Origin of the sequence: Schaalia vaccimaxillae DSM 15804, assembly GCF_000420425.1 — a bacterium.
Lineage (GTDB): Bacteria > Actinomycetota > Actinomycetes > Actinomycetales > Actinomycetaceae > Pauljensenia > Pauljensenia vaccimaxillae.
Window position 1 is genome coordinate 230,686 of the sequence record NZ_ATUX01000005.1, and the last position, 228,892, is coordinate 459,577.

General features: G+C 59.0%; 227 protein-coding genes, 6 tRNA genes, 1 pseudogene and 1 riboswitch (1 of these 235 cut by a window edge). Of the genes and pseudogenes, 159 read left to right on the top strand and 75 right to left on the bottom strand.

Translation table 11 applies throughout. The features are described from left to right. Nucleotides 1-50: 50 nt before the first annotated feature. Nucleotides 51-122, bottom strand: a tRNA-Lys gene (locus G439_RS0101100). 56 nt (nt 123-178) lie between these two features. On the opposite strand from G439_RS0101100, the gene G439_RS0101105 reads away from it, so the two are divergent. Continuing rightward, the gene (locus G439_RS0101105) at nt 179-811 is read left to right on the top strand and encodes a hypothetical protein (RefSeq protein ID WP_022867346.1); all 633 of its coding nucleotides are present in this window, start codon (nt 179-181) and stop codon (nt 809-811) included. Between the two features lie 184 nt (nt 812-995). Then, the gene (locus G439_RS0101110; protein ID WP_022867347.1) at nt 996-3,386 is read left to right on the top strand and encodes an RNA degradosome polyphosphate kinase; all 2,391 of its coding nucleotides are present in this window, start codon (nt 996-998) and stop codon (nt 3,384-3,386) included. Between the two features lie 10 nt (nt 3,387-3,396). Here G439_RS0101110 and G439_RS10685 read toward each other — a convergent pair whose 3' ends face one another. Next, nucleotides 3,397-3,693, bottom strand: a complete 297-nt coding sequence (locus G439_RS10685; RefSeq protein ID WP_022867348.1) for a DUF4342 domain-containing protein — start codon at nt 3,691-3,693, stop codon at nt 3,397-3,399. Nucleotides 3,694-3,915: 222 nt separating this feature from the next. On the opposite strand from G439_RS10685, the gene purF reads away from it, so the two are divergent. The 6 genes from purF to pstB all read left to right on the top strand — a co-directional run bounded on the left by purF (nt 3,916) and on the right by pstB (nt 10,551). Beyond that, nucleotides 3,916-5,436: an amidophosphoribosyltransferase gene (gene purF / locus G439_RS0101120; protein WP_243442529.1), complete on the top strand. Its 1,521-nt coding sequence runs from the start codon at nt 3,916-3,918 to the stop codon at nt 5,434-5,436. Nucleotides 5,437-5,476: 40 nt separating this feature from the next. Further along, nucleotides 5,477-6,523, top strand: coding sequence for an NUDIX hydrolase (locus G439_RS0101125; protein WP_022867350.1), 1,047 nt, complete (start codon nt 5,477-5,479; stop codon nt 6,521-6,523). Nucleotides 6,524-6,674: 151 nt separating this feature from the next. Next, nucleotides 6,675-7,745, top strand: coding sequence for an extracellular solute-binding protein (locus G439_RS0101130; protein WP_022867351.1), 1,071 nt, complete (start codon nt 6,675-6,677; stop codon nt 7,743-7,745). An 84-nt stretch (nt 7,746-7,829) separates the two neighbouring features. Continuing rightward, nucleotides 7,830-8,765, top strand: a complete 936-nt coding sequence (pstC, locus tag G439_RS0101135) for a phosphate ABC transporter permease subunit PstC (RefSeq protein WP_022867352.1) — start codon at nt 7,830-7,832, stop codon at nt 8,763-8,765. After that, nucleotides 8,765-9,739, top strand: coding sequence for a phosphate ABC transporter permease PstA (gene pstA, locus G439_RS0101140; RefSeq protein WP_022867353.1), 975 nt, complete (start codon nt 8,765-8,767; stop codon nt 9,737-9,739). The genes pstC and pstA overlap by 1 nt, the downstream gene beginning before the upstream one ends. A 32-nt stretch (nt 9,740-9,771) precedes the next feature. Beyond that, nucleotides 9,772-10,551 (top strand): phosphate ABC transporter ATP-binding protein PstB, encoded by a 780-nt coding sequence (gene pstB / locus G439_RS0101145; protein ID WP_022867354.1) that lies wholly within the window; start codon nt 9,772-9,774, stop codon nt 10,549-10,551. Between the two features lie 128 nt (nt 10,552-10,679). Here the strand turns inward: pstB and G439_RS0101150 are convergent, their stop codons facing one another. Genes G439_RS0101150 through G439_RS0101160 form a run of 3 tightly spaced genes read right to left on the bottom strand, consistent with a single transcriptional unit; the run spans nt 10,680 to nt 12,819 of the window. Then, nucleotides 10,680-11,123 (bottom strand): septum formation family protein, encoded by a 444-nt coding sequence (locus tag G439_RS0101150; protein WP_083940719.1) that lies wholly within the window; start codon nt 11,121-11,123, stop codon nt 10,680-10,682. Then, nucleotides 11,124-12,185, bottom strand: coding sequence for an inorganic phosphate transporter (locus G439_RS0101155; protein WP_022867356.1), 1,062 nt, complete (start codon nt 12,183-12,185; stop codon nt 11,124-11,126). 4 nt (nt 12,186-12,189) lie between these two features. Further along, nucleotides 12,190-12,819, bottom strand: a complete 630-nt coding sequence (locus tag G439_RS0101160; RefSeq protein ID WP_022867357.1) for a DUF47 domain-containing protein — start codon at nt 12,817-12,819, stop codon at nt 12,190-12,192. 264 nt (nt 12,820-13,083) lie between these two features. On the opposite strand from G439_RS0101160, the gene G439_RS0101165 reads away from it, so the two are divergent. The 14 genes from G439_RS0101165 to G439_RS10690 all read left to right on the top strand — a co-directional run bounded on the left by G439_RS0101165 (nt 13,084) and on the right by G439_RS10690 (nt 28,801). Continuing rightward, nucleotides 13,084-14,919, top strand: coding sequence for a phosphoenolpyruvate carboxykinase (GTP) (locus tag G439_RS0101165; protein ID WP_022867358.1), 1,836 nt, complete (start codon nt 13,084-13,086; stop codon nt 14,917-14,919). A 129-nt stretch (nt 14,920-15,048) separates the two neighbouring features. Next, nucleotides 15,049-16,323 (top strand): hypothetical protein, encoded by a 1,275-nt coding sequence (locus tag G439_RS0101170; RefSeq protein WP_022867359.1) that lies wholly within the window; start codon nt 15,049-15,051, stop codon nt 16,321-16,323. A gap of 35 nt (nt 16,324-16,358) precedes the next feature. Continuing rightward, nucleotides 16,359-17,348: an AAA family ATPase gene (locus tag G439_RS0101175; RefSeq protein WP_022867360.1), complete on the top strand. Its 990-nt coding sequence runs from the start codon at nt 16,359-16,361 to the stop codon at nt 17,346-17,348. Between the two features lie 21 nt (nt 17,349-17,369). Continuing rightward, on the top strand, nt 17,370-18,263 hold the full coding sequence (locus tag G439_RS0101180) for a DUF58 domain-containing protein (RefSeq protein ID WP_022867361.1): 894 nt from the start codon (nt 17,370-17,372) through the stop codon (nt 18,261-18,263). Continuing rightward, entirely contained in the window at nt 18,253-18,729 is a 477-nt protein-coding gene (locus G439_RS0101185) for a hypothetical protein (protein WP_022867362.1), read from the top strand. Before G439_RS0101180 ends, G439_RS0101185 begins: the two co-directional genes overlap by 11 nt. Beyond that, complete coding sequence (locus tag G439_RS0101190) at nt 18,726-19,751, top strand: vWA domain-containing protein (RefSeq protein ID WP_022867363.1); 1,026 nt, start codon at nt 18,726-18,728, stop codon at nt 19,749-19,751. Before G439_RS0101185 ends, G439_RS0101190 begins: the two co-directional genes overlap by 4 nt. Then, a complete protein-coding gene (locus G439_RS0101195) occupies nt 19,694-20,809 on the top strand; it encodes a vWA domain-containing protein (RefSeq protein WP_341532741.1) in 1,116 nt (371 codons plus the stop codon). Before G439_RS0101190 ends, G439_RS0101195 begins: the two co-directional genes overlap by 58 nt. Further along, nucleotides 20,799-21,887, top strand: coding sequence for a hypothetical protein (locus tag G439_RS0101200; RefSeq protein WP_022867365.1), 1,089 nt, complete (start codon nt 20,799-20,801; stop codon nt 21,885-21,887). Before G439_RS0101195 ends, G439_RS0101200 begins: the two co-directional genes overlap by 11 nt. Before the next feature lie 201 nt (nt 21,888-22,088). Beyond that, nucleotides 22,089-23,423 (top strand): phosphoribosylamine--glycine ligase, encoded by a 1,335-nt coding sequence (gene purD / locus G439_RS0101205; protein ID WP_022867366.1) that lies wholly within the window; start codon nt 22,089-22,091, stop codon nt 23,421-23,423. Between the two features lie 41 nt (nt 23,424-23,464). Further along, nucleotides 23,465-24,397, top strand: coding sequence for a phosphoribosylaminoimidazolesuccinocarboxamide synthase (locus G439_RS0101210; RefSeq protein WP_022867367.1), 933 nt, complete (start codon nt 23,465-23,467; stop codon nt 24,395-24,397). A gap of 74 nt (nt 24,398-24,471) precedes the next feature. Continuing rightward, nucleotides 24,472-24,753: a phosphoribosylformylglycinamidine synthase subunit PurS gene (purS, locus tag G439_RS0101215; protein ID WP_022867368.1), complete on the top strand. Its 282-nt coding sequence runs from the start codon at nt 24,472-24,474 to the stop codon at nt 24,751-24,753. Next, on the top strand, nt 24,750-25,460 hold the full coding sequence (purQ, locus tag G439_RS0101220) for a phosphoribosylformylglycinamidine synthase subunit PurQ (RefSeq protein WP_022867369.1): 711 nt from the start codon (nt 24,750-24,752) through the stop codon (nt 25,458-25,460). Before purS ends, purQ begins: the two co-directional genes overlap by 4 nt. Before the next feature lie 37 nt (nt 25,461-25,497). Beyond that, nucleotides 25,498-27,867 (top strand): phosphoribosylformylglycinamidine synthase subunit PurL, encoded by a 2,370-nt coding sequence (purL, locus tag G439_RS0101225; RefSeq protein ID WP_022867370.1) that lies wholly within the window; start codon nt 25,498-25,500, stop codon nt 27,865-27,867. 166 nt (nt 27,868-28,033) lie between these two features. Next, on the top strand, nt 28,034-28,801 hold the full coding sequence (locus G439_RS10690; protein WP_022867371.1) for a CDP-alcohol phosphatidyltransferase family protein: 768 nt from the start codon (nt 28,034-28,036) through the stop codon (nt 28,799-28,801). Here G439_RS10690 and G439_RS0101235 read toward each other — a convergent pair. Next, the gene (locus G439_RS0101235; RefSeq protein ID WP_022867372.1) at nt 28,760-29,689 is read right to left on the bottom strand and encodes a hypothetical protein; all 930 of its coding nucleotides are present in this window, start codon (nt 29,687-29,689) and stop codon (nt 28,760-28,762) included. The genes G439_RS10690 and G439_RS0101235 overlap by 42 nt on opposite strands. Nucleotides 29,690-29,779: 90 nt before the next feature. Between G439_RS0101235 and G439_RS0101240 the strand changes: the two genes are divergently transcribed. Further along, nucleotides 29,780-30,139 (top strand): sterol carrier family protein, encoded by a 360-nt coding sequence (locus tag G439_RS0101240; RefSeq protein WP_026459263.1) that lies wholly within the window; start codon nt 29,780-29,782, stop codon nt 30,137-30,139. Nucleotides 30,140-30,146: 7 nt separating this feature from the next. On the opposite strand, the gene G439_RS0101245 is transcribed toward G439_RS0101240, so the two are convergent. Continuing rightward, entirely contained in the window at nt 30,147-30,407 is a 261-nt protein-coding gene (locus tag G439_RS0101245; protein ID WP_022867374.1) for a DUF4235 domain-containing protein, read from the bottom strand. A gap of 130 nt (nt 30,408-30,537) precedes the next feature. On the opposite strand from G439_RS0101245, the gene G439_RS10695 reads away from it, so the two are divergent. Further along, entirely contained in the window at nt 30,538-31,677 is a 1,140-nt protein-coding gene (locus G439_RS10695; RefSeq protein WP_022867375.1) for a type 2 periplasmic-binding domain-containing protein, read from the top strand. Here the strand turns inward: G439_RS10695 and G439_RS0101255 are convergent. After that, a complete protein-coding gene (locus tag G439_RS0101255) occupies nt 31,667-32,986 on the bottom strand; it encodes a DUF4921 family protein (protein ID WP_022867376.1) in 1,320 nt (439 codons plus the stop codon). The genes G439_RS10695 and G439_RS0101255 overlap by 11 nt on opposite strands. A 123-nt stretch (nt 32,987-33,109) precedes the next feature. Between G439_RS0101255 and G439_RS0101260 the strand changes: the two genes are divergently transcribed. Continuing rightward, the gene (locus G439_RS0101260) at nt 33,110-34,216 is read left to right on the top strand and encodes an oxidoreductase (RefSeq protein WP_022867377.1); all 1,107 of its coding nucleotides are present in this window, start codon (nt 33,110-33,112) and stop codon (nt 34,214-34,216) included. Here the strand turns inward: G439_RS0101260 and G439_RS0101265 are convergent. The 4 genes from G439_RS0101265 to G439_RS0101280 all read right to left on the bottom strand — a co-directional run bounded on the left by G439_RS0101265 (nt 34,213) and on the right by G439_RS0101280 (nt 39,331). Beyond that, a complete protein-coding gene (locus tag G439_RS0101265; protein ID WP_022867378.1) occupies nt 34,213-34,623 on the bottom strand; it encodes an ACT domain-containing protein in 411 nt (136 codons plus the stop codon). The genes G439_RS0101260 and G439_RS0101265 overlap by 4 nt on opposite strands. Before the next feature lie 87 nt (nt 34,624-34,710). Then, on the bottom strand, nt 34,711-35,556 hold the full coding sequence (locus G439_RS0101270; protein ID WP_022867379.1) for an aldo/keto reductase: 846 nt from the start codon (nt 35,554-35,556) through the stop codon (nt 34,711-34,713). Between the two features lie 59 nt (nt 35,557-35,615). Beyond that, nucleotides 35,616-37,589, bottom strand: coding sequence for an ABC transporter ATP-binding protein (locus G439_RS0101275; protein WP_022867380.1), 1,974 nt, complete (start codon nt 37,587-37,589; stop codon nt 35,616-35,618). Next, complete coding sequence (locus G439_RS0101280; protein WP_022867381.1) at nt 37,586-39,331, bottom strand: ABC transporter ATP-binding protein; 1,746 nt, start codon at nt 39,329-39,331, stop codon at nt 37,586-37,588. The genes G439_RS0101275 and G439_RS0101280 overlap by 4 nt, the downstream gene beginning before the upstream one ends. A 118-nt stretch (nt 39,332-39,449) precedes the next feature. On the opposite strand from G439_RS0101280, the gene G439_RS0101285 reads away from it, so the two are divergent. The 4 genes from G439_RS0101285 to G439_RS0101300 all read left to right on the top strand — a co-directional run bounded on the left by G439_RS0101285 (nt 39,450) and on the right by G439_RS0101300 (nt 44,290). After that, nucleotides 39,450-40,121, top strand: coding sequence for a hypothetical protein (locus tag G439_RS0101285; RefSeq protein WP_022867382.1), 672 nt, complete (start codon nt 39,450-39,452; stop codon nt 40,119-40,121). Between the two features lie 109 nt (nt 40,122-40,230). After that, complete coding sequence (locus G439_RS0101290) at nt 40,231-40,836, top strand: PadR family transcriptional regulator (protein ID WP_022867383.1); 606 nt, start codon at nt 40,231-40,233, stop codon at nt 40,834-40,836. Further along, entirely contained in the window at nt 40,836-41,564 is a 729-nt protein-coding gene (locus tag G439_RS0101295) for an ABC transporter ATP-binding protein (protein ID WP_022867384.1), read from the top strand. The genes G439_RS0101290 and G439_RS0101295 overlap by 1 nt, the downstream gene beginning before the upstream one ends. After that, nucleotides 41,561-44,290: an ABC transporter permease family protein gene (locus tag G439_RS0101300; protein ID WP_022867385.1), complete on the top strand. Its 2,730-nt coding sequence runs from the start codon at nt 41,561-41,563 to the stop codon at nt 44,288-44,290. Before G439_RS0101295 ends, G439_RS0101300 begins: the two co-directional genes overlap by 4 nt. A gap of 27 nt (nt 44,291-44,317) precedes the next feature. Here G439_RS0101300 and G439_RS0101305 read toward each other — a convergent pair whose 3' ends face one another. From G439_RS0101305 to G439_RS0101325, 5 genes are all read right to left on the bottom strand, one after another. Then, nucleotides 44,318-44,719 carry an RNA-binding S4 domain-containing protein gene (locus G439_RS0101305; protein WP_026459266.1) on the bottom strand — a complete coding sequence of 134 codons (402 nt, stop codon included), beginning with the start codon at nt 44,717-44,719 and terminating at the stop codon, nt 44,318-44,320. A gap of 115 nt (nt 44,720-44,834) precedes the next feature. Further along, nucleotides 44,835-45,629 (bottom strand): MerR family transcriptional regulator, encoded by a 795-nt coding sequence (locus G439_RS0101310; protein WP_022867387.1) that lies wholly within the window; start codon nt 45,627-45,629, stop codon nt 44,835-44,837. A 62-nt stretch (nt 45,630-45,691) separates the two neighbouring features. Next, nucleotides 45,692-46,024, bottom strand: a complete 333-nt coding sequence (locus G439_RS10700) for a sulfite exporter TauE/SafE family protein (protein WP_279379486.1) — start codon at nt 46,022-46,024, stop codon at nt 45,692-45,694. 31 nt (nt 46,025-46,055) lie between these two features. After that, nucleotides 46,056-46,775 carry a hypothetical protein gene (locus G439_RS0101320; RefSeq protein WP_022867389.1) on the bottom strand — a complete coding sequence of 240 codons (720 nt, stop codon included), beginning with the start codon at nt 46,773-46,775 and terminating at the stop codon, nt 46,056-46,058. Next, nucleotides 46,772-47,131 carry a DUF2510 domain-containing protein gene (locus G439_RS0101325; protein WP_022867390.1) on the bottom strand — a complete coding sequence of 120 codons (360 nt, stop codon included), beginning with the start codon at nt 47,129-47,131 and terminating at the stop codon, nt 46,772-46,774. Before G439_RS0101325 ends, G439_RS0101320 begins: the two co-directional genes overlap by 4 nt. Nucleotides 47,132-47,272: 141 nt before the next feature. Here G439_RS0101325 and G439_RS0101330 point away from each other — a divergent pair, with 141 nt between their 5' ends. From G439_RS0101330 to G439_RS0101340, 3 genes are all read left to right on the top strand, one after another. Next, nucleotides 47,273-48,841, top strand: coding sequence for an aspartate:alanine exchanger family transporter (locus G439_RS0101330; RefSeq protein WP_022867391.1), 1,569 nt, complete (start codon nt 47,273-47,275; stop codon nt 48,839-48,841). An 18-nt stretch (nt 48,842-48,859) separates the two neighbouring features. Next, on the top strand, nt 48,860-49,402 hold the full coding sequence (locus tag G439_RS0101335; protein WP_022867392.1) for an NUDIX hydrolase: 543 nt from the start codon (nt 48,860-48,862) through the stop codon (nt 49,400-49,402). Between the two features lie 115 nt (nt 49,403-49,517). Next, complete coding sequence (locus G439_RS0101340) at nt 49,518-49,949, top strand: organic hydroperoxide resistance protein (RefSeq protein WP_022867393.1); 432 nt, start codon at nt 49,518-49,520, stop codon at nt 49,947-49,949. On the opposite strand, the gene G439_RS0101345 is transcribed toward G439_RS0101340, so the two are convergent. Beyond that, on the bottom strand, nt 49,950-51,251 hold the full coding sequence (locus tag G439_RS0101345) for a M18 family aminopeptidase (RefSeq protein WP_022867394.1): 1,302 nt from the start codon (nt 51,249-51,251) through the stop codon (nt 49,950-49,952). It lies immediately after the preceding gene. Between the two features lie 42 nt (nt 51,252-51,293). On the opposite strand from G439_RS0101345, the gene G439_RS0101350 reads away from it, so the two are divergent. Further along, nucleotides 51,294-52,133 (top strand): aldo/keto reductase, encoded by an 840-nt coding sequence (locus G439_RS0101350; protein WP_026459267.1) that lies wholly within the window; start codon nt 51,294-51,296, stop codon nt 52,131-52,133. A 10-nt stretch (nt 52,134-52,143) separates the two neighbouring features. On the opposite strand, the gene G439_RS0101355 is transcribed toward G439_RS0101350, so the two are convergent. The 6 genes from G439_RS0101355 to aroE form a co-directional block, all read right to left on the bottom strand. After that, nucleotides 52,144-52,596, bottom strand: a complete 453-nt coding sequence (locus tag G439_RS0101355; RefSeq protein WP_022867396.1) for a GNAT family N-acetyltransferase — start codon at nt 52,594-52,596, stop codon at nt 52,144-52,146. A 93-nt stretch (nt 52,597-52,689) separates the two neighbouring features. Beyond that, complete coding sequence (locus tag G439_RS10705) at nt 52,690-53,790, bottom strand: bifunctional glycosyltransferase family 2/GtrA family protein (protein ID WP_022867397.1); 1,101 nt, start codon at nt 53,788-53,790, stop codon at nt 52,690-52,692. Next, nucleotides 53,787-54,788: a phosphodiester glycosidase family protein gene (locus tag G439_RS10710; RefSeq protein WP_022867398.1), complete on the bottom strand. Its 1,002-nt coding sequence runs from the start codon at nt 54,786-54,788 to the stop codon at nt 53,787-53,789. The genes G439_RS10705 and G439_RS10710 overlap by 4 nt, the downstream gene beginning before the upstream one ends. Nucleotides 54,789-54,856: 68 nt before the next feature. After that, nucleotides 54,857-55,456: an HD domain-containing protein gene (locus G439_RS0101370; protein WP_022867399.1), complete on the bottom strand. Its 600-nt coding sequence runs from the start codon at nt 55,454-55,456 to the stop codon at nt 54,857-54,859. After that, nucleotides 55,446-55,943: a heme-binding protein gene (locus G439_RS0101375; RefSeq protein ID WP_022867400.1), complete on the bottom strand. Its 498-nt coding sequence runs from the start codon at nt 55,941-55,943 to the stop codon at nt 55,446-55,448. Before G439_RS0101375 ends, G439_RS0101370 begins: the two co-directional genes overlap by 11 nt. A gap of 1 nt (nt 55,944) precedes the next feature. Continuing rightward, nucleotides 55,945-56,805, bottom strand: coding sequence for a shikimate dehydrogenase (aroE, locus tag G439_RS0101380; protein WP_022867401.1), 861 nt, complete (start codon nt 56,803-56,805; stop codon nt 55,945-55,947). Nucleotides 56,806-56,825: 20 nt separating this feature from the next. On the opposite strand from aroE, the gene G439_RS12580 reads away from it, so the two are divergent. Next, a complete protein-coding gene (locus G439_RS12580) occupies nt 56,826-57,206 on the top strand; it encodes a hypothetical protein (protein ID WP_165544510.1) in 381 nt (126 codons plus the stop codon). Here G439_RS12580 and G439_RS0101390 read toward each other — a convergent pair. Further along, nucleotides 57,168-59,000 carry an HNH endonuclease signature motif containing protein gene (locus G439_RS0101390; RefSeq protein WP_022867403.1) on the bottom strand — a complete coding sequence of 611 codons (1,833 nt, stop codon included), beginning with the start codon at nt 58,998-59,000 and terminating at the stop codon, nt 57,168-57,170. The genes G439_RS12580 and G439_RS0101390 overlap by 39 nt on opposite strands. A gap of 117 nt (nt 59,001-59,117) precedes the next feature. After that, a complete protein-coding gene (locus G439_RS0101395) occupies nt 59,118-60,266 on the bottom strand; it encodes a methyltransferase domain-containing protein (protein WP_026459268.1) in 1,149 nt (382 codons plus the stop codon). Nucleotides 60,267-60,439: 173 nt separating this feature from the next. On the opposite strand from G439_RS0101395, the gene G439_RS12095 reads away from it, so the two are divergent. Beyond that, the gene (locus G439_RS12095) at nt 60,440-60,895 is read left to right on the top strand and encodes a helix-turn-helix transcriptional regulator (RefSeq protein ID WP_131333464.1); all 456 of its coding nucleotides are present in this window, start codon (nt 60,440-60,442) and stop codon (nt 60,893-60,895) included. A gap of 32 nt (nt 60,896-60,927) precedes the next feature. Here the strand turns inward: G439_RS12095 and G439_RS0101405 are convergent, their stop codons facing one another. After that, nucleotides 60,928-61,695, bottom strand: a complete 768-nt coding sequence (locus tag G439_RS0101405) for an alpha/beta fold hydrolase (RefSeq protein ID WP_022867406.1) — start codon at nt 61,693-61,695, stop codon at nt 60,928-60,930. A 77-nt stretch (nt 61,696-61,772) separates the two neighbouring features. Between G439_RS0101405 and dnaK the strand changes: the two genes are divergently transcribed. The 7 genes from dnaK to G439_RS0101440 all read left to right on the top strand — a co-directional run bounded on the left by dnaK (nt 61,773) and on the right by G439_RS0101440 (nt 68,979). Beyond that, nucleotides 61,773-63,632, top strand: a complete 1,860-nt coding sequence (gene dnaK / locus G439_RS0101410; protein WP_022867407.1) for a molecular chaperone DnaK — start codon at nt 61,773-61,775, stop codon at nt 63,630-63,632. Further along, on the top strand, nt 63,629-64,255 hold the full coding sequence (locus G439_RS10720) for a nucleotide exchange factor GrpE (RefSeq protein ID WP_022867408.1): 627 nt from the start codon (nt 63,629-63,631) through the stop codon (nt 64,253-64,255). The genes dnaK and G439_RS10720 overlap by 4 nt, the downstream gene beginning before the upstream one ends. Nucleotides 64,256-64,358: 103 nt before the next feature. Continuing rightward, a complete protein-coding gene (locus G439_RS0101420; RefSeq protein WP_022867409.1) occupies nt 64,359-65,360 on the top strand; it encodes a DnaJ C-terminal domain-containing protein in 1,002 nt (333 codons plus the stop codon). 6 nt (nt 65,361-65,366) lie between these two features. Further along, complete coding sequence (locus tag G439_RS0101425; RefSeq protein ID WP_022867410.1) at nt 65,367-65,903, top strand: heat shock protein transcriptional repressor HspR; 537 nt, start codon at nt 65,367-65,369, stop codon at nt 65,901-65,903. Nucleotides 65,904-66,042: 139 nt separating this feature from the next. Next, nucleotides 66,043-67,377: a Mur ligase family protein gene (locus tag G439_RS0101430; RefSeq protein WP_026459270.1), complete on the top strand. Its 1,335-nt coding sequence runs from the start codon at nt 66,043-66,045 to the stop codon at nt 67,375-67,377. Beyond that, nucleotides 67,374-68,111 carry a type 1 glutamine amidotransferase gene (locus G439_RS0101435; RefSeq protein ID WP_022867412.1) on the top strand — a complete coding sequence of 246 codons (738 nt, stop codon included), beginning with the start codon at nt 67,374-67,376 and terminating at the stop codon, nt 68,109-68,111. The genes G439_RS0101430 and G439_RS0101435 overlap by 4 nt, the downstream gene beginning before the upstream one ends. A 103-nt stretch (nt 68,112-68,214) precedes the next feature. Next, entirely contained in the window at nt 68,215-68,979 is a 765-nt protein-coding gene (locus G439_RS0101440; RefSeq protein WP_022867413.1) for a hypothetical protein, read from the top strand. Between the two features lie 51 nt (nt 68,980-69,030). On the opposite strand, the gene G439_RS0101445 is transcribed toward G439_RS0101440, so the two are convergent. Continuing rightward, the gene (locus G439_RS0101445; protein ID WP_022867414.1) at nt 69,031-71,190 is read right to left on the bottom strand and encodes a prolyl oligopeptidase family serine peptidase; all 2,160 of its coding nucleotides are present in this window, start codon (nt 71,188-71,190) and stop codon (nt 69,031-69,033) included. Nucleotides 71,191-71,270: 80 nt separating this feature from the next. On the opposite strand from G439_RS0101445, the gene G439_RS0101450 reads away from it, so the two are divergent. The 5 genes from G439_RS0101450 (at nt 71,271) to G439_RS0101470 (ending at nt 76,820) form a co-directional block, all read left to right on the top strand. Beyond that, nucleotides 71,271-71,858, top strand: coding sequence for a type III secretion system chaperone family protein (locus tag G439_RS0101450; protein WP_022867415.1), 588 nt, complete (start codon nt 71,271-71,273; stop codon nt 71,856-71,858). 13 nt (nt 71,859-71,871) lie between these two features. Then, nucleotides 71,872-72,351: a type III secretion system chaperone family protein gene (locus tag G439_RS0101455; RefSeq protein WP_022867416.1), complete on the top strand. Its 480-nt coding sequence runs from the start codon at nt 71,872-71,874 to the stop codon at nt 72,349-72,351. A 191-nt stretch (nt 72,352-72,542) separates the two neighbouring features. After that, entirely contained in the window at nt 72,543-75,170 is a 2,628-nt protein-coding gene (locus G439_RS0101460; protein ID WP_022867417.1) for an ATP-dependent Clp protease ATP-binding subunit, read from the top strand. An 88-nt stretch (nt 75,171-75,258) separates the two neighbouring features. Continuing rightward, the gene (locus tag G439_RS0101465; protein WP_022867418.1) at nt 75,259-76,023 is read left to right on the top strand and encodes a TetR/AcrR family transcriptional regulator; all 765 of its coding nucleotides are present in this window, start codon (nt 75,259-75,261) and stop codon (nt 76,021-76,023) included. Continuing rightward, entirely contained in the window at nt 76,020-76,820 is an 801-nt protein-coding gene (locus G439_RS0101470; RefSeq protein WP_022867419.1) for a serine hydrolase domain-containing protein, read from the top strand. The genes G439_RS0101465 and G439_RS0101470 overlap by 4 nt, the downstream gene beginning before the upstream one ends. 58 nt (nt 76,821-76,878) lie before the next feature. On the opposite strand, the gene G439_RS0101475 is transcribed toward G439_RS0101470, so the two are convergent. Continuing rightward, nucleotides 76,879-77,700: an exodeoxyribonuclease III gene (locus tag G439_RS0101475; RefSeq protein WP_022867420.1), complete on the bottom strand. Its 822-nt coding sequence runs from the start codon at nt 77,698-77,700 to the stop codon at nt 76,879-76,881. 9 nt (nt 77,701-77,709) lie between these two features. Continuing rightward, entirely contained in the window at nt 77,710-80,307 is a 2,598-nt protein-coding gene (locus G439_RS0101480) for a DUF2339 domain-containing protein (protein ID WP_022867421.1), read from the bottom strand. Nucleotides 80,308-80,425: 118 nt separating this feature from the next. Between G439_RS0101480 and G439_RS0101485 the strand changes: the two genes are divergently transcribed. After that, a complete protein-coding gene (locus tag G439_RS0101485; protein ID WP_022867422.1) occupies nt 80,426-81,202 on the top strand; it encodes an SDR family NAD(P)-dependent oxidoreductase in 777 nt (258 codons plus the stop codon). A gap of 26 nt (nt 81,203-81,228) precedes the next feature. On the opposite strand, the gene pyrE is transcribed toward G439_RS0101485, so the two are convergent. Next, nucleotides 81,229-81,798 carry an orotate phosphoribosyltransferase gene (pyrE, locus tag G439_RS0101490; RefSeq protein ID WP_022867423.1) on the bottom strand — a complete coding sequence of 190 codons (570 nt, stop codon included), beginning with the start codon at nt 81,796-81,798 and terminating at the stop codon, nt 81,229-81,231. Between the two features lie 125 nt (nt 81,799-81,923). Here pyrE and G439_RS0101495 point away from each other — a divergent pair, with 125 nt between their 5' ends. Then, nucleotides 81,924-83,000 carry a glycoside hydrolase family protein gene (locus tag G439_RS0101495; RefSeq protein WP_131333466.1) on the top strand — a complete coding sequence of 359 codons (1,077 nt, stop codon included), beginning with the start codon at nt 81,924-81,926 and terminating at the stop codon, nt 82,998-83,000. Nucleotides 83,001-83,053: 53 nt separating this feature from the next. Here the strand turns inward: G439_RS0101495 and G439_RS0101500 are convergent, their stop codons facing one another. After that, nucleotides 83,054-84,055, bottom strand: a complete 1,002-nt coding sequence (locus G439_RS0101500) for a LacI family DNA-binding transcriptional regulator (protein WP_022867425.1) — start codon at nt 84,053-84,055, stop codon at nt 83,054-83,056. Between the two features lie 158 nt (nt 84,056-84,213). Here G439_RS0101500 and G439_RS0101505 point away from each other — a divergent pair, with 158 nt between their 5' ends. From G439_RS0101505 to G439_RS10730, 4 genes are all read left to right on the top strand, one after another. Beyond that, on the top strand, nt 84,214-85,533 hold the full coding sequence (locus G439_RS0101505; protein ID WP_022867426.1) for an ABC transporter substrate-binding protein: 1,320 nt from the start codon (nt 84,214-84,216) through the stop codon (nt 85,531-85,533). 101 nt (nt 85,534-85,634) lie between these two features. Continuing rightward, complete coding sequence (locus tag G439_RS0101510) at nt 85,635-86,414, top strand: carbohydrate ABC transporter permease (RefSeq protein WP_243442536.1); 780 nt, start codon at nt 85,635-85,637, stop codon at nt 86,412-86,414. A gap of 5 nt (nt 86,415-86,419) precedes the next feature. Next, on the top strand, nt 86,420-87,274 hold the full coding sequence (locus G439_RS10725; RefSeq protein WP_083940729.1) for a carbohydrate ABC transporter permease: 855 nt from the start codon (nt 86,420-86,422) through the stop codon (nt 87,272-87,274). 10 nt (nt 87,275-87,284) lie between these two features. After that, on the top strand, nt 87,285-88,184 hold the full coding sequence (locus tag G439_RS10730) for a nucleoside hydrolase (protein ID WP_022867429.1): 900 nt from the start codon (nt 87,285-87,287) through the stop codon (nt 88,182-88,184). A gap of 54 nt (nt 88,185-88,238) precedes the next feature. Here the strand turns inward: G439_RS10730 and G439_RS0101525 are convergent, their stop codons facing one another. Further along, nucleotides 88,239-89,060, bottom strand: coding sequence for an HAD-IIA family hydrolase (locus tag G439_RS0101525; protein WP_022867430.1), 822 nt, complete (start codon nt 89,058-89,060; stop codon nt 88,239-88,241). A gap of 224 nt (nt 89,061-89,284) precedes the next feature. Here G439_RS0101525 and G439_RS0101530 point away from each other — a divergent pair, with 224 nt between their 5' ends. The 4 genes from G439_RS0101530 to G439_RS0101545 all read left to right on the top strand — a co-directional run bounded on the left by G439_RS0101530 (nt 89,285) and on the right by G439_RS0101545 (nt 91,434). Further along, nucleotides 89,285-89,584 carry a hypothetical protein gene (locus G439_RS0101530; protein ID WP_131333468.1) on the top strand — a complete coding sequence of 100 codons (300 nt, stop codon included), beginning with the start codon at nt 89,285-89,287 and terminating at the stop codon, nt 89,582-89,584. 123 nt (nt 89,585-89,707) lie between these two features. Then, nucleotides 89,708-90,277, top strand: a complete 570-nt coding sequence (locus tag G439_RS0101535; RefSeq protein ID WP_131333470.1) for a hypothetical protein — start codon at nt 89,708-89,710, stop codon at nt 90,275-90,277. A 48-nt stretch (nt 90,278-90,325) separates the two neighbouring features. After that, a complete protein-coding gene (locus tag G439_RS0101540; RefSeq protein ID WP_026459275.1) occupies nt 90,326-90,949 on the top strand; it encodes a hypothetical protein in 624 nt (207 codons plus the stop codon). 131 nt (nt 90,950-91,080) lie between these two features. Beyond that, on the top strand, nt 91,081-91,434 hold the full coding sequence (locus G439_RS0101545; protein WP_131333472.1) for a hypothetical protein: 354 nt from the start codon (nt 91,081-91,083) through the stop codon (nt 91,432-91,434). 159 nt (nt 91,435-91,593) lie between these two features. On the opposite strand, the gene G439_RS0101550 is transcribed toward G439_RS0101545, so the two are convergent. Continuing rightward, nucleotides 91,594-92,106 (bottom strand): PH domain-containing protein, encoded by a 513-nt coding sequence (locus G439_RS0101550; protein WP_022867433.1) that lies wholly within the window; start codon nt 92,104-92,106, stop codon nt 91,594-91,596. 47 nt (nt 92,107-92,153) lie between these two features. Between G439_RS0101550 and G439_RS10735 the strand changes: the two genes are divergently transcribed. Next, on the top strand, nt 92,154-92,801 hold the full coding sequence (locus tag G439_RS10735; protein ID WP_022867434.1) for a TrmH family RNA methyltransferase: 648 nt from the start codon (nt 92,154-92,156) through the stop codon (nt 92,799-92,801). 91 nt (nt 92,802-92,892) lie between these two features. After that, complete coding sequence (gene fbaA, locus G439_RS0101560) at nt 92,893-93,921, top strand: class II fructose-bisphosphate aldolase (RefSeq protein ID WP_022867435.1); 1,029 nt, start codon at nt 92,893-92,895, stop codon at nt 93,919-93,921. A 139-nt stretch (nt 93,922-94,060) separates the two neighbouring features. On the opposite strand, the gene G439_RS0101565 is transcribed toward fbaA, so the two are convergent. The 6 genes from G439_RS0101565 to G439_RS0101585 form a co-directional block, all read right to left on the bottom strand. Beyond that, nucleotides 94,061-95,209 carry a hypothetical protein gene (locus tag G439_RS0101565; protein WP_022867436.1) on the bottom strand — a complete coding sequence of 383 codons (1,149 nt, stop codon included), beginning with the start codon at nt 95,207-95,209 and terminating at the stop codon, nt 94,061-94,063. Between the two features lie 49 nt (nt 95,210-95,258). After that, nucleotides 95,259-95,429: a hypothetical protein gene (locus G439_RS12585; RefSeq protein WP_165544512.1), complete on the bottom strand. Its 171-nt coding sequence runs from the start codon at nt 95,427-95,429 to the stop codon at nt 95,259-95,261. 43 nt (nt 95,430-95,472) lie between these two features. Further along, nucleotides 95,473-95,898: a hypothetical protein gene (locus tag G439_RS12480; RefSeq protein WP_131333474.1), complete on the bottom strand. Its 426-nt coding sequence runs from the start codon at nt 95,896-95,898 to the stop codon at nt 95,473-95,475. A gap of 293 nt (nt 95,899-96,191) precedes the next feature. Continuing rightward, the gene (locus G439_RS0101575; protein ID WP_022867438.1) at nt 96,192-97,385 is read right to left on the bottom strand and encodes a hypothetical protein; all 1,194 of its coding nucleotides are present in this window, start codon (nt 97,383-97,385) and stop codon (nt 96,192-96,194) included. Beyond that, nucleotides 97,382-97,666: a hypothetical protein gene (locus tag G439_RS0101580; RefSeq protein WP_022867439.1), complete on the bottom strand. Its 285-nt coding sequence runs from the start codon at nt 97,664-97,666 to the stop codon at nt 97,382-97,384. The genes G439_RS0101575 and G439_RS0101580 overlap by 4 nt, the downstream gene beginning before the upstream one ends. Then, complete coding sequence (locus G439_RS0101585; RefSeq protein ID WP_022867440.1) at nt 97,663-97,926, bottom strand: SAV_915 family protein; 264 nt, start codon at nt 97,924-97,926, stop codon at nt 97,663-97,665. Before G439_RS0101585 ends, G439_RS0101580 begins: the two co-directional genes overlap by 4 nt. Before the next feature lie 240 nt (nt 97,927-98,166). Here G439_RS0101585 and G439_RS0101590 point away from each other — a divergent pair, with 240 nt between their 5' ends. Then, nucleotides 98,167-99,378, top strand: coding sequence for a hypothetical protein (locus G439_RS0101590; RefSeq protein WP_022867441.1), 1,212 nt, complete (start codon nt 98,167-98,169; stop codon nt 99,376-99,378). 35 nt (nt 99,379-99,413) lie between these two features. On the opposite strand, the gene G439_RS0101595 is transcribed toward G439_RS0101590, so the two are convergent. The 3 genes from G439_RS0101595 to G439_RS0101605 form a co-directional block, all read right to left on the bottom strand. Further along, nucleotides 99,414-100,166, bottom strand: a complete 753-nt coding sequence (locus G439_RS0101595) for a glycerophosphoryl diester phosphodiesterase (RefSeq protein WP_022867442.1) — start codon at nt 100,164-100,166, stop codon at nt 99,414-99,416. Between the two features lie 119 nt (nt 100,167-100,285). Then, nucleotides 100,286-101,551, bottom strand: a complete 1,266-nt coding sequence (locus tag G439_RS0101600) for a DUF4032 domain-containing protein (RefSeq protein WP_022867443.1) — start codon at nt 101,549-101,551, stop codon at nt 100,286-100,288. Nucleotides 101,552-101,707: 156 nt separating this feature from the next. After that, complete coding sequence (locus tag G439_RS0101605; RefSeq protein WP_022867444.1) at nt 101,708-102,838, bottom strand: ABC transporter ATP-binding protein; 1,131 nt, start codon at nt 102,836-102,838, stop codon at nt 101,708-101,710. Between the two features lie 270 nt (nt 102,839-103,108). Here G439_RS0101605 and G439_RS10740 point away from each other — a divergent pair, with 270 nt between their 5' ends. The 3 genes from G439_RS10740 to G439_RS0101620 all read left to right on the top strand — a co-directional run bounded on the left by G439_RS10740 (nt 103,109) and on the right by G439_RS0101620 (nt 106,130). Continuing rightward, a complete protein-coding gene (locus G439_RS10740; protein WP_022867445.1) occupies nt 103,109-104,980 on the top strand; it encodes a serine/threonine-protein kinase in 1,872 nt (623 codons plus the stop codon). A gap of 126 nt (nt 104,981-105,106) precedes the next feature. Next, complete coding sequence (locus G439_RS0101615; RefSeq protein ID WP_022867446.1) at nt 105,107-105,970, top strand: DsbA family protein; 864 nt, start codon at nt 105,107-105,109, stop codon at nt 105,968-105,970. A gap of 84 nt (nt 105,971-106,054) precedes the next feature. Beyond that, nucleotides 106,055-106,130, top strand: a tRNA-Thr gene (locus tag G439_RS0101620). Nucleotides 106,131-106,308: 178 nt separating this feature from the next. Here G439_RS0101620 and G439_RS0101625 read toward each other — a convergent pair. Next, complete coding sequence (locus tag G439_RS0101625) at nt 106,309-107,007, bottom strand: uracil-DNA glycosylase (RefSeq protein WP_022867447.1); 699 nt, start codon at nt 107,005-107,007, stop codon at nt 106,309-106,311. Nucleotides 107,008-107,090: 83 nt separating this feature from the next. Between G439_RS0101625 and G439_RS0101630 the strand changes: the two genes are divergently transcribed. Together G439_RS0101630 and groL are read left to right on the top strand one after the other, a co-directional pair. Then, nucleotides 107,091-107,708, top strand: a complete 618-nt coding sequence (locus tag G439_RS0101630) for a LytR C-terminal domain-containing protein (protein ID WP_026459276.1) — start codon at nt 107,091-107,093, stop codon at nt 107,706-107,708. 276 nt (nt 107,709-107,984) lie between these two features. Next, a complete protein-coding gene (gene groL / locus G439_RS0101635) occupies nt 107,985-109,610 on the top strand; it encodes a chaperonin GroEL (protein WP_022867449.1) in 1,626 nt (541 codons plus the stop codon). 87 nt (nt 109,611-109,697) lie between these two features. Here the strand turns inward: groL and G439_RS0101640 are convergent, their stop codons facing one another. The 4 genes from G439_RS0101640 to G439_RS0101655 form a co-directional block, all read right to left on the bottom strand. Continuing rightward, a complete protein-coding gene (locus tag G439_RS0101640) occupies nt 109,698-110,009 on the bottom strand; it encodes a WXG100 family type VII secretion target (RefSeq protein WP_341532742.1) in 312 nt (103 codons plus the stop codon). A gap of 138 nt (nt 110,010-110,147) precedes the next feature. Beyond that, nucleotides 110,148-111,122 carry an HD domain-containing protein gene (locus tag G439_RS0101645; RefSeq protein ID WP_022867451.1) on the bottom strand — a complete coding sequence of 325 codons (975 nt, stop codon included), beginning with the start codon at nt 111,120-111,122 and terminating at the stop codon, nt 110,148-110,150. Between the two features lie 76 nt (nt 111,123-111,198). Then, on the bottom strand, nt 111,199-112,665 hold the full coding sequence (locus G439_RS0101650; RefSeq protein WP_022867452.1) for a sensor histidine kinase: 1,467 nt from the start codon (nt 112,663-112,665) through the stop codon (nt 111,199-111,201). Between the two features lie 15 nt (nt 112,666-112,680). Further along, a complete protein-coding gene (locus tag G439_RS0101655; RefSeq protein WP_022867453.1) occupies nt 112,681-113,391 on the bottom strand; it encodes a response regulator transcription factor in 711 nt (236 codons plus the stop codon). 134 nt (nt 113,392-113,525) lie between these two features. Here G439_RS0101655 and G439_RS0101660 point away from each other — a divergent pair, with 134 nt between their 5' ends. The 7 genes from G439_RS0101660 (at nt 113,526) to G439_RS10750 (ending at nt 120,617) form a co-directional block, all read left to right on the top strand. Next, nucleotides 113,526-114,008, top strand: a complete 483-nt coding sequence (locus G439_RS0101660) for a PH domain-containing protein (protein ID WP_022867454.1) — start codon at nt 113,526-113,528, stop codon at nt 114,006-114,008. Then, entirely contained in the window at nt 114,005-115,663 is a 1,659-nt protein-coding gene (locus G439_RS10745; RefSeq protein ID WP_022867455.1) for a PH domain-containing protein, read from the top strand. The genes G439_RS0101660 and G439_RS10745 overlap by 4 nt, the downstream gene beginning before the upstream one ends. After that, nucleotides 115,656-116,546 carry a Rossmann-like and DUF2520 domain-containing protein gene (locus G439_RS0101670; RefSeq protein WP_022867456.1) on the top strand — a complete coding sequence of 297 codons (891 nt, stop codon included), beginning with the start codon at nt 115,656-115,658 and terminating at the stop codon, nt 116,544-116,546. The genes G439_RS10745 and G439_RS0101670 overlap by 8 nt, the downstream gene beginning before the upstream one ends. A gap of 252 nt (nt 116,547-116,798) precedes the next feature. Beyond that, entirely contained in the window at nt 116,799-117,740 is a 942-nt protein-coding gene (gene panC / locus G439_RS0101675) for a pantoate--beta-alanine ligase (RefSeq protein ID WP_022867457.1), read from the top strand. Next, on the top strand, nt 117,737-118,171 hold the full coding sequence (panD, locus tag G439_RS0101680; protein ID WP_022867458.1) for an aspartate 1-decarboxylase: 435 nt from the start codon (nt 117,737-117,739) through the stop codon (nt 118,169-118,171). The genes panC and panD overlap by 4 nt, the downstream gene beginning before the upstream one ends. 115 nt (nt 118,172-118,286) lie before the next feature. Beyond that, complete coding sequence (locus G439_RS0101685) at nt 118,287-119,879, top strand: lysine--tRNA ligase (RefSeq protein ID WP_051125678.1); 1,593 nt, start codon at nt 118,287-118,289, stop codon at nt 119,877-119,879. A gap of 12 nt (nt 119,880-119,891) precedes the next feature. Then, nucleotides 119,892-120,617, top strand: a complete 726-nt coding sequence (locus G439_RS10750; RefSeq protein WP_022867460.1) for a TetR/AcrR family transcriptional regulator C-terminal domain-containing protein — start codon at nt 119,892-119,894, stop codon at nt 120,615-120,617. Nucleotides 120,618-120,629: 12 nt separating this feature from the next. Here the strand turns inward: G439_RS10750 and G439_RS10755 are convergent, their stop codons facing one another. Both G439_RS10755 and G439_RS0101700 read right to left on the bottom strand, forming a co-directional pair. Then, nucleotides 120,630-121,169 carry an amino-acid N-acetyltransferase gene (locus G439_RS10755; RefSeq protein ID WP_022867461.1) on the bottom strand — a complete coding sequence of 180 codons (540 nt, stop codon included), beginning with the start codon at nt 121,167-121,169 and terminating at the stop codon, nt 120,630-120,632. Then, on the bottom strand, nt 121,166-122,107 hold the full coding sequence (locus G439_RS0101700; protein ID WP_026459277.1) for a sugar-binding transcriptional regulator: 942 nt from the start codon (nt 122,105-122,107) through the stop codon (nt 121,166-121,168). The genes G439_RS10755 and G439_RS0101700 overlap by 4 nt, the downstream gene beginning before the upstream one ends. 416 nt (nt 122,108-122,523) lie before the next feature. Between G439_RS0101700 and G439_RS0101705 the strand changes: the two genes are divergently transcribed. The 3 genes from G439_RS0101705 to G439_RS0101715 all read left to right on the top strand — a co-directional run bounded on the left by G439_RS0101705 (nt 122,524) and on the right by G439_RS0101715 (nt 125,612). Further along, nucleotides 122,524-123,270: an MIP/aquaporin family protein gene (locus G439_RS0101705; RefSeq protein ID WP_022867463.1), complete on the top strand. Its 747-nt coding sequence runs from the start codon at nt 122,524-122,526 to the stop codon at nt 123,268-123,270. A gap of 113 nt (nt 123,271-123,383) precedes the next feature. Then, the gene (gene glpK / locus G439_RS0101710) at nt 123,384-124,910 is read left to right on the top strand and encodes a glycerol kinase GlpK (RefSeq protein ID WP_022867464.1); all 1,527 of its coding nucleotides are present in this window, start codon (nt 123,384-123,386) and stop codon (nt 124,908-124,910) included. Between the two features lie 114 nt (nt 124,911-125,024). Then, nucleotides 125,025-125,612 carry an NYN domain-containing protein gene (locus tag G439_RS0101715; RefSeq protein WP_022867465.1) on the top strand — a complete coding sequence of 196 codons (588 nt, stop codon included), beginning with the start codon at nt 125,025-125,027 and terminating at the stop codon, nt 125,610-125,612. Nucleotides 125,613-125,914: 302 nt separating this feature from the next. On the opposite strand, the gene G439_RS0101720 is transcribed toward G439_RS0101715, so the two are convergent. After that, entirely contained in the window at nt 125,915-126,631 is a 717-nt protein-coding gene (locus G439_RS0101720) for a PspA/IM30 family protein (protein WP_022867466.1), read from the bottom strand. A gap of 122 nt (nt 126,632-126,753) precedes the next feature. After that, nucleotides 126,754-128,751, bottom strand: a complete 1,998-nt coding sequence (locus G439_RS12590; RefSeq protein ID WP_022867467.1) for a TPM domain-containing protein — start codon at nt 128,749-128,751, stop codon at nt 126,754-126,756. Nucleotides 128,752-128,964: 213 nt separating this feature from the next. Here G439_RS12590 and G439_RS0101735 point away from each other — a divergent pair, with 213 nt between their 5' ends. From G439_RS0101735 to G439_RS0101750, 4 genes are all read left to right on the top strand, one after another. Further along, nucleotides 128,965-129,342 carry a cold-shock protein gene (locus tag G439_RS0101735; RefSeq protein ID WP_022867469.1) on the top strand — a complete coding sequence of 126 codons (378 nt, stop codon included), beginning with the start codon at nt 128,965-128,967 and terminating at the stop codon, nt 129,340-129,342. Continuing rightward, complete coding sequence (locus tag G439_RS0101740) at nt 129,335-130,126, top strand: DUF3027 domain-containing protein (protein ID WP_026459280.1); 792 nt, start codon at nt 129,335-129,337, stop codon at nt 130,124-130,126. Before G439_RS0101735 ends, G439_RS0101740 begins: the two co-directional genes overlap by 8 nt. Before the next feature lie 137 nt (nt 130,127-130,263). Further along, on the top strand, nt 130,264-131,709 hold the full coding sequence (locus G439_RS0101745) for an NCS2 family permease (RefSeq protein WP_022867471.1): 1,446 nt from the start codon (nt 130,264-130,266) through the stop codon (nt 131,707-131,709). 96 nt (nt 131,710-131,805) lie between these two features. After that, on the top strand, nt 131,806-133,116 hold the full coding sequence (locus G439_RS0101750; protein ID WP_022867472.1) for an MFS transporter: 1,311 nt from the start codon (nt 131,806-131,808) through the stop codon (nt 133,114-133,116). 8 nt (nt 133,117-133,124) lie between these two features. Here the strand turns inward: G439_RS0101750 and serC are convergent, their stop codons facing one another. After that, a complete protein-coding gene (gene serC, locus G439_RS0101755) occupies nt 133,125-134,255 on the bottom strand; it encodes a phosphoserine transaminase (protein ID WP_026459281.1) in 1,131 nt (376 codons plus the stop codon). Between the two features lie 189 nt (nt 134,256-134,444). On the opposite strand from serC, the gene G439_RS0101760 reads away from it, so the two are divergent. The 6 genes from G439_RS0101760 (at nt 134,445) to G439_RS0101785 (ending at nt 141,922) form a co-directional block, all read left to right on the top strand. Next, the gene (locus G439_RS0101760) at nt 134,445-135,122 is read left to right on the top strand and encodes a metal-dependent transcriptional regulator (RefSeq protein WP_022867474.1); all 678 of its coding nucleotides are present in this window, start codon (nt 134,445-134,447) and stop codon (nt 135,120-135,122) included. 136 nt (nt 135,123-135,258) lie between these two features. Continuing rightward, nucleotides 135,259-135,412, top strand: a riboswitch (cyclic di-AMP (ydaO/yuaA leader). Nucleotides 135,413-135,417: 5 nt separating this feature from the next. Continuing rightward, nucleotides 135,418-136,155 (top strand): NlpC/P60 family protein, encoded by a 738-nt coding sequence (locus G439_RS0101765; RefSeq protein ID WP_022867475.1) that lies wholly within the window; start codon nt 135,418-135,420, stop codon nt 136,153-136,155. Nucleotides 136,156-136,290: 135 nt separating this feature from the next. Continuing rightward, complete coding sequence (locus G439_RS0101770) at nt 136,291-137,226, top strand: universal stress protein (protein ID WP_022867476.1); 936 nt, start codon at nt 136,291-136,293, stop codon at nt 137,224-137,226. Between the two features lie 123 nt (nt 137,227-137,349). Then, a tRNA-Arg gene (locus G439_RS0101775) sits at nt 137,350-137,422 on the top strand. A 126-nt stretch (nt 137,423-137,548) separates the two neighbouring features. Continuing rightward, nucleotides 137,549-141,694, top strand: coding sequence for a hypothetical protein (locus G439_RS10760; protein ID WP_022867477.1), 4,146 nt, complete (start codon nt 137,549-137,551; stop codon nt 141,692-141,694). 3 nt (nt 141,695-141,697) lie between these two features. Next, complete coding sequence (locus tag G439_RS0101785) at nt 141,698-141,922, top strand: hypothetical protein (RefSeq protein ID WP_022867478.1); 225 nt, start codon at nt 141,698-141,700, stop codon at nt 141,920-141,922. Nucleotides 141,923-142,002: 80 nt separating this feature from the next. Here G439_RS0101785 and mscL read toward each other — a convergent pair whose 3' ends face one another. From mscL to G439_RS10765, 3 genes are all read right to left on the bottom strand, one after another. Further along, a complete protein-coding gene (gene mscL / locus G439_RS0101790; protein WP_022867479.1) occupies nt 142,003-142,401 on the bottom strand; it encodes a large conductance mechanosensitive channel protein MscL in 399 nt (132 codons plus the stop codon). 9 nt (nt 142,402-142,410) lie between these two features. Then, entirely contained in the window at nt 142,411-143,049 is a 639-nt protein-coding gene (locus G439_RS0101795; RefSeq protein ID WP_022867480.1) for an SAF domain-containing protein, read from the bottom strand. 95 nt (nt 143,050-143,144) lie between these two features. Beyond that, entirely contained in the window at nt 143,145-143,723 is a 579-nt protein-coding gene (locus G439_RS10765; protein WP_022867481.1) for a 5-formyltetrahydrofolate cyclo-ligase, read from the bottom strand. Nucleotides 143,724-143,762: 39 nt separating this feature from the next. Here G439_RS10765 and G439_RS0101805 point away from each other — a divergent pair, with 39 nt between their 5' ends. From G439_RS0101805 to G439_RS12670, 6 genes are all read left to right on the top strand, one after another. After that, entirely contained in the window at nt 143,763-144,686 is a 924-nt protein-coding gene (locus G439_RS0101805; protein ID WP_026459283.1) for a UTP--glucose-1-phosphate uridylyltransferase, read from the top strand. Nucleotides 144,687-144,689: 3 nt separating this feature from the next. After that, nucleotides 144,690-145,919 carry a molybdopterin molybdotransferase MoeA gene (locus tag G439_RS0101810; RefSeq protein WP_022867483.1) on the top strand — a complete coding sequence of 410 codons (1,230 nt, stop codon included), beginning with the start codon at nt 144,690-144,692 and terminating at the stop codon, nt 145,917-145,919. Further along, nucleotides 145,919-146,653, top strand: coding sequence for a GNAT family N-acetyltransferase (locus tag G439_RS10770; protein WP_022867484.1), 735 nt, complete (start codon nt 145,919-145,921; stop codon nt 146,651-146,653). Before G439_RS0101810 ends, G439_RS10770 begins: the two co-directional genes overlap by 1 nt. 352 nt (nt 146,654-147,005) lie before the next feature. After that, entirely contained in the window at nt 147,006-147,857 is an 852-nt protein-coding gene (locus tag G439_RS0101820; protein WP_243442530.1) for a hypothetical protein, read from the top strand. Between the two features lie 150 nt (nt 147,858-148,007). Next, nucleotides 148,008-148,083: transfer RNA gene (locus G439_RS0101825), tRNA-Ala, on the top strand. Between the two features lie 220 nt (nt 148,084-148,303). Beyond that, entirely contained in the window at nt 148,304-148,444 is a 141-nt protein-coding gene (locus G439_RS12670; protein WP_207382248.1) for a hypothetical protein, read from the top strand. 189 nt (nt 148,445-148,633) lie between these two features. On the opposite strand, the pseudogene G439_RS12895 reads toward G439_RS12670, so the two are convergent. The 7 genes and pseudogenes from G439_RS12895 to G439_RS0101855 all read right to left on the bottom strand — a co-directional run. Beyond that, nucleotides 148,634-149,665: pseudogene (locus tag G439_RS12895) on the bottom strand (recombinase family protein); the annotation flags it as partial. Beyond that, a complete protein-coding gene (locus G439_RS12595) occupies nt 149,622-149,759 on the bottom strand; it encodes a hypothetical protein (protein ID WP_165544513.1) in 138 nt (45 codons plus the stop codon). The gene G439_RS12595 and the pseudogene G439_RS12895, both read right to left, overlap by 44 nt. 386 nt (nt 149,760-150,145) lie before the next feature. After that, nucleotides 150,146-150,553, bottom strand: a complete 408-nt coding sequence (locus G439_RS12100) for a helix-turn-helix domain-containing protein (protein ID WP_165544514.1) — start codon at nt 150,551-150,553, stop codon at nt 150,146-150,148. Nucleotides 150,554-150,615: 62 nt separating this feature from the next. Then, nucleotides 150,616-151,053, bottom strand: coding sequence for a helix-turn-helix transcriptional regulator (locus tag G439_RS12330; protein WP_161664802.1), 438 nt, complete (start codon nt 151,051-151,053; stop codon nt 150,616-150,618). Further along, on the bottom strand, nt 151,050-151,868 hold the full coding sequence (erm, locus tag G439_RS0101845; protein ID WP_022867487.1) for a 23S ribosomal RNA methyltransferase Erm: 819 nt from the start codon (nt 151,866-151,868) through the stop codon (nt 151,050-151,052). The genes G439_RS12330 and erm overlap by 4 nt, the downstream gene beginning before the upstream one ends. Before the next feature lie 375 nt (nt 151,869-152,243). Then, complete coding sequence (locus G439_RS0101850; RefSeq protein WP_207382249.1) at nt 152,244-153,428, bottom strand: restriction endonuclease; 1,185 nt, start codon at nt 153,426-153,428, stop codon at nt 152,244-152,246. 146 nt (nt 153,429-153,574) lie between these two features. Next, entirely contained in the window at nt 153,575-154,813 is a 1,239-nt protein-coding gene (locus tag G439_RS0101855; RefSeq protein WP_131333476.1) for a hypothetical protein, read from the bottom strand. A gap of 823 nt (nt 154,814-155,636) precedes the next feature. Between G439_RS0101855 and G439_RS0101865 the strand changes: the two genes are divergently transcribed. The 4 genes from G439_RS0101865 (at nt 155,637) to G439_RS0101880 (ending at nt 158,432) form a co-directional block, all read left to right on the top strand. Beyond that, nucleotides 155,637-156,170: a DUF4256 domain-containing protein gene (locus tag G439_RS0101865; RefSeq protein WP_022867490.1), complete on the top strand. Its 534-nt coding sequence runs from the start codon at nt 155,637-155,639 to the stop codon at nt 156,168-156,170. 55 nt (nt 156,171-156,225) lie between these two features. Beyond that, nucleotides 156,226-156,302 (top strand) — tRNA-Ile (locus G439_RS0101870). A 135-nt stretch (nt 156,303-156,437) separates the two neighbouring features. Then, nucleotides 156,438-157,709 carry an LCP family protein gene (locus G439_RS10785; RefSeq protein ID WP_022867491.1) on the top strand — a complete coding sequence of 424 codons (1,272 nt, stop codon included), beginning with the start codon at nt 156,438-156,440 and terminating at the stop codon, nt 157,707-157,709. Nucleotides 157,710-157,880: 171 nt separating this feature from the next. Beyond that, entirely contained in the window at nt 157,881-158,432 is a 552-nt protein-coding gene (locus tag G439_RS0101880) for a peptidoglycan-binding domain-containing protein (protein ID WP_243442531.1), read from the top strand. Between the two features lie 1,188 nt (nt 158,433-159,620). Here G439_RS0101880 and G439_RS0101895 read toward each other — a convergent pair. Then, a tRNA-Lys gene (locus G439_RS0101895) sits at nt 159,621-159,694 on the bottom strand. Nucleotides 159,695-160,205: 511 nt separating this feature from the next. On the opposite strand from G439_RS0101895, the gene rpoB reads away from it, so the two are divergent. From rpoB to glmM, 41 genes are all read left to right on the top strand, one after another. Next, nucleotides 160,206-163,682, top strand: a complete 3,477-nt coding sequence (rpoB, locus tag G439_RS0101900) for a DNA-directed RNA polymerase subunit beta (protein ID WP_022867495.1) — start codon at nt 160,206-160,208, stop codon at nt 163,680-163,682. A 15-nt stretch (nt 163,683-163,697) separates the two neighbouring features. Next, nucleotides 163,698-167,597, top strand: a complete 3,900-nt coding sequence (locus tag G439_RS0101905) for a DNA-directed RNA polymerase subunit beta' (RefSeq protein ID WP_026459287.1) — start codon at nt 163,698-163,700, stop codon at nt 167,595-167,597. A 381-nt stretch (nt 167,598-167,978) separates the two neighbouring features. Further along, entirely contained in the window at nt 167,979-168,353 is a 375-nt protein-coding gene (rpsL, locus tag G439_RS0101910; protein ID WP_022867497.1) for a 30S ribosomal protein S12, read from the top strand. Then, nucleotides 168,353-168,823 carry a 30S ribosomal protein S7 gene (gene rpsG / locus G439_RS0101915; protein WP_022867498.1) on the top strand — a complete coding sequence of 157 codons (471 nt, stop codon included), beginning with the start codon at nt 168,353-168,355 and terminating at the stop codon, nt 168,821-168,823. The genes rpsL and rpsG overlap by 1 nt, the downstream gene beginning before the upstream one ends. Nucleotides 168,824-168,918: 95 nt before the next feature. After that, on the top strand, nt 168,919-171,042 hold the full coding sequence (gene fusA / locus G439_RS0101920) for an elongation factor G (protein WP_022867499.1): 2,124 nt from the start codon (nt 168,919-168,921) through the stop codon (nt 171,040-171,042). Nucleotides 171,043-171,200: 158 nt separating this feature from the next. Continuing rightward, the gene (gene tuf, locus G439_RS0101925; protein WP_022867500.1) at nt 171,201-172,388 is read left to right on the top strand and encodes an elongation factor Tu; all 1,188 of its coding nucleotides are present in this window, start codon (nt 171,201-171,203) and stop codon (nt 172,386-172,388) included. A gap of 471 nt (nt 172,389-172,859) precedes the next feature. Then, complete coding sequence (rpsJ, locus tag G439_RS0101930) at nt 172,860-173,168, top strand: 30S ribosomal protein S10 (protein WP_022867501.1); 309 nt, start codon at nt 172,860-172,862, stop codon at nt 173,166-173,168. Nucleotides 173,169-173,179: 11 nt separating this feature from the next. Further along, on the top strand, nt 173,180-173,845 hold the full coding sequence (gene rplC, locus G439_RS0101935; protein WP_022867502.1) for a 50S ribosomal protein L3: 666 nt from the start codon (nt 173,180-173,182) through the stop codon (nt 173,843-173,845). Between the two features lie 2 nt (nt 173,846-173,847). Beyond that, nucleotides 173,848-174,492: a 50S ribosomal protein L4 gene (gene rplD, locus G439_RS0101940; RefSeq protein WP_026459288.1), complete on the top strand. Its 645-nt coding sequence runs from the start codon at nt 173,848-173,850 to the stop codon at nt 174,490-174,492. Beyond that, nucleotides 174,489-174,794 (top strand): 50S ribosomal protein L23, encoded by a 306-nt coding sequence (gene rplW, locus G439_RS0101945; protein ID WP_022867504.1) that lies wholly within the window; start codon nt 174,489-174,491, stop codon nt 174,792-174,794. Before rplD ends, rplW begins: the two co-directional genes overlap by 4 nt. Nucleotides 174,795-174,817: 23 nt before the next feature. Beyond that, nucleotides 174,818-175,654: a 50S ribosomal protein L2 gene (rplB, locus tag G439_RS0101950; RefSeq protein ID WP_022867505.1), complete on the top strand. Its 837-nt coding sequence runs from the start codon at nt 174,818-174,820 to the stop codon at nt 175,652-175,654. Between the two features lie 16 nt (nt 175,655-175,670). Beyond that, on the top strand, nt 175,671-175,952 hold the full coding sequence (gene rpsS, locus G439_RS0101955) for a 30S ribosomal protein S19 (RefSeq protein WP_003790621.1): 282 nt from the start codon (nt 175,671-175,673) through the stop codon (nt 175,950-175,952). A gap of 30 nt (nt 175,953-175,982) precedes the next feature. Continuing rightward, nucleotides 175,983-176,354 (top strand): 50S ribosomal protein L22, encoded by a 372-nt coding sequence (gene rplV / locus G439_RS0101960; RefSeq protein ID WP_022867506.1) that lies wholly within the window; start codon nt 175,983-175,985, stop codon nt 176,352-176,354. Nucleotide 176,355: 1 nt separating this feature from the next. Continuing rightward, nucleotides 176,356-177,162, top strand: coding sequence for a 30S ribosomal protein S3 (rpsC, locus tag G439_RS0101965; RefSeq protein ID WP_022867507.1), 807 nt, complete (start codon nt 176,356-176,358; stop codon nt 177,160-177,162). Between the two features lie 5 nt (nt 177,163-177,167). Next, on the top strand, nt 177,168-177,587 hold the full coding sequence (gene rplP, locus G439_RS0101970; protein ID WP_022867508.1) for a 50S ribosomal protein L16: 420 nt from the start codon (nt 177,168-177,170) through the stop codon (nt 177,585-177,587). Further along, the gene (gene rpmC / locus G439_RS0101975) at nt 177,587-177,820 is read left to right on the top strand and encodes a 50S ribosomal protein L29 (RefSeq protein WP_022867509.1); all 234 of its coding nucleotides are present in this window, start codon (nt 177,587-177,589) and stop codon (nt 177,818-177,820) included. The genes rplP and rpmC overlap by 1 nt, the downstream gene beginning before the upstream one ends. Nucleotides 177,821-177,825: 5 nt before the next feature. Continuing rightward, the gene (rpsQ, locus tag G439_RS0101980) at nt 177,826-178,092 is read left to right on the top strand and encodes a 30S ribosomal protein S17 (protein WP_022867510.1); all 267 of its coding nucleotides are present in this window, start codon (nt 177,826-177,828) and stop codon (nt 178,090-178,092) included. A 309-nt stretch (nt 178,093-178,401) separates the two neighbouring features. Then, nucleotides 178,402-178,770, top strand: coding sequence for a 50S ribosomal protein L14 (gene rplN, locus G439_RS0101985; protein WP_022867511.1), 369 nt, complete (start codon nt 178,402-178,404; stop codon nt 178,768-178,770). Nucleotides 178,771-178,772: 2 nt separating this feature from the next. Next, nucleotides 178,773-179,207: a 50S ribosomal protein L24 gene (rplX, locus tag G439_RS0101990; RefSeq protein ID WP_022867512.1), complete on the top strand. Its 435-nt coding sequence runs from the start codon at nt 178,773-178,775 to the stop codon at nt 179,205-179,207. 2 nt (nt 179,208-179,209) lie between these two features. Next, nucleotides 179,210-179,755: a 50S ribosomal protein L5 gene (gene rplE / locus G439_RS0101995; protein WP_022867513.1), complete on the top strand. Its 546-nt coding sequence runs from the start codon at nt 179,210-179,212 to the stop codon at nt 179,753-179,755. A 3-nt stretch (nt 179,756-179,758) separates the two neighbouring features. Further along, the gene (locus tag G439_RS0102000; RefSeq protein ID WP_022867514.1) at nt 179,759-179,944 is read left to right on the top strand and encodes a type Z 30S ribosomal protein S14; all 186 of its coding nucleotides are present in this window, start codon (nt 179,759-179,761) and stop codon (nt 179,942-179,944) included. Between the two features lie 61 nt (nt 179,945-180,005). Next, on the top strand, nt 180,006-180,404 hold the full coding sequence (rpsH, locus tag G439_RS0102005; RefSeq protein WP_022867515.1) for a 30S ribosomal protein S8: 399 nt from the start codon (nt 180,006-180,008) through the stop codon (nt 180,402-180,404). A gap of 15 nt (nt 180,405-180,419) precedes the next feature. Next, nucleotides 180,420-180,962, top strand: a complete 543-nt coding sequence (gene rplF, locus G439_RS0102010) for a 50S ribosomal protein L6 (protein ID WP_022867516.1) — start codon at nt 180,420-180,422, stop codon at nt 180,960-180,962. Further along, entirely contained in the window at nt 180,962-181,333 is a 372-nt protein-coding gene (gene rplR / locus G439_RS0102015) for a 50S ribosomal protein L18 (protein ID WP_026459289.1), read from the top strand. The genes rplF and rplR overlap by 1 nt, the downstream gene beginning before the upstream one ends. 29 nt (nt 181,334-181,362) lie before the next feature. Beyond that, complete coding sequence (gene rpsE, locus G439_RS0102020; protein WP_022867518.1) at nt 181,363-182,055, top strand: 30S ribosomal protein S5; 693 nt, start codon at nt 181,363-181,365, stop codon at nt 182,053-182,055. Beyond that, nucleotides 182,055-182,237, top strand: a complete 183-nt coding sequence (gene rpmD, locus G439_RS0102025) for a 50S ribosomal protein L30 (RefSeq protein ID WP_022867519.1) — start codon at nt 182,055-182,057, stop codon at nt 182,235-182,237. Before rpsE ends, rpmD begins: the two co-directional genes overlap by 1 nt. Before the next feature lie 2 nt (nt 182,238-182,239). Beyond that, a complete protein-coding gene (gene rplO / locus G439_RS0102030; protein WP_022867520.1) occupies nt 182,240-182,704 on the top strand; it encodes a 50S ribosomal protein L15 in 465 nt (154 codons plus the stop codon). Nucleotides 182,705-182,878: 174 nt separating this feature from the next. Continuing rightward, nucleotides 182,879-184,171 carry a preprotein translocase subunit SecY gene (secY, locus tag G439_RS0102035; protein WP_022867521.1) on the top strand — a complete coding sequence of 431 codons (1,293 nt, stop codon included), beginning with the start codon at nt 182,879-182,881 and terminating at the stop codon, nt 184,169-184,171. Next, the gene (locus G439_RS0102040; protein WP_022867522.1) at nt 184,168-184,740 is read left to right on the top strand and encodes an adenylate kinase; all 573 of its coding nucleotides are present in this window, start codon (nt 184,168-184,170) and stop codon (nt 184,738-184,740) included. Before secY ends, G439_RS0102040 begins: the two co-directional genes overlap by 4 nt. Before the next feature lie 11 nt (nt 184,741-184,751). Then, complete coding sequence (locus G439_RS0102045; RefSeq protein ID WP_022867523.1) at nt 184,752-185,663, top strand: type I methionyl aminopeptidase; 912 nt, start codon at nt 184,752-184,754, stop codon at nt 185,661-185,663. A gap of 194 nt (nt 185,664-185,857) precedes the next feature. Next, nucleotides 185,858-186,079 (top strand): translation initiation factor IF-1, encoded by a 222-nt coding sequence (gene infA / locus G439_RS0102050; RefSeq protein ID WP_003790580.1) that lies wholly within the window; start codon nt 185,858-185,860, stop codon nt 186,077-186,079. A 42-nt stretch (nt 186,080-186,121) separates the two neighbouring features. Next, nucleotides 186,122-186,235: a 50S ribosomal protein L36 gene (gene rpmJ, locus G439_RS12335; protein ID WP_003790577.1), complete on the top strand. Its 114-nt coding sequence runs from the start codon at nt 186,122-186,124 to the stop codon at nt 186,233-186,235. A 146-nt stretch (nt 186,236-186,381) separates the two neighbouring features. After that, entirely contained in the window at nt 186,382-186,756 is a 375-nt protein-coding gene (gene rpsM / locus G439_RS0102060) for a 30S ribosomal protein S13 (protein ID WP_022867525.1), read from the top strand. A gap of 64 nt (nt 186,757-186,820) precedes the next feature. Next, nucleotides 186,821-187,216 carry a 30S ribosomal protein S11 gene (gene rpsK, locus G439_RS0102065; RefSeq protein WP_022867526.1) on the top strand — a complete coding sequence of 132 codons (396 nt, stop codon included), beginning with the start codon at nt 186,821-186,823 and terminating at the stop codon, nt 187,214-187,216. A 141-nt stretch (nt 187,217-187,357) separates the two neighbouring features. Further along, nucleotides 187,358-188,353: a DNA-directed RNA polymerase subunit alpha gene (locus G439_RS0102070; protein ID WP_022867527.1), complete on the top strand. Its 996-nt coding sequence runs from the start codon at nt 187,358-187,360 to the stop codon at nt 188,351-188,353. 42 nt (nt 188,354-188,395) lie between these two features. After that, nucleotides 188,396-188,962 carry a 50S ribosomal protein L17 gene (gene rplQ, locus G439_RS0102075; protein WP_022867528.1) on the top strand — a complete coding sequence of 189 codons (567 nt, stop codon included), beginning with the start codon at nt 188,396-188,398 and terminating at the stop codon, nt 188,960-188,962. Between the two features lie 213 nt (nt 188,963-189,175). Further along, on the top strand, nt 189,176-189,925 hold the full coding sequence (locus G439_RS0102080) for an ROK family protein (protein ID WP_022867529.1): 750 nt from the start codon (nt 189,176-189,178) through the stop codon (nt 189,923-189,925). Then, nucleotides 189,922-190,842, top strand: a complete 921-nt coding sequence (truA, locus tag G439_RS0102085; protein WP_026459290.1) for a tRNA pseudouridine(38-40) synthase TruA — start codon at nt 189,922-189,924, stop codon at nt 190,840-190,842. The genes G439_RS0102080 and truA overlap by 4 nt, the downstream gene beginning before the upstream one ends. Nucleotides 190,843-191,050: 208 nt before the next feature. Further along, nucleotides 191,051-191,494 carry a 50S ribosomal protein L13 gene (rplM, locus tag G439_RS0102090; protein WP_022867531.1) on the top strand — a complete coding sequence of 148 codons (444 nt, stop codon included), beginning with the start codon at nt 191,051-191,053 and terminating at the stop codon, nt 191,492-191,494. A 41-nt stretch (nt 191,495-191,535) separates the two neighbouring features. Next, complete coding sequence (gene rpsI, locus G439_RS0102095) at nt 191,536-192,027, top strand: 30S ribosomal protein S9 (protein WP_022867532.1); 492 nt, start codon at nt 191,536-191,538, stop codon at nt 192,025-192,027. A 143-nt stretch (nt 192,028-192,170) separates the two neighbouring features. Beyond that, nucleotides 192,171-193,532, top strand: a complete 1,362-nt coding sequence (glmM, locus tag G439_RS0102100; protein WP_022867533.1) for a phosphoglucosamine mutase — start codon at nt 192,171-192,173, stop codon at nt 193,530-193,532. An 89-nt stretch (nt 193,533-193,621) separates the two neighbouring features. On the opposite strand, the gene coaA is transcribed toward glmM, so the two are convergent. Continuing rightward, entirely contained in the window at nt 193,622-194,599 is a 978-nt protein-coding gene (coaA, locus tag G439_RS0102105; RefSeq protein WP_022867534.1) for a type I pantothenate kinase, read from the bottom strand. A 158-nt stretch (nt 194,600-194,757) separates the two neighbouring features. Between coaA and glmS the strand changes: the two genes are divergently transcribed. From glmS to tsaD, 12 genes are all read left to right on the top strand, one after another. Beyond that, nucleotides 194,758-196,671: a glutamine--fructose-6-phosphate transaminase (isomerizing) gene (glmS, locus tag G439_RS0102110; protein WP_022867535.1), complete on the top strand. Its 1,914-nt coding sequence runs from the start codon at nt 194,758-194,760 to the stop codon at nt 196,669-196,671. 4 nt (nt 196,672-196,675) lie between these two features. Next, a complete protein-coding gene (locus G439_RS0102115; RefSeq protein ID WP_022867536.1) occupies nt 196,676-197,566 on the top strand; it encodes a GRP family sugar transporter in 891 nt (296 codons plus the stop codon). A 39-nt stretch (nt 197,567-197,605) separates the two neighbouring features. Further along, nucleotides 197,606-199,189 (top strand): bifunctional ADP-dependent NAD(P)H-hydrate dehydratase/NAD(P)H-hydrate epimerase, encoded by a 1,584-nt coding sequence (locus tag G439_RS10790; protein WP_022867537.1) that lies wholly within the window; start codon nt 197,606-197,608, stop codon nt 199,187-199,189. A 5-nt stretch (nt 199,190-199,194) separates the two neighbouring features. Beyond that, nucleotides 199,195-200,448, top strand: coding sequence for an alanine racemase (gene alr / locus G439_RS0102125; protein WP_040434527.1), 1,254 nt, complete (start codon nt 199,195-199,197; stop codon nt 200,446-200,448). Continuing rightward, nucleotides 200,445-201,020, top strand: a complete 576-nt coding sequence (gene tsaE / locus G439_RS10795) for a tRNA (adenosine(37)-N6)-threonylcarbamoyltransferase complex ATPase subunit type 1 TsaE (RefSeq protein WP_022867539.1) — start codon at nt 200,445-200,447, stop codon at nt 201,018-201,020. Before alr ends, tsaE begins: the two co-directional genes overlap by 4 nt. Nucleotides 201,021-201,030: 10 nt before the next feature. Then, entirely contained in the window at nt 201,031-201,726 is a 696-nt protein-coding gene (tsaB, locus tag G439_RS0102135) for a tRNA (adenosine(37)-N6)-threonylcarbamoyltransferase complex dimerization subunit type 1 TsaB (protein ID WP_022867540.1), read from the top strand. 2 nt (nt 201,727-201,728) lie between these two features. Further along, entirely contained in the window at nt 201,729-202,244 is a 516-nt protein-coding gene (gene rimI / locus G439_RS0102140) for a ribosomal protein S18-alanine N-acetyltransferase (protein WP_051125662.1), read from the top strand. A gap of 211 nt (nt 202,245-202,455) precedes the next feature. Continuing rightward, nucleotides 202,456-203,160 (top strand): succinate dehydrogenase cytochrome b subunit, encoded by a 705-nt coding sequence (locus tag G439_RS0102145; RefSeq protein ID WP_026459292.1) that lies wholly within the window; start codon nt 202,456-202,458, stop codon nt 203,158-203,160. A gap of 15 nt (nt 203,161-203,175) precedes the next feature. After that, a complete protein-coding gene (locus tag G439_RS0102150; RefSeq protein WP_022867543.1) occupies nt 203,176-205,155 on the top strand; it encodes a fumarate reductase/succinate dehydrogenase flavoprotein subunit in 1,980 nt (659 codons plus the stop codon). Then, on the top strand, nt 205,152-205,895 hold the full coding sequence (locus G439_RS0102155) for a succinate dehydrogenase/fumarate reductase iron-sulfur subunit (RefSeq protein WP_022867544.1): 744 nt from the start codon (nt 205,152-205,154) through the stop codon (nt 205,893-205,895). Before G439_RS0102150 ends, G439_RS0102155 begins: the two co-directional genes overlap by 4 nt. Nucleotides 205,896-206,061: 166 nt before the next feature. Then, nucleotides 206,062-206,316, top strand: coding sequence for a hypothetical protein (locus G439_RS0102160; protein ID WP_022867545.1), 255 nt, complete (start codon nt 206,062-206,064; stop codon nt 206,314-206,316). Nucleotides 206,317-206,355: 39 nt separating this feature from the next. Next, a complete protein-coding gene (gene tsaD, locus G439_RS0102165) occupies nt 206,356-207,426 on the top strand; it encodes a tRNA (adenosine(37)-N6)-threonylcarbamoyltransferase complex transferase subunit TsaD (RefSeq protein WP_022867546.1) in 1,071 nt (356 codons plus the stop codon). Here tsaD and G439_RS10800 read toward each other — a convergent pair. Both G439_RS10800 and G439_RS0102175 read right to left on the bottom strand, forming a co-directional pair. Next, complete coding sequence (locus tag G439_RS10800) at nt 207,380-208,579, bottom strand: glutamate--cysteine ligase (RefSeq protein WP_022867547.1); 1,200 nt, start codon at nt 208,577-208,579, stop codon at nt 207,380-207,382. The two genes, tsaD and G439_RS10800, sit on opposite strands and share 47 nt — an antisense overlap. 55 nt (nt 208,580-208,634) lie before the next feature. Beyond that, entirely contained in the window at nt 208,635-209,858 is a 1,224-nt protein-coding gene (locus tag G439_RS0102175) for a THUMP-like domain-containing protein (protein ID WP_026459294.1), read from the bottom strand. A gap of 202 nt (nt 209,859-210,060) precedes the next feature. Here G439_RS0102175 and groES point away from each other — a divergent pair, with 202 nt between their 5' ends. Then, nucleotides 210,061-210,357: a co-chaperone GroES gene (gene groES, locus G439_RS0102180; protein ID WP_022867549.1), complete on the top strand. Its 297-nt coding sequence runs from the start codon at nt 210,061-210,063 to the stop codon at nt 210,355-210,357. Nucleotides 210,358-210,443: 86 nt separating this feature from the next. On the opposite strand, the gene G439_RS0102185 is transcribed toward groES, so the two are convergent. The 3 genes from G439_RS0102185 to G439_RS0102195 form a co-directional block, all read right to left on the bottom strand. After that, a complete protein-coding gene (locus G439_RS0102185) occupies nt 210,444-211,271 on the bottom strand; it encodes a cytochrome c biogenesis CcdA family protein (RefSeq protein ID WP_022867550.1) in 828 nt (275 codons plus the stop codon). Beyond that, on the bottom strand, nt 211,268-212,023 hold the full coding sequence (locus tag G439_RS10805; protein WP_243442532.1) for a DsbA family protein: 756 nt from the start codon (nt 212,021-212,023) through the stop codon (nt 211,268-211,270). The genes G439_RS0102185 and G439_RS10805 overlap by 4 nt, the downstream gene beginning before the upstream one ends. Before the next feature lie 224 nt (nt 212,024-212,247). After that, nucleotides 212,248-212,547, bottom strand: coding sequence for a WhiB family transcriptional regulator (locus G439_RS0102195; RefSeq protein ID WP_022867552.1), 300 nt, complete (start codon nt 212,545-212,547; stop codon nt 212,248-212,250). Nucleotides 212,548-212,866: 319 nt separating this feature from the next. Here G439_RS0102195 and G439_RS0102200 point away from each other — a divergent pair, with 319 nt between their 5' ends. The 4 genes from G439_RS0102200 (at nt 212,867) to G439_RS0102215 (ending at nt 217,524) form a co-directional block, all read left to right on the top strand. Beyond that, the gene (locus tag G439_RS0102200; protein ID WP_022867553.1) at nt 212,867-213,799 is read left to right on the top strand and encodes a MerR family transcriptional regulator; all 933 of its coding nucleotides are present in this window, start codon (nt 212,867-212,869) and stop codon (nt 213,797-213,799) included. A gap of 68 nt (nt 213,800-213,867) precedes the next feature. After that, nucleotides 213,868-215,127 carry an AGE family epimerase/isomerase gene (locus G439_RS0102205; RefSeq protein ID WP_022867554.1) on the top strand — a complete coding sequence of 420 codons (1,260 nt, stop codon included), beginning with the start codon at nt 213,868-213,870 and terminating at the stop codon, nt 215,125-215,127. Between the two features lie 62 nt (nt 215,128-215,189). Next, nucleotides 215,190-216,710, top strand: coding sequence for an IMP dehydrogenase (gene guaB, locus G439_RS0102210; RefSeq protein WP_022867555.1), 1,521 nt, complete (start codon nt 215,190-215,192; stop codon nt 216,708-216,710). Nucleotides 216,711-216,834: 124 nt separating this feature from the next. Beyond that, nucleotides 216,835-217,524 carry a transaldolase family protein gene (locus G439_RS0102215; protein ID WP_022867556.1) on the top strand — a complete coding sequence of 230 codons (690 nt, stop codon included), beginning with the start codon at nt 216,835-216,837 and terminating at the stop codon, nt 217,522-217,524. Nucleotides 217,525-217,526: 2 nt separating this feature from the next. Here the strand turns inward: G439_RS0102215 and G439_RS0102220 are convergent, their stop codons facing one another. Then, a complete protein-coding gene (locus G439_RS0102220) occupies nt 217,527-218,243 on the bottom strand; it encodes an exonuclease domain-containing protein (RefSeq protein ID WP_022867557.1) in 717 nt (238 codons plus the stop codon). Between the two features lie 102 nt (nt 218,244-218,345). On the opposite strand from G439_RS0102220, the gene G439_RS0102225 reads away from it, so the two are divergent. The 6 genes from G439_RS0102225 to G439_RS0102250 all read left to right on the top strand — a co-directional run bounded on the left by G439_RS0102225 (nt 218,346) and on the right by G439_RS0102250 (nt 223,624). Then, nucleotides 218,346-219,476 carry a GuaB3 family IMP dehydrogenase-related protein gene (locus tag G439_RS0102225; RefSeq protein ID WP_022867558.1) on the top strand — a complete coding sequence of 377 codons (1,131 nt, stop codon included), beginning with the start codon at nt 218,346-218,348 and terminating at the stop codon, nt 219,474-219,476. A gap of 77 nt (nt 219,477-219,553) precedes the next feature. Beyond that, complete coding sequence (gene deoD, locus G439_RS0102230) at nt 219,554-220,261, top strand: purine-nucleoside phosphorylase (RefSeq protein ID WP_022867559.1); 708 nt, start codon at nt 219,554-219,556, stop codon at nt 220,259-220,261. Nucleotides 220,262-220,271: 10 nt separating this feature from the next. Beyond that, nucleotides 220,272-220,925, top strand: a complete 654-nt coding sequence (gene deoC, locus G439_RS0102235; RefSeq protein WP_022867560.1) for a deoxyribose-phosphate aldolase — start codon at nt 220,272-220,274, stop codon at nt 220,923-220,925. Between the two features lies 1 nt (nt 220,926). Beyond that, entirely contained in the window at nt 220,927-222,606 is a 1,680-nt protein-coding gene (locus tag G439_RS0102240; protein WP_022867561.1) for a phospho-sugar mutase, read from the top strand. 160 nt (nt 222,607-222,766) lie between these two features. Then, nucleotides 222,767-223,138, top strand: coding sequence for a cupin domain-containing protein (locus tag G439_RS0102245; protein WP_022867562.1), 372 nt, complete (start codon nt 222,767-222,769; stop codon nt 223,136-223,138). A 3-nt stretch (nt 223,139-223,141) separates the two neighbouring features. Continuing rightward, the gene (locus tag G439_RS0102250; RefSeq protein ID WP_022867563.1) at nt 223,142-223,624 is read left to right on the top strand and encodes a DUF456 domain-containing protein; all 483 of its coding nucleotides are present in this window, start codon (nt 223,142-223,144) and stop codon (nt 223,622-223,624) included. A gap of 39 nt (nt 223,625-223,663) precedes the next feature. On the opposite strand, the gene G439_RS10810 is transcribed toward G439_RS0102250, so the two are convergent. From G439_RS10810 to pta, 4 genes are all read right to left on the bottom strand, one after another. After that, on the bottom strand, nt 223,664-224,050 hold the full coding sequence (locus G439_RS10810) for a hypothetical protein (RefSeq protein WP_022867564.1): 387 nt from the start codon (nt 224,048-224,050) through the stop codon (nt 223,664-223,666). 6 nt (nt 224,051-224,056) lie between these two features. Then, nucleotides 224,057-226,162, bottom strand: coding sequence for an NAD(+) synthase (locus G439_RS0102260; RefSeq protein ID WP_022867565.1), 2,106 nt, complete (start codon nt 226,160-226,162; stop codon nt 224,057-224,059). A 269-nt stretch (nt 226,163-226,431) separates the two neighbouring features. Then, the gene (locus tag G439_RS0102265; RefSeq protein ID WP_022867566.1) at nt 226,432-227,628 is read right to left on the bottom strand and encodes an acetate/propionate family kinase; all 1,197 of its coding nucleotides are present in this window, start codon (nt 227,626-227,628) and stop codon (nt 226,432-226,434) included. A gap of 94 nt (nt 227,629-227,722) precedes the next feature. After that, nucleotides 227,723-228,892 carry the 3' portion of a phosphate acetyltransferase gene (pta, locus tag G439_RS0102270; RefSeq protein WP_022867567.1) on the bottom strand. The gene runs 324 nt beyond the window's last position, so only the last 1,170 of its 1,494 coding nucleotides appear in the window; the start codon falls outside the window, past its right edge; it ends in the stop codon at nt 227,723-227,725.

The following is a 228,892-nucleotide window of genomic DNA, read 5'->3' on the forward strand; positions in this document are numbered from 1 at the left end:
CGATCCAAACGTCAAACAGCCCCCGTCGAGGGCTTCGACGAGGGCGACGGTAGGCCCAGGGGGACTCGAACCCCCAACCCACGGATTAAAAGTCCGCTGCTCTACCATTGAGCTATAGGCCCAGAACTGCACCGCTCGGCGGGCAAGTCCTCGATCATTGTAGAAGAAAGAAGCCCAAATGGACGAACCGCGCATCCCTCGGCGCCCCGCCATGCTTGATCCTGCGCGGGCTGAGGCGATTGTTGGTGACGAAGATCCCGCTGCGGGATCCGCTGTTGCCCACACTGCGGCGTGGGCGCTGCTGGGTGTCGGCGACGAAGAACTCGGAACTGATGCCGTTGAGAGGCTTCGCCGTGTTGTACGATCTGAGGGCGTTGATGTCATTGCGCACGTGTGGTCGCGTAGCCCTGAGTTCACCCTCCCGGGAGCCTTGTGGCGTCTCTACCTGCTTGAAGAGTGGTATCAGCGTGATCGTCTCGCTGTTGAAACCCGCTATGAGGAGGGCTTAGGTGCCCAGATTGTCCCCGGTTTGGAACAACCTGTGCGGGCTCGAAACCTTGAATCTGTGATGGATGAGGTCTCATCCATGTTGCGCGGAGACCTCACAGACGACGACCTCGACTGGGTACTCGCAGCCGCCGCGAAGGTACTGCGCATTGTCGCGGCGGGGGAGACTCACGGGGCTTCGTGGATTGTTGATCCCAGTGACCCGTTGGCGTATCCGGTGACAACCAGGGCCAAAGCGTTGTTGCGTACCGCCGAGGAGTTGGACGCGGCCTCGCGCGAAGCCCAGGTCGGCGCCCTCGAATAACCCCCATTCTTCGCCGAGAGCAGACCTTATGGTCATTTTTGCCCGAAAAATGGGCCAAAAATGCGCATAACCTTTGCTCTCGGCGGAAAAGATGGGAACATAGGCCAGGATGTGGCCCTCGCCTCGTCCTCGTAAGTCCTCGCCCCCGCCCCCGGGACCCTGATAACCCAAGAAAGGGACCCCAATGTCCGACGAGCAGACTTTCTCCGCCCCCGATGAAAACTGGCCTGGACCCGACGCCGAAATCCCCGAAGATTCCTATGCCCCCAACGTAGATCCCGCTGCGGCCACCGTCCAGAGTGCCCGCGCCGACGAAATGTTCCTGCGCGCCGACGAGCAGGAGCGCCTAGCCGGGGTTGAACATGAGGATTCCGAATACGACGATGACGCTGACCCGCGCACTCCTTTTATCCCAGCGCTGTCTACCGCCATCGACATGACCCAACCTATGAGCGAGGACGACCCCCTGCCCAAGGGACGCTTTGCGGACAGGGAAATCTCGTGGATGGCCTTCAACCAGAGGGTCCTCGAACAATCCGAAGACCCCAACCTTGCCCTGCTGGAGCGAGTCTGGTTCTCAGCAATCTACTCATCCAACCTCGACGAATTCTTCATGGTGCGAGTTGCTGGACTCAAGCGCCGAATCGCCGCCGGGATCGCGAAAAAGTCCGCGTCCGGCCTTGAACCGCGCCAAGTCCTTGAAGGCATCCAGGCGCGCAACCGCGAATTGTCGACCCGCCAGGCTCAAGACTTCCAACGCGACCTCATGCCCGCCTTGGAAGAAGCCGGAATCCACCTGCGCCGCTGGGAAGACCTCGCCGCAGACCAACAGTTGGAACTGACCCGATACTTCCGCCGCCAAATCTTCCCGGTTCTCACGCCGCTGGCCGTAGACCCGTCCCACCCCTTCCCCTATATTTCGGGCCTCTCCCTCAACTTGGCCGTCGTGGTGCGAAACCCGATCACCGCCAAGCTGCACTTTGCGCGCGTCAAGGTCCCGCCCTCACTGCCGCGCCTCATTAACGTCGACTCGGCGGTTCATGGCGGACGCGCCGAGGACTACGTCCAGACCGAGGACGGCGCCACCTTCGTCACCCTTGAAGATGTCGTGCGCGCGCACCTAGACCACCTCTTCCCCGGTGTTGAGATTGTTGAAGCCCACGGATTCCGTGTTACTCGCAACGAGGACGTGGAAGTGGAAGAAGACGACGCCGAAAACCTGCTGACCGCCATGGAGGAAGAACTACTGCGCCGCAAGTTCGGCCCCGTGGTTCGGCTCGAAGTTGAGGACTCGATCTCTGACTTCGTTTTGGACTTCCTGGTTGACAAGCTCGAAATTACCGAGGCCGACGTCATCCGCCTGCCCACACCCCTGGATCTCACGCTGTGCAATGAGCTGCATGACCTGGAGATTAGTGCCCTCAAGTACCCGCCCTACGTTCCTGTGACGGCGGCGGGCCTTGCTGAGTTTGAATCGTCAAGGTCGGGCGATATCTTCGCCCAAATCCGAGCCCACGACGTGCTACTGCATCACCCCTACGATTCTTTCGCGACCTCTGTGCAGTCCTTCATTAGCCAAGCGGCGCGCGATCCTCACGTTCTAGCAATGAAGCAGACGCTGTACCGGACCTCCGGTGATTCGCCGATCGTGTCGGCCCTTATTGAGGCTGCCCAGTCGGGCAAACAGGTTGTGGCGATTGTCGAAATCAAGGCGCGTTTCGACGAGGAAGCCAATATCGGGTGGGCCCGTAAGTTGGAGCGCGCCGGTGTCCACGTTGTTTACGGCATGGTGGGGTTGAAAACTCACTGCAAGCTGTCCCTGGTGGTGCGCCAAGAATCTGACGGTCTGCGCCGCTACTGCCATGTCGGCACCGGCAACTATCACCCCAAGACGGCCCGCGGCTACGAGGACCTGGGCTTGCTGACATGCGACCGAGACGTGGCCCAGGACCTGACGCGCCTGTTCAACCAGTTGTCCGGCTATGCGCCGCGTTCCACCTTCCACCGCCTGCTGGTGGCGCCCCTGTCGATCCGCGATGGATTGATTGAGCGTATTAATGGCCAGGTTGCTCGTAAGAAGGCTGGCCAGGATGCGTGGATTGGTATCAAAGTGAACTCGGCCGTGGATGAACGAGTGATCGACGCTCTTTATCGTGCATCCCAGGCTGGTGTGCAAGTCGATGTGCAGGTGCGTGGCATCTGTGCGATCCGCGCCGGCGTGCCCGGCCTGTCAGAAAACATCCGGGTCCGGTCCATCCTTGGGCGATTCTTGGAGCACTCGCGGATCTACGCGTTTGGGCATGCAGGTGAAGAGGAAGTGTGGATCGGTTCTGCCGACCTCATGCACCGCAACTTGGATCGTCGCGTCGAGGCGTTGGTGCGCATCGTGGACCCCGACCAGATTCACTATCTGGCAAACCTGGTGCGCCGCGGAGTTTCACCAGACACGGCCTCGTGGGCGTTGCGTAAGTCCGGCAAGTGGAAGCGCAACCAATTCGACAAGGACGGCCAACCCCTGGCTGACATCCAAAGCGAACTGATGGCGGGGGCCTCCGCCAGGGTGGTGGGCCGTTAGTGGAATGGCGTTACTGACCGGCTTCGGGGTCAGACGGCTGCGGGGTGTCGGTGCGAATGATTTCGATGGTCATGTTTGTGGCCACGGCAGCCACGGCTCCGACAGCGACGATGACGGGCGCGGCCGCCAGGGCGATGCCCCCGACGACGACTCCGGCATCCATGGGAATGGAGAAGAGCTCGCGGCCGTCTTCGTTGCGCAAAATAACGCGTCGTACCGTCGTGTCCTTGTAGAGCTTTTTAATGGTGTCGACGACTTCGGAGCCCGACAGGGTAATACGTTCATTGTCTGAGTTGTGATCCGTCATGGTTTGGTCCTTATCTGAAAGGGGATTGTGTCTTTAAGTTTGGCAGGGGATTGTCCGGCTGTATATCGGTGGAGACACTGATTTGGCCCCGAGATCAACGGGGGTGATCGCCCTGAGGCGGTGGCAAGCGTCTACAAAGTCACATGCCAGTAAGCGAAACAAAATGTGGATCGCCGCCAAGACAGCAGACATCGACCAGTAGCATGACGGGAGGACGGCGTCGTGCGGACTCGTCGCACGGCTGAGCTTTCCTCAACCTCTCTCGAAGGGAACAGGCCTGTGTGCGGCATTGTCGGTCACGTTTCGAATTCGCTGGTCAACCAACAAATCTACGATTCGCTGCTGCTGCTTCAGCATCGCGGTCAAGACTCCACCGGTATCGCCACCATCGAGGGCAACACCGTCCACCGCGTGAAAGCCAAAGGCCTGGTGCGCGAGGCCTACCGGACCCGCGACATGAGAACCCTGCTGGGCAACGTCGGCCTGGGGCATGTACGTAACGCGAATACGCCGGGCGCCTCCCAAGAAGATGAGGTCCAGCCCTACTACGTCAACGCCCCCTACGGGATTGTCCTGGTCAACAACGGCAACATCACGAACTCGCGAGAACTCACCGACGAGCTCTACCGCATTGACCGCAGGCACCTGAACTCCGACTCGGATGCGGAACTGCTGCTCAACGTCCTGGCCAACGAACTCCAACACCACATCCCAGATGACGGGTCGGACCTCACCCCCGAAGGCATCTTCAGTGCCGTGGATGGCGTCCACCAGCGCGTCGAAGGCTCCTACGCCACAATCGCTCTGATCGCCAGCCGCGGCCTTCTTGCTTTTAGGGATCCTTTCGGCATCCGTCCCCTGGTTCTGGGCCACCGCCTTGACGAGGACGGAGCCGACGAATGGGTGGTCTGCTCCGAATCCCTGGTCCTGACCGCCGGCGGCTATGAGCTGGTGCGCGATATTGCTCCTGGCGAGGCCGTATGGATCTCCACCGAGGGCGAGATGAGTTCTCACACCTGGGATGGTCCCACCCGCCTGGTCCCGTGCGCCTTCGAGTACGTGTACCTGGCTCGCCCCGACTCGGTGATGAATGGGGTGTCCGTCTACGGTTCACGCCTGCGCATGGGGGAAAAGTTGGCAGCCACCGTGGCCGAACAGATTCCTGTTGACGAAATCGACGTCATTATGCCGATTCCGGATTCGTCACGTCCCTCCGCTATGGAGCTCGCCCGAGTCCTGGGCATTGAATACCGCGAAGGCTTCCTCAAGAACCGCTACGTGGGCCGCACCTTCATCATGCCCGGGCAGAAGGTCCGCAAGAAGACCGTGCGCCAAAAGCTCAACCCCATGCCCGTTGAGTTTGCTGGCAAGCGCGTCCTGCTGGTCGACGACTCGGTGGTACGTGGCACGACCTCGAAAGAGATCATTGAAATGGCCCGTAATGCAGGAGCGGCCAAGGTCTACCTGGCCTCAGCAGCACCCGAAGTTCGCTACCCGCACGTCTACGGCATCAACATCCCCACGCTGGATGAATTGGTAGCCACGAATCGCACTGTGGACGAAATATGCGAGGTGATTGGCGCCGACAAGCTGATTTATCAGAAGGTTGACGACCTCTATGACGCCATCGTCGAAGGTTCGGATCTGACCGAATTGGACATGTCTTGGTGCGATGGAAAATACGTCACCGGCACCATCACCGACGAGTACCTGCACTGGGTGGAAGATAACCGAGTGTCCTGACACGACAGCGGACCCAGCTCAAGCCCGGTAACCTTGTGGAGTGTCCACAAAGAATCGCCCATCACCGATCCCTTCGCGCCTTGTGCGTTCGGCAGGATCTTTAGTTTGGCGATTCACGGATCCTGAACGGTGCGCAGAACCCGGCGACAAGATCGACCCGCGTGACATTGAAGTCCTCATTGTCCACCGGCCTCGGTATAAGGATTGGTCGTGGCCTAAAGGTAAAACGGAAGCTCACGAGCCGATCATTAGCGCCGCCGTACGCGAAGTCGAAGAAGAAACCGGACTGCCCGTCGTCCTTGGTGCGCCACTGACCACCCAGCGTTACCGCTTGGGTTCTGGACAGATCAAGGAAGTGCGTTACTGGGTGGGTACCCTCATGCCCACAGACCCCTCCGAAGCTGGGGCGGCAGCCGAGCGTACCCGCGTGCCGGTACACCTGGCTCCGGCCTCGGAAATTGACGAATCTCGTTGGGTGAGCCCCGACAAGGCTGAGGACATGCTCACGAGGCGCGGTGACCGCCGCCTTCTTGGAGAGCTCACCTCACGGGCCAGCCAGGGCCGCCTCGTCACATCGACCCTCATCATTGCTCGACACGCAAAAGCCACGTCGCGTTCGTCCTGGCCGCTAGATGAGCAGTCCCGACCACTGACCCGTACCGGTGTTCGACAGGCCCTCGCCCTCGTCGAATCGTTGAGCGCATACGGCGTCCAGAACGCCTATGCATCACCGTGGGCGCGCTGCCGTCAAACCGTCGCACCGTGGGCGGGCGTTGGGGGAGTGCCCGTGTGGTCGGTGCCCGAAATTACCGAGGACGCTGTGGAACTCAACCCGCAGGAGGCCACAGATTTCCTCACCGATATGGTGCACGCCCCTCACGCGCCCTCGATCATCGTTGGCCACCGGCCGACTTTACCGACGCTTTTTGCACCCATCCTGGCCGTAACCCCAGCAAACTTACATTCGGCTTTCCCAAGTGCCAGTCCGTGGCTAAGCACCGCCGAAATGCTCGTCGTCCACATCTCTCACGAGGACGAGGATGCGCAGGTGATAGGTGTCGAGCGTCACCTTACGCGGCTCAGATAGCCTGATTTTCTTCAACGTACCTTCAATGTTCACCTTTCGTTCACTCGAGTTCGGTGCCGTGGACATTTCCGGCTCCTAGTTTGTCGATTGATCGGTTAATCCGACTCGCGACAATGAGCCGCCTGGAGATGGCGGCAGAACGGAAGATCTAATGTCCATCAACTCCCGCTCCCCCTTCATCCGCTTCGGTGCTTTGGTAGGCGCAGGCGCCCTCATGCTCGGCCTGGCTGCCTGCGGCGGCTCCGACACCTCCGAATCCACTGCCGCCTCCGGCTCCACCACCACTGAGTCTGACACCACCGCCGAGGCTCTGACCGGCTCACTGGCAGGCGCAGGAGCCTCCTCCCAGGAAGCCGCCATGGAAGCCTGGAAGGCCGGCTACGCGGCCCTCCAGCCCGACGTCGCCGTCTCCTACGACGGCGTTGGTTCCGGTGCTGGCATCACCCAGTTCAATGACGGCCAGGTTTCCTGGGCTGGATCCGATGCTCCCCTCGAAGATGAAGAAATGACAGCAGCCGAAGCTCGCTGTGGCGGCCCCGCCTGGGACCTGCCCGTCTACATCTCGCCGGTGGCCGTGATCTTCAACCTCGAAGGCATCGACAGCCTCAACCTTGATGCCGCCACCAACGAGGGCGTGGAACTGCCGGACCTGGCAATCACCCCCGTGCACCGCTCCGACGAGTCGGGTACCACCGAAAACTTCACTGACTACCTGACAGCAGCTGCTCCCGAGGTGTGGACCAATGAGCCGGCCAAGGCATGGCCCATCGAAGGCGGCGAGTCTGCTGCTAAGACCTCCGGCGTTGTTCAGGCCGTGACCGCAGGCAACGGCACCATCGGTTACGCAGACGCATCCCAGGCAGGCGAGCTTGGTACCGCAGCCCTGGCTGCCGCCGATGGCACCTTCGTCTCCTTCTCAAACGAGACCGCTGCTGCCGCAGCCGACACCGCCACCGCTGTTGAAGGCCGGGAAGCCAACGACATTGCTCTGGCTGTCAACCGAGTTCCCGAGACGAACGATTCCTACCCGCTGATCCTCATCTCCTACTCGATCGTCTGCTCGACTTACGAGGATGCCAACGAGGCTGCCCTGGTTAAGTCTTTCGTCGGCTACCAGATCTCCGAAGAGGGCCAGCAGATGGCCTCCGACAATGCTGGAGCTGCCCCGCTGTCCGCTGACATGCGTTCCAAGATCCAGGCCGCTCTCGACGCCATCAAGTGACCTATCAGGGCGCGCGGCTGGTCGTAGAACCGGCCGTGCCGCCCAGGTCAATCCCCTCAACCCTGCGCCCCCAAGGGAAAACACATGAACAGCTCCGGCACTGGCAAGACGGGCAATATCGTCTTTAAGACCGTGTCCACTGCGGCTGCGACCCTCATTCTCGCAACTCTCGCCGCAGTCGCAGCCTTCCTCATTATCGAAGCGTGGCCTGCGATCTCAGATCCGTCCGTGCAATTTAAGGTTCAAGGATCATCCACCCCCGTGTCGATCTGGGCTTTCACCCTGCCCCAGATTTTTGGCACCGTGCTCGCAGCCATCATCGCCATGGTGATTGCGGTCCCCGTTTCTGTTGGAATCGCGCTGTTCATCAGCCACTATGCGCCGCGTAAACTCGCCCAACTGCTCGGCTATATGGTTGATCTTCTCGCTGCGATCCCCTCAGTCGTCTACGGCCTGTGGGGAGCAATCTGGTTGATCCCCTTGCTGAAACCCGTGTGGACGTGGCTGGGAGAACATATGGGATGGTTCCCCCTCTTCGCTGGAGAAGCCTCACCCACCGGCCGCGTCATCGCCTCGGTATCCCTGATCCTGGCGGTCATGGTTCTGCCGATCATCACCTCCGTCACCCGCGAAGTTTTCCTCCAAACCCCGGGCCTACACGAGGAAGCCGCCCTCGCACTTGGCGCAACCCGCTGGGAAATGGTCCGCATGGCAGTACTTCCTTTCGGACGTTCAGGAATCGTGTCGGCCTCCATGCTGGGGCTAGGGCGCGCACTGGGCGAAACAATGGCCGTGGTTATGGTCCTCTCAGTCGGATCGTCCTTCTCCTTCCACATTCTCGAAGCTGGCAAACACTCCACTATCGCAGCCAATATCGCCCTGCAATTCCCCGAAGCCACAGGAATCAACCGTTCTGCACTGATCGCCACCGGCCTCGCCCTCTTCGCCATCACCCTGGTGGTCAATTCCATTGCCCGATGGATCGTGTCCCGACGCGCCGAATTCTCTGGAGCTAACTGATGTCCGCGATCACCACAGCCACTGACAGCGCGCCAACCAAGCATGATCCGAAGAAACTATTTGTCTCGGAGGATCCAGGTTGGGATCGGCTACGCGCCATTAAAGACAAGATCGCATGGGTTGCCGTTTCCGTAGCCTTCCTCTTCGCAATGATCCCGCTGGTCTCACTCATCTGGACTGTGCTGTCTCGGGGCATCCTGCGGCTCAACGCCCAGTTCCTCACCACAGACATGGTCGGGGTCTTTGGAGGCATGACCAAGGGTGGCATTCTGCACGCTATCGTTGGCACCCTTCTCATTACTCTGATGGCTACGCTCATTTCCGCGCCGATTGGCATGTTCACCGCCATCTACCTGGTCGAATATGGCAATGGCGGCAAGCTTGCTAAAGCCACAACCTTCTTCGTCGACGTTATGACGGGTATCCCGTCGATTGTGGCGGGCCTCTTCGCTGCCGCACTGTTCACTTTGACGGTTGGAACCGGCTATCGAGCCGGCATTATGGGTGCGGTCGCTCTGTCAGTTTTGATGATCCCAACAGTGGTGCGCTCCAGCGAGGAAATGCTGCGCCTGGTACCGAACGAATTACGCGAGGCCGCCTACGCGTTGGGTGTGCCCAAGTGGAAAGTCATCGTCAAAGTTGTTCTACGTACCTCAGCGGCCGGCCTAACCACCTCGGTCATGCTGGCTATCGCCCGCGTCATTGGAGAAACCGCGCCCCTGCTTATCACCGTTGGTTTCATCGAAAGGATGAACGCCGACGTCTTCAATGGACGCATGACCACCCTGCCCATCTTCGTGTACCAGCAATACTCGCAGGGCGCGGCAACCTGCCGTTCAGGCGTGGCGGACTGCATGACCACGATTAACGAGGAACGCGCATGGGCAGCCGCCCTCGTCCTCATCCTCCTGGTGATGATCCTCAACATTATTGCCCGCATTATTGCCAAAATCTTTTCCCCTAAGGGCCGCTGACCCTTCCCGCCCTCATCCATCAAGGACATAAAATGACCACCCTGCTCGATATTCGCCACGAGAAGATCTACTACGGCGACTTCCTGGCCGTTGACGACGTGTGCGTTGAAATTCCCGCCAATTCCATCACCGCCCTCATTGGGCCGTCTGGCTGCGGCAAATCCACTTTCTTACGCACCCTCAACCGCATGCACGAAGCCATCCCGGGGGCTCGCGTTGAAGGCGAAGTTCTCTTGGAAGGCCAGGACATTTACGCCAAAGACGTTGACCCCGTCCAGGTGCGCCGCCGCGTCGGCATGGTGTTCCAGCGTCCCAACCCCTTCCCAACAATGTCGATCCGCGAAAATGTTCTCGCTGGCGTCAAGCTCAACTCTCGGAAAATGTCCAAGGCAGAGTCTGAAGAACTCGTCGAAGAATCGCTGCGAGGATCCAACCTGTGGAATGAGGTCAAGGACCGCCTCGACAAACCAGGCTCGTCACTGTCCGGTGGCCAGCAACAACGCCTGTGCATTGCCCGCGCTATTGCGGTGCGTCCTGAGGTGCTCCTCATGGACGAACCCTGCTCGGCTCTGGACCCTATCTCGACCTTGGCCATCGAAGACCTGATGAACGAACTCAAGGACGAATACACCATCGTCATCGTCACCCACAATATGCAGCAGGCCGCTCGCGTCTCCCAACAGACCGGCTTCTTCAACCTTGAGGCCACCGGCAAGCCCGGCAAGCTCGTCGAGTTCGACAACACGGAGAAGATCTTTACAACTCCTTCGGTTAAAGCAACCGAAGACTACATTTCCGGTCGCTTCGGCTGACCGGACCGAAGGGAGAGATCTCTTTCCATAGTCGTCCCGGGGGCGGGACGAGTTGGGCCGGAACACCGCTACAGACAGCGGGTTCCGGCCCAACACTATTAAGACGCTTCAACGGGGATGACCAAAATTCACTGCTGTGAATTCTTCGCGCTACGGTCCAAGTCGCCCCCATTCATCACGTGGACCAAACAGGCGATAGTTCGATCCCCCTGCTCCCAGGATTCCACGGTTGGCCGAGTCCATGTGACCTCTAGCGCCGAGGAAATATAGGGCGAGCCAACATAGTCCTCGAAACTATCAATGCAGACGGTTTCTGCTTGCCTATCCAGGGTTCCCTCTCCGGGGAAAGTATCACCCTCGACCTCGTGTACGAGGCTGACTTCGGCCTGGTGAAGCTCCGAACAGGAGCGTTTTTCAACCGTGACGGAGTTGGCGGTCGGCATCTGGAGGCAGTCGCCGACTTTGAGGCTACGTGCCGACGAATCCGAACAGGCTGCGGCCCCCAGCACCACCGTGACCAACAGGGCGATACATGCGCCGCGCACGAGGGCGTGTGGACTACGTCTCAACACTTAGATTCCCAACGCCAAGCTGATGATCCAGTACATGACGGCAGCCACGAAAGCGGCGGCAGGAAGGGTGAGGAACCAACCGCCCACGATATTGCCGGCCACACCCCAACGCACCGCCGACAAGCGCTTGGTAGCGCCCACACCCAGGATCGCCGAGGTAATCGTGTGAGTGGTTGAGATCGGAGCGTGCAGGACAAAAGCCGACAGGTAGAGCACCGATGCTGCGACAGTTTCGGCGACGAAGCCGCGGGCCGGATCCAGGTCGATCATCTTGCGGCCCAGGGTGCGCATAATGCGCCAACCTCCGGCGTAGGTGCCCAGCGAGATTGCTCCGGCTGCCGCGAGCTTGACCCACAGGGGGATTGTCATATCGCCGGTGACAGGGTCGAGGATGTTGTGGTGTTCTCCGTAGCCGCCAGCCAGCAGTGCCATGACAATGACGCCCATGGTCTTTTGCGCGTCCTGCAAGCCGTGACCCAGCGCCATAGCCGCAGCCGAAATGGTCTGCAGAACACGGAAACGGCGCATTGTGCGGTGGTAGGGCAGGTTCTGCATAGCTGCCAGCACCAGCTTCATTAGGACGTAACCCAGGAAGAAGCCGACCAGAGGAGAGGCAAACATCGGGATGACGACGTGCTGGAGGATGCCACCCCACATGACCGTAGTAGCCGAAGCAAGTCCGGCGCCCACAAGCCCACCGATCAAGGCGTGGGACGAGGACGAAGGTAGGCCAAACCACCAAGTGATGAGGTTCCATACGACCGCACCGACCAGGGCTGCTAACACAATGATGAGCCCCTGGGTCTGCAAGATCGGGTCCGGTGAAAGCGAATAGTGGGTGATGTCGATGATGCCTTCGCCGATGGTTTTGGCGACCTCGGTTCCCAAAAGGGCGCCGATGACATTCATAATCGCGGCCATGAGGAGGGCCACCCTGGGGGTGAGCGCACGTGTGGACACCGATGTGGCGATCGCGTTGGCTGCGTCGTGGAAGCCGTTGGTGTAGTCGAAGCCCAGGGCGATCGCAATGACCAGGACGACGAGGATCAGATTGAGATCCACGGTGTCAGGACTCCTTCACCGCGATCGTCTCAATGCCATTGGCAAGGTCTTCGAAGGCATCGGACGCCTCTTCGAGAACCTCGATGACATCCTTGAGCTTGATGATCGTCACCGGGTCAACACCGGAGTCGAAAAGGGTGGTGAGCGTCCGACGGTAAGTCAGATCGCCCTCGTTTTCGAGGCGATTGATTTCAACCCAGTAGTCACGCATGTCCAGCGGCGACTTCAGGGAAGGCATTTGCTTGGCCGTCTGGTCTGCGCAGCGAGCAATAATGTCGATCTGCTCAGCCAACAGGGACCGAACAGCCTCGGGGATTTCGTCAATGCCGTACATGACGATCATGTCGCCGGCCTCGTCAATGTAATCCATGCAGTCGTCGAGGTTGGATGCCAGGCGTCCGAGGTCTTCGCGGTCGAAGGGGGTGACGAAGGTCTGGTTGATGCGTTGGACTATCAGGTGATTGAGGTCATCGCCGCTGTGTTCAACTTCGTGCAGTTGGTCGCGCAGGGCGACACGCTCGGTGGGGCTGGCGCCCAAAATTGAGGCGAGCAGGGTCGTACCTTGAACGAGATAGTTGGCCTGCTGAGTAAACAGGTCGAAGAACGAGGGGCCGTTGGACTTGCGAAGGGCCACTGGGATTCCTCCCTTAGATTTGATTGGGGCAACCGGTTCTGGTCACCAGACGCAGGGTCAGCCTAAAGCACCGATGGGGGTAAATGGCCACCTGCTTGATACTGATTGTTCACCATTTCGTCCCCTTTCATGGCCGTTGTGCGATGTTGCACACATGATCACGGGACTAACCGCCCGCGCGGATCGCAGCGGAATCAGTCATGATTGACCTTGTACATCGAGGTCAACCAAGTCCTCGAATACCCGAGTGCCTCAGGAGGCAATATGTCCGTGACAGAACAGGATGTGCGCGCAGCAGCGCCCGCCAACGCTCCCGAAGACGTCCTCAAGTGGGTCGCCGAAATCGCCGCGCTGACGACGCCTGACGCCATCGAGTTCTCCGACGGTTCGCAGGAAGAGTGGGACCGTCTGACCTCTCTCATGGTTGAGAACGGTATGTTCACCAAGCTCAACGACGAGAAGCGCCCCAATAGCTTCCTCGCCCGTTCGAAGCCGTCCGACGTTGCCCGCGTCGAGTCCCGTACCTACATCTGCTCCGAAAAGGAAGAGGATGCAGGCCCCACCAACAACTGGGCCGATCCGGCTGAGATGAAGGAGACCCTGAACAAGGTCTTCACCGGCTCCATGGCCGGACGCACCATGTACGTCATCCCCTTCTCGATGGGTCCCCTGGGTGGCCCGATCTCCCAGCTGGGCATCGAGATCTCCGACTCACCTTACGTTGTGTGCAACATGCGCATCATGACCCGCATGGGCAAGGACGCCATGGACCTTATTGCCGAAGGCAAGCCGTGGGTTCCCGCCGTTCACACCGTGGGTGTGCCGCTGGTTGATGGCGCTGTTGACGACAACTGGCCCTGCAACGACGAGAAGTACATCACCCACTTCCCCGAGACCAACGAAATCTGGTCCTTCGGTTCGGGCTACGGCGGCAACGCCCTGCTCGGCAAGAAGTGCTACGCCCTGCGTATCGCCTCGACCATGGCCCGCCGCGACGGCTGGATGGCCGAGCACATGCTCATCCTGCGTCTGACCCGCACCGAGACCGGCGAGAACTTCCACGTCACCGCCGCCTTCCCCTCGGCCTGTGGCAAGACCAACCTCGCAATGCTCCAGCCCACCATCCCCGGCTACAAGGTCGAGACCATTGGTGACGACATCGCCTGGATGCGCCCCGGCCCCGACGGCCGTCTCTACGCCATCAACCCCGAAGCCGGCTTCTTCGGCGTGGCCCCCGGCACCTCCTACGACACCAACCCGATGGCGATGGAGACTATGAAGGCCAACTCCATCTTCACCAACGTCGCCCTGACCGACGATGGCGATGTCTGGTGGGAAGGCATCGACGGCGAGACCCCCGATCACCTGATCGACTGGCACGGCAACGACTGGACTCCCGAGTCCGGCGAGAAGGCTGCTCACCCGAACAGCCGCTTCACCGTCCCGGCCTCGCAGTGCCCGATCATCTGCGCAGACTGGGAAGCCCCCGAGGGTGTCGCGGTTGACGCGATCCTCTTCGGCGGGCGCCGCGCCACCAACGTGCCGCTGGTTGCCGAGCAGTACGAGAACGCCCACGGCGTCTTCATCGGCGCTTCGGTTGCCTCCGAGGTCACCGCTGCAGCCACCGACGTCAAGGCCGGTTCGCTGCGCCACGACCCCTTCGCCATGCTGCCCTTCTGTGGCTACAACATGGCCGACTACTGGGGCCACTGGATCGAGATGCAGAACAAGCTCGGCGACAAGTTCCCGAAGGTCTACCAGGTCAACTGGTTCCGCAAGGACGATGAGGGCAACTGGCTGTGGCCGGGCTTCGGCGACAACTCGCGTGTCCTGGACTGGATCGTTCGCCGCGCCGCTGGTGAGGTCGAGGCCATCGACGGCGTGACCGGTCGCTACCCCAAGTTCGAGGACTTCAACCTGGACGGTCTCGACATCGACGAGTCCGTGTGGGCCAAGCTCTTCGCGATCGATCCCGACGCCTGGGCCGCCGAAATGGACGAGAACGAGCAGTACTTCGCTCAGTTCGGTGACAAGGTCCCCGCTGAGATCCATGAGCAGCTCGCCAAGTTCCGCGAGCGCATCGCCGCCGCCAAGGCCTGATTCTGATCAGAATCCCTTGTTGGCAGCGGTAGCTGCTTAACACGATGCCCCCGACCGCTTCGGCGATCGGGGGCATCGTGTGCTGGCTGTACGATCAATCCTTGGCAAGAATTAGAGGGAGAGTTACAGATGGAGTCACGGCGCCGAGCTACACGCCTCTTTTTGTCTTCTCAACGCTATGCGCCTGATGGTTCAGAGCGTCGAGTTGGAAACCTGATTGTTTCTAGTCTGATCATTCCCATCCTTTTGGCCTGTTACGCGGCAGTGGGCATTACCCTGTCCGACGGTTGGCCCAGACTCTTCAAAACCTTTGGTTCTACCAGCCAGGATGTTCCGGGAGTCTTGGCAACCCTCGCTCTCGGTTTGGCGAGCTTGGCGGTGGCGCTGGTGGTCATCCAACCCAAGGAATGGAAGGACCTACGCCAAGAAGGAGCATCCATCTTCGCCATCGAGATGGAAGAAAAACGCGCAGATTACATTTCGGGTGCACTGACTTTGCTGTCGCAGATGGCGGCCGGAATCGCTGCGGTTTCTGTTGTCTACGCGGCAGAGTCTCGTCAAGCCATTGATGTGGTGGTAGTGCCAGTGATGATTGGCATGTGGGTGATCATCGCCCTGATGCCAACTTTTGTGCGTCGCTCCGGAGCCGGATCTCTTGTCGCATACACGGGCTACATTCGCGACCTAGCCACTTTCCTGCGTGGCATCGGGACAGACAGCGATATTGATGACGGTTTTTTAGCTACCGCCAGGCCGCGACGTCCTCGCTGGTGGCGTGGCACGGCCACAGGTTGGGCGATCATGGTGATTTCGCTTGGCTGCGTAGCAATGGGAGCCATGGCTCACGACGCTCATCCCGTACGGGCCGCCCTATACACCGTGGCGCTCATCTGGATCATCACCGCACTGGCTTTCTACTCCACGATTCAGTTGCGTTTAGGCGACAAAATTATGTCATGCTTCTCGCTCATTGTTGTCGTATGCATTGACATCTTCATTTTCGTCGAAGCAGCGGTTGCAACTTTAAACATGCATGGACCTGCCAAATGGGGGCGCATCGGCTTTTATGCCCTGTGTTGTTTCAGCGCGCTACTCCTACACTTGCTTATCCGCAGGTGGTGGATGATGCGTCGAGAAGAATTTACCGGCCTAAGCTCTTTCTTACTGGAAACACTTTGTGCCAGAGCTCAGGGAGCAACCCAGTCGATTCTTGACGCTGCACTTGTCGTTGATGGCTCTCAGGATGATGCCGTTCGAGAAGCCACGATCCTCTTGGATCGAATCGACGAGGAACTCATCCGTTCCGCGCCGGAACGTTACGTCGACGCCACTCGAACAGCCATAGGTTTGGCGCGCAGACCACAAACCCAAACTGCCGGTAACGGCCAGCCACCGCTAGACTGACCGAGGCGAACCCGCGACCCGCTAAGGAGATACCCGTGGCCGAATACCTCAATGACGGCGAATTGGCGCGCGCCAAAGACCTGCTCCAAAGGATGCAGTCAATTTTCGCGTCAAAAGTCGTTGGCCAAGAAGAACTCCAACGTGCCCTGACCGCCGGCCTGCTCGCCAAAGGTCACGTCCTCATCGAATCGGTGCCCGGACTTGCCAAGACCACTGCCGCACAAACCCTGGCCGCGTCCGTATCGGGTAGCTTCCGGCGCATCCAGTGCACACCGGACCTCATGCCCAACGACATCGTGGGCTCCCAGATCTGGAACCAAGCCACCGGAGGCATGGAAACTCAGCTCGGTCCCGTCCACGCCAACCTCGTGCTCCTGGACGAAATCAATCGTTCTTCGGCTAAAACCCAGTCGGCCATGCTTGAAGCTATGCAGGAAGCACAGACGACAATCGGCGGCGTGAACCACCCACTTCCTCAACCCTTCATGGTGATGGCCACCCAAAACCCCATCGAAGAAGAAGGCACCTATGTTCTGCCAGAAGCTCAGATGGACCGATTCCTTATCAAACAGGTCATCACCTACCCCAAGCCTTCCGAAGAACTTGAAGTCCTCGAACGGATCGACGCGGGCACAATGACCGCGCCCATTGACGTCGAACCGATCTCCATCGACGACCTCATCGAATTACAAAAACTGACAAAGCGGATCTTCGTCCACTCAACGCTCAAGGCCTACATCGTCGACATCATCAACACCACCCGTGGAGCTGGTCCCAATCCTCTTCCCGACTGGTCCAAGCACGTGCGAGTGGGAGCATCCCCGCGCGGAGGCATCGCACTCATGCAGGTCGCACAAGCCCTCGCCCTGATGAACGGACGCAACTACATCGTCCCCGATGACATTAAGACCATGCGTCACTCAATCCTGCGCCACCGCATCATTCGCACCTTTGACGCCCTCGCCGACAATGTCTCAATCGAAGGCCTCATCGACGCTGTCTTTAACGCCGTTCCCGTCCCCTGATCGACTGAGACCAGCACAGCCATGCCAGTCAGATCGCGTGAAATCCATGCGCTAGCGAGCCGCATCCAATTGCCCGTAATGCGCAAATTGCTGTCCCTCATGGAAGGACAGCACGGGTCGGCGCGCGCCGGAAAAGGCTGGGAGTTCATGGACTTGGCGCAATACCAGCCAGGTGACGACGTCAAAGAAATTGACTGGGCAGCAACCGCACGCAGCGGCTCACCAATCATCAAACGCTTTGAAGCCAGCGCCAACCTCCAAGTCATCCTCGTCGTCGATACCGGCCGAGCTATGGGAGCCCTGGCCCCCTCAGGCGAAACGAAAGAAGAGATCGCCCTCGTCGCATGCGAAGCCATCGCCTGGCTATCCGTCGCCCGCGGTGACCAGATCGGTCTTGTTGCAGGAGATTCCACACGCACCCGGCACATGCCTGCCCGCTCAGGAAACGCGCACGCTGAAACCATCATGCGCAGAATCGAAGAGGACATCACCCTCGAATCCCCCGCATCTGACGTCCTCGCCCTCCTTGACCGCGCCGACAGAACAACCAGACGACGCTCCCTCATCGTCTTAGTCACCGACGAAACGCAACCAACCCCAAGCTCAGAAGCCGACGAAGTTATCAAACGACTCCTGGTGCGTCACCAACTCATTTGCATCTCGATCGCCGATATCAACCCCACAACCCTGGACAAAGACACCCACGTGATCGACGTCGACGAAGGCCCACTGCCTGACTTTCTACTGCGCGACCAACAACTCGCAGCCCAAGCCAGCGCCATCGCCAACCAACGCAAAAACGCCGTATCCGCGCTCCTTGACTCTCGCGGCGTTATCCAAGTGTTGGTAGGTTCCTCCCAAGACGTCCCCCGCGCCCTCATGCGCGCACTCGAAAGGGGGAGCCGTGTCAGGTGACATCGCAGACCAACTGCGCGACCCAGTCATCTACCCGCATTGGATGTGGGTGGCTGGCCTCATCCTCATCCTCGCAGTGATCATCTGGGTCACCGCCATGATCCGCAGATGGTGGAGATCAGACGAAACACGCATCGAAGAACTCCAAACGATTAGCCAAGTACGCCGAGATAGCTACCACTGCTATGTCAACGACATTGAGGCCCGACACCGTTCAGGAGAACTCGACTCGCGTGATGCTCACCTTGCGGTAGCTGGCCTCATGCGAGCGCTTGGAACCGAAAGAACAGGTCGCGACCTCGAAGTTGCCACCGTCGCCGAAGTTCGTCAACTCCTGCCCATGTGGCCAGCCCTGGCTGACCTGCTCCAGGCCTGCGAAAGCCCCTCCTTCGACGGCAATGCTGACGATTCGCAGGAGGTCGTGACCCGCATCCTGCACCTCGCTCATCAGGCGGTGGACGCATGAAATACGGATGGCTCATTCCTCTGGTCATTATCGTCATCGTGGCCGCGTTGGTTGCAGGCTGGTTCCTCTCGCGTGAGGCTGCGCGCCGCTCAGGTAAAAAAGGATGGGTAGCCAATACCGGATACGTCCGTGAGCTACCCAAGTACCAGGCGTTGGTGCGGCGCTCGCGGCTTATGCTGGCCGGGGCAAGCTTAAGCTTCGCTCTGTTGGTGGGGGCCGTGTCCATTAGCGCAGGATCTCCCGTGGACCGCAGGATCGAGGACGAGCGCCTGGCATCGCGCGACATCGTTTTGTGCCTGGATGCATCCGGCTCAATGATGCCCTATGACGGCCAGATCGGTTCCTCATTTAGGCAGATCATCGAACATTTCTCCGGTGAACGCATCTCTTTGCACCTGTGGAGCGCGCGAACAATCATTAAGTTCCCGCTGACCGACGACTATGTGATGGCCGACGAAATCCTTGAGGAAATGAGCACCATCATCTCCGAGGGATATATGGGAGAAGCCCCCGATGGCTCAAGCGTCTACGTGACCACTGAACTGCTCGACTACCTTGAAGGAGTCGACGACCCTGATCGTCAAGCCTCCTCCCTGGCAGGAGACGGCCTCGCCTCGTGCATCCTGAGCTTCGACCACACCGACCAAGAACGCTCACGAACGGTACTGCTTGCCACGGACAACGAAATCATGGGGTCGCAGATCTACACACTCACCCAAGCAACCGACCTGGCAAAAGACCAAAATGTTACCGTCACCGCCCTCTACCCAGGGGAAGGCGACTACCTCACTGCCGACGGGGAAGAACTGCGCGACCTCGTCGAATCCACAGGCGGAACCTTCTACGACGCTTCTGACCCGGGCTCCGTCGCCGGAATTATTCAAGATATCGAAGCTCAGCAGCAGGTCGAACTCGAAGGTCAGTCCCACGTCATCGAAACCGATAAGCCTGAAACGCCGCTTGCATGGATCGTCGTTGGGCTACTCGCATTACTGACGGTGCTGGCGGGGGCGAGGCTGTAATGGTGCTTCGTCCTGTATTCGAGCCCGCCATCATCGTCCTCATCATGATCCTCGGGTTAGGCATGGTCGGTTGGGGGTGGCTGCGCGCCACCCGGCGCCGCCCCCTTGACGTTGTTCGGCGCGGGCTCATGGTCGTCCTCGTCGCCATCATGGCTACGGGCCCCTCCATCCCAGGCGAGGCGCGCGAAATCGTATCCGCCACCGAAGTGTGGCTGGTCGTGGATCGAACCGGATCAATGGCAGCCGAAGACTGGGATGGCAAGAGCCCCCGCATCGACGGTGTGCGCAAAGACGTGAAAACCATCGTCGAAGCTATGGCCGGCTCGAAGTTCACGATCATGACCTGGGACTCCGATGTGCGCACAGTCTTGCCGCTAACCACCGACCTCATGGCAGTGGACTCGTACATGAAGACCTTCAGTCAGGAACTGTCGGAAAACTCCCAAGGATCCTCGCCCGACCGGCCAGCACTCGGATTGGCGCAAGCCCTTGAACGCTCTGAGCGCAACCATCCGGAAAATATACGCGCGGTATTCATCTTTACCGACGGGGAGACCTCAAATTCCGACCACTGGACTGCAACGACGGACGCGCAGGAAAGCGACTGGAACGCCGTTGCGCCTTACGTCGACGGCGGCCTCGTCATTGGATACGGCACCGAGCAGGGCGGCCCCATGAAGGTCAAACGTCTAGGGCCCGCAGACGCCTCGGATTCAAGCCAGTCGGCAGGCGGCGCGGCAGACGAGGACGAGTACATCCGCGATGAGTCCTTGCCCGGATCGCCTATCGCAATCTCCAAGATTGACGCAGAAAAGCTCCAGGCCATTGCCGGACGCCTGGCAGTGAGCTACGTGCACTCCCCCGATACCTCGGCCATTGATGGGTACGGACGCGACCTCATGAGCAGAGCAGACGTGATTTCCAAGGCTCGAGACGCCTTGGCAACCTACCGCGTCATCATGTGGCCCTTCGCCCTCGCTCTTGGAGCATTGCTTGCGTGGGAAGGCGGAGTTTTGGCCGCGCGCGCCCGAGTCCTGAGGAGAGCCCATGCGATCTAAGATGCGAAGAAGCGCAGACGAACTCCTGCCCTTTGGGGCGCCGGCCGCTGGATCCGGTGCTGCCCAGATGGGAGGGGCCTCGGCCTCGTATGAGCACAAGCAAGTGCGCTCCAAGAAAGCGCTGCGGCCTTTGCTGTGGTCGCTGCCGGTGCTCGTTTTGATTCTGGGCGTGGCCGCATACCTCATAGCGCTGCCGCTGTGGTCGAAGAGTTCCCTTGGGCATTGGGATGATGGCGACGTCGCTTCGGCCCAATCCGACTACGTTGGGCAAGCACAGGCAACGAGCATCGGCATTGAAAAATGGGTGGCCGAGTACAACCTCGGAACGACCAAGCTGTACGAGCACAAGGTCGATGAGGGCGTCCAGCTTTTGCGCGGAGCCTGGGATCTGGTCCCCAAGGCCATGGAGCTTTATGACGGGCGGATCGAAACCTACTCCTACGAATGTCAGGTTCGGATCAACCTGGCGCTAGGAATCGAAGCGCAGGGCGACCAGCTTATGGCTGATGAGGAATGGGCACAGGCGCAGGCTTCCTACGACGAGGCCATGGGAATCGTGTCCCCATGCCAAACCGCCGGGCAGGCCGATCAGCAAGATCAAGATGAATCGGGGGCCGATCAGAACCAGTCAGGTGGTTCGTCGGAGTCCGACTCGGAATCGTCAGACGGAGAATCTTCTGATTCTGATTCTGGACAGCAGAATTCTTCGGATCAAGATTCTGGAGAACAAGCCGATGAGTCGACCAACCGTCTAGGAAATAAGTCGCGCGAGGCTGGCAATAAAGCCGAGGGCAATGGTTCGGGCGGCTCTGGGCAACAGGGCAGCAAAGAGGATCAGAATGAAAGCTCGTCAGGTGAAGAACAAGCTGACGAGTCCCAGGCAGGCAGGCAAGGTTCACAGGGCGATTCTGGCGGGACAGCAGGCTCACAGCCCCCGGGTGAAAACGGCTTCGAGGGTGAGACTCCGTCGCAAAAGCGTCGCCGTGAAGAACTTCAGAAGAAACTCCAGCAGGGCGCTGATGACCAGAATCGTTCATACGACGAGTCGCGCACAGGCAACCCCAACGGGGCTTGGTAATTTTCTCTTCCCCTCCGCCGAGAGCAGACTTTATGGTTAAAAATCGCCTGTTTTCAGGCTGAAAACGACCATAAGGTCTGCTCTCGGCGGGGAGGGAGCAGGGGAGGGCTGGGCAAGGGCGGGTGAGAAAAAGTGTGAGGTCTGTCCGAGGTTGGTGAACATGCTCCCTTTGAGCGCGCCCGCCCCGATAAGGTGGAGCCTGTGAAGGTCCTCTTGGTGGGCAACGGTGGGCGTGAACACGCCCTGGCCCGAGCACTCGTCCGCACGTCCAACGCCGATCACCCGGTTGAACTCGTCGTTCAAGCCGGGAATCCTGGATTGGAACCCCTGGGCCGTTCCCTGGTGTTCAACCCCCTAGACCCCGCCGACGTGGTGCGTCGCGCCGTCGCCGAAAAAGTCGATCTGGTGGTTGTCGGCCCCGAAGCCCCCCTAGTTGCGGGAGTAGCCGACGCCGTCATCGAAGTCGGAATCCCCTGTTTTGGTCCCACCCAGGCCGCAGCCGAACTCGAAGCCTCCAAGTCTTTCGCTAAGCAGATCATGAACGAGGCCGGCGTCAAGACCGCTCGTTCCTTCACCTGCCGCACCATGGACGAGGTCGACGCCGCCCTCGACGACCTGGGTGCCCCTCACGTCGTTAAGGACGACGCTCTGGCTGCAGGCAAGGGCGTCATTGTCACCGAGGATCGTCAGGCCGCGCGGGAACACGCCGAAGGTTGCCTGTCGCGCCCCGATGGCGCCGTTGTTATCGAGGACTACCTCGAAGGTCCCGAAGTGTCCCTCTTCTGCCTGGCCGACGGTACCACTGCCATCCCGCTGGTACCCGCCCAGGACTTTAAGCGCGTCGGCGACGGCAACGAAGGCCCCAACACGGGCGGTATGGGCGCCTACACTCCTCTGCCGTGGCTGCGCGAGGACGCGGTTGATGAGATCGTCGAGACCGTTGCCAAGCCAACAATCACCGCGATGAAGGCGCGCGGCACTGAGTTCCGCGGCCTGCTTTACTGCGGCCTGGCAATGACATCAAAGGGCATTCGCGTTGTCGAGTTCAATGTGCGTTTTGGTGATCCAGAAACCCAGGTCGTCCTCGAACGGCTAGATTCTCCGCTGAGCGAGCTGCTCTACGCCGCTGCCACAGGTAACCTCGCGGATGCGCCCGCGCCCGTGTGGTCCACGGACGCGGCCGTCACAGTCGTCTTGGCTTCGGGCGGATACCCCGGTCCCACCGACACCGGCCACATCATCGCTGGCATTGAAGACGCTGAAGCCCTTGAAGGCGTCCACGTCATCCACGCGGGCACCAGTGAAGAAATCACTTCTGACCCGGCCGACGTTGCCGCAGGATGCTGCGGTTTTGAACCAGACTCGGCCATCGTCAACACCGGTGGCAGGGTGCTGGACGTGACTGCCCGCGCCGCCACAGTTGAAGAAGCTCGCGTACTGGCCTATGAGGGAGTCGCCAAGATTCACTTTGAGGGCGAACACCACCGAAGCGATATTGCGACCTGGCCGGCCGACCTCAATACCGCCGGGGCCTGAGAGCCAAGCTCGGGAAACGCAGAAGGATCAGGGAGGACACCATGACTGACCGCTACGAATTGCCCGGATGGGTCCATGTGTCCTCGGGCAAGGTGCGTGACATTTACGCTCCTGCTGATCTTGCGACAGGTCACCAGGTCGACAACCCTGATCGCCTGCTTCTGGTGACCTCCGACCGTATCAGCGCCTACGACTACATTCTGTCCACGCTGATCCCCGGCAAAGGCAAGGTTCTCAACCAGCTGGCCATCTGGTGGATGGGCCAGATGGGTGACATCATCAGCGACCACCTGCTGTCCACCCGTCACGATCCGACAGACCCACAGTCGGTGCCCGCAGCCGTTGACGGACGAGCCGTGGTTTGCAAGGCCTTGAACATGGTGCCCATTGAATGCGTTGTCCGCGGCTACTTGACGGGTTCGGGCCTGGTCGAATACAACGAGGGCGGGGCCGTGTGCGGTATCGCTCTTCCGGGCGGCCTCGTTGAGGCATCCCGTTTGGATACCCCGATTTTCACCCCCGCTGCCAAGGCGGAAATGGGTGACCATGACGAAAATATTTCTTTCGAACGGACCGTTGCGATGGTCGGTGAGGACCTGGCCGCACAACTGCGTGACACCTCGATCGCACTGTACGAGCGGGCCCGAAGGATTGCCGGCGAACGCGGCGTCATTATTGCTGACACAAAATTTGAGTTCGGCATCGAACCGACTACGGGCAGCCTCGTTCTCGGTGACGAAATCTTGACGCCCGACTCGTCGCGTTTCTGGCCTGCTGACCAGTGGCAGCCCGGACGCGTCACCCCCAGCTTCGACAAACAGTACGTCCGCGACTGGCTGGCTTCCCCCGAATCCGGGTGGGATAAGTCCACTGGCGATCAACCTCCAGCTCTGCCTGACGAGGTCGTGGCCGCCACGACGGACCGCTACGTCGAAGCCTTCCGCCGGATCACCGGCGAAGACCCCCAGCTCTGATCCGCGCGGTGGATCGGGACAACCAGCAGTCGGGGCCGCGCAGGGCGGACCCCGCACAAACAAGGAGGAACGCCGTGGGGCGAATCATCGTGGAAGTGATGCCGAAGCCGGAGATCCTGGATCCCCAGGGCAAGGCGGTCGGCTCGGCTCTTCCCCGGCTCGGCATTTCCAGCTTCACTTCGGTGCGCCAGGGCAAGTGCTTCCACCTGACGGTGGACGGCCCGGTCACCGACGAACTGCTTGAGGAAGCCCGCCGCGGCGCCGAAGAGGTTCTGTCCAACCCGATCATCGAAGACGTGGTCCGCGTGGAGGCCATCAACGAAGATGACGAGCGTTACGCCGGAGGCACCAAGTGACACGCGTTGGTGTTGTAACCTTCCCGGGCACTTTGGATGACCAGGACGCTGCCCGCGCGGTGCGCCTCGCGGGCGCCGAAGCAGTTTCCCTGTGGCACAAGGACGCTGATCTGCGCGGTGTCGACGCCGTGGTTTTGCCCGGTGGATTCTCTTATGGCGACTACCTGCGTTGCGGAGCTATTGCTGCTACGGCCCCCGTGATGAGCGAGGTTGTGCGCGCAGCCGAAGCTGGTATGCCGGTGCTGGGCATCTGCAACGGCTTCCAGGTTTTGTGCGAAGCCCACCTTCTGCCCGGTGCTTTGATCCGCAACGATCATCAGAAGTTCTTCTGCCATGACCAGGTGCTGCGCGTTGAAAATGCGAACACCGCATGGACTCGTTCCTTCGTCGAGGGCGAGACCATCACCATTCCTCTCAAGAACGGTGAAGGTAACTTCCAGGCTGCTCCCGCTGAACTTGAACGCCTTGAAGGCGAAGGGCGCGTCGTGTTCCGCTACGTTGACCTTAACCCGAATGGCTCGGCTTCCGACATCGCGGGTGTGACCAACGATGCTGGGAACGTCGTGGGTCTGATGCCTCACCCCGAGCATGCGGTCGAGCGCGGCTTTGGTCCTCTGGGTGTTGACGAGGACGGCGCTGCCGCCGGCCACGGCGGCACCGATGGCCTTAAGATCTTCACCTCCGTCCTGACGGCCCTGGTCGGCTGACGCGGCCCGCCCTCGTAGAAACGATCGGAAAAGACGAATGACTGACAACACTGTCACGAATCCCCGCGAGCTGCCCGACACCGTCGAGGATGCGGCCGCAACCCCCACCAAAGACATGCCGTGGAAAGAGTTGGGACTCAAAGAAGACGAGTATCAGCGCATCTGCGATATTCTGGGCCGACGCCCCACCAACGCCGAACTCGCCATGTATTCGGTGATGTGGTCTGAGCACTGCTCCTACAAGTCCTCTAAGAAGCACCTGGCCGAACAATTCGGCGCCCGCACCACCGACGAAATGCGCCGCAACCTCCTGGTCGGTATGGGCCAGAACGCTGGCGTCGTTGACATTGGCGGCGGTTGGGCCGTGACCTTCAAGGTTGAGTCTCACAATCACCCGTCCTTCGTTGAGCCCTACCAGGGTGCGGCCACGGGTGTGGGAGGCATTGTCCGCGACATTATTTCCATGGGTGCCCGCCCGGTTGCCGTCATGGATCAGCTGCGCTTTGGCGCTGTGGACCACCCGGACACTGCCCGCGTTGTGCACGGCGTGGTGTCGGGTGTGGGCGGCTACGGCAACTGCCTGGGTCTGCCCAATATCGGTGGTGAAACCGAGTTTGATCCGTCATACCAGGGCAATCCGCTGGTCAATGCCCTGTGTATCGGCACCCTGCGTCACGAGGATATTCACCTGGCCAACGCCACTGGCGAAGGCAATTTGGTGGTGCTTTTCGGTGCGCGCACCGGCGGCGATGGCATCGGTGGCGCCTCCATTTTGGCCTCGGAAACCTTCGAGGACGGTATGCCCGCTAAGCGTCCCTCCGTGCAGGTGGGCGACCCCTTCATGGAGAAGGTCCTTATCGAGTGCTGCCTCGACCTGTTCAGGGCTGGCGTCGTCCAAGGCATCCAGGACCTCGGTGCGGCGGGTATCTCCTGTGCGACCTCGGAATTGGCGTCCAACGGCGACTCCGGTATGCACGTTGACCTGGAGAATGTGCTGCTGCGTGACCCTACGCTGACCGCCGGCGAGATCCTGATGTCGGAGTCGCAAGAACGCATGATGGCGATTGTCACCCCCGAGGATCGCGATAAGTTCTTCGAGATCATCGACAAGTGGGACGTCGAGGCTGCCGTCATCGGCACTCTCACGGGTAACGGGCGCCTGACTATTGACCACCATGGGCATCGCATTGTCGATGTTGATCCCAAGACCGTGGCTCACGATGGTCCCGTCTACGACCGCCCCTATGCTCGCCCCGCATGGCAGGACGCCCTGCAGGCGGATACCTCCGATTCGCTGGCACGCCCGGCCTCGGGCGCTGAGCTGGTGGCCGACCTGACGAAGGTTCTCGGTGACGTCAACCAGGCATCCAAGGCGTGGGTGACCGACCAGTATGACCGCTACGTGCAGGGCAATACCGCTTTGGCCCAACCCGACGATGCGGGTGTGATCCGCGTTGACGAAGACACCAACCTGGGTGTGGCGCTGTCTACGGACGCTAACGGCTGGTACACGAAGCTCGATCCGGCGACCGGGGCTAAGCAGGCCCTGGCTGAGTCCTACCGCAACGTGGCCGTTGTGGGCGCAGAGCCGGTGGCGATCACCGACTGCCTGAACTTTGGTAACCCCGAAGACACAGACGCTATGTGGCAGCTGGTGACCGCTATGACTGCTTTGGCTGATGGCTGCATTGAGTTGGGTGTTCCCGTGACCGGCGGCAATGTGTCGCTTTACAACTCCTCGGGTACGGAAAAGAACCTGCCGACTTCGTCCATTAATCCGACGCCCGTCATCGGCATGCTCGGCATTATGAAGGACGTGACTCGAGCGAATCCTTCAGGCTTCACTGAGGACGGTCTGGCAGTTGTGCTGCTGGGCGAAACCCGCGCCGAACTGGATGGATCCGCGTGGGCGCGTATTGTCCACGATCACCTAGGAGGTCTGCCCCCCAAGGTTGACTTGGACGCCGAGGTCGCCCTCGGTAACGTCATCCGCGCACTGTCCGAGGCCGATGGGCCTGACGGCCGCCCGCTGATCCGCGCCGCGCATGACCTGTCTAACGGTGGCCTGGCTCAGGCCCTCGTCGATTCGTCGCTGCGTTTCGGTATTGGGGGTTCCTTCGATATCACCGAGGTCGCGGCCCGCGATGGGCTCAGCGACTTGGAGATGCTGTTGTCGGAGTCCCAGGCGCGCGCCATCATTGCTGTTCCCGAGTACGCGTTGGAGGCCGTGCATGCGGCAGCCGAGGCCGAGGGTGTCGCAGATGTTCGTTTGGGAACCACAGGTGGAGACATGTTGGTGGTTCAGGGTTCGGAGCTTTTGGCTGACGCTAATAACGGCGCGGGTTGGGCAGTGGATCTTGATGATCTGCGCTCCCTGTCTGAGTCGGCACTGCGCGACCGCTTCTGAGAAGTTTCGACGTGGGTAGCTGATCAGGGTTCTCCCTGATTGCGCCCCGAAACGCGTCGAAGAATTTCCTTCAACCCCGGTATCCGGTACACACTGGGTGCCGGGGTTGCCGCGTACATGACTCGTGGACGCGTTGCCACGATCTGATTAACTGTGAAGGAGCCTCATGGAGACACCGATGTGCCGCCTTATTGCCGCGTGGGCGGTTCATGCCCTGACACTGTCTGGAGTGGTATGGGCGCTCATGGCTGCCATTAGTTTGGCTCAAGGCGACATTGGGTGGATGTGGGTGTGGCTTGGAGTCGCCCTCGTCGTTGACGGAGTGGACGGCACCTTGGCCCGCAAGGTCGGAGTGCGTGAAGCGATCCCGTGGTTTTCTGGCTCCACTGTTGATATCGCAGTGGACTATATGACTTGGTCGTTCCTGCCCGCCCTCTTCATGTACTGGTATCTGCCCTTTGGCTCTGACAAGGTCGCATTAGCAATGGCCATCATTGCTGCAGTGTCATCCTTGTTCTGCTACGCCAGTGAATACGAGAAGTCTGCGGACAACTACTTTGTTGGTTTCCCGGCTGCGTGGAATGTCGTGGCCGTCATTATGTACGTTCTGGATACGCCCGCTTGGATCAATATCGGTGCGACCGTCATCTTGGCGATCCTCACCCTGGTTCCCCTTCACTACACCCACCCCTTTAGGTGTGTGCGCTTCCGCAAGATCAACCTGGCATCGGTTGCCGGCTGGATCGGAGCGACAGCAGCCATGGTTGCCTTCTATCCGAATAAGCCCTGGTGGCTATTGGCGATCTTCTGGGTATGCGGTGGCTGGTTCATCCTGTCGGGCATTATCCGCACCGTGGTCGGTCCGGATCGTCCAACCAAACGACCGCGCCAATCAGCCGCAGGCGAGGCCTCTGCGAACCACGACGTCGCGTAGCCACCGAAGCACTTCGAGCAGGATAGCCCCCAAGAACATCGCGGCTACGAAAGCCAGGACTGCCGGGGGCGCGTGGCGACCGTGCATCCAAAAGTAGATGTAGGGGGCAATAAAGGTCACGACCGTGACGAAGAAAGCTAGAACGCGTTCCCAGGTGCGGCGTCCGGCCACCATCGTGATGATGCCCCAGGTGTAGGGGATTGCAGTGACCACATCAATGAGCCACAGTATCCACACTTTGCCCGTGAAACCGGGAATTGCAACAACGGGCAGGGCGCGCAGCAGCGAATAGACGAACACAACGACGTATGCGATGAACTTTGGGTTGCGAGCCAAGCGCAGAGCCCAGGGTCTTTCAATAATGCGCACGCCGCAGGTTCGAGCTGCCCGGATCGAGGTCGAAGAGGCCGTCAGTGCGTCAAGATCGGTGAGGGCTCGTGCCAGGAGGGGGCGGCGAATCGGGTCGTTGGACCACTGGGAGATGAGCTGAGGCAGGCTGATCGCCACGGGTGTGATGCCATCGCGTTCGGGGCCGGCTCGTTGAACCAGATCTGGGCCGAAAATCTTGTCGATGGAAGCTAGGCGCGTGGTTTCGATTGCTGCAATCCACAACAGGTGGCGGTGCTGCGCACCCTCGCGAATGTGATCGACGAGGAGGTGCACGGCGGCTGGCGCGAGGGCTTCGATGCCCGCACACTCGCAGGGTACGAGGTCGGAGATGAAGGAGACGTCGTGGGTGTTGCGGGGGTTGAGGTCTCCGGCTCGGTCAACTCCTGCGCAGTTAACGAGGACGGTCGCGTCCCATTGCAATGTTCGGGCGATGCGCGTATCGAGGATGGAGCGTAAAGCTACGGCTTGCTCCCATAGGCGCATGTGATGGTGTTCCACTGATCCTCCTGGATTCAATTTTGGCTGATCAGAGGGCTGTCTGTCTGTGGGGGTTCGCCCTGATTTCGTTTTGAACACTAGGCTGGGGTGGTGGCGAAGCGACGCATTGACTCAGCAGACGGTATGGCAGCACTCGCGCAGTGGCGTAGCGACAAGCAGGCGACGCCTCGGCGTGTGGTGGCGACTGCCGTCCGATTCACTTTGGAAGAGTTCGCAGCAGCTCACCCAGGCCGTTCTGTCGAGGTACGTGTGCCTCCGGCGGGCGCGGTTCAGGTGATTGCTGGTTCGACGCATCGGCGGGGAACACCGCCTGCCGTCGTTGAAACCGACCCCCACACGTGGCTGAGTCTGGCTACCGGTGAGATTACCTGGGAGTCAGCTTGCGCAGCAGGAGATGTTCAAGCCTCGGGTGAGCGTACGGACCTGGCAGGGTTCTTGCCGCTGTTATGAGGTGGGCTCAGGCTTCGATCTGGCCGACCGATTTGCCGCCGTACCACTTCTTAGCGCCGCGTAGGGCGTAACGCTGAGTCACAGCGACAATGGCCGCGGAGGCTGCGGCAAAGAGAATAACGGAGACCAGCGCGGCCTCGTCGTCGTCCTCTTTGGGAATGTCATGTCCGGTGACAAGTTTCCATCCGATTTCGGTGACCTTGTTGGCTGCTAGAGCTGACAGACCCAGGGCGCCGGCGCTGGCAATCTTCCAACCGAGATCTTCCATGATCATTCCTTCCGCGCGATTGTGTTACCTCCATCATGCCTTACGAGGCGCGCCCGGCGCATCCGGGGAAGTGTCAGGGGGCCGAGGCCGCCTAGACTTGGAGCAGTTCGTTCCATATTGAAGGACCGTCATGACTGTTCATCGTTGCCGCACTCTCGGCGCACTTATCTCGGCTGGAGCTGTGCTCGCCCTCGTTGTATCCGGCTGCACTCCCTCGGTGTCAACGACGGCGCCCACCGATCCCTTCGCCCAACCGATCGTGCCGCGGGCAGCTACGAATCCAGTAGTGCACGATGAGGCGCAGTCGGGAACCTTGGGCGCTGGAGAGCCTCGCACCGGCCGCGGGGTTGTGCGCACCGCCGTCATTGAGGGAGCCCAATTACCTGAGGCTGTCAGTGAAGCGTTCCGGGCAGACACAGGTTTTGAACTGCAAGTGACGCAGGGCGTGCGCGTGAGCGAGCTGACCGCGCAGTCCTTTGACGTCGTTGTTGGATTGGATCCTACCGATGCCCAACTTATGGCCGCGGCAGGAACTATCGGTACTCAGGCCCCCGAAGATGCTGTAGCGATCGAGGACAAGGGCGTGGATGGGGTTCCGGCTGCCATCGCATACGGGCGCGACGACGTGTGTGTGGTGGCCGATGCGGTGTGGATATCGGCTAATCGCGTGGCTGTCCCTGCTGGTCTTGACGACCTCATTAAGACGAGCTACGCGTCGCAGTTGGTGATTCCTGACCCTTCGACGTCGTCGATCGGTCGAGCTTTCATTCAGGGTGTCGCTCAGGCAAAGGGAGGCGATGCTTCGGCGTGGGAGGGCTCTGTTAAGAAGGAAGGCGTCCAAGTTGTCGCATCGGCGGACGAGGCCATTGCTGGCTGGAGTGCACGCGCCTCGGCAGGTGCGGGGATGCCTTTCGTGGTTGCTCCGCGTTCGACCTTGTCGCTGGTGTTAGCCAATACGGGCGTTGAATCCGCGGGGGTTGCGGCTGAAACGACATGCGTTCAGAGGTACCTATATGCGGCGGGGGTCGCCGGTGAGGGCGAAGAGTATTCAGATGGTGCGGAGTCTTTGATGGCCTGGCTGCAGGGGTGGCAGGCTCAGCGTCAGTTGGCGCAGCTAGGAGCAGTTGATCCACTGGATCTTGGTGCGAGCCAAGACTCTGCGGCCCAGTGGTTCCTCACTCCAGGGGAAGGCGCGATTGTGCTGGGCGATTGGTCACCGGAGGTGTCGAGGGCGGCTGTGAAAACCTGGGTGGAGGCGGTCAGTCAGTGAGCATCGCAGTGTCGACGCGGCACTCCTGACCGATCTTCATCGGCGCAATCTCGCCGCGTTCGCGCATCTGCTCAAGACGTGGAACAACCTTCTCCTTGACCTGCCACGGATCAATCGTGTTCAAGTAGATGCGCGTACCGCCTTCAAAACCGGCAACCGTTGAAATCCTCCACTTAAGCAGGATCCTCCAGCGCATCGGCGTTGATACCGAGGGCGGACGGTGATACCACTCCTCATTGCAAGGAACATCGGTACCCGTAGCAGCATGAGCAGCGTGCAAAATATCGGAAACGCCGCGCATCTGTTCGTCGCTGACCTCCCACGGGTTGCGAGGAGTATGCAAAGGCCATACTGCAATGCCGGGGAAACGATGCCCGAAGCTAGCCAAAGCTACCGCGTGGTCGTTCTGGGCGATCAACAGTTTACGAGTCGCTCCCACCGTCCAGATCGTCTCGTAAATATCGGGCTGAGAGCGCACACGGTCAAGCTCTGCCTCATTCTGAACGGATAGCTCATCGATGGCCACCAACTGCTTGTGCAAGTGATCGAAGGACGCTCCCGCAGGTTTGAGCCAGTTCTGGAAAGCTGCAACATATCGGACATATGGGTTTAACTCGTACAAATCCTGCATGGAGCGAGCCGTGTAGGCCGTGTACTGGTAGTGCTCTTCGGGAGTCAACGTGCCCGAGCCGGCGAGCTGGGTATTATTCGTCGCCCCATCAATGTAGTGGCGCCGCCCGACGATCAGATCATGCCCGCCGGAGAAAAACCCGTTCGCCTCCTGCAGCTTGGCTGAGTCCGACATTGCTGCGAATTCGCCCTCGGAAACACCAGAAGCCAGTAATCGCGCCTTGACTACTTGCATGATGTGCTCATACCCGGCGCTCGACGCCAGATATTCGGCCATGCGGCGGTGCGCATCCTCGGAAGGGACATGACCGTGGTTGAGGTTCCAATACTTGTAAGAGACGATCTCAAATAGGTTGGGAATACGGCGAAATTGCGCGGTTGTGTCTGCCAACTGGTCTGCGGGCAGCCCGGTTAATTCTTGCCACGAGCCGTCGTCGGTGCGAACGAGGCGCGACTTCTCCGGCGGAGTCTCCAAATAGCGCCCCGAGCAGAAAGCACAGTGATGGCCCGCGAAATCATGGTCAATAGGGGATGGATCGGGGTGAGGAATACCAATTGGCCGGTGGCCTCTACCGGGTACAGTCCACACCTCCGTCCCCGTCAGGAGGTTCTGCTGCTTGACCGTCCCATCTGCGAGTCGCACAATGGCGCGGTCGGATCGGGAGAGCTCCTTTGCCATGGCTTAACGATACCTGGCATTAACGGCGACCGAGATTTAAGACAATGGGTGGCGGGGAGATCTGATTAATGGCTGGTTGTTGTCCATGAGCGTAATCTGAAGCAATGCCAGAGTCTCATCTTTTTGCCCCCCGTCTCTGTTGGACCTGTCGATGTGTCGAATCGACTCTGGATGCCACCCATGTGCCAGTACTCAGCGGCTGAAAAGGGCGCCGAACTCGGGCGTCCCACGGATTGGCATTACATCCACTACGGTGCCCGCGCTCTTGGGGCAGTGGGGGCGATCATTGTTGAAGCCACCGCAGTGACCGTTGAGGGAAGAATCTCCATTGGATGCCTGAGCCTGCATGATGACGATCAGATTCCGTCATTCGCTCAGCTCGCCGACCTCATCCATGCAGGCGGTGCAAAAGCCTTTATCCAACTCAACCACGCAGGTCGCAAAGCATCTTCTCCGCGAGGCTGGGAACATCACCTGGGCCAACTCAGCGAAGAAAACGGCGGTTGGCAAACGGTTGCGCCCTCGTCGATTCCATTTGCCGAGGGCGAACGCGAGCCATTCGCCCTGGATGGCCAGCAGATTGAACAGACTATTGCGGCATTTGAAGCGGCTGCTGTGCGCGCAATCGAAGCTGGTTTTGATGGAGTCCAGATCCATGGTGCTCACGGATACTTGATCCACCAATTCCTCTCACCGGCGTCGAATACGCGTACCGACCAATGGGGAGGCAGCTTCGAGAATAGGACCCGTTTTCTTCGGACTATTGTGCGCCGTCTCCGTGACATCATTGGAAATAACGCGCTCCTAGTGCGGTTGTCGGCAACCGACTGGGTTGAGGATGATGCTAGGCCAGGCGCGAGGTCGTGGACAGTTGCGGATTCCCAGATCCTGGCCGTCGATTTGGCGCGCGACGGCATCGACATGGTCAACATCTCCACGGGTGGAAACCAAAACGTAGCGATCTCATTAGGTCCCGGCTACCAGGTTGAAGCCGCCGCAGCCGTACGCGACGCACTGCGAGAATCCGGTGCCGACATACCAGTGTCTGTTGCGGGGATCATCACCCAGGCTCAACAGGCTGCAAGCATCGTAGAGTCACAGCTGGCTGACGTGGTTGAGGTGGGGCGCCCTCTACTATCAGATCCTATGCTCGCCAGAGCCTGGGCTAGTGCCCTTGACGCCGAGGCAGCCCCGATGCCGGTGCAGTATCTGCGAGCGTTCAAACGCTAGGGCTTAGGCAACCAACCCTTGGCATTCTTTGAAAGTTCAGTGAGTAAGTCCGCCGCTTCCTGCGCCCGATCTGCCTGTACAAAGAGGTGGTAGTGGCGGGCACAGGCGATCGCATTGGCAACAATGGAGCGCGCCGACAGAATCTGAGAAATCGTGGCGGTAATGCCCACCGAATCCAGGTCAGCCTGCAGGCCTAGCGAAATCAGCGTATAGGTTTTTTCTGTTGGCAGTCCTGCGGCAAGGGCTTGGTCCTTATCGACGACGACGGTGTAAGCATCAATGTCACGAATGATCGCGAAAGCATCGATCCCTGTAGGGATCTGGTCAACGAGCGCGAACACGTACTCGCCTTCGGGGGTAGCCGATAAAGAGGCGAGAGCTTGATCAAGATTGGGCATTCCGGACATGCATACAGAGTAGCCAGAGCATGGCGACACCGTGGACACCTGTCCACGGATGGAACACGCTTGGGTGGGGCCGATAATAATGTGAGATCAAAGGCGGTCAAGAGTGTCGGGATGCGAACCCGTACGACCAGCTTCTCCTTCGTCCAAAGCATCGATTCGGGCAATCTCCTGGTCGCTGAGTTCGAATCCAAAGACGTCGAGATTTTCTGCCTGGCGTGAGGGTGTCACCGACTTAGGAAACACAACGTCACCGCGCTGTAACGCCCAACGCAGTGCCACCTGCGCGCCCGAAACCCCGTGTGCTTGGCCGATTTCAACCAGAGTGGGATCCAATGCGGCTCGTCCTCGTGCCAAAGGAGACCATGCCTGGAAGACCATGCCGTTGGCCTTTGTGAAGTCGCGGACCTGGCGATTCTGGAAGAAGGGATGCGCTTCTACTTGGACAACATGAGGCGCAACCGTTGCTCGCGACATGACCGTTTCAATATGTTCAACCTGGTAGTTGGACAAACCGATAGCGAGCGCCCGCCCTTGCCCATGGAATTCTTCGAGGACGGGCCACGGCAGGGCCACGTCTCCTCCGTAGTGCATAGGCAAAGGCCAGTGGATTAAGAAAAGATCAACGTAATCGATGCGTAGGTCGCGCAGGGTTTGCTCGAAAGACTCGCGGGCAACTTGCGGTTCGTGGTTACCGTTATTGAGCTTGGACGTGATGAAGAGTTCCTCGCGCGCAATTCCAGAGTCGGCAATTGCGCGACCGACCTCGTCCTCGTTGCCGTACATCTGAGCGGTGTCGATGTGGCGGTATCCCAGTTCGAGGGCGCTCGAAACGGCCTCGTACACGCCCTCGGTCACCTTGTAGGTTCCGAAGCCAAACTGGGGCATAAGCCGGCCGGTGGGCAAGGAAACCTGCGGAATACTGGGTGCGGGCATGACGGTCACCTGACTAGTCGACGGGGAATGAATACGCGAGGGCGCTAACCCTTCGCACTTCAGTCTGCCACGGAACCTGGTGCTTGCGCAGGGCCTGCGAACTGGGCGTTGTAGAGGCGCGCGTATGCGCCGTCAGCAGCCAAGAGTTCGTCGTGGGTGCCGGTTTCAACAACGTCACCGTCTTCCATGACCATGATGACGTCCGCGTCGCGAATGGTGGAAAGGCGGTGAGCAATGACGAACGCTGTGCGGCCTTGGCGCAAACGCTCCATAGCGCGTTGGATGAGTACCTCTGTTCTGGTATCGACCGAGGACGTGGCTTCGTCCAAGATCAAGATGTCGGGACGGGAAACGAAAGCTCGCGCTATCGTCAGAAGCTGGCGTTCTCCCTGGGACACCGTGTCCCCGTCGTCGCTTACGCGTGTCGCATATCCATTGGGGAGCTGGCGGATGAGTCGGTCGGCTGCGGTCTGTCGGGCGGCTTCGACAACCTCGTCGTGAGTGGCTTCGGCAGCGCCGAAAGCAATATTTTCTTCGATGGTGCCGTCGAAGAGCCACGTATCCTGCAACACCATCCCGATTCTGGCGCGCAGAGAATCCTTGTCGAGGGAACGAATATCGACTCCGTCGAGCAGAATCCGTCCCGAGTCCAATTCGTAGAAGCGCATTAGCAGGTTCACCAATGTGGTTTTGCCTGCCCCAGTTGGCCCGATAATCGCCACCATTTGGCCCGGCTCAACACTCAGCGACAGATCTTTGATGATGGGCTTTCCCGCAACGTAGGAAAAATTCACATGGTCAAAGACCACCGAGCCTCGGGTGTGGCCCTCGACCGGATTGGCTGCATCCTCTTCCATTTCTTTCGCGTCGAGGAACTCGAAGACCCGCTCAGCTGACGCCACGCCCGACTGCAAAGAGTTTGCCATTGAAGCCAACTGGCCGATGGGCTGAGTGAATTGACGCGAATACTGAATGAAAGCCTGAACCTGACCAAGGGACATCGATCCCGAAGCGACCATGAGGCCACCGCCCACAGCGACGATCACATAGGACAGGTTCGAGATCAGATTCATGAAGGGCATCACCAGATTCGAAATGAATTGGGCTGCAAAACTCGAACGATACAAACGAGAATTTGCCTGAGTGAAGGAATCGGTGAACTCATCTGCTAACCCGTATAAGGCAAGGACCTCGTGGCCGGTAATAGATTCCTCAACCAGGTCAGACACGTCACCCGTCGACTTCCATTGTTGGCGGAATTGGGGCTGGGCGCGCGACATGAGGACGCCAGACAAGACCACGCCCAAGGGGATGACGATCAATGCCAGGATGGTGAGCTTGCCTGACAGGGTGAGCATCATGGCGAAGATGCCGATGACAGTCAGGATTGCTTGGAAGAACTGCGAAAGAGTCTGGTTGAGGGTCTGCGTAACGTTATCAACGTCGTTGGAAACCCTTGACATGAGGTCGCCGCGTGACTGTGAATCCAGGTAAGACAATGGGAGGCGTTCAATCTTGGATTGAATCTGGTCGCGCATCCGCCAACCCATGTTCTGAATGATGATGCGAATAATCCAACCGCCCAAGAAAGAAATGAGTGCGGAAGCTGCATAGATGGCACAGCACGCCAGCAAGATGTGGCCGAGTTCATCGAAGTCGATGCCGACTCCTGGCATGACATCCATGGCGGAGAGCATGTCGGCCAGTCGGTCGTTCCCCTGGTCGCGCAAGGCAGCGACGGCCGCGTCTTTCGAGGGGGCGTCGGCGATCATTCGTCCAACGACACCGTTAAAGACGGTATCGGTTGCCTGGCCGAGAATTCGTGGAGCAATGACCGACAGGGCAACAGAAATTGTGGAAGCAATGATGGTGAGTAATACGAGCCAACGGTCGGGCGTTAGACGGCCTAAGAGTCGGATGAAGGAGCCCTTGAAGTCTTGAGACTTTTCAGTTGCGCCCATTGCGCCGTGTGGGCCACGCATGCCGGGGCCACGCCCGGCAGGTCTGCGCTGTGCATGCCGGTTGGTACTCATGCTGCCTCCTCTTCGCTCATCTGGGAGTCAACGATTTCTTTGTATGTGGCGCATGAAGTCAGGAGCTCTTGGTGCTTGCCGCGACCGACGATGTGCCCGTCCTCGAGGACGAGTATTTGGTCGGCGTTCCGAATCGTTGCCACCCTTTGACCCACGATGAGGACGGCGGCCCCATCCGTGTAGCGCGGAAGACTCAAACGCAGACGGGCATCGGTGGCGTAGTCCAGAGCCGAGAAGGAATCATCGAAGATGTAAAGGTCAGCTTGGCGGTAAAGGGCTCGGGCAATGGCTAGGCGTTGGCGCTGCCCACCTGAGAAGTTTGAACCACCGGCCTCGACCTCGTGGTCGATTCCGTCGGCGAAAGAGGAAACAAATTCGCTGGCTTGCGCGCCCTCGAGTGCCCACTGGACGCGTTCACGCTGGGCAGCATCTGGATTCTTCGTTCCCGAGACCGTGGTCGCGATGGACCCCGAGAACAGGTAGGTGTGCTGGGGGACAACGGCGATGCGCGAACGGACGTCGGCAAGGGAGAGTGCGGTCAGCGGGATTCCCGAGGCCGTGACAGCCCCCTGCGACGGGTCCATCATCCGAGGTAGGAGATTAACCAGAGTGGTCTTGCCCGACGCAGTAGCCCCAATGATCGCGGTGGTTGTTCCGGGTGCGAGGCTCACGCTGATGTTTTCTAAGACGGCTTCTTCAGCTCCCGGATACCGCAGAGTGACATTTTCCAGTGCGAAAGCCCAGGTTTTCGAAGGCGACTGGGCCCGCTCGCGCGGCGCAGGATCACAAATTGTTGGAGCGTGTTTGACAACGGCTTGGATCCTCTTGGCGGAGACGTTAGCTCGCGGAACCATAATGAAGATCATCGCCGCCATCATCACGGCCTGGGAGATCATGGCAACGTAGGTGATGAAAGCGGTTAATTCCCCTACCTGCATCTGCCCGGAATCAATGAGATCAGCACCGAACCATTGGACAGCAACGGTTGACAGTGAAATCACAATGGTGACGGCGGGGAACATGATGGCAAAGCAGGTTCCGATTTTCAGGGCTACCGAGCGCAGCCGGTCATTGGCGCCGCTGTAGCGCTGGCGGATAAAGGTTTGGCGTACGAATGCCCGGATTACTCGAATGCCAGCGAGTTCTTCTCGTAGCACCGTGTTCATGTCGTCGATGCGTTCTTGTTGAAGTTGGAAGAGGGGAGCCAGACGCCTCATGATGAGTGCGATGATCAATGCGAGTACTGGCACGAGGACGGCCAGAAGCCACGAGAGTCGAAGATTTTGATTGAGTGCTTGAATGACACCGCCGACGCCCATAATGGGTGCGCCGATCATGACTGAGAAGGTCAGCAGAGTGGTCATCTGGACCTGTTGAACATCGTTGGTGGAACGGGTGATCAGCGACGCTCCGCCGAAGGCGTGGAAGTCTTGGCTGGAAAAAGTGTGGATGTGGGTAAATAGGCGGTGGCGCAGTGTGGCTCCTAGCGACATGGCTAGACGTGCGCCGAGGTAAATAGCGATAGCAGTGCAGATCATTTGGCCAGCTGCGATAACTAACATTTGCAGGCCGAGTTGCCAGATGAGGTCGGTGTCTCCGGTGGCCACTCCCTCGTCGATAATGCGTGCATTGAGGTTGGGCAGTTCGAGGGCGGCAATGGTTGCTGCGATCTGCAAGACAATGATTGCCAGAACTTCCCAGATTCGTTTTTTAAGGTGCTGCCATGCCAGTGTCAGGAGCATGTTCCTTGCTTTCGTAAAAACTTGATTTTCAGGTTACTGAAAATTGTAGATCTGGCCGACAACGATCAGCTTGTGAAGCTGTGTTTTGGGTGGCGACTCACACGGATATGATCGACCTATGGCTTGTTCTCCTCGTCCTCGTACCGCTGCCTTCACAAGCGAACAGATCGAACTCGGCCTCTTCCTCCTCATCGCTCATGCATACTCGGCGCGTATCGAGGTCGGTTCCCCTCAGGTTGATCCCGTGATCCAAGGAGTGCTGGGGAAAGTTCTCGGAAAGAACGGACTTGGTGATGCGCAAGTTGCGCAGGCGTGTGCCGCGATCCAGGCGGCCCGCAAGGCCGTAGAAGGGGGGTGGTGTCCAAGCGTGTCGGCAGGGCGAATTGATGAAGCTCGCAAGGAACTTCTAGCCCAGTGGGGAGTGGAATCAAGTAAGGGGGCGCTGATCTGGCCGCCCGCCTCGCGAACGATCGCTGTGCGGCTGGGGCAAGGGAGCTGGGCCGATGCTCTGGCTGCATTTTCAATCCCTGTTTCCAATCTGGGGCGTCAGCGCGGCTCGGGGCGTTTTGGCCCCGAGGAGATTCGACGGGCAATTCGTCACTACTTAGACAGTTTGGATGAGGGTAAAGGGGTGGCAAGTTTTGCGGGATACAGCCAGTGGGCTGAGGAGGCGCGAGCTCGTGGAGATGTTCAAATCCCTTCTCCTGCAACGGTTCGTCAACGATATGGCACCTGGGCAAAAGCGTTGGGTGACGTTGAGGTTGAATGTGTGGTAAAAAATGGGGTGTAGGCCACTAAAATATTGTCGGGCTAACGTTTTGTCAACATCACGGGTTACGATGGCTCAATCTGAATGAAGCCCTGTGGTCGTTTCGCAGCGACCTTGAAAGTGAGATCTGATGTCTGTTCGCAACGCTCTACTGGCACTCGTAGCCCAGCAGCCCGCTGGCGTCTATCGCCTCAAGCAGATGTTTGAAGAACAGACTTGCGGAGCTTGGCCTCTGAACATCGGACAGGTCTACCAAACGATGCAGCGCCTCGAGCGCGACGGACATGTCATGTCCCACGCAGAAACAAATGCGGGACGCGACTCTGAGGTCTTTGAACTCACCGACACAGGCCGTGACGTTCTGGCTGAATGGTGGTCCACGCCTGTCGCCCGCGAACACCCCGAACGCGATGAACTTGTCATGAAACTTGCTGTGGCTGCCGCAGACCCAACGGTTGATGTCGCCTCCCTAATCCAGACCCAACGTCGCGCGACGCTGACCGCTCTGCGTGACATCACACGGCTCAAGTCCAGTGCAGACGACTCCGAGTTGGCTTGGAAACTGATCCTTGAACGTCATGTCTTCGACCTCGAAGCAGAACTGAATTGGCTTGACCACATCGAGTCGGGTGCAGTGTCCGAGGCCGCCCGCCGCGCCGCCTTCGCTGCAGCCAAGGGCCGCTCCGCAACGTGGGCAGGCGTGGAATCTATGATTGCTGAGCACACGATCGTCTAATGAGTCTTGCACCGGTCCCCTTACAGATGGCCGGCGTCGGACATGAGTACGGCACCGGCCGCGCAACCCTCAGAGCGCTCGACGGAATTGACCTCGAAGTCAAGCCCGGCGAGCTTCTCGCTGTCATGGGGCCCAGCGGGTCGGGCAAAAGCACGCTACTGAGTATCGCTGGCGGACTCGAAAGTCCCATGGAAGGCACAGTGATCGTTAACGGAGTCAATCTCTCCTCACTCGACTCCGTCGAGCGTGCACGCATCCGCAGACAGTCCATCGGATACGTCTTCCAAAACTACAACCTCATCCCTTCCCTGTCGGCTGTAGAAAACGTTGAAATGCCTCTGCAGCTCGACGGCATCAGCACAAGAAAGGCTCGTCACGCGGCCCTCGTTGCCCTCGGAGAAGTTGGCGTCGCTGACTTGGCCGATCGCTTCCCTGAAACTTTGTCTGGTGGACAACAGCAACGCATTGCGATTGCTCGTGCCCTCGTCGGACGCCGGTCAATTATCCTTGCCGATGAACCTACCGGAGCCCTCGACTCCAATACTGGCGAACAAGTGATGATGACGCTGCGCGACCACATTGACGCCGGAGCAGCGGGCATCCTCGTCACCCACGAAGCACGTTTTGCGGCCTGGGCAGACCGCACCGTCTTTCTGCGCGACGGACGCATCGTTGACCGTTCCCGCACAGACACCATGGCGGAGCTCTTCAAGCCGGCGCGATCATGACCGCCATGTTTTCGCGGCTGAGAATCCTGGGGCGTCGTTGGGGTGTTGCTTTACGCGTCACCCGCAGAGGAATCCTGCATGACAAAGGCAGATCCCTATCAGCCGTGGTGGTTATCGCTCTGCCTATTGTCTTAGCCATCTCCTCCATTAATCTGTGGGGTGCTCTGGGGTCGCCCAGATACGCTGCATCCCAGCGGCTGGGGGACAACTCGTCGGTACAAGCAGTCGTGTCACGTTTATCGTTGGGGCCAATCCAGCAAGATGCCACCGCTGAATCTGTGATCAGCGTCGACACGGCTCCGGTTGTTGACGTCAGCCTGGAAGACTTTACCCACCTCATTCCCGTAGGTAATACGACTGTCGCCGTCGACTTCCTCTACCAGGTGACCACCCAGGTTCGAGGGCGCAATGTGCAGGTCGTCATTCCTTCAGCGGAGCAGACTGCATCACTGGATGCTCCCGGAATTGATATCGACGCATCAGGGCGGCTGGAAGCAGGGCAAGCTGTTCTGAGCCGAGACGTCGCCGAACAGATTAGTGCTGCGCCAGGAGACATCATTGACCTCTCCGTTGAGGTAGAAGTTGGTCGATTCTCCGAACGTATTACAGGCAACGCTGAGGTTGCTCAGATCATCGAAGGTGAAACTCGGCGTCTCATTGTCGGCGACTCAACGTTGGATGTTGATCGGCTGAACATTGCGGGGAAGACCTATACGTCGTGGTACGTCGTGGGTGTGACACCGGTGAACTGGCAGGACATTGAGGACTTGAACAAACTTGGTTTTGTTGCAATCTCCAGGTCTGTGCTCGCCGACCCGCCGACTTTAGACGAGTTGCCTTCCGCGGTCGCCACGCATCGGTCTGCGGCTCCCATTTTTAACCCGTGGCAGTTTTTGCTTATTGTTGCTGGGGTTTTGCTGATCCTCGTCGAAATGGTGCTGCTGGTTTCCCCAATCTTTACAGTGACGCAAAGATCAACGATGCGCACGGTTGCGATGATTGCTGCCAACGGTGGTGACCGGCAAGATCAGCGGCGTTTGATGATTGCCCACGGTGTGCTTATTGGCAATGCTGCGGCTGTCGTCTCAACCGCTCTGTCGATAGCAGTGGCCTTTGGTATTGGTGCCTACCTCGGACTTGGAATCACGATCATTCCGCTGTGGACGCTGTTCCTGGCGTTCGCGCTTCCGGTGGCTTTGTCAGTGGTTGCGTCTTTGACGCCAGCGAAGTCCTCTGCGCAGATGGATGCCTCTGCGGTAATCTTGGGGCGAACCTGGATGCCTTCTCGTCTGGTTAGACGTCAGATCGCCTATCCGATCATGCTGCTTGCAGCTTTGCCCATTCTGATCGCTAGTGCCTGGAGTGGCCACGTGATCCTCTTGATTCTGGGCGTCACTTTACTTGAAGCCGGTTTAATCGGTTCCTTACCGTACATCATTAAACAATGGTCAAGTCCGCTGCCGACCGCTTCCATGAGTTCAAGACTTGCTTTGCGTGACGCGGTGCGTAATGGACACCGCACATTCCCAGCGATGGGGTCCATTCTCACGACAGTTTTTGTGGCCAGCGCTCTGCTGATTACCCTCTCCTCAACTAATGCCGCTGCGTGGAAAGTCCACGCCCATGTGGGTCAGCACGGGCAGGTGTTTGTGACCGGTATTGATCCGGCTGATTCCATCCAACACGCACGTCAGATCCAAGACCGAGCTACACAAGCGCTTCAGCGTGAACGCTCAGTTTCTGATTCGGTTGTCATGCAGGGGCTGACGTGGAAGTCAGGGGTAAACGGTCCCGAGGTCATTGTTGAGGCTGTATCTGGTCTGGACGGCTCCACTGTATCGCTGTCGGATGAGGCTCCTGCCATGGCGGAGTTGGACTTGGCCTACATCGTGGACGATGGTTCTTATCTTCAAGCGTCGGGACTGCTTGGGGATGATGAGTTGGTTGACGTGGTGACCACCCTTGAAAGAGGCGGGGTACTGGTGCCGGAGGAACATCTGGTATCCGGAAGAGGAACCGCAACGATTCGTAGCGTTGAAATTGAAGATACGTTGATTGCATCCGTGGTACAAGGTGGTCAAGTATCTGATCCCCAGGTGCTGGTGTCTCAAGATTTTGAGGCGGCCGTCTTTGATAGTGTCAATGTGATCGTCCTGTCTCCCCAGGCAGCTTCGGAACTCAAAGTGCCGGTTCGTCCTCTCGGTGCTCTGGTGACTTTGGGAAAACCTGTGAATACCTTTGAAGCCGCGGGTATGGAGTCTCGGATTTCTCAGCAGGTTGTTGGTGCTTCGATTAACGTAATAGCGCCGTCACCTACCGCGGTGTTGCTACCGTATTTGGCTGCGTTGGTGGCACTGGTTGCGGCAGCTGGAACTGTGGCGATGGTGATTGTCTTGTCGTCCTCGGACATGCGCCCAGATCTGGATATTTTGGATGTGCTGGGTGCCCAGCCGCAGATGCGACGCAAGGTTACGACCTACCAGGGATTGCACTTGGCATTGACGTGTATTCCGGTGGCTGTGCTTTCGGGTCTGATCGCCGGAGTCCTTGCGGTTGTGTCTTTGGACCGTTCTGGCATCTTCACTTCTCAGGTGGGATCGATGGTCCCGGTGATCCCGTGGGTTGCATTGGTGGGAATGCTCATTGGGATGCCTCTTGTGGCGGCGGTTGTCGCATTTGTTTTGACTCCACGCCGCCAAGAGAGACTGCGCAGGATCAACTCCTAAGTGTTGAGGCTTCCGGCAGTGTTGGCGTCAGTAGTGCAGGTGGGAGTCTCGGCCTCTGAGTTGGTCAAGTTCGCGGCGTTCTTTCTTTGAGGGACGACCGGTTCCTCGATCTCTGATTCCGACGGCAGCTACAGACAGACGAGGCCGGGGCGGGGTGAGATCCTCGTAGCAGGTACACGCCTGGGGTGCTCCGACACGTTTGACGAGTAGCCCAGTGACTCGCAAAATTCGGTCAAAGCCTTCAATACGTAGACGCACTTCATCACCGACGCGCAGTTTTTGAGCGGCCTTAACTGAATCACCATTGACCTTGACGTGTCCTGCTCGGGCTGCTGATGTTGCTTGCGAGCGCGACTTAACCTGCCGGGTCGCCCACAGCCACGTATCGACACGCACCGTGTCTGCGGTGGCTAGGGCCCCGGCAGGAATGGGTTTGAGGGCTTCAAGCGCGTCAAGCTTCTCAGCGTTGTTCTGGTCGTCGCTCACCATCCGATCCTACCCGCGAGGGACGCCCAAAACTTCGCCGAGGGACGCCCAAGTTGGGTCACTGCCACTGAGCTCTTTCTGGGTCAACGCCGTGAGCACGAGCATTCGCATCAATCACATCTTTCAACCATGCTGCAAGTCCCGGTCTGAGATCTTCGTAGTGCGCAGTGAAACGAGGATCTGCCACGTACATCCGCCCCAAGAGAACATGCTTAGCTGGAGTGACTTCAAACCAGTTCATGCTGCGCCGGTGCTTCTCAGCTAGCTCATTGGCACGAGCGCTCCCTGCTTCCTCACCCTCAGCCATTGCTGCTGCTAACTGCAACTCAACCTCGCGGATTCGCTCAAGGTCTTCCTGCTTCTCTTGAAAGCTCTGCTGGGATAGATGACTCTGAGCTTTGCTCCAGTCGTCGGTATGTCCCCACTTCTCTTCAGCTTCCGCTTCGTAGGCCATCCACTGCGACCCATAAATTTCGGCTTGTTCTTCCATACTGATCGAACGTCCCTCCTGATGCTCGGTGAGCATCCTGTCGACTGCCCGGACCATCCGGTGCAGGTGAGAGATGCGTTGAGTGAGCAGGTTGCGTTGAGACAAAAGATGATCGATTGAATCAACGTCAGGGTCGTCAAGCACCGTCCGAATCTGAGACAGAGTCATGCCGGTTTCTCTATAGACCAGCACCTGGTGAACTCTGCCAACATCCTCAGACGTATAAAGGCGATATCCAGACCAAGTACGTCCGGAGGCATGCACGAGGCCGATGGCATCCCAATGGTGCAGAGTGCGAATACTGACTCCTACAAGGTTAGCAACGGCTCCTACCGTCAGCCCTTCATCGGTGCTTGAAACCATGCCTGCTCCTTTTCACTACATCTGTCACTTGGCTCAGCATGGTCCTTGACGTTGCGTCAGAGTCAAGCAAACATTTGAAAGCTGAGCCTGCCAATCAGCGCAATCACCACCGCAATGAGCACGGCTCGCACAAAGCGCGGCCCTAAGTGGGTAGCCGTCCGAGTTCCCAACCAGCCACCGAGCATATTTGCCACTGCCCTCATGGCACCGAGTTTCCACTGGATTGCTTCCTGGGAGGCGAAGAAAATCAAAGCTCCAAGATTTGTCCCAGCGTTGACCACCTTCGTCATCGAGGTTGCTTTCAGGGTTGGCATATGAGCAACCATCGTGAATGCCAAGACCAGAAAAGATCCTGTTCCCGGCCCCAGCATCCCGTCGTAAAAGCCCACGAGCAGCCCAAAGGGAAGGTCACATTGTTAGGTTACTTCAGCCCGCGAGCCACCAAGAATCTGTCATCGTTGCGCAGTATTCGTCTGCGCCGTCGAGGGTGACACTCCACCTTGCGGCAGTCCCGTCAGTGGGTACATTCTCAACCTTGACGGTTTGAGAATACGTGAAATCCCCAGACAAGAGCTTTTGAGGCGTAACCCCAGCTGTAACCCAAATATCGAGGGCACCAAATTCAGCCATGGAAGTCTCTGGCGAGACTTGAATGGTTCCTCCGATGGTTGACGAGAATGCAGTTCCTTCGCACACGTCAATAGTCGTTTTAATTGCGGACCGCGGCATGAAGATCGAAGCGGCGTCGGCAAACTCAGCCATTTGTGAACACTCTTCACGAACCTGCTGAAGGCCGGCAGATGGGAGAGTTTTGAACTGGCTTACAAGTTCAACGAGGTTGGCCCGATTTTCCACGGTCATTTGTGCACACCAGTCGCGGCCAGCTTTGGCGCCAGATAGCGCGTCGTATTCGGTTTGAGCGTCGAAAATTTGGTCTCTGATCTCTTCAGTTTGTTCAGCCAAGGATGCCTTCTCTTCTTTGAGGACGGAAAGTTCACGATTTGCTCTGGCTATTTGGGAAGTGAAAATCACCGTGAGGACAATGAAGACGACCGCTAATACAACACCGGCGAGGGCGAAGATTGAGACTGGGTGGAATCTGCGGGGCTTGGTCGTTGTGGGTGCTTGAGGATTTGGCGTTGTCATCGCAGCTCCTCCAATTGCTCGCGGATGATTTCCAGATCGGTTTGAGCGTTCTTCAGGTTTGTTTTCTCCTGATCCACGAGGCTGCGTTCATCCTCGACGGCTTGAGGCAGCGCAACCGACCCAACAAAGGTTGCCAGTGCGGTGCACGCGAAGATGAAAGCGCCCACCCAAATGATCACAGTCGATACGATCATCGACGTCCGAGCTTTCGGTCGAGCAGAGGCGGGGGACGAAGGCGATCCCGCAGCCTGGGAAGGCAGATCACGCAAGTGGTCAGTCCAAGTTGTCCCGTCCCACCAACGCAGCCTCCCCGATCCAGCGGGATCGGGATACCAACCTTGAATCGGAGTGCTCATCAGTGCTCTTCCTGTTCGCCAATGAATCGCCGTGTCGATTCTTTGGAAATGATCTTTTCACGAATTCGTTCAGTCGGTGTCGTGGCACGTTCCACGTTGTCGAGGGTAGGGCACAGGGTGTGCTCTGGTTAGTCTGGGAACATGGCATCCCTGCTTACAGTCAACCCGCTTCTGACTCTTTTCTTCGTAGTCGGCTTGGGAGCCGTCCTCGGCGCAATCAAATTTGGTCCCCTGCGTTTTGGGGCTGCAGGCGCCCTTTTTGTCGGCTTGGCCGTGTCGGCGTGGAGCCCAGCTTCGGGTGAAGGTATGGGCATCGTGCAGCAGATCGGTTTGGCCTTTTTCGTGTACACGGTTGGTATTTCGGCTGGAGCAACTTTCTTTGCGGATCTGCGCAAACAGGCGGGCTTATTGCTCAGTTGCGCCGCGGTATGCGTGGCGGGAGCGACGATTGCCATTGTTGGCGGGAATCTTTTGGGTCTAAGCAAGCCTTTGACTATGGGGCTTTTTACCGGTTCGTTGACGGCGGCCCCTGCGTTGGATGCTGCTACCCGTGTGACTGGGGACCCCGATGCTGCGGTGGGGTATGCCTTTGGTTATCCCATTGGTGTGGTCGTTGGGATCATTGTTGTGACGATGACGGTGACCCGGCAGTGGCGTGGAGATAAGGACACGCCCTCGCTGGCTGGGGCCGGTTTGGACACAGTGACTGTGCGCGTGCGTGAAGCAGTGTCAACCCGGGCGATTGCTCCGTGGCGTGAGCAGCGAATCCGGATGTCGTATTTGCGTCGCAATGACCGTACCCGCGTGGTCATTCCCGGCGAGACATTGGAAGCCGGTGACCTGGTGTTACTGGTGGGCGATCGGCGCAATCTTGACGAGGCCACGCCTTTAATTGGTGAAGCTGTCGAGCATCATCTTGAAGATGACCGCACGGATGTGGCTTTCGAACGCATTGTCGTATCGAACCCGGACGTGGCGGGCCGCTCGGTAGCTGAACTCAATTGTGCTTCCCGTTTTGGAGCTGTCATTACCCGAGTGCGCCGCGGCGACCTTGATCTTTTGGCACGCGACGACCTCGATTTGCAGCTTGGAGACCATGTTGCGGTGGTTGTCCCCACCAAGGAGCTGGACGCTGTTCAAAGATGGTTGGGTGATTCTGAGAAACGCGTGGCCGAGGTCGATGCCATGGCTTTTGGTATTGGCATGGTGTTGGGCCTTTTGCTGGGAGCCGTGCCATTCCCAATGCCAGGTGGCGCGACCTTCGAATTGGGCTCCGCAGCTGGTCCTCTGATTGTCGGAATGCTGTTGGGAGCTTTGCGTCGTACGGGTCCTCTGGTGTGGACGTTGCCGTCGGCTGCGAATCTGACGATCCGCCAGATCGGACTCATGCTCTTCCTAGCAGCTCTGGGGTTGAATGCTGGCCCTGCGTTGGCATCACTTCTAGCGTCCGACCTGGGGTGGAAAGCCGGGTTGCTGGCGGTAGTGATCGTTGCAGTGTGCTGCGTCTTGCAGTCTCTAGCGGGTCGTTTCCTGGGGCTGTCGGCGGCAAGGGCGGCCGGGGGAGTGGCCGGTTTCCTGGGTCAGCCCGCCGTCTTGCAAGCAGCGGATGCTCGGGTGGCAGATGAACGTATCGAGGCTGCTTATGCGACGCTTTTCGCGTTCTCTATCGTCGTGAAGATCCTCCTCGTCCCTTTGATCTGGTCGCTTTGAGAGTTTTAGGCTGGGTTCGTGGCTACTCCTGATTTCGTCCTCGAATTACGCAAACATGTGGGTCATGCGCCGCTGTGGATGCCAGGGTGCACTGCCGTCGTCATGCGCCCAGTGGGTATTGGCGAGGTCGAGGCTTTGCCTGATGGGCTCCGAGGCTGGTCGAAGGGGGAATTGACGCCCCATGAGGTGGAAATACTGTGTGTTCGCCGTAGCGACAATGGCCAGTGGACTCCGGTGACGGGCATTGTTGATCCGGGTGAAGATCCTGCTGTGGCAGCTCGGCGTGAAACCTTGGAAGAGGCAGCCGTGTCAGCTGAAGCCACGCGTCTGCTCGGTGTGGAAGTGGTTGGCCCGGTGACTTATGACAATGGGGATGTGACCACGTATTTGGACGTGGCTTTCGCGTGCGAGTGGCTTTCTGGGGATCCGCTGCCTGCTGATGGTGAGAACACTGAAGCGCGTTTCTTTCGCGCAGATTCCTTACCGCAAATGAATGACCGTTTCCGCCGAACGGTGTCCAGGGCGCTTTCGGGAGATCAGGAAGCGTCCTTTATTCGGTGACCTGTACACCGTACTGTGGCGCACATCTTCCCGTTTGAGAGGGGTTAATCGCGCCATGAGCGGCCATTTGTGCATTCCAGTTGTGGGACCAGAGTCCTAATGGTGTGATGGAGTCATGAACACACCAAATGAAATCGCATACTCAGTCACTGCTCAGACCACCGGCGGCCGGGGCGGCCGCGCAACCACCACCGATCCGAACCTCACCCTCGACATGCGAGCACCGCAGGAACTCGGAGGCCCCGGCGGCGGCGCCAACCCCGAACAGCTTTTCGCCATGGGCTATGGAGCCTGCTTCCAGGGCGCCATGGGATTGGCCTCCAAGGAACTCGACATCCCCACCACCGATTCGGTTGTTCGCACCAGCGTCGGCATTGGCCCGGAGGGTGATTCCTTCGCCCTCGCAGTCAAGATTGAGGTGTACGTGCCCGGCGTCGACCTAGCTGACGTCCAGCGCCTCGCCGACCGCACCCACGAGCTGTGCCCCTACTCCAAGGCCACTCGCGGCAACGTGCCCGTCGAGGTCGTCGCAGTCGACTCCCTCTGATCAGGCAGCACGCCAATAAGCACCCACCGCCCGTGAGAGGGCCACGAGATCATCCACGTGGCTCATCTCGCGGGCAGAGTGCATTGACAGCAATCCCACTCCCACATCAACCGTGGTGATCCCCAAACGAGTTGCCGTAATTGGACCAATCGTGGAACCACACGGCATGGAATTATTTGAGACGAACTCCTGGCACGGCACCTCCGCAGCTGCGCACGCCTTCTTCCACAGAGCAATTCCTTCGCCATCAGTTGCATAACGCTGATTCGCGTTGATTTTGAGGATCGGGCCGCGGCCCATGACAGGTCGATTGTCCGGATCGTGACGGTCCGCGTAGTTCGGATGAACCGAGTGCGCAGCGTCGGCGCTGACACAGCTCGAAGCCGCGTACATGCGGGCAAGCCCGTCCTCGTCCTTGCCCATCGCAAACGCAGTACGCCGAAGGATGGTTTCGAGGACCGGACCAGCTGCGCCCTCGCGAGTCTGCGAACCGATCTCCTCATGGTTGAAACACATGAACACCAGGACGTCCCCGGAAGAAGGCAGTCCCTCCTGAGCGATCTTTTCCAATGCCACCAGGCCCGCGTGGGTCGAAGACAGGTTGTCTTGGCGTGATGCCGCAAAGAAGCGTCCATTCTCGCCGAAAGTGCCCGGCCCCTGCTGTGGGGTGAGGATCAGGTCATGGGCGGCCACCTCATCACGGCCAGTTAGGCCTGCCATTCGCGCAATGTAGTCAAGCAAGTCAGAATCAGAATCCACAGTCCACACGGGGTGCATGTGGCGTTGGGCGTCCAGTTTGAGTCCTTCTGAATTGACACCACGGTCCAGGTGGATCGCCAGCTGAGGGATACGGGCGAGAGCGCCCGTGCGCACCAAAACTTCGCGGCCATCTAAGGTGATGAGTCGGCCGGCTACACACAATTCACGGTCCAGCCACGAGTTCCACAGCATCCCGCCGTAGACCTCCACATCAATCTGCCCCCAACCATCACCAGTCGTTGACTGGGACGAGGGCTTGACCTGCAGAGCCGGTGAATCCGTGTGCGCTCCCACGATGCGAAAACCCACATCCTCACTGACTTCTTCGGGAACCACCCACGCGGCAACCGCGCCGCCGCGCACCATCACATGACCGCCAGGCGAAGCATCCCACGCATCCGTTTCTTTCTGGCGCGCGAACCCCAAGTCGACCAGGCGCTGAGCCACCAGGTCGGCTGCGTGATACGGCGAGGGCGAGTCCAAAATGAAATGCTGATAGTCGATCGTGTGTGCCTGCGTGTCAGAAAGCTCGAAGATAGCCATACATCCCATGGTAGAGGGCCGTATCCTCAAGGTATGACGACACTGCACAAAATCCCCACCTACCGCCTCAATGACGGCATGGAAATTCCCGCGATCGCATTGGGAACATACAGCCTCAATGGAAGCGCGGGAGTCGACGCGATCGTCAGCGCGATCAGAGCCGGATACCGCCTGTTGGACTCAGCTTTCAACTACGAAAACGAAGGGGCATTAGGTGAATCGGTGCGCCGCTGCGGTATCAGCCGCGACGAATTAGTCCTCACGTCCAAGCTGCCCGGGCGCCACCACCGCTACGAGCAGGCTGTGCGCACCGTCGAAGAATCTCTCTACCGCGCACACTTGGACTACTGGGATCTCTATTTGATCCACTGGCCTAACCCTGCTCAAGGGCTTTATGTTGAAGCCTTCCAAGCTCTCGTAGATTTGCAAAAGAAAGGTGCGATCCGATCGGTCGGCGTATCAAACTTCCTGCCTGAGCACCTCGAAACGGTGGCCGCACAGACGGGAGTCATGCCCGTCGTCAACCAGGTAGAACTGCACCCATACTTCCCGCAGACCGAGCTGCGCCAAGCCCACGAACGCCTCGGCGTGCGCACCGAATCGTGGAGCCCGCTAGCTCGCAAAGTCCGGGGCGTGGACGACCCGGTTATCATTGAGCTTGCGCAGGAACTCGGACGTAGCCCCGCCCAGGTGGTTCTGCGCTGGCACATCCAACTAGGAACGATTCCCCTGCCCAAGTCGGCAACGCCGCAGCGTCAAATCTCCAATCTCGACATCTTTGACTTTGAACTCAACGACGATCAGATGGCTCGTATCGCCACCCTTGCCCGGCCAGACGGACGCATGGCCGGGCAAGATCCCGCAGTCTACGAAGAGTTCTAAACGATCCCGTTCAGTCGGCTAGCGGGACGCGGTAGACGTTGGTTTCACGCAACTCGAACCCGATGCGCTGATATAGGCGGTTGGCGGCCTCGCGGGTGGGGCGGCTCGTCAAATCTACGGTTCGTGAACCAACGGCTTTGGCGCGCTCCATAGCCGCATGCACGAGGTCGGCTCCCGCACCCTGCCCACGTGCCGCCTCGTCCACGACGACGTCTTCGATCCATGCACGCACACCCGTCGGAATCTCGAAGGTCGCCAAAGACAGCATCCCCAGAATCGGCTGCTCGCCCGACTCATCGGCCTCGTCTGGACGGAACACGAAGAAGTCCACTCCCGGCTGGCTGATGAAACGCTCGCAGCCGGCAGCGTCCAGGGGTTTTGCTGAACGGGAAAGCTGGGGGAGCAGGCGCGCCATAGCGTCAACGACCTCAGGGGTGGATTCGGTGATGAGTTCAACAGCCATGTTTATTCCTCGCGGAGTATGGATTGGGTTTCGGGAACGAGTGTAGGCCGGTGTATCAGTGTTCCAGTGTCACGGTCATGCGTGGCCATAACCTCAGCCTAACAAGTGCTGTAAACGTGGGACCGTCGGCAGATAGGCTGGCTGCACTGAACGCGTCGTCGAGGACGAGTTGTTCCCGCCATCAAGCTTCTTGGCGAAAACAAAGCGTTTCTGAACAACATAGGAGACAACAAACAGCGCCGAATCAACGATTGGCTTAGCTAACCACAGGACAACACCAGCTGCTGTCGCCACCTTGATGAGCCCATAAGACGCAGCCAGTATGGCAACAGCTAGTACGCCGTAAGCCACAGCACTTCGCCCCACCCGAGCCTTGTTGGAACTCAAGACCCTGCGATTCACGAGGTAATTGACCGTGCAGGAAATCACCCTGGCGATCACCACGGGAGCCAAAAGCGAACCCATGAGCGCATTGAGTAAAAGAACCAGGATGTAGTCGACGATTGAGCTGGTCAGGGACGACGTCACGAAACCCAAGAGCGGCGCATAAATACGAGCCGAGTCTTGAAGGGGGCGAAAATGCGAGGTTGGATTACAGGCCTCGTAAATCGTCTCAATCGGCAACTCGATGACATCGAGGCGGCGTTGGCGCATTTCGATCAGCACCGACAGCTCGTACTCGTAGCGGTCGCCCTTAACTGAACACATCCATTCAAGCTGCTCGGCGGGCAAGCCCCGCAAGCCGGTCTGGGTGTCGCTGAGCTTCCAACCCGTCGACAGCCGGAAGAACATGGCGGTCGCCCGATTGCCAATGCGGCTACGCAACGGAACATCTCCAACGAATTCGCGCACACCCAAGACAACCTGCCCGGTGGATTCAACCCGCTGGCCCACGCGCACAATGTCAGCAACCGTGTGTTGGCCGTCCGCATCCGCGGTGACAACGGCCTGCCTAGGGTATGTTTCGCGGATATGCGACAGGCCCGTGCGCAGGGCGAACCCCTTACCGCGGTTGGCCTCATAGGACACAACGTCGGCTCCAGCGGCGCTCGTGGCATCGAAGAACAGGGAGTAGTCGGGGCCTGAACCGTCGTCAACGACAACCGTGCGCATCTGGGGGTCTACGCGGTGGAGTTCGAGGACGAGTTGAGATAAGCGAATATCAGGCTGATAAGCGGGGATGAGGACGATCATGAGGCGCTCCCGATGTAGAGAATGTCGGAGGTGGCGCGTTCGCCGCCGTTGGACGGGTTATTGATGACTTGGCCGTTGAACCACATTTCGGACGAGCCTCCGCCGTCGAGGTTGTAGGCAGTGGTGGCGCCCAGATCAACCAGAACTTGGGCTAGTTCCGTCATGGAGGCTCCGGCTGAGGTGTCGGAGCGTCCATCGACCACGACAAAGACAAAATGGTTTTCGTCGATGATTCCGATGGCGGTTCTAGGCTGATCTCCTTGGATTGAGTGGTTACCGAAGTTGGTGTCGATCTCGACCTCGTCGATTCCTTCGATGACGCTGCCGCCCTCGACGAGGGCTGGGCCGAAGGAGAGGGTCTGCCACACTCCTTCGTCCACGAGGGTTTGAGCATCAGTGGCGGTTTCGTCGTAGATTTTCATTGAGCCGTCGGAGTAGATGGCGAGTCCTTGGCGCACTCCCTCGTCCCTGTAGACGACACCGTTTCTAATGATGATTCCGGTGTCTCGGAAACCGTAGTAGTCGCCGTTGATAGCAAAGACTGCGTTGTTTTCTTCGGCGATGGAGGACACGAGGCTGGTGATGTTTTCGCCGTAGGTGTCTTTAGCGAAGGCTGAACGCAGAGCTGAAGTGTCAGATAGTTGGACGTCTGCAACGTAGTAGGTGAAGGCTTGGCTTCCAGTGCCGGACGTGTTCGTCGAAATGGTGACGGTGGTGCCGTCGGACGAGGTGTAGGAGTTGTTGGTGATCGTTTCGGTGACAGCGGCGGTGGAATCCGTGCTGTTCGTTGTTGAGGAGGTTTGTTCGGCCTCGTAAGACGAGGCGTTGGTAACTGTTGCGTGTTCGATGACGAAGCGGTCGAGGGCCCAGGCGGCGGTTCCTCCCAGGACGAGGGCGAGGCTGGCGCTGCCCACGATCAGCGTGTTGCGTAGCTTGTGCGACTTTTTTGCGTGCCGCGCAGGTGCGGCTGAGTATTCAGGAGCCGTGTATTCGTTCATGGCAGTAAGACTGCCGACGCTGCTTCGGTGCAGCGTATGGACTACCTGTGGGGCGGCTGTGGGGTTTTCTAGGCGGGCAGATTGCCTTTAGCCGTGTTGTCTTCGATGATGCGTTCGCTCAGTTCCCACAGTGTCTGTGAGCCGGGTTTTGTTCGACTTTGGCGAGCACGCACCTGGCTGGCTTTGACCGAGTGAATCTTCCAGTCCTGCCCGTCATTTGAGTTGTTGAGAAGCAGAGGCTGGAGGTTATCCATTGCTCGGGCGAATCGAGCCTCTGGGGTTTCTTGGGCTTCAAACTCGTCGAAGAGTGCGCTCAATTCGTCGCGTTGATCGGGCGGCAGGAGGGAGAAGAGCTTGTCTTTGGCCACTTGTTCACGCTGCGCTTGATCGGCTTTTCCAGCCTCGTCATAGGCGTAGGTATCACCCGCTTCGATCTCCACGATGTCGTGGATGAGGCACATGATGAGGGTTTTTCCAATGTCGATGGGCTCGTTGGAGTATTCGCGCAGCAGATACGCCATGACTGCCATGTGCCATGCGTGCTCAGCATCATTTTCGAGGCGGCCACCATCTGTGAGGTGATTGCGACGCAGGATGTTCTTTTCCTGGTCGATCTTCAATATGAAGTCGAGTTGGCGTTTGAGGCGGTCGTCGGTGTCATTCTTCATGGAACTGCGGGGCGGTGATGTGCAGGTATTCGCGCAGGCTGGATGTGAGGAACTCGTGGTCTTCAATGTGGGGAAGATTGGATGCGAGGAGCACACCAACCAGGGCTGAAGATCCCACAGTTCGAATAGGGAATCCGCCGCCGCACAGTGCGTAGTCTTCGTCTTTCAATCCGTGTTGGGCAAGACCTTCGTCTTTGAGGCGGCATTCGTAGGTGGCGCGTAGTGAGCTGGATTCGAAGGTGGTGACGGTATTGAACTTACGTCGCATCCACAGTTCGTTGAGGTGATTGGTGCCATCGGGCAGGTGTTGGAAAAGGATGGACCCGTTGGGAGTGCGGATGGACACAGCGATTGTGGTGTTGAGTTCGCGGGCGCGTTCAACCATGAAGATGCCGAAGTCCCAGGCGCTGCGATGTGTGAAATAGGGGAATCGCAGCAGGTCCTCTTGTTGAGCGAGGATGTCGATTTGTGCCTGTAAGTCGCTCATGTCACGCCTCATTGAATTCGGCGCGAAGGGTGCCTTCGAGGACGTCGATGGGGGCTTCATGGCCGGTCCACAGGGTGAAGTTGCGTGCTCCTTGGCGGGCGAGCATTCCCAGTCCGTTGACGGTCTTGGCGCCCTGGGCTTCGGCTTCTTTGAGGAAAAGCGTGTCTGCGGGGTCGAAGACGACGTCGCAGACGGTCATCGCGGGTGTGACTGTGGTGTAGTCGATGTCGGGGCGTTGGTCGGATGCTGGGGCTAAGCCGATGGAGGTGGCGTTAATGAGGATGTCCGTGCCGGCGGGGGTGGCGTACGTGCCTGACCATTCGGCTGCTGTGCTTTCCGCTTGGGTTTCCTGACTGACGAGGTCGGCGAGTTCCTCAGCGCGGTCAAGGGTACGGTTGACGATGGTGATGGAGGCGGCGCCTGCCAGTGCGCATTCGACTGCGATTGCGCGCGCAGCTCCACCGGCGCCTAGTACCGTGATGTTCTTGCCGCTCAGGTCTTCTCCGGTGGCTTGGAGGGCTTCGACGAAGCCTTTGCCGTCGGTGTTTTCTCCGAAAAGGGTGCCGTCTTCACGTACGACCACGGTGTTGACTGCGCCAATGATGCGTGCTGCCTCGGAGAGCTCGTCGAGGTAGTTGAGCACGGTGATCTTGTGCGGCATTGTCAGGTTGACGCCGCGGAAGTGCATTGCGCGCAGGCCTTTCATGGCGTCAGGGAAGTCGTCAGGTGTTACTCGCGCGGTGATGTAACGGTAGTTGAGGCCCAGGGCTTGGTATCCGGCTTCTTCCATCACTCCGGTCGGGTTGCCGTCGACGGGGTCGCCGAAGACGCCAGTGAGTTCTGCGCGGTAGTTTTTGCCCATGGTGAATTCCACTCCTTTGTGTGACTACCACCAGTTTAAGCGGTAGCGCGGAAGCGACGCGCCGCAGTTCTTTGCGGTTATTCACGTTTCGGTTGGAAATCGGGACTGTTTTCACCGATTTTTGGCCCGCGGCAGTGATATTGCAACAGGTACCACTGCCGGAACAACGAACCTTGGGAAGCCTGGCTTTTGGGGCCGCATTTATCGCGTTTATTTCGTGGGAGCTTGGTTTTCTCAATGAATATTTGTCTGAGGTGGCGCGCCCCTTGCCAATCGAGGTCGAGTTTCTCGAGGCCATTGAACTCGACTCCCATAGATCCTGTCAGAAGATTGTCGGGTCGATCTGCCACAACACTGGCCGGCTACGTCGGGATCGTAAGAGATCTCTTTCGCTTGTCTGAAAGTTTCGGCTCCCGGGGTTCTTCATGCTCGAATCCGCTATGTGACCTATTGGTGTGTCTTCCCGCTACCCCTACATGCGGAATGCCGTGGTGCATGGTGATGGTCCAGCCGTTGGATTCAAGGTTGCGGTGGTGGTACCAGCACAGCAAGACACCGTTATCAGTTGAAGTGGAACCGCCGCGTGAGTGTTCGACGACGTGGTGGACTTCGCACCAGCTTGCACGAACGGTGCAGCCCGGAATGATGCAGCCGCCATCACGTAGGGCGATTGCACGGCGCTGATGGGCAGTGAAGACCCGTGAACTGGAGCTGATATCAGTGATGCGTCCCTGTGCGTCAAGACTGATTCGTTGAATTGCCCCGGCGCACCCGATATGACGAGCCACAGTTGCCGGAACGGCACTGAATTCTTCAGAGCTTCCTTGAATGAAAGCGACACCAGGACCTTCGTTGCCACCACGTTGGCCTAGTGGATCGCCATGTTGATCTCGTGGATCGCCAGGCTGTGCGACGTTTGCCGAAGCACTATCCATGGGCGGCGTCAACTGGTCAATTGTTGTAGCGACGACCAGGGTGGGAGGAGCTCCGCCTAACAGAGGCATCGATTCCAGTCCTGCTGCCTGAGCCAGGATCCCAGCGAAAGCGTCGTGGCGTCGTTGAGCTGGAGTGCGTAGATCAGGAACGGCGGCAACCGAATTAGCTTCGACTTCTTGGACACCAGGCTCACCCAATCCGGCATCTAAAGCGTGGTCGGAGGGCTGCCCCAACCCAGGGGCGAAGGCGCCGTCAGCTATCTGCTTCCGGTCTTGATCTAACGCGTGGTCGGGCGCCTTTTCCGCTAAAGGGTAACCAGACACCGGGCATGGGCCACCCGCATTCAATGCGACGGCATTGACCTTCGGATTGAGGTAAGCGTCGAAGAGCTTTTCAAGTTGCGCTGCGACATCCGGCAACAATTCCCCTGTTACTCGCACAGTGCCGTCTTTGACCCGACCGATCGAAAAACCGCGCCGCCGTTGCTGGACGGATTCATCCGGTAAGGCACCATCGGGATCCAGTGCCATAGACCATGCCTGAGCCATTACCTCAATTTGGGCAACAGTCATTCGAGGTTGAGTCACCTCACTCCAGAATCTTGGCGCCGTATTCGTCGCTTCGCCGCGGATCTGTGCGGCATCAGCGGTCAGTTGGGTGCGGAAGTTGCGCACGTCCTCGTCATCTAATCCGGTGGCGGCGCCTACGAGTGAGGATTCTGCGGCGATGACGTCATCCATGAGCGCACCGTGGTCTTCGGCCGTTGCCAAGGTCTTTTGGATAATGGCCGTTGCCTCAAGGTCGATCGCTCCGGATTGGACTGCGGATGTCAGTGCGGGGAAGCGTGGTGACAGGACTTCACCGGTCAAACTGGTACTTGGACGCACAGACGTGCCCAAGCGCAACCGAGAGCGTGCAACTCTGCCAGAAGTAGAGCAAGTCCGCTCCAAGAGCTCTGAAGGATTGCGTGCGCCGTGACGATAAGAGAGGCGTTGCTCGGCCAATTCGGGACGGCTCCGGTAGGAAACTTCCCCGGCGAGCAGCGTCTGTCCAGATTCGGCCAGCCGACCCAGGTGGGCAAAAACCTCAACGAGGTCGAGCAATTCCTGGTCGTTGACAATTTTGAGTTGATCAGAGGAAAACAGGTGCGCAGCGCGAAACACCAACACTTCGGCGATATAGCGGAAGTGCTCGCTGGCTCGGGTCATGTCCTCCATGAACTCATCGTCCAGGTACCCATGTGCATTTGCGTACAACATTGGCGTATCTCGGGCCCGAAAATGAAGTCGTTATTAAACCGTTATATTTGGGCGCGGGAGCTGCGACTGAGGCTGGGCTGCAACTAAGCCAGAGTCGCTCCGCCCTGCATGAGGGCGTTAAGAGCGCTCTAACAAAACAGCAACTTCAGCGTGAACCGTGTGAGGGAACATATCGAAAAGCCTGCCCTGGGTGGGCTTAAGTGAGGGCATTGCGGCTAGGTCCTTGGCAAGGGTTGCAGGATTGCACGACGAATAAATGACTGTGTGAACATTGCTGTCCTCCAACCACTGTGCCAATTCCGCGCCGATCCCACGACGTGGAGGATTCACCACCACAACATCGGACAAATCCTCCAGCGCCTGATTGTGTGCCCACTGCGTTGCGTCGGCTGCAATAAAACGCGCAGCTCCTCGACCCAAACCCGACTCGCGCGCCGCCGTGATCGCGGCAGAAATTGCACCCTCGGATACTTCCACGCCGGTTACGTGATCAACGCCGGCAGCCGACGCGTGCAATGCGAAACCGCCGACACCGCAATACAGATCCCATAGGGACCGAGGATCGTCCGCAGCCGCCCACGCGGCTGCCTGCCGGTACAATTCGGCAGCGACCTCGGCATTTGTCTGGACGAAACTGCGCGGGCCGACGTGCATGGTCAGACCGTTCATCGTCATTGGAAGCGTCTTGTTCTTCGACAGGATGATCTCGTCGGGGCCTTCAACAATTGCCTCATGAGTGGGGTGGATGTTCGCCGTGACAACGTCGGCTGCTGGCACCAGTTCGCGCAGCAATGGCAGCGCTCGGCGCAAATCTGCCACGCGATCACGCGAACGCAGAACAAAACGAACCATCAGCCGGTCCTCGGCTCCAACGGTGATCAGAATATTTTTGAGTTCCCCTCGCTTGGTAGGAACGTCATAAGGCTCCAAATCGAGGGCGCGAATGAGCCGTTTGAGGCCAGGTGTTGCTGCATTGATTGCCGGGTATTGAATCGGGCATCCAGGCAGGTCCACTCCGCGCCGGTCAGGGCCCAAAATTCCCAGGGTTGGTCGCCGTCGGGTTCCGCCAACCACCAGTTTGGCGTTCGTGCGAAAACCTGCCGGCGAGGACGCGCAGGCATCCAGCCATTCGATGCTTTCAGATCCGGGAACGAGGGCGAGCGCAGCTTCGACTCGGCTCTGTTTGCGAGCGATCTGCGTGGGGTAGGGGACCTCAATGTGGGTGCAGGAATGGCAGGCCCCGCAGTTCCAATGTTCGCAGTTCATGGAGTCGATGGTGTCATGACGAGGACGCAGATGCACATGGCTGGTCCGATGATCTGTTCATGAGGAAGAAGAAACGAGCTTCATCCTCGCCTGCGAACGAGGATGGTCAGAAGGTAGAGGAATAGAAAGTGGCGGGAAAGACTGAGAAAACAAAAAGGCGTGGCACGACGAAAATGAACGTTAAAACCAAGGGTCACCGGAAGGGCTCTGCGAGGTCGGTCGATGTGCAGATGAGTCGTAAAGCGCTTATTGCCTTGCGGTTGGCGTTGGCCCAAGCGGGACCTGTACCGTTTTTTGAGCAGGCAGAAGATTCTCTGGCTCGGGCAGAACGTCAGATGCGAAGGCGCTATGGTAAAGAAGCGTTGGAATCGGCTATCTGGACAGCTCCCGCGCAGTATTATCCACGGTCTTCAGCTATTAAGACTGTGGAAAAGGCCGTGTTGAAGGGGCGATGGGTTGAGATCTTGTATGCCGCTGCATCTGGCGAGCTCACCCAGCGAGTGGTCGCGCCACTGAGCTTGATTGGGTCGAAGCAAGGGTGGACATTGCGGGCGTGGTGCTCGTTGCGTGGCCAGGAGCGCTGTTTCCGCTTGGAGCGCATCGTACGGGCTCGGTTGATGCGCGATTGAAGGTGGAGAGTGAGGGGCACTCGCTTAGTTCTTCATAAGCTCCTTCCGGTGATGTCGCTCAGGAAATTGTTGAGGAGATCAGACAGAATTTCAGGCTGCCCTGTATTGAGTTCATGTGAGCCGTCATTGATAACTCGCATACGGGCCTGTGGGATAAGGCTTGAAATTTCGCGAGAGGAAGCCAGGTTCGCTTTATCTTTACTGCCGCACACTACAAGCGTCGGCATGTTGAGAGTGGGCAGGCAAGGGCGCAGATCGACTTCGGCTACAGCATCGAGAATTTGAAGCATTCGTGCTTTCGATAGGTCAGGCATTTCAAGTGCTCGCGCTGGAAGCCCGTGCATAACAAGACGTTGAAGGCGCATGAGGAATCGCGGCGGGTGTGCCTGGCTGGCGCATAAGGTGAGTGATGAGATTCGGTCGGGGTGGTTGATGGCTACTTGAGTTGCGACCATTGCCCCGAGTGAGAGCCCACACAGGTGTGCGGTGGAGATTGTGCGTGCATCGAGATCGCGGATGATTTTGTCGGCAGATTTGCTCAAATTGAATGGGGCGTCATCGTTATGCGTACCTGGTAGGCGGAGAGCAATGCCTATGAATTCGCTGGGTAAATGGTCAATCTGATAGGTCCAGGACTGGGGTGTTGCGCCGAGACCGTGGAGGAAAATGACATGCTGCTTGGGCTGAGGTGGCATGAAGTCAGGTTGCATCTGCTCAGTCTCCAGATGAGTGCGGAATAAATCAAAAAAATCAAAGTTGAGTACAGTAGGCTCAAGTTTTGGGATTTCGGGTTGCGACATGTTTGCCTGCTTCCTAAAGTTGAGTACAACAGACTCAAGGAAGTACTGGGATCATCCCAGACGAAAGGACAACAATAATGGCACGTGCAGTCGGAATCGACCTCGGTACCACCAACTCAGCTATCGCCGTCCTCGAAGGCGGCGACCCCACGATCATCGCGAACGCAGAAGGCGCACGCACCACTCCCTCGGTGGTGGCCTTCTCCAAGACCGGCGAAGTTCTCGTCGGTGAAATCGCCAAGCGCCAGGCCGTCACCAACGTTGAGCGCACCATCTCCTCCGTCAAGCGCCACATGGGCACCGACTGGACCATGGAGATCGACGACAAGAAGTACACCGCGCAGGAAATCTCCGCACGAATCCTCTCTAAGCTCAAGGCAGACGCGGAAGCCTACCTCGGTGAGCCCGTCACCGACGCCGTCATCACCGTCCCCGCATACTTCAACGACGCTCAGCGTCAGGCAACTAAGGATGCAGGCCAGATCGCAGGTCTGAACGTCCAGCGCATCGTCAACGAGCCCACCGCAGCAGCCCTGGCCTACGGCCTCGAAAAGGGCAAGGAAGACGAACTCATCCTCGTCTTCGACCTCGGTGGCGGCACCTTCGACGTGTCCCTGCTGGAAATCGGTAAGGATGACGACGGCTTCTCTACCATCCAGGTGCGTGCCACCGCTGGTGACAACAAGCTCGGTGGTGACGACTGGGACCAGCGCATCGTCGACTGGCTGATCGCCCAGGTCAAGTCCAAGACCGGTGCCGACCTGTCCAAGGACGCCGTCGCCCTCCAGCGACTTAAGGAAGCCGCTGAGCAGGCCAAGAAGGAACTCTCAAGCGCCACCAGCACCAACATCTCCCTGCAGTACCTGTCGATGACGGCTGACGGCCCTATCCACCTCGACGAGTCGCTCACCCGCGCCAAGTTCGAAGAGATGACCGCCGACCTGCTCGAGCGCACCAAGAAGCCCTTCCACGACGTCATTCGCGACGCCTCCGTGACCGTTTCCGAGATCGACCACGTCGTCCTCGTCGGTGGCTCCACCCGTATGCCCGCTGTGGCAGGCGTCGTCAAGGAACTGACCGGTGGACGCGAACCCAACAAGGGCGTCAACCCCGACGAGGTTGTTGCCGTCGGCGCAGCCCTGCAGGCAGGCGTCATCCAGGGCGACCGCAAGGACGTCCTGCTCATCGACGTCACCCCCCTGTCCCTCGGTATTGAAACCAAGGGCGGCGTCATGACCAAGCTCATCGACCGCAACACCGCGATCCCGACCAAGGCCTCGGAAGTCTTCTCCACCGCCGAAGACGGCCAGCCCTCCGTCCTCATCCAGGTCTACCAGGGTGAGCGAGAGTTCGCCCGCGACAACAAGCTGCTCGGCACCTTCGAACTGTCCGGCATCGCCCCGGCCCCCCGTGGTGTGCCCCAGATTGAGGTGGCTTTCGATATTGACGCCAACGGCATCGTGCACGTGTCCGCCAAGGACCGCGGCACCGGCAAGGAGCAGTCGGTGACCATCACCGGCGGATCGGCGCTGGCCAAGGAAGATATCGATCGCATGGTCAAGGAAGCCGAAGAGCACGCAGCCGAAGACAAGGCGCGCCGCGAAGAAGCTGAGACACGCAACATGGCCGAGCAGACCGTCTACTCGATGGAAAAGCTGCTCAAGGACGAGGCCGACAAGATCTCTGAAGAGACCCGTACTGCGGTCCAGGCCGACGTGGACGCAGTCAAGGAAGCCCTCAAGGGTGAAGACACCGAAGCCGTCAAGACCGCCATGGACAAGCTCAACGAGTCCGGCATGAAGATCGGCCAGGAAATCTACGCCGCCCAGCAGGCCGCCGAAGCTCAGGGTGAGGCTCCCGCTGGCGACGCTGGCGCAGAGTCCGCAGATGACGACGTTATCGACGCCGAGATCGTGGACGAGGACGAGAACAAGTGACCGACGCTGAGAACCAGGGCTTCGAGCCCGAACCCGACGAGGGGAACCTCCCCGACGAGGGCGAGGCCGGGGCCGACTCCACCGAGTCGACCCCGGCGGTTCCGGCCGACACCGAGTCGGCCGACGGCCTCGACATGTCCGCCTTTGAGGAGCAGGTCGAAGACTCTGACCTCGCCAAAGCCCTCGAACGCATCGCCGAGGTTGAAGACCAGCTCGCTCGCGCCAACGCTGACCTCTACAACCTCAACCAGGAGTATGCGAACTATGTTCGCCGCTCCAAAGAATCTGTTCCCGCCCACCGCGACAGCGGCCAAACCGAAGTCATTGAGGCGCTCATCGGCGTCCTCGACGACATCGACGCGGCTCGCGCACACGGTGACCTCGAAGATGGGCCCTTCGCAGCCATCGCGACCAAGTTGGAAGATGCGCTTGCCACGCGATTCTCGCTCGAACGCTACGGGCAAGCAGGTGAAGACTTCGATCCGCAGTTGCATGAGGCTCTCATGGCTCAGACCAACGAAGAGGTCGACCACCCCGTCATCGCGCAGATTCTGCAGCCCGGCTACAAGCGCGGGGAGAAGATCCTGCGCGCAGCCAAAGTCATGGTAGATAACCCTGCCTGACGGAAGGAACGAATACACGAATACGAGTGTTCACACGATCGAATCCCCACAGCCGCACACGGGCGCATCAGCGCCCGCGATTCTGACAAGGAGGTGACCTGCGGTGAGTGAACAGGAATGGTTTGGTAAGGACTTCTACAAGACGCTGGGAGTTGCCAAAGACGCCGACGATGTGACGATTAAAAAAGCCTATCGCAAGCTCGCGCGCACGTGGCACCCCGACCAGAACCCGGGAGACGAAAAAGCCGAAGCGAAATTCAAGGAGATCGGCGAAGCCTATTCGGTGCTCTCCAACAAGGAACAACGTCAACGCTACGACGCTATCCGGCAGATGGCTGGCGGAGGAGCCCGCTTCTCGGCGGGTAGCGGCGCTGGTGGGCCGGACCTGTCCGACCTCTTCGGTGGCGCTTTCTCTGGCGGAAACGTCCGCTTCTCCACGAACGGTGCAGGCGGCACAGGTTTCGAGGACATCCTCGGTGGTCTCTTTGGAGGCGGCGGGGGAGCTGGGTTTGGCGGCGGCTTCGGCGGCGGCCCAGGCTTTGGTGCTCCCAGAGCTTCCAAGGGTGCCGACCGCAAAGCCTCGATGACCATCTCGCTGCGCGAATCCCTAGACGGCGCCATGCTCTCAGTGGGCGTGGACGGAAAATCGCTGAAGGTTCGCGTCCCTGCAGGGGTGAAGAACGGCCAAAAGATCAGGCTCAAAGGCAAGGGGCAGCCCGGTACTAACGGCGGCCCAGCCGGAGACCTTGAGGTCACGATCAATGTTTCGGCGCATCCGGTGTTCCTTCGCGACGGCGACAACCTACGCGTCACCGTGCCCGTGACATTCGCTGAAGCCGCCCTGGGCACCAAGGTTCAAGTTCCCCTCATGGATGGCAATACGGTTACCGTCAAGGTGCCCGCTGGTACTCAGTCCGGCTCCACGCTACGCGTGCGAGGCAAGGGAGTGCAGACCTCGAAGAAGCCGGGTGACTTGCTGGTGGACATCCAGGTTCGCGTGCCAGACAAACTGTCTCGCGAACAAAAGAAAGCCATGGAGGAGCTCGCCAAATCCTTCGAAGGGTTCAACCCTCGCGACGGCCTCGTCGAACAGGCGAAGGCGTGATCCAACATGGCGCCCAGACGCAAGAACACCAATGGTGACGCAGACCTGACCTTCGTCATTTCCGTGGCCGCCGAATTGGCTGGCATGCACGCCCAAACGCTGCGCCAGTACGACCGTCTCGGCCTCGTCACCCCCGCACGCACCAAGGGCGGGGGCAGACGCTACACCCGACGCGACGTCCAACGCTTGCGCGACGTCCAGCGGATGAGCCAAGAAGATGGCATCAACCTGGCAGGCATCCAAAAAATCCTCGAACTTGAACGAAAAGTCGAAGCCCTCGAAGAAGAGCGTGCGATCCTCCACTCCCGTCTCGAGGAAGTTGAATCGCGCCGCAACCGAGTCTTTGCTGCAACCACTACCGGTGAAGTGCGTCCAATACAACGAGGCCAGCGTCCGTCCTCGTCTGCTGGCGGCGAGGTCGCAGTGTGGCAGCCGTGGAGACCTTCATCGATGCCTCGTCCAACTCGCAAAGTGCGTGCCGTTATCGAAGCTGGCCCATCGGGTGTGCGCGTCATCGAAGGCACAGTTCGCGCCGTCGAATAATCACCGCCGTTAATTCGCGGCAGTGCGATGCCTCATCATGATGACTCATACCTAGTGTGGTGTGGGCCACTGTATATTCAACGGTACGTCACAGGATAGGTAAAACGGAAGAGCCAAGGTGGGCGCTACGCTGAATGACATGACTGACCGCCACCACTCGTTACGCCTTCCACTGCGTTCCCAGATTGCTGTCCTGGCCGGAAGCGCTGCTCGCTCCGCATCGCGGGCCCTGGGAAGAGGGGCAGGAGGCATGATCGGTGGTGAAGTGGCCTTGAAAATCTCTCCTTCGGTGCTGTCAGACCTTGCCAGGCCCGTTCAATCGGTGATCGTCTCGGCAACCAACGGCAAATCCACCACTACCCGCATGATGCGCACGGCCCTGTCCCAGCTTGGCGAGGTTGCCTCCAACACCAACGGCGACAATATGACCTCCGGTGTGATTACAGCTCTCATGAACTCCCGCAGTGCGCGCTTTGCCGCCCTCGAAGTTGACGAAATGCACGTGCCCGCCGTGGCCCGCTGCGTGCGCCCCGCCGTTTTTGTGCTCCTCAACCTCTCGCGTGACCAGCTCGATCGCGTTGGAGAGATCGGCTCCGTTGAACGTCGGCTGCGTCAGGCTGTGGAAGAAAATCCGAACGCGATTGTCGTAGCCAACTGTGATGATCCCTTAATCGTTTCCGCCGCTGCGTCGGCTAAGAATGTTGTGTGGGTAGCTGCTGGGGCCAGCTGGGGCAACGATTCGACCGCTTATCCGCGAGGCGGCAGGGTTGTCCGCGACGAGGATGGGTGGCATTTGGTCCCGTCCGACGAGGGGGAGATTCTTCCCGAAATTTCGTCGCGTCCCGACCCACACTGGTGGCTCAGCGATATCGACTTATCACCGGAAAAAAGTGGAGGCCCTACCGCCACTCTCAACGGGCCCGAGGGTATCAGCGTCGCCCTCGAACTGAATTTGCCGGGGCGCGCCAACCTAGGAAACGCAGCCCACGCGGTTGCTGCGGCAGTGGCCCTGGGTGTTGACGCGCATGATGCGGTGCAGGCAATGACATCGGTACGCGAGGTAGCCGGACGCTATTCAACTCATGACGTGGATGGGCGAGCCATCCGCATCATGCTCGCGAAGAACCCGGCGGGCTGGCAAGAAGCCATGACAATGATCGACAGGCGCGTTGAACAAGTGATCATTGGAGTCAATGGCCAGGTGCCGGACGGAACTGACCTGTCGTGGCTGTGGGATGTGGACTTCTCCATGCTTCTAGAAGGCTCGCAACGCAAGGTGGTGGCCTGCGGTGAACGAGGCGCGGACTTGGCGGTCCGCCTCGAATACGCTGGAATCCACTGCATGCTGGTGAAAACTCCGATGGAAGCGGTGGCCGCATGTTCGCCTGGAAGCGTTGAAATGCTCCTGAACTACACGGCCCTGCGTGACTTTAAAACCATTCTTGATGCGCGCGAGAAGAAGGAGCAGCGATGAGTGAATCGACGCTGAGCATCGGTGTTCTCATGCCTGAAGTTTTGGGAACTTACGGAGATACGGGTAACGCCATTGTTCTCAAAGAGCGCGCGTGCCGCCGCGGCATCCAGGCTGAGATTGTCCAAGTTGGCCTCAATGATGCGATTCCGGAAGGGCTTGATCTTTATTCGCTTGGAGGCGGGGAAGACACCGCCCAAGCGGTCGCAGCTCAGAAATTGCGTGCCGATTCCGGTCTGGTCAAAGCCGTCGAGGCTGGGCGTCCACTGCTCGCAATCTGCGCCTCTTTGCAAGTGCTGGGGCACTGGTACCGCGATGCTACGGGGCAGCGTGTCGAGGGGCTGGGAATCCTTGATATCACCACCGATCCTCAAGGTCAGCGAGCGATCGGTGAACTCGCCACAGAGCCATTAATCAAAGGACTTACTCAGCCCTTGACCGGCTTTGAAAACCACGGTGGTGGCACGCTGCTCGGCCCCGAGGCCCAGCCGCTGGGTCGCGTCATCGCCGGTGTCGGCAACGGTACGCCGAAAGGTGCCACCCCTGTCGCGCAAGCAATCGACGGCGCGGTTCAAGGGTCAATCATTGCAACCTACATGCACGGACCCGTCCTCGCACGAAATCCTGAACTAGCCGACCTGCTGCTCGCTCGAGCCACTGGAATGGAACTGGCTCCGCTGAATGTCCCAGGAGTTGCCGAACTGCGCGAAGAACGCCTGGGTGCAGCAGGTGCTTGAGGGGACATCCCTGAATAATCCCTGAGAGTGGGGTTTTCCGGTCGTCAGTGTCAGTGTGCGTCGATACCCTGGAAGGGAACATCTGGACTCAGTGGAGGAAGCCATGTCGACCCCGAACCAGCCTGAAGAACCTCGATACGGGCAGCGCTCTGAAGGCGCCGCTCCCGATCCGCAGGTCGAAACTCCCTGGCCCCAGTACGGTGTTGTCAACGGTCAACAACCCTCCTCGGGCTCGTATTCCACCGGAGCCCCGCAGTATTCTCAATCGTCTGGCCCCGCCTACTCTTCCGCTGCCGGCCCCACGGCGGGAGGTGCTCCCTTCGCAGGCGTCCCCAAACCCGCAGGCAATCTGCCGAGCCGCACCCCAGGAGTTCTCACCCTGGTGGTGGGCATTGTGCTGGCAGTCGTCGCGGCCCCCATCGCTCTACTCATTGGCATTTTCTCCAGCATCGACATGGGTTCGCTCGTGTCCGACGCGGGCATGCTGTCCAACGGCGACACCGTCACGGTTGACGATTCGGGCAGCTACATCATCGCCTCGAACGGGTACGACGTGTACAACTGCTCCCTGATAGGTAGCGATGGCACCGAACATGCCATGGAAAGTGTCCCCGGAGCTAATACCTCCTTCATTGCCAATGGCTTAAAGCCCGGTTCCTACACCGTGAACTGCGGTATGGAAGGCAACGCACAACTCACAGGCATTACAGGTGTCGACCCTGGTTCTTTGACCAACGCTGGGTTGGTCGGCTTTGGGTGGGCTACCGCTATCGGATTGATCGGCATCATCGTGGGTGTTATCGGCATCGTCATGCTGGTTAAGGTCAACGCTCGCCGTCGCCAGATGATGAATCCGACGCGCTACTGAGGTTCGCGCTTCTGAGCTCTACTGACACTGATCCTGCGGGGCCGGCCTCGTTCACCTACCCAGCGTCTGCCACAAGAACGACCACACCAAGGCATCCATGTGCGCCCGCTGCTGGGCGTCGGCCGCCCCCGAATGGCCGCCCTCGATGTTCTCGTAGTAAGTGACGTCGGCTAAGCCTTCGCGCAGCATCCACGCGAAAGTGCGGGCGTGCGCCGGGTGGACGCGATCGTCTGCTGTAGATGTGGTCACGAGGACGGGCGGGTAGTTTTGCGCAGGATCCCAGAGGTGGAACGGGCTGAATTGCTGCACCCACTCCCACTGCTGAGGGTCATTGGGGTTGCCGTATTCGGCAATCCAGGAGGCTCCAGCCAGCATTGAGGTGTAGCGGCGCATGTCCAGCAGAGGTGCTTGGATGACGACCGCCCCAAAAAGTTGAGGGCTGCGAACGTACATGTTGCCCGTCAGGAGCCCGCCGTTAGAACCTCCCCGGATTCCCAGGCGTGAAGGTGTGGTGACTCCGCGGGAGATGAGGTCGAGGGCAACAGCTTCAAAGTCCTCGTAGGAACGGTGCTTATTTTGGGCCCGCGCCGCCTCATGCCAGTCGGGTCCGTATTCCCCGCCGCCTCGGATATTTGCCACCACGTAGGTGCCGCCCTTAGACAGAAGGGCACGGCCCAAAACTCCCGAATATCCGGGGGTTTGATTGATGCCGAAGCCTCCGTACCCATAGAGCAGGGTTGGAGCATTCGCATTAAAAAGTGGATGCCCCGCGGGTCGACCAACTTGGAAATAAGGGACGCGAGTACCGTCAGCGCTGGTGGCAAAATGTTGAGAAACCTCAACGCCTGTTGCGTCAAACATCTCCGGTCCATGGCGGACAACTCTGGTGGCCTGTGGGGCGCCAGTGAGCGCGTCAAGTTCGGTAATTAGAAGCGACGTCGGCGTGGTGAAGCCACTGACCGTCAGCCATAGGCGGTCGTCGTCGATGGGACTGACTTCGCCAGCAGAAGCGTGGCACAGCGGCGGCACATGCAGTCCTTTGACGCCCAGCCGGGTCACGTCTAAGTCGCGTCGGCTCCATTTCCCGTCCTGGGTTGGGGGAGTGAGCACCGTCAAGGTGGGGACGACATCAACCAGGGTGGAGAGCACCAAGTGATTGAGCGTTGTGGTCATTCCCTGAAGGCACGTATGTGAATCGGGTTGGAATAGCACCTCAGGCTGGATGGTTCCGGCCAGGAAATCATCGAGCCGGAAAGCCACCAGGCAACCTGCCGGGAATGTATGGTCTTTAAGAATCCACTCAACGCGGGGTGAGACCAGCATCCACTCGCGCCAGGTTGATAGTGACGCGTCGGAGGGAATGTCGATTCTGTGGGCGTTCGCCGGGACAATCCGGCCGTCCTCGTCGCGCGTAGCCACAGTGATGGGGTGCGGGATGAGCCAGGTGGTGGAGTTCATGAAGTCATGAGCCACTTGAACCCAGGAACGTTCGAAACCGGGGGTGAGGTCGGTGCCGACAAAAACTCCGAGGTCGCAGGGTAGTCCTTGAACGAGGAGGGGCGCGTCAGACAGTTCTTGGCCACGATCTAAGAGGCGTGCTTGGAGGGGGTAGCCGGAAGCAGACATTGTCCCCTCGCCAAAGTCAGTGCGCGCCCACGCCCGATCCCGACTCACCCACGACAAGGATCCTTTGGCGGTGGGTCGATGGAAAGGTGAGCTCTCAGGGAGTACCCAGGTCTTGGTATCTAAGTCGAACTCGCGGGTCTCGTCGGCGTCTGAACCGGCCTCGGAAAGATCGACGAGGGCGCGGTTGCGCTGCGGGAAAAGCACCGACGCCCCGTGCCAAACTAGGGAACGATTTTCCTGTTCGGCTAATGCGTCGACGTCAATGAGGACCTCCCACTGGTCTTCGCCTTCAAGGTAGGCATCGGAGTTTTGCCGGCGCCACAGTCCGCGAGGGTGGGATTCATCAGTCCAGAAGTTGTATGCCCATTCTCCTCGGATCCGAACTCCGGGAATCCTGTCTGGACTGGTGAGGACTTCAAAAATATTGCGCTTGAGGTCGTCGAAGATTGGTCCGCCGAGGGCGTGTTCTGCTTCGGAGTTGCGCTCGCGGGCCCAGGCAAGTGCTTGCGCGCCGTGAATGTCGTCCAGCCATTTGGGTGCGCGGCGCTGGGTGGGGTTGGACTCAAAGAATTGGGCTGACATCATATGGATATCCTGCCATCGAGTCACGCAGATGCCAGCGGTGTCTACTACGATGGGAATCCGTTTGAGACAGGAGAAGATGCATGGGTTTGTTCTCATTCTTCAATCGGGATCGCTCTGATTCGCAGTCGACCCCACAACCTCAGCCTGCGCCTGACGTTTCGGGTGTAGCAGAGCCGACACAGGCCAGCCCGCAGCCTCCTGATGCTCCAGCTGGTGTTCAGGCTGCGCCCACTGTGCCGGCGGCTAATGAGAATCGTCCAACCCCCATTTCACAGGACCGTATTAAGGCAGTTTTGGATTCACAAGGCTGGAACTGGTTTGTTGATAACGAGGGTGACCTGGGTGGTACTTGGGACAACTGCCAGTTCTTCTTCTTGTTGATTGGCAAGGATAAAGAAATCCTTGAGGTCTACTCGCAGTGGAACAACACCGCGGATATGGAAAAACTAGACCAGATCCGCCAGTTTATTCGTCGCTGGCATCATGATCACCTGTGGCCTAAGTGCTATCACCGGATCGCAGATGACGGCAGCATTCGTGTCTTTACAGAGAATGCGTTGGACTGGGCCAAAGGAGTGACTGATGAGCAGCTCCTACAACACATTCGGTGTGCATTGGGCACGGCTCATAGTTTCTACCAGGCGCTGGCCGACGAACTGAACGGCTGAGGAGGACAATCGTATGAAGAACGATCCGTACATCCCCGATGCGGTTCGCCCCATCAGCCAGGAACGGCTGTGCCGACTCTTTGATAATCAGGGCTGGTTCTGGCATATTGACGATGACGGTGACTTGGCAGGGAATTGGGATGACAACGCTTTCTACTTCCGTTTTTCAGGAGAGCAGAAAGAAGTCCTGAGCATCTTGTCCTTCATGCGTCTGACTGTGCCAGAAGAGCGCGAAGAGGAGTTGGAGATCCTCATCGAGGATTGGCACCGCGAAAGGCTTTGGCCCAAGGCATACTTCCGACGTAATGAGGATGGAAGTTTGCGCGTCATGGGTGAAGTGAATGCGGACTATGAGTTTGGTGCTACTGATGCCCAGCTCTTGCAGCAGTGTCAGTGTGCACTGTCGACTACATTGCAGCTCTTTGCTCATGTTGCTGGGCGTTTCGAACTTTCAGACCCTGAAAAAGGGCAGGAAGAAACGGCAGCAGAGTAAAGGCCGTAGCCTGTGCGCTCAGTTTGTACTCATGCCCCGCGGACCTCAAGGGTTCGCGGGGCGTTGTTCTCTGTTGGTGAAGACAACTCTTATCGAGCGAGAAATTAAATTGAGTGGAATAGACTCAAGTTTGAAATCGTTGAACTCTTCAGATGCGTCCACACGTACGACGCGAGCCTCTAGGAGAAGATATGACCGCAGATTTCACGACCAAAGCACAAGAAGCCTTCGCCAGCGCATTACAGTCCGCCAGTGCTGCGGGCAACCCCCAGGTAGAGACACTGCACCTGCTCCAAGCCCTGCTCACTCAGCCCGAAGGCATCGCCATTTCCCTGCTAGAAGCCGTCGGCGCAGACCGCATGACGATCGGCGCGCGTACCCGCAACGCCCTCGTTGCCCTACCCTCGACCCAAGGTGCCTCCGCTGGGCAACCACAGACCTCGCGAGGGCTCATGCAGGTGATCAGCGTCGCTCAAAAGCGTGCCTCGGACAAAGGGGACCAGTATGTGTCCACTGAACATCTGTTGATCGCTCTTGCAGGCGCATTTGACGAGGCTGGAAAAATCCTGTCAACTAACGGAGCAACGGGCGACGCCCTCGTGAGCGCGCTCGACCAACTGCGCCCCGAACCCATTACGAGTGCGGATCCGGAAGGATCCTTTGAAGCACTGTCCAAATACGGGCGGGACCTGACCGAAGTTGCGCGCGAAGGCAAACTCGACCCGGTTATTGGCAGGGATACGGAGATTCGTCGCGTCGTTCAGGTGTTAAGCCGACGTACAAAGAACAATCCTGTTCTCATCGGCGAACCAGGAGTCGGTAAGACCGCCGTCGTCGAAGGTCTCGCGCAGCGCATAGTTGCAGGAGATGTTCCCGAGTCTTTGCGAGACAAACGACTGGTGTCTCTTGATATCTCATCCATGGTTGCCGGTGCAAAATACCGCGGCGAGTTTGAAGAACGACTCAAAGCGGTTCTCGCTGAAATTGAAGGCTCCGATGGACAGATCATCACCTTCATTGATGAGCTGCACACCGTGGTTGGAGCCGGCGGCGGGGCCGAGGGCGCAATGGATGCTGGCAACATGCTCAAGCCCATGCTTGCGCGGGGAGAACTGCGCATGGTCGGTGCCACCACTCTCGACGAATATCGTGAGAACATTGAGAAAGACCCAGCCCTCGAACGGCGGTTCCAACAGGTCTTTGTTGGCGAACCCAGCGTCGAAGACACGGTCGCTATCTTGCGAGGCATTGCGCCAAAATACGAGGCCCACCACAAAGTGACGATCTCTGACGGCGCCCTCGTCGCTGCCGCGGCCCTGTCAGATCGTTACATCACCGGCAGACAGCTCCCCGACAAGGCCATCGACCTCATTGACGAGGCTGCGTCGCGTCTTCGTATGGAGCTCGATTCAAGCCCTGTTGAGATCGATGAACTGCGGCGCAGCGTCGACCGTCTGCGCATGGAAGAGTCGTACCTGACTGAGTCGGACTCGGATGCAGCCGACGAGGCCACTCAAGACCGCCTCGACAAGTTGCGCGCAGACCTTGCCGACAAACAGGAAGAACTCAATGCTCTGACGAGTCGATGGGAAGCTGAAAAAGCCGGACACAATCGTGTCGGTGACCTGCGTGTCCAACTCGATGAGTTGCGAACCCAGCTTGACCTTGCGGTCCGTGAGAATCGTTGGGAAGAAGCAGGACGTTTGCAAAATGGTGAGATTCCCCAGATCGAACGTCAGATTGCCGAAGAGGAAGCGCGTGCCGAGTCGGCCGAGGCTATTCACGACGCGGAACCGATGATCGCTGAAAAGGTAGGTCCAGCTGAAATCGCCGAAGTTGTTGAAGCGTGGACAGGTATTCCCACCGGCAAACTCTTGCAAACTGAGTCGGAAAAGCTCCTGGACATGGAGGCGGTCATTGGCCAACGGCTCATCGGCCAAAAGGAAGCGGTGGCTGCTGTAGCGGACGCGGTGCGCAGGTCGCGGGCGGGTCTTGCCGACCCGAATCGTCCAACAGGGTCCTTCCTCTTCCTTGGCCCGACCGGCGTCGGCAAAACTGAATTGGCAAAGTCCCTCGCCGAGTTCCTCTTCGATGATGAGCGGGCCATGATTCGCATTGATATGTCGGAGTATTCCGAGAAGCATTCGGTTGCCAGACTTGTAGGGGCTCCTCCCGGATATGTTGGCTACGAGCAGGGTGGTCAATTGACCGAGGCCGTTCGACGTCGTCCCTATTCGGTGATCCTCCTGGATGAGGTAGAAAAGGCGGATCCGGAGATCTTTGATGTTTTACTTCAGGTGCTCGACGATGGTCGGCTGACCGACGGGCAAGGTCGTACCGTTGATTTCCGCAACACAATCCTGATTTTGACGTCGAATTTGGGATCCCAGTTCCTCGTTGATCCGAGCTTGGATGAGCAGTCGAAGAAAGACGCTGTCATGTCAATGGTCACCAGCGCCTTCAAGCCGGAGTTTTTGAATCGGCTTGATGAGACCGTCATGTTCCATCCTCTGGGTAGTGATGAGCTTGCAGGCATCGTCGATCTGATGGTTGCGCAGATGGCTGATCGGCTTTCGGATCGTCGAATTGTTTTGGATGTGTCCGAGCCTGCGCGCGGTTGGTTGACCCACGCTGGATACGATCCGGCATATGGTGCCAGACCCTTGCGTCGCCTCATTCAACGTGAGATTGGAGATAGATTGGCGCGCATGTTGCTTGCCGGAGAAGTTGGTGATGGGCACCTTGTTGAAGTGACTATGACCGATGATTTGGAGGGGCTTGAAGTATCTGTGGCAGACTCGCATCCTCAGAACGGGTGAAAAGTTTCCCAGGAATGGGTGACTTTTTCAGGAACTATGACACTATTGTTCCAGAGAGAACATACGCACGGTTCGGAAGGGAGGTGTCGTGGCTGCTCAGAAGAAGTCTCGGGGTGGCTATTCGGTTGGTCAACAGACCCGAGAGTCCATTCTCATCTCGGCGATGAAACTCATCGCAGAGAACGGGTACCACGGCTTCTCCCTCAGAGACCTCGGTCGCGAGGTTGGGATCTCTCACCCTGCAGTGATCTACCACTACCCTTCCAAAGAAGATCTTCTGCGGGCGGTGGTCAAGAGAGCTGAGGACCGACTCGGCATCTTCAAAGTTGCGGTCCAGCCGAGTGAAATCCTCCTCGGGGAGAAAGTTGAATACGAGATCACCGAAGAAGGCATCGCGAACGGTACCCTCATCGACTACGCGATCCAACTTATGCGTTTTTCGCTCGAACCTGAGGCCGACCAAGTTCTCGCCCTGGACGCCATGCTGGCCACCGAAGCCTCGTCGCCAATTCATCCAGCACACAATCACTACAAGTACCGTTTCCAAGCGATCGAGGACTTCATCACCGCCGAAGTCTCACGAATGATCCGCGAGGGAACTCTTGAGTTAGCTTTGACGCCGCGCATGACCGCACAAACCTTGCTACGTCACTGGTACGGAGGAGTGGTTTCGTCACGCTACGCGGCTGACGCAATTGATGCCAAGGAATTCGTCTCTGAATTCCTTGCGCTATGCGTTCAGATGATCAACCTTTCCGCCCAGTTCATTCTTGACGTCGGAACCTCTGTACCCGACGAGGTGTTGGAGGTTTATGCGAAAGTCTTGCGCAAGTCTCGAGAAACCAGGGCATGACGGTTCTCGACGTTCCTTTCAACCATTCGCTAGCCCTGCTCAGCAGCGAACGGGTTCTATACTCGCGCGGGGACACTTCGCACAGATATGAGCTCCAATCTGTTACCAAGGTGCTGACGGCATGGTCGGCACTGGTAGCAGTGGATTGGGGTTTGCTCAGCCTGGAGACTGAAGCGGGAGTCAATGGGGCCACTATTCGCCACTTGCTTGCTCACGCGTCAGGCCTTCCTGCAGAGTCGACGCAGTCTCAATTCGGAATCGAAAAGCGCCGAGTGTATTCGAATGCGGGTTTTGACCTCTTGGGGCAGATCCTTGGCGAGGCTACGGGCACGCCGGTGCAGCGCTGGATCGAAAAGGCCGTGCTCGAGCCGCTTGGCATGTCGGCCACTGACGTTACGGGGTCTCCTGCGCGTTCGGGCATTTCAACTGTTGATGACCTGATTCTTTTGGGTCAAGAATTGCTCAATCCGACGCTCGTCAGTGCTGACCTGGCAGCGCAAGCTGGCACCATTCAATTCCCTGACCTGGCCGGAATTGTGCCCGGGTATGGGCGGCACAATCCGTGCCCGTGGGGTTTAGGTGTGGAAATTCGGGGCGCGAAGCATCCGCACTGGACGGGGATTGCGGCAGATCCGCATACCTTTGGGCACTTCGGTGTGTCTGGATCCTTTATTTGGGTGGACCGCGGCCGCGGAGTTGCTGGCGTATTCCTGGGTGAGGAGCCCTTTGGCCCCTGGCACAGAGACAATTGGTCGAGGCTCAACGACCAGCTTCTCGCCCTCGTCGACGGCCAGTAGGCTCGTCCCACTTTTTCCCCGCGAGGGACGCCCAAAACTCTGCCGAGGGACGCCCAAACTATACGAAGTCGATGATGACAGGCACATGATCTGACGCGCCCTTGCCCTTGCGTTCGTCTCGATCAATCTGGGCTCGCGTGACTCGAGCGGCAAGGGATGGCGAACAGTAGGCGAAATCGATGCGCATGCCTTCATTCTTGGGGAATCGAAGTTTTTGATAGTCCCAGTAGGTGTAGTTATCAACACGATCGCGCGTGACCTCCACCCAACCGTCCTCGGCGAAGGCAAAGAAGGCGGAACGTTCAGGGGCTGACACGTGGGTAGCGCCCTCGAACGCCGACATATCCCACACATCATGGTCGAAGGGCGCGACATTCCAATCACCTACGAGGGCGATCAATGCGCTCGGGTCGCTTTCCAGCCAAGACTTGCCATCCTCGCGTAGTCTTGCAAGCCACTCCAACTTGTAGGCGTAGTGGGGATGGTCCAACTCGCGACCGTTGGGGACGTACAGACTCCAAATCGTCATTGACGAAGGCGAGCCAGCTTGCTTTCCAACATCGGTTGAAGAGACATCGACGGTGACGCCGAGAGCACGTGCCTCAATAACTGCCGGATCGCCGAAACCTGGCTGGCTGGGAAAATGATCGCGCACATCCAAGATCGGTAGGCGAGAAATAACTGCAACACCGTTCCATTGGTTGAGCCCATGGCAGCGGACCTCAAAACCGGCTTCCTCGAAGGCAGCCGCCGGGAACTGTTCGGGCTTGCACTTGATCTCTTGGATCGCTAAGACGTCAACATCCGAGCGTTGAAGGAAAGCCAAGACGCGTTCGTAGCGGGTACGGATCGAATTGACATTCCAGGTCGCAAATCTCATGTGACCAGCCTAAGCGTTCGGCGGGGCAAAGGGGTTGTTGGTCTGAGCTGGAGGCTCGGGCTGAGCCTGCGGCGGATTTGAGATGGGCTGGACCGGAGCCTGCACGGGCGCGCTGGGTGGCGCCTGCTCAGGATCTGCCTTCAAACGATTATCCACTCGGGAATAAATAATCGACAGTCCAAAGCAAATGAGACCTGCGATGAGCAATGCGATGACCCGCATAATGTTCGATTGCGACCCCAGATCCAACAAAGCCATCTTCAACACCATGAGCATGACAACAGTTAGGCCGTAGAGGCGAACCGCCTTCGCTGAGGCTTTGAAACCAACTGCAATCGCGCCAGCCCCAATGACCAGCAAAAGGATGCTCGCTGGGATGCCGCTAATCGGGGTTGTTGTTGCGGTGGTCAGAGCCTGTAGGGGAGCCAAAGTACACACCGCTGCTGTGATGAGCCCCGTGATGGTGTGGCGAATAACGTGAGCATTCGTCCAGGCAACCAGTGCGCCAACAACCAACAAAAGGACGCCCATCAAAAGATGATAAACAGGGAATTCTTCAGCGTCATAGTCGTTGAAAACCCAAGAGGACATACCCAACTCGGCGATTCCGATAGTCACCATGACAGCCACGCCGATAGCAGCAACAACGATGCCCGCGAGTGACGAGGGCGCGTCTGGCTGAGGCACTGTGACTTGCTGGATGGGGCCTCCCGGATAAGCTGCCTGCCTAGCAACAGCCGCAGGCTTGGACACCATACGAGGCCGAGCGCCCAGTCTTTGCCCTCGGACAAAATCGTAGGCGCCGGGGATACCGCCACTGATTCCCAGAATGACAATCAATGCGAAAGCAGCGACCACAGCTAGAGTCCACACGAAAGAATTACGTCCGCTTGACCCGTCCAACACTTGCGAGAATGCGACGAGCTGGAAAGGCAGGCGTGTCATGAGCAGGAAACACAAGACGATCGTGAGAATTTTTGCGTCAGAGGCGCGTGGGTGCAGGCGGTCCGCGCCGACAATGAGGGCTATGACGAGGACGAGCAGAGCAATCCCCAGGCAGATTCCCATAATGGTTGAGCGATCGAACAGCTGGAGTAAGCCTAGGCTCGAAAAAATCCAAACGTGGTAGTGGGAACGGGAGCGGAACTCGACCCACGCTGGTAGCAGCAACGCCGCCAGGGTGATGACGGTATGGATGTCAGAGTCGTCCAGGTTGATTCTTGTGGAAAAAAGAACGACGACCATGCTAGCCGTCAGCGACAGGGAAGCGGCGACTTGCGACCCCTTGGCCACACGAGGAAGAAGTAGGGCTCCGGCTGCCACCAGGATGACCGCCATTGCTGCGTAGTGGAAGATCAGGGCTTGCGTGTCGTTTTCCACCATCCACTCGACGCGTCCCGAAGTCATTAGGTACGCAATCGGAACGGCGATCCAGGCCCACCGCCATTCCTTGTTCGTCGAATATACGATGCACAGGAATACCTGAACAATGAGGAGTGCCAACAGGCAGACGCACAGCAGTAGGCCAGCGATTGCAGAGGCTGCGATAGCTCCCTCGAAAGGGACCGATAACGCGGAAGCGAAGGTGACAATGCTGGCGGTGAGCGGATAAATGGGCCGGAACGTGGAGCTCGCAAAGAAACGAGAGCTCAGAGCCACGGTGACCGTCAAAGCGATGCAATATGCGACGACCATGATTGCCGCAGCAAGACTTTTATCTGCGGTAGGAGCTCCCTGGGTGGAAGCAAGCATCACCGTGACAATGCCGCCCAGCGTTGATACTCCAATGGTCCAAGCAGATTGAGTTTTGGCCGCAATAAAAGTCACGGCGACTGTCCACATGATGATGCAGATGAACGCGGCCACCAAGGGGAACACTTCAAGAAGAGTGCCTCCGAGGAAACCAACAAATCCGAGACCCGCCCCAATGCCTAAAGCTGTTGAGGCGGGAACCCTGAGGGCAGGTTTCGTCTGGTTAAGAATCGCTCCGGTAGCGGTCAGCGCGATGGCGACAACGATCACGGCACCGACTTTGACGATGTTAGGAATCGAGTCCCAGAGCATGGCCATGAGCGTGGCACCTGCTAAAAGGATGAGGACGGCTGCCGCTCCCGATAGTAGGTACTTGCCGATGCGCGATTCGTCGTTGCGTACGCGAGGCTGCTGAGGGTGGGATTGCGGCTGCGGTTGAATCATCTGCGGTGCAGCTGCGGGAGGTGTGGGCATCTGTGGTGCAGTCCCAAATGGGTTTAGTCCTGGCCCCTGGTACGGCGTTCCAACCGGAGGTTGGGGGAAGGGGCGGCCGGGCGCGGCCTGGTGTCCAGGTATTGACTGGTAGCCGTGTTGAGGCTGCTGTGAAGGTGGAGCCATCGGAACTTGCTGGGGAATGGCTTGCTGTGGCGCGGCCGGCTGTGGATGAGCCTGTGATGGGGCCTGTTGCGCAGCAGGAGTAGCTTCTTGGCCGCGGCCGCGGCCGCGGTTTTCAAGATCGCTCAAACGCTGGGACAAATCCCCTGCTCTCTCATTGAGTGCCTTGAGCTCAGCGAGAATCTGTGCCGCTTCGTCTCCTTGCTGAGGTGACTCTGCGGGCAGTGGGCTATCGGTCATGAGAGACCTCCTGTGGGCTCGAGGATATTCCCTATCTTAGGGATAGAACCCATCTAGAAACAGCGTTGCTTCAGGTTGGGGATAACTTCGGGTCTTGGTCGTCATCTAGGCTGGAACCATGGGAACAGCACTAATCACCGGGGCAACCTCGGGTCTGGGAGAAGAATTCTGTTGGCAGCTGGCTTCTGCCGGACACGACCTCGTCCTTGTCGCGAGGCGCGTCGACGTCCTCGAAGATCTTGCCGACCGGCTACGTAATGTCGCTGGAGTGCCTGCGGAAGTTCTGCCCGCAGATCTTTCCATTCCAGCCGACGTCGATAAAGTTGCCCGGCGCCTCGAAGTAACCGGCGAGGAGGGCGGCCCCGCGCCTATCGGACTACTAGTGAATAACGCGGGCTTTGGCCTGGGTGCCTCATTCCCCGACAACAGCCTCGAAGCCGAACTCAACGGGCTTGACGTCATGGTGCGCGCCCCCATGGTCCTTTCCCACGCAGCCGCTCGTGCCATGCGTCAGCGAGGCCGAGGCGCAATACTCAACGTCTCTTCGGTGGCCTCGCGCACTGGAGCTGGCACCTATTCGGCGCACAAAGCGTGGATCGTCGCTTTCACCGAGGGCCTGGCTGAAGAATTACGAGGCACGGGCGTGACCGCCAGCGTCGTATGCCCGGGACCCACCAAAACCGACTTCTTTACCAACGCGGGAGTCGATATGTCTGGAACTCCCGACTGCCTCATGTCCACTCCCGAACAGGTCGTTGAAGAAGCACTCGGCGCCACCAGAATCGGAAAGGTTCAGGTGACGCCGACAGCCGTTTACAAGGTGGCAATGGCAGCCATGAAGCTGGCTCCCAGGACGGTGGTCCGCCGAGTCATGCGGTCAGTCCCGCACATGTGACCCCTGTCGCCCATTTGGTGCTTAACTTACGCCAAGCCCAGGTCTTCCAGATCCAATGCGAAGAAGTAGGGGAAGCCTTTGGCCTCGATGACCTCTTTTGCTCCCGTTGCGCGGTCGACAATCACAGCGACTGCTACAACCTCAGCCCCCGCCTCGGTCAGCGCTCGCGCTGCCTCTAGGGGAGACCCGCCCGTTGTGGAGGTATCTTCGAGGACGACGACGCGCTTACCAACAACGTCCGGGCCCTCAATGCGCCGCTTCATGCCGTGGTCTTTAGCTGCTTTGCGCACCACGAAAGCGTCCAGGTCCAGGCCGCGCGAGGCCGCAGCATGGAGCATAGCAGCGGCCACAGGATCGGCGCCCATTGTCAGGCCGCCGCAAGCCACATAGTCCACGCCGGGAGCAAAACCGGCCTCTTCGAGCAGGTCGAGCATGACGTGGCCGATGAGTGGGGAGGCCTCGTGGTGCAAGGTTGCGCGGCGCATATCGACGTAGAAGTCGGATTCGCGCCCCGAAGCCAGGGTGACCTTTTCGTGGATGACGGCCAATTCCTTGACCAATTCGGACAGTCGGGCCTTATGGGAGTCGTTTGTCATTAGGCCAGACTACAGGCCGACTAGGTGTGACGATGTGATGAAAGGTAAAGCGTTGTCAACCTTGAGTGTGGGAATCGTAGTAAATATGCTAATGCTACTCGTGTAGATAAGGAGGTTTCGCGAGTATGAGAAGAAGATTCTGTACCTTATTTGCTGGAGTATTTGTGTTGATTGGTCTGGTTCCGGGAGCCCAAGCAACTGGAGTAGTCAGCCCTGTAAGCCCAGTTCCAATCCTTGATCAAGCACATGGACGCGAGTTCTATGCATACGCGCCCTCAGTTATTCGACAGGGAGAAAAGGAATGGATATGGACATGTCAAAATTCGCAAGAAGGACAGATTGTTGATGATATTCGCTTAGATCTGCTCGAATCCGGTGTGGTCACGCAGTCTCAGGTAGCTTTGACTGCTTCTGCTGGAAGCTGGGATCAATTCCATATCTGTGATCCTTCAGTTATCCGTGTAAATGCTCGGTTGGCAGGGGTGGACTACCGGTACGCGATGTTTTACCTAGGTAATGATCGCGATGCTAGTGCTCACAACGAAGTAGGTGTTGCTTACGCAAAAAATCTGTCTGGTCCCTGGGTCAAGAATCCAATACCAGTTGTGTCTTTTGATTCAACCAGGGATCCGTCCAGGTGGGGAGTTGGGCAGCCGAGTGCTACAACAATTGATCCCGAATTAGGAACGGCTCTGCTCTTCTGGGTGGAGAACTATGCCGGGCCAGACCAGGAGACAAAGGTTTATCGGATGCCGCTCGATCTTAATGAAGACTCAGGTGTCGTTGCAGGAGAACCTAAGATCGTCACGACGGAAGGACTTAAGGGGTCAGACGGGAATGCCGATTGGCTAAACAACGCCGATTTTGCATACGATCCGCCTACGGATCGATTTTATGTTGTTCGTGAGCAGCATCCGTACCCTGTAGGAATACCGGACTGGGTGGGGGCAAATCTGGAACTCGTTTCGATTGATGGCGCAAGCATTTGGTCCGGTGGTGGAGCGTGGAGGTCTGAAGCGATTATCGGCCCAGGCCAGACGGGCTATCCGCGTAATCACAATGGAGGCCTGGTGAGAACAGAGTATGGGACTTTACCTTCAACTAACAGGGTTGATGTGATGTTCTCAATGTCGTGCGTTGATTGCGGCGACTGGTTGTGGAGCTATCGTCTTCGTCGTGTGACCGTTGAGTTGGACCGATGACGAAGACCAAAAGTGGGGTATGAATCTGGTGTCATGCCTCGCCTTGGCTGTTCTTATGTGCAGGAGCAGCCACAAGAATCTCGGATGCTTAAAGAGTGTTCAACAATGACACTCGACAGTTTTTCTTTCGAATTCTCGAAGAGTAAGGCGAGGGCTCTTTCTGCCATTGTTGTTAGGGGTTGTTCGATGACGGTTAGGGGTGGTGTTGTGAAGCGTGCCTCCTGAGTTCCGTCGAAGGAAACGATGGCGCAGTCCCTGGGAACGGCGATCGAGGCTTCGTGTAGTGCGCGCAGGGCGCCGACCGCTTGGATATCTGAAGCAACGAATAGTGCGGTGAATTCGAGGCCGGACTCCAGGAGTTCTTGGCATGCTCTGAGCCCACCTTCGCGGGAATAATCCGAGCGTTTTAATAAAGGGGATGTAATGGGGATCCCGGTTGCATCGTGCCATGCCTGGATGCGAGCGTCTGCTGCGATGCTGCGATCTGAGCCTGCAATCATTGCGATTTGATCATGGCCGTGTTGTAGGAGGTGCTCGATGCCGCTTAGAGCTCCGACATAATTGTTGATGCTGACAGTTGGGATATGGGTGTCTGTTTGTGCGGCATCGAGCGCAACACACCGAATGTGATTAGTACGCAATGCTTCGAGATTGGTCTGCGCAGTTCGGCCGATGATGATGACTCCATCGGGTTGGTGTTCCGAAATGAAGCGGATCTGATCTTGGGTGATGGATGAAGTGCTACCTGAATCGTTGAGGATCAGTGCGCATCCATAGGCTGATGCAGCCTCTCGTACAGCGCGTGCGAGTTCGGCGAAAAAGGGGTTTGAGATGTCCGGTACGAGAAGTCCTATCGAATTGGACTTCTGGAGTCTGAAAGCTCTTGCTGCCGAGTTGGGTCGATATTTCAACTCTTTCACCGCGTCAAGGACTTTTTGACGCGTGCAATCAGCGACGGGGCGTGGGCCGTTATTTAGGACGTAACTGACGACAGCGCTCGAGACACCGGCTCTACGGGCGACATCATCTCTGGTAGGTCGTTTGTGAAGGTCCATGTTCCTGTGATGACTCCATCGTGATGATTGAGGTGTTTGGGCAGATCTTTGTTCAAGTGGCTTGCGTTTACTGTAGACCCATTTTAACATCTACACATGTAGACGCTTCGTGTAGATTGTCTTAGTGTTAATCCATCGCACAACTCAAAGGAGAGAATGTGAAGAAGAATAAGAAAAGGCCACTGACTGCGGTCGCCCTTCTTGGAGTCGTAAGTTTGGCTGCGTGTTCATCGGGCGCTGGAACCTCGACAGCAGGCGAATCTGATGCTGTTGGCGGTGACGGCCAGAAGAAGAGCATCACCTTCGTTGGTGCCGATCCTGAGACGGCATTCGCCCCCCTTATCGAGTCATTCGAGAAGAAGCATCCCAACATTGACGTCAAGTATGAAAACATCCCTTTCGATCAGTACAACAATGTTATCCAACAGCGCGTCGGAGCTGATGATCCTTCGATTGATGTACTCCTGGTTGATGCTGGGGCAGCTGGATCAATGGCCTCGAAAGGATGGCTTGCTGACCTTACTGATCTTCAGGGAGAAGTTGAGAAGACCTCGATTACGCCAGCGGTTGACGCGAATATGTGGGATGGAAAGATGTGGGCACTGCCCATGTGGACATCTGCGCAGTACCTTTATTACAACAAGGATCTTTTGAGCGTAGCGGGAATCGAGGCTCCTCCCGCAGACTCTGATCAGCGATGGACGTGGGAGCAGGTCACAGCAGCAGCGAAGTCCGCTCAACAAGCGGGTGCTGAATGGGGCCTACTCTTTGACCAGACCGACCGCTACTACCAGCTCCAGCCTCTCGCCGAGTCAGCAGGTGGTGGCAGCGGTGCAACGGGGGACGACCTGCTCACCGCAGACCTCACCAACGAGGGATGGACCAAGGCCATGAACTGGTACGGCTCCCTCTTCGAGGACGGACTTGCACCTCGAGGCGTTGCCACCGACCAGATGGCAGTTCTTTTTGCTTCGGGTAAATCTGCCTTCTTCGTTGGAGGTGCGTGGTCTCTTACGCCGATCGGAGAAGGGGATCCGGTCATTAACTGGGGGTATGCGCCTAACCCGATGTTCGAAGGTGGTACGCCAGCGATGTCGACCGGTTCCTGGGCGATTGGCGTGTCCTCCTCTAGTGACGAGGCCGAAGCTGCCCGCGAATTTGCCAAATTTGCTTCAATTGATCCCGAAGGCAGTGCGGCTGCCGTCGAGGCAATTACCATCCCCCCGACCAACACCGCATCCTTTGACGGATACATTGAACGTCTCGATCAGACAATGCCCCCCAATACTGAAGGCATGGGTGCTCTGATGCTCGATGAGTTGGAAAAAGCGGCAGTCAACCGTCCCAACACTATCGGATTCACTCAAATGCAAGACGTTCTCGGTCGAGCCTTCTCGGATATCCGTAACGGTGAGTCTGTGGAAGCGACACTAAAGGCCGCTGAACTCGAACTTCAGGGGCTCTGGGACCGACTGTGATGACACGAGGATTTCGGCGGGGGCAGGGGCGGGGCCTCTTCTCAGCTGTTCTGTTTCTCCTTCCCGCCGTAGTCCTTCTTGTCATACTGCGTCTGTTGCCAATGGTTGGAGCAGTTGTTGCCTCATTTCAAAAAGGCGCGAATCAGATCCATGGGCCCGAATGGGTTGGGCTCGAAAATTACGAATATCTTCTGGGAGATACTGGTTTCTGGTCGGTTTTGGGGGTCACCGGAAAATTCCTTCTAGTGATCATTCCTTTCCAAGTAATCTGCGCATTGTTCCTGGCACTCTTGCTCAATGAGAAGGTGCCTGCGGTCAACCTCATCCGGACAACCGTCTTCGTTCCAGTTGCCGCTCCAGCAGCTGTCGCAACCGTCATTTGGGGGGTCGCCTATCAGCCACGCGGCCCGATCAACGCAGTGATTGAGGCCCTTGGTCTTCCCACGCAGCCTTTCCTCACAGATTCATCGCAAGCCTTGATGGCGATCATCATCCTCATGTCGTGGGTAGGAATCGGTTACTGGACTCTTTTCATTATCGCTGCTCTTCAGGATGTGCCCACAGAGCTTTACGAGGCCGCAGCGATTGATGGAGCAGGGTGGTGGAGGTCGTTCTTCAACATTACTATTCCGTCGATTCGCAGAACTTTGGCATTCGTCGTCGTCGCTGACACTGTGTCTTCGGTCCTGGCATTCGTTCCGGTTCAGATCCTTACGCAGGGCGGACCCGCCAATTCGACAAGGCTCATAATGTACGACCTATACAACAATACCTTCCAGCTAGGGGACGCAAACCTTGGGCAGACGCAAGTGGTGGTTCTTCTGGTTTTCCTCACCGTTATTACCGCAGTCCAGTTCCGTATGCTCAGCAAAGAGGACTAATCCACATGGCACTACCTCATCAGATCGCAACGACGAAACCGCGCATAATACTTGTCACCGTGCTGGTGTGGATGAGCGGGCTACTCTTCGCTCTACCCCTCATATGGATGTTTGTATCTTCATTGCGGACAGGGACGGAGATCTTCTCATCCCTCTACCCTTTGAGTACCGACCTTCTCATTCCTACCCGCATCACCTTTGAGAACTACACAGCTCTCCTCGACTCACCCTTTGCTCTCTCGGTCTTCAATTCAATTGTTGTCACCGCGACCACGATCCTACTCGGCCTGATGATCAGCGCGGCAGCTGCATTCGCTCTGAGCGCCATCAGCTTTAAGGGAAATAAAGCCATATTCGGGATTGTCGTCCTAAGCTTCCTCATCCCTTTCGATGCCATCGCGGTGCCTCTAGCCAACCAATTCCGAGACTGGGGCATGGCTAACACCTACACAGCGCTGATCGTGCCTGGTCTAGCCAACGGCTTCGCGATCTTCGTTCTGAGACAGTTCTTCCTAGGGATCCCCAAAGAACTCGGAGAAGCTGCTCGCATTGACGGGTTAGGAACGATCGGAGTTTTCTGGCATATCTACCTGCCGCTGTCCAGATCAGCACTCATAGGAGCGGGCTTCACCCTCTTCCTCTTCCAATGGGGAGCCTACCTGTGGCCGCTGCTCATCGCGACGGATCCGTCAATGGTTCTGGGGCCGGTGGCTCTGGCTAACCTCAACGGACAATTCGAAGTGAACTTCGGCAAGATTTTCGCCGCATCGGTTCTGTTGACGACCGTTCCAATGATTCTCTTGCTGTTTTTCCAAAAATACTTCACCGCGTCCTTGGCCACTTCGGGCTCCAAAGGATGACTTGACTCCCATGAGAAATGACAACGATATGACCGCGCAACTGATCTTCGACACAGACATCGGTACGGACGTTGACGACGCCCTCGCCCTCGCCTTGATCCTCGGATCGCCCGAACTCCAGCTCGACACATTGACGACCGTCTATGGGGATACCCCCCTGCGCGCACGGCTTGCCTCGCGCCTGTGTAGGTTGAGTAGGAGTGAGGTGCCGCTGATATCTGCAGGACAACAGGATGCTCTTTCAGGTAGACAGGTTTGGTGGCCAGGCCACGAGGGCACCCAATTCGCAGATCTGTCCGAGGAGGATTATGGCGGACGGACCGATGGTGTCGAACGCATTGTTCGCCGCGTCGTTGAACATCCTGGACAGATCGATGTGCTAGCTGTCGGTCCGTTAACCAACATTGCTCAAGCCATGCGCCTCGACTCTAGCTTTGCTCGATCGATTCGTAACTTGTACATCATGGGAGGGGACTTCAGGTCTGAATCAAGGGTTGCAGAGCATAATTTCAAATGCGATGCGGTGGCCGCCGACGAAGTTTTCCGTTCCGGAGCGAGAATCACGGTCACGGGACTTGATGTCACCGAGACGATCTCGTTCCACCCGGAACAGGTCGATAGGATCCGCCGGTCGGGTGCTTTAGGGGCTGCCTTGGGAGCAGAGATCGACATCTTCTGGAAGTTTCATGGCAAGGCGTGGAACAATCCTCACGATGCCATCACCGCCTTGGCAATGGTTCGACCTGATCTTTTCTATACCGAAATGCGCAGTGTTCGAATCTCCACAAGCGAAGAGAATCCGGGTCTGGTTGTTGATGATCCTCATGCAGCGGAGGTGACGGTCGTTGCCCGTGCGCAGGTGGATGAGGTTTGTGAGGAAATGCTTAAACGCATCCTCAGTGCCTCCTAGGACGAGTGCGGCGGGTTAGCATCGTCCGCCCGCCGCACTCGCGGTCAAACCAATTTAACCATCGGCACGTTCGACTAGTTCTATCAAGTCCCCGATGCCCTCGTGGATTGCGAAGGGACGGAAGGGGTAGTTATTGACGTCGTTGCGCGTCATGGAACCCGACAGCACCAGGTGTGCGCGCAGACCCGCCTCAACACCGGCCTGAATATCGGTGTCCATACGGTCACCGACCATTGCGGCGGACTCAGAGTGGGCCCCAATCTTGTTCAGCCCAGCGCGCAGCATCACCGGGTTCGGCTTACCCACGAAGTAGGGCTGCTTACCGGTGGCTGCGGTGATCATCGAGGCGATTGCGCCGGTGGCTGGCAACGTACCTTCATCGGAGGGGCCAGATACGTCCGGGTTGGTGGCAATGAACTTGGCGCCGCGTTCAATCAAACGCACCGCGCGCGTCAAAGCCTGGAAGTCGTAGGAACGCACCTCGCCCAGCACGACATACTCCGGGTCTGTGTCCGTCATGATGTAGCCGGCGCTGTGTAGAGCGGTGGTGAGCCCGGCCTCGCCTATGACGAAAGCTGTGGAGTTGGGGGACTGTTGGCTCAGGAATGCGGCTGTCGCATTCGCACTAGTCCAAATCGATTCCTCAGGCACGTCGAGGCCCGAGTTGGCCAGGCGCGCCGATAGGTCACGGTTGGTGAAAATGGAGTTATTCGTCAGCACCAGGAAAGGTAAGCCCTTGCGGCGAAGAGCCTCGAGAAATTCGACAGCGCCAGGTAGGGCACGGTTTTCCTTGACCAAAACGCCGTCCATATCGGACAGCCAAGCGGTTACTGGAGGCAGATCGGTCAATGACTGCGCATTTGCAAAATCGGTCATACATCCAGGGTATCGGCCCAGGTGCATGATGCGGTGGCAAACGGGTGAATGGTCGGTTGAGCGGGGCAGAAGGTGAGAGAACTACCGCTCGCCCTCGTCATGTAGCTCACTGCCGACGAGGTCCGTCCTTTGGATCGGCATCCATCGTGCGCAGCGTCAGTGGGATCTGGGTGTGCCACTTTTTTGCAAAAGTGGCGTATGGCACAAATTGGAGTGAGTGGTTCGTGAGTACTTTCCAGATGGATTCTGAGGAGATGTCTGCTTTGAAGAACCGTCTTAGTCAGGGGGCAGAGGCCTACGACGGAGTGTCTGTGCCAACGGATCAGAGTGTGGCCGTGTGGGGCTTCATGACTGCGCGGAACGGGTATGTGGCTTTTGGTTCTGACTTCGGGGAACGGTTGAAGGCTTTGAGCTCTTGGTGTCGGCGTGTGGGTAATGCGGTGGCGGATACGGCGAATCACACGGAAGCTATGGAAGACGAACTGCAGGCAATGTTCAACTGGGACGAGAACCATTATCAGTGAGGTGTGGTGATGGGTGTTTTCAGCGGGTGGATCGATGATATTCCTGGGAATGCTGAGGTTTTGCATGCCGGAGCGGAGGGGTTGTCTTCCGCGTATGGCCAGTTGTAGCGGATTCGGGACGACTTGAGCCAGAGCGGAAGGGCGGTGCCCTCGTGGCAGGGGAATGCTCGTGATGCTTTCGATGCTGAACTCGACCAAATGTGTTCTTCCGGAGCATCCTTGGCTTCGGGCGTTGAGAGTGCCCATCGTGCGGTTGATGCCTATGCGTGGAAGGTGGATTGGGCTAAAAGTAGCGTTGCGGAACTCCGGGCGCAGATGAATGAGATTGATGAAGCATGGGTGGCGACTCCTGATAATGAGCGCCGCGCGAAGTTCTTCTCGCTCATGCCCAGTGCGATGTCCTTGCTGAATCAGTATCACGAGGTTCTTGCACAGGTGCGGGCGCAGGCTGCGGCGTGTGGTGCGGTCCTATATGAGGCGGCGCATCTTGAGCCCGTGAACCTGGATGCCAATGGGGAGAATATTGGGGCCCTGCGGGTGCTGAGCGTTGACGAAATGACGGCAATATGGGAGGGCTTTGATTCGCTGTCGTACCGGGACGTGAGGCAGGGCAACATCGGGGACTGCTACTACTTGTCGGGGTTGATGGCGGTGTTGTCGACTCCTGAGGGCAGACAGTGGTTGAAGTCGTGAGTTCGGGTCAGGCAAAGACCGCGCGCGGATGGGAATCCCGGTTTTGTAGTGGATGGCTTTTATGTCACGGTCTATGACGCCCCTTTGCATCCTGAGGAATCTGCGAAACGTGAGGTGTTCGTCGATTCGACGTATCGACGCGGGGCCAATGGGACGAAGCCGAACATGGTGTCGGTGTTCGAGTCGGCCTATGGTCAGATTCATCCTGGAGGAACTCTGGACAGTGACTCGCATAACGGCATTGGTGGGGGGAGCCGGGCTGAGGCCTTCCAGGACATCACGAATGTTCCTGCCGGTGGAGTGTCACGTCATCCAGGAATCTTCGGATGGGGCCAAGGGTATGGTCACGAGGAACGGGAGCAGATCGTTCAAGCGTTGTCGGATCATCGGCCAGCTACCGCGGGTACGGGTAACGCCCCCCTGTCGCATTTCCCTGACGACGGTTGGGCAAATGCGGAAGTCATGGTTGATGGCAGCAAACAGACGATCCGCATCCCGTATGGGCATGCCTACATGGTTGAAGGGGCGGGTAGTGAGGGTGTGACGCTCCGAAATCCCTGGAGGCGGAACTGGACTCCAGATGAGAATCCTGTTGCAGCTTCTTTTGTTATGTCCTGGGAGGATTTCGGTCATTACTACGGGGATGTGGCGATTGGAGGGCCGTATCGGTGAGGGTGCTGCGTGGTGTTCTTTGGTGGGGTGTCGTTGTTGGAATGTTGGCTGGTCTGTTGTCGGGGTGTGTGCATCGTGATGCTCCGGCTGGGGATTCTGATTCTCCGACTTTTATGAGGGAGGGTGATTTTATGGCTTGCGCGGATGGTTATAAGTTCAGCATTGTTGAGAATGCTGTCTTCAGGCCCGGCGGAGATGATGTGATGGTCGTCGTCAATGGTGTGCGTATCGAGGATGGGGTAATGAAAGCCCATTTGTCGAGTGTAGGAAGCGTGGATGGTGTTGGGGCCAGTCTTGTAGTGGGTGAGGCTGTGGTGCATCCGGGGGTGGGGACGTATACGTTGTTGGATGTTGTGCCGCGTAGTCGTCCTGCGGGTCAGGATGGTGGGGGTGGTCAGGCGAGTTTTTGTTTTGAGCCTGAGCCTGGTTTTGCTTTGGATCGGGAATATTTCGGCTTGCCCGATGATTCCCAAAGTGCGGATTGAAAACCGGTTCTGCACAGCTTTCCTCAGTAGCAAGGGTTATCGTTCGGAAAAACCGCAGTCATTGAGGCTACAGAACAAGGCCTGCCCCAGTTTCATGCTCGCGAGCGGGGAAGAAACCAGGGGACACTTCACCCTGGTACCCGCCCCGCGTCAATGAGTTCAATCCGTAGGATCCGCGTCAACGGCTCCCTGCACGTCGTGGAAAAGTAGGTTGGTGACTTCGACTTGAACAATCTCCACCTTAGGAATGTCAACGAGGTCGAGCGGATCGTCGCTGGAGGTCTGCAACGTCAGCGTTCCGCAACCGAACATGCGGTCGATCAAGTCACGTTCGTGAGTGACGTCAGAAATACGAGACAGTGGCAAATCGTGGCCACGCTTATTGAAGACGCCGTGGCGGGTAATGACGCGCTTGGATGTCAACGTGTAGGTGGTGGTGGACCATTTGATGAAAGGAATAACAAAGACCTGAAACACAATCACGGCCACGAGTAGCCACACAACAATGTGACTGTAGGGCGCCCAATCATCTGGCAGATACACCGAAGCGGCAATCCCCGCCAGGATCAGGGCGATCGCGGCGACGATATTCCACAGAATTGCTTTAATGTGGGAATGCATATGACGGACGACAACCTCGCCCTGACTGAGAAGATGCTTCGACAATGCCATGTCTCAATCGTGACACGAACAGCCCCTTTCGCACTATGGTGTGCCCGATGAATGATCAGACGACACCCCAGGACGCGCCCTCGCCCTCGCCCTCGCCCTCGTCCGCAGTTGGCCCGTGGCCCGGCGGGCCCGACCAATGGCCCGACGACCCGCGCTACGACCCGGAATTGCTGGCCGGAGGGGATGCACGCAATGTTGAGGACCGCTACCGCTATTGGACGATGGACGCGATCCGCGCCGACGTTGCCGCCCACAGCTTGCCCTTTGAGGTGGCGATTGAAAATCTGGGCCACGACTTCAATATCGGGTCGATTGTGCGCACCGCCAACGCTTTGGGAGCCAGGCGTGTCCACATCGTGGGGCGACGCAGGTGGAACCGGCGCGGAGCCATGGTCACCGACCGATACATCGAGGTCGATCACTTGCCGGACGCTGCCGCGCTCGCGGACCACTGTCAGAGTGAGGGGCTGACGATGGTGGGAGTAGATAACGTAGATGGCTCAATTCCTCTGGAGCGAGCGCAGCTTCCGGTCAGGGCGTGCTTGGTTTTTGGCGAAGAATCAGCAGGGTTAAGCCCGCAGATGATTGCGTCCTGCGAGGTCGTGGTGGCTATTACACAACGCGGATCAACCAGGTCGATGAATGTTGGTCACGCTGCCGCCATCGCCATGTGGGCACAAGTGCAGCGTTATTGAACATAAGATTCGGGACTTCCTTCCTCGCATGAACGAGGAGATCTGTGACAGAATTGTTCCGGCAAATCTGTCACTCGATTAGGAGGCTATTGTGCCTATCGCAACCCCTGAGGTCTACGCCGAGATGCTGAATCGCGCGAAGGAAGGCAAGTTCGCCTACCCCGCGATCAACATCACCTCTTCCCAGACCGTCACTGCCGCCATCCAAGGCTTCGCCGAGGCAGAGTCCGACGGCATCATCCAGGTGTCCGTTGGTGGCGCCGAGTACGCATCCGGCTCGACCATCAAGAACCGCGTGACCGGCTCTCTGGCCCTGGCCGCCTACGCCACCGAGGTCGCCAAGAACTACGGCGTCACCATTGCCCTGCACACCGACCACTGTGCCAAGCAGAACATCGACTCCTGGGTTTGCCCCCTGCTGGAGCTCGAGGCCGAGCAGGTCGCCAAGGGTGGTCTTCCCACTTTCCAGTCCCACATGTGGGACGGCTCCGCTGTGCCGCTCGACGAGAACCTTGAGATCGCCAAGGAAATGCTGGAACTGTCTGTCAAGGCCAACACCATCCTCGAGGTTGAGATCGGTGTTGTCGGTGGCGAAGAAGACGGTGTCGTTGGCGAAATCAACGAGAAGCTCTACACCACCACCGAAGATGCCCTCAAGACCGTTGAGGCTCTAGGCCTGGGCGAAAAGGGCCGCTACCTGACCGCTCTGACCTTCGGCAACGTACACGGCGTGTACAAGCCCGGCCACGTCAAGCTGCGTCCCGAGATCCTGGGCACCATCCAGGAAGAGGTCGCCGCCAAGGTTGGTTGGAAGAACAACCGCCCCTTCGACCTGGTCATGCACGGTGGCTCCGGCTCCACCGCCGAAGAGATCGCCCTGGCTGTTGCCAACGGCGTCATCAAGATGAACGTCGACACCGACACCCAGTACGCCTTCACCCGTCCCGTCGTGGAGCACATGTTCCGCAACTACGACGGTGTCCTCAAGATTGATGGCGAGGTCGGCAACAAGAAGATGTACGATCCTCGCTCCTGGGGCAAGTCGGCCGAAGCCGGCATGGCCGCCCGCGTCGTCGAGGCCTGCGAACGCCTCGGCTCCGTCGGCACCAAGATGAAGTGATCATCAGCATCTAGCTGAACTGATTCGCTGAATCAGACTCGGGTGCCCCGCCGCGACTGATCGCGGCGGGGCACTTTTGTTGTTTCGGCTGGTGGGAGCGTTGTCTTCAGCGTGCGGCAATATGGGTGGTTACCGGTGATCAACGCATTTGGATGCGTTGCCTGGTTGGCTGGTGAGGAAGGTCTTTGCGAATTTCGGTGATCAACTCTGCCTGTTCAGCTTCCAGTGTCTTCACTATGTGATCGATGATCTGTTTAAGCGGCGCCTTATTGGGGTTTTTTAGTGGACGCGCCAGGAGATATCCCCATTTAGTCAGGGCAGGGAATGAGAAGGCGCAGAATAAGAGCGCAGCAACGTTGATGAAGCTGCTGTTGTCGTAGTGGAGGATGCCGACTTTGAGGAGCCATATGAAGAAGAAGAACGCGCTCATGACGTGCATTGTCCATGCCAGGAAATAGGAGGGGACGAATTCTCTTTGTGAGAGGCGTTCGATTATAGCTTGATAGAGACTGAGCATTGAGAAACCGAAGAATACGGTGACAAGCATGGCACCACTTACGGTTATGATTATGAAGTGGCGGAGCTCAGCTGCTGAAATGCTCTTGTCCGCACCCACGATCATGGTGACGACGACTAGTGGGATGACCAGTCCGACTGGGATCGTCCAGAACGCGGGCATCTCCGTGAGTAAAGATCGGTGAAATAGCCTGAGTTTTTTAGGCATTGAAAGGGAATCAGGGTCTTTGGAGCGTTGGAGTGCCCTCACTACGTGCTCAGGAAGATCAGGGAGGGACCTGCCTCGCGCCAATCGCCACATTGTCACTCGTGATTCATCGTTCCATAGCCCTCGCAGATCCTCCAACGCGGCCGCGGTGTCTGCCAGTCTCAGGACGCGTCCTGGCACTGAAGGTGGTCCACCAGATTTGCGGATGTACGTGAAGACGATCCAGTAGAGTGTCCAGAACAGCGTGGTTGCGAGGAGGGAAGACTCCCAACCGCATGAGGTCGGCTGGAAGCGTTTGACGAAGGTGATCGTTGAGACTCCGGCGGTGCCAGCGCTGATGATTATGGCGATCACCTGGACTGCGGTCTCATCAGAAATCAAACGCGCGGTGTTCTTGTGGTGGGCGAACCATTGCGTGTTGAACGGGTCGTTCCTCGTTAAAGCCGAGGGTGTAGAGGTTTGCTTTTCGACGAATGATAGACCCAGGAGTGCAAAAACCAGACTGCTTTGAACTCCGAGAAGAATCGAGTTAGGGATATTAATGTTGCGCAGGTGAATCCACATCCTATCGAGATCGTAAGGATTCCCCGAGGCGCCCTCCCAGTAAAGAACATCAAGACCGGTGACCAAATACTGCGTAGGCAGCGAGAAAAAACACTGGCGCAGCGATAAAGAACATCCATCCCACCAATCTAGCGAGGCGTTCGGCAAGGTTGTTTGATGAGGCGGAGGTTGAGTCCTTCTGCTTGGGTTCGGATTCGTTGCTAGCTGGTGTCCTACTCATAGTGCCGATGTTATTTCAAAGGGAGGGGTTGTTGGATCTGTACCTATTTCTTTGTGTGGGTGCACATGTCTACGACGCGATTCAGGCCTTCGGGGGCGGCTAGTTCCCAGCGGTTCTCGGGGTGGTGGGAATAGTAGTCGATGATGTTGTGTAGGTCGGTTGCTCTGGTAGGTAGGAGGTTTCTTTGGAGGAAGCTGGTGCCTGTGGCGTCGTTGTAGATGCAGAGGCGTTGAGCATCGAAGGGGCCAAGTTTGGGGTGAGTATTCCAGTCGAGCCGTAGTGCTTGACCGTCAATAGCTTGGAGCCGAATGTACTGGGGGGTTAGTGTGATTTCGAAGCGGGCGCCATTTTTGAATAGGCCGCGCATCCGGTACGCCTGTATGCCAGCAGCCAACAGAAGAAAAATGCCAACAAGAATATAGGTGGGGGCTTGGCCGACAGTGGCCAGCCAGTAAAAATATGTGGACATACCAAGAGCAACGACACACTCTGCCGCTAGCGCGAAAACATGAACTACACGCGTCCTTGTCACGAGTCTATCTGGATAACGCAACCACCGAGGATTCGAAGGTGCCAACTGAACGACGAGTTCCAATAGCACGGCAAGAGCAAGGAAAGCCGGAAGCGCCCTGAGTATAAAATGAAAAAGACTGATGATGCAGGAAGCTGGAATGAGAAAGAGCGTTGCTCTGAGAAGCCTCCGTTGAGCATGGGCATGCTTTTCGTCAAATACGAATGGATTCCATCCTGCAGCAGGTCTTTTCATAGTGCTCCTCCGGGAAAAGTGAGGAAACTTGGTAGAGAGTCGTCTGAATTTCCATTAGATTTTCTGACGTATTCGCGTTGCTGTTGTCCGAGGTGCCCCATCAGGTCATGGATTGGTTCGTCGATGAACTTTCGTCGGATGCGCAGCGGGACGTAATACTCGTAAGCGCTCTTGGCTGCATAAGCGCCGACGCTTGCGGTAACACCGATGGCAATGGCGGGGGATATGACACCTGTGCTGAGAACTGTACCGGCAGCGGCCGCCCCGGTGGCGGTGGCGGTGGCGATTCCTATACCTACGCCGACAGCCACAGATCCGGGTGATTCACCGGAAGCAATGTCGACTCCGGCGCTAATGAACGAGCCGACTACACCTGCGCGGCCAGCCCACTTAGCGTATGTCATTGTCGTTTTGCTACTTGAGAAAGCGCTTTGCGCACTACGGGAAGATTGGCCAGCTTTGATGGCTTCTGTTGGGTTTAAACCCAAGCGTCTCCATTCATTTGCACTTCGAACGGCAGCAGCGGCTGCTGCAGAATGGGCGAGAAAAGATTGTTGGCGGAAGTAGCTACTTGACATTTCAGTGGCAATATTGACACCCAAGTCGAGCAGGATGCTGTCGAGGTCAGGAAGGGCAATAATGTCATTGAGTTCATCGGCGATTCGCTTTGCGAAAGAATTGAACAGTTCGTGGGTGTGGGGAACGTCCTCGCACAGATATTCCCAAGTGCGCCACTGCTGCTTTAAAACATTGTTACGAGAGATCAACATAGCGCGGGAGGATTTCTCCTCCTCGGACATGTCCTGAGAAAACAAGGGGACATCCTCCAACGGATCTGGAGGAAAAATAAGAAAATCGGAAACTTGTAGTCCTGCATCGCGCGCATTCCAACGATGATCACTCATATCACGTTGTCTGTCGAATAACTCGTCAGCGTAGGCTGTCAAGCGATCTCCTAGCCGCTTGACGGTGTCAGCCCACTTGAAAGCTGCCTCCTTCATCGGTGAGGCACTATTCTCGTAGGCGTCTGCGGCAAGCCCCTGCCAATCGACTGCCAATTCCCGGCATGTGCTCAGATTCAATGCTTGATCCTCAAACACCCGACCTGATTCTACGAGCCAGTCAGCAACACGTCGCACACTCGTGTGATCGCCTTTGATATGGGTGTCAAGCACATTGGGACTCATCATTCGACTTCCATGCTAAACGAATCGGCAATTTGTTCATCCTGGGCGATCGTTGCATTCTTGGCTGCATCGAGTGCCATTGACATAGAAGCAGACCACGTTGAGAGCACTCCGTAATTGCTAGCGATTTTTGCCAAGGCTGTCAAAATATGTGACTCGAGAACTCCGCCGTCAACGTTTTCTGGCATTGACGGTGCCTGGGAATTAATCCTCTCAGCGATTTCGGCATGGCGTTCAACCATGAGTTCAAGTGCATCGGTGTCTTCGAAAAGTAAATGCGTCACTCGCTCACAAGCCCTTCTGGTCGGCGAAACTCTTTTGGAATCTCAGCATCCAGCAGAATGACGTCGAAGTTCTGGTCGCGTTCGATTTCGTCCAACCGATCCGTCGGTATCAAAACCCAAGGTTGATACGGGCCGCAATGATCCGCCAAACGGTCAAGCGCAGTGTAGGCGAGCAGGGCGATTCGACCATCCGTGAGTCGGCGTAGTTCCACTTCCGTTCCAAAAGACGTTGCGGTCCCAGACGATGGGATGTAAAGCATCGGAGGGATGATCCGGTGGCTAGTGGCCTCAGCAGCAGTATCAACCGTGTGTTGACGATAATGAACTGGTCAGTAGATATAAAGACCATCTTAAAAATGAGGATAATCCCCAGACGTTCTTGGGACGCAAGCCGCAGGCAAGACGAGGGCGTCCATCGGCCAATATCTGTGCCTCGCCGGAGGGGAACAAGGCAGATATGATGTGACGAGGGCATCATCATCGACAAAAAGGGGAACGCCATGGAGCACAACTGGACCCGCATTGAAGGCATGCTCATCGGACAACAGATTGATCCGACCGCTGTAGCCCGCGAACTACGCGAACGAGGCATCCTCGCCCAACTCGAATGGTTCCCCTCCACGCCCCAGTTGCTTGGCCTCAACCTGGCCGTTGCGGATGGTGCGGTCGCCCTCGTGCCCGCTGATTCGAGCGACGTGGTTGCAGGCCCCACCCCAGACGAGCTGGCGGAAGAACTCGCCATCCTCTTCGAGGCAGAAGTGCGTATTGGCGGGGCCGCCGCCGATCACCTTCCCGAAGGCGAATCTCCGTTGGCAGAAACGTGGCCTGAAGACGACGAGTTGGACGACGAGGACGAGTCCCCTTCGCGCATCGTCGAAATTGGCCGCACTCCAGCCTCGTCCGTTCCCCTCCTGGCAGCTCTTGAAGGCGTTGATTTGGGAGACTTGGAACTTGCCGACGACCACCGCGCTCTGCTTGCCGAACTCCCGCCCGAAAAAGCAGGCTGGAACTTCGGTGAACTCCCGCTCGTAACCCTGTCCCTGACCGACGGCGAATTCCAGGTGTTCTTGGTGACGGATGACCATCTGGAACACGTCGTCACCCATAACTGGGCGATGGATAGCCTCGTTGTGGCTGGTGGGCATGAAAACTCTGACGATGTTGCCGCTGAGGTTATCGACTTGGTCGGGGACCGCGGCGACCTGACCGCTATTGCCAAAGCCATCCCCGGAGCCGACATCCAGGCCCTGCACGCCTCAGCCTCGCTGTCTGGCGAAGAAGCAGTGTGGAAGGTCGTCAAGGCGCTGGGACTACCCGCCGGAGTTGCTGGCTTCCTCGTTGGGTCCTCGCAAATGGACGAGGTCGACGGCGTGACCGTGCACCTGGCGCGCGGAATCTCCAATGCCATTGGCCGCAGCGTCGACATTATGCTCAAAGAACCCGAATCCACGGTTCAAACCCTGTGGAACGGCTACCAGGAAGTGGCCGTCGAAAAACCGTGGATCATCCGCATAGCCGCCGCCGTTGAAGCCACGGTTGGTGCTGGCCTATTGGCTGCGTGCGTGAGGGCAGCTAAGCCGCGTTCAGGGTGGAGAATCTTCTCCGGCGTTCTAGGAGCAGTGCTGGTTGTCGATTCGGTTGCTGAGATTTCACTAGCCAAATACGTGGCGATGCGTCACGAACGTAAGACGAAGCACGACAACGAGTTCTAACGCCACCATCCTGGCTGGGGACAGTGCTCGGAGTTTTAGCGGGCCAGAGCCTCAGCCGGGAAATCCTGCGGGCGGTCAGTGAAGATACCCGTAACACCCCACTTGGCGAGTTCAGCGGCCTGGTCCACGTCGTTCACGGTCCACACATTGACCTCAAAACCAGCGTCCAGCATTGAAGCAACTTCGGCCTCGGTCACTCCCTCCACATCCGGGTGAATAGCTTTGCAACCCAGCCGTGCCGCGCCCTCCTGCCAGGTGGGGCCAGGCTGGCCTTCACGCTCAAACAGCCAACCCAACTCAATCTCAGGGCGAACCCTGTGGAAGTCAGCCAGCAACTCATGGTCAAAAGACGACACCAGCAGGCGTGAGAAGTCCTCGACCTTTCCGACAGCCACATTGAGGTTCTCAATGAGTTTTTCGCGCAGCTGAGTGCCTGCCCGGCAGGGTTTGATCTCCAGGTTCATTCCCATATTCGCCGCGTTAGCAAACTCAATAACCGTGGCCACCTCGGGAATGCGCTCAAAGGTGTAAGTGTTGGAGAACCACTTGCCAGCGTCCAAGCGGCGAATATCTGAAAAAGTCAGGTTGTAGTAGCCGCCCTTGCCGTTGGTTGTACGATCCAGTCGATCATCGTGCATGACGATCAGTGAGCCGTCGCGAATAATGTCGACGTCGAATTCAAACCATGAGGCCCCAACCTCAGCCGCCTTTGCAAAAGCCGCAATAGTGTTCTCTGGCGCCAGTGAAGACGCTCCGCGGTGCGCATAGATACGGGGGTACGTGGTCATGGATCCTCCTGAAAACTCTCAAACAGCATCTATTGTCCCGCGGCTGCCCCGGTCACGCCCACTAGGGCACTACGCCCGTGGCAGAACACGCATCGCCGGGTCTGGCTAGCGCGCCGTCCTCACCACAGATCCGGGTTCGAATCGGCTGTGGTGCCGTCCTCGTCGCCGCCCGCCGACACGAAAACCTCTTCGTCACGTTTGCCTGCCAACACCTGATCCACATAGGACGCAATCGCATCAGACAGCGGAACGTCGCGGCCTTGCTGCTGGGCGAGGAACCAACGATGGTCAAGGAACTCGTGGAAAATCTGCGCGGGCTCAAGTTTGCTTGCCAACTGCGGGGGAACTGCGCGGATGACGGGCTCGAACACATGAGACAGCCACTCGTGAGCCACAATCTCCAACGGTAAATCTGAACGTTCCGTGGTGGCACGGAAGGTCTCAATGTCGTTGAGGAGGCGCTGGCCTTGATGCTCGCCTACGTCCATGCCGGTCAGTCGCATGAGTTTTCGGTGATGGTGCCCAGCATCAACCACTTTCGGCTCAATTTCGAGGCGCATACCGGAGCTATCAGATGTCATCTTGAGTTCACCAACGTCGAAGCCCAAGTCATTCAGGCGACGAATCTTTTGAGCAACCTTGTGACGCTGATCAGAACCTTCAATGATCTCAACACCGGTGAGCTCTTCCCACAGGTCGCAGTAGCGGCTGCGAATACGGTCACCAATATCAATAGGATCGGCGTCATCAGGGAAGAAAGCCCCAGCTTGTAGATCCATGAGCTCACCGATGATATTGGTGCGTGCCAAGTCCACGTCGTAGTCGCGTTGTCCATCGGTTAGGCGCGGGTGCAGCTCCCCGGTTTCTGCGTCCACCAGGTAGGCGCTAAAAGCGCCGGCGTCACGCCGAAAAAGAGTATTCGACAGGGACACGTCTCCCCAGTAGAAGCCCTTGAGGTGGAGGCGAACCAGGAGCACAGCCAGGGCGTCGATCAGGCGGGTTGCTGTCTCTGGCGTCATGTGCTGGCTGAACAGGGCGCGGTAGGGGAGAGAAAATTGCAGGTGCTCGGTGACGAGGGCGGCGTTGAGTTCTTCGCCGTTGGGAGTGTGACGTCCAGTGATGACGGCGGTGGGTAGGACCGAGGGCGCGTCGAGGCGGTGGAGGTCCCTCAGCAATTCAAATTCGCGGTGAGCAACGGTCGGCCCGATCTCTTTGATGGCAATGACACGGCCCGACAGGTTCACGAAGCGAACAATATGACGCGAGATTCCCCGAGGAAGAGCAGCGAGAATATCCTGCGGCCAATCTTCCAATGCCACTTCCCACGGTAGGTCAAGAAGCGCGGGATCAACCGTGGCAGCTGTGATCTCAAGGGCTTGCGACATAATCCTATTCTCGCATTGATCCAGACTGTCCTCAGCCAATCTCACTGGGCACTCAGCAAGATACCGGGCTTTGAACAGACAAGGGCCCCGGCCTCACCCAGCAAATGAAAGCCAGGCAAAACCGGGGCACCGTTGATCAATCGGCTATACGTCCGATCAGTCAGGCAAACGCACGCCGGTGGCAGCGGAGAAGTTGTGCTGCTTGCCCGGAATGATGCGCGTGTGGATGACGCCGCCGCGGGCCGGAGCCGTACGCGGAGGAACGCGCACAATCAGCTGCTCCTTGGAACCGTCAGCACCTGAGCCCAGGCCGTGACCGGATTCGGCTCCAGCCAGGTGACCGTAGACGTAAGCGTCCGAGCCGAGTTCTTCGACGAAGTCGACCTGGACGGGGATGGTGTCCGGGGTGTCGGCGGAGACAGCCTCGAGTCCCTCAGGTCGGAAACCAATGGTGATCTTGCCAGCGTCGGCGTCGCTGACGGCAGCAAGGGCTGCCTGCGACAGGGGGACCCGTGCGGCACCGATCTTTGCGGTGTCACCATCAATGTCGAAGGTTCCAATGTTCATGGCGGGCGAGCCAATGAAGCCTGCAACGAACACGTTGGCGGGACGATCGTACATTTCGGCGGGTGTGCCGACCTGCTGGAGGATGCCCTTGTCGAGGACGGCGATACGGTCACCCATGGTCAGAGCCTCAGTCTGGTCGTGGGTGACGTAGACGGTGGTAACACCGAGCTGGCGCTGCAAGGAAGCAATCTGCGTACGAGTCTGGACACGCAGCTTGGCATCCAGGTTCGACAGAGGCTCATCCATGAGGAAGACCTGGGGCTTGCGCACGATGGCGCGGCCCATAGCCACACGCTGACGCTGACCACCGGACAGGGCCTTCGGCTTGCGATCCAGGTATTCCTCTAGGTCGAGGATGCGGGCGGCCTCGTCGACCCGCTTAGCGATCTCATCCTTGGGGGTGCCAGCGATCTTGAGGGCAAAACCCATGTTGTCGCGCACCGACATGTGCGGGTACAGAGCGTAGTTCTGGAAAACCATTGCGATATCGCGGTTCTTCGGAGGAACGTCAGTGACGTCGCGGTCGCCAATAAAGATACGGCCGGAGTTGACGTCCTCAAGGCCAGCGAGCATGCGCAGCGACGTGGACTTGCCGCAGCCAGAGGGGCCAACGAGGACGAGGAATTCGCCGTCTGCAATCTCGAGTTCGAGCTGGTCGACGGAGGGCTCCGTGTTGCCCGGGTAGATACGCGTGGCCTTATCAAAGGTAACGGTTGCCATGATGAAATTTTTCCTTCCCACCGGCAGGTACGTGCCGGACGATCCGAGTGGGTAGTCGTTGCACCAACAGCAGTGTTGGCGTGCGGGTCGGTCCACCGGTGACCCGCCTTTGAAAAAATAGCATGGCGAGCAGGTTTAAGAAACCTTTTATCGCTATTGCCTGTGCTCACAAGTGTTCCGGTGTACTGAAATCTTTTTCGCTGCCCGTAGATGCGCCCAGTACCGTCCCGCTGAACCACAGATGAGACAGGGTCCCTGTAACCTGTTCGCGTGGATGTTGGGGACGAGATTGGCGGCTACACGTTGCGCAGGCGGGTCGGCACCGGTGGTGCTGGCACAGTCTGGCTCGCCCAAGATGGCGCCGGACAAAACGTTGCCTTCAAAGCCATCCACCCAGCCTTCGCCGCTTCCGAAGCCGCCCGCGACCGCCTCGTCCGTGAAGCGCGCACCGTCAACTCCGTGAAGTCCGACTGCGTTGCGCATGTGATCGACATTGAGGTCGACGCCAGCCAACCCTTTGTGGTCTCAGAGTTCATCGAAGGGCCAACCCTGGCCCAAGTCATCCAATCTGGGCCGATTTCACGCGCAGGCGTGGCTGCTCTCGCCCATCATTTGGCCGAGGTTATTGACGCCGTTCACGCGGCCCACATCATCCACCGAGACATTAAGCCATCCAACATCATCTGCTCGCCCTCGGGCCCTTTTCTCATTGACTTCGGTATCGCAATGGCAGACGAGGACGACCACCTGACTCGCACCGGCCTCGTATCGGGAACCGCCGGATACACCGCTCCCGAACTCATGCGCGCTCAACCTGCTGACACAGCCGTCGACTGGTGGGCATGGTGCGCGACTCTCCTGTCCGCCGCGACAGGCAGGCCTCCCTACGGCACTGGCGACATGCAAGCCATCATCGTCAACGTCGTCAACGGGCTTCCCGACACCGCCGGATTATCGCCGAGGGCAGTCCAAGCTTTGACGGCGGGGCTGTCCGTGGACCGCGAAGAACGCCCGTCGCCCTCGTTGATCGTTGCCGACCTGATGGCTGACGCGGGATGGGCTCCCGGCGCCCTCGACTATGTTGCGGTCGACTGGCATGCGCTGCTGTACAGGGGGGAAAAGACTGAGCGGCTCCAGCCTGGTGAGGTGCCGGTGCTTGACTCCGCTGACGTCGCACCGGCGGTGTCATATGCCCCAGATACGGTAGTCGTCGACGAAGAGGTCGACTTCGATGAATATGAGGAAGAGGAATACGAGGGCGACGAAGAGCCTGATCCCGACGGCACGCAGATCTACGAGTCCGAGTGGAGCAACGATGAGCTTGCCCAGACTCGACCCATGCCTACGGGAGCGACACCTGTTGTTCCCCGCCCCAGGGCTATTCCGGCCATGCAAGGTGTGCCGACGCAGATCTATCAGGACCCGTATCAGCCGAATCAGCCTTGGCTACAGGCTCCTATGGCTGGACCCGGTGTCTATATGCAGCCCAACGCTGGGTCATGGCTCCCCCCTGCACAGACATATATCCCAAAGCGTCCCAAGACTCCATGGATTCTGGGCGCAGTCAGTATGGGTGTTTTGGCTGCTCTGCCTTTGATGATGGGCCAGACCGGCGGTCTTGTTGCTCTTTTTGTTCTGGTGATCTTTACGATCCCCGGAGCGATGTGGCGATGGCTTGAACAGCGGCGCATCAAACATGGAGGTGCGCGAACTTCAGATGGTGTTGCCCTCCTGGGAATGGCACCGCTACTGGCGCTGCGTGCATTGGCTGAACTTGTTTTAGGTTTGGGGCTCGGCGCACTCATCCCCTACGTGGTTTGGCTGGTGTATTCGCCTGGAGTTTACGGACAAATCCAGTGGAAGCGTCCCCTTGACTGGTTGACCAGCATGACGCCGCCCGTTCAGTGGGATCAAGCTTTGGTCAGAGCCGACGTGAATGCGGTGGTGTGGGCGCTGCTCTTCTTGGAACTTTTCACACTGTGGCTAAGCCCCACCACCCCATCGCTGCGGGACGGCTTTTCACGAGTGACGATGAAAATGTTTCGACCCGTCGGATTGAGAATCGTGCTGATCTTCGTCGGCATTGCTTTCATTGTGGGAATGTGGATTGCGACAACCGGAGGATATGGGCCAAGCCACTGATCGTCGGCAACGACTAGCTCGACTTGGCGCGAAGTTTGAAAAGCTGTGGCATCGCAAACATCAAGGGGTTTCTTCGTCTCCCTGTGGCTACGCTAAGAAAGTTACCGAATCAGGAAGGCTCCCACAATGGCGAAGAACTCTACGGCCAATGACGCAGCCCGGCTCAAAGCCCAGCAGATGCGCGAAGCCCAGGCAAAAGCCGACAAGCGCGTACGTAACATCATTATCGGCGTCGTTGCCGTCATCGTCATCGCGATCGTCGCGGTGGTCGGTGTTGTTGTCAGCCAGCAGGTCGCTAAAGAGAACGCTGCTCGGTCGGCGGATTCTGCAGTTCTCGGCTCCTATAAAGACGGTGCTGGTGTCATCGTCACCGCTAATGGTGTTTCCAAAGAAGCGGACGAATCTTTGCCGACGCTCACCGAGTACTTCGACTATTCGTGCCATGCGTGTGCAGATATTGACGGTTTCATCGGTCAAGATGTCACCGACGGTGCTCTCAACGGCGAATACAACCTCGAGATCATCCCCGTTGATACCGTGAACATGCCCTACGCCGGCGCAGCGACCTCGGCCTCGTTGATCGTTGCGGAAAAGGATCCAAACAATTGGATCAAGTTCCACCATGCATTGCTGTCCTACTTTGCTAGCCAATTCAACTCTGGCAAGGGCAGCGTGATCCAGGATGCGGATGCGTCCTGGAAGCAGGTTAAGACTATTGCCGCCGAGCAGGGTATTGCCCAAGATCTCATTGAGACGTTCCCCGTCAACGCCGCTGATGAATACCTGGAGATCACTGGCAAAGCCTGGCGTGAGGCAAAGTATCAGAACCGTGATGCTAATGGATCCATCGGCACTCCGGAGTTTGTGCTTAACCACACCTCCAAGATCGCATTGGCTGGTAATGACGCAGCGTCCATCCTTGAATCCCTGCGTTCGGGCATGAAGCTTGAGTCTGCTGAGTCAGGCACACAGGTGTCCCAGTCGCAATGAAATTGGGCTGGTAAGTGGCTTGGGGGTTCGGCCGATTCGTCCGGACCCCCAAGTTCATGGCACACTTAGTGCGCTGAAACGCTTGCCGCCTTAGCTCAGTTGGTAGAGCAGCTGTCTTGTAAACAGCAGGTCATCGGTTCGAGTCCGATAGGCGGCTCCAGCAAGAAACGGCCCCAGCATTGAGGAAACTCGATGTTGGGGTTGTTTTGTATGTAGACAGATCGTTAGTTTTTAGCCATTCATGTAGCCATTACTACAGCCAAAGATGTCGCTGATGGGCGTCCTTCGCGGGAGTTTTGGGCGTCCTTCGGGGGAAAGAAAAAGAAGAGGCGAGGGCGCTAGAGGCGCCAGTTGACGGGGGTGGCGCCTTGAGCGGCAAGTAGGTCGTTCGCCTTCGAAAAGGGTTTCGAACCAAAGAAGCCGCGCGAGGCTGACAGGGGAGAAGGATGCACAGACTTAATGACCGGTGTGTCCCCGAGGCGAGGCTCCAAAGTCTGGGCGTCGCGCCCCCACAGGATCGCCACCATCGGCTTGGGGGAACCGTCCTCGTTCTTCCTGCGCACCAGAGCATCGATGGCGCACTCCGTCACTTCCTCCCAGCCGCGCTTGCGGTGAGAGCCGGGCGCGCCTGGGCGAACAGTGAGCACTCGATTGAGCAGGCAGACACCCTCGCGCGACCACGCCGACAAATCTCCCGAGGAAGGGGCAGGAACCCCTAGATCGGATTCGAGCTCCTTAAAAATGTTCTGTAGGGAACGCGGCAATGCCACTCCAGGTGCCACAGAAAAACTCAATCCCATGGCGTGCCCCGGTGTTGGGTAGGGGTCTTGGCCTACGACCAAGACCTTGACCTCGTCGAAGGGGTAGGTGAATGCCCGCAGAACATCTGTGCCCGCTGGAAGGTAGTGGTGACCGGCTTGGATCTCGGCGCGCAGCATCGCTCCAAGCTCGTGGATACGGGCTTCGACGGGAGCCAAGGCTTGGGCCCAACCTGGATCAATGAGAGCTGACAGAGGCTGCGGTTTGATTACATTCACGCCATACAGCCTAAAGCTCGGGTGGCAAAGACGCGCCCACCCGGATGTCCTTTCAATAACTGCAGTGCCGTTACCCTGGGAGGGTGAGTGCACAGTATCCAAAGGATGAATTTGACCGCGCCGGCGAGGACATGCCCGTGGGCATGCATCGGCCGCAGCCGTCGAAATGGAAGTCCGTGTGGCCTTTCTTGGCTATCTTGGTGATCGTTCCACTGCTGGGCTGGGGAGCCAGCACGCTCCTGACGAACCGCGGCATCGTCACGCCCGAAACGGTCAATGAGCTTGCAGGACAGTCCTCCCAATCAGCACAGCCCCAGTCCGATGCAATGTCGGCGGGCCCGCAAAGTATCCCCGTCGAACCTGAACCAGTTGTTGAGGAACCTCAGTCGGAGCCCGAAGCTGCCGAGAAAGAAAAGCCTGAAGCTGAGGAACCAACGGTTGATCAAAACCTCGCTGTCAAGGTCCTCAACGGAACGGGAATCAACGGATATGCCGCCGAGCAGGCAGGCATCCTCACGGGCGCTGGCTATTCCTCGGTGAGTGCCGCCAATGCCACCGGCTGGCAGGCCGAGGTTAGCACCGTCTATTACGAGGGTGAGGATAACCTCGCGACAGCCCAAGATGTTGCCTCGCGACTAGGCATCACGAATGTGGCGTCAACGACGGGATTGAGCGCCCCCGTCACCGTGATCTTGCGCTGAAGGTCTTATGCCGCTTGAAGCGGTGAGTGTGAGTCCCTGGCCCATGATGGGCCGGGGACTCATTCGCTATCAGCGGACTATTTCAGTGTGTGGCCCGCTCGTCTTGCACTCGCATGTGTCGAGTGCCAAACTTGGCGTTAGCACTCGCCACGGCAGAGTGACAAGACCACACGGTCCGGTGAGGCCCAAGGGCGGTCGCGAAAGGCGCGGCCACCACGAAGCCGTCCGTCGCGGGCATCGGACCCGATCCGCAATGCGGAAGGGAAACTGACAAGAATGTCCAAGATCATTAACTTCGACGAGGAAGCGCGTCGCGGCATGGAACGCGGCCTGAACCTTTTGGCCGACACCGTTAAGGTGACGCTTGGCCCCAAGGGCCGCAATGTCGTCCTCGACAAGAAGTGGGGCGCTCCCACCATCACCAAGGACGGTGTCTCCGTCGCCAAGGAAATCGACCTCGACGACCCCTTCGAGCGCATCGGCGCCGAACTGGTCAAGGAAGTTGCCAAGAAGACCGACGACGTTGCAGGCGACGGCACCACCACCGCCACCGTCCTCGCCCAGGCTCTCGTGCGTGAAGGCCTGCGCAACGTGGCCGCTGGCTCCAACCCGATCGCCCTCAAGCGCGGCATCGACCAGGCTGTCTCCGCCATCGTCGACCAGCTCCACAAGGACGCCAAGCCCGTCGAAACCACCGAGCAGATCGCAGCCACCGCCTCCATCTCGGCCAACGACACCGAAATCGGCGACCTCATCGCCCAGGCCTTCGAGAAGGTCGGCGCCGAAGGCGTCGTCACCGTTGAAGAAACCAACTCCTTCGACACTACCTTGGAAACCACCGAGGGTATGCGCTTCGACAAGGGCTACCTGTCGGCCTACTTCGTCACCGACAACGAGCGCCAGGAAGCCGTCCTCGAAGACGCCTACGTCCTGCTCATGGACTCCAAGATCTCCAACGTCAAGGACATCGTCCCCGTCCTGGAGAAGGTCATGCAGACCGGCAAGCCTCTGGCCATCATCGCCGAGGACGTCGAGGGCGAAGCCCTGGCCACCTTGGTCGTCAACAAGATCCGCGGCACCTTCAAGTCCGTGGCCGTCAAGGCCCCCGGCTTCGGCGACCGCCGCAAAGCCATGCTGCAGGATATGGCCATCCTCACCGGCGGCCAGGTCATCTCCGAGACCGTTGGCCTCTCGCTGGAAAATGCCGAGCTCGACCTGCTGGGCCGCGCCCGCAAGATCGTTGTCTCCAAGGATGAGACCACCATCGTCGAGGGTGCAGGCGACAAGGACATGCTCGATGGTCGCGTCCGCCAGATCCGCCAGGAAATCGACAACACCGACTCCGATTACGACCGTGAGAAGCTCCAGGAGCGCCTCGCCAAGCTCGCTGGCGGAGTTGCCGTCATCAAGTCCGGTGCCGCCACCGAGGTCGAACTCAAGGAACGTAAACACCGCATCGAAGACGCCATCCGCAACGCTCGCGCAGCCTCCGAAGAGGGCCTGGTCGCTGGCGGCGGTGTCGCGCTGATCCAGGCTGCCTCCCAGTCCCTGGGCGCCCTTGACGGACTCGAGGGAGACGAGGCTACCGGCGTCAACATCGTGCGCGTCGCCATCTCCGCTCCGCTCAAGCAGATCGCAGAAAACGCTGGCCTCGAAGGCGGCGTCGTTGCTGACCGTGTTGCTGGCATGGACGCAGGCCACGGCCTGAACGCAGCCACCGGCGAGTACGGTGACCTCATGGCCGAAGGCATCTCCGACCCGGTCAAGGTCACCCGCTCTGCTCTGCAGAACGCAGCTTCGATCGCAGGCATGTTCCTGACAACCGAGGCAGTCGTTGCCGACAAGCCCGAACCTCCGGCTCCCGCCGGTGGCGAGGACGCCGGCATGGGCGGTATGTACTGAGCCAACACACGCAGTAGCTCATAGCTCACTGAGTGAAACTGGGGCCGTTCCCGTAAGGGGAGCGGCCCCAGTCGCGTACCCACTAGTTCAGCCGCTAAAGAGCGCCGACGACTGAGCTTCTGCTTCCGCGTACACATTGGCAGCCATGTGCATTTGAGAACTAATTGAGGTTAACGAAGCCTCAACCTGGGCTTGGGTTGCTTGCCACTGCGAGACTGTGCCGGAAAAATTCGCGTGAGCAACCCCCGTCCATGTTTCTTGCAAGGCCATGAGCTCTGCCAGCATGGCACCCACTTCTGAACGGATCCGGTCGGCTGTGGCCGCGACCCGCGCCGCAGACAGACTGACCTGGTGTGAATCCACCGCATACATTGCCATTGTCAAACTCGCTTTCGTCAAAGCGCCCCGTTTAGGCGCCGCTACTCGACGCTAAGCAAGTAGGAATAATCGCGGCTAGGTCGATGGGGAAAACGGTGGATAACCCATGCCTGACGTTGCCTGTGGATACAAGGGGAGTAACGTCCAGGCCGCGAGGAATCAGTCGCGCTCGGCAGGAATATCGAGATCGTCAATAGCTGATTCCAAAGAGGAGGTCGTTTCGTCCTCGTTGGAAGCGGCCTTGTCGTCGATTGGCTTGAGAACGGGCAACACGCCGGTGGTCGTTAAAGGATCATCGTCGTCGCTGGTGCGTGACGGTGTTGCTTTGAGCGACCGCCTCTTAATGATGATCGTGCCAGTTGAGGTCACGTCCTCATCGCTGCGCGAATCCACATCGTCCTCGTCCTCGGAATCATCATCGATGTCACTGTCTGCAGATTCTGCGCACAGCTTCGACAGCGATTCAGTCAATCGGGTCTGTTCGACCTCGAGATTGGCGCGAGTGGCATCCTCCCACTCTTCGCCCAATGGAGAGGAATAGATCTTTTCGCGCAACAAAAGTTTGTCAACCACCGCTTTTCGAGCTTTGAGGTAGGTGACATCATCGAGCTCGGCGAGTTCTGTGCGCAGATTTTCTCGGAACTTCTTATATTCCTGTGGCGACACGGACAACATCGCCAAATCAGCATCCATTAAAACCTGAGCATCAAAGTCAGCGCGAGGAGCTCGGTGACGCACCAGGTAGGTGATGAGTTCGTCGACGCGTTCAACAACTTCTTCACTGACCCCGAGGGCGGTCAAGCGGTTGTACGCATGGTTGACGCAGCGGGCGGTGGCAAAATCTGTATCCGTCTGATGCATCTTGACTTCCAGAGCCTTGTTGAGGAAAGCCCCGTGATACCAGGCGGCAATACGCAGAACGTCTGGATCGTGCGCGGTATCAGCGATCTCGTCAATGTGGGCGAGAACGTTAATAAGATGGCGCAGATTGTGTACGTGGCGATCGGGTGTGCTCCAACGTGCGGCGAGGTCGAAAGCCTCGACGTCGAGCTCATCGGTCGTCGCTGTTGCGCCGATCTGCTGCATAGCGTCTACGAAAGCGCTTAGCAGCCACTGAGGTGCCTGTGCACCCATGGGCAGCTCCTGTGTCAGGTGATACCCGGTTATGCTAATCACCCACGTGGTAACTCGGCATCTCCGGTGGCACGAATCACTGACCGATGGGTAGTTCGATGCGTACGGTCAACCCGCCGCCCTTCGTCCTCGTCAACTCAGCGGTGCCGTGGTGAGCCGACAGGATCCCCGAAACGATGGCTAATCCCAAGCCCGATCCACCAGTCGTCCGATTGCGAGACGTATCGGCTCGGTAGAAGCGTTCAAAGACGCGGCTACGGTCGTCATCGTCGATGCCAGGACCGTGATCCCGGAACTCGACCACGGCACGACCGGACACAGTCCCCAGAGCGATCTCAACGGGGGAACCTTCAGGCGTATAGCGAATGATGTTGCCAATGAGATTGGTGAATACCTGCTGGATGCGGTCACGGTCAGCGCTCACCACCAGAGTCATCGGCGGTTTACGCCCCGAAAGGTCCTGCAATGCTGCGGCGCGAGTCGAATCCAAAGCCTGCAAGTCGAAGACTGCGTTATCTGCGAGCTTGACCAAATCAACGTCGGTGAACTCCAGTGGGCGCCCCTCATCCAGACGCGCCAGCGTCAAAAGGTCTTCAACAAGAGTTGCCATGCGGGTCGACTCCGATGAAATTCGCCCCATGACCTCTGAAATGCGTTCTTCGGGCACGCCGCCCATCGAATACAACTCGCAATAGCCTGAGATCGCGGCCAAAGGGGTTCGCAATTCGTGAGAAGCATCGGACACGAAACGTCGGATCTTGTTCTCAGATTGCTGCCGGGCTTCGAAAGACTGCTCGACCTGGGTGAGCATGGCGTTCAAAGACAACGACAACGATCCCACCTCGGTGGTGGGGGAACCGGACTCGACGCGCTGGGTCAGGTCGCCTGCTGCGATCTTGCCAGCCGTGGATTCGATACGGCGCAGGGCAGACAAGGACCGGCGCACCAGCCACTTACCGATAACGCCACCCACCAGGACGATAACCGCGGCCGTGGTCGTCATATATAGGGCTGTTGTGCGCAGAGTGTGCTGGACATCCGCCAGAGGCAGAGCGATCGTCATGACGCCAATCGGCTCGGAGGAAGTTACCGTGTAGATCGGCACGGCAACAGCTCTCCACGTCGCCCCACGTTTCGTTGACTGGACGGTCACGGGAGTTGTCATGCCCGAGGCTGTGTCGGCACTTTCGCCGACTGTTAAGAGTTCAGGGATGAGGGGAGTGCCGGCTGCTTCGAGAGTCTCCGGGTAGTAGCTGACTTCTTCCTGAGACCCTTGGAGTTCACGGCGAATGTAATAGAGCGTAGGAATTGCCGATTCTCTTGAATCAACATGACCGTAGGATGCGGTCGTCACCGAAAAAGCAACCGAGGCTAGCTGCTGGTCCACCTGGGATACGAGGTGGCGCTGCAAAAGACCAATCATGACGGTCCCCGACATCATCAGTCCCAAAGCTAGAAGCCCTGTAATCACGGCGACGAGCTGGGTTGATAGCGGTCGGCCATCCCAGGACCTTTGCAATCGACCGATCGGTCCCATCCCCATAGGTCAGCCCCTCGATCAGTCCTCGGCGCGCAGGATGTAACCAACTCCCCGCTTAGTGTGGATCAATTCGCCGCCTGCCCCCTCAACAGCGAGCTTGCGACGCAGATACGAAATATAGGATTCGACGATTGCAACTTCGCCATCCCAGTCGTACTCCCACACATGGTCCAGGATCTGTATTTTGGACACCACGCGGCCCTCGTTGAGCATGAGGTAGCGCAACAGTTTGAACTCTGTGGGACTCAGGTCAATATCAATACCCGCCCGGGTGACTTCGTGCGCGTCCTCGTCAACGACGAGGTCTCCGACGCGCAACTTGCCGTCGTCCTCTTCAGAACCCATGGTGCGCCGCAAAATCGCGCGGATGCGTGCGACTACTTCTTCGAGGCCGAAAGGTTTGGTCACGTAGTCGTCACCGCCCACTGTCAGGCCTTGGATCTTGTCGCGCATGTCGTCGCGAGCCGTCAGGAAAAGGACAGGCACGTTCACTCCCGCTTCGCGCAGACGCCGCGTGACGGTGAATCCGTCCATATCTGGCAGCATGACGTCCAACACGATGAGGTTGGGATGCTCATCCATGGCCAGGCGGTACGCAGAGGCACCATCCTCGGCAGACAGGACATCAAAACCGGCGAAGCGTAGGGAGGAGGCGAGCAGGTCACGGATATTGGGCTCGTCGTCGACAACAAGTAGACGGGCTTCACCGGTGTTTTCTTGCGCAAGCATGACACCATCATCCCCGACTGCGCTGAATGTTTCCTGGGAGTTGTGTGGGAGACAAGTGGGACTTTTCTGCGCCTGTTGGCTAGCCCCCCCAAATGATGTGCGAACATAGACGCTAACGAGAAGAAAGCGAGATCATGGCTGATCTGATGACACCCGAAGGCGTGGACTTCCACCCCGTATCCCCGGCACTGACAAAAGTCCGCATTATCGGAAACCTCATCTGGACACTTCCACCTCTCATTGGTTTTGCCATCGCGGCCGTCCTCGTTGAACCGTTGCTGTGGATCGGCGCGGGCGTCTTCGCGCTCCTCATCCTCTGGTTGCTGTGGCTCATTCCTCGCCAGGTGCGGGCAATGGCTTTTGGGCAAGGTGCAGATGAGTTCTGTATCCGCAAGGGCGTCATGTTCCAAAGCCTGACCCTGGTTCCCTACGGACGCATTCAATACGTCGACGTGTCCCAAGGGCCCATCGCCCGAGCCTTCGGCATCGCCGAAATCAAACTCAACACCGCTTCGGTGGAAACAGCGGGCACCCTCAACGGTGTCCCCGCCGACGAGGCCGCCCGCCTGCGCGACCTTCTGGCCGAACGCGGCAGTGCAGAATTGGCGGGCCTGTGAGTACCGAAGAAAAAGGACGTCCGGTCAAGGTGCGAAAGACATCCGTCGTTGACGAGGGCGTGCCCGCCGACCAGTGGCGCAAAATCCATCCGATCTCACCGATAATTAATGCGTGGAAGGCGCTCGCGGCGCTCGCGGCCTTCGTGGTCTATCAGAACTACGAGATCTTTGCTGATCTTGCACAAACAGATTTTGCGCGCCAATTCAGCGGCGGACAGATTGCCGTGGCTCTTATTGGTTCTGCCCTTGTCTTCCTGCTCATCGCGGCCGGATACTCGTGGCTTGCTTGGCGAGCCACCTCTTTTGCTGTCACAGGCACCGCTGTGTGGTTTAGACATGGTATTTTGCAGCGATCCCAGCGCCATGCGCGCCTGGATCGAATCCAAGCCGTCGATCTCTTCCACCCGCTGCTCGGACGAATCTTTGGCCTGGGTAAGCTCAACATTGAGGTCGCGGGAGGAAACGACTCGAACCTGACTTTTGGCTACCTCAAGACTGAGGAACTGGAAGCCCTGCGCGCTGAAATTTTGGCCAGGGCAGCGGGCATCGTCCTCGACGAAAAGAGCGAAGCACCCGACGACGGCCAGGACGTGTCACACGCGGGCCTGCCAGGACATACTTCTTCTCGACCGCAGGCTCCCGTGGCTGCTGAGCGTTCCCTCTACACGATCCCCGTCGGCCGGCTTGTTGGCTCCATTGCTTTGTCAATGGGGGTGGCGATTATGGGGCTCATCGCAGTGGGGTTGGTTGTTGGAATCGTCGTCCTAGCGTTCGTTATTGGCCCAGAGATTCTCGGTTCACTCCTAGGTTTACTGCCCATTATTTTGGGTATTGGTGGATTCATATGGAGCCGTTTTGCAGGGGAGTTCAACTTCACGGCCGCGGTTTCAGCCGACGGCATCCGGGTGCGGCGAGGCCTGCTGGAAACCCGATCACAGACCATTCCTCCGCGCCGCGTCCACGCGGTTCAAGTGACGCAGCCTTGGCTGTGGCGCCGCAAGGACTGGTATCGAGTGACCATTGTGCAAGCCGGCGTGGGGGGCAAATCGGGTGAATCATCCAATGATTCGGCGGCTGCCCTCGCCGGACACGTCCTTTTGCCTGTTGGTACGCGCGCCGAAGCCGAACTCGCCCTGTGGCTAGTCATACGTGATCTGGGAGTTCAAGATCCGCAGATATTCTTGGATGTGGCGTTTAAGGGGCGTCGGGACGGGCAGGGTTTTGTCCCGGTTCCGGTGAAGGCCCGTTGGCTTGATTGGTTCTCCTACAAGCGCCGTGCCTATGCGTTAACTGATTCCACTTTTGTTGTGCGCGACGGGTGGCTCACCCACACGACGGCTTTTGTTCCCATCGAGCGCGCCCAGTCTCTCAACCTCAACCAGGGGCCGATTGAACGCAAGCTCGGCCTGGCCAATGTTCACGTCAATATCGTGCCCGGCCAGATCCAGCACAGAGCCAACCATGTTGAGGTGGGCCAGGCCAAAACATTGTTGGAGGAACTGCGTATCAAGTCTGGCTTGCGCCGTTCAAGCGAGCCTCCCGAAAAGTGGATGATTCGGGTTTCGCAAAAGATTGACAATCTGCCCGCTCAAGGTATTGAGGCTGAAGGCAGTCTCTTTGACGAGGACGCGGCAAGCGAGATCACTCATGAGTGAAGATCGCGCCGGACGTTTAGGCATTGGCATTATCGGCATGGGCCAAGTCGGCCCGGTGCTTGGTTCAGCCTTACGTTCTGTTGGTCACCAGATCGTTGGAGTCAGTGCATCCTCTGAACGTTCCAAGGAACGCGCCGACGCCATGCTGCCCGGAGTGCCGATCCTTGAGGTGCCCGAGGTTATTGAGCGCAGCGAGGTCGTCATCCTGGCGGTTCCTGACGACCAGATCGCTCCATTGGTGGCAGGGTTGGCTGAATTAGGTCGGTGGCAGTCCGGCCAGATTGTTGTCCACCTATCTGGTGCTCATGGGACGGGGATCTTGGCTCCGGCCATTGCGTCGGGGGCGATTGGCCTGGCCATCCACCCGGCAATGACTTTCACCGGATATTCCGTCGATGTCCAGCGCCTGGTCGGTACTCCCTTCGCGGTCACCGCCGCAGCCCCGTTCTTGCCGATTGCCCAAGCGCTTGTTGTGGAGATAGGCGGCGAGCCGGTAGTGGTTGCCGAGGACGATAGGACCCTCTACCACGCTGGTCTTGCCCACGGGGCGAATTTCCTGGCCGGCCTCGTCGTCCAAACTACGAGGATTCTTGGCGAAGCGGGGATTGAGAACCCCGCGCTGTATGTGCGGCCTTTGCTCGAGGCAGCGCTTGATCGAGCCCTGTCTGAGGGAATCCAAGGGATCTCTGGGCCGGTTGCTCGCGGTGATGCCGGGACTGTGGCAGAACATGTGCGAGCCATGGCTGCCAAGTCTGAGCTGGGTGGGGAGTTGGATACCTACGCGCATATGACTCGTACTTTGGCGGATCTGCTAGAAGGCGGCCGTAAGTTGGGTGAGCGCGAGGCGACGGCAATCCGCGCCTCCCTCAACCCGCCCGCCTGACCTCCCGCGAGGGACGCCCATCTTTCCCGCGAGGGACGCCCAAAACTTCGCCGAGGGACGCCCATAGGCGGCGCCGCCCTCGTCCTCGTGCACCATGTACTACGTCAGACGGACCTCCCAACCAGTCCACCCCCCTCTGACGCACCACTTCGTGCACACCGGCGAACCCACATATCGCCGCAGCCGTTCCGCCGGGAGTGAACCCCAGCACGGAAATGGGCACGCGGCCCCAGCGGGGACCACAATGGAGACATGAGCGAACGCCCCGTCCTGACCCGCACGCGCTCCGAGCTGGCATCCGCCCTCGACGCATTGCAAGGCAGCCGCGCCCTAGTCATGACCATGGGAGCTCTGCACGAAGGCCACCTCCAACTCGTCCGCGAAGCCAAAACGCTCGCCGACCACGTTGTAGTGACAATCTTCGTCAACCCCACCCAATTCGCCCCCGGCGAAGACTTCGACGCTTACCCGCGCACCCTCGACGCAGACATGGAAGCGCTCGCATCTGTTGGCGCCGACCTCGTGTGGGCACCCGAACCGGATCAGGTGTACCCCGAACCCGTGCGCGTCTCCATCGACCCGGGGCCCATTGCGCGCGTTCTCGAAGGAAAAACCCGGCCCACACACTTCGCCGGAGTTGCCCTCGTGTGCACCAAGGTCATTGGACTCGTACGCCCAGATGTCGCCCTGTATGGCCAAAAGGACGCCCAACAACTGGCCATGCTGCGAACTGTCTTTAACCAGCTCGACCTTCCCGTCACCGTTCACCCCGTGGCGATTGTGCGCGATGAGGACGGCGTCGCGCTGTCGAGCCGAAACCAATACCTTAGCGAGGACGAACGGGTACGCGCGCGAGCACTATCTCGGGGCTTGCAAGCAGCCGTCGCTCTTGCAGACGAGGGCGCATCCGCAGACGAACTAGTCGTCCGTGTGATGAAGGAAATTGACGACGAGGGCGGAATCGTCCTCGACTATGTGGCTGTTGTCGATGACGGAACTTTCGACGTCCTAGCAGCCAGCGCAGGTACTGAACTGGCAGACGAGGACGCGCTCGCTCACGCGACACCCGTCGCCGATGCGACTGCACGTGCTGGCCGCATCCTGGTTGCTGCGAAAGTTGGAACCACACGCCTCATTGACAATATGGGCGTGGCCCTACGTGCCGCCGGAGACCAGGGAGGCAACGAGCAATGAGTGAAGTCATGCGCGAAATGATCCAAGGCAAGATCCACCGCGCCACCGTCACCGGCGCCGACCTGCACTACGTCGGGTCGATCACCGTGGACGCCGACCTGCTTGCAGCGGCGAATATCGCGCCCGGACAACGAGTCGACATCGCCGACGTCAATAACGGCAACCGCCTGTCCACCTACACGATTGCAGGCGAGGCCGGCTCTGGCGTTGTCCAACTCAACGGCGCTGCCGCCCACATGGTTGACGAGGGCGACCTGGTGATCATCATGGCTTACGCTCACGTCCCCGAATCGCAGGTGCGGGACTGGAAGCCCGCAGTGGTCTTCGTTGACTCTGACAACCGCATCGTTGAAGAAGGCACTAATCCGGGTGCGGTCCCCGAAGAATCCCAACGCGCTGTGGAACTGGGCTTGAAGTCGTCGGGACGCTAGGAAACCGGTACTTGGCCAAGGAGCGAGGCCCGAACAGAGTCCGGCATCACCATTCTTGAGCCTGCCAACAACGAAGAGTTGCGCGGGCGGGCGCTACCATAGGGGCGTGACTGACGTGAAGCCCCAGAACGAAACCGCCGCCAATCCCGACAACGAGGACGCCCCCGAGCAGGTGCGTATCCGCGCTGAAAAGCGTGAGCGCCTTATTGAGTCGGGCGTCGAAGCCTACCCGGTTGTCCTCGCGATCACCTCGACTATTGCCGAGGTCCGTGCCAAGTACGCCCACTTGGAACTGGGTGAGGAAACCCAGGATGAGGTCGGTATTGCGGGCCGAGTGATGCTCGCGCGTAACGGCGGCAAACTCTGCTTCGCAACCCTCATGGACGGCGAGGGCAACCGCATTCAGGTCATGCTGTCGGCCGCCGAGATCGGCCTCGATTCCCTGGCTGCATACAAAACAGACGTCGACCTGGGAGATCACCTCTTCGTGCATGGTCGCGTCATTTCTTCGCGTCGTGGTGAGCTTTCTGTCATGGCGTGCCCGGGCAGCGCTCCAGCCGGCCTGTTTACCCCCGGAATCAACGAGGGCGATCCGGTTCCCGCGTGGCAGGTTGCCGCTAAGGCCATCCGACCCCTCCCGAAGACCTACACCGCCGAGGACGGCACCGAGGTTGCGCTGTCGGAGGACATGCGCGTGCGTCGTCGCTACCTCGACATGATTGTGCGCCCGTCGGCCCGAGACATGGTGCGCATGCGTTCCAAGGTCGTGAAGTCGTTGCGCGACTACTTTGACGAGGCCGGGTTCATCGAGATTGAAACCCCGATGCTACAAAATCTGCACGGGGGAGCGGCTGCCCGCCCGTTCGCGACCCACATGAACGCGTACGACACGGAGTTGTTCTTACGCATTGCCCCCGAACTGTTCCTCAAGCGTGCGGTTGTCGGCGGTATCGACAAGGTCTTTGAGATCAACCGCAACTTCCGCAACGAGGGCGCGGATTCTTCCCATAGTCCTGAGTTCACAATGCTTGAGGCTTACGAGGCTTACGGCTCCTACGACACGATGGCCCGCCGCACCCGTGAGTTCATCCAGAAGGCGGCGCGCGACGCCTTGGGCAGTGAAGTCGTGACCTTGGCCGATGGGTCCTCCTATGACCTGTCGGGCCAGTGGGCGGAAATTTCTATGTTCGACGCGACCGCTGAGGCACTGGGCCGCGAATTTAGCGTTGATACCCCGCGCGATGAGCTGGTGCGTATTGTCGAGGAGTTGGGCGAGGACGTGGCCGACCACTGGGGTCCGGGCAAGGTTGCCGAGGTGATCTTCGAGGCCGCAGTGGGTGACAAGCTGTGGGCCCCGACCTTTGTGCGCGACTACCCGGAGGATTCGTCACCGCTGACCCGCGGACACCGCACGAAGCCTGGCCTGGTGGAAAAGTGGGATCTGTATGTGCGCGGCTTTGAGTTGGCGACGGCATACTCTGAGTTGGTAGACCCGGTGATCCAGCGTCAACGCTTTGAGGCTCAGGCTTTGGCTGCCGCCGAGGGCGATCCTGAGGCGATGGTTTTGGATGAGGACTTCCTCATGGCCATGGAGTACGGCATGCCTCCAGCTGGCGGTATGGGCATGGGATTGGATCGTTTACTCATGGCTCTAACCGGCCAGGGTATTCGTGAAACCATTACCTTCCCCCTGGTGAAGAAGCTCTAAAATTATCCTGCGATGACTCCTGTGTCCGGTGGCGGATCGGCTCCGCGTAAGAAAGCTAAGGGGCGGCCGGCTGTTATCGATCGGGACAAGATTGTTGCGGCAACGCGCCTTATTGCTCCTGAGAAGTTGACGATGCAGGCTGTTGCCTATCAGTTGGGCGTTGATCCGACTGCGTTGAACTACCACGTAGGTGGGCGTGATGGGCTGATGCGTCTGGCTGCCACCGACCGGCTGCGTATGGCGTTGGATGACGAGGCGTTGGCAAGTGTTGAGGGCCCGTGGCAAGATGTTCTGCGTACTTTCGCGCGAATGACTCGCGGTGCAGTTGCTTCAGTTGGGGTCCTGGCCAAACACGTTGATTTGGGAGCCACTGGGTTGGTGCCCTTCCTCAAAGTCATTGACATTGCTGTCGGTGCCCTAAAGGACGCAGGATTTTCAGAAGTTGATGCCGGTAGCGCTGTCGGACTCATTTCGCATCATGCAGTCATCGCAGGCAGGGCCCTCATCGGCTGGGAGTCGGGAAAAACTGACGGCCACGACTGTACTTTCGGTGAGCTAGGTCGAGATGCTGATCAGGCATTGCCGCACGTCTCTGCTCTGATGGCCTATTACCTCAATGTCAAGGATTCTGCTACAGCGACGCAGGAGGCGCAGCGTCAATTTGAGTTTGGCCTCGATGTGGCGATCCGCGGCTTGGAGGGGCGTCTTGCTGCGCAGGTGATGCAGGGGCCCGCCTAATTCTTGTGCGGCTTAGATGCCGTTCGATGGCGGACGCCCCTCGTACACGGTCAGGTCCAGCAGCATCCGAGTATTACCCAGGGTGTTGGGCTTGTAGGAGGCGAGGTCGAGGAACTCTTTAACGCCGTCGTCGTGGGATAACACCATTTCCTGGAAGACATCTTCGCCAACCGGCGTACCTTGAATCTCAACGAAGCCGTGGCGGGCAAAGAAGTTGACCTCGAAGGTCAGACAGAAGACGCGCTGGAGGTCGAGGAGCACCGCGCGGTCAATGAGTGCGCGTAGGATTGCGGCTCCGACGCCGCGGTGGAGGTGCTTGGGTGCCACTGCCAGCGTGCGGATTTCGCCGATGTCGTCCCACATGACGTGCAGAGCGCCGCAGCCGATGAGCTCTCCGTCTTCGTCATCGATCGCGACGATGAATTCTTGGACGTCCTCGAAGTAGGCGATGAGTTCTTTATTGACCAGTATCCTGCGTATGGCGTACGGGTGGACGAGGGCGGCAATATCGCGGACGTCCTTGGGGCGTGCATGGCGCAGGTGGAAGGTCATCGGCCGCCTCGGGCCCGGGCGACACGGGTGCGTACGAGCTCGAGGAGTTCGCGGGCTGCTCCATCGTCGAGGACGAGGTCGGTGATTACGCGGGCACGTAGAGCCCCCAGGAGTGGGAGGGCTTTGGACGCGCCGGATACGACGCAGAGCCTCTTGGGGATTTTGCGCAGAGTTTCAGGGCTGGGGCCGGAGGCACGTTTATTGAGCTCCATGTCGGTGGAGCCGTCCTCGCGAATGAGCACGGTACACACGTCGCCAACGACGCCGTCACGCTGAACGGCAGCGAGTTCTTCGGGTTCGAGGAAACCACCGGAGTAAACGTGGGAGGGGAGGCGTGCAGACATGGAGCCGACGCCAAAGAGCGCGACGTCGCAGGCGTTGATTGTATTGAGAACGTTTTGGATGGAGCGTTCTCTCCACAGGGCTGTTTTTGTGTCTTCGTAGTCAAAGAATGCGGGCACGGGGAAGTTGACCATGCGTCCACCGATTGATCGTGCTGCTCTCGAAATGATGGCATCGGCGTAGGGCATGCCCGATTCCGTGGCGGTGGACGCTCCATTGAGTTGGACGACGGTGGAGCCAGGAAAGTTGACTTTTGGCATGCAGCGGGTGATTTCCGAAGTCGTGTTGCCCCAGGCAATGCCCAGGGTGGTGCCCGGTTTCATCATGTCGGTGAGTCGCTCAGCGGCTACGAGTGCCACGTTGTGAAGCCGGTTGACTTCGGTGTGGACATCGTGGACGGGCACGACTGATGCTTGGACGCCGAAGATGTCGGAAATTTGGCCTGCGAGAGTACCTTTGAGTCCGGGTGCCGCTGACACTGAAATGCGAACGAGGCCAGTGTCGCGGGCGTAGGACAGCAATCGTGAAACTGAGGAGCGTGAAACTCCGAGGTGGCGGGCGATGGTTTCCATCGTCTGCCCTTGCAGGTAATACATTGAGGCTGCTTCGTGAGCCTGTTCATCACGGATCGTCACAGTTTGTATCTTGCCATGCACAAGCGTGCACGCGTGACGATTCTGGTGGTCAATGCTCTTTTGTGTGTCGATTGTGACCCGGTCACGTATGAGCGCGTGAGGGCATAAAGTGTGCACAAACGTCCAATGGTCGCGGGTCGATGTGCATCCGGGTTGATACTTGTGCTTGTACAACCGGACTGGTCCCACCGCCAGTCGGGATCACCGAACCGGAACGATTTGCGCCAAAACAGCGGGATCGCCGCTCAAACACCGGGCATTGTCACCCAGCCGGTGCGAGGATAGCGCCGGGGAGAGATCCCTCCCGGAGAAAATCTTCGGCGGAATTTGCCGCCGACGAGTTCGATGCGAAGAAGCATCGAAGAAAGGCTGAAGAAATGTCCGCAGGTCAGATCTTCATGCAGGAGTTCCTCGGAACCGCAGTCCTGCTGCTGCTCGGTGGCGGTGTCGTCGCCCAGAACATCCTTCCCAAGACCAAAGGCCACGGCGGTGGTTGGCTACTCGTCAACTGGGGCTGGGGTCTCGCAGTCCTCGCCGGTGTCTACGTTGCCCACGGAACGGGTGGCCACCTCAACCCGGCCGTGACCATTGCCAAGGTCATCGGTCATATGTTTGATCCAGCAGTGACCCTCGCTGGCGAAATCCCCGTTACCGTAGCCAATGTTGCGATCTACATCGTCGCCCAGTTCCTCGGCGCTTTCCTCGGCGCCGTCCTGTGCTGGCTCACCTACAAGAAGCACTTCGACGAAGACTGCGACCCAGCCATCAAGCTGGGCGTCTTCTCCACCGGCCCTGAGATTCGTTCCTACGGATGGAACCTCTTCACAGAGGCCATCGGGACCGCCGTCCTCATCCTGTGGATCTGGGTCTCCGGCTACACCGAAACAGCTATTGGCCCGCTCGGCGTTGCTCTCATCATCGTTGTCATCGGCAACTCCCTGGGCGGCCCCACCGGCTACGCCATCAACCCTGCCCGTGACCTCGGTCCGCGTATCGCTCACGCGGTCCTGCCCATTAAGGGCAAGGGCGGCTCCGACTGGGACTACTCCTGGGTTCCCGTCGTTGGCCCGGTCGTCGGTGCAATCGTCGCAACCGTCATCGCTTTCGTTAGCGGCCTAGCCTGATTCAGTAGATGCAACAACTAGACGTCGGAGTCCCGGGCGGACTTCGCCACGACACCCACGTCTTTAATTTTAATCTGAAGCACAGAGAAGTGTCAGAAGGGAAAACATCACTCATGTCCGAAGCTAAGTACGTTCTCGCAATCGACCAGGGCACCACCTCGTCGCGAGCCATCATCTTCAACCACTCCGGTGAAGTCGTCTCCGTTGGCCAGCAAGAATTCACCCAGATCTTCCCCAACCCGGGCTGGGTTGAACACGACCCCGTTGAGATCTGGCAGTCGGTGCGCTCCGTCGTTGCAGACGCCCTCCAAAAGGCTGACATTAATCGCCACGAACTCGCCGCCGTTGGTATCACCAACCAGCGTGAAACTACCATTGTGTGGGACAAGAACACCGGTGAACCCGTCTACAACGCCATCGTCTGGCAGGACGTGCGTACTGGTGAAATCGCGCGCGAAATTGCCGCAGGAGACCCGCTCGGCACCGAACGCTACCGCCAAATCACCGGCGAGAACATCTCCACCTACCCGTCGGCCACCAAGGTTAAGTGGATCCTCGACAATGTTGAAGGAGCCCGCGAACGTGCCGAAGCCGGAGACCTCCTCTTTGGTACCCCCGACACCTGGGTCCTGTGGAACCTGACCGGCGGGGTCAACGGCGGCGTCCACGCCACCGACGTCACCAACGCCTCGCGCACACTTCTCATGGACGTGCGCACCCTCGAATGGCGAGAAGACATCTGCAAGGACTTCGGCATCCCCATGTCGATGCTCCCCGAAATCAAGTCCTCTTCCGAAATCTACGGTTACGGACACAAGAACAGCCTGCTCATCGACACCCCCATCGCTGGCATCCTCGGTGACCAGCAGGCCGCGACCTTCGGCCAGGCTTGCTTCGAAAAGGGCATGGCGAAGAACACCTACGGCACCGGCTGCTTCACCCTGATGAACACCGGCGAGGAACCCGTATTCTCCACCAACGGACTGCTCACCACCGTTCTCTACAAGCTCGGTGACGCCAAGCCCGTGTACGCCCTTGAAGGCTCTGTGGCTGTTGCAGGGTCCCTGGTCCAGTGGCTGCGCGACAACCTCGGAATCATCACCAAGTCCTCCGAGATTGGCAAGCTTGCCGCAACGGTGGAAGACAACGGTGGCGTCTACTTCGTCCCCGCGTTCTCCGGCCTCTTCGCCCCATATTGGAAAGGTGATGCTCGCGGTGCGATCGTCGGCCTGACGCGCTACGTCAATAAGGGTCACATCGCACGCGCTGTCGAGGAGTCCACGGCCTTCCAGTCTGCCGAGCTCATCGACGCGATGAATGCCGACGCCGGCGTGCCGCTCAAGGAACTCAAGGTTGACGGCGGCATGACTGCTGACGACCTGGTCATGCAATTCCAGGCAGACATCTCCGGCGTGGACGTCATCCGCCCCGTCGTTGCTGAGACCACTGCGCTGGGCGTCGCCTATGCAGCCGGCATCGCCGTCGGATTCTGGAACGGAACTGACGACGTGATCGCCAACTGGCAGGAAGACAAGCGCTGGACCCCGTCCATGGATGAGGCCGAGCGTGATCGCACCTACCGTCTGTGGAAGAAGGCCGTCACCCGCACTTTCGACTGGGTTGACGAGGACGTCAAGTGAACGCCTGATCGCCCCTGACAACAGGCAGGGCCCAGACTCTCCTCAACGGAGTCTGGGCCCTGCCCATGTTTGAGGCAAATAATCTGACGGAGATAAGACCGCTAAGATCGCCCTATGAGTAACGAAATAAGTAATCAAAAAGCTAATGCCCCGACCTACCTCGTTGTCGACGGCGAAAACATCGACGCAACCCTGGGAATGTCAGTCCTAGACCGAAGACCCAACCCAGAAGAACGGCCCCGATGGGACCGAGTCCTTGAAGCCGCCTCAGAACAATGGGGAACCAAAGCCAAGGGACTCTTCTTCCTCAACGGCTCATCCGGGTTCTTACCAATGGGGTTTGTTCAAGCCCTGACCGCTATGGAGTATTCGGTCATTCCGCTGTCGGGACCCGAAGACATGAAGGTGGTCGACGTTGGTTTGCAGCGCACCATGGAAGCCATCTGCGAGCTTGGAAGCGGATCGGTGATCGTTGCCAGCCATGACGTTGACTACCTGCCTCAGATTGAGGAGCTGCTCGACCAGGGGCGGCGAGTGGCAATCATGTGCTTCAAGGAGTTCTTGTCTTCTAAGCTGCACGAGCTCGAAGAGCGCGGGTTAGAAATCATCGATCTTGAGTACGATGTCCAAGCATTCCAGGTCAAACTTCCCAGGCTTCATATCATCGACATCGACGACTTTAATCCTTTCGATTATTTGTGACCTGGGAGGATCGGGCGGCGAGGCGTCCTCGCCCATGAGGCGAGCTGCTTCGCGCTCGTCTCAACGCCCGACCCACCGCGGCCACCTCGCCGCCCGATCCAAGAGGGCGACGGCTAGCGTTTTCGCCCATGAGGCGAGCTGCTTCGCGCTCGTCTCAACGCCCGACCCACCGCGGCCACCTCGCCGCCCGATCCAAGAGGGCGACGGCTAGCGTTTTCGCCCATGAGGCGTCCTCGGCTGCAACAACACAGTGCCCCGCTCGGATCGAGCGGGGCACCAGTGTATTGACCAGATCTATGTGATCAGCCCTGGTTCTTCAAAGCGGCTAGGCGAGCCTCGATCTCAACGTCTGAGGAATCTGTTTCGAGTTCAGCGAACTGAGACTCCAGGGACGAGGCTGCAACTTCGGCTTTGCCCTGCGCAAGAGCCTCCGTGCGACGCACCTTTTCTTCGTAACGAGATAACTCTGAGGTCGGATCCAAAACATTGATCGTCGAAATCGCGTCGGTGACCTGAGCCTGAGCTTCAGCAGACTTCTGGCGAGCAACCAGTTGGTCACGCTTGGACCGCAGCTCGGAAAGCTTGTCCTTCATCTGAGCAAGCCCGCTCTTGAGTTTCTCCACCACCTCAGTTTGGGAAGCGATCATCGGAGCAGCATCAGCAGCCTCGCGTTCAAACTGAATCTGCTTACCAATGGCGACCTTAGCCAGACCATCCCACTTGTCAGCACCAACCGAATCACCAGCATTACGCAGCTCGTCAGCCTTAGCCGAAGCTGCAGCTGCCTTGCGACCCCAGTCAGCAGCCGTGGCCACATCGTCAGCATGATCCTTCTCAGCCAGACGCAGATCGCCGACAGTTTGAGCGACGGCTGTTTCAGCGTCAGCAATTGAATTGGTGTAATCGCGGATCAACTGATCCAGCATCTTCTGCGGATCTTCAGCCTTGTCGAGAAGAGCATTGATATTTGCCTTCGCAAGCTGGGTGATACGTCCGAGAATGGATTGCTTTTCTGCCATGACGGCTCCTTAGTCTTCGAATCTGAGTTGTTTGTAGGGGACGTGATTTCCAAGTCGATCCTATCGGTGGGAATGACGAGATGCTTGGGTATCGCTGAGGATTGGCTGTGAGCGCAAAAGATTTAGAAACTTGAGGTTCGGCCGCCGCCAAAACCACCTCCACTGAAGCCACCTCCACTGAAGCCACCTCCACTGAAGCCGCCTCCACCGCCACCTCTGGAACTGCCTCCGCCGCCCAAGAGCACAGACCAGAGCAACGCCTCGCCCAATGAGGAGCCAGACCCGGACCCAAAGTCAGACTCATCATCGAAGCCTGTGTGGTCGCGCGTCCTCGACAGGACCTGGCCAGCCAGCACGCTTGCATTGGCCGCGTGGCTCATTGCAGCGCTGGGATCCTTCGGTAGAGCTGACTGTGCCTGCGACAATGCAGTCTCGGCCTGCGACAGCAACGAGCGCGTTGATAAGCCAATTGCACCACGCCGCCCCTGGACAAATGACTGCGCACGTATCAATGCATCAGTCGCATCTCGAATCTGAGCTTGAGCGCGCACTGCCTGCTTTGCGCGGGCTTCATCAGCACTACGCAACGGCTCCAACGCAGCGTCCAAAGCCGCCTCAGCCGTGCGAAGTCGCTCCAAAGCTTCAAGGGGATCAGCTTGAGAATCTCGCGCCTTGAGTGCCGTGTCAACGGCAGCCGAGGCATCCGCTAACAATGGAGCAAAGGCCTGACGGTCAGCGCCAAGTCGCGTTACATCTGACATGTCGGAGGTAATCGAGGCGATTGCAGCCGTGAGCGACTCCTGTACGCCGGCCAGGTCGTTTTGAGCATTCATCACCGCGCCGACTTGGTGCTGAGCCATTGCCAAGCCTCGGCGAGCAGTATCCAAAGCAACCAACGCATTGACGGCGTCACTTTGAGCCAAAAAAGCAGCGCGCTCAACCGCCTGACGAGCTGAATCCAAAAGCGCACGTGCCTGTTCCGGATTGTCCAGGAGAGATGAAATCGAGGCCGCTGGGAACATTGCGGACAAGGACTTCAACTCGGCCTCAGCAGCTCCGATGGAAGCCTGCGTCTCGTCGATGCGGCCGCGCACCTCCGCGGCTTGCTCGGACACGCTTGCCTGCGAGTCGCGCAGGGCCGCGAACTCCTTTTGTTGAGCAGTCAGCCGCGGTAATGCTTGATCCAGGGATGACAGAATCTGCGAGGCAAGCGTTGCGCGTGAACGCGGATCTGTTGCCTCGTTCATTTGACGCTGCAGGTCAAAGCCGTGGCGTATGACTTTGTGTGCTTCTGCGAGGGCGTGCGCGTAGGCATCCGTGCGATTCTGGCCGAATTGGGCGCGAGCGAACTCCAGTTCGTCATTGGCTGAACGCGCCAGTTCATCGGCTTCGAGCAGACGGCGATTCGCCAGGTCGGCCTTAGCTTCCCATGTGGCCAAATCGCGAGCCGCAGCATCTTTGAGGTTCTTGGTGTTCTTGCGTGAGCCGAATAGGGCCACCAAGGCCATGACAGCGGCGCCGCCCACCGCAATGGCGACGAATAGAAGGAAGGCCGAATTCGTCGAAGTGACTGGCGACGATCCTGACGACGAGGACGAGCCCGTGGAAGCTGAACTGTTAGTGTCCCCGGCTGCCTGGATTGTGGTCTCAATGAACGTCAATGCGGCATCTGTTGTTGCCTGCGCCGTCAGCGGATTTGAGGCTGCGAGGATCTCCTGCGCGGCGCTGTGGGCGCGGGTTAGATCGGAGTTAGTCACGACCTGCTCGCCCTGGTTACCGCACGAGGAATGATTACGTTGCTCATAGGCAATGACATAAACGATCGACTGGCTGGACAATCCCGAGTTTGATCCCGCTGACTGGCACCACTGAACGCCATCTCCACCAGACAAGTCAGGCACTGCCACAAAGTAAATATCGAGGCCTTCGGATCCAGCATCAGATGCTGCACTACGAATCTCATCGACTTGATCTGAGGAAAGGAAACCTTCGGGATCGACGACTTTATCGTCGATTGTCACGGGAGAGGTTGCTAGCGTCGAAGCAGGCAACGTGAAAATGCTGGTCACGGCCAGTGCGGTTGCCGCTAGTGCTGTTGTAATGCGATGAACTCTGCCCACGGGTTCTCCTCATGTTCGGTGTCACCGACGAGTCGTCTGGAATGTGTGTATCCCCAGATTACGGTGCGATGAGTCGATGTGCCCGTGAAGAGCCAAGCACAGATGTTCGCCCTCGGCGTGGCTGATTTTGAGCAGAAGACCGCGGCGACCACTATCATGGTGCAAGGCCTCTGGACGAGGCCATTAACTTTTATCGACTGAAAGAGGACGGCCATGCCCACCGGCAAGGTGAAATTCTTTGACGCAGATCGCGGCTTCGGTTTCATCGGAGGAGATGACGGCGTCGAGGTGTTCCTGCACGCGTCGGCACTGCCCGTCGACGCTCCCAACCCGCGTCCTGGCACCCGGGTCGAGTATGGGATTGCGGATGGACGAAAAGGCCCCCAGGCCCTGTCGGTCAGGATTGTTGCTGAAGCTCCGTCTGTCGCACAGAACCGTCGCCGCAAGCCCCAGGCCATGGTGCCCGTGGTCGAAGACCTCATTAAGTTGCTCGACGCGTCATCCAACTCGCTGCGCCGAGGAAAATACCCCGACAACGCAGCCAAGATCGCAATGGTGCTGCGCGCCGTTGCTGAGGACTTCGATGCCTGAACAGTCCAAACGTATCCGGCCGGTGAAAACGGATGCTGTCCTAGAAACAGCAGTCGACGTAGCGCTAGCCGCAGCGCAGGCCGTTGCACACCCTCGGCCCGTCGGTGAACACCTGGGTTTCTCAATGGACGCAGAACGACTCGGCACTCACTGGTTTGCTTCCACCGATCCGGGATATATGGGTTGGTGCTGGACAGTGACTGTTGCACGCGTTCCTCGAGGTCGCACTGCCACCGTCTGCGAAGTCGATATGACGCCGCGAGATGGGGCCCTTCTTGCTCCCGACTGGGTTCCGTGGGAGGAGCGTCTGCGCCCCGGAGATATCAGTCGCGAGGATGCTCTGCCGTACCAGGCTGACGACGAACGGCTCGATCAGGGCTACGAAGATTCCAGCGAGGACGCAGACCTGCCACTCATTCGTGAGCTGGGCCTGGGACGTGCCCGAGTCCTGTCTCAACAGGGGCGCGCTGACGCGGTGAAACGATGGTATGCCTCCGAGCAGGGGCCGAAATCGGGGCGCCGCCCTCGTCACACCTGTTCTTCATGCGGCTTCCTGCTCAAAATGTCAGGATCAATGCGAACTGTTTTCGGTGTGTGCGCCAACGAATGGGCCCCCGACGATGGTCGCGTGGTTAGCCTCGACCACACCTGCGGAGCGCACTCAGAGACCGATGTCCCCAAAAATGGCACGGCGTGGCCGGTGCGCCCATCGCGGATCAATGACGCAGCCTTAGAATCCGAGCCGATGTCACAAGATCGCGCCTCGGACGATCAAGGACGTTGACGCCTCGAAAACAGCGGAAGATCGCCCAAACGCACGCCGTTTTTTGGTCGCCCAGGAGATCTGGGCGTCAAATAGTTGGCGAAACTCACGTTCGACTTTTTTGCGGCCCATCACACTGACCGTGCACGATTGAGCATGTGAGCACACAGCACAAGACCGCCCCATCCCAATCTGCGGTCGCACAGTCCCTTGATAAGTTCTTCCAGATCAGCCACCGCGGCTCGACGATTGGCCGCGAGATTCGCGGCGGCTTCGTTACCTTCTTCGCGATGGCCTACATCCTCGTCGTGAACCCTGCGATCCTGTCTGCAGCCCTGCCTGAAGACGGATCCATCACCACGCGAGGAATCGCAGCGGGCACCGCCCTCGTTGCTGGTGTCATGACCATTCTCATGGGCGCTATTGCCAACTATCCGCTGGCACTAGCTGCAGGCATGGGACTCAACGCTATGGTCGCCTTCACCCTCGTGCTAGCTAATGGCCTGACCTTCGGACAGGCTATGGGTATCGTCGCCTGGGAAGGTATCCTCATCACGATCCTGGTCCTCACCGGATTCCGCGAGGCCGTCTTCCGAGCAGTTCCTAGTGCTCTCAAGACCGCCATCACCGTGGGCCTGGGCCTCTTCATCGCCCTACTCGGTCTGCTCAATGCGGGCATCATCCGAGCGGGAGCCACTCCGATTGAATTCGGTATTGCCGGCTCGCTTTCTGGCTGGCCGATGCTGGTCTTCATCTTCGGCCTCTTCCTGACAATCGTCCTGTATGTGCGTCAGGTCAAGGGTGCGGTCCTGATTTCGATTATTGCGGCGACCATCCTGGCTGTGATCGTCCAAGCGATCTCCCCGCTGGGTAGCCTCTCCGAAGACAACCCCACTGGCTGGGGCACCACCATTCCTGCGCTTGAAGGATCACCGGTCGCCGTGCCGGTTTTCGATACGCTGGGCAAGGTCGACATGTTGGGCGGCTTCACCAAGATGGGTGTCGTGGCTGTCTGCCTGACGATCTTCTCGCTCATGCTCGCCGACTTCTTCGACACCATGGGCACCATGGTTGCGGTTGGTGGCGCAGGCAAGCTCCTGGATGAGAACGGCAATCCCCCTCGCACGAAGGCCATCTTGCTGATTGACTCACTGGCAGCAGTTGCCGGCGGTGTCGGCGGCGTCTCCTCCAACACCTCCTATGTTGAGTCCGCCGCAGGTGTGGGTGATGGTGCGCGCACCGGCCTCGCCTCGGTGACCACCGGCATTCTCTTCCTTCTGTCGACCTTCCTGGCTCCACTCGTCGAGGTCGTACCCACCGAAGCCGCATCAACAGCCCTCGTCTTCGTGGGCTTCCTTATGATGCAGCAGGTGACCGAGATTGACTGGACCAAGGTCGAGCACGGAATCCCCGCCTTCATGACCATCGCCCTCGTGCCCTTCGGATACTCCATCTCGGTGGGTATTGGCGTTGGCTTCATCACCTACACCATTGTCATGGCCGCCATGAATAAGGCGAAGAAGGTTCACCCGCTTCTGTGGTTGGTCTCCCTCCTCTTTGTCATCTACTTCCTGACCGGCCCCATCCGGGCTCTTATTTCCTGAGCATGTGATCTGTGAGCGGCCCGCGAGAGACTTCTCGCGGGCCGCTCTATGCTGTAACCATCCCACTCGTATGCACCTACGGAGGCGCACTCGCCCGTGTCCCGCACCTTCCACTCGCTGAGGTTTTACAACTTTCGACTCTGGTTCATTGGCTCGATCATTGCCTCAACCGGAACATGGATGCAGCGTGTTGCCCAGGACTGGCTCGTTCTGACTGTCCTAACAGAGAATTCTGGAACCCAGGTGGGGATTGTTACCGCCCTCCAATTTCTGCCCCTGCTGATCCTGTCACCCTGGGCCGGCGTCCTAGCCGATCGCCTTAACCGTCGGTATTTGCTCCAAGCCTGCCAACTCACCACCGGCCTTCTGGGATTGATCCTCGGCATCCTTGTCCTGACGGACATGACGCAACTGTGGCACGTCTACGTCCTCGCCCTCCTCGGTGGAGTTGCTTCGGCATTGGATTCGCCTGCCCGTCAAGCTTTCGTGTCGGAACTGGTGCCCGCCAACTCCTTACCAAACGCGGTAGGTCTGAACTCCACGGCATTCAATACCGCACGTCTCATCGGCCCCGCTGCTTCGGGCCTCCTTATTGAGTGGGTTGGCATTGGGTGGGTATTCATCGTCAATGCCGTCCTCTTCTTGGCTCCTGTCACTGCTCTGGCACTGATGCGAGTCGATGAGTTGGTGCCGCGTCGAATTGTGCGGCGCGCCAAAGGGCAGATCCGTGAGGGCTTGGTCTATATCCGTAACCGCCCTGACATTCTCGTGCTTCTGGTGACCGTTGCCGTCGTGTCAGCCCTGGGAATGAACTTCCAGTTGACCAGCGCCCTCATGGCTACCGAAGTGTATGGAAAAGAAGCCGGCGAATACGGGATCTTGTCGTCCTTCATGGCTATTGGAGCACTGACAGGCTCGCTCATTGCAGCACGCCGCACTCGCCCCAGAATGCGGCTCATTATTCTTGCTGCCGCCGCCTACGGCCTCTTCGAGATCGTCTTGGGGCTGGCACCCAGTTATCGGTCTTTCGCAATTTTGTCGATCCCCGTCGGGCTTGCCATGCTGACCTTTATTACGGCAGCAAACGCCCTCATTCAAGTCACCACCGACGAGACGATGCGTGGGCGCGTTATGGCGATCTACTCAATGATCTTCCTGGGATCAACGCCCATCGGTTCTCCACTCATCGGATGGGTAGGGGAGCAGTGGGGAGCGCGATGGTCGATTCTTGTCGGTGGTATCGGGTCCCTCGGCATCGCCCTCGTGTGTGGACTGTGGGCGATGGCCTACTGGGATGTGCACATTCGTCTGCGGCGAGCGCGTCTGAGCATTGAGGGGCCTCTGGAGCGCGCGTGGGCTGCACAACAGGCTGCTGAAGCGGTTGAACGTGCGCAAAAAGGCGACTGAATGCTGATCTAGGACCGGTGTTCGAGGGCGTAGTCGATACTTGTCAAAAGCGCGTGGACATCCTCGATGGGGGTGGCCGGCCAGGTTGCAATGCGCAGTTGGTTCGCCCCCACGCCACGGTAGGCGCCAATATCGACAATCCCAGCTTGGCGCAGATGAGCAGCTAACGCTTTGGCGTCTACTGCCTCGTCGAACTCGATGGTGGTCACGACAGGGGAGCGTAGGGTCGGATCGGTGACGAAAGGACGGGCCACTTGAGACGCCTCGGCCCACGAGTAGATCGCATCCGAAGCCGCTTGTGCACGCGCATACATCGCGTCGATACCGCCATTGTCAAGCATCCAGTCAATCTGTTCAGCCAGCATAATCAGCGTTGCCACTGCCGGAGTATTGAGAGTCTGGTCCTTAACGGAGTTAGCAATTGCTGATTTCAAATCGAGGAACTTAGGGATCCAACGATCCGATGCGGCGCTCAGTTCTTCGGCGCGAGCAACCGCCGCGGGCGACAGGATCGCAACCCACAGGCCACCATCGGAGCCGAAACACTTCTGGGGAGAGAAGTAGTAGGCATCTGTTTGCGTCAAATCTACTGGGCAGCCACCTGCAATCGACGTGGCATCAACCAGCGTGAGGCAATCGGTACTTCCGAGGCGTTCCACGGGAGCGATGATGCCGGTTGAAGTCTCATGCTGCGCGTAAGCGAAAACATCGGGGACGAGGTCGCCATCTGTTTCGCGTCCGGTCAAGCGCGCTAACTCGCCATTATTGGCGCGCACAACAATCGGTGCTGATAGGTGAGGAGCGGCCGCTGCCTCGTCGGCGAACTTTGCGCCAAACTCTCCTGACACTGCGAAAACGGCGGTCCGGCGGATGAGGGATGCGCAGGCAATATCCCAGAAAGCGGTGGCGCCGCCATTGCCGAGGGCGATCGTGTAGTCGCTCGGGACGCTGAGCAACTCGGCGAGCCCGTGTCGAATCCGTGCGACGAGATTCTTGACGGGGGGCTGACGATGGGAGGTGCCCATGAGGCCCGTAGATGACACAGCTGCGATCTGTTCGGGGCGAATGCGAGAGGGCCCGGAACCGAATCGGCCGTCTACTGGAAGGATCTGAGGCGGAAGGGCGGGGAAGGTCTCCATGCCCAAAATGTAGCGCGATGGAGGCACCAGACTAATTCGATGACATTCATCGTTCGCATATTGGAAAATGAGGGTGCGCTAAGAACCCTTGAAAATAAAGGTAATTATTGATGTTGTGACGCTGATTGGGCATATGACCATATTCTGAAGCTGAAGCCATAGCCAAACGGTGAACTGGAGGAGTCCGACGTGAGTGACCTCATCGATACCACCGAGATGTACCTAAAGACCATTCTTGAAATGGAAGAAGACGGGGTAACACCCCTGCGTGCGCGCATCGTTGAGCGCCTCGGTCACTCGGGCCCAACCGTGTCCCAAACAGTTGCGCGAATGGAGCGCGACGGGTTGCTGCATGTCATGAATGACCGTCGCCTAGATCTGACGACGCAGGGGCGCGAATTGGCAACTGAAGTGGTCCGCAAGCATAGGTTGGCTGAACGCCTCCTGCTTGACGTTATTGGGTTGGATTGGGCTCGCGTACACGAAGAGGCATGCCGCTGGGAGCATGTCATGTCCGATCAGGTCGAGGAGTGTCTGATCACTTTGCTGAAAGACCCCACCACCGACCCCTATGGCAATCCGATTCCTGGTGCGGATTCCGTGCGGCGTGGAGAATCGGTAGAGATCGCTGTGCGCAGTCCCGAAGATGTGATCATGAGGATTGTGCGTATTGGTGAGCCGATCCAAGCCGATGAGAATTTGATTCATTCCTTTGATGAGCTCGACCTGCGTCCGGGTGCGACGGTGGCGTTGTCGGTGCATGGGGAAGTCGTGCGCATCAGCGCCGTTGACGAGGCCGGAGGGGTGCGTGGATACGTGACGATCCCAGTGTCGCTATCGCCACATCTCTTCGTTGAAAAAGCCTGACACCTGCGAAGTTGTGAGGCTTTAGCGAATCGTTTTCTCTATCTGCGACACGTTTTCGTTACCGTCGCGTGACATTTGAGTAATTTAGGTTTACAGTTTCTTTCGGTCGCACAGACCAACCCTGCTCTGACGCACCTAAGTTGGACCGCCAGAGACTAGGTATAAAAAGTCCGACACGGGGGACCCAATAATCTGACCCGCAAGGGTCTCGGGGTGAAGTTCGGGAAACCGAACCGGGCTCTCCTGCCCGAATCCGACAGCTGACCTCGTAGGTATCACAAGGAGAAAAACATTCGTGACATCTAGGCCTGCTCCGCGTCACCGCATGGCGCGTCATCCGCTCGCCCCGATCGCTGATCTCGCTGACACCATCACGTCAATGAGTCCGGTACGTCCCACCGCTATCGCATCCGTGACAGGCCTTGCTTTGACAGCCGTTGTCGCCGGTGGTGCGAGCGCTGCTCCCGGTGGCCAGTCAGACCAGCAGAGCTCCTCTGACGCGACGGCCACCACCGTTGCTGTCGACGAGGTCACCACCGTTGAGGTCCCCGATATTGCTTGGCAGATCGACGAGATTTCTGCTTCCGCTGAAGCTCCCGTCGTCGAAGAGGTCGTTGAAGAGCCTCAGACCCAGGCGGCGAATCGTTCTGAGGCGCGCGAAGAGGTTTCAACCGGTGGTGCTTTGGCTGCCGCTGATGCCGCAGTGTCAGCAGCCGGTGGAGACGTTGCTTCCATCGCCCTGGCTCTGACGGGAATCCCCTACGTTTATGGCGGTGAAAGCCTGGCTGGTCTGGATTGCTCCGGACTCGTCCAGTACGCCTACCGCCAGGTCGGCATCAATCTGCCTCACTCGTCCTCGGCCCAGGCCGCCGGCGGCACTGTTGTGTCGAACCCGCAGCCCGGCGACATCGTTGCCTACCCCGGCCACGTCGCGATCTACGTTGGTAACGGCCAAATGGTTGAGGCAACCGTTCCCGGTCAGCTCTCGCAGGTGTCATCGGTGCGTTCTGGCGGATACTTCGTGCGCTACTGATTTCAATATCTCGTCTGTTTTAAGCCCGTTCGATCCTTGTGATTGAACGGGCTTAAACATATCCATCACGGAGCTTCGCGAAAATTGCAATGATGAGGCACAATATGAACTGACTCACATCACGAGGAGGAAATCATGGGTGCCACCGAAGTCATCCTGGTCGGCGTTGACGGCTCGACAGAGAGCTTGGCCGCTGTTTCCTGGGCAGCAGACAGAGCCGTCAGAACAGGAGCACGTGTCCACGTGCTCTGTACTTACGCGCTCGCATCGTATTCCGCAGCGGCTCTCGACGGCGGCTATGCCGTCCTCGATGACGAAGCTCTTAAACGCGGCGCACAGCAAGTCATCGACGAAGCGCAAGCTAAAGCCAAGGAACGAGGCGCCCCCAACGTCTCCGGTTCAATCGAACCCGGTGACCCCGCAGGCGTCCTCGTCGAAATGTCACGCGAAGTCGACCTTGTTGTCGTTGGTTCGCGTGGAGGCGGCGGATTCGCTGACCGACTCCTAGGCACAGTGTCATCAGCGCTGCCAGCCCACGCTAAGTGCCCGGTGGTAGTCGTTCCCAAGCACACGGCAGGTAAGAAATTCACTCCCGTGGAAAGAATCGTCGTCGGCGTCGACGGCTCCGACGTGGCCTCGTCGGCTCTGCGCAAGGCAATTGACGAGGCCGAGCTTTGGGATGCGAAGATCACCGCGGTGTCGGCAGTACCTATCGCCACCGGATCTTCCATGATGACATGGTCACCCACGGCGGCCGATCACTCTAGCCTGCTGCGCGACGTGCGAAAAGGCATGAACATTGCCATTCAGGAAGCCCTGGGAGATCGAACCATCGATGTTGCGCGGCATGCGCTCGATGGCACTGCGGCGTCGCTCCTCATTGAGTTCTCCACAGCCGTCGACCTCGTTGTAGTGGGAACTCGAGGACGCGGGGGACTGGCAGGCGTTCTCCTGGGATCGACCTCGCAAACAGTGTTGAGTCACTCAACCTGCCCGGTGCTCATTGTTCCCTCCGATCACCTGGGCAAGGTCGAAACCGCCCACGCTCCCGACTGGGGACGACGCTTGTAACGGCACAGAACAACTTTGAGGCGATGAGGGCCCGCACCAAGTCTGGTGTGGGCCCTCATGCTTAGGACACCTCATACTGCTGCTAGACTCATCCACGCGAACCGGCGGGCAAGCCGGATCAGCGCCCTCGTAGCTCAGGGGATAGAGCACCGCTCTCCTAAAGCGGGTGTCGGACGTTCGAATCGTCTCGGGGGCACAAGTCGGGGCCTCACCGCCAGGTGGGGCCCCGAGCGCATCTTTGGACCTATGACGAAGGTGTCAATCCAGTTGGACACGGCGGCGCCTTCGCCCGCCAATAGGGTGCGACCAGTACCGTGGAATCGTGGCTTCTAGTTTCTTCTCCCGGCACCACGATGCCGACGACGCGCAGAACGGACAGGACGCGGGCACTGCCTCGCGTCCCGACGAAACTCGTCCCATCGACCTGTCGACCGCCCTCGACACCTGGAAGAGGGAACTGACCCAGGTCACCAGCATCGATGGCGAGCAAGCGCCTCGACTGACCATCGGCCAAGCCCACCCCGGCGGTCTGTCCCAGCTATACACCGACCACCCGACCCGGCTCTCGCTGCTCATCCGCGAACCTGCTTCGCACCAGCGCGCCCTCGAACGGGCCATGACAATCATTGAAAGCGCCCAAGACCTCCAGGCACGCCACGGTGTGGGGACCGTCCACCTATCCATTGGGCAGGCCCGTTGGTACGACGATGGGCAAGCAATCACCTCAGCCGTTCTTCTGCGGCCAACATCGCTCGAACACAACGGTGACGATGTCATCATCCAGCTGCTTTCTGGAACAGAACTCGACCCCGTACTGCGAGCTGCCCTTAAAAAGCACGGTATCCAAATCTCCGCTGCAGACATCGTGGAACGAGCCACCACCGCCCACGGATTCTCCGCATCTCGAGCACTCGCGGACCTGCGTACAGCCGCCTCGGTCCTCGACCGTTTCGAATTGCGCGACGAACTCATTATCGGCATCTTCGAACACCCAGCCACCGGACTCCTGCGAGAACTCGACGGCACTGCGGTCGTTGCCTCCTCTGACATTATCCGCGCCCTAGCAGGCCACGAAGAGGCACAAACCCTGACCCGTGCGCCGCTGCCCGAAGGCAACCGCCTGGACCGCGATCCCTGGAAAGAACGCGGTGTGGGCGACCTGACGCCCAAACAGCAAGACGTCGTTGAAGCCATAGCTCAAGGACGCTCCGTTTTTATTGACATGCCAGACGGCGCGGACGACTCCACCCTCATTGGAGCGATCCTGGCTGACGCAGGGTCTAACGGTCGATCCGTCATCCACATCGCAGGTTCACCGTCGCGAACCGCACGCGCCGAACGACGGCTGCGCGACCTCGGAATCGACGAGATGGCAGTTCGCATCGACGGAGCATCGCGGACTAAGCGCGCCCTGGCTGCCAAAATTTCCTACGCCATCACCGATACCTCAGCCGTATCCGATCAGTCGCAGATCGACGAAATGCGTTCGCGCCTGCGAGAGGTACGCCAAACGCTGTCCTCATACACCACCTACCTGCACCGACCTTTCAAACACTTCGGGATCAGCGCCTTCGATGCCCTGCAGGTGCTCACCGATCTGACCAGCGCCAGGCCCAGCCCGTCGACAAAAGTGCGCTTGCGTGAAGACACTCTTTTCGCGGTCGCCAAAGACCAAGGCGTTAAGGCGCGCGAATTGCTCCACCGCGCGTGCGACCTCGGTATTTTCAACAGGGCCACCGAACACGCTGCTTGGAAAGGCATCGTCATTAATGCGCCCGAACAGGTCAATGACGTTCTCTCACGGGTCGCTCGCCTGGCAGACGAATCGCTGCCCCAATTGCGTGTCTACATGGGAGCAGTCGCAGGAGAAGCGGGTATCACCCCGGCATCGACCCTGGTCGACTGGGAACACCAACTCGAGATGTTCGAGGGCGTGCGCGCAGTCCTGGACGTCTTCCAACCGCAGATCTTCGAAAGATCCGCCGCAGACATGGTGATCGCCACCGCCCCCAAACAGTGGCGTCGCGACCACGGCATCAACATCAAGCGGGCCGAACGCTCCAGACTCATCAAGAAAGCTCAAGACTTTGTCCGTCCAGGAGTTCATATCGACGACCTGCACAAAGAACTCCTCCTGGTCCAGGAACGGCGAGAAGTGTGGCGAGCCCATTGCGAGGACGACGGCTGGCCGACACTACCCCAACGCCTCGACGAGATTGGGGCCCTGACCGCTTCCGTGCGCGAAGACCTTGATCGGCTCAACCCCTATTTCTCCACAGCACATCCGCATATGGAGAATATGAACATCGGCGAGCTTGCAGACTTGTTTGATCGCCTGACAGCTGACCCCGAGGGTGCCTACGAACTGCCCAAACGGGTGGGAGTCCTGAAAGAACTCAATGCGATGGGCTTGGACGGCCTCACCCAAGATCTACGCAAACGACACGTGCGTCGCGAATTGATCGACGCCGAGTTGGACCTCGCATGGTGGGCTTCCATCCTTGGCCTCATGCTGGCAAATGAGCCGCGCCTGGGAGGTTTTGACCCCGCTCGACTTGAGTCCACACTCCAAGCCGGACGAGAACTCGACCGTGAACAAGTCGCATCTTTGGTTCCACAAGCCATCGATCAGCTCCATCGACTGCGTCAGCAAGCACTGGCAACCCGACCCGAACAATACGAGACACTCACCGCCGCTCTCGACGGGCAAATCTCCGACATCGAATTGCTTGAAAAGTTCCCGCTGGCCCGTCACCTCGTTCCCGTTGTCATGACCGTGCCCACCCTGGTGCCCGCCATAGTCAAAGAAGGGCACAAGGTAGATCTGCTCGTCCTTGACGAGGTCGATGACCTGCCCCTTGCGGAACTCGTCCCCATCATTGCTCGAGCACGCCAAGTCGTGGTGTTGGCCGATCTTGACAACGCCACCGAAAATGGTGCAGCCCAGCGCCTTTCTTCAGTGTTGCCGCGCCTGCGTATGGATGTCAGCGGAGCACGGCTCAACGACCAGGTGGCACTACTACTGGCCCGCCACGGTTTTGACCACACAGGTGTTCCAGTGCCCTACACCTCCGTCAACGGGCCCGTGACCGCACTGTGGTGTGACGGCACTGGCATGCCAGCTCCCGGGGCCGCTGCCGTCGAATCCACCACCCCTGAAGTCGAAGCACTTGCAGAACTCATCATCAGCCACGCAGTCGAACAGCCGGATAGGACACTGGCCGTCATAGCGCTCAACTCGCGGCACGCACAGCGCATTCGCCAAGCCGTCACGAAGCTGCGTAGCGACGAGCCCGGCCTCGCCGACTTCTTCTCGAGCGCTTCGCCCGAACCCTTTGTTGTTGTCGATCCCAGCCAAGCTGCTGGCATTTCCAGGGATCGGATCATTATTAGCGTTGGATTTGCTAAAACACCGCATGGGCGAGTCATTCACGACTTCTCCGAGCTCTCCACCCAGCGCGGTGCCAACCTCATGGCTGACGTACTGCGAACAGTGCGCGCTGATCTCACTGTGGTTGCCAGTATTCGAGCCTCTGAGATTGACCGCAGCAGGCTCAACGCCGTGGGTGCTCAAATGCTCTTCGACCTGCTCGAAATTGCGCAAGGCCAATCCGGTGTCGGCTCCGACGGATGGCCGGTGCTCGAATCTGAACCGGATCGCCTACTCGTGGACCTGGCAGACCGGCTCTATGGTATGGGCCTGGAAGTTGTCCCCAACGTCGGCATTCCGGGAGGCATGAGGATCCCGCTGGCTATCGGACACCCGGATGTGCCGGGTCGTCTTCTGGTAGCGATCTTGACCGACGATGCCGAATATGTCAGTGAACCATCAATGCGAGTGCGCGATCGTATGCGCCCGGCCCTGCTTGAGGCTCAGGGATGGAAAGTGCACACCGCCTTGTCGATGGCTGTATTCATCGATCCAGGTAAAGAAGCTGACACAATCGTCCAGCTTGTTCTCGACGCGGTTGATGAAATCGCCGGACCAGTCATGGCAGTTGTCGACCCTCCGCAAGAAGCCCCTCATGAGGAGGAATTGCCCTCGATTGAGGACGAGTTCACAGGACCAATCGTCGTCGACGAAAACCCCGAACTCGATGATCTACTGGCCCAGACCAGTCAGGCTCGTGAACGAAGCGACGAGTTGCAGACCGGCATGATTGAAAAGATCGTGATCGAAGAAGCTAATGTCGAGAACCGTTATGAACGCCCCGCCATCGCAAGGGGCCTTCCCTTGGCGGCGTACTCGGATGACCAACTCGACGAAATGGCGATGTGGGTGCGCTCCGACGGTGTCGAACGTACGCCCGAAGAAACAGCCGAAGAACTGCGCCTGGCTCTGGGGATCACTCGAAGAGGCTTCCAGTCTGATGCTGTTTTGGGCAATGTGGTGCGCCGAACCCAGCCCATCGATGTCATGGAGAACCGGAGCGGCTCTGATTCAGAATCCGACGCAGAACAGGACTGAAGCGTGGCCGGAGCACATGCCCCCAAAAAGAAACGTAGGGTTGCCACCTACGTGTCACCGGTTGACCGCGACCTTTTAGATAAGGGTCTACCGCCGTCGTGGGAAGATCGTGTTCGGGCTGAAGATACCCGTCCAGGATCAATGGCAGATTCAGCTGACCGCGGCGACGGGGCAAATGATCGTCGACTGATCGACAATGTTCCGCCTCACTTTCAGGCACGAACCTAAAACGGCAGCTTCTTGACGATCAGACAAAATAGGGCCGGCCTGCACTCAACGGTGCAGGCCGGCCCTAAGTGATCAAAGGATCACAGAGACTTCTGAGCCTTGAGGGCATCGCGGATTTCCACGAGCAGCTGAGCCTCGTCAGACAGAGCGGGAGCGTCCTCTTCGGTGGTCTCCTCAGCGGCCTTGCGCTCAGCCAGCTTGTTCATCGGGACGACAATGAACAGGTAGAGGGCAGCTGCAACCAGCAGGAAGTTCACGAGGGCGGTGATGACAGCACCGGGCTGAACGACCGCGTCGCCGAGAGAAAACTCGAGGAAGTTATCAAAGTTCGGCTTGCCCACGAGGCCGCCGATGAGCGGGTTGATGACCTGCTCGACCAGGGCAGTCACGACTGCGGTGAAGGCTGCGCCAATCACCATGCCGACGGCCAGATCAATGGCGTTGCCACGAGAGATGAAGTCTTTGAAGCCCTGAATCATGGGGTTCTCCTATTCGGTCGCCTGATCCGGTGGATGTGAGCCGCGTAAGACCAAGCTAAGTGTGCTGGTTCCCGACTGTCCGAGAACCTGTTGTACTGACGAAGAATCGACGATGACGTCGGCTCTTACTGAATAGGACGCCTCCCATTGGGAGACGTCCTCGTTCGAAAGAGAGGCTATTAGGACTTTCGGCACCAATAAAGTAGCTGGACAGACGGTTTCGTCACACTCAACAGGAATGCTCCATAGATCCACCACGTCACCAGCGGCTAACTCAGGAACATGAGCGGCATCCAACACCAAAGAAACCCTCGATTTCCCAGACGAAAGTGCCCGTGATTGTGCAGACCCAGCCAAGAGGGACTCCGTGATGATCGTGCCCCGAGCAACTTTAGGGCCGCGCCAATGTGACCCGATCGACTTTACGTTGGGTACAGCATCGGCTGGCGCAGCCCGCGAGGGTACTCGTACAAGAGTGAAATTCTCATTGGACAGTTCCTGACCCTCTTCAAGGTCTTGTGAAGCCACCAGGACATGCATGCCTGGTGACGCGCCGTAAAGAACAACGAAAATGCCCATCACAATGGCCAGAGCCGACAAGGAAACCAGGAGGCGTTTAAGAAAAGGCCAGGAAGATAAAAACGACATGGCACGACTATCGGTCCGAATCTCGCCTCTTTTCCAGGCTCGGCGCAAAAGCTGTGGATTCAAACGGCCACCGAAAAGCTGTGGATAAAGACGGCTCAACCGCCCAAGATCACACCAGCACTTGGAGTGATCACCGCATCCACTCGGCAGTCATGATCCTCAACAGGCCACGTCGCCTCATCGACAAACTCAGCGTCGAAAACCGCGGCCACCACAGCCACCCCAGCGCGGCGCTCGAGCAAGGCTCGGTCATACCAACCCCCGCCCTGTCCTAAACGATTGCCCCGTTGATCGACAGCCAAAGCCGGCACCAGGACGACATCGACTCCAGCCAAAGCATCGGCACCAAGGATCGGAGTATCCGGTTGCGCCGGCCATGCAGGATCAGGTTGAACCAGACTGGCGCCGCCCTCGTGCCACCCCCACGCGGGTTCCAATAAACGTGAGCCGTTCGCCACAAGCACGGGCAATAATGCGCGCCGACACTCACGGACAATTCCCATGACATCCGGCTCACTGCTTGTCGGAACGAAAAGAGCCGCCGGAGATGAAGTGGACACACCTAGCTCAGCGAGCACCGTCCGCCATGACTCCAAAAAATCCTCGGCCAGTGCGTGGTGGTCACGCCTGGCCCTGCGGATATCCGCCCTGATTAACGCCTTGCCCTTACTCATCGGTGCCCTCCAGGCTTGCCGTCGGCTAATGTTTCAATCATGGCAGACAAGAACCAACCAGTAGTCCACGCAGTTGTCCCGTCAGCAGGTCGAGGAACACGATTCCTTCCCATTACGAAGTCAGTGCCCAAAGAGATGCTGCCGGTGGTTGACCGGCCTTCCATTGAATACATCGTGAGAGAAGCCACCGAGGCTGGTATCGAAGATGTCCTCTTCGTGACACGCGCCGGAAAAACCTCCATCGAAGACTACTTTGACGCCGAAGAAGGCCTTGAAGCAGAACTCGAAAAAGCAGGCAAAACCCGAGCTCTCGAATACGTTCGCGAATACAAGAAGTACGCCCGCATCCACTCGGTCCGACAGGGCAAACCACTGGGACTGGGACACGCAATCCTCCAGGCCAAGCGCCACGTCGGCGATGCCCCCGTTGCAGTCATGCTTCCCGATGACCTCATGGAACCTCACGCCAAACTCCTAACCAGGATGATCCAAGTGCGTCACGCCCTTGGCGGCACGGTTGTTGCGCTCATGAAAGTCACTCCCGAGCAAGCCACCGCATACGCCTCAACCTCCGTTGAGCTCCTTGACATTCCAGAAGGAGTTGACCTGGAGGACGGACAACTCGTCAAAATCACTGACGTTGTTGAAAAACCCCCGCTTGATGAGGTCAAGTCGGAATACGCTGTCATCGGCCGCTACCTGCTCGACCCCGCGGTCTTCGAAGCGCTTGAAGATATTGAACCTGGAGCAGGCGGTGAATACCAGCTCACCGATGGCTACGCGCGCATGATTGACCTTGATCCGGCCCAAGGCGGCGGACTGTACGGCGTCGTCCTCGACGAACGTCGCTTCGACACCGGCGACAAACTCGGCTACATCCAAGCCAACGTCGCGCTCGCCCTCGAAGACCCAGAACTAGGGCCCGAACTGCGCGAATACCTGCGAGCTGAACTCGAGGACTGACCGATGCGCTCCGTCGCCGACTTCTACCAAGACTGCATCGCCGCAGTCGGCCAGCAACCGCCCCTCGAGGTGCAACTGGCCGACGCGGTCTCATGCGTCCTTGCTGAGAACGTCCAAGCTCCCTTCGACCTGCCCGTAGCCGACCTGGCAGCCTGCGACGGCTATGCGGTACGTTCCGCAGACCTCGAAGGAGCCAGGCCTGACCACGAGGTCGAGCTGAGAGTCATGGAAGAAATCCGTGCGGGCGACATTAACCCCGCCGCTCTCGTCGCAGGCACCGCCATCCGCATTGCGTCGGGTGCCCCCATGCCTTCCGGGGCGGACGCGGTCATCGCCCTCGACTTCACCGACCGAGGCATTGCCTCCGTCAAAGTGCGTACCAGGCCAGCTGTCGGTGAAAATATCCGACGCAGAGCCGAAGACGTTGAAGAAGGCACAGTTGTCCTGAAATCCGGCACCCGAGTCGGAGCTCGCCAAGTTGCGCTCCTGGCAGGGGTTGGCCGCTCGCGTGTCCTTGTCCACCCGCGTCCGCGGGTCGTCATCTTGTCCATCGGAGACGAAATCGTCGAACCCGGGCGCCAGGCCCGCCCCGGCACCGTCTTTGATGCCAACGGACACGCTCTCTCAACGGCAATCGCCGACGCGGGAGCACAAACTTTCCGCGTGGCCGCAGTGCCAGACGAACGTAAAAAACTACGCGAAACCATTGAGGACCAGTTGGTGCGAGCCGACCTCATCCTGACCACGGGCGGAATCTCCTACGGTTCCGGCGACACCGTGCGCGAAGTTCTGGGCGCCCTAGGCACGGTGCGATTCGACAATGTCGCCGCGTGGCCAGGCCACATCCTGGGTGTCGGATCAGTAGGAGGGGACGACTCCGGTCAAGGAGGAACCCCCATCTTCTGTTTGCCTGGTGATCCCGTGTCGGCCCAGGTGTGCTTCGAGATCTTTGTGCGTCCCGCGCTGCGACACATGCAGGGCTGGACGGTCCTGAACCGGCCCAGCGTGCGTGCCACAGTGGACCGTTCCTGGTACTCACCGCGTGGTCGACGCGAGTTTGTGCGCGTGCGCCTCGTAGGTGATCCCAAGAGCGGATACCAAGCGAAAGTCATGGGTGCCCCCGCCTCGCTGCTGCTATCGGCGCTCGCGGAATCTAACGCCCTCGCCGTAGTCCCAGAAGATACGACTAATGTGCGAGCCGGCGATCGGCTCCAATGCATGGTCCTGGACTGATGCCCCTTTTTGCGCGTGTGTGGGGTCGCCTTCCCGGCGACCTGACGGTGATCTGTATCGACCCTGTGGGGCGCGGTTTCATCCGGCCGTCCTCCACGGGGGCGTCACCGGACCCGCAACGCATCGTTATCCGGCCTGCCCTGGGGTCAGATCACGTTCGGATTGACACAGCACGGCGAAAAAATCACTCCTTCTTAGGTCAATGGGAGGCGACTCTTCCGGCAGGCAGTGACGAAGTTCTGCCCAGCCTGCGTGAATATTGCCGTCAGGCAGACCGGCAAGCGCGCAGAGGTGAGGCTCTTGTCATGGTTGTCGAGGCTGACGGCGTTGTTATTGGACAGTTTTCGTTGTCGAATGTCGTGCGCGGAGCAATGTCGCAAGCCATGCTGGGCTACTGGCTGGTTGAGGCGTGGGCTGGTAGGGGAGTGGGAGCTTTGGCCGGCGCGGTGGTCCTCGACTTGGCCATTGGGGAGTTGGGGCTGCATCGGGTTGAAATCTGCGTGCGTCCTGAAAACGGCCCGTCGATGGCGCTATGTCACAAGTTGGGGTTGAGGCGCGAGGGCGTGCGTGAACGCTACATGCACATTGGCGGGCAGTGGGCTGATCATGTCGCCTTCGTGTGCGATGCAGAGGGGATGCCTGCTGGCGGCCTCGTCCTTCATCATTGGGGAGTTGGACTCGACGAGCCTGGGCGCGGTGTAGAGACGGCCAGTAATGCTGGCGGACAGATGTGAACAGTGTTGCTGATGTGACACGTGTTGCCCACTTGCTATGTGAGAGGCAAAAAACCCGCGTTTGAAACCGAACACTCCACCGATCCTGACCCCAGAAAGCGCCAAGCTCATTTAGCGTGAACGAGTGGAGTACGGCGGACTGATCATCATTGCAACCTTGGTTATCATCCTGTCCACCGTGCCGCACCTGGTTGCCCGTCGAACGGCGATCACACAATCCCGAGAGATCGATCGATTCTCCCCGCGGATGCGCATCATCAAAAACCCGGAACCGCTCACACGCAACTGCACGCAATCAACAACAGCGATCCTCGCACTGCGAAGAGTGGCCGTCCTCGAGAGTGGAGACAACATGGAACGAGCAGCCTCCAAGCCGCAAGTCCGCGTTGACCGGCGCGCGAATCACAACGTCCGTGAGATCGCTAAGTTGCGAGCCCGACGGGCAGCCCGCATCTCCGCAGAAGCCGCTGCCGGGCGTCGCCGCATGGTCATCAGCGCCGTGCTCGCCCTCGTCACCGGAATCGTTGCCATCGTCGCAGCACTAACGCCGATGAGCCTGGCATGGACGCTGGTGTCCGGACTCGCCCTCGCGATTGAGCTCGGGACATCGCGTTTGGCTGCAGTTCGATCCGAAAAAGCGGCGCAACGTGAAGCCAAGATGCTTGCCGAGCTGCGTGGCGGCAACCAGCACGACCGCGTACAAGGCGACGGCGATGCGCCTGCGGATTCCCATGCGCAGGAATCACAGGTAGTAGCTCGCGAAGCCATCGTAGAGACTCGCGTCCAGGTGATCAGTGAAGGTGCCAAGACAGAGTCAGTCGAACCAATCGAAGATGAGGCAAACGCAGAGGAAGTGAGCACTGATGCCAGTGCTTCTGCCGGTGACCAACCAATCGATACGACCGCGGTGGACCAAACTGACGATGACGCAGTGCTCAGCGAAGCAACGGCTTCGGTGGAACGGCGTACCTGGTCAGTGGCGTCAGTGCCTGCACCCACCTATGCCATGCGGGGGCGAATCGCTGGCCGCATGGTCCATCCCGACACCGACCTGCGGGGGATTCCGAAGGTTGAAGCACGCGTTCCGGCGCGTCCCAGCGAAGTCACTTTGACCTCTGGTACGCGCTCCACCGATCAGGTTGTTGCCTCTTCTGTTGTGGCGCTGGATCTTGACGCTGTGCTGGAGGCCCGTCGAGCACTGTGACCACAGCATTTAGTGCATGGACATACAGCGCGTGGGGAAGCTGTGTGCAGGGCAGTAAAATGTGGCCTTGGCTGGCCCGTCGTGAGGCATGCAACGTCCAGGTGATTTCGCATCTAGAGCTTAGGCAGTGTTAGACTCGCACTCGTCCTTGGGGCTATGGCGCAGTTGGTAGCGCGTCTCGTTCGCAATGAGAAGGTCGGGGGTTCGAATCCCCCTAGCTCCACCAGATTGGATGTATTAGAACACCTGACATCGGTTGATGTGGGTGCGAGGGCGGCGAACGGCTCGTTGAGCTGGATCGCCGCTTTTTCGTCTTCGGTGATGAGGATGCGTTGGTAGAAGGCTTGGTTGGCGAGCCGTTTCCCGTGGTCGTCGGTGCGCTCATACGTGGTGGCGCAGTCGGCGAGGAGTCGTAGTGCGGTGGCGAGGTGCTTCCGGGGGCCTTCGTGATCACGCCGTTCCGCTTCCAGCCGCCGGGTGACGTCGTTCAGGGCAACCCGGATGCGGTCTTGGTGGCGTTTGAGGGTGTCGAGGTCGATGGCATCGGCGAAGTGGGCCTCGAGGAGCTTGTCCGCCTCGCTCTCTAGCCGGGTCTTGGTAGCGGTGAGGTCGTCGATGGCCTGGGAGCGTTCGGCAAGGCGTTGATCGAACTCGGCTTCGACCCGCCCTGCGAGTTGCTGGTACCTGCGTTCGGTGATGGTGATCTGTTGGTAGCAGTCGGCAACGAGTTGCTCAGCGACGCCAACGGGCACCGCCCTACGCGTACAGGCGGTGCGCTTCGTGGCTCGGCCGCTGCAGATGTAGTAGGCGTAGCGAATACCTTGCTTGTTGCGGGCATAGTCGAGCTGCAACCGCGCCTTGCAAGTGCCGCAGTACAGGGTGCCTTTCAGGTAGTGGTCGTGCTTGCGGCGGCGTTCGCCGGCGGTGGCGCGGGTGTCCAGAAGAGTCTGAACCTGCTGCCACGTCTCTACACCGATGATCGGTTCGTGGGCGCCGGGGTGAAGAGCCCCTTGGTAGCGGACCTGCCCGATGTAGTACGGGTTGCGCAGCAGTTTGAAGAACGTGGACCGCCCCACCGGCCCCGACGGACGCTTCGGCGTCGGCACCGTGGTCAATCCTCGTGCGGTGGCTTCGGTGAGCAGGTCGGGGACGGTGTGCTCGCCTTTGGCGTAGGTTTCGAAGGCCCACCGGATGAGGGGCGCACGGTCGGGGTCGATCTCAACGGTCCGGTACTCCCGACCCTGCGCGTCGCGCTTGCGGATGTTGCGGTAGCCGATCGGTGCCCGGCTTGGAGTGCCGCCTGCGGCGACTTTCTGGGTCATGCCCTTGGTCACTTCGGCGGCGAGGTTGCGGGAGTAGAACTCCGCAATCGAGGACATGATCCCGTGCAGCAGCATCCCCGACGGGGTCTCGTCGATGTTCTCGGTGGCGGAGACCAACTGGACACCGGCGTCGATGAGCTGGCGGTGGATGTCGACGTCATCGAGCCGGTTACGGGCCAGCCGATCCACTTTGTGCACGATGCAGTAGGTGACCTGATGGGTCGCAATGTAATCCAGCATTCGCTGCAGCTCGGGCCGCTTCGCCGACCTGGCTGACTCGCCGGCGTCGACGAACTCCGCGACCACCTGGGCACCAAGGGTTTCGGCTTTGCGGCGGTTCGCCTCACGCTGGGCCGGGATGGAGAATCCTTCGTCGCGGCCGCCGGTGGTGGCTTGTTCCTTGGTGGAGACCCGCTGGTAGGTCACCGCCGTCACCCGCCCCTCACCCGGGACGGTCAGGATCTTCGTGTCGGCGGTCGTCGTCATGGTTGGTGGTCCTCGTCGTCGAGTCGGCTACAGGTGCGGTCTGGTCGTGGAGGCGGTCGGCCAGGTGCAGCACTAGCGCGACCAGCCGGTCCATGTCTGGCTCGCCCCGGGGCACGGGTTCGGCGATCAACCGCCGCCCGTTCGGTGTGGTGCGTGCATGCCTCATGCCCCACAGGTGGACACCCCACCCCAGAACCCACGGGGACAGTTGGAGTGGTGACGGTTCCGGAAAATGTCCGGCACCGACTCTTCGACCGGAGTCGAGCAGGGCGGTGGCGGGTGGGGTGGTTCACGGCGGGGGAAAATTTCCCCAGCCGTGCAACCCAACCGGATGGTGCACGATCCGCACTGCCTCGCCGCGGCCCCCGATACCGGGGTCCCACTGACGGCTCACTCTGCAGGTGCGCACCGTGCCCCAGATGGAACACCCTGGCAGTGGCCTCCACGACTACTCCAGGTAAGGGGCTTGTGTCGAGCAGATCAGGCATGAATGCGCAGATCACCGTCTAATCTGCGCGTATCCCGGACATCGTCCGGGGCGGGCAGCGGCTGCCCGCACCACAAGCAACCCGTCAGATCGTCTGCCGTCTGTCGGGTCCGCTGGTGATACTGGTTGCGGTATGCGGTTGGGGTGACGCCCATGATCTTGGCGAACTGCCCCGCCGCATGACCACGATTCCGCCACCCCACCCGGACCCCAATGTCGGCGATCGTCATGTCCGACTCCCGCAACAGGCGAGCCATCTCCCGCACCCGCAACCGAGCCAGCAACATGATCGGCGGGACGCCGAACTGCTCCACGAACAGGCCCCCGAGCCGCGACGGCGACAGATGGGCATCCTGTGCGAGTTCGGCCAAGGTCCACCGGTGAGCGAGATCAGCTCGCATCCGAATGACCGTGTCACGGATCTCTGTCCTGGTAGGGCCGAGGCCAGAGTGCTCTGTGGCCGTCATCGGGGCAACTCGCTTCGCTGTCCACAGCACGGGCATTTCAGGCTTGCTCGTTGGGTCGCGGTACGTCGATACGCGGATGGGCTGACCCCGACGATGGCGGTGAACTGTCGTGCGGCGTGGCCGCGGCTGCGCCACCCGACCTGTGTCATGGCGACACCGATCGGAAGATCAGTCTCTATCAGGAGCTCGGCCAGTATGTGGGCGCGAAGGTGAGCCAGGTACTGGATGGGAGGCATCCCGAAACGTTGGCTGAAGGCCCTGCCCAATTGTGACGTAGACAGGTGCACGAGGTCGGCAAGGTCACGAAGTCGCCAATCCCGTCCGGGGTCTTGAGCGAGGAGCCGTGCTGCATGGTGTACGGCTGTCTCAGTCGGGCACGCATGGCTGGGGGTGGTCTCGTCCGGGCAGACTCGCCACGAGGGGTCGATGCTCATCGCCGCCGCCTTCCTGAGGACGACTGCGTGCGGCGGGACGGTGGCGAGGAGCCCGTGGTCTTGAACAAGTCCACCCATGCCTCGACGGGCAGGTCCTTCGGCAGTCCGGCAGCGTTCACGCCCTGGCGTGTCAGCCACGCCTGTGCCGCCTGTGGCGAGCCGAGCGAGGTGTTGCGCGCGAGGATCTGGGCCAGCCCACGTCCGGGACCGGTGTAGACGCGGTGGACCAGGGCATGGAACTGGCGTCGCCCTGCCGGCGACAGCAGCGGATGTTCGCGACGGTGAATGGTGAGGATTCCGCCGTCGACTCCCGGACGCGGGGTGAACGCGCGAGCGGGAACACGACTGTGCAACGTGAAGGTGAACCAGGGCGCCCATTGCGCGGTCATCATCGTGGCACCGCCAACGCCCGCTCTGCGCCGCGCAACTTCCCATTGCACGAGCACGATGGCATCGGTCCATGCCGGGGCGTGCAGGATGCGTCGCAGCATTGCCGTGGTCTGGTGAAACGGCAGGTTGCCGACGAGCACATGCGCAGACGTGGGAAGCCGGTAGGTCAAGAAGTCATCGGCGACGACCTCCACGTGCGACGGGAGCCGTTGGGCCAAGCGTCGGGCGAGCCGGGTGTCGATCTCGACGGCTGTCACCGGTCGCCCGAGCTGGGCCAACGGCGAGGTGAGTGCTCCGTCACCGGGGCCGATCTCGATGATCGGACCCTCGGTGGCGGACACGAGCCGTGTGATCGTGGCGACGGTGGATGGGTCAGTCAGGAAGTTCTGGCCATGCTCATGACGGCCACCTCGATAGGTAGGCACTGTTTGCTCCGTGGTTGTTGCGGAGCCGGGCACGCTTAAAGAGCCGCCCGGCCGTGATCACCGGGGGCGGGAGCAACAACGCGTGGGAGTGTGCTCGCCGCCGTCAGCGGCTGCGCAGACGCAGCGAAGCAGTGCCGTAAACCAACATGCCAACCAGCGTAGGCGACCCCACCGCCACTCGGCGACCCAATAACCCGTCCATGCGTCAAAGACGCGCAGATCCGTATCACCACCGGCCAGAACCAGCTCACAGTCTGTCCGTGCCCGACGAGCCTCCACACCTCCGCGAGTGACCCCATAGAGCTGCCACGCGTCTTGCAGATCGAGGGCACGGTGCTCCAGATGGCAGTGCTGACGCCTCGCTGAGCGAGTTTGCTAGTCGCTTGAACTTGACCGCAAGGCGTAGGTCGCGATGAGGTCTGGTCGTTCAGAGAGGAGCGTTTCTAGGCGACTATCCGGCCAAAGCTCTATGAATGGCATCTTTCCGTCGGCATTGTGCTTCTCCACGACTGCCACTGCATCTGATGTGAATCTTCCGCTCGTAGCAACGATCAGCCCTCGAATGACTGGCGGTTCCCATGTCGACAGCGCAGCCATTGCAGTCTGAATATCAATCGGCGCAACCGACTTGCTGGTCCAGTGCTTCGCTTGGATAACAACGCGCTCAGTCCGGGTCGTTCCCCCGTCATCACGAATCACGCGCTCGGCCGAAAGGTCTCGTCCCCGATCCGGTGCACGGGTCTTCATGAGCCAATCAACGTTCTGGTAGCTCGGGAATCCCATGAAGAGATCGAAGAGCAACCGTTCGAACGCTTCATCATCGAGCGTGGCCCACAATATCGCGGTGGAGATGCCCCCGGCCGGGCCAGCCGATGCCGCCTGCCCTAGGTCGATGTCAGGGACAGGGAGTGGATCAGCCTCTGAGAGGCTGGCGGCTTCAAGATCAACGCGAACAGAAGGCCAGTCCAGCTCGGCAATGTCGTGCCAGTCGTGCCCTTGACTGAAGTGCATATGACGATGCATGTCGCCCCACCGTCCACTACGTTCGGTAGTGTCTCCGAGGAGTCCTTCGATCTCAGCGAGGGCTGCCTTGACCGCAGTGGTCCGTTCATCCGCGAGAGTCTCTGACGAGTCTCGCGGCACACCCTCAATGATCTTGGGGAGGGTATCTGTAATGGTCCTCGCAAGGGTCGTGAGGCGATCGCGAATGGCGCGACGGCGTGCTTGCCCCAGCCGGAAGCGGTAGTCCGCGAGCTGAGCGCCGGGCTCCCGTAGTTCATTCATGAGGTCGAAAGCCGGCTCGCCAATATCGAAGTAGTCAATGAATGCCTGGCCAGCCTCGTCGATGTCAGGAAGTGACTTATCGATGGACCATCCGTCGATGGGTGGTAAGCCCGGCAATAGAGCGTCCCATGTTCGCCGCAGATCTTCGTACTCTCTGCTCGATCCACGAGCGGGCCCTGAGGGGATCATGGGTTCAGCGCGTTGCCAAACAGCTTCCAACTTGGCCAAGTTGGCCGCAGCGCTGTCCATCACTTGAAGAAGCTCGTCGAGGTCCACGCTCAAGTCTCCCACGGTGTAAAGGTAGCTGCATGGCCTCAGCGACACCAGGCGGAGGTCCTCTCTCGCCCGAGGGCGCGGGCATTGAGGCCTTAGCCTCGATCTGCAAGAGGCGTGGGCGGCTGGGCGTCGGCCGCCTCACGGCGCTAGCCTGGCCCAGATTTGAGGAAGTGCGCCGGTCCATACTGGGACAGCGACCAGCGGCCTACCTGCCACTCTGGGGCGGTTTTTCCACTCTCGTCGATCCGGACCCAGCGCAGATCTGTCTGATGTCGCTCGGCATTGACAGTCAGTCTGACGTCAGTATGCGCGACTGCTGCCGCCACGTGGCGGACGCGGAGGATCTCCCACTCTTCAAGTCTCAACTCTTGGTAGAGGAACTTTGCCTCTTCGGCGAGCTGACCGACGGGTCGCTGCGTGGGGCCAAACTGCATGAAGTGTTGGCCCATTGGGCCCCATTGGCGTCTACTCCAGCGTTCGAGAAAGTCCGTGCAGGCGGCGACGAGTTCCGAGGGGTGATCGCTAAACGATCCCTTCTGGTGTTCATGGGGTTCCCATTGGTCAAGTCTGGTCTTGTCCGCTTGTACTTCGCGCCAACGTGCCAGCGCCTCGCGAAACGTTGGGACGGGCTCAACCGGGGCTGCTTGGCGTCTCCGGGAGTCGGCCCAGTCGGCGACTGCGAACAGCCTGTTCCATGCCTTTGTCGCGACGACTTCATTGTCGTAGTTCACCAGTGTTCCATGCATGATTCCGTTACGGGATAGTTCGGTGGTTTCATCCACGCTCATCTTGTAGTGGCCCTTGATGAATGACTGGTGGGCGTGGCTGAGGCCCAGGTGGTGCCCAACGACGCTGTCCCAAGCAACCATGTCCTCGGGTGGCCGCGCATGCAACCCCTTGCGTTGAGCGGTGTCCAAGTCGTTGACGAACCCATCCATGACTGAGAGTAAAACGAGAACGGTGCTGTAGAAGCGACCTGCTTCGTAGTCAACCAGGGCCTTCCGCAGCAAGGGGATGCGCGGCCGCATCTCGTCGAATCGGTTGAGTCGGCGAAGCGGGAATGAAATTCGCTCCTGCGTTTGGTAATACTCGATGAGCCGCCGCTCAGCGACCTCAGGGTCTTGAGCTGAGATGATTTCAGCGATGGCTTCTAGATTTAGATCGCCAGTGAAGACCCAGCTGCGGGGACCCAGTAGGGCATAGAACGCGTCGACAGTATCCGTGATCCGCCGATGCTCTTCTTGGAGGCGCTTGAGTTCCTTTCGCTGGTCTCGTGGCAGCAGGAATCCCAGCAGTCTGAACGCAGCCATCTGCTGCTCCAACTCCCTGACTGAGGGGAGATCGCGCGCAGACCCGTAGGGGGTTGCCGGTGGATGGTCCGTCATGCCGATAACGCTAGCGGTGAGTGCAGGCAAACCGTGACGGACCGCACTCCTCCGGCTCGTGGGCGCGCTACACACGTCATCGCGTTTTCGCCCACACCGTGCCTCGATGGACTTCAAAGCGCTTCGCAACAGCAGTGGCACTCTGACCGTCGCTCCGGGCGGTTCGGATCGTGTCCACTTCCTCCGGCGTCAGTGGTGTTCGGGACCGTCTCGTTGGGTTCAACACCACCCCGGGACCTTGCTCGGGGGCTGCCAGTTCCTGGCTGGCCAAGCCCCGTTTGGCCTGTTCCCACGCGGAACTCAGCCGTTCCAGCCGCTCCCAGGTGTTCGGGCTGAGTCCACCGGCGTCCACCAGATAGAAAACGGCTCCAACATTGAGGAAACTTGATGTTGGAGTCGTTTCGAATATAGCCACAAAAAGCCTACTGCAGGCATTGGTGTAACCACTGGGGCATTTAACCCTGTCTTGCACCGTCAGCTCATTCCCCTGACCTTAAGTGGTGTAGGCATTGGGTTTAATCCTGTCTTGCGTCCGTGGGTAGGTGTGGTTGACGTTCGCGGGGTGCTCTTTGAGGGGCGCCCGCAGAATTAGACACAGTCGTCAAAATTTGCTCACCAAGCCTGCTGACGGATCGTTGGAATATCAACGTTTTAAGAATAACTGGTGCCTACTAACACACGCGACTGTGTCTGTTTTTGCGGGTGATTAATAGGATGTGGCAATGCCCCATACTCTGACCACGCAGCGCCTGATGGTGTCAGGCCTTTTCGTGGCTCCTTGTGAGCATTCACGTCGATGTGACCAGATGGCTAGACTGCATCAATGATTGAGATTTTGCGTCAGCGTTTCCTGCTTAACCCAACTCGTCACCCAAATGTTGAGTGGGGAGACGTGGAACGCTGTTTGTTGGACCGCCCGCGGGTCCTTGCGTCATTGTCGCAAATGGAACAAACGGGTGGAGAGCCTGATGTTATTGCTGCCAATGACGACGGTGGGTTGGTCTTTGCGTTTGCTGACTGTGCCCCAGAAACCCCTGAAGGTCGCCGTTCTTTGTGCTACGACGATGAAGCCCTCAAATCGCGGACAAAACATCCTCCGCGCGGGAGTGCTTGCGGGCAAGCCACAGCAATGGGAGTTACTTTGATGAACGAGGCCGAATATGCCTACTTACAAACGTTGGGTGAGTTTGATATGCGAACCTCCAGTTGGCTGGAAACAGATGTGGCTGTACGCGGTAAAGGTGGGGCGTTGTTTGGCGATCGCCGGTATGGTCGTGTTTTCACTTATCACAATGGTGCTGACTCCTACTATTCATCGAGGGGATGGCGTGGGATCCTTCGAATACGAGCTAATTGAGTCGTGGCAGGCTGTGTATTTCGCAATTTGGCGGATTGGCCGCTAGTCTGATGGGGCCCCAATAGCTCAGTCGGTCAGAGCAGCGGACTCATAATCCGTCGGTCGTCGGTTCAAGCCCGACTTGGGGCACCACTGATGAACTGGCCTTGTAGAGGCGGGATTTGTCCTCTTTTGGGCATCTAGCGAGTGGGATCCGTGGTGGTTGTTACTACTGTGTTTCTTCTTTACGTTCCTGACGGGTGGTGTGGGGCTGTGTAGCATACTTGCATGGATGCTAAAAATAGTTGGGCATCGCATCGTTTGGCGCTGCATCGAGCGCAAGATCCGCGCCGATACAGGCCGTTGTGCGCATTGGTTTCAGTTCTTTTTTCTGTTGTTCTGTTTTTTGCTACCACGATAGCTTTTGTCTGGTTCGACTTGTCGCGTGCTCTCAATAAGAATTCTCTCGACACTGCTGAAATTCGTCAGTCGATTTCCGGACAGTCTGACGACGAGAAAAAAGTGGATCCTCTTCTTCCGGGTGAGCCTCTCAATATTCTTGTGTTAGGAATTGATTCGAGAAAAGATCAATCTCCTAATTTTGGATCTATTGAAGATGCTGAAGGTGTGCGTGGTGATACGACGATCCTAGTGCATATATCGCGTGATCGAAGCTCAATGACTTTAGTTTCTATTCCAAGGGATTTGATGGTTCGGATTCCGAATTGCCGTCTTCCGAATGGTGAAGAGTCGATGGAGACTTTTGGTCAAATTAATTCGGCGATGATGATCGGTTCTGGTGCTGATTATGATATTGCTCATGGTGTTGCGTGCGCACAGTCAACGGTTGAGAATCTTACAGGTCTTCAAATCGACAACTTCGCGGTAGTTGATTTTAGAGGGTTTGAGAGTGCGGTAGATGCTCTTGGAGGTGTTTGGTTCGATGTTCCTCAAGACGTTGAGGATCCGGAGGCGAATGCTCATCTTTCGAAGGGATGTCAATTACTAAATGGTGAGCAAGCCTTGGGATATGTCAGGGCACGTAAATCGCTTGGTGATGGATCAGATACGTTGAGAATTGGAAGACAGCAAGAATTTGTTGCAGCTCTTGTGCGAGAGGTCTCCCGGAAAGTTTCAAATGGCGATCTCCCAACTTTTATTACTTTTCTTCGAAGTGTCTTAAGTGTTTTGCAAGTATCTCCGCAACTTGCATCTCTTGAAACTGATCTATCGTTACTTGTGACAGTCGCAAATCTCCCTCAGGAAAATACGCGGATAATTACGATGCCGCGTGAGCCGTGGGTAGAGGATCCCAATCGGGATCAGCCTCAAGAGCCGTATGCTTCTCAACTCTGGCAATCTCTTCGTGAAGACACCCCGTTGCCAAGCGAAATCGGGTATCTCTCGGGTGATGGGCAGTCATCCGTGGCTCCGGAGGCGACAGATTTGGAGCAGGCTGAATCTCTTGAGGAAGAGGAAGAGATGGAGTCAACGATAGCGCAATCATCAGTGGCGCCTGAGACGCATCCGCAGGTTACTTGTCCGCCTAATAGCCGTTGAGCTGGTGTTCTTTCAGATAGGAAACTTTAGTTTATTGTTTTTAGAGCCTTTTGCCTTCATGCCTCTTCCTGTTGCTTGCGTATCAAGATAATCTGATGAAGTCACACAATGACGTGTGACGTAAAAGGATCGAGGTCTTCAAATGTCAAACATCAGATACTTTAAAAAGGAGTGTTCACCACCGCTGTGACGGCGGCACTACTTTTTGTTTCCACTGCGGCGAATACCATGGAGATATCCGAACAAACAGAGAGTGCGTCGAATCGGGACGTTCCAGTGGCTCCTTATGTTGATGGTTCAGAGATTGCTCCGTTGTGTATTGGCCTACCAACAGATCCGTCGGAGCTTCCGCAACTGGAAGATATGTTGTTCATGAGAGCCGCCTCTGTGGAATGCAACGACGCATACACGCAAACGGTCATGAAAGGGACCGCATATGTCCGAATTCCAGCGTGGATGCCTGCTCACGGTTTTAGTTACAATTGCTATCTTGAGCGATGGTCTGAAAATCGGGGGGTAGCTGAGCTCCAGTATTCTTTGAAACACTGCAACGGCCAGCAAATTGCAGTAGATGGTGTTTATGGGCCGGCAACTGAACAAGCAGTGAAGAACGTGCAGTACATCCATGGTCTCTATGTCGATGATGTGTACGGTCCTGCAACTGGAAATGCGATGAAGTGGAAGGCATATAACAGCCAATGCATTCGTGTGTCTCTGACCTGAGGTAGCTCCGAGTCGGCATCTTTCGCTACTTTCCGTTGGTTGAGCGGTTGTGATGCCAAAGAGATTCTTGGCATCACAACTGTCTCAATGAGACTCAGACTCTTGCTCAGATACGGGTTTTATCTTCTCCGAGGGGTGTTCTACGTTCTCGAAGAGCAGCTCGTATCGTTCATTCGCGCAATGTTTCTTACTGCGGCGTCAGAAAGTCTGATTTTAGTCGCGTCGCATCAGTCGGCTTGCCTGAGCCGCGAATTGCCGAGCGACAACGGCTCTGAGTGATGTGTCAGTTGATGTGAACATCTGGCGCTGAATGAAGGCAAATTGAGTCTAGGTCGCTCTGAGTTTTTCACAGTATGGATTGGTCGAAAGGGCACTGTGACTGCACGCTTACGTTTGGTCTGGTGCCGTCTACGTGTTCACGGACATTTTAGCGGCGGTGTCTAGGTAGCTGGGATCCTTCGACTCTTGAGCGACACTAGTTATTTCTGCGATCGGGTTTTCATCCTCTGAATGTTTGATGGAGCCGATGACACCTGCGAGTGTTTGTTCCAATAGGTGCTGTAACAAGAAGATAGAATTGGCAAGTTCTTCAAGCTCACCTAGATCAGAAGTCGAGGTTTTTGAATCAGATGCCTTCTCAGCGCGTGCGGCTCTTGAGAGGGGCCGAGTCTGAGGTGCATAGCTTGCTCCGTCCGAACGCGTGAAAAGCACATCTCTGTACACGAACATTGGCCAGATCTTCTTGCAGTCTTTTCTACGCGAGCAATCCTGTCAACAACGACAAGATCTGAAGAAGGAATACGGATCATGCGGGCTTGCCGCACGCGAGTTCCTGAGCCGGGCAGATTACCAGCCCAACACGAATTGCGGGACTGGGGATCAAGCGACGGAATTGTGGCCCGAACGAATCCGGTCAATGAATCACGACGCTGTGAACCTCATCCACAATCGGAGTAGGAGGTTATGAGAGACATGCCAGGTGCGTGAGAGGGCATACACCCCGCGAAGCAAATGCGCCCGACTGAAACCCTGACTTACTGGCACCAGCAAAGCGAAAAATCTCGGTCATAGCAAGACGAAAGCTCGTATTAACCGCAACTTTGGGTGCCCTCCGCGGAAAATGACGCGGTTAGAGCCCTGTAGAGAACAAATAAAATCCCGCGAGGCTGGGCCTTGCGGGATTGTCTGTGCCCCCTCAGGGATTCGAACCCTGGACACCCTGATTAAGAGTCAGGTGCTCTGACCAACTGAGCTAAAGGGGCGCTGCCGAATCTCTCCGGCGACAGGAAAGAACTTTACGCACCTGGACGCCGCATTGTCCAATCCGTGAAGCCGCTCGTGACGTGGCGTTCGTCTCCCCAGGCGTATTTGAGCAAACGACCTGGCGGCACAGACCCAGTGTGCCAATTGAAAGCCTGAACGGAGAGAGGCAGGGGAACGAGATCCACCGTTATGCGTTGATGCCGGTTCGTCTACGAGCAGGCGTGGGCGGATAACGGTGGATCTCGGCGTTAAAGGTGGGGTGTTCGGGGAACGCAGGCGAACTCGGCGGAAAAGTGCACCCTGTGGCAAAGCGATACTCTTGTGAATCGCGTGACAAAAGCCCTGATGCGTTGAGAAGGCGACACTCTACACCTAGACTCACTATTTGCGCCTTATTGTGCCCGAGGTGTGCCGTACCCACCCGCTTTTACAGGCGCTGAGCGGAATGGACGGTATCAGATAGGGGCCGAAGGTGCTTTGCGCAAGGACAAAAGCAGGGAAGGATCCCCTTTGGCTGCCAGTAGCACTGCCAACCAGCCCAGGAACCGCATCTCATTCGCCAAGCTCAGCGAACCCCTTCAGGCCCCGAACCTTCTGGGTCTTCAGGTCGAGAGCTTCGATTGGCTGCTGGGCAACGACGCGTGGAAAGCTCGCGTAGAAGCCGCACAAGCTCAGGGACGCCACGACGTCCCCGACACCTCCGGTCTGGAAGAGATCTTCGAAGAGATCTCCCCGATCGAAGACGTCGCAGGCACCATGTCGCTGTCATTCCGCGACCACCGCCTTGAAAAACCCAAGTACTCCATCGAAGAGGCCAAGACCAAGGACTACACCTACTCGGCCCCGATGTACGTCACCGCCGAGTTTATGAACTACGAGACCGGCGAAATCAAGTCGCAGACCGTCTTCATGGGTGACTTCCCCTTGATGACACCGCGCGCGACCTTCATCATCAATGGCACCGAGCGTGTCGTTGTCTCCCAGCTCGTGCGTTCCCCCGGCGTGTACTTCGAGCGTGTCTCGGAGCGTTCCTCTGACAAGGACACCTTCGGCGCGAAGATCATTCCCGGACGCGGAGCCTGGCTCGAGTTCGAGATTGATAAGCGTGACGCCGTGGGCGTTCGCATCGACCGCAAGCGCAAGCAGTCGGTGACGCACTTCCTCAAGGCCATCGGCATGACAGAGTCTGAGATCCGTGAGTCCTTCAAGGACTACCCGATCCTGCTTGAAACCCTGGATAAGGACTCCGTCCAGACCCAGGAAGAAGCCCTGCTCGACATTTACCGCAAGTTGCGCCCCGGCGAGCCTGCCAACGTTGATGCTGCGCAGACCCTTCTGAACAACTACTACTTCGATTCCAAGCGCTACGACTTGGCTAAGGTTGGTCGCTACAAGATCAACAAGAAGCTGGCCGTGGATGCCGACCCGAAGTCGTCGACCCTGTCTCTGGAAGACATCGTCGCCACCGTTAAGTACATGCTGGCTCTGCACCAGGGTGAGAAGACTTTCGCAGGCATGCGCGCAGGCGAGGCCGTCGAGGTTCGCGTTGAGCCCGACGACATCGACCACTTCGGTAACCGCCGTATCCGCGCAGTGGGCGAACTCATCCAGGCTCAGGTCCGCACTGGCCTGGCCCGTATGGAACGCACCGTGCGCGAGCGCATGACCACGCAGGAAGCTGACTCGATCACGCCTCAGTCGCTGATCAATATCCGCCCCGTGGTTGCTGCGATCAAGGAGTTCTTCGGAACCTCTCAGCTTTCGCAGTTCATGGACCAGAACAACCCGCTGGCTGGCCTGACCCACAAGCGTCGCCTGTCGGCTCTGGGCCCCGGTGGTCTGTCCCGTGACCGCGCCGGCATGGAGGTCCGTGACGTTCACCCCTCGCACTACGGCCGCATGTGCCCCATCGAATCACCTGAAGGCCCCAACATTGGTCTGATCGGTTCGCTGGCCACCTTCGGACGCATCAACCCCTTCGGCTTCATTGAGACCCCCTACCGTGTTGTCAAGAACGGCAAGGTCACCGACGAGGTCGAGTACCTGACCGCCGACGATGAGAACGCGCACTTCATTGCGCAGGCTTCCTCTCCTCTGGCCGAGGACGGAACCTTCATCGAAGAGCATGTCCTGTGCCGTGTTGCCGGCGAAGACCCCAGCTTGATTGCACGCGATCGCGTGGACTACATGGACGTGTCCGCACGTCAGATGGTGTCCGTGGCCGCCGCTTTCATTCCCTTCCTCGAGCACGACGACGCTAACCGCGCACTCATGGGCGCGAACATGCAGCGTCAGGCTGTGCCGCTGCTGACCACCGAGGCCCCGCTCGTGGGCACCGGCATGGAGCGCCGCGCCGCCGAGGACTCCGGCGAAATGATCCTGGCTGCCCACTCCGGTGTTGTCGCTGAGGTCAGTGCCGACATGATCATCGTCTCGACTGACGAGGGCGGACGCGACACCTACCGCCTTGAAAAGTTCGAGCGTTCCAACCCCGGTAACTGCACCAACCAGCGCGCCATCGTCAATGAGGGCGACCGCGTCGAGGTCGGCACCGTCCTCGCCGACGGCCCCGCCACCGACAATGGTGAAGTTGCCCTGGGCAAGAACCTCCTGGTCGCCTACATGTCGTGGGAAGGCTTGAACTACGAGGACGCGATCATCCTTTCGCGTCGCGTGGTTGAAGAGGACGTCCTGACTTCGATCCACATCGAGGAATACGAGGTCGACGCCCGCGAAACCAAGCTCGGTGAAGAAGAGATCACCCGTGATATCCCGAACGTCTCCGAGGAATCCCTGGCTGACCTGGACGAGCGCGGCATTATCCGCATTGGCGCCGAGGTCACCGCTGGCGACGTCCTCGTCGGTAAGGTCACCCCCAAGGGTGAAACCGAACTGACCTCGGAGGAACGCCTGCTGCGCGCCATCTTCGGTGAAAAGGCCCGCGAGGTGCGTGACACATCCCTGCGTGTGCCTCACGGTGAAGAAGGCATCGTCATCGGTGTGCGTGAGTTCAACGATGAGGAAGACGACCTTAACCCCGGCGTCAAGCAGACCGTCCGCGTGTACGTGGCCCAGCGCCGCAAGATCACCATTGGTGACAAGATGGCTGGACGTCACGGAAACAAGGGGGTTGTCTCCAAGATTCTGCCCGTCGAGGACATGCCGTTCCTCGAGGACGGAACCCCCGTCGACATCATCCTCAACCCGCTGGGTGTGCCCGGTCGTATGAACGTCGGCCAGGTTCTCGAATACCACCTGGGTTGGCTGGCCCACCAGGGCTGGGATGCTTCCGAGGCGGTCAAGGCTGGCGAGTCCTGGACCCGTCACCTGCCTGCTGATGGCATCACCACCGAGCCTGAGTCCCTCGTGGCAACCCCCGTGTTCGACGGCCTTGAAGCCGAAGAACTCCAGGGCCTGCTGCGCTCCGTGAACCCCAGCCGCGATGGTCAGCGTCTGACTAACGAAGAGGGCAAGGCCCGTCTCTTTGACGGTCGCTCCGGCGAACCCTTCCCGTACCCGATCGCGGTCGGCTACACCTACATGCTCAAGTTGCACCACCTGGTCGATGACAAGATCCACGCCCGCTCCACGGGCCCGTACTCGATGATCACGCAGCAGCCACTGGGCGGTAAGGCCCAGTTTGGAGGCCAGCGCTTCGGCGAGATGGAGGTGTGGGCCCTCGAGGCTTACGGCGCAGCCTACGCCCTGCAGGAATTGCTGACCATTAAGTCGGACGACACGACCGGCCGCGTCAAGGTGTACGAGGCAATCGTTAAGGGCGAGGACATTCCCGAGCCCGGTATCCCCGAGTCCTTCCGAGTGCTCATCCAGGAAATGCGCTCGCTGTGCCTGAACGTCGAGGCTCTCGACGCGGCTGGCAACGCCATCGACCTGCGTGACCAGGACGAGGACTTCAACGCGCGCGAAGACCTGGGTATCTCCTTGGAGGCCCGTCCCAACGCCGCCGCGACCATTGACGCGATCTGATAGGGAGAGTTGACTTTGCTGGACGCAAGAACGTTCGACAGCCTGAAGATCACCCTGGCCACGGGTGATGACATCGCCTCGTGGTCCCACGGTGAGGTGAAGAAGCCGGAGACCATCAACTACCGCACGCTCAAGCCCGAGCGTGACGGCCTGTTTGGTGAGCAGATCTTCGGCCCCACACGCGACTGGGAGTGCGCGTGTGGAAAGTACAAGCGTGTCCGTTACAAGGGCATCATTTGTGAAAAGTGCGGTGTTGAGGTCACCCGCTCGAAGGTTCGCCGCGAGCGGATGGGTCACATTGACCTGGCTGCCCCCGTCACCCACATCTGGTACTTCAAGGGCGTGCCCTCACGCCTCGGCTACGTGCTCAACCTGGCGCCGAAGGACCTGGAGAAGGTCATTTACTTCGCCGCTTACATGATCACCGAGGTCGACGAGAAGGGCCGCGCTGAGGACCTGGCTGACCTGCGTGCCGAGTTTGAGGTGCGCAAGAAGCAGATGGAAGCCAACCGCGACGCTGCCATCAATGAGCTCGCCGAAACCATCGAAGCCGATTTGGCGAAGATGGAATCCGAGGGCGCAACCGCCGCTGAGCGTGAGCGTGCCCGTAAGGCCGGCGACCGTCAGATGGCCAAGGTTCGTAAGAACTACGACTCGGACATTGATGGTCTTGAGGAAGTGTGGGAGCGTTTCAAGAACCTCAAGGTCGGCGACCTTGAGGGCAATGAGATGCTCTACCGCGCGATGGTTGCCAACTACGGCACCTACTTCAAGGGCGATATGGGCGCTTCGGCGATCCAGAAGCGTCTGGAGACTTTCGATCTTCAGGCCGAGGTCGATGCTCTGCGTCAGACCATTGCCAATGATTCGGGTCCGCGTAAGGCTCGTGCCATTAAGCGCCTTAAGGTCATCAACGCCTTCGTTGCCACCGGCAACAAGCCCGCGTCGATGGTCCTGACCAAGATTCCGGTGATCCCGCCGGATCTGCGCCCCATGGTTCAGCTGGATGGTGGCCGTTTTGCGACCTCGGACCTCAACGATCTGTACCGTCGCGTGATCAACCGCAACACCCGCCTCAAGCGCCTGCTTGAACTGGGCGCGCCCGAGATCATCGTTAATAACGAGAAGCGCATGCTTCAGGAGTCTGTGGATGCCCTCTTCGACAATGGTCGTCGTGGTCGTCCGGTGGCGGGCCCTGGTAACCGTCCCCTCAAGTCCATTTCGGACATGCTCAAGGGCAAGCAGGGTCGTTTCCGTCAGAACCTGCTGGGTAAGCGCGTGGACTACTCGGGCCGTTCGGTCATCGTGGTTGGTCCTCAGCTCAAACTGCACCAGTGTGGTCTGCCCAAGCAGATGGCTCTGGAACTGTTCAAGCCCTTCGTCATGAAGCGTCTGGTTGAGAAGAACTACGCGCAGAACGTCAAGGCTGCCAAGCGCAAGGTGGAGCGTCAGCGACCCGAGGTGTGGGACGTCCTCGACGATGTCATTCGAGAGCATCCTGTGCTGCTCAACCGCGCACCTACCCTGCACCGTCTGGGTATTCAGGCCTTCGAACCGCAGCTCATCGAGGGTAAGGCTATTCAGCTGCACCCGCTGGCCTGTGGCGCCTTCAACGCTGACTTCGACGGCGACCAGATGGCAGTCCACCTGCCCCTAGGTGCTGAGGCTCAGGCCGAAGCTCGCATCCTCATGCTGTCGACGAACAACATCCTCAAGCCTTCCGATGGTCGCCCCGTGGCGATGCCGTCGCAGGACATGATCATCGGTCTGTTCCACCTGACATCCACGCCGGATCCGTCCATCGAGGTTGCCAAGGACGACAAGGGCGCGAAGATTGTTCCGGCATTCTCCAGCCCCGCCGAGGCTCGTATGGCCTTCGATCGTGGGGACCTGGACCTCAACGCCAAGGCGTTGATCCGCTTTGCCGGAATTGTGCCCCCGGCTGGCTGGGATGCGCCCGAAGGTTGGGAGCAGGGCGACGACGTCGTCCTGGAGACCTCACTGGGTCGTGCGATCTTCAACGAGCAGCTGCCCGTTGACTTCCCGTACGTCAACGAGGTTGTCGGCAAGAAGCAGCTGGGCAACATTGTCAACACCCTGACCCAGCACTACCCGAACGTGCTGGTGGCCGAGTGCCTCGATGCGCTCAAGTCCTCTGGTTTCCACTGGTCGACGTGGTCTGGCATCACCATTGCCTTCTCCGACATTCAGGCTTCCCCGCGCAAGCAGGAAATCCTGTCGTCCTACGAAGACAAAGCCGCTCAGATCCAGGATCAGTACGAGACCGGCTTCATTTCCGAAGACACCCGCTACGAAGAACTCGTGGCCCTGTGGCTGCAGTGCACCGAAGAGGTCGCTGACGACATGCGCGCCAACTTCGACGAGCGCAACACCGTGTACCGCATGGTGAACTCTGGTGCTCGTGGTAACTGGTCGCAGGTTCAGCAGCTTGCTGGTATGCGTGGCCTGGTGTCCGACCCGAAGCAGAAGCTCATTGAGAGCCCGATTAAGGCGAACTACCGCGAGGGTCTGACGGTTCTCGAATACTTCATCGCTACCCACGGTGCTCGTAAGGGTCTGGCCGATACGGCTCTGCGTACCGCTGAGTCCGGCTACCTGACTCGTCGTCTCGTTGACGTCTCCCAGGATGTCATCGTTCGCGAGGCCGACTGTGGCACCCGTCAGGGTGTCAAGATTCAGATCGGTCAGAAGAACGAGGACGGCCAGTGGGTCGCTCTGGACACCGTTGACACCACCGCTTACGCCCGTAACTTGGCGCGCGATGCGGTCAACGAGGCCGGAGAGGTCATCATGCCTGCCGGAACCGACCTGGGTGACGACGAGCTGGTTCAGCTTGTAGCCGCCGGTGTTGGTGAGATTACCTGCCGTTCCGTGCTGACCTGTGAGTCGGCCGTTGGCACCTGCGCCGCCTGCTACGGCCGCTCTTTGGCCACCGGCAAGCAGGTTGACATCGGTGAGGCCGTGGGCATTATTGCTGCACAGTCCATTGGTGAGCCCGGCACCCAGCTGACGATGCGTACCTTCCACACCGGTGGTGCTGCTTCGGCTGCTGACATTACGCAGGGTCTGCCGCGCGTGCAGGAGCTCTTCGAAGCTCGTACGCCCAAGACCGAAGCGAAGATGACCGAGGCTTCGGGCCGCGTCCGTATTAATGATGATGATCCGGCGAACCGCCACATCATCATTACCCGAGACGATGGCCAGGAAGACCTTGACATTGAGGTCTCGCGCCGTCAGAAGCTCCTGGTTGCCGAGGGCGACCACGTGGTTGCGGGTACTCCGCTGACCGAAGGGCAGCTCGACCCCAAGAAGGTCGTGCGCATTATGGGCCGTAACGTGGCGCAAAAGCAGCTCGTTGACGAGGTCCAGAAGGTCTACCGTGACCAGGGCGTGGGTATCCACTCCAAGCACATTGAAGTCATTGTGCGCCAGATGCTGCGTCGCGTAACGATCCTTGAATCCGGTGACACCACCTTCATGCCTGGTGAACTGGTTGACCGTATGGCCTTCCAGTCCCAGAACCGCAAGGTTGCAGCCGAAGGTGGTCAGCCTGCGGCTGGCCGTCCCGAGCTCATGGGTATCACGAAGGCTTCGCTGGCCACCGATTCGTGGCTATCGGCCGCATCCTTCCAGGAGACGACGAAGGTTCTGACCGAAGCTGCGATGAACGGCAAGTCCGATGCCCTCGTTGGCCTCAAGGAAAACGTCATCCTCGGTAAGCTGATTCCGGCCGGTACCGGCCTGGCCCGCTACAACCGAGTCAACGTTGAGCCCACGGCTGAAGCCCTGGCAAACTCCAACTACTCCGAGTTGGATTTCCAGGACGGCGAGGTGTCCGAGGACTTCCTTGACGCTCTTGGTTCAATCGACTTCGGGATGACTTTCCACGAGTGATCGCGTGAAGTGATTGTTTGATCAACTGCGAGGGTCCGGTACGAAAGTTCCGGGCCCTCGCAGTGTGTCCCGCAGTATGCGCTGTACTTCACGTACTGGTCCTTTGACCCCGATGTGACTTCACCAGTAGTCTGGTATGCGGTTCCCGTGTCTTCACGGGTCACTCTTCGTCGGCCTCAGGTCGACAGCGGGCTCCGTCCGTCGGAGCTCCGGGCGTCATTCTCTGACCCGGCCAACTCGGCCTCGTTATCATGGCGCGCCGGCCCCCAGACGGACACCTGTGCGTCCGCAGAAGGGGGGCCAGAAGTCGCGGATGACTGACTCAATAGGGCCCACGACCTTGTGTCAAGGGCCGCCGACGGAATAGAAACTGGAGTACCAGTGCCTACCATTCAGCAGCTCGTCCGCAAGGGCCGCAGCTCCAAGCGCGCGAAGGTGAAGACCCCTGCGCTTAAGGGCTCGCCCCAGCGTCGCGGCGTGTGCACTCGCGTGTACACCACAACCCCGAAGAAGCCGAACTCGGCTCTGCGAAAGGTCGCCCGTGTGCGCCTTTCCTCCGGCATCGAGGTCACCGCATACATCCCCGGTGAAGGCCACAACCTGCAGGAGCACTCGATCGTGCTCGTGCGTGGCGGTCGTGTTAAGGACCTCCCCGGTGTCCGTTACCGCATCGTGCGCGGCTCGCTCGACACCCAGGGTGTCCGTGGCCGCCAGCAGGCACGTTCCCGCTACGGCGCGAAGAAGGAGAAGAAGTAATGCCTCGTAAGGGCCCCGCTCCCAAGCGCCCCCTCGTCGACGATCCGGTCTACGGCTCCAAGGTCGTCACTCAGCTGGTCAACCGCGTCCTGCTGGACGGCAAGAAGACCGTTGCTGAACGCATCGTCTACAGCGCACTCGAAACCGTTCGCGAGCGCACCGAGCAGGACCCGGTGTCTGTGCTCAAGCGCGCCCTCGACAATATCCGCCCTGCCCTTGAGGTTCGCTCCCGCCGCGTCGGCGGCGCAACCTACCAGGTGCCGGTTGAGGTTCGCCCCGCGCGCGCCACAACTCTGGCTCTGCGCTGGCTGGTCGACTTCTCCCGTCAGCGTCGCGAAAAGACAATGACGGAACGCCTCGCCAACGAGATCCTGGATGCCTCCAACGGTCTCGGCGCCGCAGTCAAGCGTCGCGAGGACATGCACAAGATGGCTGAGTCGAACCGCGCGTTCGCCCACTACCGCTGGTGAACTGACCCTGTTGACGAGGACGGCCCCGGTCGCCCTCGTCAATGGGATCGCAGCCCGCACTCTTACTCATAACTTCGAACGAAGGAACCACACTCGTGGCACAAGAGGTGCTGACGGATCTCAACAAGGTCCGCAACATTGGCATCATGGCTCACATCGATGCCGGCAAGACGACCGTGACAGAACGCATCCTGTTCTACACGGGTATCAACTACAAGCTGGGCGAGACGCACGACGGCGCCTCGACGACCGACTGGATGGAGCAGGAAAAGGAACGTGGCATCACGATCACGTCCGCGGCTGTGACCTCCTTCTGGAATGGCAACCAGGTCAACATTATTGACACCCCCGGCCACGTCGACTTCACCGTTGAGGTTGAGCGCTCCCTGCGTGTCCTCGACGGCGCCGTCGCCGTGTTCGACGGCAAGGAGGGCGTTGAGCCCCAGTCTGAAACCGTGTGGCGTCAGGCCGACAAGTACGAAGTTCCTCGCATCTGCTTCATCAACAAGATGGACAAGATGGGCGCGGACTTCTACTTCTCGGTCTCCACCATTAAGGAACGCCTCCACGCAACCCCGATCGTCATGCAGCTGCCCATCGGCGCTGAAAATGACTTTGAGGGCCAGGTCGACCTCATGACCATGGAGTCCCTGCGCTACCCGGCCAAGGACGACAAGGGCGAGGCCACCCTCGGCTCCGTCATCGTTCGCGGTCCCATCCCGGAGGAACTCCAGGAGCGCGCTGAGGAATACCGTGAGGCCATGATCGAGGCCGCTGCTGAGGGTTCCGATGAGCTCACTGAGGCGTACCTGGAAAACGGCACCCTGACCAACGATCAGATCAAGGCCGGTATCCGCGCCCTGGTCATCGCTGGTAAGGCATTCCCCGTGTACTGTGGCACCGCTCTGCGCAACATGGGCGTCCAGCCCGTGCTCGACGCAGTCGTCGACTTCTTGCCTTCCCCGCTCGACATTGAGTCCGTCAAAGGTTTCAAACCGGGTTCGGAAGATGAGGAACAGACCGAGTCGCGTCTGCCCTCTGAGAATGAGCCTTTCTCCGCTCTGGCTTTCAAGATTGCCGCCCACCCCTTCTATGGCAAGCTCACCTTCGTGCGCGTTTACTCGGGCAAGGTCGAATCCGGCGCCCAGGTCCTGAACTCGACCAAGGGCAAGAAGGAACGCATTGGCAAGATCTTCCAGATGCACTCCAACAAGGAGAATCCGGTTGATGAGGCCCATGCAGGACACATCTACGCGGTCATCGGCCTCAAGGACACGACCACTGGCGATACCCTTTCCGCCGTGGACAAGCCGATCGTTCTCGAATCCATGACCTTCCCGGCCCCCGTTATCCAGGTTGCCGTCGAGCCCAAGTCGAAGGCCGACCAGGAAAAGATGGGTGTCGCCATTCAGAAGCTGGCCGAAGAAGACCCGACCTTCACCGTTGAGCTGGACGCAGAGACCGGCCAGACCATCATCGGCGGCATGGGCGAGCTTCACCTCGACATCATCGTTGACCGTATGCGTCGCGAGTTCAAGGTTGAGGCCAACGTCGGTAACCCGATGGTCGCGTACCGTGAGACCATCCGTAAGACAGTCGAGAAGTACGAGTACACGCACAAGAAGCAGACCGGTGGTTCCGGCCAGTTCGCGCGCGTCATTATCGCTCTCGAACCGCTTCCCGCAGGCTCCGAGCAGGAATACGAGTTTGAGGACAAGGTCACCGGTGGCCGCGTTCCTCGCGAGTACATTCCCTCGGTCAACGCTGGTATCCAGGATGCCATGCAGTCCGGTGTTCTGGCCGGCTACCCCATGGTCGACATCAAGGCCACGCTGCTTGACGGCGCCTACCACGAGGTTGACTCCTCCGAAATGGCGTTCAAGGTTGCGGGCTCGATGGCCATGAGGGAAGCTGCAAAGAAGGCTTCTCCCGTCCTCCTCGAGCCAATCATGGCCGTTGAGGTCCGTACTCCCGAGGAGTACATGGGCGATGTCATCGGCGATCTGAACTCCCGCCGCGGCTCCATCTCTTCGATGGATGAGCAGCACGGTGTCCGCGTTGTTAAGGCGCAGGTGCCGCTGTCGGAGATGTTCGGATACGTCGGCGACCTGCGTTCCAAGACGCAGGGTCGAGCTGTTTACTCCATGGAGTTCGACAGCTACGCCGAAGTTCCGCGCAACGTCGCGGACGAGATCGTCGGCAAGTCTCGGGGCAACTGAGTCCCACCGGGGGCGGTCGCTAGAATCGACTGAAAATCACCGAGTCTAGCGACCCGCCTCACATCAAGAAAAAACCCAGTAGGTCTCAGGCCCCATGGGTGTTAAAGTGACACCTAGCCAAAGGCTGAGAAAATCTACCCGAGTCCAGGAGGACAAAAGTGGCGAAGGCCAAGTTCGAGCGCAAGAAGCCGCACGTTAACGTCGGCACCATCGGTCACGTCGACCACGGCAAGACCACGCTCACCGCAGCGATCACCAAGGTTCTGCACGACAAATACCCCGAACTCAACGAGTTCACCCCCTTCGACCAGGTCGACAACGCTCCCGAAGAGCGCGACCGTGGCATCACCATCAACGTGTCCCACGTTGAGTACGAGACCGAGGCACGTCACTACGCACACGTTGACGCCCCCGGCCACGCCGACTACGTCAAGAACATGATCACCGGCGCAGCCCAGATGGATGGCGCAATCCTCGTGGTCGCCGCCACCGACGGCCCCATGGCCCAGACCCGCGAGCACGTCCTGCTCGCCCGTCAGGTCGGCGTCCCCACCATCCTCATCGCCCTCAACAAGGCCGACATGGTCGACGACGAGGAGATGCTGGAACTGGTCGAGGAAGAGTGCCGCGACCTGCTCGAGTCCCAGGACTTCGACCGCGACGCCCCGATCGTTCAGGTGTCCGCCCTCAAGGCCCTCGAAGGTGATCCCCAGTGGACCGCCAAGGTTGAGGAGCTCATGGAGGCTGTCGATACCTTCATCCCCACCCCCGAGCGTGACATGGATAAGCCCTTCCTCATGCCGATCGAAGACGTCTTCACGATCACCGGTCGTGGCACCGTCGTCACCGGCCGTGTCGAGCGTGGCAAGCTCCCGATCAACACCGAGATTGAAATCCTCGGTATTCGTGAGCCCCAGAAGACCACCGTCACCGGTATCGAGATGTTCCACAAGCAGATGGACGAGGCTTGGGCAGGCGAGAACTGTGGTCTGCTGCTGCGCGGCACCAAGCGTGACGAGGTCGAGCGTGGCCAGGTCATCGCGGTTCCCGGTTCGATCACGCCTCACACCAACTTCACCGGCCAGGTGTACATCCTCAAGAAGGAAGAGGGCGGCCGTCACAACCCGTTCTTCTCCAACTACCGTCCGCAGTTCTACTTCCGTACCACGGACGTGACCGGCGTCATCACCCTCCCCGAGGGCACCGACATGGTCATGCCTGGCGACACCACCGAGATCTCCGTTGAGCTGATTCAGCCCATCGCTATGGAGCCCGGCCTCGGCTTCGCCATCCGTGAGGGTGGACGCACCGTTGGCTCCGGTCGTGTGACCGAGATCCAGAAGTGATCCTTTAGCTCTCACGAGCCCTAGAGGCCGTCGTTCCGTCGGGAACGGCGGCCTCTTTGCGTGACGATCTGCGCCTCATGGTGCGTTTCACACCCGTTGAGGGGCGCTCGCATTTTGCGACACGCCCGAGTGCGGGGTAGTGTGGTCTCTCGGTGTCGCACTAGAGGGCAACTGTTCTTTAGCTGCGACAAGAGATCCAATGCTGGTCTGTCGGGCGATTCACATGCCTAACAGGGGCTAACGGCTTGTAAAGGTCGTGGCCGATCTGGAAGACTGGCACGGTTGCCCCGTCAGACACGGGGCGGTTCCAGGTGGCTTGCAGTCACATGGACCGGGCACTTCGCCCAAGATCTTTAGACAAGACATACGGTCCGCCTCTGACAAATGGGGGAACCGCGAATAGAGGAGCTCTCAGGAGCAAGTCGATTGCGGGGACCGGTGACGAATCTGTATGAGAAGAGGTAAGACGGCATGGCGGGACAGAAGATCCGCATCCGGCTCAAGTCGTATGACCACGAAGTCATCGACAGCTCCGCGCGCAAGATCGTGGACACCGTGCAGCGCGCCGGTGCCACCGTCGTGGGCCCGGTGCCGCTGCCGACCGAAAAGAACGTTTTCGTCGTTATTCGGTCGCCCCACATGTACAAGGACAGCCGCGAGCATTTTGAGATGCGCACCCACAAGCGACTGATCGACATCATCGATCCGACCCCCAAGGCCGTCGACTCGCTCATGCGCCTCGACCTGCCGGCGGACGTCAACATCGAGATCAAGCTCTGAGGACTTCTGCAATGACTAACAACAAGCAGCACGCTGCCGCGCCCGTTCAGGCGCTGCTCGGCCGCAAGCTCGGCATGACCCAGGTTTGGGACGCCGAGGGCCGCCTCGTGCCCCTGACCGTCGTGCAGGTTGGCACCAATGTCGTCACTCAGCTTCGCAACGAAGAGACCGACGGCTACTCCGCCGTCCAGATTGGCTTCGGCGAGATCGACGCCCGTAAGGTCACCAAGCCTCTGGCAGGACACTTCGCCAAGGCTGGAGTCGAACCCCGTCGTCACCTCGCTGAGGTGCGCACCTCCGAGCATGACAGCTTCGAGGTCGGCCAGGAGCTCGATGCTTCTGTGTTCGAAGCTGGCCAGGCCGTCGACGTTTCCGGTAACACCAAGGGCAAGGGCTTTGCAGGCGTTATGAAGCGCCACGGCTTTGCCGGTGTCTCCGCCTCTCACGGTGCTCACCGCAACCACCGCAAGCCCGGCTCCATTGGTGCTTGCGCAACTCCTGGTCGCATCTTTAAGGGTCTGCGCATGGCTGGCCGTATGGGTGGCGTCCGTCGTACCGTCCAGAACCTGAAGATTCAGGCCGTTGACACCGAGAAGGGCCTGCTGCTCATCAGTGGCGCCATCCCTGGTCCTAAGAACGGCGTGGTCCTGGTTCGCTCCTCCGTGAAGGGTGCGTGATCATGTCTGACATCCGTACCATCAACGTCACCGATCTCAAGGGCAAGAAGGCCGGCACCGTCGACCTGCCCGCCGAGATCTTCGACGTCGAAACCAACATTCCGCTGATGCACCAGGTCGTCGTCGCTCAGCTGGCTGCCGCCCGTCAGGGCACTCACGCCACCAAGACGCGCGGCCAGGTCGCTGGTGGCGGTAAGAAGCCTTTCCGTCAGAAGGGAACGGGTAACGCCCGTCAGGGCTCCATCCGCGCCCCCCACTTCACCGGCGGCGGCATCGTGCACGGCCCTCAGCCTCGCGACTACGACCAGCGCACCCCCAAGAAGATGAAGCAGGGCGCTTTGCGTTCAGCCCTGTCCGACCGTGCTCGCGCCGATCGTATTCACGTGGTGACCGCCCTCGTCGAGGGTGAAAAGCCTTCCACCAAGTCCGCGCTCGCCGCACTGCGCGCCATCGTCGAAGACCGTCAGGTCCTCGTCGTCGTTGAGCGTAATGACGAGCTGACCGCGCTCTCCCTGCGCAACGTCCCCGAGGTTCACGTGCTCTGGGCCGACCAGCTGAACACCTACGACGTCCTTGACGCCGATGACATTGTGTTCACCCAGGCCGCCTTCGAGTCCTTCCTCGGTACCAAGGAGGAGACCAAGTGAGCACGATTGAAGCGGGAAAGAACCCCCGCGACATCATTCTGAAGCCCGTCATCACGGAGAAGTCCTCGATCCTCATGGATCAGGGCAAGTACACCTTCGAGGTGGACCCCCGTGCGAATAAGACCGAGATCAAGATCGCCATTGAGGCAATCTTCGGTGTCAAGGTCGGCTCCATCGCCACCCAGAACCGTAAGGGCAAGCAGTACCGCACCCGCAACGGCATCGGTAAGCGCAAGGACGTCAAGCGCGCCATCGTGACTCTTCGCGAAGGCTCCATCGACATCTTCGGCGATCAGGCCTGAGAACCGGAGAGGGATAGAAGAACATGGGAATCCGCAAGTACAAGCCCACGACCCCCGGTCGTCGCTTCTCGTCGGTCTCCGACTTTGTCGAGATCACGCGTAGCGAACCCGAGAAGTCGCTGGTGCGCCCACTGCACAAGACAGGTGGCCGTAACAACAACGGTCGCGTGACCTCGCGTCACCGTGGTGGCGGCCACAAGCGTCAGTACCGCGTCATCGACTTCCGTCGCCATGACAAGGACGGCGTCCCGGCCACCGTCGCGCACATCGAATACGATCCGAACCGCACCGCTCGCATTGCTCTGCTGCACTACGCCGATGGCGCCAAGCGTTACATCCTGGCTCCCACCGGCCTCAAGCAGGGCGACCGCATTGAAGCTGGCCCCTCGGCCGACATCAAGCCCGGCAACTCGCTTCAGCTGCGCAACATCCCCCTGGGTACCGTTGTGCACGCCGTCGAGCTGCGCCCCGGTGGCGGCGCCAAGATCGCCCGCTCGGCCGGCACCTCGGTTCAGCTGGTCGCTAAGGAAGGTAACTACGCGCAGCTGCGTATGCCCTCCGGTGAAATCCGCAACGTCGAGGTCTCCTGCCGCGCAACGGTTGGCGAGGTCGGCAACGCCGAGCAGTCCAACATCAACTGGGGCAAGGCCGGACGCATGCGCTGGAAGGGCAAGCGTCCCCACGTCCGTGGTGTTGTTATGAACCCTGTCGACCACCCGCACGGTGGTGGCGAGGGCCGTACCTCCGGTGGTCGCCACCCGGTGAGCCCCTGGGGTAAGCCTGAGGGTCGTACCCGCCGTCCGAATAAGGCCAGCGATCGCCTGATCGTTCGCCGTCGCAAGACCGGCAAGAATCGCTGAGTAGGAGTCGATAAGCATGCCGCGCAGTTTGAAGAAGGGCCCGTTCGTCGACGACCACCTGCTCAAGAAGGTCGATGCAGCGAACGAATCCGGCTCGAAGAACGTCATCAAGACCTGGTCGCGTCGCTCGGTCATCACCCCGGATTTCCTGGGGCTGACCATCGCCGTCCACGACGGCCGCAAGCATGTCCCCGTCTTCGTCACCGAGTCGATGGTGGGCCACAAGCTCGGAGAGTTCGCTCCCACGCGTACTTTCCGCAGCCACGACAAGGACGATCGAAAGGGACGTCGGCGCTGAGCCGGCCCCACGGAAGAAGAGGCAGATTCAATGGAAGCCAAGGCGCAGGCGCGTTTTGTCCGCGTCACGCCCCAGAAGGCACGCCGTGTTGTGAACGAAGTTCGCGGCAAGGCTGCACTGGAGGCAGCTGACATCCTGCGGTTCGCTCCGCAGGCCGTCGCCACCGATGTCCGCAAGGTACTGCTCAGTGCAGTGGCCAACTCGAAGGTCAAGGCCGAACTGGCCGGCGAAACCTTCAACGAGGCCGACCTGCACGTGCTGGAGGCCTACGTCGACGAAGGCCCGACCATGAAGCGGTTCCGCCCTCGTGCACAGGGCCGTGCGGGACGCATCCTTAAGCGTTCGAGCCACATCACCATCGTGGTGGGCACGAAGGAAGACAAGAAGAAGGGAGACCGCTGACATGGGCCAGAAGGTCAACCCCACCGGGTTCCGTCTGGGAATCACCACAGACCACCGGTCTCGCTGGTTCTCCGACTCCACCACCAAGGGGCAGCGCTACTCGGACTACGTGGCCGAGGACGTTGCCATCCGCAAGACCCTGACCGACACCCTCGAGCGTGCAGGCATCGCCAAGGTCGACATCGAACGCACCCGTGATCGTGTGCGCGTCGACCTGCACACCGCTCGCCCGGGCATCGTCATCGGTCGTCGTGGAGCAGAGGCGGATCGTCTCCGCCAGAACCTCGAAAAGCTCACCGGCAAGCAGGTTCAGCTCAACATTCTCGAAGTCAAGAACCCCGATATCGACGCTCAACTCGTCGCCCAGGGTATCGCCGAGCAGCTCGCTGCCCGCGTTTCCTTCCGCCGCGCAATGCGTAAGGGCATGCAGTCCGCGCAGCGCGCCGGCGCAAAGGGTATTCGAGTCCAGGTTTCCGGCCGCCTCGGCGGCGCGGAAATGAGCCGCTCGGAGTTCTACCGCGAAGGTCGTGTGCCGCTGCACACCCTGCGCGCCAACATCGACTACGGATTCCACGAGGCACGTACGACTTTCGGTCGCATCGGTGTCAAGGTGTGGATCTACAAGGGCGACATTACCGAGCGTGAGTTCGCTCGCCAGCAGGCCGAGCAGGGTAACCGCGGTGGACGCCGTGGCGACCGTCGTGGCCCGCGTCGTGGTGGACGCCCCAACCAGGAAGCCGCCCAGCAGCAGACCAGCCAGGCTCCGGCCGAGGCTCCTGCCGCTACCGAAACCGGAACGGAGGCCTGAGCCCCATGCTCATTCCCCGTCGGACTAAGTACCGCAAGCAGCACCGTCCCCACCGCACAGGCAACGCCAGCGGCGGCACCGAGCTGGCTTTCGGCTCGTACGGCATTCAGGCCCTCGAAGGTGCGTACATCACGAACCGGCAGATCGAGGCAGCCCGTATTGCCATGACTCGTCACATTAAGCGTGGCGGCAAGGTGTGGATCAACATCTTCCCGGACCGTCCGTTGACGAAGAAGCCCGCCGAAACCCGAATGGGTTCCGGTAAGGGTGCTCCCGAGTGGTGGGTCGCCCCCGTCAAGCCGGGACGAATCCTGTTCGAGCTGGACGGCGTCGATGAGGCCCTCGCCCGCGAGGCCATGCGCCGTGCCCAGCACAAACTTCCTATGAAGACCCGTTTCGTGGTCCGAGAGGGTGGTGACATCTGATGGCAGAAAAGGGATTGACCGCTTCTGACCTCGATGCCATGGACGACGCCCAGCTGTCCAAGGAGCTCGAGAAGGCTAAGGCCGAGCTGTTCAACCTGCGTTTCGCACAGGCTGTCGGCAACCTCGAGGATCACGGTCGCATGAAGACCGTGCGCCGCGACATTGCCCGGATCTACACGATCGCGCGTGAGCGGGAGCTTGGCTACCGCACCGCCCCGAGCACCGAGGAGTGAGCCACATGGCAGAGAGCACCGAACGCAATCAGCGCAAGGTCCGTCGCGGATACGTTGTCAGCGACAAGATGGACAAGACCGTTGTCGTGCAGATTGAGGACCGCGTCAAGCACGCCCTCTACGGCAAGGTCATGCGCAAGAACACCAAGGTCAAGGTTCACGATGAGCACAACGAGTGCGGCATCGGCGACCTCGTCCTGATCATGGAAACCCGCCCGCTGTCAGCCACCAAGCGCTGGCGCGTCGTGGAGATCCTCGAAAAGGCCAAGTGATCTTTGGATCTGTTTACTCGGGCCCGGCAGTCCTAGCGGATTGTCGGGCCCGACGTGTATCTGACGGTCATGGGCCAAGTCACGCATTCGCCGGTTTCGTTGCTGCCGCGTTATGGGGTAGTCTGGACAAGTTGCGTGACTTGGGTGCAGTGCACCCTGAGTCGGTAGTGCGAGCGAGCAACATCATCACCTGATGGTGCGTTCAAACTGTTGTCGTCAACGACGATGCGCAACACGTCAATGCACGACGGGCAAGGCTCGCGGGAAGTAATGCTCCCTAGAGAACCAGCCCGATAACAGGAGTTGAAAATGATCCAGCAGGAGTCGCGACTCAAGGTCGCTGACAACACTGGTGCCAAGGAGATCCTCACCATCCGCGTTCTGGGTGGCTCGGGTCGGCGCTACGCAGGAATTGGCGACACCATCGTCGCCACCGTGAAGGATGCCATCCCCGGCGGAAACGTCAAGAAGGGCGACGTCGTTAAGGCAGTCGTCGTTCGTGCGCGCAAGGAAACCCGTCGTCCCGACGGTTCCTACATCCGTTTCGACGAGAATGCAGCCGTCATCATTAATGCGAATGGCGAGCCGCGTGGCACGCGTATCTTCGGCCCCGTCGGCCGTGAACTACGCGATAAGAAGTTCATGCGTATCGTCTCCCTCGCACCGGAGGTGATCTGATCATGGCAGCCAAGATTCGTAAGGGTGACCTGGTAGAGGTCGTCCGTGGACGCACGTCCGACGAGAAGGCGCTCGAAAAGCGCAATGCCCGTCGCCTCGCCGAGGGCCTCGAGCCCCTCAAGCCCGGTGATAAGGGCAAGCAGGGACGCGTCATCAAGGTCTTCCCCGCTGAGCAGAAAGTGCTCGTCGAGGGCATCAACCTCAAGACCCGTCACATCCGTCAGGGCCAGACCCAGGGTTCGACCGGCGGCATCGAGACCATCGAAGCCCCGATTTCCCTGTCCAAGGTCGCTCTGGTTGATCCCGACACCAAGCAGCGCGTGCGCGTCGGCTTCCGCGAGGATGTCGTCGAGCGCGATGGCCGCACCCGCACCGTCCGCGTTCGCGTGACTCGTGGTGGCGCCAAGCGCGGCATCGAGCAGGGCAAGGAGATCTGAGCATGGCCCCGCGTCTTAAAGAAAAGTACAACTCGGAGATCCGCGATGCTCTCCGCGAAGAGTTCAAGCATGCCAACGTCATGCAGGTCGGCGGTCTGACCAAGATCGTCGTCAACATGGGTGTGGGTGAAGCAGCTCGCGATTCGAAGGCCCTCGAGGGCGCGATTCGCGACCTGACTGCGATCACCGGTCAAAAGCCCATGGTCACCAAGGCTAAGAAGTCCATCGCCCAGTTCAAGCTGCGCGAAGGTCAGGCCATCGGTGCTCACGTGACGCTGCGCGGCGACCGTATGTGGGAGTTCCTCGACCGTCTGCTGTCGACCGCTCTTCCCCGTATCCGCGACTTCCGTGGTCTGTCGCCCAAGCAGTTCGATGGCAACGGAAACTACACCTTCGGTCTGACGGAACAGTCGATGTTCCACGAGATCGATCAGGACTCGATCGACCGAGTGCGCGGCATGGACATCACGGTCGTCACTTCGGCCGCAAACGACGAAGAGGGCCGCGCCCTTCTTCGTCTCCTCGGCTTCCCCTTCAAGGAGGACTGACCCATGGCCAAGACATCTCTGAAGATTAAGGCTGCTCGCGCCCCCAAGTTCGGCGTGCGCGCCTACACGCGTTGCAATCGTTGCGGTCGTCCGCACTCGGTGTACCGCAAGTTCGGACTCTGCCGTGTGTGCCTGCGTGAACTCGCCCTGCGTGGCGAGCTCCCCGGTGTCACCAAGAGCAGCTGGTAATTACGACGTCGCAGGTCCCGGTGCGCCGGAGAAACCGCGACGAGGAAGGGTTTGACAACCCATGACAATGACGGATCCCATCGCAGACATGCTCACGCGTCTGCGTAACGCGAACCGCGCTCACCACGATTCGGTTTCCATGCCGTACTCGAAGCTCAAGAACGCGATCGCCAACATCCTGGTTGAGGAGGGCTACATCGCCTCGACCACCGTCGAAGATGCCCGCGTTGGCAAGACTTTGACGATCAACCTGAAGTACGGTTCGCAACGCGAAAGCGCCATTCAGGGACTACAGCGCGTCTCCAAGCCGGGTCTGCGCGTGTATGCCAAGTCCACCAACCTGCCCAAGGTCCGCGGCGGCCTCGGCGTGGCCATCCTGTCCACGTCCTCCGGCCTGCTCACCGACCGTCAGGCAGCCGACAAGGGTGTGGGTGGGGAAGTCCTCGCCTACATCTGGTGATGAGGAGGCTGAACAATGTCGCGAATCGGTAAGAATCCCATCGCCATCCCGGCCGGCGTCGATATCAATATCGACGGCGCCCTGGTCAAGGTGAAGGGCCCCAAGGGCGAGCTCAGCCACACTGTGGCAGCTCCGATCGAGGTCAAGATCGAAGATGGCAACATCCTCGTGTCGCGCCCCGACGACGAGCGCACCTCTCGCTCCCTGCATGGCCTGACCCGCACGCTCATCGCCAATATGGTGACCGGCGTGACCGAGGGCTACGCCAAGAAGCTCGAGATCACCGGTACCGGTTACCGCGTCGTCGCAAAGGGTAAGGACCTTGAGTTCTCCCTGGGCTTCTCGCACACCATCCTGGTTGAGGCCCCCGAAGGCATCGAGTTCACCATCGAGCCCAAGTCGCAGACCCTGTTCACGGTGTCTGGTATTGACAAGCAGCTCGTCGGCGAAACCGCTGCCCGCATCCGTAAGCTCAAGAAGCCTGAACCCTACAAGGGCAAGGGCATCCACTACGTGGGCGAGACCATCCGTCGCAAGGTCGGAAAGGCTGGTAAGTGATGGCGTACTCGATCAAGGGCAAGGGCAAGGTTGTCGCGCGCAAGCGTCGTCACCTGCGCCTCCGCAAGAAGATCAACGGCACGGCCGAACGTCCCCGTCTGGTCGTTACTCGTTCAAACCGCCACATGGTGGCCCAGGTTATCGACGACACCGTCGGTCACACCCTGGTTTCTGCCTCCGACAAGGAAGCCGATCTGCTTACCGCAGAGGGCACCAAGACGGAAAAGGCGTCGAAGGTTGGTGCTCTCATCGCGGAGCGCGCGAAGGCTGCGGGTATTACCGCTGTCGTCTTCGACCGTGGTGGTAATAAGTACAGCGGCCGCGTCGCGGCTGTCGCCGAGGCCGCCCGCCAGGGTGGACTCGAGCTGTGAACGAGCCTCAAGGAAAGAGAGATCAACTGATGGCTGCACAGCAGCGAGACAGGAATGCTCAGGGAGGCTCCGGCGCAGCGGAAGGCGAGCGCCGCGAACGCCGTGGTCGCGGTAACGATCGCGATCGCCGGGGCAACAACGAGAACAAGAACGAATACATCGAGCGCGTTGTCACCATCAACCGCGTCTCCAAGGTCGTCAAGGGTGGCCGTCGCTTCTCCTTCACGGCTCTGGTTGTCGTCGGTGACGGCGAAGGCACGGTCGGTGTTGGCTACGGAAAGGCTAAGGAAGTTCCCCAGGCCATTTCCAAGGGCGTCGAGGAAGCGAAGAAGAACTTCATTCGCGTCCCGATGATCCGCCGCACAATCACCCACGTGGTCGAAGGCCGCGATGCCGCTGGCATCGTGCTGCTGCGTCCGGCCGCCCCCGGTACCGGTGTTATCGCCGGTGGCCCGGTGCGCGCCGTCCTCGAAGCAGCTGGCGTCCACGACGTGCTGAGCAAGTCGCTCGGCTCGTCCAACGCCATCAACATCGTCCACGCTACGGTGGATGCACTCAAGCAGCTCGAGCAGCCCGAGGCTGTGGCGGCACGTCGTGGCCTGTCGCTCGAGCGCGTCGCTCCGGCGGCAATGCTGCGTGCACGCGCCGAGGGCGAAGCCGAGAAAAAGGCCGCGGCTGAAAAGGCTGAGGCTGAGAAGGCTTCCGCGGGGGTGACTGAGTGATGGCACAGCTCAAGATCACGCAGGTCAAGTCCACTATTGGCACCCTGCAGAACATGAAGGACACTCTGCGCACCCTCGGGCTGCGCAAGATCGGCCAGAGCGTCGTCCGTGAGGATACGGAAGCCGTCCGCGGCGCCGTGCGCACGGTGCGTCACCTGGTGACCGTTGAGGAGGTCGACTGACAATGGCGGACTCCACCGAAAAGGTGCAGATCGTTAAGCTGCACCACCTGCGTCCTGCCCCCGGCGCCAAGACCGCTAAGACCCGCGTGGGTCGAGGCGAAGGCTCCAAGGGTAAGACCGCTGGTCGCGGTACCAAGGGCACGAAGGCCCGCTATCAGGTTCCCGCTGGCTTCGAAGGCGGACAGATGCCGATTCATATGCGTCTGCCTAAGCTTCGCGGCTTCAAGAACCCCTTCCGCGTCGAGTACCAGGTCGTCAACGTTGGCAAGCTTGGGGAACTCTTCCCCGAGGGCGGCAAGGTGACGGTTGAGGATCTCGTCGCTAAGCACGCTGTTCGCGACGGGGCTCCCGTCAAGGTGCTCGGCACCGGTGAAATCAGCGTCAAGCTTGAGGTTGAGGTTGACTCCTGGTCTTCCTCGGCCGAAGCAAAGATCACTGCTGCCGGCGGAACCCTTTCGGTCCGCTGACACGGCTTCAGGGGTGGTCCGGTTTCCGGACCACCCCTGCTGCGTGTCCACCGGATGCGCACAACTCGTTCGTTTTCACCCAGCCGTCTGGCCTCACCCGTAGAAACTCGGGTACGCTGGCACGGTCGTTCGGGGCCGAGGCCCTACACACTGCCCATCACCGAGGAGGATGCCTTGCTCAGTGCATTCGCACAGGCGTTCCGCACCCCCGACTTGCGTCGGAAGATCCTGTTCACGCTTTTCATCATGGCGATGTTCCGCCTGGGTTCGTTCATCCCGACCCCGGGAGTGGACTCGCAGGCGATTCAGACCTGTCTGGCTCAACAGAATGAGGCGTCGCTGCTCGACCTGGTGAACCTCTTCTCCGGTGGCGCCATGATGCAGCTGTCAATCTTTGCGCTGGGCATCATGCCGTACATTACGGCGTCGATCATCATTCAGCTTATGCGCGTGGTGATCCCTCGATTTGAAGACCTTCACCAAGAAGGTCAAACAGGTCAGGCCAAGCTCACGCAGTACACCCGCTACCTGACAATCTTCCTCGGTATTCTTCAGTCGACGACCACACTGTCGTTGGCACGCTCAGGCCAGCTGTACCCGTCGTGTTCAGAGTCTGTCATCGCCGATGACTCGGTCATGATGTTCATCATGATGGTCATCGTCATGATGGCAGGAACCGGCGTCATCATGTGGCTCGGTGAACTCATCACTGAACGCGGTATCGGCAACGGTATGTCCCTGCTGATCTTCACTTCGATCATCGCCCAGATGCCCAGCCAGCTGCTGAGCATTGGTCGCGCAGGCAAGTGGGGCTCGGTCCTCGCAATCATCGTCTTGCTGCTCGTCGTCGCAATTGCTGTGGTCTACATTGAGCAGGCTCAGCGCCGCATCCCCGTCCAATACGCCAAGCGCATGATTGGACGACGCCAGTATGGCGGCACCACCACCTACATTCCGCTCAAGATCAACATGTCGGGTGTTATCCCCGTGATCTTCGCGTCCTCGATCTTGGCAATGCCCACCATGATTGCCCAATTCGGTGACCCAAGTGCCTCGTGGGTTCAGTGGATCGTGGCTCACTTCCAGCCCAATAGCTGGTTCTACCTGACCTTCTACGGTTTGATGACACTCTTCTTCGCCTTCTTCTACACGGCGATTACTTTCAACCCGGACGAGGTTGCCGACAATATGAAGCGCTACGGTGGTTTCATTCCCGGGTATCGCGCCGGTCGGCCCACTGCCGAATACTTGCGCTACGTCATCAATAGGATCACGTCGGCTGGTGCCCTCTACCTGGTCATTATCGCCCTCTTGCCGTCACTGATGATCATCCCCCTCAAGCTCACCAGCGGCCAGATGCCCTTCGGCGGAACCACTCTGCTGATTATCGTTGGTGTCGGCTTGCAGACGGTGAAGGAAATCAATACGCAGCTCCAGCAGCACCACTACGAAGGATTCCTCGCATGACCGCGATCATCTTGCTTGGCCCTCCTGGGGCTGGTAAAGGCACCCAGGCCGCACGCATCGCAGAAAAGCTCCAGATTCCTGCCATTTCTACCGGTGAAATTTTCCGAAGCAATATGGCGGAGGGCACCGAGATTGGCAAACAGGCTCAGGCTTACATGAATCGGGGTGAATTCGTCCCCGACTCGGTGACCAATGAGATGGTCAGGGCTCGCCTTGCGGCTCCCGACACCGCCAACGGTTTCCTTCTTGATGGCTACCCCCGCAACGTTGATCAGGCTCACGTTTTGCGTGACATGACCATGGAACTGGGTACCAAGATTGACCTTGTCCTCGAGATCCAGGTTGACGAGGACGAAGTCGTCCAGCGCATGCTCAAGCGCGCTGAAGAACTGCATCGCACCGATGACACCGAGCCCGTGATGCGTCACCGCCTAGAGGTCTACCACCAGCAGACTGAACCGGTTGCCACCTACTACGTCGATCAGGATCTTCTCCACGTTGTCGATGGAACGGGAACCGTTGATCAGGTCACCGAACGGATCTTTGCGATCCTCGACGCTCAGATCTGAGGCGGGCCACTATGGCGCGGGTTGAGCTCAAAACCTTCGAGCAGATCAAATGGATGCGGAAGGCTGGATTGGTCGTAGCAGACATCCATCGCAGCCTGCGTGAAGCCGCCCAACCCGGGGTCACAACCGCGCAGTTAGACCAGGTTTCTGCAGAGGCGATTGCTCGTGCCGGAGCCGAGTCGAACTTTCTGAACTACTATGGCTACCCGGCCACAGTGTGCATCTCAGTTAATGACGAGGTCGTACACGGCATCCCCGGTAGCCGTGTGCTTGAAGCCGGTGACATCGTCAGCTTTGATTGTGGCGCATGGGTAGGACACGCATCGCGTCAGTGGCATGGTGATGCCGCGTTTACCATGATTGTCGGCGATCAATGGATTGATGATGCAGGCTTCGCGGCTGGCACGCGAGCTGAGGGTGAGGGGCCAGCTGGGGTGCCCGCGGAGGTTTTACAACGGCGTCGGGAACTTGATGCGGTGACCCGTGAGGCCCTGTGGGCAGCCCTTGCTTCACTGGCAACAGGTCGTAGGATCAGTGCCGTGGGCGAAGCTGTCGAAGACGTTGTCGAAGAAGCAGCCTCTCGATACGGCTGGGAGGCCGGAATTATCGAGGAATACACGGGCCACGGTATTGGCTCCGCGATGCACCAGGCTCCGGAGGTTCTTAACTTTAGGACCCGCGGTCTTTCTCCCAAACTCAAGCCTGGAATGGTCCTTGCGGTCGAGCCGATGCTGACCACCGGTGGTATTGAATCCCTTACCGAGGACGATGAGTGGACCGTACGCACGGCAGATGGATCGGATGCTGCGCAATGGGAGCACTCGATTGCAATCCTTGATGGGGGAGTGAGCGTCCTGACCGCTCCTGATGGCGGAGCTGCAGGATTGTCGCGTTACGGCATTACGCCCATCGACCTGGATTAGAAAATCCGGGTGGGGTGATATTCGCCCTCGCTGCGTGAGCGAGTCGACAGCAGTGCAACTAACACATCGCCCCTTTTTTCCCGTAGAGTTGATCTTCGGGCGTGTCTGCGTCGGATTAGCTGATCTGATGCGTAGCGCCTAGTGACCTCCGGGTCACTCCAATATCCGAGACATGTAGAGGACAGACGGAGGATATGGCGAAGAAAGACGGCGTCATCGAAATGGAAGGCACGGTCGTTGAGGCCCTGCCTAATGCGATGTTCCGTGTGGAACTGAAGAATGGCCATGTTGTTCTCGGCCACATCGCGGGAAAAATGCGTCAGCACTACATCCGCATCCTGCCCGAGGATCGCGTCGTCGTCGAACTGAGCCCCTACGACCTCTCGCGAGGTCGCATCGTCTACCGCTACAAGTGACCAAACGACACTGACCGCCTACAGGCGGTGGAGGTATCAACCATGAAGGTCAAGCCGAGTGTCAAGAAGATCTGTGACAAGTGCAAGGTGATTCGTCGCCACGGCAACGTCATGGTCATCTGTGACAACCCCAGGCACAAGCAGCGCCAGGGCTGAAAGCCCCTGCTGCTCGACCCCGGGCGATGAGCCCACCAGCATCATTCCGCACGCCACAAGGCGACCCTCGGTTCGGAGGCCGAGGCCGGGTGCTCATCCGGAAGGAACGATGACGACCTCCGAGGAACAACTGGAGCACCAACAACATGGCACGTATTGCCGGCGTTGACCTCCCCCGCGAAAAGCGGCTGGAGATTGCGCTTACTTACATTTACGGAGTCGGACGCACCCGCGCGGCCGAGACCCTCGAAGCTACCGGCGTGAGCCCCGACGTGCGCGTTAAGGACGCCACCGAAGAGGATCTCGTCAAGCTTCGTGAGTACATCGAGAACAACTTCAAGGTCGAGGGCGACCTGCGCCGTGAGGTTCAGGCCGACATCCGTCGCAAGATCGAAATTGGTTCCTACCAGGGCCTGCGCCACCGTCGTGGCCTGCCGGTCCACGGTCAGCGCACCAAGACAAACGCTCGTACCCGCAAGGGCCCGAAGCGTACCGTCGCTGGCAAGAAGAAGGCCAAGTAAGGCCTGAAGGGATTGTGAGTCCCGCGGACTCCACCCTTGAAACGACTGAAAAAGGAACCGAAAAATGGCAGCTGCAAAGACTTCGCGCAAGCCGCGTCGCAAGCTTTCCAAGAACGTCACCCACGGTCACGCGTACATCAAGTCGACGTTCAATAACACAATCGTCTCCCTCACCGACACCACCGGCGCCGTCATCGCATGGGCGTCCTCGGGTCAGGTGGGCTTCAAGGGTTCGCGTAAGTCGACCCCCTTCGCTGCTCAGCTTGCAGCCGAGGCGGCCGCCCGTCGCGCCCAGGAGCACGGAATGAAGAAGGTTGACGTCTTCGTTAAGGGTCCCGGCTCTGGCCGTGAGACCGCGATCCGCTCCCTCCAGGCCGCTGGCCTTGAGGTCGGCTCGATCCAGGACGTCACTCCTCAGGCTCACAACGGCGCTCGCCCCGCGAAGCGTCGTCGCGTCTGAACCTTCCCGCGCGCAGGCACAGCCTAGCTGTGTCTCCACGTCTGAGCCCGCAACCTTGCGGGGCTCAACACCTCTGTCCCGTTCAAACGGGATCCACTGTCCGGCGTCATATGGCGGGCGCCGGTAAGAAAGGACCAAGACGTGCTTATTGCAGAGCGCCCCATCCTGACCGAAGAAAAGGTCAGCGACTTCCGCTCCCGCTTCACCCTGGAGCCCCTCGAGCCCGGTTTCGGCTACACGCTGGGTAACTCCCTGCGCCGTACCCTCCTGTCCTCGATCCCTGGAGCTGCGGTCACATCCATCCGTATTGATGGTGTGCCCCACGAGTTCCGCACGATCGAAGGCGTGAAGGAAGACGTCGCCGAGATCATCCTCAACATCAAGCAGATCGTTCTGTCGTCTGAAAACGATGAGCCGGTCGTCATGTACCTGCGTAAGGCTGGCCCCGGCGCCGTCGTCGCAGGTGACATCACCCCTCCGGCTGGCGTTGAGATCCACAACCCCGATCTTCACCTGGCTACCCTCAACGACAAGGGCAAGCTGGAGATCGAGCTGACCGTCGAGCGTGGCCGCGGCTACGTGTCGGCTGCTCAGAACAAGGATCCTCAGGCCGAGATCTCCCGCATCCCGATCGATTCGATCTACTCGCCCGTCGTCAAGGTGACCTATAAGGTCGAGGCGACCCGTGTTGAGCAGCGCACTGACTTCGACCGCCTCGTCATTGACGTGGAAACGAAGCCGGCGATTGCTCCGCGCGACGCCCTCGCCTCGGCAGGTAAGACGCTGGTCGAACTCTTCGGCCTGATGCGCGAGCTGAACGAAGAAGCTGAAGGCATCGAGGTTGGCCCGTCCACTACCGATGCGACTCTGGCCGCTGATCTGGCTCTGCCGATCGAGAACCTCAACCTGCAGTCGCGTTCCTACAACGCGCTGCGTCGTCGTGGCATTCTCACCGTCGGCGAGCTCGTTGCCCACTCGGAAGCCGATCTGCTCGACATCCGTAACTTCGGTACGAAGTCGATCGAAGAGATCAAGGAATCCCTCGCCGGCCTCGGTATGACCCTCAAGGATTCGGTCATGCCCAACTTTGGCGACCCGGAGTCCGGTTCGATCTTCAGCGACGACCAGTCCATCTGACCCACTGCGTCCGATGGACGCATCTAATCCGTAGGAGACACCATGCCCACCCCCAAGAAGGGTGCCCGCCTGGGCGGAAGCCCGGCTCACCAGAAGCTGATTCTGTCGAACCTGTCGATTCAGCTCATTGAACACCGTGCACTGACCACTACCGAGGCCAAGGCGAAGATGCTGCAGCCTTACTTTGAGAAGCTCGTGACCAAGGCGAAGCGCGGCGACATGCACGCCCGTCGTACCGTGGCCAAGAAGCTGCCCTCGAAGGAAGCTGTCTACCTGCTCTTCGACGAGATCGTTCCCGCGATGGACTCCGAGCGCCAGGGCGGCTACACCCGCCTGATCCGCGTTGGAAATCGCAAGGGCGACAACGCTCCTCTGATGCGCATTGAGCTCGTCATGGAGAAGGTCGAGAAGAAGGCCGTCGTCAAGGCTGCTGAGACCACTGCTGCCAAGGCTGCTGAAAAGGCTGAGGAAGAGGTTGTCGAGGAGACCACTGAGGTTTCCGAAGAGACCACTGACGAGGTCGTGGCCGAAGAGGCTGTTGAGGCCGCTGACGAGGCTGGCGCTGATGACGCTGCTGAGGCGACTGAAGAGGCCGCCGAAGAGAAGTGAGCCCTAGAGGCCACAGATTCTCACTGAAGGCTGCTCGCTCTGACTGAGCACGGGGCCGGATGATCTTTCGAGATCATCCGGCCCTCTCATTTTTCCTCTGTCCCGCCGAGAGCAGACCTTGTGGTCGTTTTTTGCCCCGAAATCGCCCATTTTTGACCATAAAGTCTGCTCTCGGCGATAGGGGAGGGGGAGGGATCGCCTAGGCTGGTGAACATGCCTGACGAAATGACCCTGGCCGTTGACTGCGGTGGCGGCGGCATTAAAGCCTCTGTCGTGGATTCTCGCGGAACAATGGTGGCCCCGCCCAAGCGCACTCCCACGCCTTATCCACTGCCACCAGAACTCCTCGTCTCCACGGTCGTCGATTTGGCGCAAGAACTCCCGCAGGCCACTCGAGTCACCATGGGAATGCCGGGAATGATCCGCCACGGAGTGGTCATCGCGACCCCCCACTACATCACCAAGGACGGTCCTCGATCCAGGATCCTGGCCGACCTCGTTCCCCAATGGGCCAACTTCGATATGGGTCGCGCCATTGAAACAGCCCTCGGCCTGCCAGCCAAGGTTCTCAATGATGCAGAGGTTGCGGGGGCCGGCGTCATCACCGGCACCGGCCTAGAAATGATCATCACACTGGGAACAGGACTGGGCAACGCAGTCTTTGATGGGGGAGTGCTTTCCCCGCACACCGAAATTAGCCAAGGCTTCGTACGCTGGGGGCTCACCTATGACGACTACATTGGCGAACATGAACGCCTGCGTCTCGGTGACTTCCACTGGTCCAGGCGCGTGCGGCGCGTAGTCGACTCCCTACGGCCCATGTACATGTGGGATCGGCTCTACTTAGGTGGAGGCAACTCTAAGAGAATTACCGCGACTCAACGGTCCCTACTCGGAGACGAGGTCGTCATTGTGCCCAATGATGCGGGCATCATTGGGGGAGTGAGGGCCTGGGAACTGTGACAGAGGAACCCACAAGCCCCACTGTGCGAGTTCGCCTCGACTTGGCCTACGACGGAACGCACTTCCACGGGTGGGCAGCCCAACCGGGCCTGCGAACCGTTCAAGGCCAGATCGAGGCCGCCCTCGAGACCCTCATGCGCTCGCCCACCGCGCTCACCGTCGCCGGACGTACCGACGCTGGGGTGCATGCCCGCCACCAGGTCGCCCACATGGATATGCTCGAAGACGCCTGGCGCGCCCTCGCACCACGCAACGCCCCGGCAACGAACGAAACAGTCGGTGCGGCGCTCGTACGCAGGCTCAACGGGATGCTGGCCCGCACCTACGCGCAGACTATGGTGGAACGGGGCCTGACAGTTCCCCGAGGAACAGCCGATGTGCGGATCCACGCCGCGAGCGTCGTGTCCGCGGACTTCGATGCCCGTTTTGCTGCCACCGGCCGCCACTACATCTACCGCCTGGCCGACGGAACCGTAGACCCGACCCGCCGCTACGACTGCCTGTGGGTCGAGGGCGGACTCGACCTCGACGCCATGAATGAAGCAGCGGGCCATCTGCTGGGTGAGCATGATTTTCTGGCGTACTGTCGGCCTCGCGAAGGAGCCACAACAATCCGCACTCTTCGCGAATTGTCATTGACGAGGACGAGCAGCGGCCTCGTGGAATGTCGAGTTGAGGCCGACGCTTTCTGTCATTCCATGGTGCGCAGCTTGGTCGGCGCCCTCCTCATGGTGGGCACAGGGCGAAGGAATGCTCACTGGCCCAGGGAACTTCTCGAAGCGAAGTCGCGCGAACATGCTGCCCCTATTGCGCCCGCGCACGGCCTGACTCTGGAGGCAGTGGACTATCCTGACGAGTCCCGGTGGGCGGAGCGCAGTGCGCAATCTCGGCGCAGACGCGACGACTGCTGTTTGTGAGGGATCGCCCACAGTGGCCCGAAGCCTTTTGACCAGCGACTAGCCCGACGCATAGACTGGCGAACGCTGTGCATCAGCTGGCCCTTCGACGCCTCCCACTCGTCGTTGCGACACCGACTGATGCCTCGCGCGAACCGTTGAGTGCGGGCGCGGTCTTCTCGAGATGAAGACGAGCGCCCCATGACCGAAAGAATTGAAGGTTACGCCCGTGCGCACCTATTCACCCAAGCCTGGGGACGCGGACAAGAAGTGGTACGTCATTGACGCCACCGACGTCGTCCTCGGCCGCCTGGCGACCCATGTCGCCACCCTTCTCCGTGGGAAGCACAAGCCGACGTTTGCCCCTCACATGGATATGGGCGACTACGTCATCATCATCAATGCGGACAAGGTTGCCCTCACCGGCGACAAGCTCGACAAGAAGATGGCTTACCGTCACTCGGGTCGTCCCGGTGGCCTCACTGCCACGTCCTACCGCGACCTCATGGCCAACGCTCCTGAGCGTGCGGTCGAGAAGGCCGTCCGCGGCATGCTTCCTCACAACAGCCTCGGCCGTATGCAGTTCAAGAAGCTGCACGTGTACGCCGGTGCTGAGCATCCCCACGCCGGCCAGTCGCCGGTTCCCTACGAGATCACCCAGGTCGCTCAGTGAGCTTCGGCTCCTGAGAACCGCGACAAGCAACGAGGAGAACCGTGGCTGAGACCACCGCTTCCGTCGAGCTGGATGAGGAAAACGTCCCCAGCTCATACACCACCGAGACTGAGTCAGCCCCCACCGGCGCTGGACAGTCCATCACCGCGCCCGGCGCGGGTCTGGGCCGCCGCAAGGAGGCTGTCGCCCGTGTCCGCCTGGTTCCCGGCTCCGGCCAGTGGACCATCAATGGCCGCACCCTTGAGGAATACTTCCCGAACAAGCTGCACCAGCAGCTCGTGAAGTCCCCCTTCGTGCTGCTCGACCTCGACGGCCGTTTCGACGTCATCGCCCGTATCAACGGCGGCGGCATCTCCGGCCAGGCAGGCGCCATGCGTCTGGGCATTGCCCGCGCCCTCAACGAGATTGACCGCGACGCCAACCGTCCGGCTCTCAAGAAGGCTGGGTTCCTGACCCGCGACGCCCGCGCCATCGAGCGTAAGAAGGCCGGTCTCAAGAAGGCCCGTAAGGCTCCGCAGTACTCGAAGCGCTGATCGGCGTTTCGCTGCAGCATTCGCCCCGTCCTCGTCCTGTACGAGGGCGGGGCGTTGCTTATGATGAGGCGCAATGCTGATCTGGCCCCACGGCAGCGGTAGGCTAAGTCCAGTCACGTCCAGCTAAGAAACGGAGATAACCGATGTCCAGGATGTTTGGCACTGACGGAGTCAGGGGACTGGCCAACGATCTGCTCACCCCCGCACTGGCTGTCCAACTGGGCCAAGCTGCGGCCCGCGTGCTCACGAAGGACGCTGGTGGCGCGACCTCGACGAGGACGAAGCGCCCTCGTGCCATCGTTGGCCGTGATACCCGCGCCTCCGGCGAGTTCCTGGACCACGCGATTTCGGCGGGCCTTGCATCCTCCGGAGTGGATGTGACCCGCGTGGGAGTCTTGCCAACCCCAGCGATTGCTCACTTGACGGCCACCCAGGACATTGACCTGGGAGTGATGATTTCGGCCTCGCATAATCCTTTCCAAGACAATGGCATCAAGTTCTTTGCGCGCGGCGGCTACAAGCTTGAGGACGCGGTCGAAGATGAGATCGAAGCGTTGCTTGGCAATGTTGATGACCTGCCTACCGGAGCAGCAGTTGGGCGCGTCATCAAGGGTGAGACCGTTGCCGACCAGAATTACATCAATCACCTTGTCGATTCGGTGGGTACCGACCTGTCGGGCTTACGTATCGTTGTCGATGCTTCCAACGGTGCTGCCAGTGCGGTAGGCCCGGCCTCGTTGCGAGCAGCGGGAGCCGAAGTCGTGGTGATTAACGCATCCCCGGATGGTCTCAATATCAATGACGCCTGCGGCTCAACCCATCCCGAACGCTTGCAGGAGTACGTGAAGTCTGTGGGCGCTGATATGGGATTTGCCTACGATGGTGACGCGGACCGCTGCTTGGCAGTTGATGCTCAGGGCAATCTGGTCGACGGCGACCAGATCATGGGTCTGCTGGCTGTTGGAATGAAAGAGGATGGGACTTTGGGTTCGGACACTCTGGTTGTCACAGTCATGTCGAACCTCGGTCTGCTGCTGGCGATGAAAGAGCACGGTATCCGTACTGTCCAGACTGGAGTTGGAGATCGTTACGTTCTGGAGAAGATGCTGCAGGGTGGCTACACCTTGGGTGGCGAGCAGTCTGGTCATGTCATTGACACTTTGCATGGGACGACGGGCGATGGGGTATTGACTTCGTTGCGAGTGGCTGCGCGAGTTAAGCGTAGTGGCAAGACTTTGTCTGAACTGGCCCAAGTTATGCAGCGTTTGCCGCAGACTCTCATTAACGTCAAGGGAGTGGATAAGAGCGCCGCTCACACCAACAAGTCGGTGCAAAAGGCTGTTGCCGAGGCTGAGGCCGAATTGGGTGATACCGGTCGCGTGCTCTTGCGTCCCTCGGGTACTGAGCCTTTGGTGCGCGTCATGGTTGAAGCTGCCACCCAGGAGCAGGCAGATGCTACGGCTGAGCTTTTGGCTCGAGTCGTCCAGGAGAATCTGGCTTTGTGATGCCTGGGCATCGGACGTCTGGTGGCGTCCGATGCTGCACGCTTAAAACTTGTGCGTCCTTCGGGAAAGTTTTGGGCGTCCTTCGCGGGTTATTCTTTGCGGAGTTTGAGGGATTCGACTCGGTGGTCGGCACCCTTACGGAAGATCATCGTGGCGCGCTCGCGGGTGGGGCGAATATTCTCCCTTAGATTCGGCAGGTTGATAGCGCTCCAAATCATTGACGCGGTTGCACGCGCCTCGGCATCCGTGAGCTGGGCATAGGTGCGGAAGAAAGAATCTTCACGGGAAAAGGCTGTCTGGCGAAGAGCCAAGAAACGATCCACATACCAGCCCTCAATATGTTCTTCCTGGGCATCGACGTAAATCGAAAAATCAAAGAAGTCAGAAACAGCAACGGAGATTGAACCCGTAGCAACCCTGGGGGGTTGCAAAACGTTGATTCCCTCGACAATGAGAATGTCGGGCTGGCTCACGCGTGTGAAATGCCCCGGAACCACGTCATAAACAACGTGAGAGTAAACCGGAACATCAACCTCGCCGACTCCTGCCTTAACGGAGGTCAAGAAGTTCAAGAGAGCTTCGCGATCGTAGGATTCAGGGAATCCTTTCTTGGCCAGAATCCCGCGTTCTTCCAATACCGAGTTGGGGTGGAGGAAACCGTCGGTGGTCACCAGGTCCACGCGCGGAGTGTGCTCCCAACGCGACAACAGCAACTGAAGAAGTCGCGCAACCGTGGATTTGCCCACGGCCACAGATCCGGCGATCCCGATGACGAAAGGAGTGGGACGCGCATCAGGCTCCCCCAAGAAAGCATGACGTTCCTGCGCGGTGCGCCGACGCCCGTCTACATAGAGTTGGAGCAACGCGCTCAAAGGTCGATAGATCGCATCGACCTCGCTCATATCGATGGGATCACCTAGGGAAGCGATCCGGTCGATATCTTCTTGTGTTAAAGGCAGCGCAGTTCGATCAACTAGACGATCCCACGACTCTCGATCAAAAGTCGTGTAGGGGCTGGGTTTCGGGGCGTGCACGGGTGTTGGGACCACGTGCGCATTGTGCCTCATCTTCTCCTTGCTGCGGGAGTCAATCCGAGCATTAAACCAGGTCTGTCGGGAATCACACTGCCTTTTAATGGCGCGATTCCGGTGTTCGTGGTGCAGCCAAGCGCCAAGGAGCCGGGAGTCCTGAGCACGTAGGGGCTTGGATGTGCTGGAATGGAAACATGTGTGGAATTGTGGGACATGTATCGTGCTTAGCTTCGCAACGCTCCCGACAGGTCGTTCTTGATGGCCTGGCTCGCTTGGAATACCGAGGCTATGACTCAGCTGGGGTGGCGTTAGCTTCGCCAGGCAACCTTGAAGTCATCCGCGCGGTTGGCAAGCTTGCCAATCTGCGTGACGCTCTTGACGAGGCCGCTCCCGCGGACGCTCTGGCCGCCATTGGGCACACCCGTTGGGCAACTCACGGACGTCCCACCGTTGCCAATGCCCACCCGCACCGAAGCCCCGACGGCCGCTTCGCCCTCGTCCACAACGGCATCATTGAAAATGCTGATGCCTTGCGCGGCTCCCTCAATGAAAAGGGACACGAATTCGCTTCCGATACCGACACTGAAGTCGTTGTCCACCTGCTCCAACTCGCCTACGACGATGCCAATACGCCCGCTTGGGATGGCGAACTCGCTGGAGCCGAAGATGCCACCGAGCAGGTTGGTCGCCGCCTGGTTGCCGCCATGAGGGCAGTGACTGCAGTGCTGGAGGGTACCTTCACTCTGCTGGTTGTCAGTACAGAATGTCCAGACGTTATTGTTGCGGCCCGCCGTTCCTCCCCGTTGGTCATCGGTTTGGGGCACGAAGAAAACTTCCTCGGTTCCGATGTCCTTGCTTTCGTGGAACACACCAATCGTGCGGTTGAAATCGGTCAGGACCACATTGCAGTGGTCACCGCAAAAGCCGTTACCGTTATCAACCCGCAGGGGGAGGTTGTTGCCCTCAAGGAATACGAGGTTGACTTTGCGTCCGACCGAGCCACCAAGGGCAACTGGCCAACCTTCATGGATAAGGAAATCAATGAGCAGCCTCGCGGAGTTGCCGACACTCTGGCTGATCGGCTCGACTCGCACTCGCGGCTAACCCTGGATGAAGTGCGCATCCCCGAACATATCCTGCGAGGCATCGACAAAATCGTCATGATCGGCTGTGGAACTGCCTCCTACGCCGGACAGGTGGCTCGCTACGCCATCGAGCACTGGTGCCGTATTCCCGTTGAGGTTGAACTGTCCAGTGAGTTCCGCTACCGTGACCCGGTTGTCACCGAAAAAACCCTGGTAGTGGCGATCTCCCAGTCGGGGGAAACCATGGACACCATTATGGCGATCCGTCATGCCCGCGAACAGGGCGCGAAGGTGGTGGCTATCGTCAACACAGCCGGTTCAACGATTTCGCGTGAGTCTGATGCAGTTCTGCTGACTCATGCGGGCCCTGAAATTGCTGTTGCTTCGACCAAAGCCTTTACCTCCCAGGTCACCGCCTGCTACATCCTGGGCTTGTATCTGGCGCAGGTGCGAGGCAATAAGTACGCAGACGAAGTCCAGGACTATATGGATAACCTCGCGCAGGTTCCCGACAAGATCCAATGGATTTTGGACCGAGCTGAATCGGTACGCCAATTCGCCCGCACGATGGTCGATGCTTCGTCTGTGATCTACCTGGGGCGTCACGTCGGATTCCCTGTGGCACTCGAAGGTGCGCTCAAACTCAAGGAGATCTGCTACATCCACGCTGAAGGTTTTGCAGCTGGGGAACTCAAGCACGGTCCCATTGCTCTGGTGGATGAGGGACAGCCAGTGATCATTATTGTGCCGACGCCGCGCCGTCCCGAGCTGCATAACAAGGTGCTGGCAAATATTCAGGAAGTGCGTGCGCGTGGAGCCCGCACCATTGTTGTTGCCGAAGACGGGGATACCTCGGTGGATGCTTTCGCAGACGTGGTTTTCCGGGTGCCGCCGGTGCCCACCCTCTACGCGCCGCTTCTCACTGTCATCCCACTCCAGCTCTTTGCATGTGAACTTGCAACAGCCAAGGGCTTGGACGTGGATCAGCCTCGCAACCTCGCTAAATCTGTGACCGTGGAGTAAAGACGTGGATGTTCTTCTGGCATTGACGCCCTCGATCCTTTTCGGATTCCAAACCACCCTCACTGGCAAATTCGGGGCGGGAAACGAACGCCAGAAGGTCTTAGGAACGGTCATCGGTGCTTTCATGCTGGCACTGGTTGTCACGCCCTTCCTCAGTGTCTGCTGGGACCCAACTAAGGCGGCGATTGCTTTCGGCACAGGACTATTAGTTGGGTGGGGGCTCTGCGACCAGTTGCGTTGCTTCTCTGTTTTGGGCGTGTCCAGAACCATGCCGATTACAACGGGTGGTCAGCTCCTCGGAATGGCAGCCGGCGCGATCATCCTCTTCGGCGAGTGGCGTCGAGGAGCAGCCATGCCTGTGGGGTTGCTGGCCATTGCCGTCCTCGTTGCGGGTATTGCTCTGCTTGCTAAACGAGAGGCCGGGTCGTCCACAGATTCTCTTGACTGGCGTCGAGGGGCTTTCCTGCTGATTACTTCGACCTTTGCTTTTACCGCCTATGTCCTCATTGGCCGCTGGTTTGACCTCGAAGGAGGCCAGATTCTTCTGCCTCAGGCCGCCGGATACGCGCTGTATTGCATCAGCTATTTCGCGGTGCAAGCCTGGCGTGAGCCCAATTCAGTCCAGTCCTTTGACCGCCGCTTTGTTCCGCTGATCCTTTTGGGCGCCGTGTGGGGCACCGCAGTGATTCTTCTGCAGGTTGGTAGTGCGTCGGTGGGCGTGGCCACAGGCTTCACCCTGTCGCAGTTGGGCATTTTGATTTCGACGCCGCTGGGTATCTGGTGGCTGGGGGAGAAACGCACCCAACGCGAGTTAGTATGGACGGCCATTGGTGTCGTCTTGGTGATTGCGGGTGCGGTTTTAACGGGTGTCGCTAAGGGCATCGACACCGTCTGATCTTTCGCGCACGCTGATTCTTCACTTCAGGATTGCACCATGATCAATGTCCACTTCACTACTGACATCCGCCAGGCCGAATGCTCCCACGTTGAGCAGGCACGACTCGAAGGCGACCCAGACCGCCTCATGCGCATAGCTGCCCGTGCCGTTTGCGACGAGGTCCTCGCCCTCGTCGCACAGCACGAACACGACACGTCGACGGGCGTCTGCTGTCTAGTCGGTGGGGGAGACAACGGCGGTGACGCCCTCTACGCAGCCTCCTTTATTCGTAATGAGGGTGTGCCCGCTTGCGCGATCCTGCTGTCTGCGAAGGTGCATCCTCGTGCTTTAGCTGCGGCTCGCGCCGCTGGTGTGCGAATCCTTGATGCGTCGGCTCTGCTTACGTCAGAGCAGGTCGAGGCTGGTGTGGCCACTGCGCGGGATTATTGCGTCTGGATTGATGGCATCCTCGGTTCTGGTGTCCAGGGGACGGTGCGCGAACCGCTGGCCAGTGTCATCATGCATCTTGAAAAGATCAGGCGTGCCACCTCGATTCGGGTTGTGGCCATTGAGTTACCGTCCGGGATCATTGGCGAGGACGGGCGGTTGGCAGGTCCAGTACTGGGAGCTGATGTGACGGTGACGATGGGGGGATTGAAAAATTCTCTGGTCTTAGCTCCGGCGGCAGCTATGAGCGGCAAGGTCACAGTTGTTGACCTTAGGTTCGAGCTAACGAATCCGACAATGCGACTCATGACCGGCCACGATGCGGCTCGTTGCCTGCTTGTGCCTGGAGCATTGGATCACAAGTACACGCGTGGAGTTGTCGGAGTAGTTGCAGGATCGCAGACATACCCCGGGGCAGGTATCTTGGCGTGCGCGGGCAGTGCAGCCCTAGGACCCGGCATGATTCGCCTCGATGCGCCGGCGCGGGTTCAAGATCTGGTGTTAGCGCGCGATCCGGGTGTCGTGTTGGTGGGTGGCAGAATCCAAACGGGCCTCGTGGGCCCGGGGATGGACGATTCAACTCAGCCCAGCGCCGTCGACCTTGCGCGTTTTTGTCTCTCCTCCAACCTTCCGGTTGTCATTGACGCCGGTGCCCTCCAACTTGTGCCGCAGGTACTCACAGTTCACGCAGCCCCCACCGCGATCCTCACCCCGCATGCAGGCGAAGCCGCTGCGCTCCTTCAATCCCACGGGCAGTCCTGGACTCGCCAGCGCGTCGAAGACCATCCGGTTCAAGCCGCCCAAGAGATCGCTTCGGCAACGGGAGGAATCATTGTCCTCAAAACTGCTGCGACGGTTGTGGCACAGGACGGGCAATGCCCCATCATCATGCCCGTGGGGACACCGTGGACTGGCGTTGCCGGAGCAGGCGATGTCCTAGCTGGCATGATTGCGGCCTGCGCAGCCCAATGGCAGGCAAGACGTGAGGCCCCCGCATTGGAGGATGCTCGCCTTTTGCCCCCTGCGGGGCGGGGAGAGGATTCCTTAATGGAAGCCGTGGCCGGTGCCGTGTGGATTCACGGCGAAGCTGCTCGCGTGACCTCGCAACGCCACGGGCAATATGGGGCACCCATTCGCGCGATTCAGATCGCTGATGCTGCGGGTCCAGTGATCGGTGGGATACTGGGGCGGTGACTGACATGCTCGACCCATCCGAATCTGCCTATCCCGCCAGGGCGCTTGTAGACCTGAGCGCTATCGGTCACAACCTTGCGGCACTGCGCAACCGAGCGCCCGGCTGCCAGCAAATGGCAATTGTCAAAGCCGACGCCTATGGTCACGGCCTCCTCCCCGTTGCTCAGGCAGCACTCAAAGCTGGAGCTGATTGGTTGGGAGTAGCTCAGTTAGCTGAAGCTTTGACGCTGCGGGCAGGACTAGACACCGCAGGGATTTCCCGCGCCCACGCTCCCATTTTCACCTGGATTACCACTCCCGACCAGGATCTGACTCCAGCTCTTGAAGCAGACCTTGACCTGTCGGTTTCATGGGCATGGTCCCTGGCACAGGTGTGTGCCTCAGCCCGACAGTTGGGACGCACCGCCCGCGTTCACGTCAAGATCGACACGGGAATGTCTCGCGCTGGTTCCACCCTGGCAGACTTGCCCGCCCTCGCTTCTGGGCTGCGCATGGCCCACGACGAAGGGCTCATCGAAGTGGTCGGCGCTTGGAGCCACCTGTCTCGCGCCGATGACCTCAGCGAAGAGGGAATGGCATCGACCGCGCAGCATATTGAAATCTTCGAACGCGGACTGAGCATCCTTGCCGATGTCGGCCTCGAACCTCAAATCCGGCATTTGGCTGCTACATCGGGTCTGTTATGGCATCCGAAAACCCACTACGACCTCGTTCGTCCCGGTATCGGCCTCTACGGTCTAAGCCCCGAACCGTTGATTGCATCCTCGCAAGAGCTTGGTTTGCGCCCGGCAATGACACTGCAGGCACCGCTCAGCGCTGTCAAAGTTGTCGAGGACGACACCCCAGCCTCCTACGGGGGAACGTGGCGAACACCTGGCCGACGTTGGCTAGGCCTCGTGCCCGTGGGTTATGCCGACGGGATCTTGCGCTCTGCGTCCAACGGTGCGCCCGTCCTCGTCCAAACCCCCCAGGGGACAATCTCAGCTTCGGTTGTCGGGCGAGTATGCATGGACCAAATCATCGTCGACTTGGGACCAGCCCAAGGATCCTCTGACACACCGAGCGCCCGTACCCCCGAGCCTCCAGCGCGAGCAGGCGACCGCGTCGTCCTCTTCGGTGATCCCGCGGACGGCCTGCCCGCTGCCGACGACTGGGCCACCCACGCGGGCACCATCAACTACGAGATCGTCTCCAGGCTTGGTGAACGCATCCCCAGAGTCCACATTCCCTACAAATCCCGTGAGGTCCACCAGTCATGAACTTCCCGCGCGAATACAGTGTGACCACGTCGAACGCCGATCAAACTCGCGCCCTGGGCGCAGCAATCGGCCAGATCCTGGCCGCAGGCGACCTCGTCATGCTCAAAGGGGAACTCGGCGCAGGGAAAACCACACTCACCCAAGGCATTGGAGAGGGAATGGGAGTGCGCGGCAGGGTCGCCTCCCCAACCTTCATTGTCGCCAGGGTTCATCCTTCACAGTGCGGGGGCCCCGACCTCATCCATGCTGACGCCTATCGGATCACCGACCTGGACGACTTAGAAACCCTCGATCTTGACTCTGGCCTGGACGAGGCCGCGGTCGTCGTCGAATGGGGAGAAGGCAAAGCCGAGTCCCTATCGGAAAACCGCCTCGAAATCGAGGTGCGACGGGCAACTGGCGGCACAGCAGACACGGAAGGGACTGCAATCGACCTGGAAGCGATGGACGACGGACGCAGAACAATTGTCCTTCGTCCTTGCGGCAGTCGTTGGGATGGCGTGCTCGACAACGCCTTAAGAACGGCAGAAGAGGCGATGGCCGCTCAGACGAATGAAACCGACGACGAGTAGGATCGACGCCGTGCTTGAACTGTGCCTAGACACCTCCGCAAATACCGTCGTTGCTCTCGTCGAAGACGGCCGCGTCATCTCCCGCGCTCAACATGAGTCTGGTCGACACCATGCCGAATCAATCGTTCCTTTAGCTCACTCGGTTCTAGCTGACGCGGGACTGGGCACGGTTGTGGCCCAGGCGGGGATCGATCGCATATGTGTTGGGACTGGACCCGCACCTTTTACTGGGCTACGCGCAGGCCTGGTGTCGGCTCGCGTCATGGCCACGGCCGCCCGAATCCCCGTCTACGGCGCATCGTCGCTGGACATGATCGCCCGACACGGACTCGATCGCCTATCTCCCCAAGCTCACGTCTTTGCGGTATCCGACGCGCGCCGTCGGGAACTCTATTGGGGCCACTATGTTGCCGAAGGCCCCGACGATGTTCGCCTCATAGGTCGCCTTGAAGTCGGTAGCGCCCAGATGCTCGCCAATCAGATGGTGGGCGAGCAGGCTCTCATTGTCGCGGCTGGTCAGATTCCGGCCCACAGCGTCCAGGTGCTCCAGTCCGTTGAGTTAGGGCCCATCGTTGATGAGGATCCGGCAGTGCTGTCGCGACTGGTCTCAGCTCGCCTCTCGCATGGAGATCTTGAAAGGCTGGGGACGCAGCCCGAATACCTGCGCCGCCCCGATATCCACGGGCAAGCTCCCCAGCGCCTGTGAAAATGCCGCCGCAAACTCCCGTGCATACCGGCGGGGCCAGTGAACGAAGTGAACTCGTCTTGCGGGTCGCTAATCGAGATGACGCTGAATTGATCTGTCAGTTCGAGAAAACGATTTTTTCCGAGGACCCGTGGACGCCTGCCATGATCGCCGAGGAATTAGCTGCACCGTCCAGCCGCTACACAATTGCCTCCCTACGAGGACGACCGGTGGGCTACGCGGGAATCAAAGTGGGCGGCGACCAAGCTGACGTCATGACGGTGGGGGTCTTGCCTCAGGCTCGTGGCTGTGGCCTCGGGGCAGTGCTGCTTGACGAAATGATCGCGTGGGTATCCGAGGTCGGAGTGCACTCGGTGTTCCTTGATGTCAGGCCATCGAACTATGCTGCTCTGAGGCTTTATGAGTCACGCGGATTTGTTGAGATTTCCAGACGTCCGCGCTACTTCAAAAACCCCGTCGAAGAGGCAGTGGAGATGTGTCTGAAGCTGGGAGCGAACCCTGCAGGAAAGCGCTGCTGAGATATTCGAAACTTAGCGTTTTTCTAAAATAAGGAAATCCATACTCTGCCTCAAGGGGTTTGGGGGACAAGGGTCCTAGATCTTTTCTGAAAGTCGGCGCAAGCGAAGTCGCAGATTCTCGCCGAAAACGACACGGTGTCGCAAAGATTGGATGCCTGGACCTGGCCCCCGGTCCCAAGTGAGCGACCAAAGCGGCCGATACGCTTTGGCTATGGCCACTACAAATGTCGCAACGAAGAAGCGCCGCGCGTGGACCACCAGTGTTTTCATTAAGCAGCTGATGGCCATCTCGGGCTTCGTCTTCGTCTTCTTCCTGCTCTTCCACTCGTACGGAAACCTCAAGATGTTCCTGGGCCGCGAGGCCTACGACCACTACGCGGAATGGCTCCACCACGACGCCTTCGTGCCGATCTTCCCGCACGGCGGCTTCCTGTGGGTCTTCCGCGCCGCGATGATGCTCATGCTGATCATCCACCTCGCAGCCGCCGCCTACACCTGGAAGCGTTCGCGCCGCGCACGCCGCACCCGCTACGTCGTTAAGAAGTCGGTGACCGACTCTTACGCCGCACGCACCATGCGCATGACCGGCGTCATCTTGATTTTCGGCATCCTCTTCCACCTCCTGCACTTCACCACCCTGTCGATCAAGACTTGGGCAGCAGACGCCACTGGCCCCTACGACCGCATGGTTTACACCTTCCAGTCCCCGCTGCTTGTCCTGGTCTACGCGATCTTCGTGGCAGCCGCCTGTTTCCACGTCTCCCATGGCTTCTGGTCAATGTTCCAGTCGCTGGGCTGGGTACGTCCGCAGACCCGCAAGCTCATGGTTGTGTTGTCCGGCCTGGTCGGAGCCGTCATCTTCGTGATGTTCATGGCCCCGCCGATCGGCATCATCGCCGGCGTCATCACTCTCTGAGGAAGGTCTTAAGACATGACTGACACCTTGATCAAGGGTCTGTACTACGAGGGCGAGAAGATCGCCGACACCAAGGCCCCCACCGACCTGCCCATCGCGGAAATGTGGGAGGCACGCAAGTTCAGCGCCGCCCTCGTTAACCCCACCAACCGACGCAAGCTGCGCGTCATCATCGTTGGCTCCGGCCTGGCCGGTGGCGCAGCCGCCGCCTCGCTGGGCGAAATGGGATACAACGTTGACTGCTTCTTCTACCAGGACTCCGCTCGCCGCGCCCACTCAATCGCGGCCCAGGGGGGTATCAACGCTGCGAAAAACTACCGCAACGACAACGATTCGGTTTACCGACTCTTCTACGACACGGTCAAGGGCGGCGACTACCGCGCCCGCGAAACCAACGTCTACCGTCTGGCCGAAGTCAGCGCCAACATCATTGACCAGTGCGTCGCCCAGGGCGTTCCCTTTGCCCGCGAATACGGCGGCCTCCTGGACAACCGCTCCTTCGGTGGCGTCCAGGTGTCGCGTACCTTCTACGCGCGTGGACAGACAGGTCAGCAGCTGCTGATCGGCGCCTACCAGGCCCTCGAACGTCAGGTTGCTGCAGGTACCGTCACCGAATACCCGCGCCACGAAATGGTCGAAATCATCGTGGACGAGGGACGCGCTCGCGGCATCGTTGCCCGCGACATGTCCACCGGCAAGCTCAACACCTACGTCGCTGACGCAGTCGTGCTGGCTACCGGCGGATACGGCAACGTGTTCTTCCTATCCACCAACGCCATGGGCTGCAACGCCACCGCCATCTGGCGCGCGTACCGCAAGGGCGCCTACTTCGGTAACCCCTGCTTCACGCAGATCCACCCCACCTGCATCCCCCAGCACGGCGATCAGCAGTCCAAGCTGACCCTGATGTCCGAGTCTCTGCGTAACGACGGACGCATCTGGGTGCCCAAGAAGGCTGAGGACTGCGAGAAAGACCCGCGTCAGATCCCCGAAGAGGATCGCGACTACTACCTCGAACGCATCTACCCGGCCTTCGGCAACCTGGTTCCCCGTGACATCGCGTCACGCCAGGCCAAGAACATGTGCGACGAAGGGCGCGGCGTTGGTCCGAAGATCGACGGTGTCGCTCGCGGCGTCTACCTCGACTTCTCCGAAGCCATCCAGCGTCTGGGCAAGGCAGCGGTGTCCGCCAAGTACGGCAACCTCTTCGATATGTATGAGCGCATCACGGGTGACAACCCCTACGAGGTGCCCATGCGTATCTACCCGGCCGTGCACTACACCATGGGTGGCCTCTGGGTTGACTACGACCTCGAATCCAACCTGCCCGGTCTTTACGTCACCGGCGAGGCAAACTTCTCCGACCATGGCGCCAACCGCCTGGGTGCTTCGGCACTCATGCAGGGCCTGTCGGACGGCTACTTCGTCCTGCCCAACACGATCAACGACTACCTGTCCAAGAGCTTTGGTTTCAACAAGCTTGATGAGAACTCGCCTTCTGTGGTCGAGGCTCTGGCCAGCGCGCAGGATCGTGTCGATCGCCTAATGTCAACCAACGGCACTCGCTCGGTGGATTCCTTCCACAAGGAACTCGGCCACATCATGTGGGAGTACTGCGGCATGGAGCGCACCGAGGAAGGCCTCAAGAAGGCCATCGGCATGATCCGTGAGCTGCGCAAGGACTACTGGCGTGACGTTCGCGTTCCCGGCAAGTCCATTGGCGAGCTCAACCAGTCCCTCGAGAAGGCCGGCCGGGTTGCCGACTTCATGGAACTGGGCGAACTTATGTGCATCGACGCCCTCCACCGCGAGGAGTCCTGCGGTGGTCACTTCCGTGCAGAATCCCAGACCCCCGAGGGCGAGGCGCTGCGTCACGACGACCAGTTCCTCTACGTCGCGGCATGGGAGTGGGGCGGAGAAGACCAGCCCCCGATCCTGCACAAGGAAGACCTCATCTACAACAACATCGAGCTGAAGCAGCGGAGCTACAAGTGAACCTGACACTGAAGATCTGGCGCCAGAACGGTCCCGAGGACCGCGGCGCAATGCACGAATACCAGGTGAAGGGAATCTCCGAGGAGTCCTCCTTCCTGGAGATGCTCGACGTTCTGAACGAAGAGCTCTTCGCACGCGGTGAAGAACCCATCGCCTTTGACTCTGACTGCCGTGAAGGCATCTGTGGCCAGTGTGGCATCGTTATTAACGGTGTTGCCCACGGCCCGGAGGTCACCACGACCTGTCAGCTGCATATGCGTACCTTCAACGACGGTGACACCATCACCATTGAGCCTTGGAGGGCCGAAGCCTTCCCGGTCATCAAGGACCTGGTTGTCAACCGCTCTGCCCTGGACCGCATTATCCAGGCCGGCGGCTACATCTCCGTCAACACCGGCGCAGCCCCGGACGCACACGCCACCCCGGTGCCCAAGCAGTACGCAGAGCGCGCCTTCGAAGCTGCCGCTTGCATCGGTTGCGGTGCCTGCGTGGCTGCCTGCCCGAACGCGTCGGCGATGCTCTTCACCTCCGCGAAGGTCACCCATCTTCAGCTTCTGCCCCAGGGCAAGCCGGAGAACTACAAGCGCGTCGTCAATATGCTCAACCAGATGGACGAGGAAGGCTTCGGCACCTGCTCGAACATCGGTGAGTGTGCGGCGGTGTGCCCCAAGGAGATTCCGCTCGACGTGATCTCGACACTGAACCGCCAGCTCGGCAAGGCCGCCCTCAAGGGCGTCTGAGCTCAAGCGACGTGAGGCCATCGAGGCCCCGGCCGGAGGATTTCCAACGGTCGGGGCCTCGCCTCATTTCAGCCACCCCATTGCGCCAACGTGACCGCATCCGTTTTTTGCTGCGTGCGCGGGGGAGTACCATCACGAAAGAACACTGCCTCAGAGGAGAAAACCCATGACCGATCAAACGCTCGACGCGACCAACAGCGGTACATACAAGGCGGGCACCCACATCGGCATAGGAGCTATGGTCATCTTCGGTCTGATCTCACTCGCTCTCCTCATCGGAGTCATTTTCGGCCCCGCAGACATCAAACCCATGGCTGACTCGCTCTTCCCCTGGTCCCTGGGAGCTCTAGCAATTTCTGGCATCGGCATGCTCATCGCCAATAGCAAACACAAGCCAACCGCTGACGAGGACGAGAACTGACATTCGCCGGGGCGTGCCGGTGGGCCTAGACTGGCCCTCGTGCAAGAACCACTCATCCTCGGAATCGAATCCACCTGCGACGAAACCGGCATCGGCCTCGTACGCGGCTGTGAGCTGCTGGTTGACCGAACCGCCACCTCGATGGACCAATACGCCCGCTACGGTGGGATCATCCCCGAGATTGCCTCACGCGCTCACCTTGAGTCCTTTCTGCCCACGCTAGAAGCGGCCCTAGATGAAGCACGCGTCAGTCTTGATGAGGTTGATGCCATTGCTGTTGCTGCGGGTCCCGGACTCGTTGGATCGCTGACCGTTGGTATCTGCGCTGCCAAAGCTCTCGCCTCATCTTTGGACAAACCCCTGTATGGCGTGAATCACGTTATCGGTCATCTTGCCGTCGACAAACTCGCGGATGGTCCTTTGCCCGAACCTTTCATTGGTCTTGTTGTTTCAGGTGGACACTCCAATATCCTCCTCGTCGAAGACATTGCTACGAATATTGTCGAGCTCGGCGGCACCCTCGACGATGCGGCAGGCGAGGCCTTCGACAAAGTGGGACGCCTCCTGGATTTGCCCTACCCCGGTGGCCCCCATGTGGATCGCCTCTCTCAGTCGGGTGACCGCGATGCCATCCGATTCCCCAGGGGACTGTCTGCAGGCAAAGACAAAGAACGCCACAAATACGACTTCTCATTTTCCGGCCTCAAAACTGCGGTCGCTCGCTATGTCGAGGGCGCGCACGAACGTGGTGAGACCATTCATGCGGAGAATGTGTGCGCAGGTTTCTCCGAAGCCATTAACGATTCCCTCACCTCAAAAGCTGTTCGTGCCGCCCTCGATACGGGATGCGACACCATCGTCGTGGGCGGGGGATTTAGTGCGAACTCGAGGCTACGCAGCCTGCTCAGTCAGAGAGCCGACGCTGCGGGAATCACAGTGCGCATGCCACCTCTACGTTTCTGCACCGACAACGGCGCGCAGATCGCTGCGTTGGGATCAGAATTAGTGCGTGCAGGCGTTGAGCCATCAGACTGGGACTTCTCCCCAGATTCGGCAATGCCTCTCACTCAGACGTCGATGCTGCCCCGTGGGAAGGGCGGTAGCCACTGAGGAAGTCCTCAGCCTCAATGGGATGGCCCGCGCGGTGTTCGGCGCGCATATGGCTGACCACTGCTCCCAGGCCCTCTTCTGAGTCAAAAGCCGCGGCCACAGCCCGCTGGCGTTCATAGGCGGCCCCGACTTCGAGGATTGTCAGAACGTTGGACAACTCGCGCTCGCAATCCAAGTGACGGGCGACGGGCACCAGCTTAGCAACATGTTCGCCAATGGTGTCTCGTGCGCATTGGGTGGCCCCTTGGGCATCGACGATGAGATCCGCGTCGAGACCATAGCGGGCTGACCGCCACTTATTTTCTGCCACAAACCAGTCTGGAAGAGATTCCAATTCCTCGCCCGCATCCAGGCGCCTGGAGAGAAATTCAACGAGGCAATGGGTCAGGGCTGCGAAAGCTTCGACCTCGAAGATATTGGTGGCAGCATCGAAAGCACGGACTTCAATGGTGCCCAAGGCCGGGGAGGGGCGAATATCCCAGCGCACTTCGTCAAAGCCGGACACGATTCCTGCCGTGATCATTGATTCCGCGTAAGATTCCAAGTCTTCCCAGGTGTCGAATTGGCGGGGAATACCGGCGGTGGGGAGCTGCTGGAAGACCATAGCTCGGTTCGATGCGTAGCCGGTGTCGATGCCAGCCCAAAAAGGCGAGGCCGCGGCCAGCGCCTGCATATGTCCTAGATGAGTGGTCATAGCTGATTGCAGAGGTAGTACCTTGGCGCGGTCCTCGACTCCTACGTGGACGTGAACCCCGTACAGCAGCATCTGGCGTCCCCAGTATTGGGTTCTCTCGACGAGTTCGGCGTAGCGACGTGAATCGGTGACAAGTTGGTGAGCTGGACGAGCAAAAGGGTGGGTGCCAGCAGATGCAAGGTCGATGCGTAGGGAGTCGGTAATCGGTTCAAGAAAAGCGATGGTGTCGGTGAGGTCTTTGATGCACTCAGAGACTTTGGTGCGCGGCTCAGAAGTGACTTCGACCGTGTTGAGCAACATTTCGCGGTGGACGTTGGGATGTAAATTCCCGTTCACCGTGGCGCGCTCAATGACGGCATCGGCGCTTTGGCGTAGGTCGTTTGAGTCCTGGTCAACGAGTTGAAGTTCCCACTCAACCCCGAGGGTTGAACGGGCTGATGCCGCGAATCCCATGGTCATGGCGTCCCCTTCCGTCTCCTGGCCTGTCGTGGGCTCAGAAGACCTATGTGAAGTCTCATCTCTTGGCGATAATTGCGCGATGGCGTCCCGCGATTCGAGTCAAGATGACAACACCATGTTCGGGACCGTTCAGTTTGAGACTCGACCGCAATTGAGCGGGGTCAATATCGGCGCCTCGTTTTTTTATTTCGACAACACCGATGTCATGGCTGCGAAGCGCCGCCGAAATTGCTTTGGAGCGCAGTGGCACAACGTCAAGAACTTCGAAACGCTGTATGAAAGGCGAGTCGGGGATGCTGTCGCCGGTCATGTAGGCGATATTCTCGGTCAGAAGGTGAGCGCCTAGAAGTTCTGCGAGGTGGGCGACACCGCCCGATCTAATGACAGCATTGTCAGGCTCTGACACATAACGCCCGATGGGGCCTGTGACTGCTTGAGGATTGGGTGCGTTGGCGGCATCGATAATGCTGTCCGCAAGCAGGTGGGCTTGCCCGTTACGGATCACGAGGGCGGAGCGCCCAGGCCCTTCGGGGCTTAAAGGCGGTGTCCACACTGCGGCTTCGACGAGTTCGCCATCGATACTGATCCACTGGGCGTGGCAATCTGTGGGCAAGAGTTGGTGATCAATACCGGGGGCAAGTTTGACCCCAATACTTTCGATATCTGAGCGCCACGACAGAACGTGGGAGAGGGGAGGGGACCACTGTTCTGGGTCCATGAGGCGCTTTGATCCTCGCGTTGCGGTGCTTCTGCGCGCCGGATCAGCGAAGATAGCGTCGATACCTCGTTGCCGTAGTTCGCTCATAGTCAGGTCCATGACATCGCCAAGTTCGACTTGAGCGTCGGGCAAGGCGCGCAAATTTGCGGCGGCTGCAGCTGCGGCGTCCTTGTCAATGTCGATAGCCAGAACGCGCAGGCCTAAACCTGCAATGGCCAGAGAGTCAGATCCGATGCCGCACCCTAGGTCTGCAACGTAGGTGGTACCGCCATTTTTGAATCGCTGGGCGTGCAGTGCTGCAACGATCATCCGGGTTGCTTGTTCGAGGCCATCGCGGGTGAAAACCATCGAACGAGCGAACTCGCCGAACTTTGATTCGGCGTGGTCGCGCAGTGCCAGTTGGCCCAGTAATGCTGCCGCTAGTTCGCCGGGGATTCCTGCGTCTCGAAGGGCCTGTCCGAGGGCGAGTGGATCCATTTGCCGGCGACGCGGGTCTTTTTCCAGAGTTTGGAGGAGTTCCCAGCCGGGGGATTCAAGGATCGCTGTTAGGTGTGAGGCCACAGCTAAATTGTGGCACGGCATGTTCGCTGGCGTGTTCTCGCAGGGCTGATCTTGGCTTTGGCACTCGGCTTGCTCGAGTGCCAAAGCCCGCTTAGACTCATTGACGAAGCGGTGCATAGCCGCCCAGCAGGTCCCTATCCTGACCCCCGCGACGGCAGGATTCAGGGACGGTTCATCTTTTGACAAGAAAGGGAGCACGACAGTGTCGATCTCCATCAAACCCCTTGAGGACCGCATCGTCCTTCGTCAGGTCGAGGCAGAAAAGACCACTGCTTCCGGCCTGGTTATCCCCGATACAGCCAAGGAAAAGCCGCAGGAAGGCGAAGTTATCGCCGTGGGCCCCGGCCGCATCGACGACAATGGCAACCGCGTCCCCGTCGACGTCAAGGTCGGCGACGTCGTGATCTACAGCCGCTACGGTGGCACCGAGGTCAAGTACGACGGCCAGGAATTCCAGATCCTGTCGGCTCGCGACGTCCTCGCAGTTGTCGAGCGCTGAAGCGTTCCTCGCAACACCTTCTGATAGCAGTGGCCCCGCCAATGAGGCGGGGCCACTGCTCTATGTGTTCGTAAGAACAACCGTCATTAGTCTTTGCGGCGAGGTCGCATGAGGTACATCGCCAATACCGCTAGGGCGGCTGCGAGCGCGACGAGCCACCACGGCAAGTAGGTGCCCAGTTCAAGGGCCTTTTGTTCCCACGCAATCAGCGTCTCGGTGCCGACGAGGGCACCCAGGGGATTCGAAGGCCCAACAAAGGCCAACACCAGACCGATGACAATGAAAAGAGTTCCCGAAACAACATTCGTCCACGTCGTGTCGCGACCTAAGAAGCGGACTGGACGAGGCCGTAACCAGGCCCTCTCAGAGGCCTGGGTTGATTGCCAAATCAGAGCTAGGACGAATAGTGGAACGGTCATACCGGTTGCGTACAGAAGCATCATGACCAGTCCCTCAACAGCAGATCCTCCAATGCCAGCCGCAAGAAGAACGGCACCGAGAACGGGACCGGCGCACCCCACTCCCGCAAAACCATAGGTTGCCCCCAAGAGGTAGACGGCCGCGGGGCTTGCCGAATCTGTCTGGTCACCACCAGTGCTCTTGGATGAACGTCTTAACTTCGGCATTTCGATAGCGAAAACCTGCACAACTCCCAAGACGATAATGAGTAGGGCGCCGATCCTGGTCAACGTAAACATGTGGTCGTGCAGGAAAGAACCGATGAATCCGGCTCCAATTCCCAGAGGTACCAAAACTGTGACAAGTCCCAGCCAGAACACGCCGGTACGCATTAGTAGGGTGGTTCGTGACGTGAAGGCGTACGCAAAGAACGCGGGCAGAATCATCACCGAGCAGGGAGCGAATAGGGTCAGGACTCCACCCAGTAGGGCCGCAATAGGAGCAATGGTGGTCATGCTGCGTCCGGATTCGAAGCTTGCTCCATGATGGTGGCACGGATGTCAGCTACGGCGTTCTGAGTGAGTCCGGAGATAACTGCGTCCCCAATGATCATGAAGGGGGTGCCTTGGATGCCAATTGAGTGGGCGTACTGTTTGGATTCTTCAACCCTGGTGACGGTCTGCTGTGAAGTCATTGTTGCCTGGAATTTGTCCAGATCGGGAATCTGCGCCTGTTGCGCGTAGGTCATCAGCAGTTCGTTGGTGTATTCGGGGTGGTCGTTAGGATCGGCGGCTGCGTAGACGATGTCGTGGAACTCCCAGAACTTACCTTGCTCTGCAGCGGCGATGCCGGCTTGGGCAGCTAGGGGTGAGGTCTGTGTAATTTGGGCGAGGTCGCGCCATTCGATGCGTAATGTGCCATCTTCGACCAGATCGGTCAGCTCAGGGCCGACATTATGAGCAAAGTGCGTGCATACCGGACAAGAAAAATCCGAGTACAGAACCATGACGACCTTTGCGTCGACATCTCCCATTGCTTGACCATCGGAAGGATCGCGGCGAATCTGCTCACGAATGAGATTGAGGACCTCCGGGTCGTCGGTGGCCTGAGATGCAGTGCCGCCGGCGGGTGCAGCTTGCTCAGACTCAGACGTTTGTTGCGTTGCAGGAGTTGACGCCGACTGGGCTGCGAGCAATTCAGCCTGGAGTCGTCCACGGTCTGCGACGAGGAACCCAATGGCCAGAACTAGTACCGCAATAATCGCCACGAGAATTCCTGTCAGAGAGGAACGTTTCGCGGTGAACGTTTGAGAGGCTGTGTTAACTGCTGGCGTGTCCGAAGGGGGTACGTCGCGAGATGGCTGTGAAGGCGGCGTGGTGGTCATAGGTCGTTCCTGTCGTCAATTGATCGTCCCCAAGTGTGCCACGGGCGCAGAAGTGGCGTCGCACAGTGAGTGCGACGCCACCTGTTGCTTTGGTTGTTATGGGGAGGTTACGAGGCGCGGCGTGACGAGTTACGTGCGCTGCGCACGTGTTCGCGCCGTTCCTCTTCGGTCATGCCGCCCCAGATTCCATAGGGTTCCTGAGCCGCTAGTGCGTACTCGCGACACTGATCGATGACTGGACACGTTGCGCAGATAGCTTTGGCGTTTGCTGCTCTGCGACGGCGGGTTGAACCGCGCTCGCCCTCGGGATGGAAGAAAAGCTCTGTATCGAGGTCGCGGCAGGCGCCGTCGTACTGCCAATCCCACGCGTCGATCATGGGCCCGGGGAGTCGGGAAACGTCGGTCATCGGTGCCTCTCTATCCTGCTGCTCTGTTTGGGAACTTCCTGACGAGTGCAGCGAGGTAACACTATCGAATTGTGCACAACTTATTCAAGACCGTTCCAAAAATTGCAAGCAAATTCCCAGAAACCTTCTTCAATCTGTGAAAACACTGAACATTCGGGGCTGTTGCTTTGAAGAAAAAGTGCGCGAGAGCCTGAGGGATCGCGCTCAAACGATCGCGGCTTGCGTTTCAAGTGGCGGACCTGTGCTCAACGACTGAGAATCTAGGAGACAGGCTCGCGCAACCCCTGCTTGAGGCGAGCGAGACGACGAGGGAGGAAACATGCCCAGAGCCCATCTGGTCACAACGGTGCCGCAGGTGCCCCTCACCGTCAGCGCAGTATCCGAAAAGCTTGGTGTATCCGCATCCACTTTGCGCACTTGGGAACGGCGATATGGCCTTGGACCCGGCCATCGACAAGCCGGTACTCGACGCCGCTACCTGCCCGAGGATGTCGCTCGTCTGACGCGCATGGTTGAGCTCATGCGCACCGGAGCCAGCGCAGCCGCAGCTGCCGCGGTGGTTCTGGCAGGACACGTCCCAGCGGTGGACCACAAGAATCAAAGCGTTCCCCCGAAGTGCACATCCGACCTCGCCAAGGTGGCGAGGGCAACAAACATCGAACGAGTGGCCGAGTGTCTTGAGTCGGCAGTCGCAGACTACGGTCTTGTCCACACGTGGACCCGACTCGTGGCGCCAGCGATGGAAACTTTGCGAGCAGACGAAGACGGAGAGATTCCTGCCGCGGGCCCGTCCTCGGTGTTGACATGTGCGCTCATGAACGTGCTCCGTGAAATCTACGAACAGCGCCCGCCCTCGACGCTCAGCCCCGTGCCCAACATTGTCATCATGACGGATATGTCGCATTCTTTGCCCGCCCAAGTCGTCGGCGTTGCACTCGCTTGGTACGGAATGCAGATTAAAATTCTGCGGACTGAAGGCCTCCAAGGTGTTTCAGGACTCGAGCGTTTCAGTCGACACGTACAAGCTAACGGGGCCAGCCTGGCAATCGTTATGGGAACCGGAGCATCGTGTTCCCAATTTGTCAGCGGGCTGACTGACTCTTACGACATCGACGTCGTGCTGGTCGGTGCTGATACGCCTCAGGTACTCGACAATCGGGTGACGAGAGTACGTACTGCGGGCGCGTGTGTTGAAGAAGTCATCGCACAACTGGCACCCGATGATGAAATCCCTAGTGCTCTAACCCACTGAAAAACTGGCTCTAATGGTACCGTGAAGCCTGACCGCTGAAGGCGAAGACGCAGGTGGGAGGCCGACTCATGGATATGCCTTGGGATGATCCTGCGCTCATTACGTCATTCGACGAAGAAATCGAAGCCCTGGTAACTTTCGCTGGGCAGTCGCGAGCTCGTATTGGTTTTGGCTCCCTCCTCGCTGACGGGCGCATTGATCTGGGCCAACCCATTGAACTGTGGATCACTGCCCGCATGACCTATGTGTTCTCCCTTGCTGAACTCTTAGGAATTGGCGGAGCACGTGAGTTAGTCGATCATGGTTTGAAAGCCCTGTCCGGTCCCTTCCGCGACGAAGTCAACGGTGGGTGGTATAGCGCAATCGTTCCGTATTCTGATGACGAGGCCGCTCCCGTGCCGAAAGCCAGGAAAGAAGCCTACGCTCACGCTTTCGTTGTTCTTGCTGCCTCTGCGGCCGCGCAGGCAGGACACGACGGCGCGAGGAATCTTCTTCATGATGCCCTCAATGACCAGGAAGAACACTGGTGGGACCCATCGTGGGGGCGAGTCCGCGATAGCGCGAATGTCGACTTTTCACGGTACTCCACCTATCGGGGCATGAATGCGAATATGCACACGGTAGAGGCTTACCTCGCTGCCTGGGAAACAACCGGAGACAGGGTGTGGCTCGACCGAGCGCGAGCAATCCTACGGTGGATCAGCGAACTGAACTCACGTGGCGGTGGCCGCCTCGTTGAACACTTCGACGACAAATGGCTCCCAACCCCCGAGCTCAACGCGGACCGTCCCGCAGATCCCTTCCGCCCATACGGGGTGACCCCTGGGCACGCCTTCGAATGCTCCCGCCTTCTCCTCGCTGCTCACGCGGCCCTTGAAAATATTGGAGAAAAGCCGGGGGCGTGGATGAGCCAGGCCGCCAAGGATCTCTACGAACGAGCATCCAAAGATGGATGGGCCGAGGACGGAGTTGCAGGATTCGTATATACCACCGACTACGACGGCCGCCCGGTTCTGCGTCTGCGCATGCACTGGGTTGCGTGTGAGGCGATCTGTGCGGCGCTGGCGATGGGACGACACGAACTTGCGGATGGAAACAGCGAACAGGCATTGAGTTGTGCACACGACTTTGCCACCTGGCTGTCGTGGGCTGACGAGTATTTACATGATGCGCCAGGGCATTGGATACACGAATTGGCTGAAGAAGGAGGCCGGTCAACTGTTATCTGGCCGGGCCGCCCCGACGCCTATCACGTCATTCAAATGCTGCTGATGGCGCGTACTCGACCGGGTGTTGGATTTGCAGCCAGCCTTGTACGTTGTCCGTGAGACATCCCACCAGTGCTTTATCTGGCGGGTCTGTCTGTTGATCTGCGCCCTAGACTCTTCCCATGGGAGACATTTCGACTGATCCTTTTGGCCTGACCGGACTGACCTACGACGACGTTCTCTTGCTCCCTGAGCTAACCGACGTTGTCCCCTCAACCGTGGATACCACCTCGCGGTTGACTAAGAAAATTTCTCTACGTATTCCTCTGCTGTCGGCAGCGATGGATACAGTCACCGAAGCGCGCATGGCCATCGCTATGGCTCGTCAGGGTGGAATTGGCATCCTGCATCGCAATCTGTCGATCGAAGAGCAAGCACACCAGGTTCGCCAGGTGAAGCGTTCTGAATCAGGCATGGTTGAAGACCCTGTGACCGTCGGCCCGGATGCAACTATCGAACAGCTTGATGAGTTGTGTGGCCACTACCGCGTCTCTGGCCTGCCCGTGGTAGACGAGGACGGCAAGCTCATGGGCATTATCACCAACCGCGACCTGCGTTTTGTCCCTGAAGATCAGTGGGCCACACTGCGCGTTACTGACTGCATGACTCCGCGTGATCGCCTCATTGTGGGCAGCGTCGGCGTTTCACGTGAGGAAGCCAAATCGCTGCTCGCTCAACACCGCGTCGAAAAGCTCCCCATCGTTGATGACAATGACCGACTCACAGGTCTCATCACCGTTAAGGACTTTGTCAAGACCGAGAAATACCCCAACGCCACAAAGGACGACCGAGGCCGCCTCGTTGTCGGCGCTGCCGTCGGCTACTGGGGCGATACCTGGGAGCGTGCAACCGCGCTGGCCGAGGCCGGCGTTGATGTCCTCGTCGTTGATACTGCTAACGGCGGGGCCGCCCTCGCTCTGGACATGATCCGCCGCATCAAAGCGGATCCCGCATTCGATGGAATCCAGATTATCGGCGGTAATGTCGCCACCACCGAGGGGGCGCAGGCCCTCATTGATGCTGGTGTCGATGCCGTCAAGGTTGGTGTTGGACCTGGTTCTATCTGCACTACGCGCGTTGTAGCAGGCGTAGGTGTCCCCCAGATCACAGCCATTCACTTGGCGGCCCAGGCGTGCAAGCCTGCGGGGGTTCCGCTGATCGCCGACGGTGGGTTGCAGTACTCCGGTGATATTGGCAAGGCCCTTGTGGCGGGTGCCGACACTGTCATGCTCGGCTCTTTGTTGGCAGGCTGTGAAGAGTCACCCGGCGAGGTCGTCTTCACCAACGGTAAGCAGTACAAGCGCTACCGCGGTATGGGCTCCCTGGGAGCGATGAGTTCGCGTGGGCGTAAGTCCTACTCCAAGGACCGTTACTTCCAAGCCGACGTGACCTCAGATGACAAGATCGTGCCTGAAGGAATCGAAGGCCAAGTGCCATACACGGGTTCTCTTGCTTCGGTTATCTACCAGCTTGTCGGCGGCCTTCACCAGACCATGTTCTATCTGGGCGCCTCCACTATTGAGCAGGTCAAGGCCAATGGTCGCTTTGTGCGTATCACCTCGGCGGGACTGCGCGAATCGCATCCTCATGATGTGCAGATGACTTCGGAAGCTCCGAACTATCACAGCTCAAAAGGTCAGTAATTTTGACTGCCTGAGTCGGACCCCCGTCGCCCAACGGTGACGGGGGTCCCACTTTTGACTGTGGTCTACGACTAAACTCAGCTTCAGTGGAATCAATTCCTTCACCTGCGATAGGGGAGTAGGCATGCTCATTCTCATCGACCACGCGAATGTTCAAGAGATCGAAAAGGTTCAGGAATACCTGCCGATCGACGGAGTGACGACAAATCCGACGATCTTGTATCGCGAAGGGCAAGAGCCGTTGGAATTGCTCAAGCGGATTCGCGATGCCATTCCTCAAGACGCGCAGCTGCACGTGCAGATCGTGTCCCAGCATCACGAAGCCATGGTTGCTGAAGCCAAGGCTTTGCGCTCTGCGATCCGCGGCAATCTCTACATCAAACTTCCTGTGACTCGCGAAGGCTTCAAAGCTATCCCTCGCATTGTGCAGGAGGGAATGAAAGTCACCGCCACGGGTATTCACTCGTCCATGCAAGGTTTTATGGCAGCCAAAGCCGGAGCCTGCTACGTGGCGCCCTACGTCAATCGTATGGATAACTACGGTATTGACGGTGTGCGCGTTGCCTCCGAGATTCACCGGATGCTCAAGACCTATGAATTTGAATCCGACGTATTGGCAGCGTCTTTTAAGAATTCCGAGCAGGTCATTGAACTTATCCGCCAGGGTGTCTCGGCTGTCACCGCTGCTCCTGACGTCCTTGAAGCCCTTATTAAGAATCCAGCAACTGACGCGGCGATCGCCGACCAGAACCGGGACTTCGGCAATCTTATTGGCGAAAAGCGCACCTGGTTGGACCTCATTAACGAGGCGTAAGTTCAGCGGTTGTGGATTGGCCAACTGGGATCAATGTTGGCTTCCCGCCCCTTAGAACGTAGGTAGTCAGCAAAGTTTCTTGCCCACTTTGCGTGTTCTTCCACCTGGTATTGGTGAAGTTCGCGTGTGGTTTTGGCGGCGAGCTCAGGGAACTTTGCCGCCATGCCCGCCAGCACATCCAGCGTCATTGCCACATCAACTTCTGCCGTGTGTGCATCCGGGGAAGCGCTGACTCCGTAGACGGGAGCCATATCGACCAAGGTTTTCTTACCACGACGGAATCGATCAAGAGCACGGTCAAGCGTCAACGGATCAATGACGAGCATGGGATCGACGCCCAGGCGCTGATCGAAGGTGGGCAGACCGTGGCGTTCAAGCTCACGATCGACCAGCGTGATGTCATAGGGGGCGTTAAAGGCAACCACGGGATAGCCTCTGCGCCAATGTTCGACCAGGCTGGAAGCGAGTTCTTCGAGCACTTCCTCAACTGGGCGTCCGTGCGTGCGCGCGTGCTCGGTCGTAATCCCGTGAACATCGGAGGCCTTCTGTGGGATCTCCACACCGGGATCAGCTAACCACGTGTGTTCCTGATCCGGTCGGGAGGGCTGGGCGCCTCCAATGCGAAGCACGAGGGCGGCGGTGACGAGCCGGTCCTCTTGGGGATCAACTCCGGTGGTTTCGGTATCAAAACCCATCCACGGGTCACTGGACCAAGTCATTGTTCCTCCTTCAGGTGTCTTAAGTGTGCACCGAAGCGCCCTCATCTTCGGACTCGGCACGGTTGTTATGATGGAAAGTTCCGGCGCCGATAGGATCAGAACATGAGTGACGAAGTGGAAATCGGACGAGGAAAACGCGGACGCCGCGCCTACAGCCTGGATGACATCGCGTTACTTCCAGCCCGACGTACGCGTGATCCTGAGGACGTCAACGTGGGGTGGCAGATTGACGCCTATCATGCGCAGATCCCCATTATGGCAGCCCCTATGGACTCGGTCATGAGTCCCGAAACAGCCATTCACTTTGGCAAACTTGGTGGAATCGGTGTCCTTGACCTCGATGGTTTATGGACGCGCTACGAAGATCCTGAACCCATCCTGGCTGAAATTGCCCACCTTGGTGAGGAAGAATCTATCGCCAGATTGCAGCAGCTGTATTCTGCACCCATTCAACCATCGCTCATCACCGCACGCCTCCAGCAAATTCGCGAGGCCGGGGTGATCGTCGCTGGAAAACTCTCTCCTCAACGCACCCAGCAGTATTGGCGAACTGTTGTCGATGCCGGCGTGGACCTCTTCGTCATTCGCGGGTCAGTTGTGTCGGCTGAACACGTGTCCTCTCGTGCAGAACCCCTCAATCTCAAGCGTTTCATCTACGAACTCGACGTCCCCGTCATCGTCGGTGGAGTATGTACCGACACGGCAGCGCTGCACTTGATGCGCACCGGAGCCGCGGGCGTCCTGGTGGGATTCGGTGGGGGAGCTGCCCACTCGACGCGCAGATCATTGGGTGTCCACGCTCCTATGGCAACTGCGATTGCAGATGTGGCCGCGGCGCGCCGAGACTACATGGATGAGTCTGGTGGACGCTACGTTCATGTCATCGCTGACGGCGGTATTGGGCGTTCAGGAGATCTGACCCGAGCGATTGCCTGCGGCGCTGACGCAGTGATGCTCGGTGCTGCTCTCGCTCGGGCCAAGGAGGCCCCTGGGTTGGGGTGGCATTGGGGGTCTGAGGCTACTCGACCCGATCTGCCGCGAGGCAGGCGCGTGCATGTGGGAACGTCGGGAAGCCTCGAAGAAATCCTGTACGGCCCGTCCACACGGGCCGACGGTTCACTGAACTTTGTGGGGGCGCTCAAGCGCACCATGGCAAGCACGGGATTCAGTGAAGTCAAGGATTTGCAGAAGGTTCAAGTGGTGGTTAGTCCCTATTCACCTAGCGAGAACTGACGGTCCCGCTACCAAAAGACGGTGCAGGAACGCTGAGCTTGCCCTCGCCAACACAACGGCCATGACACGGAGGACAGATGAAGTCGACACCGCATATTGACCCGCAGGCCCCCATTGCCGAGACAATCCTTTTGCCGGGGGATCCTTTACGTGCTGCCTTCGTTGCTCAGAACTACCTTGAAGACGTTCAGCAATTCAACTCTGTACGAAACATGCTCGGTTTCACTGGTACTTACGAGGGCGTCCCCGTTTCCATCATGGGGTCAGGAATGGGGATCCCCTCGATCTCACTGTACGCATGGGAACTCATCCACGTTTTTGGTTGTAAAAAACTCGTTCGCATTGGATCGTGCGGATCTTTGCAGCCTGACGTCAATCTCTACGACATCATCATCGGGCAGGCAGCTTGTTCTAACTCATCTTTCGTCGACCAATATGGGATCCCTGGAAATTACGCGCCTATTGCCTCCTTCCGGCTCATTGAAGCCGTTAGGGAACTGGCCAAAACCTCCAATATCGCTACACATGTGGGCAACGTCTTGTCCTCAGACACCTTCTACCACGCTGACGAGAGCTTCAATGAAAAATGGCAGAAAATGGGTGTCTTGGCCGTTGAAATGGAAGCGGCTGGACTGTATGCGACTGCCGCTCACGCAGGTGTTGAAGCATTGGGAATCTTTACGGTCTCTGACTCACTTGTCACCGGTGAAGCAGCCTCTGCCCATGAACGTCAGACTGCATTCACCCAGATGATGGAACTAGCACTACCCCTGGCGAAAATCTGAAGGAATCACTGTGAAGAAGAATGATGTTGCCCGGATGATCGACCACACCATCCTCAAACCTGAAGCCACCGCGCGCGACGTTGCCAGAATCGTCGACGAAGCTGCCACAATCGGTACCTTCTCCGTCTGTGTCTCGCCTTCGATGTTGCCTCTCGAGGTTCCTGCGGGCCTCAAAGTTGCCTGCGTTGTCGGTTTTCCTTCTGGCGCGGTCCACCCCTCGATCAAAGCCGCCGAGGCCGCGCAAGCCGTTGCTGATGGAGCTGACGAAGTGGACATGGTCATCAACATCGCCCTCGTCAAAGAAGGACGCCGCGAAGACCTGGAAGCCGAAATCCGAGCCGTACGCGACGCCATCCCTGCGCCTGGTCTCCTCAAAGTCATTATTGAATCGGCAACGTTGACCGACGAAGAAATTGTCATGGCATGCCAGGCCTCCGAGGCAGCGGGAGCAGACTTCGTCAAGACCTCGACGGGATTCCACCCGGCAGGTGGAGCCAGCGTGCATGCGGTGGCTCTTATGCGCGCAACCGTGGGTGAGCGCCTAGGAGTGAAAGCCTCGGGTGGAATTCGTGACGCCCAAACTGCATTGGCGATGATCGAAGCCGGAGCCAATCGCCTGGGAATTTCATCCACATTGGCAATCCTCGAAGGGATTGAGGGCTGACATGGCGGCTGCGTTAACCGAGCAAGCTCGTCTATGGGCCGAGCATGACCCAGATCCAGCGACCAAGAACCTTTTGCTTACCACAATCAAGAAAGCCGAGGACGGCGACCGTGCTGCAGCAGATGAACTGGAAGCGGCTATGGCCGGCCCCCTTGAGTTTGGCACTGCTGGCCTTCGGGGGGCGATGGGTCCAGGCGAATCCAGGATGAATCTTGCCGTCGTTATTCGAGCGACAGCGGGATTGGCCGCCTATCTTAAAGAGGCTGCCGGGCGTCATCCTCAGGTTATCGTCGGATGCGATGCTCGACATAGTTCAGCTCAGTTCGCCCAAGCAGCTGCAGGAGTTTTGTCGGCTGCGGGTTGCCGGCCCCTCATGCTCCCTCTGGCTCAGCCAACTCCGCTGGTTGCTTTCTCGATGCGCCACTTTGATGCCGATGCGGGCATTATGATCACCGCTTCACACAACCCGGCTCAAGACAACGGCTATAAGGTCTACTTGGGCGGCACCGTAGTAACTGACTCAGGACAGGGCGTTCAGATCGTGCCCCCTCACGACGCGCTCATCGCCGGGCACATTGCGGCGGCGCCGCCGGCAGATCAAATTCCTCTGTCCGATGATCTCATTGAACAGGTTGACCCCACTGAAGCCTACGTTGCCCGAGCCCTCGCCCTCGCACCCAATTCCGCTGGAAAAGATAACCTGAATATTACTGTTACTCCCATGCACGGGGTGGGAGGCGCCCTCGTCACACGAGTGCTGCGCGAAACAGGCTTCTCGAATGTGTCACTGGTGGCGCAGCAGGCCGAGCCGGATCCAGACTTCCCGACCGTCGCATTCCCCAACCCAGAGGAACCTGGAGCTCTCGACCTGGCCATGGCTCACGCCAGCCAACAAGGCAGTGACCTCATTATTGCCGTCGACCCGGATGCTGACCGGTGCGCCCTCGTAATCCCAGATCCCGACGAAGACAGCGCATGGCGTCAACTTAGCGGCGACGAATTCGGTGCAATCCTTGGTGAGTATGTGGCGTCGAATGCTCCCAAGGGGGCTGTGCTGGCAAACTCTATTGTTTCGAGCCGTCTCCTGGAACGTATTGCAATAGGCCACGGCTTGGGATACCGGCACACCCTCACCGGCTTCAAATGGATTGCCCGCACACCAGGACTCCACTTCGGATACGAAGAAGCCATCGGATATTGCTGCGATCCGCCGTACACGCGAGACAAGGATGGCATCACCGCAGCCTTGCTAGCTGCCACCCTCTTCGCGCAGCTCAAAGCCGAGGGCAGCTCGGGCGTTAGCGAGCTTGAGCGCATTGCACGCACCTACGGTTTATACGCCACATCGCCGCTCACCTTCCGGGTGAATAACCCCGAACAGATTGCCCAAGGTATGCGGCGTCTGCGCTCCCAGCCTCCCACCAGCTTGGCTGGTTCGCCCGTCTCAACAGTCGTTGACTTGAATGATGGTTGGGAGGGGCTTGAACCCACCGACGGCCTCCTCGTTCTCACTCAGGCTGGCGATCGAGTCATTGCACGCCCTTCCGGTACAGAGCCAAAACTCAAGTGCTACATAGAAATTATCCTTCCGGTGCCCGCCAACCAAGAGGTGCCGTGGGAGGCTGCTCGTAAAAGGCTCGATGCTATTAAGGTAGAGTTCGCCGAGATCATTGGGATGTGAACTCAGTTCGGCTTTGTCAGGAAGGAGACGGCGTCCCTCGGGGAAGATTTGGGCGTCCCTCGCGGGGAGGGCAAGCTTGGCAGGAAGGAGACGGCCAGGCCAGATAGCATGTCCCCAGGATGCGGCTACCGGCCGCCACGGGCCTTGAGGAAGGGCGAACATGACTTTGAGCAATGATTCGAATACCGAAGCCACTACTCCCATCATGACGGAGCTTTCCAACATTGCGTCAATGATCCAGGTCAACGAGGGCGCCACCGTTTCGCGTACCGTCATGCACGCCCAGGGCATGCGCCTAGTGCTCTTTAGCTTCGATACCGGCGAATTGCTGAGCGAACACACCGCTGCCATGCCGGTCATTGTCCAAACCCTTGAAGGCAGCCTAGAAATCACAGCTGATGGGCGCACAGTCATTCTCAAGCCAGGCGACGTCGTTCATTTTGGAACCCGTCTGCCTCACGCCGTTAAAGCCCTGGAACCGTCAAAGATGGCTCTGTACATGCTCGATCAGCGTGAACGCCCGAAGGCCTGATTCGTGGAACCTTTTGGAACCTTCCTGGTAGGTCTGGCCATCGCTGTTGGCGTGGTGGGAGCCGTTATCCAGATCTTGCCCTCGGGCATCATTATCGGTGCTGCAATTCTCATCTGGGCGATCATGTGGAATAACACCGCAGCCTGGATTGTTTTCGCAATCGCGGCAGTTGTCTTGGCTGTGGCGATGGTCCTCAAATATGTGGTGCCCGGCAAACGCCTGGTGGCCTCGGGGATTCCCAAGACCACCTTTGTCGCAGCAATTGTTGGTGGCGTCATCGGATGGATCGTAGGGCTGCCCCTCGGATTTGTAGTGGGCATCGTCGGGGGAACCTACGCCGCTGAATACCACCGCACCCGATCCGGGCAGGAAGCGTGGGCGTCAACCAAAACTGCTTTGGCTGCCATTGGCTTGACCGTCATCATCGAGTTAATTGCAGCACTGACAGCGGCCACAGCCTGGGGTATCGGCCTGTTCTTCGTCTAAATGACGTCCCGCACCTCAGTAAGCCCGGGCAGGGGCGGTTTAGCGCCGCTGCTCCAAAGAATTGAGGGCAACCCGCTGAGCCAGCAGATACAAGGCGATGGTGACGATCAGTCCCGTTATCAGCAGGACCTGGATCATACGGTGACTGTCTTGTCCCATGGCCACTGCCACAGCCAGGCAACCAATTCCGTGAAAGAGGCTGAGAACACCGGCCATTGCCAGGAAAGGCCAGGCAGCTTTATGCGCCGTATTCCAGGCGTCCTGGGACTCTTTGACCTCATCCTTCTTAAAACCCCACCGTGAACCGAATTTGAGGGTCCCGATATTCGATTCGTAGGCGGTGGTTCCCAAAATTGCGGCTATTACTAGGAAGAGGATTGCACCGACAAGGCCGAGCAGATTGAGATTCTGGAGGTATTCGGGCATCGGGCGTCAGTTCCCTTCAGTGGAGTTGGGTGCATCGACAATATCTGCGACGGTCGCTTCGAGTTCTGCGACCCAGTCGTCGGCCGAAATATCAGAAGGCATCCTCCAGTCACCACGTGGCGACAATGAGCCTCCGGCCATGACCTTGGGGCCATTGGGCAGAGTGGAACGCTTGAATTGCTGGGAGAAGAACCGCCACAGGAAGAGTTTTTCCCACTTGATGATCTCTTCGAGCGTGTACGCCGCCTTTTCATCTTGAGGGAAGGATGCTGGCCACGCGCCTGCCTCAATATCTGACCACGCATGATGCGCGAGGAAGGCAATCTTGGAGGGCCGATAGCCGCGGCGCAGCATGTAGAAGAGGTTGAAGTCCTGCAGGTTGTACGGGCCGATCTTATCCTGCGTGGACTGCATCTTTTCTCCCGGCTTGGCCGGCACCAACTCCGGCGAGATCTCAGTGGACAAAATTGAACGTAAAACCTCAGATACCGCGGGCTCGAATTGTTCGGTGTCTGCCACCCAGCGGATCAGATGCTGGATCATCGTCTTGGGAACACCCGCGTTCACTCCGTAGTGGGCCATATGGTCGCCCACCCCGAAGGTGCACCATCCTAAAGCGAGTTCTGACAGGTCGCCGGTGCCCAAAACGATGCCACCATTGTGGTTGGCGATCCTGAACAGGTAGTCGGTGCGCAGTCCAGCTTGAACGTTTTCAAAGGTCACATCGTAGGAGGCTTCGCCCTCGCCGTAAGGGTGACCAATGTCGGCGAGCATCTGGCGAGCAGCGGGGGTGATGTCGATTTCTTCGAAGGAGGTGCCCAGCAGCCTGCACAACTCAGTGGCGTTGTTCTTGGTGTGTGCGCTGGTGGCAAAGCCGGGCAGTGTGTACGCCAGGATGTCAGTGCGAGGCCGGCCCAGTAGGTCCATGGCGCGCGCGGCTACAACGAGGGCGTGCGTGGAGTCCAAACCGCCGGAGATACCAATGACAATCTTTGGATTGCCAATCGCGCGTAGGCGTTGGACTAACCCTGAGACTTGAATCGAGTAGGCCTCGTAGCAGTCTTGGTCGAGCTTGGCCGCATCGTCAGGAACGAAGGGGAAACGGTCAACGACGCGCATGAGCCCCAGGTCGATGCGCGGCGGCTCAAGGGTGATTTCAACGGGATGGTGGAAAAGCCCGAACGGTGAATGCTCATCGGCCATGGGTGTTGGCACATTGTCAGCGAAGGACCCCTGTCGTTTGCGTTCGCTGGCCAGGCGATCCAGGTCGACGTCGGCGTAGGTGATGACGCGGCCGCCACTGACGAAACGTTCGCCTTCGGCCAGGAGGTCTCCGGCCTCGTAAATCATGGTTTGCCCATCCCAGGCCAGATCTGTAGAAGACTCGCCTTCGCCGGCAGCCGTGTATACGTAGGCGGCGTTGAGGCGAGCCGAAGCTGCGCGCACGTTCATGCGACGATCGTCCGCGCGTCCCACTGTGATAGGCGAGGCCGAGAGGTTGGCGATCACCGTTGCTCCAGCTAGGGCTGCGGCCGAAGCTGGGGAGACGGGGACCCACAGGTCTTCGCAGATTTCAGCACTCACAACGAAGCCTGGCAGGTCTGTGGCTTCGATGAGTAGTGGGCCAAATGGCGCGTAGAAGTCGTCTTCGCCCTGCCATGTGGACACGTTAATGATGCTGGGCGTGGAGGCGTCGGGGACCGCAAAATGACGGTGTTCGTAGAACTCCCCGTAGTTCGCCAGATTCCGTTTGGGAATGACACCGAGCACATCGCCTCGGTGAATGGCGACGGCGCAGTTGTACAGGCGTGCGCCAACTTTAACGGGAGCGCCAACAAGGAGGACGGGAAGAAGATCTTTAGATGCGTCAACGATTCGAGCTAACGCGGCGTCAACTTGGTCCAGCAGGACATCGGATAACAGGATGTCGTCAATGGAATAGCCGCTGATGCTCAACTCTGGAAAAACCACTAGAGCGGCACCATTCTCAGCTGCTTCTTTTGCCACGGAGATGATCTCGTCGGCGTTGACCAGAGGGCGGGCTGGGCGTACGGGTACGGTGGCCGCGGCGACGCGGGCGAAACCCTGGTCATAGAGCGAGTGGAAATTCACTGGTTGCCTCCTCGGTGGCTTCCTCAATGTCCGCTTTGGATCATACGGGAATCGCCTGCCCCATGGTCATTGGGTACTAGACGTCGGCTTAGGTCCGTGCTCGGCCTCGTTGTTGGAACGAGGACGCGGCCTCGTGAGCGGCGCGACGCCGAAACCCAGCGTTATGCTTCCAACCCCACTGATCCGCGCCGATGCCTGCTGGTATACGGACAGGCGTCGACGCGGATCAATGGATCTCGATATGAAATTTCAGGCAGACGCGACAGACATCAGGAAGCGAAAGGCTGCGCCAAGCGCGCGATCGCTAATTCCTCATTCGTCGGGTAGACCACCAGCATCACCGTGGAATCGGGCTTGGAAATAATGCGCGGTTCGCTGGAACGCGCAGTGTTCTTCTCTTCGTCCATCTTGACGCCGAAAGGAGCCAAAGCCTCAGCCAACTCCGAGCGGATCGCCGCATCATTTTCACCAATACCAGCGGTGAAAGTAATGACGTCAAGGCCGCCAAGCTCAGCCGTGTAAGAACCCACGTACTTGAGCAGACGATTGATGTAGACGTCCATGGCTGCGCGCGCACGCTTTTGTGCTTCGGGAGCCGCGTCATTGTTAATCATTTCGCGCACCGAACGCATGTCGGCTTCACCAGTCAAGCCTTTCATGCCGGACTTCTTATTGAACAGGGTGTCGATTTCATCAATGGACATGCCCATGCGCGCCAGGTGGAACACCACCGCAGGATCAATGTCGCCAGTGCGAGTACCCATAACCAGGCCCTCGAGCGGCGTCAGACCCATTGAAGTGTCAATCGGCTTGCCATTGAGGTTGGCGGACACGGAGGCGCCATTGCCCAGGTGCAACACGATCTGCTTGAGATCGTCGCGGTCGAGCATCTGGCAAATCTCGCGCGAAATGAACTGATGAGAGGTGCCGTGGGCGCCGTAACGACGGATCGAATACTTCTTCGCAGTCTCAGCTTCCAGCGCGTAAGTCGCCGTCTTGGCGGGCAGCTGCTGGAAGAACGCCGTATCAAAGACAGCAACATGGGGGATGTCTGCCATGAGTTCACGAGCCACGTCAATGCCCTTGAGGTGGGCCGGGTTGTGCAGGGGAGCCAGCGGACACAGCTCTTCGATCTTGTCGCGCACCTCGTCGGTGATCAGGGCCGGGCCGTCGAAGAACTCTCCGCCCTGGACGACGCGGTGGCCCACAGCCACAACGTTGGCTTGTGCCAAGGTAGGGCCCTTCGTGTCAAAGAGGCGCAAAACCTCACGCATACCGACCTCGTGGTCGGGCACGGGCAGACGTTCTTCGGTGACCTGGTCCCCGTGAACATGCTTAATGTCGCCCATCGCCTCGCCGATACGCTCGACGATGCCCTTGGCAACTGCGTCGCCGGTGGCCGGGTCAACGAGCTGGTACTTGATGGAAGAAGAACCGGAGTTAATGACGAGGACGGTCGTAGACACGTTAACGCCTTTCAATGAACTGGAAGAGTGGGATACAGAAGAAGAGTAATGGACGAGGACGGGCTCGGGTTCACACGAACCCGAGCCACGCGCCTCAGCCCTGAGCTTGGATTGCTGTCAGAGCAACGGTATTGACAATGTCTTCGACCAGGGCACCTCGCGACAGGTCGTTGACCGGCTTATTGAGCCCCTGCAAGACCGGACCAACGGCAACGGCGCCGGAGGAACGCTGGACAGCTTTGTAACCGATATTGCCCGCCTCAAGTGAGGGGAAGACAAACACATTGGCGTGTCCAGCAACGGCAGAATCGGGCAGCTTGGTGGCGGCCACCGCCGAATCTACAGCCGCATCGAACTGGATCGGACCTTCGACAGCCAACTCGGGGGCCTTCTCGCGCACAATCTTCGTGGCTTCAATGACGGCGTCAACGTCAGGACCAGAACCGGAAGAGCCGGTCGAGTAAGACAGCATGGCGACCTTCGGGTCGACGCCGAACTGGGCGGCAGTGTGCGCCGAAGAGATCGCGATGTCCGCCAACTGTTCGGGGGTCGGGTTCGGGTTGACCGCACAGTCGCCAAAGGCCCACACGCGATCCTTCATCAGCATGAGGAAGACAGACGACACAATGGACACTCCCGGCGCCGTCTTAATGATCTGGAAGGACGGGACAATCGTGTGGGCGGTGGTGTGAGCTGCGCCCGAGACCATGCCGTCGGCATCTCCCATGTGCACCATCATGGTGCCAAAGTACGAAACGTCGGCGACCTTCTCGCGGGCCTGCTCAACGGTGACGCCCTTCTTTTCGCGCAAACGCGCAAACTCGACGGCGTACTGTTCGCGCAACTCGGGGTCATTAACGGACACGACCTTCGCCTGGCTCAAGTCGATCCCCAGTTCAGCGGAACGCGAAGACACGTGGTCGGCGTCTCCGACCAAGATGATGTCGGCAATCCCGCCCTCGATAATCTGCGCTGCAGCTTGCAGGACACGATCATCCTCGGGTTCGGGCATCACGATGCGCTTGCGGTCTGCGCGCGCACGGTCAATAAGGTCAGCCTGGAAGGACAGGGGAGTGACCGTGTTAGGAGCTTCAGTTTCGAGCAGACGCGAGACGGCCTCGTCATTGAGCGGCAGCGACAAAATCGGCAGCTCAGTGTCAATGTTGGCGTTCGAGGACACAGCAACGGCCACGACCTTGGCCTCGTGTCCCTTGGCGCGAGCGACACCCACTTGCACTTCCTGGGCCAACAGCTCTGCGCCGAC

What these genes read in the sequence shown, in the direction of transcription:
- G439_RS0101475 (WP_022867420.1), bottom strand. Translation starts at nt 77,700, where the DNA reads ATGAGATTTGCGACCTGGAATGTCAATTCGATCCGTACCCGCTACGAA.
- rplB (WP_022867505.1), top strand. Translation starts at nt 174,818, where the DNA reads ATGGGAATCCGCAAGTACAAGCCCACGACCCCCGGTCGTCGCTTCTCG.
- G439_RS0101720 (WP_022867466.1), bottom strand. Translation starts at nt 126,631, where the DNA reads ATGGCAGAAAAGCAATCCATTCTCGGACGTATCACCCAGCTTGCGAAG.
- G439_RS0101390 (WP_022867403.1), bottom strand. Translation starts at nt 59,000, where the DNA reads ATGTTGTACGCAAATGCACATGGGTACCTGGACGATGAGTTCATGGAG.
- rpsS (WP_003790621.1), top strand. Translation starts at nt 175,671, where the DNA reads ATGCCGCGCAGTTTGAAGAAGGGCCCGTTCGTCGACGACCACCTGCTC.
- rplC (WP_022867502.1), top strand. Translation starts at nt 173,180, where the DNA reads ATGACTAACAACAAGCAGCACGCTGCCGCGCCCGTTCAGGCGCTGCTC.
- G439_RS10695 (WP_022867375.1), top strand. Translation starts at nt 30,538, where the DNA reads ATGACTGTTCATCGTTGCCGCACTCTCGGCGCACTTATCTCGGCTGGA.
- G439_RS0101500 (WP_022867425.1), bottom strand. Translation starts at nt 84,055, where the DNA reads ATGGACCTTCACAAACGACCTACCAGAGATGATGTCGCCCGTAGAGCC.
- G439_RS0101110 (WP_022867347.1), top strand. Translation starts at nt 996, where the DNA reads ATGTCCGACGAGCAGACTTTCTCCGCCCCCGATGAAAACTGGCCTGGA.
- G439_RS0101320 (WP_022867389.1), bottom strand. Translation starts at nt 46,775, where the DNA reads ATGACAACGCCAAATCCTCAAGCACCCACAACGACCAAGCCCCGCAGA.
- G439_RS0101210 (WP_022867367.1), top strand. Translation starts at nt 23,465, where the DNA reads ATGACTGACCGCTACGAATTGCCCGGATGGGTCCATGTGTCCTCGGGC.
- G439_RS10770 (WP_022867484.1), top strand. Translation starts at nt 145,919, where the DNA reads ATGCCCCTTTTTGCGCGTGTGTGGGGTCGCCTTCCCGGCGACCTGACG.
- rplE (WP_022867513.1), top strand. Translation starts at nt 179,210, where the DNA reads ATGGCCCCGCGTCTTAAAGAAAAGTACAACTCGGAGATCCGCGATGCT.
- G439_RS0101595 (WP_022867442.1), bottom strand. Translation starts at nt 100,166, where the DNA reads ATGACCACGTACCCCCGTATCTATGCGCACCGCGGAGCGTCTTCACTG.
- aroE (WP_022867401.1), bottom strand. Translation starts at nt 56,805, where the DNA reads ATGGGCAAAAACTACCGCGCAGAACTCACTGGCGTCTTCGGCGACCCC.
- G439_RS0101565 (WP_022867436.1), bottom strand. Translation starts at nt 95,209, where the DNA reads ATGTGGATTCACCTGCGCAACATTAATATCCCTAACTCGATTCTTCTC.
- pstC (WP_022867352.1), top strand. Translation starts at nt 7,830, where the DNA reads ATGAACAGCTCCGGCACTGGCAAGACGGGCAATATCGTCTTTAAGACC.
- G439_RS0102225 (WP_022867558.1), top strand. Translation starts at nt 218,346, where the DNA reads ATGAGTGACGAAGTGGAAATCGGACGAGGAAAACGCGGACGCCGCGCC.
- G439_RS0101740 (WP_026459280.1), top strand. Translation starts at nt 129,335, where the DNA reads ATGCCTGAACAGTCCAAACGTATCCGGCCGGTGAAAACGGATGCTGTC.
- mscL (WP_022867479.1), bottom strand. Translation starts at nt 142,401, where the DNA reads ATGATTCAGGGCTTCAAAGACTTCATCTCTCGTGGCAACGCCATTGAT.
- rplQ (WP_022867528.1), top strand. Translation starts at nt 188,396, where the DNA reads ATGCCCACCCCCAAGAAGGGTGCCCGCCTGGGCGGAAGCCCGGCTCAC.
- G439_RS0102040 (WP_022867522.1), top strand. Translation starts at nt 184,168, where the DNA reads ATGACCGCGATCATCTTGCTTGGCCCTCCTGGGGCTGGTAAAGGCACC.
- G439_RS0101510 (WP_243442536.1), top strand. Translation starts at nt 85,635, where the DNA reads ATGGTTGGAGCAGTTGTTGCCTCATTTCAAAAAGGCGCGAATCAGATC.
- G439_RS12100 (WP_165544514.1), bottom strand. Translation starts at nt 150,553, where the DNA reads ATGCGAGCTGATCTCGCTCACCGGTGGACCTTGGCCGAACTCGCACAG.
- G439_RS0101575 (WP_022867438.1), bottom strand. Translation starts at nt 97,385, where the DNA reads ATGATGAGTCCCAATGTGCTTGACACCCATATCAAAGGCGATCACACG.
- G439_RS0101700 (WP_026459277.1), bottom strand. Translation starts at nt 122,107, where the DNA reads ATGTATTACCTGCAAGGGCAGACGATGGAAACCATCGCCCGCCACCTC.
- rpsK (WP_022867526.1), top strand. Translation starts at nt 186,821, where the DNA reads ATGGCAGCTGCAAAGACTTCGCGCAAGCCGCGTCGCAAGCTTTCCAAG.
- G439_RS0101650 (WP_022867452.1), bottom strand. Translation starts at nt 112,665, where the DNA reads ATGGGGATGGGACCGATCGGTCGATTGCAAAGGTCCTGGGATGGCCGA.
- G439_RS0101470 (WP_022867419.1), top strand. Translation starts at nt 76,020, where the DNA reads ATGACGGTTCTCGACGTTCCTTTCAACCATTCGCTAGCCCTGCTCAGC.
- G439_RS0101180 (WP_022867361.1), top strand. Translation starts at nt 17,370, where the DNA reads ATGCCAGTCAGATCGCGTGAAATCCATGCGCTAGCGAGCCGCATCCAA.
- pstB (WP_022867354.1), top strand. Translation starts at nt 9,772, where the DNA reads ATGACCACCCTGCTCGATATTCGCCACGAGAAGATCTACTACGGCGAC.
- G439_RS10735 (WP_022867434.1), top strand. Translation starts at nt 92,154, where the DNA reads ATGAATGATCAGACGACACCCCAGGACGCGCCCTCGCCCTCGCCCTCG.
- G439_RS0101440 (WP_022867413.1), top strand. Translation starts at nt 68,215, where the DNA reads ATGTCGACCCCGAACCAGCCTGAAGAACCTCGATACGGGCAGCGCTCT.
- G439_RS0101460 (WP_022867417.1), top strand. Translation starts at nt 72,543, where the DNA reads ATGACCGCAGATTTCACGACCAAAGCACAAGAAGCCTTCGCCAGCGCA.
- G439_RS0101330 (WP_022867391.1), top strand. Translation starts at nt 47,273, where the DNA reads ATGGCATCCCTGCTTACAGTCAACCCGCTTCTGACTCTTTTCTTCGTA.
- G439_RS0102200 (WP_022867553.1), top strand. Translation starts at nt 212,867, where the DNA reads ATGCCCAGAGCCCATCTGGTCACAACGGTGCCGCAGGTGCCCCTCACC.
- G439_RS0101455 (WP_022867416.1), top strand. Translation starts at nt 71,872, where the DNA reads ATGAAGAACGATCCGTACATCCCCGATGCGGTTCGCCCCATCAGCCAG.
- rpmJ (WP_003790577.1), top strand. Translation starts at nt 186,122, where the DNA reads ATGAAGGTCAAGCCGAGTGTCAAGAAGATCTGTGACAAGTGCAAGGTG.
- panD (WP_022867458.1), top strand. Translation starts at nt 117,737, where the DNA reads ATGAGTGAAGTCATGCGCGAAATGATCCAAGGCAAGATCCACCGCGCC.
- G439_RS0101295 (WP_022867384.1), top strand. Translation starts at nt 40,836, where the DNA reads ATGAGTCTTGCACCGGTCCCCTTACAGATGGCCGGCGTCGGACATGAG.
- G439_RS0101715 (WP_022867465.1), top strand. Translation starts at nt 125,025, where the DNA reads ATGAGTAACGAAATAAGTAATCAAAAAGCTAATGCCCCGACCTACCTC.
- G439_RS0101405 (WP_022867406.1), bottom strand. Translation starts at nt 61,695, where the DNA reads ATGTCGCAACCCGAAATCCCAAAACTTGAGCCTACTGTACTCAACTTT.
- G439_RS0101820 (WP_243442530.1), top strand. Translation starts at nt 147,006, where the DNA reads ATGGAACGAGCAGCCTCCAAGCCGCAAGTCCGCGTTGACCGGCGCGCG.
- G439_RS0101810 (WP_022867483.1), top strand. Translation starts at nt 144,690, where the DNA reads ATGCGCTCCGTCGCCGACTTCTACCAAGACTGCATCGCCGCAGTCGGC.
- infA (WP_003790580.1), top strand. Translation starts at nt 185,858, where the DNA reads ATGGCGAAGAAAGACGGCGTCATCGAAATGGAAGGCACGGTCGTTGAG.
- G439_RS0101200 (WP_022867365.1), top strand. Translation starts at nt 20,799, where the DNA reads ATGCGATCTAAGATGCGAAGAAGCGCAGACGAACTCCTGCCCTTTGGG.
- G439_RS10785 (WP_022867491.1), top strand. Translation starts at nt 156,438, where the DNA reads ATGGATGCTAAAAATAGTTGGGCATCGCATCGTTTGGCGCTGCATCGA.
- G439_RS0101485 (WP_022867422.1), top strand. Translation starts at nt 80,426, where the DNA reads ATGGGAACAGCACTAATCACCGGGGCAACCTCGGGTCTGGGAGAAGAA.
- G439_RS10690 (WP_022867371.1), top strand. Translation starts at nt 28,034, where the DNA reads ATGGAGACACCGATGTGCCGCCTTATTGCCGCGTGGGCGGTTCATGCC.
- G439_RS0101605 (WP_022867444.1), bottom strand. Translation starts at nt 102,838, where the DNA reads ATGGCAACCGTTACCTTTGATAAGGCCACGCGTATCTACCCGGGCAAC.
- G439_RS0101645 (WP_022867451.1), bottom strand. Translation starts at nt 111,122, where the DNA reads ATGGGTGCACAGGCACCTCAGTGGCTGCTAAGCGCTTTCGTAGACGCT.
- pstA (WP_022867353.1), top strand. Translation starts at nt 8,765, where the DNA reads ATGTCCGCGATCACCACAGCCACTGACAGCGCGCCAACCAAGCATGAT.
- guaB (WP_022867555.1), top strand. Translation starts at nt 215,190, where the DNA reads ATGGGAGACATTTCGACTGATCCTTTTGGCCTGACCGGACTGACCTAC.
- G439_RS10765 (WP_022867481.1), bottom strand. Translation starts at nt 143,723, where the DNA reads ATGAGTAAGGGCAAGGCGTTAATCAGGGCGGATATCCGCAGGGCCAGG.
- G439_RS0101585 (WP_022867440.1), bottom strand. Translation starts at nt 97,926, where the DNA reads ATGCTTTACATCCCATCGTCTGGGACCGCAACGTCTTTTGGAACGGAA.
- G439_RS0101735 (WP_022867469.1), top strand. Translation starts at nt 128,965, where the DNA reads ATGCCCACCGGCAAGGTGAAATTCTTTGACGCAGATCGCGGCTTCGGT.
- rpsC (WP_022867507.1), top strand. Translation starts at nt 176,356, where the DNA reads ATGGGCCAGAAGGTCAACCCCACCGGGTTCCGTCTGGGAATCACCACA.
- G439_RS0101655 (WP_022867453.1), bottom strand. Translation starts at nt 113,391, where the DNA reads ATGCTTGCGCAAGAAAACACCGGTGAAGCCCGTCTACTTGTTGTCGAC.
- deoD (WP_022867559.1), top strand. Translation starts at nt 219,554, where the DNA reads ATGAAGTCGACACCGCATATTGACCCGCAGGCCCCCATTGCCGAGACA.
- G439_RS0102245 (WP_022867562.1), top strand. Translation starts at nt 222,767, where the DNA reads ATGACTTTGAGCAATGATTCGAATACCGAAGCCACTACTCCCATCATG.
- G439_RS0101450 (WP_022867415.1), top strand. Translation starts at nt 71,271, where the DNA reads ATGGGTTTGTTCTCATTCTTCAATCGGGATCGCTCTGATTCGCAGTCG.
- G439_RS10710 (WP_022867398.1), bottom strand. Translation starts at nt 54,788, where the DNA reads ATGAACGAATACACGGCTCCTGAATACTCAGCCGCACCTGCGCGGCAC.
- rpmC (WP_022867509.1), top strand. Translation starts at nt 177,587, where the DNA reads ATGGCAGAAAAGGGATTGACCGCTTCTGACCTCGATGCCATGGACGAC.
- G439_RS0102185 (WP_022867550.1), bottom strand. Translation starts at nt 211,271, where the DNA reads ATGACCACCATTGCTCCTATTGCGGCCCTACTGGGTGGAGTCCTGACC.
- G439_RS0101280 (WP_022867381.1), bottom strand. Translation starts at nt 39,331, where the DNA reads ATGCTCCTGACACTGGCATGGCAGCACCTTAAAAAACGAATCTGGGAA.
- G439_RS0101190 (WP_022867363.1), top strand. Translation starts at nt 18,726, where the DNA reads ATGAAATACGGATGGCTCATTCCTCTGGTCATTATCGTCATCGTGGCC.
- rplF (WP_022867516.1), top strand. Translation starts at nt 180,420, where the DNA reads ATGTCGCGAATCGGTAAGAATCCCATCGCCATCCCGGCCGGCGTCGAT.
- G439_RS10685 (WP_022867348.1), bottom strand. Translation starts at nt 3,693, where the DNA reads ATGACGGATCACAACTCAGACAATGAACGTATTACCCTGTCGGGCTCC.
- G439_RS0101265 (WP_022867378.1), bottom strand. Translation starts at nt 34,623, where the DNA reads ATGTCCGGAATGCCCAATCTTGATCAAGCTCTCGCCTCTTTATCGGCT.
- rplO (WP_022867520.1), top strand. Translation starts at nt 182,240, where the DNA reads ATGGCGGACTCCACCGAAAAGGTGCAGATCGTTAAGCTGCACCACCTG.
- purL (WP_022867370.1), top strand. Translation starts at nt 25,498, where the DNA reads ATGACTGACAACACTGTCACGAATCCCCGCGAGCTGCCCGACACCGTC.
- G439_RS0102195 (WP_022867552.1), bottom strand. Translation starts at nt 212,547, where the DNA reads ATGACCGACGTTTCCCGACTCCCCGGGCCCATGATCGACGCGTGGGAT.
- pyrE (WP_022867423.1), bottom strand. Translation starts at nt 81,798, where the DNA reads ATGACAAACGACTCCCATAAGGCCCGACTGTCCGAATTGGTCAAGGAA.
- G439_RS0102160 (WP_022867545.1), top strand. Translation starts at nt 206,062, where the DNA reads ATGACCGATCAAACGCTCGACGCGACCAACAGCGGTACATACAAGGCG.
- G439_RS0101550 (WP_022867433.1), bottom strand. Translation starts at nt 92,106, where the DNA reads ATGGCATTGTCGAAGCATCTTCTCAGTCAGGGCGAGGTTGTCGTCCGT.
- G439_RS0102000 (WP_022867514.1), top strand. Translation starts at nt 179,759, where the DNA reads ATGGCCAAGACATCTCTGAAGATTAAGGCTGCTCGCGCCCCCAAGTTC.
- G439_RS0102220 (WP_022867557.1), bottom strand. Translation starts at nt 218,243, where the DNA reads ATGACTTGGTCCAGTGACCCGTGGATGGGTTTTGATACCGAAACCACC.
- G439_RS0101590 (WP_022867441.1), top strand. Translation starts at nt 98,167, where the DNA reads ATGGAGCACAACTGGACCCGCATTGAAGGCATGCTCATCGGACAACAG.
- G439_RS0101345 (WP_022867394.1), bottom strand. Translation starts at nt 51,251, where the DNA reads ATGGCTATCTTCGAGCTTTCTGACACGCAGGCACACACGATCGACTAT.
- G439_RS0101285 (WP_022867382.1), top strand. Translation starts at nt 39,450, where the DNA reads ATGGCTTGTTCTCCTCGTCCTCGTACCGCTGCCTTCACAAGCGAACAG.
- G439_RS10755 (WP_022867461.1), bottom strand. Translation starts at nt 121,169, where the DNA reads ATGACCTTCCACCTGCGCCATGCACGCCCCAAGGACGTCCGCGATATT.
- rpsM (WP_022867525.1), top strand. Translation starts at nt 186,382, where the DNA reads ATGGCACGTATTGCCGGCGTTGACCTCCCCCGCGAAAAGCGGCTGGAG.
- G439_RS0102205 (WP_022867554.1), top strand. Translation starts at nt 213,868, where the DNA reads ATGGATATGCCTTGGGATGATCCTGCGCTCATTACGTCATTCGACGAA.
- groL (WP_022867449.1), top strand. Translation starts at nt 107,985, where the DNA reads ATGTCCAAGATCATTAACTTCGACGAGGAAGCGCGTCGCGGCATGGAA.
- G439_RS0101245 (WP_022867374.1), bottom strand. Translation starts at nt 30,407, where the DNA reads ATGGAAGATCTCGGTTGGAAGATTGCCAGCGCCGGCGCCCTGGGTCTG.
- G439_RS0102045 (WP_022867523.1), top strand. Translation starts at nt 184,752, where the DNA reads ATGGCGCGGGTTGAGCTCAAAACCTTCGAGCAGATCAAATGGATGCGG.
- G439_RS0101255 (WP_022867376.1), bottom strand. Translation starts at nt 32,986, where the DNA reads ATGGCAAAGGAGCTCTCCCGATCCGACCGCGCCATTGTGCGACTCGCA.
- G439_RS0102240 (WP_022867561.1), top strand. Translation starts at nt 220,927, where the DNA reads ATGGCGGCTGCGTTAACCGAGCAAGCTCGTCTATGGGCCGAGCATGAC.
- G439_RS0101355 (WP_022867396.1), bottom strand. Translation starts at nt 52,596, where the DNA reads ATGGCTGTTGAACTCATCACCGAATCCACCCCTGAGGTCGTTGACGCT.
- G439_RS0101600 (WP_022867443.1), bottom strand. Translation starts at nt 101,551, where the DNA reads ATGTCGCAAGCCCTTGAGATCACAGCTGCCACGGTTGATCCCGCGCTT.
- rpsG (WP_022867498.1), top strand. Translation starts at nt 168,353, where the DNA reads ATGCCTCGTAAGGGCCCCGCTCCCAAGCGCCCCCTCGTCGACGATCCG.
- rplR (WP_026459289.1), top strand. Translation starts at nt 180,962, where the DNA reads ATGGCGTACTCGATCAAGGGCAAGGGCAAGGTTGTCGCGCGCAAGCGT.
- panC (WP_022867457.1), top strand. Translation starts at nt 116,799, where the DNA reads ATGAGCGAACGCCCCGTCCTGACCCGCACGCGCTCCGAGCTGGCATCC.
- G439_RS12585 (WP_165544512.1), bottom strand. Translation starts at nt 95,429, where the DNA reads ATGAGTAGGACACCAGCTAGCAACGAATCCGAACCCAAGCAGAAGGAC.
- G439_RS0101480 (WP_022867421.1), bottom strand. Translation starts at nt 80,307, where the DNA reads ATGACCGATAGCCCACTGCCCGCAGAGTCACCTCAGCAAGGAGACGAA.
- coaA (WP_022867534.1), bottom strand. Translation starts at nt 194,599, where the DNA reads ATGAGGCACAATGCGCACGTGGTCCCAACACCCGTGCACGCCCCGAAA.
- rplN (WP_022867511.1), top strand. Translation starts at nt 178,402, where the DNA reads ATGATCCAGCAGGAGTCGCGACTCAAGGTCGCTGACAACACTGGTGCC.
- rpsQ (WP_022867510.1), top strand. Translation starts at nt 177,826, where the DNA reads ATGGCAGAGAGCACCGAACGCAATCAGCGCAAGGTCCGTCGCGGATAC.
- G439_RS12330 (WP_161664802.1), bottom strand. Translation starts at nt 151,053, where the DNA reads ATGAGCATCGACCCCTCGTGGCGAGTCTGCCCGGACGAGACCACCCCC.
- G439_RS0101375 (WP_022867400.1), bottom strand. Translation starts at nt 55,943, where the DNA reads ATGAGCGACTTACAGGCACAAATCGACATCCTCGCTCAACAAGAGGAC.
- G439_RS0101340 (WP_022867393.1), top strand. Translation starts at nt 49,518, where the DNA reads ATGAACACACCAAATGAAATCGCATACTCAGTCACTGCTCAGACCACC.
- glmS (WP_022867535.1), top strand. Translation starts at nt 194,758, where the DNA reads ATGTGTGGAATTGTGGGACATGTATCGTGCTTAGCTTCGCAACGCTCC.
- G439_RS0101865 (WP_022867490.1), top strand. Translation starts at nt 155,637, where the DNA reads ATGATTGAGATTTTGCGTCAGCGTTTCCTGCTTAACCCAACTCGTCAC.
- rpsJ (WP_022867501.1), top strand. Translation starts at nt 172,860, where the DNA reads ATGGCGGGACAGAAGATCCGCATCCGGCTCAAGTCGTATGACCACGAA.
- G439_RS0101270 (WP_022867379.1), bottom strand. Translation starts at nt 35,556, where the DNA reads ATGCCCGCACCCAGTATTCCGCAGGTTTCCTTGCCCACCGGCCGGCTT.
- G439_RS0101615 (WP_022867446.1), top strand. Translation starts at nt 105,107, where the DNA reads ATGGCGAAGAACTCTACGGCCAATGACGCAGCCCGGCTCAAAGCCCAG.
- G439_RS0101310 (WP_022867387.1), bottom strand. Translation starts at nt 45,629, where the DNA reads ATGGTTTCAAGCACCGATGAAGGGCTGACGGTAGGAGCCGTTGCTAAC.
- G439_RS0102215 (WP_022867556.1), top strand. Translation starts at nt 216,835, where the DNA reads ATGCTCATTCTCATCGACCACGCGAATGTTCAAGAGATCGAAAAGGTT.
- tsaE (WP_022867539.1), top strand. Translation starts at nt 200,445, where the DNA reads ATGAACTTCCCGCGCGAATACAGTGTGACCACGTCGAACGCCGATCAA.
- G439_RS0101445 (WP_022867414.1), bottom strand. Translation starts at nt 71,190, where the DNA reads ATGATGTCAGCCCAATTCTTTGAGTCCAACCCCACCCAGCGCCGCGCA.
- G439_RS0101805 (WP_026459283.1), top strand. Translation starts at nt 143,763, where the DNA reads ATGGCAGACAAGAACCAACCAGTAGTCCACGCAGTTGTCCCGTCAGCA.
- G439_RS0101670 (WP_022867456.1), top strand. Translation starts at nt 115,656, where the DNA reads ATGAGTGAAGATCGCGCCGGACGTTTAGGCATTGGCATTATCGGCATG.
- rplP (WP_022867508.1), top strand. Translation starts at nt 177,168, where the DNA reads ATGCTCATTCCCCGTCGGACTAAGTACCGCAAGCAGCACCGTCCCCAC.
- G439_RS0101495 (WP_131333466.1), top strand. Translation starts at nt 81,924, where the DNA reads ATGAGAAGAAGATTCTGTACCTTATTTGCTGGAGTATTTGTGTTGATT.
- G439_RS10750 (WP_022867460.1), top strand. Translation starts at nt 119,892, where the DNA reads ATGACTCCTGTGTCCGGTGGCGGATCGGCTCCGCGTAAGAAAGCTAAG.
- rpsH (WP_022867515.1), top strand. Translation starts at nt 180,006, where the DNA reads ATGACAATGACGGATCCCATCGCAGACATGCTCACGCGTCTGCGTAAC.
- rplV (WP_022867506.1), top strand. Translation starts at nt 175,983, where the DNA reads ATGGAAGCCAAGGCGCAGGCGCGTTTTGTCCGCGTCACGCCCCAGAAG.
- G439_RS12595 (WP_165544513.1), bottom strand. Translation starts at nt 149,759, where the DNA reads ATGGACCGGCTGGTCGCGCTAGTGCTGCACCTGGCCGACCGCCTCCAC.
- glpK (WP_022867464.1), top strand. Translation starts at nt 123,384, where the DNA reads ATGTCCGAAGCTAAGTACGTTCTCGCAATCGACCAGGGCACCACCTCG.
- G439_RS10730 (WP_022867429.1), top strand. Translation starts at nt 87,285, where the DNA reads ATGAGAAATGACAACGATATGACCGCGCAACTGATCTTCGACACAGAC.
- G439_RS0101660 (WP_022867454.1), top strand. Translation starts at nt 113,526, where the DNA reads ATGGCTGATCTGATGACACCCGAAGGCGTGGACTTCCACCCCGTATCC.
- G439_RS0101370 (WP_022867399.1), bottom strand. Translation starts at nt 55,456, where the DNA reads ATGAAGAATGACACCGACGACCGCCTCAAACGCCAACTCGACTTCATA.
- G439_RS0101325 (WP_022867390.1), bottom strand. Translation starts at nt 47,131, where the DNA reads ATGAGCACTCCGATTCAAGGTTGGTATCCCGATCCCGCTGGATCGGGG.
- G439_RS0101290 (WP_022867383.1), top strand. Translation starts at nt 40,231, where the DNA reads ATGTCTGTTCGCAACGCTCTACTGGCACTCGTAGCCCAGCAGCCCGCT.
- G439_RS0101525 (WP_022867430.1), bottom strand. Translation starts at nt 89,060, where the DNA reads ATGACCGATTTTGCAAATGCGCAGTCATTGACCGATCTGCCTCCAGTA.
- G439_RS0101545 (WP_131333472.1), top strand. Translation starts at nt 91,081, where the DNA reads ATGGCTTGCGCGGATGGTTATAAGTTCAGCATTGTTGAGAATGCTGTC.
- G439_RS10790 (WP_022867537.1), top strand. Translation starts at nt 197,606, where the DNA reads ATGATCAATGTCCACTTCACTACTGACATCCGCCAGGCCGAATGCTCC.
- G439_RS0101705 (WP_022867463.1), top strand. Translation starts at nt 122,524, where the DNA reads ATGTCCGCAGGTCAGATCTTCATGCAGGAGTTCCTCGGAACCGCAGTC.
- G439_RS0101130 (WP_022867351.1), top strand. Translation starts at nt 6,675, where the DNA reads ATGTCCATCAACTCCCGCTCCCCCTTCATCCGCTTCGGTGCTTTGGTA.
- rplX (WP_022867512.1), top strand. Translation starts at nt 178,773, where the DNA reads ATGGCAGCCAAGATTCGTAAGGGTGACCTGGTAGAGGTCGTCCGTGGA.
- rimI (WP_051125662.1), top strand. Translation starts at nt 201,729, where the DNA reads ATGCCGCCGCAAACTCCCGTGCATACCGGCGGGGCCAGTGAACGAAGT.
- G439_RS12095 (WP_131333464.1), top strand. Translation starts at nt 60,440, where the DNA reads ATGAACGTTAAAACCAAGGGTCACCGGAAGGGCTCTGCGAGGTCGGTC.
- G439_RS0101770 (WP_022867476.1), top strand. Translation starts at nt 136,291, where the DNA reads ATGGGTGCCACCGAAGTCATCCTGGTCGGCGTTGACGGCTCGACAGAG.
- G439_RS0102145 (WP_026459292.1), top strand. Translation starts at nt 202,456, where the DNA reads ATGGCCACTACAAATGTCGCAACGAAGAAGCGCCGCGCGTGGACCACC.
- G439_RS10800 (WP_022867547.1), bottom strand. Translation starts at nt 208,579, where the DNA reads ATGACCATGGGATTCGCGGCATCAGCCCGTTCAACCCTCGGGGTTGAG.
- G439_RS0102080 (WP_022867529.1), top strand. Translation starts at nt 189,176, where the DNA reads ATGCCTGACGAAATGACCCTGGCCGTTGACTGCGGTGGCGGCGGCATT.
- G439_RS0102150 (WP_022867543.1), top strand. Translation starts at nt 203,176, where the DNA reads ATGACTGACACCTTGATCAAGGGTCTGTACTACGAGGGCGAGAAGATC.
- G439_RS0101435 (WP_022867412.1), top strand. Translation starts at nt 67,374, where the DNA reads ATGAGTGAATCGACGCTGAGCATCGGTGTTCTCATGCCTGAAGTTTTG.
- G439_RS10725 (WP_083940729.1), top strand. Translation starts at nt 86,420, where the DNA reads ATGGCACTACCTCATCAGATCGCAACGACGAAACCGCGCATAATACTT.
- rpmD (WP_022867519.1), top strand. Translation starts at nt 182,055, where the DNA reads ATGGCACAGCTCAAGATCACGCAGGTCAAGTCCACTATTGGCACCCTG.
- G439_RS0101195 (WP_341532741.1), top strand. Translation starts at nt 19,694, where the DNA reads ATGGATCGTCGTTGGGCTACTCGCATTACTGACGGTGCTGGCGGGGGC.
- G439_RS0101430 (WP_026459270.1), top strand. Translation starts at nt 66,043, where the DNA reads ATGACTGACCGCCACCACTCGTTACGCCTTCCACTGCGTTCCCAGATT.
- alr (WP_040434527.1), top strand. Translation starts at nt 199,195, where the DNA reads ATGCTCGACCCATCCGAATCTGCCTATCCCGCCAGGGCGCTTGTAGAC.
- G439_RS0101795 (WP_022867480.1), bottom strand. Translation starts at nt 143,049, where the DNA reads ATGTCGTTTTTATCTTCCTGGCCTTTTCTTAAACGCCTCCTGGTTTCC.
- G439_RS10810 (WP_022867564.1), bottom strand. Translation starts at nt 224,050, where the DNA reads ATGCCCGAATACCTCCAGAATCTCAATCTGCTCGGCCTTGTCGGTGCA.
- serC (WP_026459281.1), bottom strand. Translation starts at nt 134,255, where the DNA reads ATGGAGACCTTCCCCGCCCTTCCGCCTCAGATCCTTCCAGTAGACGGC.
- dnaK (WP_022867407.1), top strand. Translation starts at nt 61,773, where the DNA reads ATGGCACGTGCAGTCGGAATCGACCTCGGTACCACCAACTCAGCTATC.
- G439_RS0101855 (WP_131333476.1), bottom strand. Translation starts at nt 154,813, where the DNA reads ATGACGGACCATCCACCGGCAACCCCCTACGGGTCTGCGCGCGATCTC.
- G439_RS0101105 (WP_022867346.1), top strand. Translation starts at nt 179, where the DNA reads ATGGACGAACCGCGCATCCCTCGGCGCCCCGCCATGCTTGATCCTGCG.
- G439_RS0101425 (WP_022867410.1), top strand. Translation starts at nt 65,367, where the DNA reads ATGGCGCCCAGACGCAAGAACACCAATGGTGACGCAGACCTGACCTTC.
- G439_RS0101165 (WP_022867358.1), top strand. Translation starts at nt 13,084, where the DNA reads ATGTCCGTGACAGAACAGGATGTGCGCGCAGCAGCGCCCGCCAACGCT.
- glmM (WP_022867533.1), top strand. Translation starts at nt 192,171, where the DNA reads ATGTCCAGGATGTTTGGCACTGACGGAGTCAGGGGACTGGCCAACGAT.
- G439_RS0101170 (WP_022867359.1), top strand. Translation starts at nt 15,049, where the DNA reads ATGGAGTCACGGCGCCGAGCTACACGCCTCTTTTTGTCTTCTCAACGC.
- G439_RS12480 (WP_131333474.1), bottom strand. Translation starts at nt 95,898, where the DNA reads ATGTCCACATATTTTTACTGGCTGGCCACTGTCGGCCAAGCCCCCACC.
- G439_RS0101275 (WP_022867380.1), bottom strand. Translation starts at nt 37,589, where the DNA reads ATGAGTACCAACCGGCATGCACAGCGCAGACCTGCCGGGCGTGGCCCC.
- rplD (WP_026459288.1), top strand. Translation starts at nt 173,848, where the DNA reads ATGTCTGACATCCGTACCATCAACGTCACCGATCTCAAGGGCAAGAAG.
- G439_RS10705 (WP_022867397.1), bottom strand. Translation starts at nt 53,790, where the DNA reads ATGATCGTCCTCATCCCCGCTTATCAGCCTGATATTCGCTTATCTCAA.
- G439_RS0101300 (WP_022867385.1), top strand. Translation starts at nt 41,561, where the DNA reads ATGACCGCCATGTTTTCGCGGCTGAGAATCCTGGGGCGTCGTTGGGGT.
- rpsE (WP_022867518.1), top strand. Translation starts at nt 181,363, where the DNA reads ATGGCTGCACAGCAGCGAGACAGGAATGCTCAGGGAGGCTCCGGCGCA.
- G439_RS0101395 (WP_026459268.1), bottom strand. Translation starts at nt 60,266, where the DNA reads ATGAACTGCGAACATTGGAACTGCGGGGCCTGCCATTCCTGCACCCAC.